This is a genomic window from Parasphingorhabdus halotolerans (genome assembly GCF_012516475.1).
GTDB classification, from domain to species: Bacteria; Pseudomonadota; Alphaproteobacteria; order Sphingomonadales; family Sphingomonadaceae; genus Parasphingorhabdus; species Parasphingorhabdus halotolerans.
In genome coordinates this window covers 114291-344976 of the sequence record NZ_CP051217.1, presented here as the reverse complement: position 1 = coordinate 344976, position 230686 = coordinate 114291, and the positions used below count along the sequence as shown (strand labels likewise).

203 protein-coding genes, 1 tRNA gene and 7 pseudogenes (1 of these 211 running past the window's edge) are annotated in these 230686 nt (G+C 51.8%); 90 read left to right on the top strand and 121 right to left on the bottom strand.

The window, feature by feature from the left end:
• Window positions 1-3 precede the first annotated feature (3 nt).
• From thiL to hisG, 6 genes are all read right to left on the bottom strand, one after another.
• Window positions 4-939, bottom strand: coding sequence for a thiamine-phosphate kinase (thiL, locus tag HF685_RS01620; protein WP_168818005.1), 936 nt, complete (start codon window positions 937-939; stop codon window positions 4-6).
• Window positions 936-1859: an alpha/beta hydrolase gene (locus tag HF685_RS01615; protein WP_168818004.1), complete on the bottom strand. Its 924-nt coding sequence runs from the start codon at window positions 1857-1859 to the stop codon at window positions 936-938. Before HF685_RS01615 ends, thiL begins: the two co-directional genes overlap by 4 nt.
• Window positions 1860-1889: 30 nt before the next feature.
• Entirely contained in the window at window positions 1890-2339 is a 450-nt protein-coding gene (nusB, locus tag HF685_RS01610; RefSeq protein ID WP_168818003.1) for a transcription antitermination factor NusB, read from the bottom strand.
• Window positions 2336-2863: a DUF1993 domain-containing protein gene (locus HF685_RS01605; RefSeq protein WP_168818002.1), complete on the bottom strand. Its 528-nt coding sequence runs from the start codon at window positions 2861-2863 to the stop codon at window positions 2336-2338. Before HF685_RS01605 ends, nusB begins: the two co-directional genes overlap by 4 nt.
• Window positions 2864-2959: 96 nt before the next feature.
• A complete protein-coding gene (gene hisD, locus HF685_RS01600) occupies window positions 2960-4249 on the bottom strand; it encodes a histidinol dehydrogenase (protein WP_168818001.1) in 1290 nt (429 codons plus the stop codon).
• Complete coding sequence (gene hisG, locus HF685_RS01595) at window positions 4249-4899, bottom strand: ATP phosphoribosyltransferase (protein WP_168818000.1); 651 nt, start codon at window positions 4897-4899, stop codon at window positions 4249-4251. The genes hisD and hisG overlap by 1 nt, the downstream gene beginning before the upstream one ends.
• 44 nt (window positions 4900-4943) lie before the next feature.
• Between hisG and HF685_RS01590 the strand changes: the two genes are divergently transcribed.
• On the top strand, window positions 4944-5999 hold the full coding sequence (locus tag HF685_RS01590) for a DUF2332 domain-containing protein (RefSeq protein ID WP_168817999.1): 1056 nt from the start codon (window positions 4944-4946) through the stop codon (window positions 5997-5999).
• Between the two features lie 18 nt (window positions 6000-6017).
• On the opposite strand, the gene HF685_RS01585 is transcribed toward HF685_RS01590, so the two are convergent.
• The 3 genes from HF685_RS01585 to HF685_RS01575 form a co-directional block, all read right to left on the bottom strand.
• Complete coding sequence (locus HF685_RS01585; protein WP_168817998.1) at window positions 6018-6824, bottom strand: DUF4344 domain-containing metallopeptidase; 807 nt, start codon at window positions 6822-6824, stop codon at window positions 6018-6020.
• A 68-nt stretch (window positions 6825-6892) separates the two neighbouring features.
• Entirely contained in the window at window positions 6893-7084 is a 192-nt protein-coding gene (locus HF685_RS01580; RefSeq protein WP_246218700.1) for a cupin domain-containing protein, read from the bottom strand.
• 169 nt (window positions 7085-7253) lie between these two features.
• On the bottom strand, window positions 7254-7535 hold the full coding sequence (locus tag HF685_RS01575; protein WP_246218699.1) for a BolA family protein: 282 nt from the start codon (window positions 7533-7535) through the stop codon (window positions 7254-7256).
• A gap of 114 nt (window positions 7536-7649) precedes the next feature.
• On the opposite strand from HF685_RS01575, the gene HF685_RS01570 reads away from it, so the two are divergent.
• The 17 genes and pseudogenes from HF685_RS01570 (at window position 7650) to HF685_RS01490 (ending at window position 44503) form a co-directional block, all read left to right on the top strand.
• Window positions 7650-8249, top strand: coding sequence for a J domain-containing protein (locus tag HF685_RS01570; RefSeq protein ID WP_168817996.1), 600 nt, complete (start codon window positions 7650-7652; stop codon window positions 8247-8249).
• 74 nt (window positions 8250-8323) lie between these two features.
• The gene (gene cobS, locus HF685_RS01565; protein WP_168817995.1) at window positions 8324-9313 is read left to right on the top strand and encodes a cobaltochelatase subunit CobS; all 990 of its coding nucleotides are present in this window, start codon (window positions 8324-8326) and stop codon (window positions 9311-9313) included.
• A gap of 109 nt (window positions 9314-9422) precedes the next feature.
• The gene (locus tag HF685_RS01560) at window positions 9423-11531 is read left to right on the top strand and encodes a transglycosylase domain-containing protein (protein ID WP_168821108.1); all 2109 of its coding nucleotides are present in this window, start codon (window positions 9423-9425) and stop codon (window positions 11529-11531) included.
• 104 nt (window positions 11532-11635) lie between these two features.
• Window positions 11636-13465, top strand: coding sequence for a cobaltochelatase subunit CobT (cobT, locus tag HF685_RS01555; protein ID WP_168817994.1), 1830 nt, complete (start codon window positions 11636-11638; stop codon window positions 13463-13465).
• 243 nt (window positions 13466-13708) lie between these two features.
• Entirely contained in the window at window positions 13709-14380 is a 672-nt protein-coding gene (locus HF685_RS01550; RefSeq protein WP_168817993.1) for a nitroreductase, read from the top strand.
• Window positions 14381-14587: 207 nt separating this feature from the next.
• Complete coding sequence (locus tag HF685_RS01545) at window positions 14588-17728, top strand: CHAT domain-containing protein (RefSeq protein ID WP_168821105.1); 3141 nt, start codon at window positions 14588-14590, stop codon at window positions 17726-17728.
• On the top strand, window positions 17728-19797 hold the full coding sequence (locus HF685_RS01540) for an adenylate/guanylate cyclase domain-containing protein (protein ID WP_246218698.1): 2070 nt from the start codon (window positions 17728-17730) through the stop codon (window positions 19795-19797). Before HF685_RS01545 ends, HF685_RS01540 begins: the two co-directional genes overlap by 1 nt.
• Complete coding sequence (locus HF685_RS01535) at window positions 19784-20590, top strand: hypothetical protein (RefSeq protein WP_168817992.1); 807 nt, start codon at window positions 19784-19786, stop codon at window positions 20588-20590. Before HF685_RS01540 ends, HF685_RS01535 begins: the two co-directional genes overlap by 14 nt.
• A 134-nt stretch (window positions 20591-20724) precedes the next feature.
• On the top strand, window positions 20725-22509 hold the full coding sequence (locus HF685_RS01530) for a ShlB/FhaC/HecB family hemolysin secretion/activation protein (protein ID WP_211051292.1): 1785 nt from the start codon (window positions 20725-20727) through the stop codon (window positions 22507-22509).
• 56 nt (window positions 22510-22565) lie between these two features.
• The gene (locus tag HF685_RS01525) at window positions 22566-27620 is read left to right on the top strand and encodes a beta strand repeat-containing protein (RefSeq protein WP_168817990.1); all 5055 of its coding nucleotides are present in this window, start codon (window positions 22566-22568) and stop codon (window positions 27618-27620) included.
• Window positions 27621-27679: 59 nt separating this feature from the next.
• Window positions 27680-29233 carry a hypothetical protein gene (locus tag HF685_RS16500; RefSeq protein WP_168817988.1) on the top strand — a complete coding sequence of 518 codons (1554 nt, stop codon included), beginning with the start codon at window positions 27680-27682 and terminating at the stop codon, window positions 29231-29233.
• 2 nt (window positions 29234-29235) lie between these two features.
• Complete coding sequence (locus tag HF685_RS01515; protein WP_168817986.1) at window positions 29236-32799, top strand: beta strand repeat-containing protein; 3564 nt, start codon at window positions 29236-29238, stop codon at window positions 32797-32799.
• Between the two features lie 44 nt (window positions 32800-32843).
• Window positions 32844-38642: a beta strand repeat-containing protein gene (locus HF685_RS01510; RefSeq protein WP_168817984.1), complete on the top strand. Its 5799-nt coding sequence runs from the start codon at window positions 32844-32846 to the stop codon at window positions 38640-38642.
• 54 nt (window positions 38643-38696) lie between these two features.
• Window positions 38697-40162: pseudogene (cysS, locus tag HF685_RS01505) on the top strand (cysteine--tRNA ligase).
• The gene (locus HF685_RS01500) at window positions 40159-41106 is read left to right on the top strand and encodes a D-2-hydroxyacid dehydrogenase (protein WP_246218696.1); all 948 of its coding nucleotides are present in this window, start codon (window positions 40159-40161) and stop codon (window positions 41104-41106) included. The pseudogene cysS and the gene HF685_RS01500 overlap by 4 nt, the downstream one beginning before the upstream one ends.
• A 169-nt stretch (window positions 41107-41275) precedes the next feature.
• Complete coding sequence (locus tag HF685_RS01495) at window positions 41276-42922, top strand: acetolactate synthase large subunit (protein WP_168817982.1); 1647 nt, start codon at window positions 41276-41278, stop codon at window positions 42920-42922.
• 141 nt (window positions 42923-43063) lie between these two features.
• The gene (locus HF685_RS01490) at window positions 43064-44503 is read left to right on the top strand and encodes an aldehyde dehydrogenase family protein (RefSeq protein WP_211051290.1); all 1440 of its coding nucleotides are present in this window, start codon (window positions 43064-43066) and stop codon (window positions 44501-44503) included.
• 8 nt (window positions 44504-44511) lie between these two features.
• Here HF685_RS01490 and HF685_RS01485 read toward each other — a convergent pair whose 3' ends face one another.
• A complete protein-coding gene (locus HF685_RS01485; RefSeq protein ID WP_168817981.1) occupies window positions 44512-45210 on the bottom strand; it encodes a cyclic nucleotide-binding domain-containing protein in 699 nt (232 codons plus the stop codon).
• A gap of 363 nt (window positions 45211-45573) precedes the next feature.
• Between HF685_RS01485 and HF685_RS01480 the strand changes: the two genes are divergently transcribed.
• From HF685_RS01480 to HF685_RS01465, 4 genes and pseudogenes are all read left to right on the top strand, one after another.
• Complete coding sequence (locus HF685_RS01480; protein WP_246218695.1) at window positions 45574-46995, top strand: multiheme c-type cytochrome; 1422 nt, start codon at window positions 45574-45576, stop codon at window positions 46993-46995.
• Window positions 46996-47023: 28 nt separating this feature from the next.
• On the top strand, window positions 47024-49033 hold the full coding sequence (locus HF685_RS01475; RefSeq protein WP_168817979.1) for a GlcG/HbpS family heme-binding protein: 2010 nt from the start codon (window positions 47024-47026) through the stop codon (window positions 49031-49033).
• A gap of 329 nt (window positions 49034-49362) precedes the next feature.
• Window positions 49363-51159, top strand: coding sequence for a hypothetical protein (locus tag HF685_RS01470; protein ID WP_425500196.1), 1797 nt, complete (start codon window positions 49363-49365; stop codon window positions 51157-51159).
• 1 nt (window position 51160) lies between these two features.
• Window positions 51161-55440 (top strand): annotated as a pseudogene (locus tag HF685_RS01465) (LVIVD repeat-containing protein).
• A gap of 133 nt (window positions 55441-55573) precedes the next feature.
• Here the strand turns inward: HF685_RS01465 and HF685_RS01460 are convergent.
• Window positions 55574-55978 carry a glycine zipper 2TM domain-containing protein gene (locus HF685_RS01460; RefSeq protein WP_246218693.1) on the bottom strand — a complete coding sequence of 135 codons (405 nt, stop codon included), beginning with the start codon at window positions 55976-55978 and terminating at the stop codon, window positions 55574-55576.
• A gap of 239 nt (window positions 55979-56217) precedes the next feature.
• On the opposite strand from HF685_RS01460, the gene HF685_RS01455 reads away from it, so the two are divergent.
• Window positions 56218-57003 (top strand): SDR family NAD(P)-dependent oxidoreductase, encoded by a 786-nt coding sequence (locus tag HF685_RS01455; RefSeq protein ID WP_168817977.1) that lies wholly within the window; start codon window positions 56218-56220, stop codon window positions 57001-57003.
• 8 nt (window positions 57004-57011) lie between these two features.
• Here HF685_RS01455 and HF685_RS01450 read toward each other — a convergent pair whose 3' ends face one another.
• The 3 genes from HF685_RS01450 to HF685_RS01440 all read right to left on the bottom strand — a co-directional run bounded on the left by HF685_RS01450 (window position 57012) and on the right by HF685_RS01440 (window position 58727).
• A complete protein-coding gene (locus tag HF685_RS01450) occupies window positions 57012-57566 on the bottom strand; it encodes a hypothetical protein (protein WP_168817975.1) in 555 nt (184 codons plus the stop codon).
• A gap of 222 nt (window positions 57567-57788) precedes the next feature.
• On the bottom strand, window positions 57789-58313 hold the full coding sequence (locus tag HF685_RS01445) for a hypothetical protein (protein ID WP_168817973.1): 525 nt from the start codon (window positions 58311-58313) through the stop codon (window positions 57789-57791).
• 162 nt (window positions 58314-58475) lie between these two features.
• The gene (locus HF685_RS01440) at window positions 58476-58727 is read right to left on the bottom strand and encodes a hypothetical protein (RefSeq protein WP_211051288.1); all 252 of its coding nucleotides are present in this window, start codon (window positions 58725-58727) and stop codon (window positions 58476-58478) included.
• Between the two features lie 212 nt (window positions 58728-58939).
• On the opposite strand from HF685_RS01440, the gene HF685_RS16495 reads away from it, so the two are divergent.
• On the top strand, window positions 58940-59062 hold the full coding sequence (locus HF685_RS16495) for a hypothetical protein (protein WP_281352810.1): 123 nt from the start codon (window positions 58940-58942) through the stop codon (window positions 59060-59062).
• Between the two features lie 30 nt (window positions 59063-59092).
• Window positions 59093-59215, top strand: coding sequence for a hypothetical protein (locus HF685_RS16490; protein ID WP_281352809.1), 123 nt, complete (start codon window positions 59093-59095; stop codon window positions 59213-59215).
• Between the two features lie 22 nt (window positions 59216-59237).
• Here the strand turns inward: HF685_RS16490 and HF685_RS01435 are convergent, their stop codons facing one another.
• Window positions 59238-59813, bottom strand: a complete 576-nt coding sequence (locus tag HF685_RS01435; protein ID WP_168817969.1) for a hypothetical protein — start codon at window positions 59811-59813, stop codon at window positions 59238-59240.
• Between the two features lie 193 nt (window positions 59814-60006).
• Here HF685_RS01435 and HF685_RS01430 point away from each other — a divergent pair, with 193 nt between their 5' ends.
• Window positions 60007-60360: a hypothetical protein gene (locus HF685_RS01430; protein WP_211051286.1), complete on the top strand. Its 354-nt coding sequence runs from the start codon at window positions 60007-60009 to the stop codon at window positions 60358-60360.
• A gap of 243 nt (window positions 60361-60603) precedes the next feature.
• On the opposite strand, the gene HF685_RS01425 is transcribed toward HF685_RS01430, so the two are convergent.
• From HF685_RS01425 to HF685_RS01415, 3 genes are all read right to left on the bottom strand, one after another.
• The gene (locus HF685_RS01425) at window positions 60604-61359 is read right to left on the bottom strand and encodes a sulfite exporter TauE/SafE family protein (protein ID WP_168817965.1); all 756 of its coding nucleotides are present in this window, start codon (window positions 61357-61359) and stop codon (window positions 60604-60606) included.
• 137 nt (window positions 61360-61496) lie between these two features.
• Window positions 61497-64259, bottom strand: coding sequence for a preprotein translocase subunit SecA (secA, locus tag HF685_RS01420; RefSeq protein WP_168817963.1), 2763 nt, complete (start codon window positions 64257-64259; stop codon window positions 61497-61499).
• Between the two features lie 105 nt (window positions 64260-64364).
• The gene (locus HF685_RS01415; RefSeq protein ID WP_168817961.1) at window positions 64365-64691 is read right to left on the bottom strand and encodes a hypothetical protein; all 327 of its coding nucleotides are present in this window, start codon (window positions 64689-64691) and stop codon (window positions 64365-64367) included.
• Window positions 64692-64749: 58 nt separating this feature from the next.
• On the opposite strand from HF685_RS01415, the gene argJ reads away from it, so the two are divergent.
• Genes argJ through HF685_RS01400 form a run of 3 tightly spaced genes read left to right on the top strand, consistent with a single transcriptional unit; the run spans window position 64750 to window position 67689 of the window.
• Window positions 64750-65979, top strand: coding sequence for a bifunctional glutamate N-acetyltransferase/amino-acid acetyltransferase ArgJ (gene argJ / locus HF685_RS01410; RefSeq protein ID WP_168817959.1), 1230 nt, complete (start codon window positions 64750-64752; stop codon window positions 65977-65979).
• A gap of 1 nt (window position 65980) precedes the next feature.
• Window positions 65981-66880 (top strand): glutathione S-transferase family protein, encoded by a 900-nt coding sequence (locus HF685_RS01405; RefSeq protein ID WP_168817957.1) that lies wholly within the window; start codon window positions 65981-65983, stop codon window positions 66878-66880.
• A complete protein-coding gene (locus tag HF685_RS01400; protein WP_168817955.1) occupies window positions 66877-67689 on the top strand; it encodes an inositol monophosphatase family protein in 813 nt (270 codons plus the stop codon). The genes HF685_RS01405 and HF685_RS01400 overlap by 4 nt, the downstream gene beginning before the upstream one ends.
• Here the strand turns inward: HF685_RS01400 and trxA are convergent.
• The 7 genes from trxA to HF685_RS01365 all read right to left on the bottom strand — a co-directional run bounded on the left by trxA (window position 67686) and on the right by HF685_RS01365 (window position 79020).
• Window positions 67686-68012 carry a thioredoxin TrxA gene (gene trxA, locus HF685_RS01395; RefSeq protein ID WP_168817953.1) on the bottom strand — a complete coding sequence of 109 codons (327 nt, stop codon included), beginning with the start codon at window positions 68010-68012 and terminating at the stop codon, window positions 67686-67688. The genes HF685_RS01400 and trxA overlap by 4 nt on opposite strands.
• 75 nt (window positions 68013-68087) lie before the next feature.
• On the bottom strand, window positions 68088-71540 hold the full coding sequence (gene addA / locus HF685_RS01390; RefSeq protein WP_168817951.1) for a double-strand break repair helicase AddA: 3453 nt from the start codon (window positions 71538-71540) through the stop codon (window positions 68088-68090).
• The gene (addB, locus tag HF685_RS01385) at window positions 71537-74527 is read right to left on the bottom strand and encodes a double-strand break repair protein AddB (RefSeq protein WP_168817949.1); all 2991 of its coding nucleotides are present in this window, start codon (window positions 74525-74527) and stop codon (window positions 71537-71539) included. The genes addA and addB overlap by 4 nt, the downstream gene beginning before the upstream one ends.
• Complete coding sequence (locus HF685_RS01380) at window positions 74520-75236, bottom strand: nucleotidyltransferase family protein (protein WP_343040069.1); 717 nt, start codon at window positions 75234-75236, stop codon at window positions 74520-74522. Before HF685_RS01380 ends, addB begins: the two co-directional genes overlap by 8 nt.
• On the bottom strand, window positions 75233-76219 hold the full coding sequence (locus HF685_RS01375; protein WP_168821092.1) for an aminoglycoside phosphotransferase family protein: 987 nt from the start codon (window positions 76217-76219) through the stop codon (window positions 75233-75235). The genes HF685_RS01380 and HF685_RS01375 overlap by 4 nt, the downstream gene beginning before the upstream one ends.
• A complete protein-coding gene (gene tsaE / locus HF685_RS01370) occupies window positions 76216-76659 on the bottom strand; it encodes a tRNA (adenosine(37)-N6)-threonylcarbamoyltransferase complex ATPase subunit type 1 TsaE (RefSeq protein WP_168817947.1) in 444 nt (147 codons plus the stop codon). The genes HF685_RS01375 and tsaE overlap by 4 nt, the downstream gene beginning before the upstream one ends.
• A 9-nt stretch (window positions 76660-76668) precedes the next feature.
• The gene (locus HF685_RS01365; protein WP_168817945.1) at window positions 76669-79020 is read right to left on the bottom strand and encodes a sensor histidine kinase; all 2352 of its coding nucleotides are present in this window, start codon (window positions 79018-79020) and stop codon (window positions 76669-76671) included.
• Window positions 79021-79134: 114 nt separating this feature from the next.
• Between HF685_RS01365 and moaB the strand changes: the two genes are divergently transcribed.
• Window positions 79135-79662: a molybdenum cofactor biosynthesis protein B gene (moaB, locus tag HF685_RS01360; RefSeq protein WP_168817943.1), complete on the top strand. Its 528-nt coding sequence runs from the start codon at window positions 79135-79137 to the stop codon at window positions 79660-79662.
• 49 nt (window positions 79663-79711) lie between these two features.
• The gene (locus HF685_RS01355) at window positions 79712-80809 is read left to right on the top strand and encodes a PA0069 family radical SAM protein (protein WP_168817941.1); all 1098 of its coding nucleotides are present in this window, start codon (window positions 79712-79714) and stop codon (window positions 80807-80809) included.
• On the opposite strand, the gene HF685_RS01350 is transcribed toward HF685_RS01355, so the two are convergent.
• From HF685_RS01350 to HF685_RS01330, 5 genes are all read right to left on the bottom strand, one after another.
• Window positions 80806-82413, bottom strand: coding sequence for a long-chain fatty acid--CoA ligase (locus HF685_RS01350; protein ID WP_168817939.1), 1608 nt, complete (start codon window positions 82411-82413; stop codon window positions 80806-80808). The genes HF685_RS01355 and HF685_RS01350 overlap by 4 nt on opposite strands.
• 45 nt (window positions 82414-82458) lie before the next feature.
• A complete protein-coding gene (gene dnaE / locus HF685_RS01345) occupies window positions 82459-85962 on the bottom strand; it encodes a DNA polymerase III subunit alpha (RefSeq protein ID WP_168817937.1) in 3504 nt (1167 codons plus the stop codon).
• Between the two features lie 101 nt (window positions 85963-86063).
• Window positions 86064-86537, bottom strand: coding sequence for a glutathione peroxidase (locus HF685_RS01340; protein ID WP_168817935.1), 474 nt, complete (start codon window positions 86535-86537; stop codon window positions 86064-86066).
• Between the two features lie 98 nt (window positions 86538-86635).
• On the bottom strand, window positions 86636-87310 hold the full coding sequence (locus HF685_RS01335) for an ABC transporter ATP-binding protein (protein ID WP_168821091.1): 675 nt from the start codon (window positions 87308-87310) through the stop codon (window positions 86636-86638).
• 4 nt (window positions 87311-87314) lie between these two features.
• Complete coding sequence (locus tag HF685_RS01330; protein ID WP_168817933.1) at window positions 87315-88565, bottom strand: lipoprotein-releasing ABC transporter permease subunit; 1251 nt, start codon at window positions 88563-88565, stop codon at window positions 87315-87317.
• Window positions 88566-89073: 508 nt separating this feature from the next.
• On the opposite strand from HF685_RS01330, the gene HF685_RS01325 reads away from it, so the two are divergent.
• Window positions 89074-89553 (top strand): Hsp20 family protein, encoded by a 480-nt coding sequence (locus tag HF685_RS01325; RefSeq protein ID WP_168817930.1) that lies wholly within the window; start codon window positions 89074-89076, stop codon window positions 89551-89553.
• A gap of 168 nt (window positions 89554-89721) precedes the next feature.
• On the opposite strand, the gene HF685_RS01320 is transcribed toward HF685_RS01325, so the two are convergent.
• The 6 genes from HF685_RS01320 to tpiA form a co-directional block, all read right to left on the bottom strand.
• Window positions 89722-90408, bottom strand: coding sequence for a Crp/Fnr family transcriptional regulator (locus tag HF685_RS01320; RefSeq protein WP_246218691.1), 687 nt, complete (start codon window positions 90406-90408; stop codon window positions 89722-89724).
• 158 nt (window positions 90409-90566) lie between these two features.
• Window positions 90567-92198 (bottom strand): CTP synthase, encoded by a 1632-nt coding sequence (gene pyrG / locus HF685_RS01315; protein WP_168817928.1) that lies wholly within the window; start codon window positions 92196-92198, stop codon window positions 90567-90569.
• 95 nt (window positions 92199-92293) lie between these two features.
• On the bottom strand, window positions 92294-92704 hold the full coding sequence (gene secG, locus HF685_RS01310; protein ID WP_168817925.1) for a preprotein translocase subunit SecG: 411 nt from the start codon (window positions 92702-92704) through the stop codon (window positions 92294-92296).
• 72 nt (window positions 92705-92776) lie between these two features.
• On the bottom strand, window positions 92777-94003 hold the full coding sequence (locus HF685_RS01305) for a cytochrome P450 (RefSeq protein ID WP_168817923.1): 1227 nt from the start codon (window positions 94001-94003) through the stop codon (window positions 92777-92779).
• Window positions 94004-94028: 25 nt separating this feature from the next.
• Window positions 94029-94349, bottom strand: coding sequence for a 2Fe-2S iron-sulfur cluster-binding protein (locus HF685_RS01300; protein WP_168817921.1), 321 nt, complete (start codon window positions 94347-94349; stop codon window positions 94029-94031).
• A 36-nt stretch (window positions 94350-94385) separates the two neighbouring features.
• Window positions 94386-95132, bottom strand: a complete 747-nt coding sequence (tpiA, locus tag HF685_RS01295; RefSeq protein ID WP_168817919.1) for a triose-phosphate isomerase — start codon at window positions 95130-95132, stop codon at window positions 94386-94388.
• Window positions 95133-95288: 156 nt separating this feature from the next.
• Here tpiA and HF685_RS01290 point away from each other — a divergent pair, with 156 nt between their 5' ends.
• Both HF685_RS01290 and trpE read left to right on the top strand, forming a co-directional pair.
• A complete protein-coding gene (locus HF685_RS01290; RefSeq protein WP_168817917.1) occupies window positions 95289-97247 on the top strand; it encodes a peptidyl-prolyl cis-trans isomerase in 1959 nt (652 codons plus the stop codon).
• Window positions 97248-97255: 8 nt separating this feature from the next.
• The gene (gene trpE / locus HF685_RS01285) at window positions 97256-98806 is read left to right on the top strand and encodes an anthranilate synthase component I (protein WP_168817915.1); all 1551 of its coding nucleotides are present in this window, start codon (window positions 97256-97258) and stop codon (window positions 98804-98806) included.
• Window positions 98807-98890: 84 nt separating this feature from the next.
• Here the strand turns inward: trpE and HF685_RS01280 are convergent, their stop codons facing one another.
• Window positions 98891-99193 (bottom strand): polyhydroxyalkanoic acid system family protein, encoded by a 303-nt coding sequence (locus HF685_RS01280; RefSeq protein WP_168817913.1) that lies wholly within the window; start codon window positions 99191-99193, stop codon window positions 98891-98893.
• A gap of 102 nt (window positions 99194-99295) precedes the next feature.
• On the opposite strand from HF685_RS01280, the gene HF685_RS01275 reads away from it, so the two are divergent.
• The 6 genes from HF685_RS01275 to lexA all read left to right on the top strand — a co-directional run bounded on the left by HF685_RS01275 (window position 99296) and on the right by lexA (window position 104156).
• The gene (locus tag HF685_RS01275; protein WP_168817911.1) at window positions 99296-99898 is read left to right on the top strand and encodes an anthranilate synthase component II; all 603 of its coding nucleotides are present in this window, start codon (window positions 99296-99298) and stop codon (window positions 99896-99898) included.
• Complete coding sequence (gene trpD, locus HF685_RS01270) at window positions 99895-100881, top strand: anthranilate phosphoribosyltransferase (protein WP_168817909.1); 987 nt, start codon at window positions 99895-99897, stop codon at window positions 100879-100881. Before HF685_RS01275 ends, trpD begins: the two co-directional genes overlap by 4 nt.
• A complete protein-coding gene (gene trpC, locus HF685_RS01265) occupies window positions 100878-101687 on the top strand; it encodes an indole-3-glycerol phosphate synthase TrpC (RefSeq protein ID WP_168817907.1) in 810 nt (269 codons plus the stop codon). The genes trpD and trpC overlap by 4 nt, the downstream gene beginning before the upstream one ends.
• Complete coding sequence (moaC, locus tag HF685_RS01260; RefSeq protein WP_168817905.1) at window positions 101684-102154, top strand: cyclic pyranopterin monophosphate synthase MoaC; 471 nt, start codon at window positions 101684-101686, stop codon at window positions 102152-102154. Before trpC ends, moaC begins: the two co-directional genes overlap by 4 nt.
• Window positions 102151-103335: a molybdopterin molybdotransferase MoeA gene (locus HF685_RS01255; protein WP_168817903.1), complete on the top strand. Its 1185-nt coding sequence runs from the start codon at window positions 102151-102153 to the stop codon at window positions 103333-103335. Before moaC ends, HF685_RS01255 begins: the two co-directional genes overlap by 4 nt.
• A gap of 107 nt (window positions 103336-103442) precedes the next feature.
• Window positions 103443-104156 (top strand): transcriptional repressor LexA, encoded by a 714-nt coding sequence (lexA, locus tag HF685_RS01250; RefSeq protein ID WP_168817901.1) that lies wholly within the window; start codon window positions 103443-103445, stop codon window positions 104154-104156.
• Between the two features lie 197 nt (window positions 104157-104353).
• On the opposite strand, the gene HF685_RS01245 is transcribed toward lexA, so the two are convergent.
• Window positions 104354-106630 (bottom strand): ComEC/Rec2 family competence protein, encoded by a 2277-nt coding sequence (locus HF685_RS01245; protein ID WP_168817899.1) that lies wholly within the window; start codon window positions 106628-106630, stop codon window positions 104354-104356.
• A gap of 30 nt (window positions 106631-106660) precedes the next feature.
• Here HF685_RS01245 and gltX point away from each other — a divergent pair, with 30 nt between their 5' ends.
• Entirely contained in the window at window positions 106661-108079 is a 1419-nt protein-coding gene (gltX, locus tag HF685_RS01240; RefSeq protein ID WP_168817897.1) for a glutamate--tRNA ligase, read from the top strand.
• 90 nt (window positions 108080-108169) lie between these two features.
• Complete coding sequence (locus HF685_RS01235) at window positions 108170-109399, top strand: citrate synthase (RefSeq protein ID WP_425500195.1); 1230 nt, start codon at window positions 108170-108172, stop codon at window positions 109397-109399.
• Window positions 109400-109474: 75 nt separating this feature from the next.
• On the opposite strand, the gene HF685_RS01230 is transcribed toward HF685_RS01235, so the two are convergent.
• The 4 genes from HF685_RS01230 to HF685_RS01215 all read right to left on the bottom strand — a co-directional run bounded on the left by HF685_RS01230 (window position 109475) and on the right by HF685_RS01215 (window position 113555).
• Window positions 109475-110860, bottom strand: a complete 1386-nt coding sequence (locus HF685_RS01230; RefSeq protein WP_168817892.1) for a sensor histidine kinase — start codon at window positions 110858-110860, stop codon at window positions 109475-109477.
• Window positions 110857-111777, bottom strand: coding sequence for a hypothetical protein (locus HF685_RS01225; protein ID WP_168817890.1), 921 nt, complete (start codon window positions 111775-111777; stop codon window positions 110857-110859). Before HF685_RS01225 ends, HF685_RS01230 begins: the two co-directional genes overlap by 4 nt.
• A gap of 180 nt (window positions 111778-111957) precedes the next feature.
• Window positions 111958-113163, bottom strand: a complete 1206-nt coding sequence (locus HF685_RS01220) for a hypothetical protein (RefSeq protein ID WP_168817888.1) — start codon at window positions 113161-113163, stop codon at window positions 111958-111960.
• 83 nt (window positions 113164-113246) lie between these two features.
• Window positions 113247-113555: an Hpt domain-containing protein gene (locus HF685_RS01215; RefSeq protein ID WP_168817886.1), complete on the bottom strand. Its 309-nt coding sequence runs from the start codon at window positions 113553-113555 to the stop codon at window positions 113247-113249.
• A 69-nt stretch (window positions 113556-113624) separates the two neighbouring features.
• On the opposite strand from HF685_RS01215, the gene HF685_RS01210 reads away from it, so the two are divergent.
• On the top strand, window positions 113625-115961 hold the full coding sequence (locus HF685_RS01210) for a coiled-coil domain-containing protein (RefSeq protein ID WP_168817884.1): 2337 nt from the start codon (window positions 113625-113627) through the stop codon (window positions 115959-115961).
• A 7-nt stretch (window positions 115962-115968) separates the two neighbouring features.
• Here the strand turns inward: HF685_RS01210 and HF685_RS01205 are convergent, their stop codons facing one another.
• The 14 genes from HF685_RS01205 to nuoF all read right to left on the bottom strand — a co-directional run bounded on the left by HF685_RS01205 (window position 115969) and on the right by nuoF (window position 130623).
• Window positions 115969-116247 (bottom strand): DUF1467 family protein, encoded by a 279-nt coding sequence (locus tag HF685_RS01205; RefSeq protein ID WP_168817882.1) that lies wholly within the window; start codon window positions 116245-116247, stop codon window positions 115969-115971.
• Between the two features lie 6 nt (window positions 116248-116253).
• On the bottom strand, window positions 116254-117894 hold the full coding sequence (locus HF685_RS01200) for a ribonuclease J (protein WP_168817880.1): 1641 nt from the start codon (window positions 117892-117894) through the stop codon (window positions 116254-116256).
• A complete protein-coding gene (locus tag HF685_RS01195; RefSeq protein WP_168817879.1) occupies window positions 117894-118673 on the bottom strand; it encodes a type III pantothenate kinase in 780 nt (259 codons plus the stop codon). Before HF685_RS01195 ends, HF685_RS01200 begins: the two co-directional genes overlap by 1 nt.
• Before the next feature lie 15 nt (window positions 118674-118688).
• Window positions 118689-119354: a biotin--[acetyl-CoA-carboxylase] ligase gene (locus tag HF685_RS01190; protein ID WP_168817876.1), complete on the bottom strand. Its 666-nt coding sequence runs from the start codon at window positions 119352-119354 to the stop codon at window positions 118689-118691.
• A 47-nt stretch (window positions 119355-119401) separates the two neighbouring features.
• Entirely contained in the window at window positions 119402-120856 is a 1455-nt protein-coding gene (nuoN, locus tag HF685_RS01185) for an NADH-quinone oxidoreductase subunit NuoN (RefSeq protein ID WP_168817874.1), read from the bottom strand.
• Entirely contained in the window at window positions 120856-122367 is a 1512-nt protein-coding gene (locus HF685_RS01180; protein ID WP_246218852.1) for an NADH-quinone oxidoreductase subunit M, read from the bottom strand. The genes nuoN and HF685_RS01180 overlap by 1 nt, the downstream gene beginning before the upstream one ends.
• Window positions 122368-122396: 29 nt before the next feature.
• Window positions 122397-124400 carry an NADH-quinone oxidoreductase subunit L gene (nuoL, locus tag HF685_RS01175; protein ID WP_168817870.1) on the bottom strand — a complete coding sequence of 668 codons (2004 nt, stop codon included), beginning with the start codon at window positions 124398-124400 and terminating at the stop codon, window positions 122397-122399.
• Between the two features lie 4 nt (window positions 124401-124404).
• Window positions 124405-124710, bottom strand: a complete 306-nt coding sequence (gene nuoK / locus HF685_RS01170; RefSeq protein ID WP_168817868.1) for an NADH-quinone oxidoreductase subunit NuoK — start codon at window positions 124708-124710, stop codon at window positions 124405-124407.
• The gene (locus HF685_RS01165; protein ID WP_168821087.1) at window positions 124707-125324 is read right to left on the bottom strand and encodes an NADH-quinone oxidoreductase subunit J; all 618 of its coding nucleotides are present in this window, start codon (window positions 125322-125324) and stop codon (window positions 124707-124709) included. The genes nuoK and HF685_RS01165 overlap by 4 nt, the downstream gene beginning before the upstream one ends.
• A gap of 37 nt (window positions 125325-125361) precedes the next feature.
• Window positions 125362-125847, bottom strand: a complete 486-nt coding sequence (gene nuoI / locus HF685_RS01160; RefSeq protein ID WP_168817866.1) for an NADH-quinone oxidoreductase subunit NuoI — start codon at window positions 125845-125847, stop codon at window positions 125362-125364.
• Window positions 125844-126899, bottom strand: coding sequence for an NADH-quinone oxidoreductase subunit NuoH (gene nuoH, locus HF685_RS01155; RefSeq protein WP_168817864.1), 1056 nt, complete (start codon window positions 126897-126899; stop codon window positions 125844-125846). Before nuoH ends, nuoI begins: the two co-directional genes overlap by 4 nt.
• The gene (gene nuoG, locus HF685_RS01150) at window positions 126896-128911 is read right to left on the bottom strand and encodes an NADH-quinone oxidoreductase subunit NuoG (RefSeq protein ID WP_168817862.1); all 2016 of its coding nucleotides are present in this window, start codon (window positions 128909-128911) and stop codon (window positions 126896-126898) included. Before nuoG ends, nuoH begins: the two co-directional genes overlap by 4 nt.
• An 85-nt stretch (window positions 128912-128996) precedes the next feature.
• Window positions 128997-129206, bottom strand: a complete 210-nt coding sequence (locus HF685_RS01145) for a hypothetical protein (protein WP_168817860.1) — start codon at window positions 129204-129206, stop codon at window positions 128997-128999.
• A 109-nt stretch (window positions 129207-129315) separates the two neighbouring features.
• Window positions 129316-130623, bottom strand: coding sequence for an NADH-quinone oxidoreductase subunit NuoF (gene nuoF / locus HF685_RS01140; protein ID WP_168817858.1), 1308 nt, complete (start codon window positions 130621-130623; stop codon window positions 129316-129318).
• Between nuoF and HF685_RS01135 the strand changes: the two genes are divergently transcribed.
• Window positions 130617-130853 carry a hypothetical protein gene (locus HF685_RS01135; RefSeq protein ID WP_168817856.1) on the top strand — a complete coding sequence of 79 codons (237 nt, stop codon included), beginning with the start codon at window positions 130617-130619 and terminating at the stop codon, window positions 130851-130853. The two genes, nuoF and HF685_RS01135, sit on opposite strands and share 7 nt — an antisense overlap.
• A gap of 18 nt (window positions 130854-130871) precedes the next feature.
• On the opposite strand, the gene HF685_RS01130 is transcribed toward HF685_RS01135, so the two are convergent.
• The 7 genes from HF685_RS01130 to efp form a co-directional block, all read right to left on the bottom strand.
• The gene (locus HF685_RS01130; protein WP_168817854.1) at window positions 130872-131537 is read right to left on the bottom strand and encodes a complex I 24 kDa subunit family protein; all 666 of its coding nucleotides are present in this window, start codon (window positions 131535-131537) and stop codon (window positions 130872-130874) included.
• A 160-nt stretch (window positions 131538-131697) separates the two neighbouring features.
• A complete protein-coding gene (locus tag HF685_RS01125; protein WP_168817852.1) occupies window positions 131698-132933 on the bottom strand; it encodes an NADH-quinone oxidoreductase subunit D in 1236 nt (411 codons plus the stop codon).
• Entirely contained in the window at window positions 132933-133739 is an 807-nt protein-coding gene (locus tag HF685_RS01120) for an NADH-quinone oxidoreductase subunit C (RefSeq protein ID WP_168817850.1), read from the bottom strand. Before HF685_RS01120 ends, HF685_RS01125 begins: the two co-directional genes overlap by 1 nt.
• A gap of 1 nt (window position 133740) precedes the next feature.
• Window positions 133741-134247 carry a NuoB/complex I 20 kDa subunit family protein gene (locus tag HF685_RS01115; RefSeq protein ID WP_168817848.1) on the bottom strand — a complete coding sequence of 169 codons (507 nt, stop codon included), beginning with the start codon at window positions 134245-134247 and terminating at the stop codon, window positions 133741-133743.
• Between the two features lie 53 nt (window positions 134248-134300).
• Window positions 134301-134675 carry an NADH-quinone oxidoreductase subunit A gene (locus tag HF685_RS01110; RefSeq protein ID WP_168817846.1) on the bottom strand — a complete coding sequence of 125 codons (375 nt, stop codon included), beginning with the start codon at window positions 134673-134675 and terminating at the stop codon, window positions 134301-134303.
• Window positions 134676-134780: 105 nt separating this feature from the next.
• Complete coding sequence (locus HF685_RS01105) at window positions 134781-135599, bottom strand: inositol monophosphatase family protein (RefSeq protein ID WP_168817844.1); 819 nt, start codon at window positions 135597-135599, stop codon at window positions 134781-134783.
• Between the two features lie 97 nt (window positions 135600-135696).
• Window positions 135697-136260, bottom strand: coding sequence for an elongation factor P (efp, locus tag HF685_RS01100; RefSeq protein WP_168817843.1), 564 nt, complete (start codon window positions 136258-136260; stop codon window positions 135697-135699).
• 135 nt (window positions 136261-136395) lie between these two features.
• On the opposite strand from efp, the gene HF685_RS16055 reads away from it, so the two are divergent.
• Complete coding sequence (locus HF685_RS16055) at window positions 136396-136641, top strand: hypothetical protein (RefSeq protein ID WP_211051284.1); 246 nt, start codon at window positions 136396-136398, stop codon at window positions 136639-136641.
• Between the two features lie 70 nt (window positions 136642-136711).
• On the opposite strand, the gene thiE is transcribed toward HF685_RS16055, so the two are convergent.
• Genes thiE through tkt form a run of 5 tightly spaced genes read right to left on the bottom strand, consistent with a single transcriptional unit; the run spans window position 136712 to window position 142510 of the window.
• On the bottom strand, window positions 136712-137344 hold the full coding sequence (gene thiE, locus HF685_RS01090) for a thiamine phosphate synthase (protein WP_246218690.1): 633 nt from the start codon (window positions 137342-137344) through the stop codon (window positions 136712-136714).
• 7 nt (window positions 137345-137351) lie between these two features.
• Complete coding sequence (locus HF685_RS01085) at window positions 137352-138239, bottom strand: fructose bisphosphate aldolase (RefSeq protein ID WP_168817839.1); 888 nt, start codon at window positions 138237-138239, stop codon at window positions 137352-137354.
• A 39-nt stretch (window positions 138240-138278) separates the two neighbouring features.
• The gene (locus HF685_RS01080; RefSeq protein ID WP_168817837.1) at window positions 138279-139469 is read right to left on the bottom strand and encodes a phosphoglycerate kinase; all 1191 of its coding nucleotides are present in this window, start codon (window positions 139467-139469) and stop codon (window positions 138279-138281) included.
• 19 nt (window positions 139470-139488) lie between these two features.
• Complete coding sequence (gap, locus tag HF685_RS01075) at window positions 139489-140493, bottom strand: type I glyceraldehyde-3-phosphate dehydrogenase (protein ID WP_168817835.1); 1005 nt, start codon at window positions 140491-140493, stop codon at window positions 139489-139491.
• 37 nt (window positions 140494-140530) lie between these two features.
• Window positions 140531-142510 (bottom strand): transketolase, encoded by a 1980-nt coding sequence (gene tkt, locus HF685_RS01070; RefSeq protein ID WP_168817833.1) that lies wholly within the window; start codon window positions 142508-142510, stop codon window positions 140531-140533.
• A 214-nt stretch (window positions 142511-142724) separates the two neighbouring features.
• Here tkt and HF685_RS01065 point away from each other — a divergent pair, with 214 nt between their 5' ends.
• The 4 genes from HF685_RS01065 (at window position 142725) to HF685_RS01050 (ending at window position 144297) form a co-directional block, all read left to right on the top strand.
• Window positions 142725-142916 (top strand): hypothetical protein, encoded by a 192-nt coding sequence (locus tag HF685_RS01065; protein ID WP_168817831.1) that lies wholly within the window; start codon window positions 142725-142727, stop codon window positions 142914-142916.
• Complete coding sequence (locus tag HF685_RS01060) at window positions 142917-143249, top strand: cell division protein ZapA (protein ID WP_168817829.1); 333 nt, start codon at window positions 142917-142919, stop codon at window positions 143247-143249.
• A gap of 191 nt (window positions 143250-143440) precedes the next feature.
• On the top strand, window positions 143441-144043 hold the full coding sequence (locus HF685_RS01055; RefSeq protein WP_168817827.1) for a 5-formyltetrahydrofolate cyclo-ligase: 603 nt from the start codon (window positions 143441-143443) through the stop codon (window positions 144041-144043).
• A 14-nt stretch (window positions 144044-144057) separates the two neighbouring features.
• The gene (locus HF685_RS01050; protein ID WP_168817825.1) at window positions 144058-144297 is read left to right on the top strand and encodes a DUF2842 domain-containing protein; all 240 of its coding nucleotides are present in this window, start codon (window positions 144058-144060) and stop codon (window positions 144295-144297) included.
• 17 nt (window positions 144298-144314) lie between these two features.
• Here the strand turns inward: HF685_RS01050 and HF685_RS01045 are convergent.
• Window positions 144315-144391, bottom strand: a tRNA-Asp gene (locus HF685_RS01045).
• Between the two features lie 411 nt (window positions 144392-144802).
• Here HF685_RS01045 and HF685_RS01040 point away from each other — a divergent pair.
• From HF685_RS01040 to HF685_RS01020, 5 genes are all read left to right on the top strand, one after another.
• On the top strand, window positions 144803-145813 hold the full coding sequence (locus tag HF685_RS01040) for a DUF11 domain-containing protein (protein WP_168817823.1): 1011 nt from the start codon (window positions 144803-144805) through the stop codon (window positions 145811-145813).
• Window positions 145814-145886: 73 nt separating this feature from the next.
• Window positions 145887-146207 carry a hypothetical protein gene (locus tag HF685_RS01035; RefSeq protein ID WP_246218689.1) on the top strand — a complete coding sequence of 107 codons (321 nt, stop codon included), beginning with the start codon at window positions 145887-145889 and terminating at the stop codon, window positions 146205-146207.
• A 161-nt stretch (window positions 146208-146368) separates the two neighbouring features.
• Window positions 146369-147487 (top strand): hypothetical protein, encoded by a 1119-nt coding sequence (locus tag HF685_RS01030; protein ID WP_168817821.1) that lies wholly within the window; start codon window positions 146369-146371, stop codon window positions 147485-147487.
• A gap of 65 nt (window positions 147488-147552) precedes the next feature.
• Window positions 147553-149574 (top strand): DUF11 domain-containing protein, encoded by a 2022-nt coding sequence (locus HF685_RS01025; protein WP_168817819.1) that lies wholly within the window; start codon window positions 147553-147555, stop codon window positions 149572-149574.
• Window positions 149575-149675: 101 nt separating this feature from the next.
• Window positions 149676-152690 (top strand): hypothetical protein, encoded by a 3015-nt coding sequence (locus tag HF685_RS01020; protein ID WP_168817817.1) that lies wholly within the window; start codon window positions 149676-149678, stop codon window positions 152688-152690.
• 126 nt (window positions 152691-152816) lie between these two features.
• Here HF685_RS01020 and HF685_RS01015 read toward each other — a convergent pair whose 3' ends face one another.
• The 4 genes from HF685_RS01015 to thyA form a co-directional block, all read right to left on the bottom strand.
• The gene (locus HF685_RS01015; protein ID WP_168817815.1) at window positions 152817-154130 is read right to left on the bottom strand and encodes a dihydrolipoamide acetyltransferase family protein; all 1314 of its coding nucleotides are present in this window, start codon (window positions 154128-154130) and stop codon (window positions 152817-152819) included.
• Window positions 154127-155140 carry an alpha-ketoacid dehydrogenase subunit beta gene (locus HF685_RS01010; protein ID WP_168821085.1) on the bottom strand — a complete coding sequence of 338 codons (1014 nt, stop codon included), beginning with the start codon at window positions 155138-155140 and terminating at the stop codon, window positions 154127-154129. The genes HF685_RS01015 and HF685_RS01010 overlap by 4 nt, the downstream gene beginning before the upstream one ends.
• Window positions 155141-155145: 5 nt before the next feature.
• A complete protein-coding gene (locus HF685_RS01005) occupies window positions 155146-156435 on the bottom strand; it encodes a 3-methyl-2-oxobutanoate dehydrogenase (2-methylpropanoyl-transferring) subunit alpha (RefSeq protein WP_168817812.1) in 1290 nt (429 codons plus the stop codon).
• 113 nt (window positions 156436-156548) lie between these two features.
• Window positions 156549-157439, bottom strand: coding sequence for a thymidylate synthase (thyA, locus tag HF685_RS01000; RefSeq protein WP_246218851.1), 891 nt, complete (start codon window positions 157437-157439; stop codon window positions 156549-156551).
• A gap of 191 nt (window positions 157440-157630) precedes the next feature.
• Here thyA and HF685_RS16775 point away from each other — a divergent pair, with 191 nt between their 5' ends.
• Window positions 157631-158038 (top strand): JAB domain-containing protein, encoded by a 408-nt coding sequence (locus HF685_RS16775; protein ID WP_484555883.1) that lies wholly within the window; start codon window positions 157631-157633, stop codon window positions 158036-158038.
• Here HF685_RS16775 and HF685_RS16675 read toward each other — a convergent pair.
• Complete coding sequence (locus HF685_RS16675; RefSeq protein WP_211051282.1) at window positions 158035-158316, bottom strand: Lrp/AsnC ligand binding domain-containing protein; 282 nt, start codon at window positions 158314-158316, stop codon at window positions 158035-158037. The genes HF685_RS16775 and HF685_RS16675 overlap by 4 nt on opposite strands.
• The gene (locus HF685_RS16670) at window positions 158214-158504 is read right to left on the bottom strand and encodes an Lrp/AsnC family transcriptional regulator (protein ID WP_211051280.1); all 291 of its coding nucleotides are present in this window, start codon (window positions 158502-158504) and stop codon (window positions 158214-158216) included. Before HF685_RS16670 ends, HF685_RS16675 begins: the two co-directional genes overlap by 103 nt.
• A 123-nt stretch (window positions 158505-158627) precedes the next feature.
• Here HF685_RS16670 and putA point away from each other — a divergent pair, with 123 nt between their 5' ends.
• The 4 genes and pseudogenes from putA (at window position 158628) to HF685_RS00975 (ending at window position 167183) form a co-directional block, all read left to right on the top strand.
• The gene (gene putA, locus HF685_RS00985) at window positions 158628-162338 is read left to right on the top strand and encodes a bifunctional proline dehydrogenase/L-glutamate gamma-semialdehyde dehydrogenase PutA (protein ID WP_168817806.1); all 3711 of its coding nucleotides are present in this window, start codon (window positions 158628-158630) and stop codon (window positions 162336-162338) included.
• 106 nt (window positions 162339-162444) lie between these two features.
• Window positions 162445-162729, top strand: a pseudogene (locus HF685_RS16665) (response regulator); the annotation flags it as partial.
• Between the two features lie 222 nt (window positions 162730-162951).
• Window positions 162952-164598 (top strand): EAL domain-containing protein, encoded by a 1647-nt coding sequence (locus HF685_RS00980; protein WP_246218687.1) that lies wholly within the window; start codon window positions 162952-162954, stop codon window positions 164596-164598.
• 74 nt (window positions 164599-164672) lie between these two features.
• A complete protein-coding gene (locus tag HF685_RS00975) occupies window positions 164673-167183 on the top strand; it encodes a response regulator (RefSeq protein ID WP_211051278.1) in 2511 nt (836 codons plus the stop codon).
• An 11-nt stretch (window positions 167184-167194) separates the two neighbouring features.
• On the opposite strand, the gene HF685_RS00970 is transcribed toward HF685_RS00975, so the two are convergent.
• The 10 genes from HF685_RS00970 to HF685_RS00930 all read right to left on the bottom strand — a co-directional run bounded on the left by HF685_RS00970 (window position 167195) and on the right by HF685_RS00930 (window position 179581).
• Window positions 167195-168148: a crotonase/enoyl-CoA hydratase family protein gene (locus HF685_RS00970; RefSeq protein WP_168817800.1), complete on the bottom strand. Its 954-nt coding sequence runs from the start codon at window positions 168146-168148 to the stop codon at window positions 167195-167197.
• Window positions 168149-168447: 299 nt separating this feature from the next.
• Complete coding sequence (locus tag HF685_RS00965; RefSeq protein ID WP_168817798.1) at window positions 168448-169449, bottom strand: NAD(P)H-dependent glycerol-3-phosphate dehydrogenase; 1002 nt, start codon at window positions 169447-169449, stop codon at window positions 168448-168450.
• Between the two features lie 67 nt (window positions 169450-169516).
• The gene (locus HF685_RS00960; RefSeq protein WP_168817796.1) at window positions 169517-170449 is read right to left on the bottom strand and encodes an alpha/beta fold hydrolase; all 933 of its coding nucleotides are present in this window, start codon (window positions 170447-170449) and stop codon (window positions 169517-169519) included.
• A 19-nt stretch (window positions 170450-170468) separates the two neighbouring features.
• Entirely contained in the window at window positions 170469-171332 is an 864-nt protein-coding gene (locus tag HF685_RS00955; protein WP_211051276.1) for an alpha/beta hydrolase, read from the bottom strand.
• A complete protein-coding gene (locus HF685_RS16210; protein WP_246218686.1) occupies window positions 171329-171481 on the bottom strand; it encodes a hypothetical protein in 153 nt (50 codons plus the stop codon). The genes HF685_RS00955 and HF685_RS16210 overlap by 4 nt, the downstream gene beginning before the upstream one ends.
• Window positions 171478-172806 carry a DUF3336 domain-containing protein gene (locus HF685_RS00950; RefSeq protein WP_246218685.1) on the bottom strand — a complete coding sequence of 443 codons (1329 nt, stop codon included), beginning with the start codon at window positions 172804-172806 and terminating at the stop codon, window positions 171478-171480. The genes HF685_RS16210 and HF685_RS00950 overlap by 4 nt, the downstream gene beginning before the upstream one ends.
• Window positions 172807-172891: 85 nt before the next feature.
• Entirely contained in the window at window positions 172892-174451 is a 1560-nt protein-coding gene (locus HF685_RS00945) for a WS/DGAT/MGAT family O-acyltransferase (protein WP_168817794.1), read from the bottom strand.
• A 28-nt stretch (window positions 174452-174479) separates the two neighbouring features.
• Entirely contained in the window at window positions 174480-176822 is a 2343-nt protein-coding gene (locus HF685_RS00940; protein WP_168817792.1) for a glycerol-3-phosphate 1-O-acyltransferase, read from the bottom strand.
• Window positions 176823-176842: 20 nt separating this feature from the next.
• On the bottom strand, window positions 176843-178672 hold the full coding sequence (locus HF685_RS00935) for an HAD-IB family hydrolase (RefSeq protein ID WP_168817790.1): 1830 nt from the start codon (window positions 178670-178672) through the stop codon (window positions 176843-176845).
• Window positions 178673-179164: 492 nt separating this feature from the next.
• Window positions 179165-179581, bottom strand: coding sequence for a HipA domain-containing protein (locus HF685_RS00930; RefSeq protein ID WP_246218684.1), 417 nt, complete (start codon window positions 179579-179581; stop codon window positions 179165-179167).
• A 5-nt stretch (window positions 179582-179586) separates the two neighbouring features.
• Between HF685_RS00930 and HF685_RS16205 the strand changes: the two genes are divergently transcribed.
• The 3 genes from HF685_RS16205 to HF685_RS16660 all read left to right on the top strand — a co-directional run bounded on the left by HF685_RS16205 (window position 179587) and on the right by HF685_RS16660 (window position 181215).
• The gene (locus tag HF685_RS16205) at window positions 179587-179943 is read left to right on the top strand and encodes a hypothetical protein (RefSeq protein ID WP_246218683.1); all 357 of its coding nucleotides are present in this window, start codon (window positions 179587-179589) and stop codon (window positions 179941-179943) included.
• Window positions 179944-180218: 275 nt separating this feature from the next.
• The gene (locus HF685_RS00925; RefSeq protein ID WP_168817789.1) at window positions 180219-180773 is read left to right on the top strand and encodes a hypothetical protein; all 555 of its coding nucleotides are present in this window, start codon (window positions 180219-180221) and stop codon (window positions 180771-180773) included.
• Window positions 180774-180873: 100 nt separating this feature from the next.
• Complete coding sequence (locus HF685_RS16660; protein ID WP_168817787.1) at window positions 180874-181215, top strand: PilZ domain-containing protein; 342 nt, start codon at window positions 180874-180876, stop codon at window positions 181213-181215.
• A gap of 64 nt (window positions 181216-181279) precedes the next feature.
• Here HF685_RS16660 and HF685_RS00915 read toward each other — a convergent pair whose 3' ends face one another.
• Entirely contained in the window at window positions 181280-182257 is a 978-nt protein-coding gene (locus HF685_RS00915; RefSeq protein ID WP_246218682.1) for a sensor domain-containing diguanylate cyclase, read from the bottom strand.
• 159 nt (window positions 182258-182416) lie between these two features.
• Here HF685_RS00915 and HF685_RS16200 point away from each other — a divergent pair.
• Window positions 182417-182797 (top strand): annotated as a pseudogene (locus HF685_RS16200) (integrase core domain-containing protein); the annotation flags it as partial.
• Between the two features lie 115 nt (window positions 182798-182912).
• Window positions 182913-183131, top strand: a complete 219-nt coding sequence (locus tag HF685_RS00905) for a hypothetical protein (RefSeq protein ID WP_168817784.1) — start codon at window positions 182913-182915, stop codon at window positions 183129-183131.
• Here the strand turns inward: HF685_RS00905 and HF685_RS00900 are convergent.
• Window positions 183128-183310 (bottom strand): hypothetical protein, encoded by a 183-nt coding sequence (locus tag HF685_RS00900; RefSeq protein WP_168817782.1) that lies wholly within the window; start codon window positions 183308-183310, stop codon window positions 183128-183130. The two genes, HF685_RS00905 and HF685_RS00900, sit on opposite strands and share 4 nt — an antisense overlap.
• 487 nt (window positions 183311-183797) lie before the next feature.
• Here HF685_RS00900 and HF685_RS00895 point away from each other — a divergent pair, with 487 nt between their 5' ends.
• From HF685_RS00895 to HF685_RS00860, 8 genes are all read left to right on the top strand, one after another.
• Window positions 183798-184616 carry an IS5 family transposase gene (locus HF685_RS00895; RefSeq protein ID WP_168821075.1) on the top strand — a complete coding sequence of 273 codons (819 nt, stop codon included), beginning with the start codon at window positions 183798-183800 and terminating at the stop codon, window positions 184614-184616.
• Between the two features lie 158 nt (window positions 184617-184774).
• A complete protein-coding gene (locus HF685_RS00890; RefSeq protein ID WP_168817780.1) occupies window positions 184775-185047 on the top strand; it encodes a hypothetical protein in 273 nt (90 codons plus the stop codon).
• Complete coding sequence (locus HF685_RS00885; RefSeq protein WP_168817778.1) at window positions 185020-185751, top strand: hypothetical protein; 732 nt, start codon at window positions 185020-185022, stop codon at window positions 185749-185751. Before HF685_RS00890 ends, HF685_RS00885 begins: the two co-directional genes overlap by 28 nt.
• Before the next feature lie 274 nt (window positions 185752-186025).
• Window positions 186026-186586 carry a helix-turn-helix domain-containing protein gene (locus HF685_RS00880; RefSeq protein WP_168817776.1) on the top strand — a complete coding sequence of 187 codons (561 nt, stop codon included), beginning with the start codon at window positions 186026-186028 and terminating at the stop codon, window positions 186584-186586.
• A gap of 75 nt (window positions 186587-186661) precedes the next feature.
• Window positions 186662-187024: a hypothetical protein gene (locus HF685_RS00875; protein ID WP_168817774.1), complete on the top strand. Its 363-nt coding sequence runs from the start codon at window positions 186662-186664 to the stop codon at window positions 187022-187024.
• A gap of 49 nt (window positions 187025-187073) precedes the next feature.
• Window positions 187074-187496 carry a hypothetical protein gene (locus HF685_RS00870; RefSeq protein WP_168817772.1) on the top strand — a complete coding sequence of 141 codons (423 nt, stop codon included), beginning with the start codon at window positions 187074-187076 and terminating at the stop codon, window positions 187494-187496.
• Window positions 187415-188185: a JAB domain-containing protein gene (locus HF685_RS00865; RefSeq protein ID WP_168817770.1), complete on the top strand. Its 771-nt coding sequence runs from the start codon at window positions 187415-187417 to the stop codon at window positions 188183-188185. Before HF685_RS00870 ends, HF685_RS00865 begins: the two co-directional genes overlap by 82 nt.
• Complete coding sequence (locus HF685_RS00860; protein WP_168817768.1) at window positions 188186-188509, top strand: hypothetical protein; 324 nt, start codon at window positions 188186-188188, stop codon at window positions 188507-188509.
• 6 nt (window positions 188510-188515) lie between these two features.
• Here HF685_RS00860 and HF685_RS00855 read toward each other — a convergent pair whose 3' ends face one another.
• Window positions 188516-188686, bottom strand: coding sequence for a hypothetical protein (locus tag HF685_RS00855; RefSeq protein WP_168817766.1), 171 nt, complete (start codon window positions 188684-188686; stop codon window positions 188516-188518).
• Between the two features lie 293 nt (window positions 188687-188979).
• Between HF685_RS00855 and HF685_RS00850 the strand changes: the two genes are divergently transcribed.
• Both HF685_RS00850 and HF685_RS00845 read left to right on the top strand, forming a co-directional pair.
• Window positions 188980-189462 carry a helix-turn-helix domain-containing protein gene (locus HF685_RS00850; protein ID WP_168817764.1) on the top strand — a complete coding sequence of 161 codons (483 nt, stop codon included), beginning with the start codon at window positions 188980-188982 and terminating at the stop codon, window positions 189460-189462.
• Between the two features lie 264 nt (window positions 189463-189726).
• Window positions 189727-190827 (top strand): sigma-54 interaction domain-containing protein, encoded by a 1101-nt coding sequence (locus HF685_RS00845; protein ID WP_168817762.1) that lies wholly within the window; start codon window positions 189727-189729, stop codon window positions 190825-190827.
• A gap of 16 nt (window positions 190828-190843) precedes the next feature.
• Here the strand turns inward: HF685_RS00845 and HF685_RS00840 are convergent, their stop codons facing one another.
• The 19 genes and pseudogenes from HF685_RS00840 to HF685_RS00755 all read right to left on the bottom strand — a co-directional run bounded on the left by HF685_RS00840 (window position 190844) and on the right by HF685_RS00755 (window position 206585).
• Window positions 190844-191239 carry a flagellar export chaperone FliS gene (locus HF685_RS00840; RefSeq protein ID WP_168817760.1) on the bottom strand — a complete coding sequence of 132 codons (396 nt, stop codon included), beginning with the start codon at window positions 191237-191239 and terminating at the stop codon, window positions 190844-190846.
• Window positions 191240-191258: 19 nt separating this feature from the next.
• Complete coding sequence (gene fliD, locus HF685_RS00835) at window positions 191259-192191, bottom strand: flagellar filament capping protein FliD (protein ID WP_246218850.1); 933 nt, start codon at window positions 192189-192191, stop codon at window positions 191259-191261.
• Complete coding sequence (locus HF685_RS16195; protein ID WP_246218681.1) at window positions 192146-192616, bottom strand: flagellar cap protein FliD N-terminal domain-containing protein; 471 nt, start codon at window positions 192614-192616, stop codon at window positions 192146-192148. The genes fliD and HF685_RS16195 overlap by 46 nt, the downstream gene beginning before the upstream one ends.
• A gap of 67 nt (window positions 192617-192683) precedes the next feature.
• Window positions 192684-193826 (bottom strand): EscU/YscU/HrcU family type III secretion system export apparatus switch protein, encoded by a 1143-nt coding sequence (locus tag HF685_RS00830; RefSeq protein ID WP_168817756.1) that lies wholly within the window; start codon window positions 193824-193826, stop codon window positions 192684-192686.
• Complete coding sequence (gene fliR, locus HF685_RS00825) at window positions 193826-194608, bottom strand: flagellar biosynthetic protein FliR (RefSeq protein WP_168817754.1); 783 nt, start codon at window positions 194606-194608, stop codon at window positions 193826-193828. The genes HF685_RS00830 and fliR overlap by 1 nt, the downstream gene beginning before the upstream one ends.
• The gene (locus HF685_RS00820; protein WP_168817752.1) at window positions 194605-194880 is read right to left on the bottom strand and encodes a flagellar biosynthetic protein FliQ; all 276 of its coding nucleotides are present in this window, start codon (window positions 194878-194880) and stop codon (window positions 194605-194607) included. Before HF685_RS00820 ends, fliR begins: the two co-directional genes overlap by 4 nt.
• A gap of 3 nt (window positions 194881-194883) precedes the next feature.
• Window positions 194884-195690, bottom strand: a complete 807-nt coding sequence (gene fliP, locus HF685_RS00815; protein ID WP_168817750.1) for a flagellar type III secretion system pore protein FliP — start codon at window positions 195688-195690, stop codon at window positions 194884-194886.
• Window positions 195680-195934 carry a FliO/MopB family protein gene (locus tag HF685_RS00810; RefSeq protein ID WP_168817748.1) on the bottom strand — a complete coding sequence of 85 codons (255 nt, stop codon included), beginning with the start codon at window positions 195932-195934 and terminating at the stop codon, window positions 195680-195682. Before HF685_RS00810 ends, fliP begins: the two co-directional genes overlap by 11 nt.
• Window positions 195934-196266, bottom strand: coding sequence for a flagellar motor switch protein FliN (gene fliN / locus HF685_RS00805; RefSeq protein ID WP_246218680.1), 333 nt, complete (start codon window positions 196264-196266; stop codon window positions 195934-195936). The genes HF685_RS00810 and fliN overlap by 1 nt, the downstream gene beginning before the upstream one ends.
• An 18-nt stretch (window positions 196267-196284) precedes the next feature.
• Entirely contained in the window at window positions 196285-197208 is a 924-nt protein-coding gene (locus HF685_RS00800; protein WP_168817746.1) for a FliM/FliN family flagellar motor switch protein, read from the bottom strand.
• 23 nt (window positions 197209-197231) lie between these two features.
• Window positions 197232-197807 (bottom strand): flagellar basal body-associated FliL family protein, encoded by a 576-nt coding sequence (locus tag HF685_RS00795; RefSeq protein WP_168817744.1) that lies wholly within the window; start codon window positions 197805-197807, stop codon window positions 197232-197234.
• A gap of 44 nt (window positions 197808-197851) precedes the next feature.
• Window positions 197852-199687: a flagellar hook-length control protein FliK gene (locus HF685_RS00790; protein ID WP_168817742.1), complete on the bottom strand. Its 1836-nt coding sequence runs from the start codon at window positions 199685-199687 to the stop codon at window positions 197852-197854.
• Window positions 199677-200123, bottom strand: a complete 447-nt coding sequence (locus tag HF685_RS00785; protein WP_168817740.1) for a hypothetical protein — start codon at window positions 200121-200123, stop codon at window positions 199677-199679. The genes HF685_RS00790 and HF685_RS00785 overlap by 11 nt, the downstream gene beginning before the upstream one ends.
• Window positions 200120-201477: pseudogene (locus HF685_RS00780) on the bottom strand (FliI/YscN family ATPase). Before HF685_RS00780 ends, HF685_RS00785 begins: the two are co-directional and overlap by 4 nt.
• Window positions 201470-202153 (bottom strand): FliH/SctL family protein, encoded by a 684-nt coding sequence (locus HF685_RS00775; RefSeq protein ID WP_168817738.1) that lies wholly within the window; start codon window positions 202151-202153, stop codon window positions 201470-201472. Before HF685_RS00775 ends, HF685_RS00780 begins: the two are co-directional and overlap by 8 nt.
• The gene (locus HF685_RS00770) at window positions 202146-203198 is read right to left on the bottom strand and encodes a flagellar motor switch protein FliG (RefSeq protein ID WP_168817736.1); all 1053 of its coding nucleotides are present in this window, start codon (window positions 203196-203198) and stop codon (window positions 202146-202148) included. The genes HF685_RS00775 and HF685_RS00770 overlap by 8 nt, the downstream gene beginning before the upstream one ends.
• Window positions 203191-204936, bottom strand: coding sequence for a flagellar basal-body MS-ring/collar protein FliF (gene fliF, locus HF685_RS00765; protein ID WP_168817734.1), 1746 nt, complete (start codon window positions 204934-204936; stop codon window positions 203191-203193). Before fliF ends, HF685_RS00770 begins: the two co-directional genes overlap by 8 nt.
• Before the next feature lie 3 nt (window positions 204937-204939).
• Complete coding sequence (fliE, locus tag HF685_RS00760) at window positions 204940-205299, bottom strand: flagellar hook-basal body complex protein FliE (protein ID WP_168817732.1); 360 nt, start codon at window positions 205297-205299, stop codon at window positions 204940-204942.
• A gap of 14 nt (window positions 205300-205313) precedes the next feature.
• Window positions 205314-206585 carry a sigma-54 interaction domain-containing protein gene (locus HF685_RS00755; protein WP_168817730.1) on the bottom strand — a complete coding sequence of 424 codons (1272 nt, stop codon included), beginning with the start codon at window positions 206583-206585 and terminating at the stop codon, window positions 205314-205316.
• 303 nt (window positions 206586-206888) lie between these two features.
• Here HF685_RS00755 and HF685_RS00750 point away from each other — a divergent pair, with 303 nt between their 5' ends.
• Window positions 206889-207704, top strand: coding sequence for a flagellin N-terminal helical domain-containing protein (locus HF685_RS00750; protein WP_168817727.1), 816 nt, complete (start codon window positions 206889-206891; stop codon window positions 207702-207704).
• 98 nt (window positions 207705-207802) lie between these two features.
• Here HF685_RS00750 and HF685_RS00745 read toward each other — a convergent pair.
• From HF685_RS00745 to HF685_RS00700, 10 genes are all read right to left on the bottom strand, one after another.
• Window positions 207803-208557, bottom strand: a protein-coding gene (locus HF685_RS00745) for an IS5 family transposase (protein WP_168817725.1) whose coding sequence is annotated in 2 segments (ribosomal slippage) — window positions 207803-208224 and window positions 208224-208557 — 756 coding nt in all. Because the reading frame shifts where the segments join, the coding sequence is not laid out codon by codon here.
• Between the two features lie 97 nt (window positions 208558-208654).
• Window positions 208655-209374: a sigma-70 family RNA polymerase sigma factor gene (locus HF685_RS00740; protein ID WP_168817723.1), complete on the bottom strand. Its 720-nt coding sequence runs from the start codon at window positions 209372-209374 to the stop codon at window positions 208655-208657.
• Window positions 209375-209394: 20 nt separating this feature from the next.
• Window positions 209395-211440 (bottom strand): flagellar biosynthesis protein FlhA, encoded by a 2046-nt coding sequence (gene flhA / locus HF685_RS00735; RefSeq protein ID WP_246218679.1) that lies wholly within the window; start codon window positions 211438-211440, stop codon window positions 209395-209397.
• A 69-nt stretch (window positions 211441-211509) separates the two neighbouring features.
• Entirely contained in the window at window positions 211510-212337 is an 828-nt protein-coding gene (locus HF685_RS00730) for a transglycosylase SLT domain-containing protein (protein WP_168817721.1), read from the bottom strand.
• A 97-nt stretch (window positions 212338-212434) separates the two neighbouring features.
• On the bottom strand, window positions 212435-212746 hold the full coding sequence (locus tag HF685_RS00725) for a hypothetical protein (RefSeq protein WP_168817719.1): 312 nt from the start codon (window positions 212744-212746) through the stop codon (window positions 212435-212437).
• Window positions 212743-213033, bottom strand: a complete 291-nt coding sequence (gene flgM / locus HF685_RS00720; protein ID WP_168817717.1) for a flagellar biosynthesis anti-sigma factor FlgM — start codon at window positions 213031-213033, stop codon at window positions 212743-212745. Before flgM ends, HF685_RS00725 begins: the two co-directional genes overlap by 4 nt.
• Window positions 213034-213165: 132 nt before the next feature.
• Complete coding sequence (locus HF685_RS00715) at window positions 213166-213663, bottom strand: flagella basal body P-ring formation protein FlgA (RefSeq protein WP_168817715.1); 498 nt, start codon at window positions 213661-213663, stop codon at window positions 213166-213168.
• An 80-nt stretch (window positions 213664-213743) separates the two neighbouring features.
• The gene (locus HF685_RS00710; RefSeq protein WP_168817713.1) at window positions 213744-214220 is read right to left on the bottom strand and encodes a hypothetical protein; all 477 of its coding nucleotides are present in this window, start codon (window positions 214218-214220) and stop codon (window positions 213744-213746) included.
• Window positions 214221-214223: 3 nt separating this feature from the next.
• A complete protein-coding gene (locus HF685_RS00705; protein WP_211051275.1) occupies window positions 214224-214655 on the bottom strand; it encodes a MotA/TolQ/ExbB proton channel family protein in 432 nt (143 codons plus the stop codon).
• Between the two features lie 248 nt (window positions 214656-214903).
• On the bottom strand, window positions 214904-215068 hold the full coding sequence (locus tag HF685_RS00700) for a hypothetical protein (protein WP_168817709.1): 165 nt from the start codon (window positions 215066-215068) through the stop codon (window positions 214904-214906).
• Window positions 215069-215164: 96 nt separating this feature from the next.
• On the opposite strand from HF685_RS00700, the gene flgB reads away from it, so the two are divergent.
• The 14 genes and pseudogenes from flgB (at window position 215165) to HF685_RS16475 (ending at window position 225648) form a co-directional block, all read left to right on the top strand.
• On the top strand, window positions 215165-215518 hold the full coding sequence (gene flgB, locus HF685_RS00695) for a flagellar basal body rod protein FlgB (protein ID WP_168817706.1): 354 nt from the start codon (window positions 215165-215167) through the stop codon (window positions 215516-215518).
• An 11-nt stretch (window positions 215519-215529) separates the two neighbouring features.
• Window positions 215530-215916: a flagellar basal body rod protein FlgC gene (flgC, locus tag HF685_RS00690; RefSeq protein WP_168821077.1), complete on the top strand. Its 387-nt coding sequence runs from the start codon at window positions 215530-215532 to the stop codon at window positions 215914-215916.
• On the top strand, window positions 215916-216584 hold the full coding sequence (locus tag HF685_RS00685; RefSeq protein WP_168817704.1) for a flagellar hook assembly protein FlgD: 669 nt from the start codon (window positions 215916-215918) through the stop codon (window positions 216582-216584). The genes flgC and HF685_RS00685 overlap by 1 nt, the downstream gene beginning before the upstream one ends.
• Window positions 216585-216626: 42 nt before the next feature.
• On the top strand, window positions 216627-217457 hold the full coding sequence (locus HF685_RS00680; protein ID WP_168817702.1) for a flagellar hook-basal body complex protein: 831 nt from the start codon (window positions 216627-216629) through the stop codon (window positions 217455-217457).
• A gap of 26 nt (window positions 217458-217483) precedes the next feature.
• A pseudogene (locus HF685_RS00675) lies at window positions 217484-218225 on the top strand (flagellar basal body rod protein FlgF).
• 24 nt (window positions 218226-218249) lie between these two features.
• Window positions 218250-219038, top strand: a complete 789-nt coding sequence (gene flgG, locus HF685_RS00670; RefSeq protein WP_168817700.1) for a flagellar basal-body rod protein FlgG — start codon at window positions 218250-218252, stop codon at window positions 219036-219038.
• Between the two features lie 29 nt (window positions 219039-219067).
• Window positions 219068-219748, top strand: a complete 681-nt coding sequence (locus HF685_RS00665; RefSeq protein WP_168817697.1) for a flagellar basal body L-ring protein FlgH — start codon at window positions 219068-219070, stop codon at window positions 219746-219748.
• Window positions 219749-219768: 20 nt separating this feature from the next.
• On the top strand, window positions 219769-220902 hold the full coding sequence (locus tag HF685_RS00660; RefSeq protein WP_168817695.1) for a flagellar basal body P-ring protein FlgI: 1134 nt from the start codon (window positions 219769-219771) through the stop codon (window positions 220900-220902).
• 89 nt (window positions 220903-220991) lie between these two features.
• Window positions 220992-221198, top strand: a complete 207-nt coding sequence (locus tag HF685_RS00655; protein WP_246218678.1) for a rod-binding protein — start codon at window positions 220992-220994, stop codon at window positions 221196-221198.
• On the top strand, window positions 221191-222522 hold the full coding sequence (flgK, locus tag HF685_RS00650) for a flagellar hook-associated protein FlgK (RefSeq protein ID WP_168817691.1): 1332 nt from the start codon (window positions 221191-221193) through the stop codon (window positions 222520-222522). Before HF685_RS00655 ends, flgK begins: the two co-directional genes overlap by 8 nt.
• 23 nt (window positions 222523-222545) lie before the next feature.
• On the top strand, window positions 222546-223391 hold the full coding sequence (locus HF685_RS00645) for a flagellin (protein WP_168817689.1): 846 nt from the start codon (window positions 222546-222548) through the stop codon (window positions 223389-223391).
• 135 nt (window positions 223392-223526) lie between these two features.
• Window positions 223527-224390 (top strand): flagellar motor stator protein MotA, encoded by an 864-nt coding sequence (gene motA, locus HF685_RS00640; RefSeq protein ID WP_168817687.1) that lies wholly within the window; start codon window positions 223527-223529, stop codon window positions 224388-224390.
• A gap of 3 nt (window positions 224391-224393) precedes the next feature.
• Window positions 224394-225239 (top strand): annotated as a pseudogene (locus HF685_RS00635) (flagellar motor protein MotB); the annotation flags it as partial.
• Window positions 225240-225519: 280 nt separating this feature from the next.
• A complete protein-coding gene (locus tag HF685_RS16475; protein ID WP_281352808.1) occupies window positions 225520-225648 on the top strand; it encodes a hypothetical protein in 129 nt (42 codons plus the stop codon).
• Between the two features lie 124 nt (window positions 225649-225772).
• Here HF685_RS16475 and HF685_RS00630 read toward each other — a convergent pair whose 3' ends face one another.
• Window positions 225773-226882 (bottom strand): GGDEF domain-containing protein, encoded by a 1110-nt coding sequence (locus HF685_RS00630; protein ID WP_168817683.1) that lies wholly within the window; start codon window positions 226880-226882, stop codon window positions 225773-225775.
• A gap of 1 nt (window position 226883) precedes the next feature.
• Window positions 226884-228305, bottom strand: a complete 1422-nt coding sequence (sthA, locus tag HF685_RS00625; protein WP_168817681.1) for a Si-specific NAD(P)(+) transhydrogenase — start codon at window positions 228303-228305, stop codon at window positions 226884-226886.
• Window positions 228306-228730: 425 nt separating this feature from the next.
• Here sthA and HF685_RS00620 point away from each other — a divergent pair, with 425 nt between their 5' ends.
• Window positions 228731-229549, top strand: coding sequence for an IS5 family transposase (locus HF685_RS00620; RefSeq protein WP_168821075.1), 819 nt, complete (start codon window positions 228731-228733; stop codon window positions 229547-229549).
• Between the two features lie 263 nt (window positions 229550-229812).
• On the opposite strand, the gene HF685_RS00615 is transcribed toward HF685_RS00620, so the two are convergent.
• Together HF685_RS00615 and HF685_RS00610 are read right to left on the bottom strand one after the other, a co-directional pair.
• Window positions 229813-230490, bottom strand: a complete 678-nt coding sequence (locus HF685_RS00615) for a transposase (protein WP_168817679.1) — start codon at window positions 230488-230490, stop codon at window positions 229813-229815.
• Window positions 230402-230686 (bottom strand): IS5 family transposase gene (locus tag HF685_RS00610; protein ID WP_425500194.1) (it continues 500 nt past the right edge of the window). Within the gene, window positions 230402-230686 belong to an annotated coding region that runs on past the window's edge; the region does not span the whole gene. Before HF685_RS00610 ends, HF685_RS00615 begins: the two co-directional genes overlap by 89 nt.

Below are 230686 nucleotides of genomic sequence, written 5' to 3'. Positions count from 1 at the left end.
TTTTCAGGCGTGAACATAGCCCAAATTTGCTGGTGTCACAGTTGGCTCGCTGTGATTAATAAGCGCAATACCGGAACCCGATTTGCATTGGCCAACCCGCGTTACCGCGATCGGCAGGACAGTCTCTGGACTAGCGGTAAGCAAAAGCTGATAGTCATCGCCGCCGGTAGCTGCCTTTTTGCGTGCTTCTTCATCATCACCAAAAACCGAGATATATTCCGGCGACAATGGGACTTTTGCCAAGTCAATCTCAAGACAGACATTACTTGCCTTCGCGATGCGTTCTGCGTCGATCAGTAATCCGTCCGAAATGTCCATCATCGTGCTGACCAGCGACGACAATGCCCTGCCCTCCTCCAGTTTCGGGTCTGGCCGGTTATGCGCCTTGAGCAGGGCAGCCGTACATTCGAGATCCCTCGCTTGCACTTTGCCGCTCGCTATTTGCAGTCCTGCCCAAGCATCTCCGATTTTGCCAGTAACATAAATTGCGTGGCCAGGCGCTGCGCCTGATCTTGCCGGTATGATATGGCCCTTTGCTTCGCCAAACGCGGTGAGTCCAAAAGCACGTTTGCAGCCTTCACCCATCCCGACAGTGTCACCGCCAAGCAGCGGCACGCCGAAACGTGCAATGGCCTGCTTTAACCCTTCGATAAATTTCGTGTCCCAAGCATCGTCGCCAAAGCCGCCATACCCCATAAGGATACCGAGTGGTTTTGCACCTTTCGCAGCCAGATCAGAGAGGTTCACCGCGACCAGCTTCCAGGCGACATCTGCCGGGTCTGCGTCGGGCAAATAATGCACGCCTTCCACCATCATATCATGGGTAATTACCAGCTTGTGGCGGCCAAATGGCAGCACTGCAGCATCATCAACCAACCCGCGTGCGGCAGGATGGATGGCCAGGGTTTTCAGTTGTTCAACAAATTCCAGTTCGTTCATTTCAAGGCGTGTTCCAAGGCTAGGCGGATTGAGGCATTGGCGCGCTGGCTGACCGAAGCCTGCGGTGCAAAGCCGTTAAACCCGTGTGGTGCCCCCGGGTAAATTGCAACTTCTACTGGAACGCCCGCTTCCCTCAAGCGATTGGCATAAGCAATATCTTCATCCAGAAATAAATCGAGATCACCGCACATGATATAGGCTGGTGGAAGTCCGTGCAAGTTTTGCGCGCGCGCTGCAGCGGCATATTCACTTGCTCCACCCTCTTCAGCATAGAGAGACCAAGCGTGCAGCGAAACATCGCGGGTCCAGGTTGATGGTGGAATATTCATGTGGCCAGATGGCGTATCGTGCTGATCGTCAAGCATTGGATAAATCAATAGTTGAAAAGCCAGCTCCGGCCCGCCGCGATAACGGTTCATCAGCGCGGCGCTAGCAGCCAATCCGCCACCGGCGCTGTTTCCACCGATAATGATTTTTCTGGGTTTGCGGTTTTTGGCGATCCGGTCGATCACAGCGCACACGTCGCGCGCTGCGGCGGGTGCACGATGTTCCGGAGCCATGCGGTAATCAACGGAAACCACCGGGGCCAATGATGAGAAGCTCTGTGCTGACAAATCGTCTGCCGTTCCCATCAGATAACCACCGCCGTGCAGCCATATAATCGCACAATCAGGATAAACCACATCGCGCGCCCTATATTCGATAACTTTTACATCAGCATCATCTTCCAGGCCAGGGATATGATACTCGTCTTTTTGTCCTTCAAACGGCGGCATATATTTGGCCATTTCTGCGACCAGATCGTCAAGGGCTTTGCGAGCCGCGCCCACGTCATGTTTCAGAACCTCAAAAAGATAAGGCCCTTCAACATCAATCATCTCGCGAAATTCCGGATCAAGCCGGTCAAGAAATTCGGACAAACTCTACTCCCCTTGCTAAACAGCTGAGAATTATGAGCCCCTCACCTGCTTTGCGATCGCATCCAGCAATCCATTGACGAAACCGCTGTCTTTCTTGTCAAAAAAAGCGTGAGCGACATCAACATATTCGTTAATCACAGTCGCGGTCGGAATTTCCTCCCGCGCCATTAATTCAAACGCACCGGCGCGCAAAATTTGCAACATAGTTTTGTCGAGGCGCCCTATAGACCAGCCGGATGCCAGTTTTTCGGTGATAAGCGTGTCAATTCCCTCCATTGTGTCGGTCACGCCAATTACAATATCGTCAAAAAATTCAATTTCCGCATCAGTATACTGATCGTCCTCGATTTCCCGACCAAGCCGGTGATCGTGGAATTCCTTGAGCAAACGCGGCACGGGCGTTTTTTCCATATGGTGCTGGAACAAAGCCTGCACAGCGCCAAGGCGCGCTGCGGATCGGGAATTAGATTTTGCGGTCATGTGGGTGTTGCAATTCTTGGCATACCGATGAAATCCATCTTGCCGATCTTAAACCCGCGCTCGCGAAGAAGATCATAGGCGGTTGTCGCATGGAAATAAAAATTGGGCTGGGCAAAGCTAAGCAGAAAATGCTCGGCAGTGAACGGCATCACCCTCTCCTTGAACCGAAACTCCATGGGCTGGCCAACGAACCCTGCCATTTCCTCTTCGGTTACCTTTTCCAGTTCGGCTTTTGCTTCGTCCAGCTTTTCGTAGAGTCCTTCCCAAGTCGTCGGTGGCGCGGCGAGACTTGGTGTAAACACGCCCACCCGAACCGCTTCAATCGCGCCGAGCGAGTGTTCGCGGCAGCATTTTACCTGATAGGAAAATGGCTGCATATCTTCGATCAACCGCGCACCGATAATGTCTTCGGGCTCCACGTCCTGCTCTTCGCAATACGCTTTGGCTTTATCGACAAGCTTGCGGACAGCAGCAATAATCTGCAGCTGCGCGGGAATGATCGCGTCATATAATGAAATGGTCATACTTTTGGTCCTTTGGATGTTTTGCGTTCGTGCTGAGCGTGTTGAAGCATCTCTATAGGCTGGGAATGCCCATCGACAAGCTCAGGATGGGCGGATTTATCTCAGCCTTTTCTTTATACTTTCGGCATGGGCCGGCAAACCTTCTGCTTCTGCCAAGGCGATTGCGGCTGGGCCTATCCTGGACAGCGAAGCTTCATCGCATTCCAGAAAACTCGTGCGTTTCATAAAATCAGTCACCGAAAGCCCGGAAGAAAAACGCGCACGACGGCCTGTTGGAAGCACATGGTTCGGCCCAGCGACATAATCGCCGACGGCTTCCGGGGTATGGCGTCCCAGAAATACTGACCCTGCATGGCGTATTCTTTTAAAAAGCGCCTGCGGATCGTCAATGGCCAGTTCCAGATGTTCAGCGGCGAGTCGATCAATCAACGATACCGCCTTCTCGAAGCGATCCACAACAATAATCGCGCCATTGTTCGCCCAACTCGCGGTTGCAGTCTGCTCGGTCTTGAGTTGCTTCAATTGTGCATCAACACAAGCAGACACCTGATCAGCATAGTCAGCATCATCGGTGAACAGGATTGATTGGCTGGTCGGATCATGCTCCGCTTGCGATAGCAGATCAGCGGCGATCCAGTCTGGATCGTTTTTATTGTCAGCGACAACGACAATCTCTGACGGCCCAGCGACCATATCGATACCGACAACGCCGTAAACTTGCCGTTTAGCCTCCGCAACCCAGGCATTTCCGGGACCAGTTATAACATCAACCGAAGAAATTTTTTCAGTGCCATAAGCCAAGGCGGCAATGGCCTGAGCGCCGCCGATACGCCATATTTCATCGACGTCGGCTATTTGTGCGGCTGCCAGAACCAGAGGATTAATCTCTCCACCCGGCGTTGGCGTGACCATAATGATTTTGTCCACGCCGGCGACTTTCGCCGGAATGGCATTCATCAGGACCGATGATGGATAGGCGGCGCGTCCGCCAGGAATATATATTCCTGCGCGCTCCACCGCATTCCAGCGCGCACCAATGCGGACTCCAGCATCATCAATATAGTCACGATTATCCGGCCTTTGCCCCTCGTGATAATCGCGGATGCGCAGTGCCGCGAGTTCGAGCGCAATTCTCAGGTTGGGATCAAGACTTTCCAGCGCAGCCTCACACTCCGCTTCCGAAACCCGCCAGCCGGTAAACTCAAGATCATGGCCATCGAATTTTTGGGTTAAGTGTTGTAGGGCTTGATCCCCGTTGGTCCGAACGTCTTTGATAATCGCCGTAACATCAGCGGAAATATCCTCATCAGCCTCGCGTCTCGCATTTACCAATGCCTCAAAGTTCCGCTCAAAGTCAGTATCTGCAGTCGAAAGTCGCAATGCCACTATACCTGCCCCACCAGTTCGCGAAATTTCTGCACCATCGGAGTTAATTCTTTGCTGCGCATCTTATAAGCCGCGCGGTTGACAACAAGCCGTCCCGAAATATCCAAAATCCGGTCTGTCTCGACGAGATTATTCGCCTTTAACGTGCTGCCCGATTCCACCAGATCAACAATATGCCGCGACAATCCCAGTGACGGAGCCAGTTCCATCGCGCCGTTCAGCTTCACACATTCTGCCTGAATGCCCAGCGATTCAAAGTGCCGACTGGTGAGATTGGGATATTTCGTCGCCACACGAATATGCCCAACGTTGCCAATCTGCTTTGCATCGTCCTTGGGCTGCGCGACTGATAACCGGCAACGACCAATACCCAGATCGACCGGAGCATAAAGCTCGCTATAGCCGAATTCCTCGATCACATCCGAGCCGACAATGCCGATCTGCGCCGCCCCGTGGGCAACAAAAGTCGCCACATCAAAGGCTCGCACGCGGATGATCGAAACATGGTCCTGATTGGTGCGGAACATCAAACTGCGGTTGGATTTGTCAAAAAACGCGTCTTCAGGTACGATGCCCACCTGCTTCAGAAGCGGCAGGGCATCATCCAATATCCTCCCCTTGGGAATTGCAAAGATCAGCGGTTCGGCCATAGTGGCCGCGCTTTACTTGGCTGTCAGCGAAAGGGCAATGACATATGGATATTTTAGATATGGAAGACATAGCTGAAGGTATGCGCGGGCAAGCTGAGCACTGTCTCAAGAATGATGCGCCGGTCACCGCTTCAATTATCATTGCCCAGCTAGCGTTGATGGACACCAATACAATGTGCGGTCAGAAAATTGCCACCTGGCCAGGAAAGCCGCTCGAAGACGCAATGCCGCTGCGGCTGACGGGAGGTTTGCACTATCTGCATTTGACCAACAAAGAACCGCGTCTTGCCGACGTCTATGAACACCGTGTCACCGAGCAGAGCGAAATTGATGCGATAGTGAGCCAAGTAGTTGCTGACCATGACGAAGCGCTTTTGCCGTGGTTTAACAGCCCCCCACAAACCAATGAATCCGGGCGGTCAGCAAACTTCATGGCGGCATTGCTTTGGCTATCCGGCAAGGTTGGAACCCGGTTTGAGTTGCTGGAAATCGGCGCAAGCGCTGGGATCAATACCATGATGGGAGGCTATCACTATGATCTTGGTGGCGTCCAAGCAGGACCAGATGATTCCCCGATGCGAATCAAACCGGATTGGCGAGGACCTGTGCCACCCCATGCGCCGGTGGAAATCATAAGTGCCCGGGCCTGCGATCAAAATCCTATAGATCTGACCGATGATGAAACCGCGCAGCGGCTGAAGGGCTATATCTGGCCGGAAATGCCTGCGCGATTTAAGCGAATGGAAGCGGCGATTGCGATGGCCAAACAAAATCCGCCCGATCTGGTCAAGGCCGATGCCGCCGACTGGGTCGAGGCGCAGCTTGTCCTGCCCCAAACCAATGGCGTCACGCGCGTCTTAATGCACAGCATCGTCTGGCAATATCTCCCGCCAGAGACCAAAACGCGGATAGAAACGGCAATGGAAACGGCGGGCGAAAAAGCGACCGAGGACAAGCCGCTCGCATGGATATCACTGGAAACAAACCGCAAAATGTTTAGCCACGAACTCATTGTACGCTATTGGCCAGGCGGCGCAGAACCGGCGCTACTCGGGCGAGCGCACGCACATGGTGCATGGCTGGAGTGGGATGGTCACTAGACTTTTTTCGCTACTGATTTAGTCGCTGACTGCCATCGCTTGGTAATCCGTCACTAGTTCATAACATATCTTCAACTTGCGATCTTCAGGATCCCAGAATGCGTTAGATTCTCCGTCGCATTCCGATGCCTCGACAATGATGCCGGGCGGTAATGTGAAGTCTTCGTTTAGCACCGTCGCGATTTCCTCCAGCAGCTCAATGTTTTGAAGATACGTACGTTGCTTGGCGAATTTTTTGGTGTTCCGATAAACTAACTTGGTTGACGGTTTCTGTGAATCCTTACCGTCTTCCAACCAATGTTCATCCAGCAACCTACTCCATGAATCTTCATTCTGTTCGGCTTCGTCAACGCATGATTCGCGTCTTTCTGCTGGTAAATCAACATCATCCGCAACGCTTTTGTATCTGTCCGGTTTGCTCCCATATAGCAGGCAGGCAATCTGAAAGGCACGCTGCTCATCGGTGCCATGCTCATCCCACCACTCAATATCATCGGGTTTGACGTCGTTTGCAGACTGGAACCAACCGTCGATGGACTGGATTAAATAGTCGGGAGATTCCTCATCGTCTTCCGGGGTAAGTAACCAAGTTGCGAGGCGGTCGACAGCATCTTCTTCCTTTCCCGCAATCGGGATGTCCAGTTCGGATACCAGAGCATGGCCCAATTCATGATATGCGATGAAAAATAAATTTCCTTCGACGAAAAGATCAGAATCTTCACGCGACATTTCAGATGAGGAGGCGTTACCGGCTTGATCGATTGAACAACCAGCAACAAATAGCAACGCTAGAATCATGCCCGCAAGACTTTTGAACATAAACACCCCCAATAACGTCGCTGTTATCTAAATTAAATGATCAGAATCGAAAGTCATGAATGGATTGCTTGATTTCATATCCGGTCCAATTTTCTAACGGTATTTTCAGTTACGACATCATCCGTGTTCAGAGTTGAGTTTGGTTCTAGCATCAGGACATGACGCGCGTCGCTTAGTGCTTCGGGGCGATGCTCGGTGCCGTGCGGGACGATGATCATCTCAACCTCTTCGAGATCAATATCGCCTGTCCGCAATCCCATCCGCATCCGGCCTTTAACAACTAGAAACAGTTCATCCTCATGATCGCGATAATGCCAGTCAAATTTGCCCTGAAATTTCGCAAGCTTCCCTGCATGTCATTGATATCACCTGCGACCCTTGGCGACCAGTGATCGGTGAAGATGGAAAAGGCCTCGGCCAAGTTTACTTTATTGATCAAGGATGCTCCCCCGGCGCCCTCGCTTTAATAGCCATCGCGTGCACCTTCTCGCGCATCAGATCACCAAGCGCTTTGTTCACCATCCTCTGGCGGTTTAACCGCGATTGCCCGACAAATTCCGCGCACTCTATTTCGACGGTAAAATGCGATTCACCGCTACCATCATCGCCGGCATGACCATGATGGCTGGCGCTGTCATTGATTACATTCAGCGAGATTGGCGACAACTCCGCCTGCAATCGCTTTTCAATTTCCTGATGGACTGGACCTTTGGGCATCGAATCTCCATATTGTATGATCATTGAACATTGTAACCGTTCGCACGGAGCTTGTCGAAGTGCGTATGCGACTTGGAACCGTCCTTCGACAAGCTCAGGACGAACGGAGTTGAATTGAGCGCTTCCCCCAAAAAAAGACCGAACCATTTGCACGGACGGGTCGAAACCAATGGCCAGCCATGCGCGGTTGAAGGTTGCGAAGAAGACGGCGAATTTCGCGCACCTTCCCTGTATGGCGCGCGCCATGGATATGACGGTCCTGGCGAATATCGCTGGCTTTGCCTCGACCATGTTCGCGCGTTTAATCAAAGCTATGATTTTTTTGCCGGCATGAACAGCGAGGAGATATTCGAAGCCCAGCATCCGGTTCGCGGATGGGATTCGGCACGGCGAATCTATAATGGCGACCCTAGCGTTACGCCCGCATGGGCCGATTTCACCGATCCGCTGGATGCTATCGGGGCAAGGTTTGCCGCAGGTATTAACCGCCGTCAAAATGCCGAGCCGCAGATCTCTGGAGCCGACCAAAAGGCGCTCAAGACGCTAGGGCTTGGCGACACAGCAGCACGAAACGACATCCGCCACGCCTATTCAACGCTCGTGCGGAAATATCATCCCGACCGCAATGGTGGTGATCGCAGTCACGAGAAACAGTTGGCAAATGTGATCGCGGCCTATACGCACCTTAAGACATCAACGCTTTTTGAAAGTTAAGACTATAGCATCTGCTAGTGCTGGACCCGGCAAAGGGAAGCTATAGATGGATTGAAACACGCATAAGGAATAGCATGACCGACATACCCAATACCCACCCAAGCGGCAGCGGCGAAACCGTTATGGACGCACCGGATCAAACCGTCGATGCCCGCGAAGTATTTGGTATTGATCTTGACATGCAAATCCCCGCGTTCAGCGAGAAGGACGAACGCGTTCCTGATTTGGACCCCGCTTATGTGTTCGATCAGGATACCACTGCCGCGATCCTCGCCGGCTTTGCGTTTAACCGCCGGGTGATGGTGCAAGGCTATCACGGCACCGGAAAATCGACCCATATCGAACAAGTCGCCGCACGGCTCAACTGGCCCTGTATCCGGATCAACCTAGATGCGCATATCAGCCGGATCGACTTGGTTGGCCGCGATGCCATTGTCTTGAAAGATGGTCAGCAAATCACCGAATTCCGTGAAGGCTTACTGCCGTGGGCACTACAAACGCCGACCGCTTTGGTGTTTGATGAATATGATGCAGGACGTCCCGATGTGATGTTCGTAATCCAGCGCGTATTGGAAACTGAAGGCAAGCTGACCTTGCTCGACCAGAATCGCGTGATTCGCCCTAACCCCTATTTCCGGCTTTTCTCGACCGCAAATACCGTCGGCCTTGGCGACACCAGCGGGCTCTATCATGGCACGCAACAGATTAACCAAGGTCAGATGGATCGTTGGAACATCGTGGTCACCTTGAATTATCTTCCTGCCGCAACCGAAGCGAAGGTTATTTTGTCGAAAGTGCCTGACACCGATGACCAGACGGTGGAAAACATGATTAAAGTGGCCGATCTCTCCCGCCAAGGCTTTATTAACGGCGATATTTCGACCGTGATGAGTCCGCGGACGGTTATTAGCTGGGCGCAAAACGCCGCAATCTTCAACAATATCGGATTTGCGTTCCGGCTGAGCTTCCTCAACAAGTGCGACGAAGCAGAACGGATGCTCGTTGCCGAATATTACCAGCGCGTATTTGGTGAGGATTTGCCCGAGAGCGTGGTTGGGAAATAACTCCCTCCCTCCTGAAGGTGCGGAAGATTATTGACATCACCGACCAGCAATCACCGCTGCATTATTACCTCTCGCCAAATGCGTATTGTTATAGTAACACAGTAAATTGATGCTCGACCGGACCCACCCCCCATCCAATAGACGCCTCTGGTACTTGCCGTTTGGCAAGCGTGCGCCTGCTGAAACCGTATTTTACGAACCTTACGGCAGCGCCCTGCCCCCGCATTTGCAGGACGAACCGCTCGTTCCTCTCAAAACACCTCGTGGCAAGTGGTGGTGGTTTTCGCGCGCGTTTGCCGCGATGCTTTTTATTTTCATTTTGCTGATTGCTTATCTTGCGATTACCGCGCCGATGTCGAAATCTTTGCAACCTATTGCGCCGCCACAGATTACGCTTCTAACCGCAGGCGGTCAACCGATTGCCCGCAATGGCGCGGTGGTAGATGAGCCGGTGGAAATCGAGAAATTGCCCAAACATGTCGTACAGGCGTTTCTCGCAATTGAAGACCGGCGCTTTTATTCGCATTGGGGCGTTGATCCGCGCGGGTTAGCGCGCGCGGCGTGGAGCAATGCGACCGGCAGCAGCGGCACGCAAGGCGGCAGCACGATCACCCAGCAACTCGCGAAAGTTACGTTTCTGACGCCCGAACGCAGCCTCACCCGAAAAGCGCGCGAAATGCTGATTGCGTTCTGGTTGGAAGCACGGCTCTCGAAAGATGAAATTCTCGAGCGCTATCTTTCAAATGTTTATTTCGGTGACAATGTTTACGGCTTGCGCGCGGCCTCAATGCATTATTATTTCCGCCAACCGGAGAAACTGAAGCCAGAGCAAGCAATCATGCTGGCCGGGCTAGTTCAAGCGCCATCGCGGCTAGCGCCAACTCGCAATCCGGACCTTGCCGCGAAGCGTGCGAAGCTAGTAAAATCTGCCATGGTCGCAGCGGGTTATCTGACACAGGATGAAGCCGATAGGCTTGGCAATCCAAGGCTCGACGTGCGCACAAAAAATTCAGTCCCGACCGGCACCTATTTTGCCGACTGGGCAATGCCGCAAGCGCGCGGACTCACCGATATGAGCTATGAAAAGCTCACCCTTACCACGACGCTGGATGATAGATTGCAGGAAATCGCCCGCCGCGTGGTAGCCAGGGCACCGCTCGGCAAAGCACAGGTCGCGCTCGTTGCGATGCGACCAGACGGCGAGGTCGTGGCAATGATTGGCGGCAAAAATTATGGCGAATCGCCTTTCAACCGCGTCACCCAAGCGAAGCGCCAGCCTGGCTCCACATTCAAGCTTTTTGTCTGGCTGGCTGCACTGCGTGCGGGAATGATGCCGGATGATATAGTAGATGATACGCCAATCACCCAAGGTGGGTATTTGCCAAAAAACTATGGGGAAAAATATCGCGGGCAAATAACGCTGAAGGAAGCGTTCGGGAGATCCAGTAACGTTGCTGCGGTCCGGCTTTGGGGACAAGTAGGTGACAAGGCTGTAATTCGCGAAGCCCGCAATCTGGGGATAAAATCTAAGCTTGCAGAGGATGACCCCAGCCTGGCCCTCGGCACGTCCACCATGACGCTGATGGAACTCACCGCTGCTTTTGCCGGTGTGGCTGGCAACAGCTGGCCGGTCACGCCTTATGCTTTCGAGAAGGACGAGCAAAGCTGGACCGAATGGCTGTTCGACTGGCCAGGTCGCTATGGCAGTAGCACCCATGAGAGGATGGAAGACATGATGCGCTATGCCGTCAATTCCGGCACAGGACGGGCGGCGCGCCTTTCGATTCCGAACTATGGCAAGACCGGAACCAGCCAGAATAATCGCGATGCGCTTTTTGTCGGCTATGCAGGTGACGGTGATAAACGTCTAGTAGTTGGCATATGGGTGGGCAATGATGATAATAAACCGCTCAAGGGTATCAGCGGTGGCGGCTTGCCAGCCCGCATCTGGAAAGATTTTATGCGGCAGGCAGTGCTCGGCGCAAAACCTTCCCGACCTTCAAAACCTGTCAAGAAACCGGATCCGGATGGACCGATAATGCCGCTCGATTTGCCTGAAATTCCCGAAATTCCGGTAGGCGATTCCGAACTTCGGATTGACGGAAGAGAAGGTGTTACCCTGTCTACCGAAGTGGGTGGCGTACCGGTTAATGTGAGGATGGGTCGCGACGGAGTAGCAGTCGAGCAGCGCAGGGTGGATCCTGAACCGGAACAGTAAGGCGGGGCACGGCCGACTAGCCTGGCTCTACATTAGCACTAGCAAATTTGCGCAATTTAGGGCTTTGATTCCCCTCGCCTTTCCGCTTAAGACTGTCCGTTCCTATGGCAGACCGTTCCAAACTCGATGATCTTAAAGATGTGCTCGGTGGAACTGCGCGCGCTATGGCGCGTCAGCCGGAAATCGAACTTGCCTACACCGCTGAAGCACCCTCGCAATCAGGCGAGCATCTTAAGGTGCCGATGCCTGCACGCGACCTTCCCGCTGATCAGGTTGCAGAAGCACGCGGATTTGCCGACAGTTTTTCGCTGAAATTGCGCCATCACAACGAGCCGATGCATCGCAAGAATGCGCCGCAAGAAGCCATAGCCCGGGCCTGTTTTGATGCGCTTGAACAAGTCCGCACCGATGCTCTGGGTTCCCGCAACATGGCCGGAGCCAAGGGCAATTTAACCGCAGCGCTCAATATGCGGATGCGCTCTGACCCCATTTCCCGTGCGCAAAACCGCGATGAAGTTCCTATCTCAACAGCCCTCGCACTGCTGGCCCGGGAAAAATTGACCGGCGAAGCGCCACCGGAACGAACGATCAAAGGCCTCGATATGCTGCGCGAATGGATCGAGAGCGAGGCTGGCGCAGACCTTGACGGCCTGAATCTGACCCTCGACGATCAGGATAGTTTTGCCAAACTCTCCACGCAACTTCTGGAACATCTTGATCTCATCAAATCTGATGATCAATCCGACGCGGATGATAGCGAAGACGAGAATGACGATGACAGCGAGGATGAAACCGATGATGGGTCGGATGATGACGAGGCATCCGGCGATCAGGGCCAATCAGAAATGCGGTCCGACCAGTCCGACGATGACTCGCAAGAAAGCGACAGCGAGCAGAACGCCGACGACTTAGAAGAAGGCGCCGAAGAGGAAATGGGCGATGCCGGCGACGATGGCATGATGCCCGTTCGCCCGAACCGTCCGATGTCCGATCTGCCACCCGGTTTTGATTATACCGCCTGGTCCGAGAAATATGACGAGGTGATTAGTGCGACCGAGCTCTGCGATGAAGAAGAATTGACGCGGCTGCGCGCCTTCCTCGATCAGCAATTGACGAGCCTGCAAGGTGCCGTCACAAAACTTGCGAACCGCCTGCAACGCCGCTTAATGGCGCAGCAAAACCGCAGCTGGGATTTTGATCAGGAAGAGGGTATGCTGGACGCTGCCCGGCTTGCTCGCGTGATCAGCAATCCGGCCCACAGCCTTTCCTACAAGATTGAACGTGAAACCGATTTCCGTGATACGGTGGTTACGCTGCTCATCGACAACAGCGGCTCGATGCGCGGCAGACCCATTTCGATCGCGGCGATCAGCGCTGATATTATGGCGCGCACGCTGGAACGCTGCGGCGTCAAAACCGAAATACTGGGCTTCACCACTCGCGCCTGGAAAGGCGGACAAACCCGGGAAGACTGGCTGGCTGCCGAGCGCCCTGCCAACCCCGGACGCCTCAACGATCTGCGCCACATTGTCTACAAACAGGCCGACGAACCTTGGCGGAGGGCGCGTAAAAACCTCGGCCTGATGATGCGCGAAGGCCTGCTCAAAGAAAATATCGACGGCGAAGCCCTTCTATGGGCTCACAACCGCCTGATCGCCCGCCCAGAAGAGCGGCGCATATTAATGGTGATTTCTGACGGTGCGCCAGTGGATGACAGCACCTTGTCGGTCAACCACGGGGCATACTTGGAAAACCATCTGCGCAAAGTGATCGAATGGATAGAGGGCCGTTCGCCTGTACAGCTAGTCGCCATTGGGATCGGCCATGATGTTACGCGCTATTATAAACGCGCTGTTACGATCATGGATGCCGAACAACTGGGCGGAACAATGGTGGAGCAACTCGCTGGATTGTTTGACGAGGAAAACAAATGAACGCAACCGAAGCCGTCACCACCCGCCGCACGGTTTGGTAGTTTGATTGATACGCTCATGTGCGGATAGTTTGGGATAACTGGAGCCAAATTTAATTAGAAAAAGATGCTTGGAACATAATTTCTAACATTTGAATTATTATTGCAAATCCCAGAATTCTGCGACTTTCTTGGTGGCAATTTGGTCAACTTTGACGCACAGGGTATCACAGCATTACATATATCAGAAACGGAGAACTCATTAATGAATGTAACCGAAGCCGTAAAATCCCGGCGATCTATCCGTCAGTTTATCGATAAGCCAGTTGATCGCAGCGTCATTGACCGTGTTCTGGTGACAGCGCAGCGCGCACCGTCGGGAGGCAATACCCAGCCATGGAGTGCAGTCGTGGTTGGCGGCGATGAGCTTGCCCGGATTGCTGCGGCGATAAAGGCCAAGGCGCAAGCTGCCCCAATGGGCGAAGGTGCGGAATATGCGATCTACCCCAAAGAGCTCGACGGACGCTATGAAGAGCAGCGCCGGGGCGTTGGCAAGGCAATGTTTGATGCCATTGGCCTGGAGCGCGGAGATGGCGCAGGCAGGATCACACAAATGGCAAAAAACTGGGATAGCTTTGGCGCGCCAGTGCAACTTTTCACCTATACGCGTAAGTATATGGGCCCACCGCAATGGTCAGATATGGGGATGTGGTTGCAAACTGTGATGCTACTGTTACGCGAAGAAGGTCTGGATAGCTGTGCACAGGAAATTTGGGCGATGTACGGCACTTATATGAGGGAACTACTGGGCGTTGACGATGATCATATTTTCTTCTGCGGCATGGCCATCGGTTACCGCGATGCCGATGACCCGATCAACAATTTCGACGTGTCCCGCGTACCAATATCCGAAAATGTAAAATTTCTCGGTCTCTAGGCGAGTTAACCGGCTGAAAATACGGGGCGTTGACTTTTGATGTCCCGTTTAGTGACAATTGTCACTGGTTTTGGACGCGATTGGCGATAAACTACTATACTAGAATCGATATATGCGTTTATGAACGCAGTAGAGGGAAAATTTCTGGGTCGCAAATCTCGCAGTTTAGCCTTTGAGCTAGGCTGCCTAAAGCTTTGTGAGGTAGATATGATCCGCCGGAAGAATTTTACCGCGTCGATATTCAACATTGCGTCCATCGTTGCACCGGCGATAACGTTAATGGCCTCCTCATCCATTGCTTATGCTCAGGGCACGCCGGTTACACTAAGAGATAGCTTTCCAATTGGAAAGGCGGGCGGCATATTGTGTCAGGTGCAGGACCGGAGCCTCGAAAGCGCCGTCAAGCAGAGCATTTATGATAGAAGTTGGGCTGTCGTTTGCCGCGATTCGGCGAGACCAGTGGGTTATGTTTATGCCGCCAAAACTTCTACAACCGATTTGCTGGCACGCGTTGCACCGCAGCGTAAAGATGCCATTAGCTGCCCCGACAATGGAACTTCTGCGGCGCTAAACGGGTTCAGCCAAAAGACATGCCGTTTGTCAGATGAGCCGGTCTCTTATTCGGTTATCGAAGGCACTGAAGGCGGTTTTTCCTATGTTGCAGAAGGCTTAAGCGTTTACGATAGCGCTACGATTCTGGCGTTAAAGTCGGTTTTGGCAGACTCCATTGTCGAGGGTACTATTGATATCGCAACCACTTCTGTGGAAGATCCCTTCGCTTTTGCCCGCGTTCAAGCCGCTACTTTGAAACCGGAGCAGGCATTGGCAGAGGGCTATCGACGCAATTTGAGTGGCGATTATGCCGAGGCGGCAGCCTTTTTTGAAACGCTGCAGCAGCGCACGCAAGGCGACGATGACAACAAAATCGATCCCGACGAATATCTAGTCAATCGCGCATTGCAAAAGTCCAATTTAGGAGAGTTTGCCGAAGCAGACCGCCTGTTTGAACAAGCCAAAGCGGTGAATAGTGGCAATACGATTAATGAGCGCCTGTTGAGGAATTTCGAAGGCATGCACCTGCTCAATCAGGGCCGCTATGATGAAGCTATCGTACGCATTCAGCAGCCACTCAGGACAGGTCAACTGAAAAAATCAGCGCTAATCGAAGGCCTTGAGATAACCACGCCGATCTCCTCGCGAATAAATGGCAGAAATGGAGTGCTGCTAGGATTTACAGATGATCTAAAGCTTACTGAACAGGAACGCGCAGAGATTATAGATGCTCAAGCACTGCAATTGATCGGAACGGCCCAGCGTATAAATGGCGACCTTGATCAGGCGAAAACGGCACTCTTTAACGCATATCATCGGGCTATCGCCGTTCGGGATGGCCGGGTTGTTTCGATCACCCGTCTGCGCGTGCAAACGCTTTCCGAACTGGCCCTGATTGCGGAAGCACAAGGCCAATTTGATGACGGTGAAGCTTTGTTGCGCAATGGACTGGAGCTTTTATCCATTCAATATCCTGAAACGCGAGCAGTTAATGGCGCGAAAGCAAAGCTTGCTTCCTTTCTGCTAAGGCGTGGAAAAACCAGCGAAGCGCGGCAACTTTATCAGCAAGTGATCGAAAGCTCTCTTGGCCAGCGCAGCGCAGTCACCGGCATGACCAATCAGCTTGCACCCTATTTTCGTCTTATGGCCGATGATCCTTCTGCTTCGGAAGAATTTTTCAAAGCATCGCAGATATTAATCCGTCCTGGCGTGGCAGAAACGCAAGCCGTGCTGTCCAGAGAATTGAGTGCAGGGAACGATGAGGCATCGAGGCTTTTCCGGCAATCGCTAAACCTTACCCGCAATATCGAACGATTGCGTATCCGCTTTTCTGCCCTTGGCAAGGTTGAACAAACTGGCGCAACTATTCGTCAAAGAAATGATCTCGCTTCGCAAATCGATGAACTCGAACGCAGCCAGCAGCTGGCACAAGTTCAACTCGCGGACTATCCGCAATATCGCGCTGTGTCCTCAAAATTTATCAGCCTTGAAGATCTGCGCGCGCAGATGACGCCATCGGAAGCCTATATGCGCTTGGCAATTGTTGGCCGTAATATTTTCATGTTTTACGCTGACAAAGAGTCTGCCAAAATCTATCAAATCGAATTGAATGAAGATGAACTTGATCAAAAAGTAGATTTGCTGCGCGCATCGATATCTACATTCGAAAACGGACGATATGTCACCTATCCGTATGATATTGAGGCTGCTCGCGATCTTTATAAATCGCTCTTCGCTCCGGTCTCGGACCGTTTGTTGACAAAACAGCATCTGGTGTTTGAACCTGATGGCGCTCTTCTTCGCTTGCCGATCAATCTGCTGGTAACAGACGATGCATCGGTCACTCAATATATTGAGCGCACCGACCAACCGGATGGCGATGCCTTTGACTATACCGGCGTGAACTGGCTTGGAAAATCCACTGACATTAGCACAGCTGTTTCTGCCCGGGCGTTTGCTGATGCTCGGGAGGCACCTGTTTCCTCAGCTACACGGCAATATCTTGGTATGGGAAGAAACCTGCCTGTGTCCGAGCAAGCGCCCAGCACAGGAGTGCGCGCGTCCAGCGAAGGCCAGAATGCCAATTGTGAATGGTCGGCAAACGAATGGAATAATCCGATTTCGGACGCTGAGCTCAATTTCGCGAGATCAGTGATCGGTCAAGATGGTTCTGAAATTCTGACCGGCGGCCAGTTTACCGACAGCCAGATCATGCAGAAATCGGACATATCCGATTACCGGATTTTGCATTTTGCAACCCATGGGCTGGTCACTGCGCCGCGCCCGTCGTGCCCCGCTAAACCGGCATTGCTGACTTCATTTGGACAAGGCAAATCTGATGGACTACTCTCATTCGACGAGATTTTTGACCTCAAGCTTGACGCCGATATTGTGATCTTGTCTGCTTGTGACACGGCCGGAAAAGCAAGTATTCAGGCGACGCGAGAAGCAGGCGTAAGCAGTGGCGGCGGCACCGCGCTGGATGGTCTTGTGCGGTCGTTCATTGGCGCCGGCAGCCGATCTGTGCTGGCCAGTCACTGGCCTGCGCCTGATGATTTCAAAGCAACGGAGCGCCTGATTGGCGGACTTTTTTCTGACGGCAAAGGCGAGTCAGTGGGGTCCGCTCTGCGCAACTCACAAAATAAATTGATGGATGATCCGCAAACCTCACACCCTTACTACTGGTCGGGGTTTGCAATTATTGGAGATGGCGCACGGCCGTTCTTACCTGATCAACCAACCAACGGTGTCGCCAAAGTCATGGCATCCGGAAGTTCGGAGACTCAACTTAAATAATGACTGAACCGACCAACAATTCCACCGCGACTGAACAAGGCCGCGATATGAAAGAGGAAGCCCGTGGAGTGTGGGAATCTCTCCAGCGCGTGTTCAGTCAATTGGGCCCGGTTCGGCTCGGTTCAACCATCATATTCTTGATACTGGCGGTATTAATTGCCCGTTTCAGCTGGGATACACCCCTGATCCAAGAGGCGGAAAGAGCGCTCTATGATATGAGGGCCTCGGTCTATGCACCCTCAATTAAAAAAGATGATCGTATCGTGATGATCGTGTACAATGAAGATACACTTAAACTAACTGGCCAGAGATCCCCGGTTGATCGCACGATTTTGGCGGAATCACTGGAGACAATAGATGCCGTTGGTGCAAAAGCAATCGGCATCGATATTTTCTTTGATATGCCGCAAGACGATGACGAACTATTGGTAGCATCGTTCAAGAGGATGAAAACACCGACATTTCTTGCTTATGACGATGCTGCCACCAACCCAGAGATTGACTATGCCCAACATGAGTTTTTGAAAGGATTTATTGATCGGCTCGCCGGTACCAATGTCAAACCAACAGTTATTCGTCTTGTAACAGATAGCGATGGAGTCGCCAGACGATGGTCCAAACTACCAGGGAGCTTGCCGCCATTCTTCGCTATGGCGCTGGCTGGTGCCAATCCAAAATTTGCAGAGAATACCGGAGCTATCCGTTACCTCGTGCCCGCTGTTGCAGATACACCAGTCTTTGACAAAATTCCTATTGAAGCTTTTGCGGATCCGGCGATGGCAGAAGCGTTGGGCCCGCTTCTCAAAGACAAATATGTCATAATTGGTGGTGATTTCATTGATCGAGATCGGTTTGAGACTCCCGTCGCTTCAGTCACTGGAGCCGTAGGGGAGGATAAGAAAATGATCGGCCTGGAAGTCCATGCCCATATGCTGGCGCAACTGTTAAATGATGACAAACCTTCTGCTGTTCCGCCGTGGACACTTTGGGTTGCCGCGGTCATCGTCGCAATTTGTGGCGGCCTTTCCGCTCTCATTGTGGGAAATTCGATCAAAGTAGCTGGAATATTAATTAGCCAAGGCTTATTCTTTCTGATTTTTCCTTTCGTGTTACACAAGATCGGCATCGACACCCTGACATTGCCTGCCTTTGGCTGGGGGTTGGGCTGGTTGTTCGGTTATGCCTCGGTCGGATCGGCAGCACGAACGATCAATTCCAAACAACGCGCATTTGCACAAAATGCGTTGGGGAAATATCTGCCAAAATCGATCGCCGGAGAAATCCTGAAACACCCTGAGAAACTGGCGCTTCACGGTGAAAAACGCAAGATTTTTGCCGTTTTCACCGACCTTGAGGGTTTCACCAAACTTACCCATGCAATTGAACCGGAAATGGTTGCAGCGTTGCTCAATGATTATCTGGATCGATTGAGCGAAGTCGCTTTAGAATATGGTGGTACTATCGATAAATTTGTTGGCGATGCACTCGTGACCTTCTGGGGTGCTCCTATTGCCTATCCCGATGATGGTGAACGGGCAGCAAAAGCCGCCTACGCGCTGTATTTGGCGGGAGAAGAATTTCGAAAAAATGTCCCCGAAGGCGTGCCGAAAATAGGAGTTACGCGGGTCGGGATGCATTATGGCGATGCCATCGTCGGTAATTTTGGCGGGGAGGGTCGCATACAATATACCGCGTTGGGCGATGCAATGAACACAGCAGCCAGATTGGAGGCAGCCAACAAAGCTCTCGAAACGAAAGTTTTGATCAGCCGCGAAGCAATGGAGCGAACCGGACTTGATTGGTATCGGCCGATGGGCAAGATCACTTTACGCGGCAGATCAACTCCCGTTGATGTGTTTGAACCAGTGCCAGATTGGGCAGAAAAAGAACGCGCAGCAGTGACCGCAGTCATAGCAGCGCATGACAAAGGTGATACAACAGCCATTCAGGCACTTGTTGCTATGATTGCAGAAATCGGCACCGATCCAGAAAAAAAGGACCTGGGTCTGGTCAATTTGCTAAAGAGACTTCAAAAAACAAAGAATGGAGAAAGCTATGCACTTGGATAACCACAAAACAGCAACTTCGAAAAAATCAATTTCCCGCGCCGGCAAGGCGATTTTGGGTACCATTCTCCTTATGGGTCTTGGCGGTACGGCCATGGCACAAAATATGGTGATTAGATCCACTGGCCCGTCATCCTCTGCTTATCCTGCCGGGAAAAAAATGGCCAATACTGCCAAAATCACGCTGACCAATCAGGACAGTGTTACGATTTTGACTAAAGGCGGAACGCGAGTGCTCAAGGGGCCTGGCACTTTTTCGGCAGCTAGCGGGAAAGCACAAGCAACGGGCGCGACAACCCGACTAGCCAGCTTCATCAGCAACCGGGGCAGCGGTCGTGCACGCACCGGGGCGGTGCGCAGTGCGGGCGTTACAACCGTCGAGGTCACTCCAACAAATCCAAACCTCTGGTATCTTGATGTTCGTAAAGGCGGTAAATTCTGCGTCGCGGACGCTGAAAGGGTAGTTTTATGGCGGCCCGATTACACCGGATCTGCAACCGCAAGCATCATTGAGCCCGCCAACGGCGGCGTAACCCAAGTCGTATGGGGACAGGGCAACCCGTTGAAAGCATGGCCAAGAGAAGCTGCGCCGATTACCAACGGTGCAAGCTACCGCGTTCTGGCTTCAAACACTCCCAATGCGGTTGCCGTAGATTTCGTTGTTCTTTCTACCAATCCTGAGGACGTCGATCAAACTGCAGAGGTGCTGATTGAAAACGGTTGTCAGGGTCAACTAGATTTGCTGGTTGAAAAATTGGAAGGCGAGTCGTCTTCGTCCAATACGGATCAAGGATAATGGACTAAGGTACTAAAATCTCCGCTTCGTTCATGATATGAGGACTTGAACGAGCGGAACAAAACAATGTTCCTGAAGGGTCGCGCGGGGGTCATTGCACTACGGGGATGAATATGTCGCGAGCGCGCGCAACATTGAATAAGATTGTTCTGGTATCGGCTGTTGCCGGTGTTTTTGGGACCATGCCGGCGAGAGCACAAAATGTTTCAGCGGCTCCGACCAGAGAAGAGATACAACGGGGCGTTGTTGAAGAGGCTTTGAGAAACCAAGCGCAGCCCCTCACCGTTGAAGGCGGTGTAGAGCGCTCCGCCTGCCCGCTTGCCAACCCGGAATTCGCCGATGTCAAATTCACGCTGGCCGCAGTGGAATTTTCTGGGCTGAAAGTTGTCGATCCATCGGTTTTAGCGTCATCTTACAGCGGCTACGTTGGTCAGGAGCTACCGATATCTGTGGTCTGTGAAATACGCGATCGCGCAGCAACCATATTGCGGGGTGCGGGTTATCTTGCAGCAGTTCAGGTTCCTCCGCAGAAAATCGAAAACGGTACGGTCAAATTTGACGTTCTAATGGCTCGGATGACTGCGGTTCAGATAAGAGGCAATGCCGGTCCATCTCAAAACCTGTTGCAGCAATATGTAGAGAAACTCGCCGCACAACCGGTTTTCAATATCGATTTGGCTGAACGCTATTTGCTCTTGGCACGAGACATTCCTGGTCTGGACGTGCGATTGGCACTGCGCCCGGTGTCCAACGAAATGGGTGGGCAACCTGGCGATGTGATTGGCGAGTTCAACGTTATCCGAACACCTGTTTATGCCGATATCAATGTTCAGAATTTCGGCTCCGAAGAGGTTGGTCGCTTTGGCGGGCTTGCTCGGGTTCGTTTTAACGGTCTAACCGGGCTTGGCGACGAAACCACTGTCAGTATCTATTCAACCGCCGATTTCAAGGAGCAGCAGGTTCTTCAGCTCGGCCATGAGTTTCGCGTTGGCGGGGAAGGCCTTAAAATCGGTGGCAATTTCACTTATGCATGGACCAAACCGGAAATTGCCGGTGGCTTTAATATTCGATCAGAGACCTTGGTTGCAGATGCTTATGCGACCTTTCCGTTTATCCGCAAACAAGCCCGGAACTTGCTGGGCACTGTTGGAATCGAACATATCGATCAGAAGACCAACTTCGGTAATAATCCTCTGAACGGAGACAAGCTCAGCATCGCCTATGCGCGGATCGATTTCAACCAGATCGAGCCCGGCAGCATCGCAAGTCGCAATGGTTATTCGGCTTTTGAACCAAAATGGGGAATGGCTGGCTCACTTGAGTTACGACAGGGATTAGATATTTTTGGTACCAGCGCAAGTTGCTTTGAACGCTCTGACCGATGCGGGGCAACCGGCAGGCTAGACGACTTGCGAACACCCACGCGGACAGACGGCGATCCCACTTCACTGGTGCTACGTGGGCAAGCCAAACTGGACTATCGCCCTACCCCTTTACTGGCATTTACACTGAAGCCCCGGTTTCAACTCTCGAACAATGCGCTATTTTCTTACGAAGAAATATCGGGCGGCAATTACACCACTGGTCGCGGATATGATCCCGGAACGATTATCGGTGACAGCGGATATGGCCTGCAAACCGAGATTAGCTATGGCTCGCTCGTCCCACCAACTCCAAATGGCTATGCGATACAGCCCTATGTGTTTTTCGATGGCATGGCCGTCTGGAACAAGAATGTCCCCGGTGATCCGCAAAAATTATATTCAGCAGGCGGCGGATTTCGCGCGACCATCGCGCGGCAAGCAAGCTTAGAGGTGATGGCAGTCGTCCCGCTCAAACGAGCCGGGTTCCAAGCGCGCAGGGACAGCGCACGGGCATTGATGACACTTACAATCCAGTTAGCCCCATGGAGTCGATAACCAAGGGTATGATCATGACACAGACAGACACAAAACAACCAGTTGAGGAATAGGCAATGACGAGCGAAGTCAAAGCGAAGACAACAGTGTGGAAATCATCCGCGGCTGGCAAAATACGATTGCTTGCAGGGGTCTCCGTTTCAGCTGCGGCGATGTTGCTCGCCACGGTGCCGCAAAAAGCGCAAGCGCAGCAGCGTGCTCCCGGCATGATGGTGCAGAACTATCCGACTGGTAATGCTGTCACCCTACCTCAGCGGGTCGAAATGGTGCAGAATCAGCCCCATGCCCGCGCACCGGATTTCGCTCCGCGCGACGTCAGGATAACGGCACCGGTTACGCCGCTGCCGGTGAATGACGTACGGATTTCTGCACCAGTGATGCTACCGGATGCAAATGAGCCACAAACGCGGGGTCCTGATTTTCAGGCGCGGGATATTCGAATTTCCAGCCCTATTTCCCGCTTGCCGCAGCAAGATATCCGTATCAGTAGCCCGATAACTCTGCCGGATGCCTATCAACCGCAAACACCGAACGCGCAGTTTAATCCGAGCGATATTCGCATTTCGGCGCCGGTCGTTGCTGATCTTGATACTGTGCGGATCAATGCCCCCGTGCCGGGGCTGAACGAAGCCCAAATGCCCCCAAATTTTGCGCCCATAAATCAGCCGCAGGCGATTGTTTCAAGGGCGGGCTTCAATGTATTGGCGACCGCAACCTACGATGATACCCAAGCCACGTTTACTCCTGGAAACGCAGGCAACCCAACGGATGCGTTTAACATCAGTGCTGCACAAACAATAGTCAACTGGGTTCCATTTGACACTGGAACGGGCACGGCACCCATCACTTTTCTTCCGGCAGGTCGTCAACTGGGTTTCGTCAGCGACATTGCCAATTTTACCGTACTCAACCGGATACTGCCGAGCACGGCGACCCGTCCCGTGCAGTTTGACGGGTTCGTGACGGGACTCACGACAGCGGGCCCGTTGGCTTTCGGCGGAAACATCTGGTTTTATAGTCCCGGCGGAATAATTGTTGGCAGTCAGGCGACTTTTAACATGGCCAGCCTTGTCCTTACTGCCAATGATATTGATACCAGCGGAGGATTATTCGGACCCGGGGGCTCAATCCGTTTCAACGGCGCGTCCGGTAGCCTCTCGGCGGTCACAATCCAGCCTAATAATGATGCCACACCGCAAATTAATTTGACGAACGACAACAGCTTTCTGGCCATTGTTGCGCCGAGAGTGCAGGTTCTCGGTGATCCTGCATTCGGTAGCGCTCGTCCGAACGTTAACGTCAATGGTTCAGTCGCTTACATCGGTGCGGAACAGGCCGAACTAACCATAAATAATGGCTTGTTTGACATATCTATCGGCGTGGGGACAGAAGATCTTAACGGCATCGTTCATACCGGAACGACGACCGGACCAGTAGCTTCAAATCAGCCCGGTAATTTCGATTATCATAACATCGTGATGGCGGCAGTCCCCAAGAACCAGGCAATGACTATGCTGCTGTCCGGTTCCGTTGGTTATGCTCCTGCCGATAGTGCAATCACCAACCAGCATGAGGGCACGATTATCCTCACCGCTGGCGGCGGCGTTGGGACCAGTGGTGGTAACCAGGTTGCCGTTAAAACAGTTGATCCAGCGCAAAATGCAAATATCGAGTTCGGCGATATCAGCATGCTCGGCGATATAGACGTGTTTGCCAATAACAACATAAATATGAGGCCCTCAAGCAGTATTACGGCCGATGTCGGTGTTGGTTTCCTCAATATGCAATTTACGGCAGGCGATTCTATCCTGCTGCAGCCGCTCGCTGGCGCAGACATGACCTTTACCGGCAATACTGTTTTGCAGGCGGCCAATGTGATCAGCATGATTACCAATCCTGGCTCCACATTGACCTTTAACGGAAACCTGACCGCGACGGCTTCTGCCGGAAACCAGGGCGGCACCATTAACATCAGCAGCACAGGAGACGGCACCAGAGGCGGCATCAGCGGAATTGGTGTCGATGGCGTTTTCAACGCAAATGCCGGTGTAGCAGGCAGAGACAGCCGTTTAGCTACAGTTGATGATGGCACGGATACTTTTGGTGGCACGGTCAATGTTGATCTGATCAACGGCGGCGTGCTACAAATCACCAATCAACAAAGATTCGGTCCATTTGGGCGATCGACTTTTAACGTCGGTGCTGCCCCAATTATGGGTCTTGTCACGGCCGGTCAGGGAACCGGTGGTACGATCAATTTCAATATTACTGGTACAGAGAGCAATCTCATTACAGCCGGTCTGTTCGGCCTGACGCTTGATGCGAGCGGTTCCGGAGGGTCGAATTTCAGGGGTACAGCAACCGGTGGGACCGGTATTGGCGGATTGATCAATTTCAACGTCAATGGCGGAACTATAAGCGGTGGAACGCTGAGTCTGGATGCAGGAGCCAGTGCATCGAGCAATGCGACCGGAAATCTGTCGGCCAGCCAGAATAACGCAATAGCCGGTTCCATTGTGGCCAATTTTACCGATGCAACGGTAAACTTGACCGACGAACTCAGCATATTGAACGCCGCTGGAGCTGCGGCTTCATATGATGCCGCCGGCAATAGAATTGGCGGCGATGTCGCTGGTGGCGCAATTTCGGTAAATTTCGATAATAGCACCGTGAATGTCGATAGGTTGATTCTGGGGACTAACAGTTCCCGGGCTCTTGCAGGCAATGTTGTTCCAGGAACAGCCGGTAACGGCGTTACGTTAAATGTTCTCAATGGCTCGAACATCACCATCGCTGACCAATTGGGAATAAATACAGCAGGATCGACAGCAGGTACCGGAAATGTAACTGCTTCAGGCGACATAAACCTGCTGGTGGACAATTCTATTCTAGCTGCAAATGGCTCGTTCCAGCTTGATGCCTCTCGCACAACTGGTGCTGCGGCAGGTGCCCTTAACGACGGTATAGCCGGGACGATCAATGTAACTGTGCAAGGCGGAGGCACTCTCTCGGGAACGGCCTTCAGCGCCACCACGGATGCAACTTCCGCAACTTCTGGCGGCAGTGCGACGGCGGGAGACATATTCTTCACCGTTGATGGCGGAACCGTCAATTTGGCAGACGATGTAACATTTCCGACTGCTCCTACCCCTTCTCTGTCATTGACAGCCAGTGGCTTTGGCCGCGGCAATGATCTGGATGCTGCTTCAACAAATCGCGGTGTCGGCCGAGGCGGCAATATCGCTATTGCGCTACAAAATTCAGGCGTCTTCAATGTTGGAACCATGTCGGTATTCACCAATGGCGCAATCACCGAAGGCACCGAAGGACCAGATCCCGTGACCGGTCAGGGCGGTGATGGTATAGCCGGTAGCACGACGTTTAATTTGATAAATGGTACATTTACTGCGGGCGATCTGACGGTTTCATCAGATGGCTTCGCTTCATTTGGTGGCAGTTCCGGACCGATTGGTTTCCCATCCGTGCCCGGAGTGGTGGGAAGCGGCGGTGATGGCAGCGGCGGATCGGTCACATTCAATTTGACCGGCGCAGATGTTACTGTCGATAATCTCACGGTAAGCGCCGATGGTGTTGGCGGCGATGGCGGAAGCTCGGACATTGTCGACGGGAATATAGCCGCTGGGAATGGTGGCCTCGGAACCGGAGGCAACGCGACGCTCAATGCGCTTTCCGGCAGCCTCACAGTAAATAATAGCGTGACGGTATCTGCTGGTGGATTTGGTGGATTGGGCGGAAATGGTGCAGGAGTTGACGCAGGTAATGGCGGAGACTCAATCGGCGGCACATCGACGTTCAATCTGGAAGGGTCGGCTTCCGTAAACGCCGGTGCGGCATCGATCACGGTGTCTTCAAACACCACTGGCGGTGCAGGCGGTTTGGCGCTCGTCGGCATCACTGGTGCGCCAACGCCGACACCAGCTATGCAAGCCGGCAATGGTGGAAATGCCATTGCGGGAACAGCAACTTTTAACAATAATAGTGGCAATATTGGATTTAGCAACTTTACTGTCAGCTCTGTCGGCACGGGCGGTGCGGCAGGTCGAGGGGGCTCCTTTGTAACTAATCCCACTAACGGCAACGTTGTTTTCGTAGAGAGTTTTGTGGGCCAGAACGGCGGCAATGGTGGCTCCGGCACCGGTGGCATTGCAACGGTTAATCTCAACCAGGATGACGCGGCCGCTCGCTCTTACATCGTGGATGCCAGTGGCATAGGTGCAGCGGGTAGCTTCGGTATAAATGGCGGCAATGGCGGTCTTGGGCAGGCGGGGACAGCAACCCTGAATGTAAACAATGCCAATGTGAATCTCGCCTCTGCTTTCATCAGTGCGATCGCAACCGGCGGCGCTGGCGCAGGTGGCAATGGCACAGGTGGCAATGGCGGAGCCGGTGGCGACGCTATCGGCGGTAATAGCATATTGAATGTCAACGGGGCGCTCGGTGCCGTTTCGTCCAACAGCAGAATTACTATTATTGCCGAAGCTGCCGGAGGAACCGGAGGCGACGGTGGCACCAATCCAATCGATTCCGGACCCACTGGCGATGGAGGCAACGGCGGCAATGGCACAGGCGGAACAATTCGGGTTTCCGCGACGGGCGGCGCAACACTGAACTATACCGCTGACGGCGTGACCAACGCCAGAGGTATCGGCGGCAATGGCGGCAATGGCGGCAATGCCCGTTCATTCCTGGTCCCTGGCAATGGCGGCAATGGCGGCAATGCAAATGGCGGCAGCATAACCTTCTCGGCTACTGGCGGCAGCACATTAAACGCTAGCGGCAATGGCTCGGACAGTCAGTTCGCGGCAAATGCTATTGGCGGCGCGGGCGGCTTGGGCGGCGCTGGTGCATCTTCAACTTTCGGTGACAGCGGAGACGGCGGTGATGCTGCCGGCGGAAATGTCAATCTCACCCTGGATGGTGCTGGCAGTTCGATGATTTTTGCCGAAAGTCTGCGCATTGATGTGGGAGGAGCAGCGGCTCGGAATCTGTTTAATCGCGCGAATTTCAGGGTGGCAATGCCCTCGGCGGCGGTGCTGCGATCAATATCACCAATGGGGGTAATTTTACGGTTGATGGTGGACTGTCAGTAGTTTCCAGTGCCCTTTCTGGCTTTGGTGACCTAAGCGCCGGTTCCGCAACAGGCGGAAACGTGGCTATTAATATGTCCGGCGCTACCAGCAATTTTGATTTGCAAGGCGCGTTTGATCCGACCGATCCCGATACGAATTTACAAAATCGAAGCCTTGTCGTCCAAACAGGAAACAGTACGGTAACCAATTTCGCGACCGCCACAACTGGAGACGACAATAGCGGCAATGTGTCGTTTAACTTCACCGGCGGTACCGCAGGTTTGGGACAGAATGTTTTAATCGATACTCGCTCCCAAGTTTATGCAACCAATGGCGGTGGCAATTCCGCTGGCGGTAATTTCGATTTATCGTTTGTGGGCGGGGTTGCTACTCTCGGCGGTCTTCAGGTCGTTACCGACGCTAACGGAGGTGTCGGCGTGCCAGGATCTGCCGGTGGCAGTGCAACAGGTGGCAACATAAACGTCACAAATAACGGTGATTTAACGGTCAATTCTATTAGCATTCGCAATACCGTACGCGGCAGCCGCGGCGGTGATGCATTTGGCGGTTCGGTAAGCTTTTCGAGCGATGGCGTCCTTAATGGGCTGGGACTGCTTGTAGCGGTTTCCAATGCGATCGGTGGCGATGGCGGCTCGGGCCTACCAACGGTTGCTGGCGGCGATGGTGGTTCGGGTGTGGGCGGCAATGTCACGGTGAACCTCGCCGGGACTGGCACAATTAATGCGGCCGGTATTGCACTGTTCTCTGGGGGACAAGGCGGCATCGGCGGAACCGGCGGCAATGGTGATGGCACGACAGGTTCCAATGGAGCCAATGGCGGAACAGGCGGTGATGGAACCGCAGGCAGTACCATTTTCACCACCAGTCGAAATGCTGATACGATAGGCTTTCTATCCTTGGCAAGCACGGGTTCCGGCGGCAGCGGCGGTGCTGCAGGTTCCGGCGACAATGGCGGAAACGGAGGAGCTGGCGGACAAGGTCTGGGTGGCCTTTCCCGTATAGCGCTTTCCGGGGCAGGAGTGAACCTAACCGGAAGCACCAATTTCAGCCAAAACACCACCGGTACTGGTGGCGCAGGCGGAGCGGGCGGAGCGGTTCCAGGTGTTATTACCGGCGATGGCGGCTTGGGCGGCGCTGGTGGAAGCGGCACTGGCGGCACGTTGGAACTGGTAGCTAGTAATGGCGCGGCAATTACCATCGCTGATACTCCGGGCCCAACCCCGACCGCTGCCGTCCTGACCAGCAACGGCATTGGCGGCGCTGGCGGCCAAGGTGGTGACAATCTCGGTGCATTGTCCGGAAATGGCGGGATTGGCGGTTCGGGTACAGGCGGAACAATAAATTTGGAGGCCCGGACTGGCGCAACAGTGACGATTGGCGCTGCAACGCTTGATATTTCAACCATCGGGACCGGCGGGAGCGGCGGACGTGGAGGCGAAACGGACGGCGGCACAGCTGGCAACGGCGGCAACGGTGGTGCCGGTACTGGCGGCTCGCCCACTATGCTAGCGCAGGGTGGCACGATAACAGGAAACGCTGTCAATTTTCTTACCAACGGAGTTGGCGGGGCTGGGGGCTTCAAGGCCCCAGCGGAACCTCAACCGGTGTCGTAGGCGTGGGTGGCGGAGGCTTAGGAGGCACCGCAACCATCGAGGTACAAGAAGGCAGTCCTGGCATCATCACCATCGGTTTAACAACCATTCGAGCCAACGGCGTGAACGGCGCGGGTGCTCCGCTGGCAGGGCCCATTGGTGAAGGATTTGTTCCGGGCGGTGCAAATGCAGGGCGAATCCAAATCCGTGACAATTCGACGGACCCGCTCGGACGGATTACGCTCGGTTCCCTGACAGCAGAAGCTTTGACCAATGGGGGCGCAAATGCTGGCTTCTTCGTGACCGGCAACAGCGGTGCAATGTCTGTTCTTGGCGATCTCACTGTGAATGTCGCGGGCAATATCGAGTATAATTTTGACAGTGATGGCCAAATGACGGTTGGCGGCAATACGTCATTGACCAGCGGTCAGGATATATTGATCAATCACAGCAACAATGCGGCCTCGACAATTTCGATCGACAGTACAGGAAACTTCACGGCAAACTCCATCGGCAATTTCAATGCCTCGGTCGGATCGATTGTTAATAGCGGCAATGAAATGTCGGTTGTCGCGGCTGGTTCGATATCAGCGAACGATCTTCGTGCGGTGCCATATATTCGGCTACAAGCTCGGCAGGACGTTCTCCTCAACAACGCCACTGCAAGCGGTCCGCAAGGGACATCCAATCTATCCGGCATATTGATTGACGCAGGGGACGATTCCGTGACCGGCGGAATGTTCTTCTACGATCCACTCAACAATATCACATTAACTGGCAATATATCGTCCTATGCCGGTATCACGGCAAATGCCGGCGGTAATATTGTGGTTCAGACAGGGGCGGCTGTTTCAGCCAATGACCGGATCGCTTTTACAACCGGCGACGACATAATTGTCCAGACCGGATCGTCAGTCACGGCAGCTTTGAATCCGATCAACCCTCTTGATCCAACCAACCCGTTTGGCAATCAGGCCAGTCTGGTTCTGAACGCAGGTGGATTGAACGGACTACTCACAACGCCAATCACGCCAATTTCCTCCATTTTGGCGCAGGGAAGCCTGAACGGCTCGAATTCTGCCGTCATTATGACAGCCAACGCCATTGATGGACTAGGTGGCTCTATATCCGCCAGTTCTATAGCAGCCGACATCAATGATGCCCCATCCAACGCCGTTATAGCGGCTATTGGCCAATCCAACGACAATGGCCTACTTAGCGCCCAGTGTGTCCAAGGCAATGCCTGCTTCGGCACAATCACCGCCGATAATCAGGTTCTGATTGGTCAAGCCAGCAATAATAACATAATTCAGGCTATTGTTGAGAGTGGATCGGTTACTGCCGACACCATTCGCGTAACTACCCGAAGCGATATTATTATGGGTACCGACGGCATTGCGACCGAACTCAATGCAGCGAGTGAGTTTCTTGCTGAAAGCTTGGAAGGCGATGTCAATCTGCGGAATGCCAATGTAAATAGTAATTCAATACAAATCTCTGCGGCGGGAAGCCTATTGGGATCAGGCGCTCTGACCAGTGTGAACAGCATTGGCATTAATGTTGGCGCTGATGTGAACGCTGCTGTTATTGATACCGGCGGGGAACTAGCGATCACCGCGGGCGATACGCCGGGATTTTATTCCGTGCCGGGTAACATGACCGTTACCGCGCTGACCGTTGGTTCTGGCGACATCAACTATGACGCTGGTGGAGACTTTATTTTTGGCTCGATCACTGTCCCGGGATCAGACATAAATCTGGTGGCGGGCGGAAATATAGATATTGGCAATTCGAGTACGGCTAACAATATCACCCTTGACGCTTCCAACATCATTTTGGGCAGCATCTTAGGGGGTGGGGACGCCGCCATATTTGCATCAGGTACCGTCGATTTTGGCGATGTAGATGCAGGCGGTGCGCTTGTAATAAACGCTGGCGATGTGTTCGGCGGATTTGCCGGTGGTGGAGACGTGAATATTTCCGCAGGTTTGATCGACATCGGAAACGTGTCAGGCGGCGGTAGCATCAACATCGATGGCGATAACGTCAACATTGGTGGTGCCGATGCCGGTAGCGTCTCTATTTCAGGAACCTCTAGCGTCAACATCAGCGGCGTTTCGGGTAGCTCAATAGACATTCAGGGCGGCGGCGTTGGCGTGGGAAGCGCCATCGGCGGCTCCATTAACATTGTCGGTGACTTTGTTTTTGTCAATGATGCGACCGGAGATGACATCTTTATTGACAGTTTTGCGGGTGTTACGGCCAATGCACTTACATCGACCAACAATATTGATGTTTTCGCAGGTGGTGGCGATGTAACCGGGACTGGTGACTGGACGGCCGGTACAACCATAACCATCGATAACGTAGCGAACATTGCTCTGAACAATCTGACCTCGGGCGATGCGCTTGATCTCAATGCGCAGACCATCTCAGTGGGCAATGCTACATCGAATAACGGTTCTGTTTCATTGGTCGCAACGGCTGGTGACATCACCGCCGGAACTGTGACAGCCGATACGGATATAACCGTATCAGCCACTGGAACGCCCACCTTAGCCAACGCGATTAGCGGCGGAAATACAAGCATTACCGGTCAGTCCGTCACTCTCAACAACGGCGCTATCGGCGGCGACCTGACCCTCAACGCCATAGCGGGCGATGTCGATGGCAATGGCGCAATTACAGTTGGCGGGGCGATCGATCTGGATGCCACCGGCGATGTCGGTTTTGGCTCTCTTGAAGCTCAAGGGGGTGCCTTCACAGTGGATGCTGGCGGCAATATTAATTTCGTCAGGGCAACCAGTACAAACAATATCGATTTCAACGCCGTTGGCAGCATAAATGGCGGTGACCTCATCGCAACCAACGCGATAAATCTCGATGGCGCCAATATTGCCGTTGGTGACGTGAGCGGTGGCGGGATCGGCTTTGCTAGCGGCCAGGATATCCTGTTCAACTCGATAACCTCGCCCAATTCGATCACCCTGAGGGCGAGCAATGGGACAATAGGTGCTAACACGGGCGCGGGCGACTTAACGACGACAAATGCGGGCGCGGGCATTAATCTGTTCGGAACCGATGTGGCCGTTGGCGCTCTTGCAACAAATCGCGGCGACATCTTGCTTTCCGCAGCGCAGGACATCACGCTCGGTTCGGCTGCCACCGGCGTGGGTACGCCTACTGCTGCCAGTATCGCTTTACTAGCCGGAGGCAATATTTCCACAACCGGTACGCTGACAGCGGGTGAAGATGTGGCGATACGGGCGCTGGGTAATGTTGCATTGGCCAACGTAGCAGCGGGAGATGATTTCTCGGTTGAGGCGGACGGCACAATTACATTGGCTGATGCCATGACAAGCGGTGCTGGAATTGATCTGTTTGCAATATCGTTCAACGCCGCCAATGCGGGTCAAGCAAATTCAATCCTCTTTGCAGCCGAAAACCTCACTGGCTCGAACATCCAGTTGACCGGCGCGAGCGATGTTACAGCAACCGGTACACTCAACGCACTTAACAATATCAATGTTACAGCAACCGGAACGCCTGATCTCACCAATGCCATCAGTGGGGGAACACTAGTATAACAGGTCAATCGGTCACGCTGAACAACGGCACAATCGGTGGCGACTTGACGCTCAATGCGACTGCAGGCGATGTGGATGGCAATGGGGCGGTCACTGTTGGCGGCGGGATTGACCTGGATGCAACCGGCGCTGTCGGATTTGGCAGTCTGAACGCGCAGGGCGGTTCCTTCACTGTTGATGCCGGTGGCAATCTTGCAGCCACAGATATGGCTGCTTCGACCACAATCGCGATCAACACAGGCGGCGATGTCAGCATTACAGGCAGCGCGGATGCCGGGGCCGGCATCACCAGCACCAGTGCCGGAACCCAGACGGTTGCCAACATGAATGTAACGGGCGGTGATATCCTGCTTGATGCAACAGGCGCGATCAATGTGGATCACGCCGAGGCCAGTGGCAATTTCCAGGCGACCACGCTTTCCGATTTCGCCACCGGGCTCAATTCTATTATTACCGGCGGCAATATTATCATCAATACAGGTAATATTGCTGATCTGGGTAACTCCACCGCTGGGGGATTGATTAACGTCACCGCCAGCCAAATCGACTTTGTCACTTTGCTGGCAAACCAATCGATTTCTCTTACTACCCAGATCACGCCCAACACGACTAGCGGTAACGGCAATATTACCGGCACGGACATGACCGCCACAACCGGTGCGATTACTGCGACGGCCAATGCCGGATCGACGACGATTTCTGGCATTGCCAATGCGGCGACCTCGATGACGGTCGCATCATCGGGAAATTCTCTCGTCAATCGCGCGATTAGCGGCGGCGCAACATCTATTACCGGCGCGTCGGTCACCTTGAACAACGGTGCAATCGGCGGCAATCTCCGACTGAATGCCACCGCTGGCAACAGCAATGGTAATGGCATCGTCACGGTAGGCGGTGGCATTGATATCGACGCCACCGGCAACGCGAGCTTTGGCAGCGCAACCGCTGGTAACAACTTTACCGTTGATGCAGGTGGCGCGATCAGCTTTGTCGCCGCCAACACCACCGAAAACAGCATTACAATGGCGGCAGGCGGGGCGATCAATGGCGGATCTCTGATGACCGCAGACCGGGTCACCAACACCGGCGGAGCCGATAATATCAGTCTGACCGCAGGCGGAGCGCTCACATTGACTGGCACCGCCAATGCGCAGGATAATGTGACACTCGTCGGCGCGAGTGTGAATGCAGCGACATTGGATACAGGTGGCGCCATTGCCGTTACCGCAACCAACGCCGCAACGGTCGGCACCGCCAATTCGGGTAGCGGAACAAACATAACCGGACGTTCGGTGACGCTCAACAATGCGAATGTAAGTATGGGTGCTCCGGGCGGCTTGCTCCGGCTCAATGCCACCGGTGGCGATGTCAACGGCACGGGCACGATTACTTCTGGCGGTGGCATCGATATCGACGCCACCGGCAACGCCAGCTTTGGCAGTGCAACGGCGGGCAACAACTTCACTGTTAATACGGGCGGCGCGATCAACTTTGCCAATGCCAACACCACTGAGAACAGCATTACAATGGCGGCAGGCGGGGCGATCAATGGCGGATCTCTGATGACCGCAGACCGGGTCACCAACACCGGCGGAGCCGATAATATCAATCTGACCGCAGGCGGAGCGCTCACATTGACTGGCACCGCCAATGCGCAGGATAATGTGACACTCGTCGGCGCGAGCGTGAACGCAGCGACATTGGATACAGGTGGCGCCATTGCCGTTACCGCAACCAACGCCGCAACGGTCGGCACCGCCAATTCGGGTAGCGGAACAAACATAACCGGACGTTCGGTGACGCTCAACAATGCGAATGTAAGTATGGGTGCTCCGGGCGGCTTGCTCCGGCTCAATGCCACCGGTGGCGATGTCAACGGCACGGGCACGATTACTTCTGGCGGTGGCATTGATATCGACGCCACTGGCAACGCGAGCTTTGGCCGTGCAACCGCTGGCAACAACTTTACCGTTGATGCAGGTGGCGAGATCAGCTTTGTCGCCGCCAACACCACCGAAAACAGCATTACAATGGCGGCAGGCGGGGCGATTAATGGCGGATCATTGATGACCGCAGACCGGGTCACCAACACCGGCGGAGCGGATAATATCAATCTGACCGCAGGCGGAGCGCTCACATTGACTGGCACCGCCAATGCGCAGGATAATGTGACACTCGTCGGCGCGAGCGTGAACGCAGCGACATTGGATACAGGTGGCGCCATTGCCGTTACCGCAACCAACGCCGCAACGGTCGGCACCGCCAATTCGGGTAGCGGAACAAACATAACCGGACGTTCGGTGGCGCTCAACAATGCGAATGTAAGTATGGGTGCTCCGGGCGGCTTGCTCCGGCTCAATGCCACCGGTGGCGATGTCAACGGCACGGGCACGATTACTTCTGGCGGTGGCATTGATATCGACGCCACTGGCAACGCGAGCTTTGGCCGTGCAACCGCTGGCAACAACTTTACCGTTGATGCAGGTGGCGAGATCAGCTTTGTCGCCGCCAACACCACCGAAAACAGCATTACAATGGCGGCAGGCGGGGCGATTAATGGCGGATCATTGATGACCGCAGACCGGGTCACCAACACCGGCGGAGCGGATAATATCAGTCTGACCGCAGGCGGAGCGCTCACATTGACTGGCACCGCCAATGCGCAAGATAATCTGACGCTAACGGGTGCCACTGTGAATGCGGCAACACTCGATGCGGGCGGGACCATCTCTGTCACTGCCAATAACGCAGCAATCGTTGGCACCGCAGCCTCTGGAGGCAATACAACCATCACCGGCGCGTCGGTGACACTGAACAATGCAAATGTGAGCGCTGGCGCAGCGGGTGGCTTGTTAAGGCTCAACGCCACTGGCGGCAATGTTAGCAACTCCGGCGCGCTGGTCTCTGGCGGCGGCATTGATATCGACGCCACCGGCAATGTCGGCATTGGTTCGCTTGATGCACAGGGCGGATCTTTCACCGTAGATGCCGGAAATAACATCAGCTTTGCCGATGCCACCAGCACCAGCAATATCGACATGACCGCTGGCGGCAGCATAAACGGCGGCGACCTTAACGCCACCAATGCGCTCAACCTCAATGGCAATAATATCGCGATTAGTGATGCCAGCGCGAGCGCGATCAACTTCACCAGCGCAACTAACATCCTGTTTGATATGCTAAACTCGTCAAACGCCATTGCGCTGGCTGCCACCAATGGCACGATTGGCACGAACATGGCGGGTGGTAGTATTGTCAGCGATGGCAACGTCGATCTGGCCGCCCAAATAATAGCGGTTGGCGATATTACATCAGGCGGTTCAATAACCGGCATCGCATCCAACGGAGGCGCTAGCTTTGGCGCCGTGAACGCGGCTAACAACATCACTATTAGAGCTGCCGGTACACCGACACTGGCCAATGCCATCAGCGGCGGCAACACCAGCATTACCGGCCAATCTGTCACGCTCAACAATGGCACAATTGCTGGCAATCTCGCGCTCAACGCCACTGCGGGTAATGTCGACGCAAGCGGCAACATCACGGTCGGCGGCGCAATTGATCTAGACGCCACCAGCGATGTCGGGTTCGGCAGTCTCGATGCACAAGGCGGTGCCTTCACCACTAACGCCGGGGGCAATATTACCTTCACCTCTGCTGCAGGTTCAGCGGATATGATATTTGTTGCTGGCGGCGGGATTTCTGGCACAGTTGCAACGTCAGATGGCAATATGTCATTGACGAGCGCACAGATGATCAATGCCGGGTCACTCACTTCTGACGGGACCTTGACGGCCCGGGCTAACGGCGGCTCCTTCACTGCAGGTGATATCATCTCCAGCGGGGACATGATCATTTCAGCAGAAGGCAATATAACTTTGCAGACTGCCAATGCGACCGGTCTTGGTCTAATCATGCTCTCCGCTCGCAACGGCGGGAACCTCACTGCAAATTTATTGCGATCTGACGGCAATAATGTTCTGGCTTTTGCCTCTGGTCAGCTTGCGGTGACAACAATTGAAACTCCGCAGAATATATTTGCAACTGGTGTAGGCGGGCTGATGATTAACAGCGCCACCGGTAATTCTGGTGAATTCACTTCCAACACTGGTGACGTCGTTATCCAAAATCTCAATTTCAGTAACGAGGTGACCGCAGATGGTCAGAATATTTTCCTTCGGTCTAATGGAGCGCTGACGATCACCGCCAATGCGCGCGGCGGCGATATTGATATTCTTGTTGAGGACGATCTCAATGTCCAAAGCGCGATCGCGACAGGCGATATTGATTTGACGACGACTGGAGGATCTGCATTTGTCAACGTGGTAACATCACAAAATGCCAGCCTGCCAATAGTACCAGCATTTGGCTCAGGAGGAATAACGAGTCAGGCGATTACAACTTCCGGTGGCAATGTGACGATAACGTCGGCAAATAACACGACTATCTTTGACTCAGTAACGGCTGCCAACAATCTGGTAATGACGGCAGGCGGGCTGATCGACATTCGGGCGAGCGTGGTCGGTGCTACCATCCAGACTTCCAGCGCGGACATGGAAATTAGCAGCGCCGGTCAACTCGGCGACTTCCAAACGACGAGCGATATAACCATCAACAGCAATGGCACTAATCAAGTCATATTGGGCGGCACCGGTGCGACCGGCGTCTTCAGTCTCAGCAATGACGAGTTCACGCGCATTCAATCTGGTGGAGACCTGACATTCTTCGCCACTGCGACTGGCAACACCACACCTGATTTGATCATTCAGGATCTCACAGCTGTCGCCGGTCAAAATGTCTCAGGCCCTCAAACAGCCAATATCGGATTTGCCGGAACGCTTACTATTGATTCAGAACAATCAACACGCGTTGATGGCAATCTCAATCTGACCGGCGCTTCCGCGAATACCTCGTTGAATATGACAGCAGGCAATGATTTGCGGATTAACGCTCAAGGCGGCCTTATCCAGATTACCGATTTGAGCGGAAGCTTTGGCAGTGTTGGTCGATTGGACCTTGCGGCGACCAATATTTTAGCCTTAACCGATCAAGCCTTTACAGACATTGCCGGATTGAACGTTTTCGATGTAGACCTGCGTCTGGCTGACAATGATGGCGTCAATATTGACGGCGGCCTAATCCGGAGCGGTTCGGCGCGGTTCACTGCACCGGGAAATATCTACATTCAAAACACCTCTCCCGATCAGGATTTTGATGGGCGCCGAGGCTTTACGATAGGTTCACTTGTCATCGAGAACTCAGGTTCCACGGATCAGAATATTGTCATTAATGGTATCGTCAATGGCGTAACCGGCATTGATGCAATTTTTGAAACCGATGTGACTGGTAATTTTGATCCTAATTCAACCATTAACGGCTGCATCATTGCTGATCCAGCCAGCTGTGCACCTCCGCCTCCTCCACCGCCAACCCCCACACCTACTCCAACTCCAACTCCAACTCCAACTCCTACACCCACTCCGGTGCCAACCCCAACTCCAACTCCAACTCCTACACCCACTCCGGTGCCAACTCCAACGCCGGTGCCAACGCCGACACCTTCACCAGATCCGGACCCAACCAACGACAATCCGGTGCAGGACATCATCGATGAGGAACTGACCCCGCCGGAAGAAGCATTAAGGTCAGATCCGTTTGAAACTAATCTGATCGAGTTGCGCGATACAGAAGAGAATATTGACGATCCGTTGATTGACGAGCCTGTTACTGGCGCAGGCAATGATGACTTGTGGGCCATTGATCAGATATGTGAAAATCCTCAGGATGAGGACTGCCGTACTGATGAACCTGCCGACAATGCAGAGCTAGAACCGGCTGAATAAATTGTCTGGTTGACCTTTTACGCCGGAACCCATTAGGCGGTGGTTATGACTGACATGACACCAGATAATGGCACGACTAACGATGCCCATCCATTGCGCCTGTTCAACAGCCTGACGCGCCAGATCGAGGAATTTTCACCTGTCCATCCAGGTGAAGCGCGGGTCTATACCTGCGGGCCGACAGTTTATAATTACCAGCATATCGGCAATATGCGGGCCTATATCTTTGCCGATCTACTCGGACGTACAATGAGTTGGAAAGGTTATAAGCTCACCCATATCATCAACATCACTGACGTTGGCCACCTCACCTCTGACGCTGATGCTGGCGATGACAAGATGGAAAAAGCCGCAGCAACTTCCGGAAAATCAGCGTGGGATATCGCCAAATATTATACCGATGCCTATTGGAAGGATATTGAGCGCCTGAATATCCGTCAGCCCGCGAAGTGGACCATCGCCACCGATCACGTGGAAGAGATGATCAAGTTCGCGAAAAGCATTGCCGAAAAGCATTGTTATGAACTGGATAGCGGTTTGTATTTCGATACATCTACAGTGCCGGATTATGGCCGGTTGGCACGCGCGCATACCGAGGATGGTGAAGGCCGGATTGAAACGGTCGAAGGCAAGCGCAATCAAACCGATTTTGCAATCTGGCGCAAAACGCCCGAGGGCGAAAAACGGCAGATGGAATGGGACAGCCCCTGGGGCAAAGGCGCGCCGGGTTGGCATCTGGAATGCTCGCAAATGAGCAACAAATATCTGGGTCATCGATTTGATATTCACACCGGCGGCATTGATCACCGTGAAATCCATCATCCTAATGAAATTGCTCAAAACCAAGCGCATAATTGCAGTGAACACAGCGGCGCAAATATCTGGATGCACAATAATTTCCTGATTGATCGAGCCGGGAAAATGTCAAAGTCATCAGGCGATTTTCTGCGTCTGCAAGTCTTGATCGACAAAGGCATACACCCCTCGCCTATCGGCTGATGTGCTTGCAGGCGCATTATCGGAGTGAGCTGGAGTTTACTTGGGAGAATTTGGTTGCGGCGCTAACGCGATTGAAGCGGATTTTGGGACAAATTGAAAAGCTCAAGAGTCCTGACCATATAAGACGAGTCGATGACGACGACAGCCTCCGGAAAAATTTCAAACCCCGGTTCAACAAAGCAATTTCTGACGATCTGAACACAGCAGATGCACTTGTAGTTTTGGAGGACATGCTCCGAGCGAAGAAAGCAGAACCTGATAATAAGTTGAGTTTAACAAGAGAATTTGATCAGGTGCTTGGGCTCAACCTGCTCAACTTAACGCGGTCCGGGTTGCGCGTTGTACCAGCCTCAGCTTCGATCAATCCTGATGATATAGAAGCAAAGCTGACGGAACGCCAAAAAGCAAAAGCCGAAAAAGACTTCGCAACCGCCGACGCCATCCGCGATGAACTAACCGCACACGGCATCGAACTCATGGACGGCGATCCGCTTCGCTGGGAATGGAGAATCTCAATATGATCAAACCAAAAGCAGCCATGGCCTCGCTAGTCCGCCCGCTCGTCGAACCACATTGCGGCGACCTCGATGTCACATGGTTTACAAGCACCGAAGAAGCGATGGCCATTGCTCCGCACGCTGAAATCGGCTGGTTCGATATGTACGACAAAGACAAGATGGCAGAGATTATTGCTGCGGCAACGAACTTGAAATGGCTTAACAGTATCTATGCCGGTGTTGAGCATTTTCCGCTGGAGCAATTAAAATCGCAGAACACCCTGCTCACTAATGGAGCGGGATTGAACAGCGCACCTATCGCTGAGTTCGCGATCATGATGATGCTCTCGGCCGCCAAGCGGATGGACTTAATTGTCGATAGTCAGCGTAAGAATGAGTGGCTGGAACACCCCCCGGGTACTACCGAGATTGCCGACAGCAAGGCTTTGATCATCGGCTATGGCGGGATTGGCCAGCAGATATCCAAACAACTATCAGGGTTCGATGTTGATATCACCGCCGTTCGCCGCACGGCGAGCGATGATCCGAATGTCATCGGACTTGATGCCTGGCGGGAACGTCTGGGCGAGTTTGACTGGGTTTTTGTTTCCGCTCCAGCCACCAGTGACACGCAAAAGATGCTGGGTGAAAAAGAATTTGCGGCGATGAAAACATCAGCTTGGCTGATCAATGTTGCACGCGGGTCACTGGTTGACCAGGAAGCTTTGGTTGATGCACTCAACAATAAGACAATTGGCGGCGCGGCGCTCGACGTAACTGATCCTGAACCCCTGCCAAAAGACCATCCCCTCTGGGATGCACCAAATTGCATGATCACTATGCACAAATCCGGCAACGCGCAAACCCGCATGTTTGAACGCGCCGCAGCCCGGTTTGTCGAGAATTTAAAGCGTTATCGGGCAGGTAAAGACATGATTGCGGTAGCAGACTTTGATCGGGGATATTAGTAAGGCCATATTCAAAACGCCAACACTAGACTCCCGCCACCCTTTCCCTTATCAACCAAAGGCATAGGTATAGGGGAGTCTTTTTCCGTGAGGGGGAAACGGACACAATCTCTGGGTCGTTGCCAATAATATAAGCAACTCTGGTCGCGATGATCAGGAAAGGACCCATATGACCAAAGCATCAGATCTCTTTATCGAATGTCTTGAAAATGAAGGCGTAGAATATATTTTCGGGGTTCCCGGCGAAGAAAATCTCGACATGCTCGACAGTCTGTCGCGGTCCAAAAAAATCCAATTGATCCTGACACGCCATGAGCAAGGCGCTGGCTTCATGGCTGCAACTTATGGTCGGCATACAGGCAAGACCGGCGTTTGCATGGCAACGCTGGGTCCTGGCGCAACCAATCTGGTAACCGCCGCTGCCTATGCACAGCTTGGCGGAATGCCAATCCTGATGGTCACGGGTCAGAAACCAATCAAGAAATCCAAACAGGGCCGATTCCAGATTCTCGATGTTGTGGACATGATGGGACCAATTACAAAATTTACGCATCAGCTAGCGTCTGCGGATAACATTCCGAGCCGCGTGCGCGAAGCGATCCGTTTGGCTGAAGAGGAAAAGCCAGGCGCTACCCATATCGAATTCCCTGAAGATATTGCAGATGAGGAAACCGATTCCACCCCAATTGCGCCAAGTTTGACAAGGCGACCCGTTGCGGAACCAAAAGCGGTTCGGGCGGCGACCAAAAAGATTGAAAGTGCGAAATCACCGATATTGGTTATTGGCGGTGGCGCAAACCGCACAATCACCGGGCGGATGTTGACTCAGTTTATCGAAAAAACCGGAATCCCCTTTGTCACGACGCAATTGGGCAAAGGCGTGGTTGATGAAACCCACAAGGAGTTTATGGGATGCGCGGCGCTATCAGCGAATGACTTTGTTCACAGCGCGATAGAATCCGCCGACCTGATCATCAACGTCGGTCATGATGTGATCGAGAAACCACCGTTTTTTATGACGTCTGGCAGCACCGAAGTCATTCATGTATCCATGAACAGCGCGGAGGTTGATCCTGTCTACTTCCCACAGATCGAAGTAATTGGCGACATCGGCAACGCGATCTGGCAGATGAAGGAAGATATTGTTCCATCCGGATCGTGGAATTTTGATCATATGTACAAGGCGCGAACGGCTGAGGAAGAGCACACAGCATCAATGGACGATGATATGCGCTGTCCGATTTACCCGCCGCATCTGGTCAAGGTTGTGCGCGAAGCCATGCCTGCTGATGGCGTCATTTGTCTTGATAATGGTGTCTATAAAATCTGGTTTGCACGCAATTATAAAGCGCGGCAGGCCAATACTGTTCTGCTCGATAACGCGCTTGCGACCATGGGCGCAGGCCTGCCATCGGCAATGGCTTCCGCGATGGTATATCCCGACCGCAAAGTTATGGCGATTTGCGGCGATGGTGGCTTCATGATGAACAGTCAGGAAATGGAAACTGCTGTCCGGCTCAAGCTGAACATAACCGTCCTTATTCTCAATGATAGCAGCTATGGCATGATCCGGTGGAAACAAGCCAATATGGGCTTTAAGGATTGGGGTCTCACCTATGACAACCCTGATTTTGTTAAATATGCGGAAAGCTATGGGGCCAACGGACACCGAATTACCAGCGCGAAAAACCTCGAAGAAACAATCGATAAATGCCTGAACAGCGAAGGTGTCCACCTGATCGATTGTCCGGTCGATTATTCTGACAATGACCGGATTTTAAATGTTGAAATCAAGGAGCTGAGCAAGAAGGTTTGAGTTACCTTAGCCCCCTACTGTCGGAACGGAGGTTCAAGTGAGGGCTGTCCTCACCTGCCACTTCAGGTGCTCGCATCGAACCGGCATCTTTATAACCCACCCTTCCCCCTTTCTTCATAAGCGAGGGGCTTGGAGATAAGAATGACAAAACTCAAAGACGTGTATCCCCTCTACCTCAACAATGTGGCCGCACAGCCCAATGAAGACCTTGAGGTGACAGACAAGTTCACCAATGAAGTCGCATTTCGGACAGCACTAGCAACGCCAGATGTCATCGAGGAAGCGATTGAAGGTGCGGTCACCGCAGCAGAACCAATGGCAAAAATGGCGAGCTATGAACGACAAGATGTTTTGCAGCATTGCGTCGACCGATTCAAAGAGCGGTTTGATGAACTGGCCTATTCACTTTGCGTCGAGGCAGGAAAACCGATCAAGGACGCCGAGGGTGAAGTGAGTCGCCTGATTGATACTTTCCGGATCGCAGCGGAAGAAGCAGTGCGCAATTATGGAGAGGTGCAGCCGCTGGATATTTCAGCGCGCGCTAAAGGCTATATGGGCATGTGGAAACGTGTGCCCATTGGTCCGTGCAGCTTTATCTCTCCATTTAATTTTCCACTCAATCTTGCGGCCCACAAAATTGCTCCGGCAATTGCGGTTGGCTGCCCCTTTGTGATGAAACCGGCCAGTAAAACACCGCTGGGTGCTATCATCATGGGTGAGGTTTTGGCAGAGACCAATCTGCCGAAAGGCGCCTTCTCGATTTTACCCGCAAGCCGGGATGGCGCCGACCTGTTCACGGTGGATGAGCGACTAAAGTTGCTTTCATTCACCGGTTCACCGGGCGTTGGCTGGGATCTAAAAGCTAAAGCTGGCAAAAAGCCCGTTATCTTGGAATTGGGTGGCAATGCTGCCGTGGTTGTTGATCACGATGCTGATCTTGACGACGCGCTGGAACGGATAATTTTTGGCGCCTTCTATCAATCAGGCCAAAGCTGTATCGGCGTGCAGCGAATAATCATCCATGAATCTGTCTACGGCAAATTTAGAGATATGCTGGTCGCCAAAACCAAAACGCTGATTGCTGGCGATCCGAAAAATCGAGCTACTTTTATCGGGCCAATGATTTCCGAAGGCGAAGCGAAACGGTTGGACGGGTGGATACAAGAAGCCGTTTCGGGTGGTGCAACATTACTTTGTGGCGGCAATCGGACCGGCAATATGCTGGAGGCGACTTTGCTGGAAAATGTGGAAAGAGATGCTGCGGCCAATCGCGAAGAAGCATTCGGACCGCTCGCACTGCTCTCCAAGTTTAGTGATTTTAGCGACGCTCTCGATGAGGTGAATGACAGCAAATTTGGTCTGCAAGCCGGAATATTTACGCGCGATCTTTTCAAGACACTGGATGCTTGGGATGAGCTTGATGTTGGCGGCGTAGTAATCAATGATGTGCCATCTTACCGCGTTGACAACATGCCCTATGGCGGTGTTAAAGATAGCGGCCTTGGCCGCGAAGGTATAAGATTTGCGATGGAAGACATGACTGAAATTCGCAATCTCGTCATCCGCCGGAGACCGGGGTAGTTGCCTAACTATTCGTTCAAGCCCCCAGCTTTTGAGAGAGCGACATTGCTGGCGCGCAACTTGGATTTGAGCGCGTCGCCGATGCGACGATCAATGACGCGGCGCACAGACCGATTTTTATCGAGATGGTCCCGCAAAATTGGTGCGGGTATGCACCAGAGCCTCGACTTTTCTGACAAAGTTACCGTACCAGTTGCACGGTCTGATGTCAGAATCGTGCCCTCGCCGATCAGATCCCGTGGCCCGCAATAGCCAACAATTTTGCCGGCGCTACGCACTTCCGCTTTGCCGTTCGCAAGAAAATAGAGATGCTCGACCGCTGCGCCTTCTCTTATGATTTCCTGTCCTACATCATGATCTAGCCAAAATCCCTTGTCGAGAAGTTGCCGCGCTTCAAGCGAAGTCAGATCGCGAAACACCGCAGTAATCATTTGATCTTCTTCGTCAGAGAAAGATGCGCCGCGCTCCGCCATCACCAACCGGACAATCTGCACCAAATTCACCGCTAAGAGAAGCGTTTCCCAAAAAGCGGCAACAGGGTCGTTCACTACCAGGATAGCATAGGCAATACCCGCCAATGCCGCCCCAATAACCCCCACTCTCAGCCAGAACATCTTCCTACTAAGCATGGAAATGATCAGCAATATATAGGATAAGTGACCAAGAATTCCATTTGGCGACAAGGCCGATTCCAGAGTTAGTTCCATTTTAGGTCTCTCCGTTTCAGAATATTTCAAACCGATGCCGAAATTTCAGACGTTCACCCTAACAACTAAAAGACAAAGCGCCAAATAGCCGCCTCGGCGTTAACTTTTATTAACCATTTCGAATCGGGCTGTCGGATAAAAGGTTAACAAAATCAGAGCCCTAAAAAAGTTGCTAAAGAGACACACTCACTGGTGGTCAAATGACCAAAACACCCAGAAGAGGCTAAAAAACAACAGAAGTTCGTCGATTTTCGTTTGCATTGAGCCAGTGATCATGGATAAGTAACCTACAATTCATGGTTAACGGCTTGGGTCGCGTCGTGCTGCAAGAGGGAACTGGTCGGAAGGCCGGTAGGGGCAACGATGCAAATGGGGAAAAATTTCTCGACGATACAATGCTGGTTGGCAGGCCATTTTTTGGCTGTGTCAGCGTCGCTTTTCTGTGCCTTATTGGCCGGGATCGCATTGCTCGTTTCTACAATTGCAACGCCTGCTCCTCTGGAAGCAGCTGCCGATATCGAAAGCGGAACTCACCTTGGCGTGGCGACTTGCGGCGGAACCACATGTCACGGCCGTCAGGAAGCTGATGGTGAAATTGTTCGGCAAGATGAGCTTATGCGTTGGCAGGAAGAATCGACACCCGGCGGTGCTCACAGCCGGGCATTTCGCGTTTTGCGTGAGCCTCGCAGCATTGCTATCGCTAACCGCCTGGGCATCGGCGATCCAGCATCGTCGGCGAAATGTTTAGGCTGCCATAGCACACCGGCTGCCAAAAAAGGGCCTCGGTTCCAAACCAATGATGGAGTTGGCTGCGAAGCATGTCACGGGCCGTCATCAAGCTGGTTGTCGGCTCACTATGCAGTTGGAGCCAGTCATTCCCGCAATATATCTCTCGGCCTGACACCATTGGACAACCCCAAAGCAAGGGCAGCAGTCTGCCTTGATTGCCATTTCGGAAACGATAGCAAAGGCCAATTCGTTGATCATAAAATCATGGCTGCGGGCCACCCGCGCATCTCTTTTGAGATGGATCTCTTTTCAACATTACAGCAGCATCATGATGAAGATGTAGATTATGTGCAGCGCAAGGGCAAAACCAACAGCGTTCGATTTTGGGCTGTTGGCCAGGCGATGGCACTGGAACGCTCGCTTAACCTGTTTTCCAAACCGGGACTGGCAACACAGGGCATCTTCCCCGAATTCTATTTCTATGATTGCCACAGTTGTCACCGGCGCATCTATGACACCGCATCGGCACGGCCAACTTCGATCAACAATCCTGGCCGCCCCATCCCGGAAGGCATGCCGCCCTATAATGATGAAAACATGATCATGCTCAGTGCGGCCATCAAAATCGCGGCGCCTGACATGGCCGGGCAATTTGATACCCAATCCAAGGCGTTTCATGCCGCCATGGGGCAAGGCCGCGGACCTGCCGTCGAAGCAGCAGCGAGATTGCGCCAAACATCCGCCGCTCTGGCAGATCGTTTTTCCCGTGCGAGCTTTGGCAAGGACCAGACCTTCCAGATTATGGAAACCATTGCCGGGCAAGCAATTTCTCCGCGCTTCACAGATTATGAAGGCAGCGTACAAGCAGTCATGGCGATTGATACATTGCTCAACGGCCTGGTTAACAATGGCCAGGTGAGCGAGTCAGCCGCGACTAGCCTGCGTGGACAGATTAACACGGCCTACGCCGCAGTGGATGAACCAAACGCCTATCAGCCTCTGCAATTTCGCCGGGCGTTGGGTAGCGCCGTCAGAACCATAAGGTCACTTCGATGAGCAATGTTCCTGTGATTGCGAGGTTGAGATGATAAAAAATCTTCGGTTCGGCGCGGCCATATCAGCCGCTGCGCTTATCCTGACCTCTTGTGGCGGTGGCGGTGGCAGCAATAATTTTGGCGGGACACCCTCTCCTTCGCCAGCACCTGCGCCAGCTCCAACGCCAACACCTGCTCCCGGAACGGGCGGGCTGTTTACTCCGCCTCTTCAGCGGTCTTTGTCGGTCACCGATGTTCAAACCATTATCGCGCAAGCGGTCGGTGAGGCGCAGGCACGAAATCTCCCTTCAGTTATTACTGTAGTCGACCGGGTTGGAAACGTACTCGCCGTGTTCCGTATGAACGGCGCAAACCAGATGGCAACAGTCAGCCGGAAAACTATTGGCGGACAGGCTGCTCAGGGTCAGGAAGTGGGCTTGCAGGGCGTGATGGTGCCAGCTACCACCGCTGCGATCGCCAAAGCGGTTACCGGCGCTTACCTATCTAGCGGCGGCAATGCGTTTTCAACACGCACTGCCAGCCAGATTGTGCAGGAACATTTTCCACCTGCACCGACCACAGTCGGTCTGGAGAGCGGGCCGTTATTTGGCGTGCAGTTCAGCCAGTTACCGTGCTCTGATCTCAATACGCGCTTTCGTCCTATGGGTGGAGCTGATGCCCTGATCGGTCCGAAACGCTCGCCGCTTGGCCTGTCAGCCGATCCTGGAGGCTTGCCGCTTTACAAGGATGGCGTGGTTGTTGGTGCCATCGGTGTGATGGGTGACGGCGACTATGGCTTTGACGATAATATTCTCGATGTCGAAGTTGATGCGGAAGAAGCTATCGCGCTAGCCGGTATTCAAGGCTTTGCTCCGCCTGCCGCAATTGCCGCCAACCGCATTTCAGTTGACGGCACTTCATTGCGTTTCAGCGATATGGTGGTCAGTGATTTATCGCCGCTGAAAAATAATTTCGCTGCCATAAACGGTTCTGTGGGGAGTTTAATTCCCGTCACAGGCTATACGGCGGGCAATATCATAGCTGGTACCGCTTACGGCACAGAAGCCTCAGGCGTCCGCGCTTCCACGGCCGCAGAATTTACCAACAGCGATGCCTTTGTGCTTACGGATGGCGCTGGCAATAATCGCTATCCCATTCGCGGGGGCACCGATTCAGCAGCCGTCGCAAACCCCTTAACCGCTGCGGAAGTGCGAGTTGTTTTGGAAGAGGCGTTCAAAGTGCTTAGCCGGGCGCGGGCGCAAATTCGTCAACCTCTGGATAGCCGCATGCAAGCGACCGTCAGCGTGGTTGATACCCATGGACAAATATTGGGCATCGTCCGCTCACCAGACGGCCCGATTTTCGGCACCGATGTTTCGTTGCAAAAAGCCCGTACAGCGGCGTTTTTCTCTAACGTCGCGGCGGAGCAACAGCTGCTGAACACGCCTGGAATTTCATCCATTGTGCAGCGTATTCGAACGTTCCTAGGTGATCCAACCGCACTAACCGGCACGGTCGCTTTCGCTGATCGCTCGGGCGGTAATCTTGCTCGCCCCTATTTCCCTGATGGTGAAGTTGGTCGTCCTCCAGGGCCCTTGTCAACCGATCAATCCTCTCAATTCAGTCCTTTTGCGGTAGGGTTACAAACCAATTTGATCGCACCAAATGTCGGTGCCCATGTTGCGTTCGTCGCCAGCGGAGGGACCAGTACTGACACAATCGAACGCTGCACTCAGGTTCCCGATGTTGCTCCGGGTCAAAAGAGGCTTGCTAACGGCATTCAGATTTTTCCTGGTAGCGTTCCAATTTATCGTGGTGATCGACTAGTCGGCGGCATTGGTGTGTCCGGCGATGGTATTGACCAGGATGACATGGTCAGCTTCTTAGGCTTGAACAATGCCGGTATTCGTTTGGGAACCATAGGTAACGCGCCCAAAGCAATCCGGGCGGACAATGTGGTTGTAGACCTAGGCAATGCGAATGTGCGGTTGCGCTATGTAAACTGCCCGTTCGCGCCTTTCCTGGACACAAACCAACAGAACGTCTGCGAGGGGCTTTAAGACTAATGCCTGCTTTAGCGCCCTCTTTTGTGCCCATATTGGCGGTAATGTCTGGCCAGGTGGAGCAGATGGAACAGCAGAAAACTGCTGTGGAGGATATGGAAGCCTCTTTGACCACGTTGCTAGCTGGCGAAAGCTTTAATTGGCTAAAGCCCGTTGGTTTGACCAATGCAAACGGTCCGCTATTGCACAATAACTTGCTAGCTGTCGGTGGACCGGAACCGGAGGAAGAAGACGCCACAGACGGCGCTGACCTTGAAGATCAACCAAGTACAGCTCAAGCAGATCAAGACGAAACAGAGACTGCCACTGGGCCAGTACAGCTTGAAATGGACTTTGATGGCATCGAAGCTGACGACGCACTTATTGATGGACGCCGCAGGCCGGGCATTCAAAAAGAATTGCCGGATCCGGTTACCCAGTTTAACCCCGGTGCGGTCAGCGCGCCACCGCCCGAGGCTTTTCCAACCGATGAGTTTCCCGTACCTGATCGCTGGCGGATATTGCAGACACTTTGCCCGCAAAAAGGCGGTGATCAATCCATATACAAGGTTTTCGGGGCTTTGCAGAATAACTGCCGCAGCACTCTGAACCCTTATGCTCAAAATGTGTTCAAAGGTGATAAGCCTATACCGGAGGACAAAAGGCCCTCATTCCTTAAAGGCGATGACTGGTTTTTCGTCGTCAATGCTATTTCGGATACAATTGTCGAACCACGCAGCTTCCCGATTCCCGTTGGCGTTCAAACCACCGAGCGGTCCAACAGCATTGACGTTTTCGGACGTTCGGGATCAGAAGTTTACGCACAAACATTTATTACCGGCGTGGCGCTGATCAAGGGATCCACTGCTTATAAACCGCCAGATGTTGAATATCGACTGACGCTAGCCACGCAGGTCAACCATGTGAACGTACCTGAACGCCGTGTCTTGTTTGTGGAACCTTCTAAGTCATCCCATCGCACCGACTGGTTTGTCGGCGTACAGGAACTGTTCTTCGATTATCATATTCGCAATACGTCTGCGCGCTACGATTTCGACAGTTTCCGGATCGGTATCCAGCCAATGCAGGCAGATTTCCGTGGATTTTTGTTTCAGGACAACCAACTTGGATTCCGTTTGTTCGGGACGCGCGACAATAATCGGATTCAATATAATCTCGGCGCGTTTGTCCAGCTGGAAAAAGACACCAACTCCGGCCTGAACGATATTTTCCAGACGCCGCGCGAAAGCTACATATTTTTCGCCAATCTATATCGACAAGATTTGCCGTTTGTCGGACTAACCAGCCAATTCAGCCTGACCTACAATATGAATCGCGAGAAGAGCGATATTGAGATTGACGATAACGGCTTTCCCGTGCGCCCTGCCCTGCTAGGTGATTTGCGTGGCCGCGCCTATGATGTGGTTTACCCTGGATACGCGGTTGATGGACGCATCGGACGCATCAATGTGACTGGCCAGATTTACGGTGCTTTTGGCGAGGATCGCAATAGCTTCTTCACGAGCGAGCCTGCCAAAATCGCTGCCTATTTTGCTGCTGCCGAGGCCAGCTACGATGTTGATTTCTTAAGGTTCCGCGCATCTGGCTTGTTTGCCAGTGGCGATGGTAATCCTTATAATAATACCGAAGCTGGCTTTGACTCGATCTTCGAAAATCCCATTTTTGCAGGTGCCGATACCAGTTACTGGATTCGCCAAACCATTCCCTTTGCTGGCGGCGGACGCGTTATTTCGATCAATGGCCGCAATGGCATATTGAACTCGCTTCGGTCTTCCAAGGAGCAGGGCCAAAGCAACTTCAACAATCCGGGTACGATATTAGCCGGTGTCGGCGTGGATGCTGATCTGACCCCAGCCCTGCGTTTATCAGCCAACGCGAACCATCTATGGTTCCATAAGACGGAGTCGCTGGAGGCTCTGCGAGTTGAAGGCTCTATTCCAAAAGATATTGGTTGGGATCTTTCGATGGCCGCAATTTATCGTCCGAAAGCTACCCAGAACATAGTCTTCCGGCTTTCTGGTGCCGCGCTGCTACCCGGCAAAGGATTTAAGGATTTATTCGATCAAACAGACAAACGTGATTTCCATTATTCCATCCTCTTCAACGCGATATTGGCTTTCTAATATGTGGTTAGTCTCCATCTTATCTCAAAAGAAAAAAACGATCCTTGCAGGACTGGGCGCAATTGGTCTGGCTTTGACGCCAACGGCGGGATTACTGGGCGCAGGCAAAGAGAAACCACAAAAAATTGACTATAGCTTTACCCCACCGGCGCCACAAAATCAGACATGGGATATGGCGAATGATAAAAGCACTGGTTGCATTTCCTGTCATACAGATAGCGACCAGAAGACCATGCACGCGACTCCAGCGGTCGTACTCGGCTGTGTCGATTGCCACGGCGGCGATGCCAGTGTGAATGGCGACAATAGCTGGGGTAAAAACAGCCTCCAATATATGGACGCCCTAACAAAAGCGCATGTGCTGCCGAAGTACCCTAAAAGCTGGCACTGGCCGTCTTCTGCCAACCCCAAACGCAGCTATACGCTGCTGAACTCAGAATCTCCGGAATTTGTAAGATTTGTAAATCCTTCCGACTACAGAGTAGCCCGCGAATCTTGCGGTGCCTGCCATATGGAAATTATCGAGGCTTCCGAGCGTTCGTTGATGGCAACCGGCGCGATGCTTTGGGGCGGTGCTGCCTACAACAACGGGATTGTTCCGTTTAAAAATTACGTCTTTGGCGAGGCTTACACCCGCAAAGGCCTGCCGGCGACAATCAAGTCTCCCGGATCTGCTCCGGGTTCGCCACATGGCACAGTTACGGACGCCGAAAAGAAACGCGGCGCGCTGCCGATACTTTATCCTCTGCCCACTTGGCATACGATACCACCCGGCGATGTTTTCCGAGTGTTCGAGCGCGGTGGACGTAATATCAATACACAATTCCCCGAAATCGGACTTCCCAATATTGGCGGCATCATCCAGCGCCTTGAGGAACCCGGCAGGCCTGATCTCAAGCAATCCAATCGTGGCCCCGGCACAGGTCTGCGTGTTGCCATTCCTGCCCTCAACATCCATAAAACCCGTCTTAATGACCCCTTCATGTGGTTCATGGGCACGAATGACCAACCTGGCGATTATCGCCAGTCCGGATGCGCAGGGTGCCATGTGGTTTATGCCAATGATCGTGAACCGCGCCATAGTTCAATCTGGGCAAAATATGGCCGCGACGGGCAAACACAGACCGTTGATCCAACCATTCGCGATCTCAAAGAAGGCGAGCATCGTGTTGGTAAATTCGGAACCTATGATGCTTCTTATGCCGCAAAGGATGGCCATGGCGACGAGGGCAGTCATGGTGGCAATGAAGATCATGAAGATGGTCACGGCAGCGACAAGGCTGCAGGGCATTCCAACGACAAAATGCACGATGATGGTCATGATGCCGATGCGGCAAAGAAGGCAGCGCATGATACGATAAAGACCGATGCCAAGCGTGAAAAAGGTCACCCGATCCAGCACGCTTTCACCCGCGCTATTCCTACCGCCCAGTGCATGAACTGTCATATGCACCAGCCCAATATCTTCCTGAACAGCTATCTCGGCTACACCATGTGGGATTACGAATCCGACGCGCCATATATGTGGCCCGGCCCCGACAATAAAACGCCCCGGCCAGAAGGCATGAGTGACGAGGACTATCAGAAGAAATATAAGCAGCAGAAATACCCAACCGCTGCCGAAGTTCGGGAGGTGCTGGATCGAAATCCAGAAGCCGCCGCCCCAAAGGCCTGTGGTCAGATATCGAGTTTGTCCGCAATGTCTATGATCTCAATAGCGAGACCAAGGACACGCAATTTGCCGATTATCACGGCCACGGCTGGAATTTCCGCGCAATCTTAAAACGCGACCGTGACGGCAATTTGCTTGATGCCGACGGCAATCAGGCGAGCTACAGCACCGATACCGAAAACATTGTTGCCAATGATGATCCTGAAAAATTTCGTAAAGAAGGCGAAGGCAAATTCGTAGACATCGGCGTTAACCCGGGAAAATCGGTACACATGATGAGTATCCACGCCGAGGTTGGCATGCAATGTGCTGACTGCCATTTCTCTCAGGATAGCCATGGCAACGGTCTTATTTACGGCGAAGTCGCCAATGCAGTGGAGATCAACTGTAAGGATTGTCACGGCACGGCGGACGCCTATCCCACCCTGATGACTTCTAATCTGGCCGCGCGACCAAAAGGCAAAAATCTGACGCTGCTTCGTAACGCGGATGGTCAACGCCGTTTTGAATGGTTTGAAGATGCTAACGGCAACCGCGTATTGGTGCAACGCTCCATCGTTGATCCCAAATTAAGCTGGCGTGTTAGCCTCGTCAAAAATAGCGTCGATCGCAACCATCCCGATTTCAACCTCAAAGCCGCTCGTTCCAAGCTAATGTCAAAGACCGGTGCGGAGACGGGAGAGTATAAATTCGGAACCGGTGTTGCGATGGATGACCGCGCGCACAGAGACGAAAATATGGTGTGCTTCACCTGTCACCTGAGTTGGACTACCAGTTGCGGCGGCTGCCATTTACCGATTGAAGCCAACTGGCAGGCCGAAAGCCATAAGTATGAAGGCGGAACCACCCGTAATTATGCGACTTACAATCCGCAGGTAGCGCGTGACCAGATGTTCCAGCTTGGCCGTCACCAAACCTCCAAGGGCAGCATTATTGCGCCAGTTCGCTCCACATCAGCGCTGGTTCTCTCCTCCACCAATATCAACCGCGAACGCATTTATGTGCAACAGCCGCCAATTTCCGCAATTGGCTTCTCCAGTCAGGCGTTTGCTCCGCATTTTCCGCACACCGTGCGGAAAACCGAGACCAAACAATGTTCGGACTGCCACGTTAGCGAGAAGAATGACAATAATGCGATTATGTCGCAACTTCTGTTACAGGGCACCAATTTCGTGAACTTTGTTGGTCTCCATGCCTGGGTTGGCATGGACAAGGGTTTTGAGGCCGTTCGGGTTACCGAATGGGACGAACCCCAAGCTGTGATCGGCAGCTATCTCCAGAAGTATGCTTATCCCGATTACTGGCGGATGCACGTTGAAGACAATGGGCGTGAACTCATTAATTGGGTGCGCGGCGAGCGACTGGATGATGATCTCTCCGGCGAAACCAAGGCACTCGAGGAATTTGCCAATGTCGTGCAGGGCACCAGAGACAGTGTGCGCTGCTTGCAACTACGCGGCGAATATATGTTTGTTGCGGAAGGCCGCGGCGGATTCCGTGCTTATGATGTTGCTTCCATTGGCAACAAAGGCTTTTCCGAGCGCATCGTAAAAGCACCGTTCTCCTCGCTTGGTCATGACACACATGTCAAATCGAAGAACGCAACCTGCATGGCGCTGGCGACAAACCAGCCAGTTGCTCCAAACCGCAACACCCCAGAGTTACGCGAGATTAACGAAGAACAAGCCTTCCATCCGATCTATAACTATGCGGTTATTACCGACAGTGAAGAAGGGTTGATCCTCGTAAATATCAACACATTGGCCGACGGCGAATTCCGCAATAACTTCTTCAAACGCGCGGTGACATGGAACGAAGAAGGCGTTCTAAATGGCGCGCGTCATATTACTCTGGCTGGGCACTATGCCTACATCGCTGCTACTACCGGTTTGGTTGTGATTGATTTGAATGACCCACTCAAACCGCGACATGTCGTTACCATGCCGATGACTGATGCACGGGCCTCTGCCTTGCAATTCCGCTACCTCTGGGTGACAGACGCGGAAGGCGTGAAGCTCTTCAACGTTACCGATATGGAGAACCCGATCCCGGTTGAATCCGGCACGATACCGCTACAAAATGCGCAACGGCTCTATCTGGCTCGGACTTATGCTTACATCGCGGCCAAAAACGAAGGGCTGGTCATTGCTAATATCACCCGACCAGAAGCGCCTACAATCTATCGTAAGGAAACATTTGGCGGACAGATGAATGATGCCGAGGATGTGATCGTCGGGTCCACCAATGCGACACTATTTGCCTATGTCGCTGATGGTCGCAATGGCCTTAAAGTCATCCAACTCACATCACCTGACAGCCAGAAAAACTATTATGGCTTCTCGCCTGCGCCAAAACCGGAACTTATCGCATTTGCCCAGACGCCCAAACCAGCCCTTGCGCTTTCCAAGGGGTTGGACCGTGATCGCGCTGTCGATGAAACCGGGGGTCAAATGGCAGTATTCGGCAGAGTTGGTTCGCGGCCATTTACCCGCAGCGAGATGGAACGCTTTTATCTCAACAGCAAAGGTAAACCCTATTTTGTGAAAGATGAGGCCAATCTCTCTGACTGGATCGGGCCAGTACCTCCGAAGCTCGCTCGCCGGAATTAAAGATCAGGCAACGGGGACCGGGACTTTGCAGACCGCCGGTCCCCTTTCCCCGATACGCGACCCGGGGAATGATAGGCCCCTACGTTGGCAAAGACGCAGGGGGCTTAACTCATATTGGTTCTGAGAATATTATCTAGCAGTTGCCGTCGATCGCCCGACCAGCAAGTGCGCCTGCTGCGCCGCCGATAATCGTGCCGACAGTTTTGTCGCCGCGCCGCGCCACTTCATTGCCGAGCAAACCGCCGGCGATGGCGCCGATAATTGTGCCGCCGGTTCCGCGATCACAACCGCGGTAGCGTCGATCATCACGGTAGCGGCTATCCCGATAACGACGCTGATCGCGATAAGCCCGGCGGTCATACCGATCGTTTCGGTAATAGTCACCGCGCCGATATTCGCGATAGCCATCACGGTTACCGACCTGCTGGTAATATCCGTCATTATAATATCCGCCTCTTGCTTCGGCTGGTGAAGCGAGCGCCATGGTTGAAACGGCTGCAGTGGTGATTGCCAATGTTCCCAAAATCTTGCTGATCATCTTCTTTACTCCAGTATGGATCTCGACCCCATAGTTTCGATCCGACTCGGTGATGCCCGACAAATATGTTTTTAGGAGACGCCGGTTGACCGAACGCTGAATATGGGTTTTATCTTAGGTTCATGTTCAAAGCTCTTTTTATGAACAAACTGAAATTATTCATGATGTCCTAGCGTTTTAAGTCATTGCTCCTCAGCACTAGGTTGCATAGCTTCGTAAGGAGAAATTGGGAGACGGACGTGCAACTTGAAGGTAAAACAGCCGCGATAACGGGTGGAACAGCAGGCATTGGCCGCGGCATCGCCGAGGCTTATCTGGCAGAAGGTGCCAATGTTGCGATTATGGCACGCAATCCGGATAACGGCGCGAAAATTACCGAGGAAATGAATACGCGGCATGGCAACGGCCGCGCGATATTCGTTGCAGGTGATGTCATGGATCAAAATTCCGTTGAAGGATTTATCGATGCGACAGTTGCCCAATTCGGCACCATTGATATTCTTGTCAATAATGCCGGCGGTGCCAGCGATCTTGCGCCACTTGTCGACCTAACCGACAAGGCCTTCGACGAAACAATGAAATGGAATATCTATTCCACGTTCTGGGCGACCCGACGAGCGCTCAAAACCATGATCGCCCAAAAATCGGGCCGCGTTATCAATATATCTTCAACCGAAGGGAAAATGGGTAAGCCAACCTTTGCTCCCTATACTGTCGCCAAGCACGGCATTATCGGTATGACCAAGTCCGTCGCGCAAGAGGTCGGCACAATGGGTATCACAGTCAATGCGATTTGCCCGGGGTTGGTGATTACCGACATCATCAAAAATGGCGGCCCTGCAACAGCATCGGGCCTAGGCATGACGTTTGACGAGATGATCACCATGTTCTCACAGGAAAGCGCCTTGAAACGCCCGAATACGGTCGAGGAAATCGCGGCGATGGCGCTGTTGCTAGCTTCCGATGCCGGTTCCGGGATTACGGGTACAGCGCTCAGCGTGGATGGCGGTACCGCACAATATTAACATCAAATCTATTTTGGGCTTGCCGGAACCGCACTGGTAATCTTGGCTTTGCAAGCCGACACAAACTGACGAATCGGTTCAAGTGATCCGGTCAGATCGATAGAAAAGCGGTTACCGTCGATTTTGAGGAAGGCTCGTTTTCCATTGGCCAGCTTTTCAAATAGCGGATTATTTGCATCAAGCACCAGATTTGGCATATAAAAATCGTCATTCCCTATCTGCGTTGACCCCAGCTGCCCGAGCAATCCTTGTGATGCACCATTGTCCACCCGCACCGTAAATCCGAACTGGTCCTCCGGACGCAAGTCGGTCGTGGTTGCATTTATTATCCCTGTAACAGGAAAGACCGGTGCAACTTTCTGATTCTGCGAAATAATATTAGGTTTTCGGCCGCATGAAAACTGCCACATGACATTGTCGGTATTGGGTGATCCATAGACTACACTCGGTTGGCCTTTGTCTGAATAGGTCCATCTCATATTAAAAGCCTGCCCCGCATCCGGGAACATCGCCAATTGCGGCTGATAATCCTTGCTTGCAGAAGTGCCTTGAGCCTGAGTCATTTTTTTGGCACTGGCCCTTTTCGAGACCTGTTGCGGAGTCTGAATTGTTTTCACGACTGGCGACGCAGCAGCTTTACTAGGCTGTGAACTGGTTTGTGCCAGAGATACCGTACCGAAACTCAGAAAGGTCAAACACACCAGATATTTAGCGGTCTTTTTCATTGACAAATTATAAGCCGAATTATTGGCAACACAATATAAATCGCAACCAAAATGATGGCTTCATTCGGATGGTGAATTGACTGCCCTCACAAACCTCTGCTGATTTCCGATCCGCCAGGTCTCCCCGCTATCGGTGGATAGTTCCATAGTTGAACCAAAGCTATCTGGCGTGACGCTGTGCCGGGTAAATCGCAGCATTAATGTACTGCCATCCGGCATTGTTTGATTGGACGTAGTCCGTGTTTCGCTATCCTCGGGGCCGATCATCCGCCATAATTTACCGTCCGGCCCGACCGAAGACATTTCAATCTCCCTGCTTGCTGGTCTGTGGAAAAATAATATGGCCGATATCTGCTTCATCGCCGGAATTTCCGAAACACCGGAAACAATTTTGTCGGGCACGACCCATTTAAACTTATAGTGACCTTCCAGAGTGCCCTGGATTTTTCCGTCCGGTCCGATAAAATCAGTCTCGACCATCCATTCGCCGATCGCATGCCGCAGTTGCTCGACTGGTGGTGCTACGGTATCCATTGGTGTGGACATTTGCCATTCCGGCGCGGTCGCTACTGCCGCTGTGCTCATAACCGACGCCATCACCAATAATGTGATCCCACAACTCTTGCGCATATTGTTCCCTAGCCATCAAAAACCTTGGGATCATGTAACAATGACGTGGCGCTGCGAGAGATGATATTCGACCAAGTCGTAACATTATTCGACTGAATCGACAGATTTAAGTAAGGTCTATTTCCTATCTTTCATAACCTTGGCCCAAGGATCGCCAGAGTTGCCGGTGTTCTTTTCTGCTTTGGCTGGCTCTGCCCCGCCGACACCGTCAATGTGCGCTGGTGGATCGGCAGCTACACAATATGCTGTCATCAGTACCATGGCTGACCACCACAGCGCATTCAGGCGGCTGGCAAATACCTTATTGAGACGCGGTCCAAACATTTCATATTCATAGCAGGCCATCGTTAACGAAGCGTAGCAGTGCATTGTCACGCGCCTTGCAATATCTCCGGAAACAACATTCTAATAGTTGGTCATATTTCCCAATTAGTGGCTTTCATTAATATCCCATTAATCGCGATATTAAGTTAAGTCACTGATATAAAATATAATATCAAAACTGGCACACCCTATGCACTGCTACTGATATCTTCGCTAACAAACGGCGGAGGCCAAATTTAACCAGAAGGAATTTAAAAATGACCAACGTAAACCTCCAGAACCAAGTTGTTGCCGCTTTTGCTGCTCTTTTCTCAGCTGCGATTTTCGTAGGCGCCACTGTTGCTCCTGCTGCAAATAACGCAGCTGCTCTTTTCGTTTAATATAAACCAATACATCCAAAGGAACCCATCATGTTGAACCTCAATATCAAAAGCCAGATAACCGCTGCACTCGCAGCCGTGATCTCTGCCGTCATTTTCGTCAGTGTTAGCGTCGGCCCGGCTACTACACAAATCGGTTCGCTGATCGCCTGAAAAGGCGGTTAGTGGCCGTTGGTCAAGTACACGCGCGAAGAAATTTCTTTATCGCCTCGCCCGATCCCTTCAAATGCACGCTGAACTTATTGTCGCTTAAGTTCATAAACGCTCGCTCTCCCTTCGCCAGTGCTTCAAACACGGAATGCCGATTGGACGTATAAAATCGCGGCGTATAATATTTGCCACCCTCGCCATCCGTCAGTTCCATTCTTGCGATAAACCCAAGCGACTGGCCTTCATCCACCCGGATAGTGAACCCGAAGCGGTCCCCTGCCCCCATATCCTTTAAACTCGCTTCAATCTGGTGAACAATCCGCACTTCGCCATTAGCGGGCCGGTCGCAGCGCATCGACCATAAACGGTTGTCCGTCTCAGGCGCACCGAAATCCAGCGCGGCCTCATCGCCGTCACTCCACGCCATCCATTGCATTCCAAATAACTGCCCCATATCCGGATGATCCGCGATAGTCGGCATCTTGCCTTTGGCACCTGGAATATTTTCCAAGACATTGTCCTGAGCAGCGGCTGTCGCCGTTAACGAAAGAGCGAGCACGGCCAGGGCTCCAAAGATCGCCGATGAGGTATTATGTTTCATGTGCTTGATCTTAGAGAAAAGAATTGACGGATGGTAGTGGGAGATAGACTCATTTTGGAGTTAGTTTGAGGGCAAAAGTCTCAAGCTGATTGGTAACAGACAAGGCCATATTGTTAAACTCTTCGGGACTGGTGCGATCGGTTTACCCGTGACATATCTAGCGCTTAACAAGGGAGTACCGATCCAATTGAACGTGCCAAAATATAGAATATGGATTGGCTGGGGCGCGATTGCGCATGCATCATTGAGCTTTTTGCCGCTACCCATCCCGATACCGCCACCTTCACAATGGCTAAACCTCGCTGGATTGGCGCCGCAATTGAGCATGGTTGTGCTTAACCTCCTGCCCATGCTGCTCTTCGCTTCGGGAATTGGCCTCATTAAAGGCTTGGACGGCGGACGAAAGCTATTTGCAGTTTGGGCGATCATTGCGGGAGCTGGCGCGTTCGTAAGCCTGCAAACTAATCCAGTTTGGGCAGTGGTCGATCTCGCTGTGCTGGGCGCGTGTCTGGCGGTGGTATTTTGGAGAGAATGGCGGCGAGGTTAAGCCGTAGTCCGGGATTATTACAGCAGCGTAACAAACTTGAATATTTACATGCCATTACAATCAAATAAAGGCGTTCTGCGTCCCTCGTTAGTGGGTTTGTAAACTACGCAATCGCCAAGAAAAAGGTTGGATGGCGTGAACATTTTCTGACGATTAAGGCACGGCTGTTTAAGAACAGGTAAACGGGACAAAGCGGCGCTTGACATAATAGGTCATCGCCTTCCCTCTCGCCCTGCCTGGCCGTCAAACCCATAAAATTCGTACCGCAACATATAGAATTAATAAGGCCGTTAATCGCCTGATCCATATCTCCGGCAGTGTTTGGCTTGCCAGAAAACTGCCAATTTGTCCGCCTATCAGCACACCCAGAAACAGCGGCCAATAGGCTATGATGGCGGCATTCCCCTCGCCCCATCCTGATTTCATCAACTGCCCGGCCAATCCGCCGACCGAGTTGACGAGAATAAAAATGCTGGCGGTTGCGGCTATCCGGCGGCTGTCCGACCAATGGGTCAGCAGGAGGATGGGCGCAAGAAATATGCCGCCACCAATGCCAACCATGCCCGACAGGAAACCGATGCCGACGCCAGCGGCAAGCGCAAAAAAGCTGTGCTTGGTCCAGTGGTTTTCACTTACGCTTTGCCGGGTCCGTTTTATCAAAGGCTCGACCCACAGCAGAACAGCAGCGACTGCGAGAGACAGGCCAAGCAAGACCAGAAAATTGTCTTTGTCTATTGCGATACGCCCGCCGAGCCATGCCGCGGGAACAGACAGCGTCAATATCGGCCAAATCCGTTGCCAATTGATCAAGCCACGCAAATGGAACCGCAGAGTTCCGCCGGTGACCACGATTATATTGCAGATGAGCGCAATAATCGGCAGGGCGCGATAATCGATATCTGCGAGCGCGAGAAGCGCAATATAAGTTGATCCACCTCCAAATCCAACCGAGGCGTATAGCGCCGCTGTCAGAAAGAAAAGCAGCACTAGCCAAGGCATCAGCAATCCCTTTATTCAATTACTTTGCGGTCAGTCCTTCGCAAAGAAATGAAAGTCGGCAATAACTAACGCTCTCATTTTGCTTCTAAAACTACTCATTTCTACGTCCCGTCATTACAACAGATTGGTATAATAGTTCAATATTTGCCGTGGCAATGTTTATATTTCCTGCCAGAACCACAGGGACAAGGAGCGTTGCGACTGACCTTTTCTTCCCCGCTAACCCCGCGAGTTGGATTATCCAACACACCGGACTGACGCGGAGGCAAGGCAGTGGATACCGTACCCAAGGTACCGCCATCAATATCATTGCTGTTATCTTCACCGGTCAGCGGATCGATATGGGTGGTCAGGAAATCGGGAAGCTCTGGCAGCTCCGGGACTTGCAACTCTTCCTGCTGATGGAATTGGCTCACCGCGATAGTTTTTGTAACGCCTTCGCGGATGACTTCCAGCATCCGCTCAAACAGGCCGAAAGACTCTTGCTTATACTCATCCAGCGGCTTCTTCTGCGCATAAGCGCGCAGGAACACCACCTGGCGCAGCGCATCTAGTGTCGCCAGATGCTCTTTCCAGTGATGATCGAGTAACTCAAGTAGAATGGATTTTTCGATCTGTTCCCAAACACCGGGATTATTTGCATCAACGTCGGCTTTTTTGGCTTCAAAATCGGCATCTGCCATTTCGGAAATACGCGTTTCGATGATTTCCGGATCGAGCGTGTCCTCTTGCATCCATTTATCGATATCCGGTTTCAACGCCAATACTTCTTCCACTCGCTCCTTGAGTTGGTCGATATTCCATTGTTCGGGGTAACTACCAGGAGGACAGGCGTCAGCGACGATCGCATTGACCGTTTCGTGGCGCATATCTTCAACCACGTCACCAACCGTTTCCGCATCCATGATTTCCGAACGTTGCTCGTAAATCACCTTCCGCTGGTCGTTCATAACGTCATCATATTCGACGACCTGCTTACGCGCTTCATAGTTTCGCGCTTCAACTTTTTTCTGCGCTGTTTCAATCGCTTTGGAGAGCCACTTGCCACCAATTGCCTCACCGTCTTCCAGGTTTTTGTTCATCATTTTGGCAAACATTGTCTCGGTGCCAAAAATCCGCAGAAGATCATCTTCAAGACACAGATAAAAGCGACTGAGACCCGGATCACCCTGACGACCAGAACGTCCGCGCAACTGGTTATCGATACGCCGGCTCTCGTGGCGTTCCGTACCCAGCACAAACAAACCGCCGGCAGCACGCACTTCTTCGCGCAAGGCCCTTACTTCTTCCTCAATCTTAGCGATGGCTTTGTCTTTCTCGGGACCATCGTCCATTTCACTAAGCTCGTCCTCAATCCGGAAATCGATATTACCACCGAGCTGGATATCAGTACCACGCCCTGCCATGTTGGTAGCGATGGTAACCGCGCCAGGAGAACCGGCTTGTGCGACAATGCGGGCTTCCTGCTCGTGAAAACGGGCATTCAAAACGCTATGCACGACGTCTTCTTTCTTCAGGAAATCCGAGAGTAATTCCGATTTCTCAATAGAAACGGTACCGACCAGCACTGGCTGGCCCTTGTCGCTATGTTCCTTGATTTTCTTGGCGATAGCAGCGAACTTATCGAGTGTATTTTTGTAAAATTCGTCATTCTCGTCTTCCCGCAAGATAGGCTTGTTCGTAGGGATCGTGACGACATTCATTTTGTAGATTTCGAAAAATTCCGGTGCCTCGGTTGCCGCTGTTCCGGTCATGCCAGAGAGTTTTGGATACATCCTGAAATAATTCTGGAATGTGATCGATGCCATGGTCTGGTTTTCAGGCTCTATTTTTACACCTTCTTTGGCTTCAACTGCCTGATGCAAGCCATTAGACCAGCGCCGTCCTTCCATCATACGACCGGTAAATTCATCAATGATAACGACGGTGTCGTGACCTTTTTTCTCGTCGTACTTGATGATATAATCGGTATCGCGCTTACGCATCACATTAGCCATTAAGGCCTGATTCAAATGATGGACGACTTGCGTGTTCTCGTAGTCGTAGAGATTGCTGCCTTCGAGCAATCCAGCCTCTTCAAGCAATCGCTCAGCCTTTTCAGTACCGTCTTCCGTTAGCGATATATTGCGGGATTTTTCGTCTTTCTCGTAGTCCTCTTCGGTGATGTGCTGAACAATTTCATTAACCGAAATATAGAGCTCGGACTTATCGTCGGTTGGACCGGAAATAATAAGAGGCGTTCGCGCTTCATCGATCAGGATCGAGTCCACCTCATCGACGATTGCGAAGTTAAACGGGCGCTGGACCATTTGATCACGCTCATGTTTCATATTGTCGCGCAAATAATCGAAACCAAATTCGTTATTTGTGCCATAGGTAATGTCTGCAGCATAGGCTTCGCGCCGCGCCGCTTCACCCATATTCGGTACAATCGTACCCAGGCTCATACCAAGGAAATTATAAACTTGGCTCATCCACTCGCCATCACGGCGCGCGAGATAATCGTTTACCGTGACAACATGAACACCCTTGCCTTCGATAGCGTTGAGATAGCATGCCAATGTCGCAACCAGTGTTTTTCCCTCACCGGTGCGCATTTCAGCGATTTCGCCGCGATGCAGCACGATCCCGCCAATCATCTGCACGTCATAGTGCCGCTGGCCCAATGTGCGCTTCGCCGCTTCGCGCACGACAGCAAAGGCTTCTGGCAAAATGTCGTCCAGGGTTTCGCCGTTCGCTACACGTTCGCGAAAATAAGGCGTCTTAGCGGCCAGTTCTTCATCCGTAAGCGGCTCAATTTCGCTTTCAAATGCGGCAATCTGATCGACCACCTTTTGCATGGACTTGACGTAACGGTCGTTTGCTGACCCGAATATTGATTTGGCTAATCCGCCGAGCATGGTATTTTCCGATATATAGAATTTGCAGGCATCATTGATGCCGGGAATAAGGTAAATTTAGGGAAGCTGTCTTGCAGATCAATGCTCGCAAGACGGAAGGCAGTGCTAGGGCGCGCCCTCAACATGTTCCAGTTTATCGCCTGTTTCGGCGTGAACGGCTGCTAAAGCCCAGTAAGGCGCAGCGTTGCGATTCTCAACCGCCGCCAGAAGTGTCAAACGATCGCCAAAGGCCATTCCACAAAACCGATGGCCAGAAAATTCTATGCCGCTCAATTTGGTCGTTTTACATCGTTCCAACGAGTCTGCATCAGCAACTTCGGCTGAAGTTGACACGCCGGTAGCCATGCGTTCTTGTGCAGCGGCAGCAGTCGGCACAGCAAAGCCTACTGCATTGAAAAGCAGCAACATAAAACTTGCAATATATGCGTTCATGGACGAGGCACCGGTCATTGATCGCGTTCTAACAAAACAATAGATAAAGGCAAGTTAAGTGTCAGACAATATTTCGCCGCTGGCCCCAACACAGTCGATCGAACTGCCCGATATCAAAGGCGTCACATGCCGCGTTGCGCGCGCACAATACAAGGATTGGGACCGTTGCGACCTCACCTTTGTCGAGTTGATTGAAGGCACAACCGTGGCCGGTGTGCTGACACAGAGCAAGTGCCCATCCACCGAGGTGGAATGGTGCCGCGAGGCTCTGTCTGACGGAAAGGCTCGCGGGCTGGTCGTGAATGCAGGAAACGCCAACGCGTTTACCGGCGCGCGCGGCATGGAAGCGGTGGAGCGGATATTGGACTTGGCAAGCCAGCATCTCGATTGCAGCAAGAAGGAAATATTTGTTTCCTCAACTGGTGTCATTGGCGTTCCTTTGCCCAAAGACAAATCCGAAACCGGATTGAAAGCCGCCTTCAATGCCGAACCGTGTAGCTGGAAAGAAGCGGCCGCCACGATAATGACTACCGATACATTCCCGAAAATGGCGACTACCAGTGCGATTGTTGGCGGTAAGAAGGTAACTTTGAACGCTATAGTTAAAGGCTCCGGTATGATCGCGCCGGATATGGCAACCATGCTGGGCTATATCTTTACCGATGCAGCCGTTGACGCTGTGTTTCTTCAGAAAATGCTCATCGACGCAACCGCGAAGAGTTTTAATTGCATTACGGTCGATAGCGACACCTCAACCAGCGATACGGTTTTGGTATTTGCCACTGGTCAAACCGAAGCCCCTGCGCTGACATCCTATAATGATGCAGGTGCCGATGCATTTGCTGCCGCCTTGCAGGATATTTGCATGCAATTGGCGCATCTGGTGGTGCGCGACGGAGAAGGTGCAACGAAATTCATAGAAATCCAAGTGGTTGGAGCCGAAAGCGATGACAGCGCAAAACGCATTGGGCTTTCCATTGCCAATTCTCCGTTAGTCAAAACCGCGATTGCGGGTGAAGATGCCAACTGGGGTCGGGTCGTCATGGCAATCGGCAAAGCTGGCGAACCAGCAGACCGGGATAAACTCGCTATATCATTCGGCGGAGTGACAGTTGCGAGAGATGGGTTGGTTGTGCCGGATTACGATGAAAAACCAGTGGCCAACCATCTGCAAGGCGCCGAAATTGATATCAGCATCGATATGGGGATCGGCAAAGGTCGGGCAACCGTTTGGACCTGCGATCTGACCCACGGATATATTAGTATTAACGCCGACTACAGGAGTTAGAATGTCCGAAATTATCCTGCATCATTACGAAAACTCGCCTTTTGGGCAGGCAATGCGCCTGGCTCTGGGACTAAAGGGGCTCTCCTGGAAGTCTGTAACGCAGCCGGACATTTGTCCCAAGCCCGATCTCAGTACTCTCACTGGTGGCTACGAGCGCATTCCCGTGCTGCAGGTTGGCGCTGACATCTATTGCGACACTGCTGTGATCGTTGACGCGCTCGAAATGCTAAAGCCCGAACCCAGTCTTTATCCCGAGCCTTTGGGATTTGTCGGGCGGATGATAGCCTTATGGTCCGGCGGCTTGTGGTTCATGCCGGCGGTTGGGACCGCATTGGGCACCGATCCCAATATTGTCAGTGAAGCATTCTGGGAAGATCGCGCAACACGTTTTGGCATGAACCGCGAAAAATTTTTACCGATGGTTCCTCATCTGGTTGGACAATTTAACAGCGGCGCAGAGTTGGTTGCTGAGGCTCTATCGGACGGACGAGAATATATTGGCGGGGAACAGCCCGGACATGCGGACCTGATGCTTTACATGAACATCCGCTTTGTGGGCTTCGCCGGACGCAAACCTTCCGATTTCGGGGCCCAGGTCGCGGCGTGGTTCGGGCGGATTGATAGCATCGGCTATGGTGATTTTGAAGAATGGACGACTAGACAAGCGATTGCGCAAGGGCGGGATATCGAGCCAGTTGGCGACTATGAAGTGGAAACAGGACATGGTTTTTCCGCCGGAGATGAAGTTAGCGTGAGGACCGAGAGTCCAGATCCCGCAACCGTAAATGGCACGCTTATTGGTCTTAATAATCGCCAAATTACGATTGAGCGCATTGATGATACGGCTGGGAAACTACATGTCCATTTCCCGCGCCTTGGCCAAATTTTAGCACCTGCATGAAAATCGATGCCCTAAATCAGTCAGTTCAAACTATATTGCGAGATGTGACGCAAAAAGTCATTCTGCCATATTACCAGAATTTGAAAAAATCCGACATCGAGGAAAAAACACCAGGCGACCTTGTGACCATTGTGGACAAGCTCAGTGAGGAAATGTTGGACAACGCATTGTCACAGCTGCTTCCTGATGCTGCGGTTGTGGGCGAAGAGGCCGCTGCTGCCGATCCTTCGGTGTTGGATCGGCTATTATCCGATCAGGTTTGGGTTATTGATCCCATCGATGGAACGGGAAATTTCGCTGCGGGGAAACCACCGTTCGGGATTATCATAGCCTTAGTAGAAATGGGGCAAACTGTTGCGGGCTGGCTTTACGATCCGCTTACAGAACGCCTGTGTTATGCCGCGAGAGATTCAGGTGCCTCGGTGAACGGTCTACCGTTAAAATCCGCGCCTGATCCAGAGAAAAAGCCAATAGCAGCTTTGGCAACTGGCTTCATGAGGTCAGATCAGCGCGAGGCAATCTTGTCTGCTGCATCCCCGCATTATGAAATCGTAGATATTCCCCGCTGCGCCGCCGAGCAATATCCAAGACTGGTGTTAGGAACCAACCATATTTCCGTTTTTGAACGCACGTTGCCATGGGATCACGCCGCTGGCGTCCTGTTTCTCAACGAAGCTGGCGGCAAGGCAGCGCGATGGGACGGTACAGACTATCTTCCGGGTGACAAAAGAACCGGAATGCTTGGGGCCTCATCGCCGAAACTCTGGGATGAAGCCGCCAAGCTTCTCGGGGGTATCTTTAACCTTTAAGCGGGCAAGCTATCTTCCAGCCAGGATTTGAGTTGGCTCTTCGGCGCGGCGCCAACTTTGGTTTGGACCGGCTCACCATTGTGGAACAAGATCATTGTCGGAATGCCGCGAACACCGTATTTTCCGGGTGCTTCAGGGCTATCATCAATATTGAGCTTGGCGATGGTGACCTGACCACCCATCTCATCGCTAATTTCTTCGAGCGCAGGGCCAATCATCTTGCAAGGTCCGCACCACTCTGCCCAGAAATCAACCAATACCGGGCCATCAGCCTTCAGTACGTCATTTTCAAAACTCTCGTCAGTAATTGCTTTGGTAGCCATTGGGAATCTCCGTTTGTTCAAACTCTATTTAGGAAAGGATACGGCAATGCTCAAGCGCGGTGCACTAAAGGATTTTCATCGGCGTTCAAAGCCGGGCTTGTGTTGGTCAATAAGATCGTAAGGGAGTTCGAGCATGATGGGACCTTGGGAGTAGAGCAGGCCTGCCTTGATCGGGCGACCGGGAAATATTTTCTCCAAAGCGGCGACATAGGCGGCCATCTGGCGCAAATAGGCTACCGGTGCCTTTTCGGCGGATGGCGGCACACTGCGGGCAGTTTTAAAATCCACTACATATATCCGGTCATCCGTAATCAGCAATCGGTCCACCGTCCCGGAAATCACATGCTCGTCCAAAACCGCCGCAATCGGTGCCTCAGAAAGGCTTTCGGAACTGAAGAGTGCGGACCATTCCGGAACGTTCAAAACCGATAGAGCCGTTTCGATCAATTCCTGCCGCTGTGTTTGGTTTTCGATGCGTTTCTGTCGTTCAAGCCATTGATCAGCTACGAATTCGCGCTTCTTGGCTGGAATGTCGGGCAGACGCTGGAACAAACTATGCAGCAAGATACCGCGCTCGGCAGCTTGACGCATATCCTCATTGGGTGGAGGATTCGAGGCATCATCCGGGCCAAGATCGGATGGTGTTAGCGGTCTCGGCGGTCGGGCTTCCTCGGGAGCGGCATCCAACACCCATGGCGGTAGTGCGGGCTTGGTAGTTGCGGGAATACCAGAAGAAGCCAGCGGTTCAGAGGCGCGTTCAATCGGCAGATTATCACCATAGAATATGCGCTGTTGGATCCAGTTGGCATCGTCCTGTAATTCGCAGTCCAGCCCCATTAAACCTCGTTCAACCGCGCCATACCAGCTAGCTTCAGGCACCTCGCCCCTCGCTTGTGGGCCTAGTGTGCCAGCAATTACCAAATGCTCTTCGGCCCGTGTCATGGCTACATAAAGAAGCCGCCAATGTTCTTCCATATCCCGTGCATCTGCCACTATTGCGTAGGCATTTAGCAAACCCACGCGCTCCGCTTTGCGCACTGGCACCACCGGATATCTGATTCCGTCGTCTGGTAGGTCAGGTTCAGGGATCGAAAATCCACCGCTGCGCTTGTTCGCAGGATCAAAGGTGGCATTGGCCAAGATCACAAGGGGTGCCTGAAGGCCCTTCGCACCGTGGACTGTCATCAACCGCACTTCGTTGCCGCCCGCCATCTGATCTCGCTTGATTTCGACATCACCGCGATCAAACCAGTCCAGAAAGCCCTGAAGCGTGATTATATGGTCCTGCTCGAATGCGATGGCTGTGTTCAGCAACTCGTCCATTGGATCGATCGCCGCGTGGCTCAACCTTGCCACCAGATTTTTGCGCCCTTGCATCGGGCCGGACAATATATTTTCCAAAAACTGGTAAGGCGTTACATAATCCGCCATATTCAGTAGATCGCGTAGCAGCTGGATTTTTTCCGCAATATCGGCCTGCCCTCGCAAATATTCCCATAGGCTTTGATCTTTGTGTTCCTCACCACGGTAACCGTGCGCGAGTAAATTGTCCTGCGACCATCCCAGCAACGGCGAGACCAGCAAACTGGCGAGATTGAGATCATCATTTGGCTGCAGAACAAAGCGTATGGCAGCGAGCAAATCCTGCACCACCAGCGGTTGATTGAGCCTGATACGGTCAATTCCGGCAACTGGCACATGCTCGGCAAACAACCGGGCCACAATCAAAGCGCTGAGGTCATCCCGTTTACTGACCAATATCATCACGTCTTTTGGCTCAAGTCTTCTATTCTCGCGGTCCAGCCACAATGGATTTTCGTCCGAAAGCCATTCTTTTATTTGTACCGCAAGTTTCTGCGCAAAAAGGCGCTTCTCATCTTCAATCCAGGACTCTTCATCTTCAGGATTTGCGACGGCGCCATGCGAAATAGGGCGCCACAGACGCACGCTCCCCGGCTTGCCTGCATAGAAGCTACGATGGGGAGGAATATCTTCCTTCAACCCCAATTGCTCGGCGCCTATATGCTTCAGCGTTGCATCTACAACTTTCAGCACAGGCGGTGTAGTCCGGAAACTGCGATCTAGCGAGAGATTATTGAATGGACGCTCGGACATCTTAGCGCGATCAAAGAAATCATCGCGAGCAGCGGTGTAGTTATGCGGACTAGTACCCTGGAATCCAAAAATTGCCTGTTTGAAATCTCCCACGGTGAACATCGTCCGAAGCCTGTCGGCGCTTGCTCCCATACCGGAGAAAAACTCTCCGGCCAGCGCGCGGACGATTTCCCATTGCGCGAGATTTGTATCCTGCGCCTCGTCAACCAATATGTGATCGGTACGCTGATCCAGCTTGTAGCGGATCCATTCTGCCATATCCCCTTTTGCCAGCAATTGGGCGGTCATCCGAATCATATCATCAAAATCTACAACACCTTGCAGTTTTTTGGCATCGGAGTAACGGCAATGGAAAGCCTGCCCAGCCTTAAGAGCGCCAGCGAGCAGGTCAGCATATTCAAATAGAGTTGCTGTTTCGAGCAGGTCGTTGCTCCACATCATCAGCGCGCTGCAAACCTCATCATATTGGGGGAAAGCCTTGAGCAATCCGTTCGTCGGTTTAGGCGGTGCGCCTGTGGTCTTGGTCGTCCAAGCGTAGTGAACACTTGCCAAGGCCTGTCCGCGTTCGTGATCATTTAACACCAACCACTGACGGATAACCAGCTGTCGTTCCTGCTCCTTCTTACCGCCAAATTCCGCCATTGCATTTTGCAAGGAAACAATCTGGTTTTTGTCGATATTTGCGTCGGAACACCGCTCTGCAAGCCAGTCATCCGCAGAAGCCTCGACCGGCAATCCCAACAATCGTCTAACAAAGGGTAACGCGCCGCTAGGGAGACTTTCCATTGCGTCCGCTTTGGACGCACAAGTCATAAGAAATGCTTCGGTGGCCTCTTCGCCCATTCGAACACTTAAAGCCTGGATCGCTTCGATTATTTCAGTTCGCCCACTCGATTCCTCGTCGAGTAGCAGGTCACCCAGAGCTTGCCGCGCCAGTAATTTCTGATCCCGCTCTTCAATTGGCTTGAACAGCGCAGATATGCCGGCCTCTTCCGGGAAAGAGGCGAGCAAGGTTTGGCAGAAGCTGTGGATTGTCATTATCCGTAACCCGCCGCCGCGCGCATCCAATACCCTTGCGAATAAAGTCCGCGCGTGTTCCTGAGTCGCCGGATCGTTAGATGCACCGATTGCGAAAAGATCCAGACGCAATTGTTTTGCCGGCATACGCACCCATGCCGCGAGTTGCTGATTGATCCGTTCCGCCATCTCCGCAGCACCGGCCTTCGTGAATGTCAGGCATAATATGTGCTCCGCGTGAACGCCTTCGCGAAGCAAAAGCCGGAGTACACGCGCTGTGAGCACTTGCGTCTTGCCAGTACCAGCAGACGCACTCAGCCAGATATTGTCTTCAGGCTCCACGGCATCAGCCTGCTTGTCTGCAAGCGAATGAAGCGATGGCGTATTGGCGCTCATGTTTCACTGTCACCAAAGGAAAAGTCGCCGCGTCCATACCATTCTTCAAGGCGCATCAGCTGGTCATAGTCCGCATAAGGCGCATATCCCGGATAGAGTTTGGCGGTCATTGGTTCATTGCCAAGGATATATTTGTCCACCGCTTCATTGAAATGCGCGACCGCATGATCGACCATGGCATCTGCTTCGATCCTGTCTTTTGAGCGGGGGTTGGTCGGGCTGGCGACATAACCAAAATCGTCGTCTTTTTTTGCCAGCGACCAATACTCAAAACCTTTAGCTTCTCCCGAAAGGCCACAAAAATCTCCGGTTTCGGCTATCGCACCGAGTAAACCGAGCTGGAGATTAAAGCCTTCATGAACAGCTCTGTTGCTCGGCGGCCCACCAGTTTTATAGTCAACCACAGCCAATCCGCCATCCGGCAACCGGTCAATCCGGTCCGCAATGCCAGATAGGCGCACCCCGGCGATTTCAGCACTACCAAATGTCTCCGAAGCAATCGGTTCCCGCCCCTGCGCTCTGTTTGTGGCAACAGTTTCCGCAATCCACAATAGACCTTGCATCAACCGAGGTGCCCATAATGTTCGAGCCAATGGATGGGTGGATCTATCCGCGAGGAAAGCTTTTGTGCGCAGTTTCAGCTTTTCAGGCGCGTAATCATCTTTTTTCGCCCATTTATCAAGCATATCGTGAATGACAGTACCACGCCACGCTGCGCTAGGCTCGGCATCCACCATCTCCAGAGCGCGCAGGCGCAATATCCGGTGTGCATAAAAGGCAAATGGATCGGCTATCAGACGATCAACATGGGTTACGGACAGAGCTACATTGCGTTGTTCGGCGCTCGGCTCGGGCGCCGGTTGTTTGATGACTATCTGCTCGTCAGGTCGGTCAATCCCATCCGCCCATTGCAGAGCCAGCGGATGCTCTTTGAGATTATCGCCACACATGGCCCGCAAACGCAAAAGGAAGCGGGATGCGATTGTGGGACCCGAACCATCGCGCTTGGCGCGGGTGAGTATGACATTTTTCGCGCCCATCGCGCCAACCAGATCATGTGCAGACAATCCTATTTGCCGCTCTTGCGCTGGCAATCCCAGCGATTTGCGGACCATTGGCGCGAGCCAGGGATCAGGCGTAATTGCTTGCGGCCAGCTGCCTTCATTAAGCGCGCAACAGATAGTCAAATCCGCTTGCTGGAGCCGCGCTTCCAGCAGTCCATAGATTGCGATGCGCGGATGTCCGCCATAGGCTGGCCGCACCGAAATATTGGCCAGAAATAATCCGAAATACCCTTCCAGCTCTTCTGGCTTAATCGCCTGCGGACCCAGATCAGCGCGCACTTCCAATTCAGAGAAAATGTCGGCCAGTTCCCGTCCGGCGGGCCCAGCCCATATTTGACCATTCGTGAGACGCTCCGCCTGCCCTCGCACTGTGGCTAATATGTCAGCCCAATTTAAACTGCCGCTCGCAATAGTATCGCTGGGTTCAAAAATTGCCCGGGTTGGCTTCCACCACGGCTTAACTTTCTCCCGCAGTGTTCTGGTTCGACTATTATCGTCGCTCAGCAACGCATCAATGCCCTCAAGTCCGGTTGCAGGACGCGGTCCTCTGAGTAGCAAATCCAGATTTCGGACATTTTCGAGCCATTCCAGTCGCGCCTCACCGAACTGGACCAAGGGGTGCTTGAGCAAAGCCAATAGCTTTGCTGGCGGAAATCCTTCGGCAATGGCCGACAGCATGCCTAAGAAAAACACACCTTCCGGAGTCTTAGATAGCGGTTGGCCCGCCGTATCATCTGCCTTGATTTCCCACCGCGACAGGTGAGCCGAAATCCGTGCAGCCAGCGTGCGATCCGGAGTTATGATCGCAACCCGCTTTTGTGGTTCTTCCAATGCCTCGCGCGCCAGCAGAGCCACGATCTGAGCCTCCTCCGCACTATTGCGCGCCTCGATGGTTTGCACTCCGGCGAGACTACGCTCGTTAGTATCCAGTTCTTGCCAAAGCGCGGTAAGTTGCGGAATAGCAAAAGCATTACTGAGCGCTTTGCTGCGCTTGGCCGCTGCACCACTCTCGCCGGTGCGAGGCCACCGATTAATTTCCGCACGGGCTATCGACATCCGATCGAGTAGTAATTTCATGTGATATTGCGGATGCGTTTCTTGAGCAGGCTTCGTCTTGCCGCTTTCCGGATCAGGTTTGAACGGCCCAAGCAAAGACCATTCTTCATCAGACATCACCATATCAAGATCGGGAAAAACAACCATCCCGGACGGCATGAATGCAATAGTCCTCAGCAGGCGGGCAATTGCCGGAGCCGTGGTGGTGATTCCAGCTGCAACTACGAAATTTTGAGGCGGGGTTATTTTCCAAGCAGCAGCCGTTGCATCAAATAACTGGTTCCGCCGGATCGCCTCGTCGACCAATCCCAGTGCGGCTAGCTGAGCTGCCCATCGTTCCGCAATTATCCGAAAGAATGCCAGCGAGTCCTGCCAGTGGCCGGATAACTCGGGTTCCACATCGATATCCAGCAAATTTTTGAGTGTCAGCTCTTCAACGGTTAGTTGATCGAGCGTGCGTGCAAATTCCCGCGCCAAACGCAGCGCATCTTTTGCGAGTTTCGGTTCTTTTCGGGTGGCACTTTCGGTCTCAATCAAACGGGCGATGGACAAAATGCGCGTGAGCGGATCAATCGCTGCCGGAATATCCAGCGCCAGTTCTCCGTTATCCAGCGCCACACCTATGGACTCGTCCAGTTCCAAATCACCAATCACCGCCATTTGCGGCAAGAGCAAACCATCGGCGCTTAGCCGGACGAAGGCTTCCTGCAGCGCTCGCCGTGCGCGATTGTTAGGAAGGATGATCAGGCCCCGTGCAAGTCCGAATTGATCCTTACCAAATCGATCAATTAGCCCCTGCGCCAGAGCGTCCGCAAAACCGCCATGAGCAGCGATATTATAAACTGCTGGATTTGCCCGCTCAGGCACTCGCCAAAGCTTTTTCGGTGGGTTCGATCGCGTCCGGAGACCCTACTTCGAACCAGTCGCCGTCATGGACGATTCCAAACAGGCGGTCTTCTCCAATCGCGCGATCCCACAATATGTTGGTCGAAAACGGTCCTTCGGGAGCATCGCGTAGAAAACGCTTCGATAACAGCTGAATACCGGTCCAGACATACGGCGCTCGGCTTTCCGGTTTTCGTCGCGAAATGCGCCCCATTTCATCCAGTTCAAAGTCACCGGCACCGTTATAGTTATATGCCGAATCTCGCGGTACGAGCAGTAATAGCCCGTCCATTTGATTATCATTCCAGTCATCAGCGAGCCGCTGAAAGCTATTTTCAGCGCCATCTGTCCACAGATTATCGCTATTGATGCTAAAGAAAATATCCTCGTCAATCAGTTGCTGCGCCTGTACCAATCCTCCACCAGTTTCCATCAGTTGCAAGCGCTCATCCGACACGCGAAATTCAAATGGGTAGTCAGCAGATGCGAGATGCGATTCCAATGCGTCAGGCAAATAATGGGTGTTGACGACGACAGTGCTCACCCCGGCCTGTTCGAGCTTGTCGAAGCAATGATCAATCATCGCTTTTCCAGCGACCTCAACCAATGGTTTTGGCCGCGTATTCGTCAACGGCCGCATACGTGTGCCTAATCCGGCAGCCATTACCATTGCTGTTTTAACCGCGATCACGCGTTTGCCCTTTCCGCCGAAATTTTTCGACTGCGCACTTCATTCGGGATATTCTTGTCGAACCATTTGGCAACGATCGCCAGATCGGGATGTCGCAGGTCCTTCTCCAGCAGACCCCACATACGCGGTAGAAAATTCAGATACCGTTGTTTGCCATCACGCACGCACAGGCGGGTGAATATGCCGATTATCTTGGTATTTCGTTGCGCACCTAGAATTGCATAATGGCTGCGGAAGACTTCTGAATTTCCGCTGGTTTGACCGTCGAGATAATATTCCAACATCGCCGCTTCCAGTTCATCAGATACATCGCGGCGAGCATCTTGCAACATAGATACCAGATCATAAGCCGGATGGCCCGTAAGTGCGTCCTGAAAATCCAGCAACCCTAGCTCGCCATTATCAAGAAGCATGATGTTCTCAGCATGGTAATCTCGCATGACCGTTACCGGCGAGCTTTGGGTATCAAGCACTGGCTGCAATACCTTTTGCCAAGCATCAACAAAGCCCTGAACATCGACATCAAGATTTTGCGCCGGGCAATACCACTCAGTCAGCAGGCCAGTTTCACGTGAATATTGCGCCCAATCATAGAACGGAAGCGCCGCAGCTGGCTTGCCATGAAGTCCCCTGATCAGATCAACAGTTTGCGTATAAATTTTATGTTCGTCTTCGGGGTACTCATCTAGATGCTCGCGCATTCGATGATCGCCGAAATCTTCCAGCAAGACCAACCCCTGATCAAGATCTTTGGCAAAAATTACCGGAGCCGCCAAGCCTTGCGCCTTAAGATATTCAGCAATCGCAATGAACGGACGCGGATCTTCGTGTGGTGGCGGCGCATCCATCAATATGGCTTTGCGTTCACCATCAATAACCCGGAAATAGCGGCGGAACGAAGCATCTCCAGCAACCGGCATAACCTGGGCACCCACCCATCCGTTTTCATTTAAAAAGGTTTCTGCCTCTGCAGGCGGTGTCATGTTATCGGCCATCGGTTCTTCCAAGCGGGACCGGCAGTCCAAGTCAACCGCCGCGTTTTTTCTGTTTCTATCTCTAGTTTGATTTGCAGTCCATTATCCCAAAAGCCATCTGGCATCCGGTCCGGCCATTCTGCGATTAGCGCGCCATATTCAAGAGCATCGCCAAGCCCCAGTTCGCGAATGTCACCGGTATCTTCTATCCGGTAAAGATCGACATGAGCAACGGGCAGTCGCGTTTCGGGAGGTTCATATTGTTGCACTATTGCAAATGTCGGGCTTGGTACTTCTTCGTCAAACCCGAGACCGCGCATTAGCCCTCTCGCAAAAGTTGTTTTACCCGCACCGAGCGTTCCAGACAGCGCAACTTTATCACCAATTTGTAAGATATCGGCAAGATTAGCACCCAAATCCAGCATCGCTTTTTCAGAATCTATTATCATTGGTATCATTCATTGGCGGGGAAGATGGATAGACACCAACGTACCCTGACCTAGTTCGGAGGTTAGCGTAAGGCTCCCACCGTGGGCAATTACGAGCTGCCGTGCCAAAGGCAGTCCGAGACCGCCCTTTTTTTGACCCGCTTTCTGGTCACGGGACCGGGCGAAGCTATCAAACGCTCTGGATTGCTGGCCCGCATTCATTCCCGGCCCGTTGTCCGAGATGTGAAGGACTGCTTGTTTCACATCGCCAGAGCCGTTTACTGATATTCGGCCTCCTTCGCCGGTATATCGAACGGCATTATCCACAATCTGCCAAATCGCCTGACCCAGCCGCTTCTTATCTGCCATTGCTGAACCAAGCTTGTCATCAAGTTGTAGAACAATTTCCATTTTCTGCGCCTGAAGCACGTCAGAAAACTGCGCTGCAATGTCTCCGACAAGCTTGTTGAGATTGACCTTTTCCTTGGCAATTGGTAACGCGCCCGCCTCGCTCTGACTAAGGTCGAGCACATTATCAATCTGGGTGCCAAGGCGTTTCACGGATTGTAATATTGCCCTCGTATATTCATGTCCCTGTTCGGTCAGTGGACCTGCAATCCCGTTGTCGAGTAATTCTGCAAAGCCACCGATGGAAGTCAGTGGAGTGCGGAACTCGTAACTCATATTGGACAGGAAGCTGGCCTTAATAGAATCTGCCTCGACCAAAGCTTCATTACGTTCGAGCAGTGCTTGCTCAATGCGGTGACTGTCGGAAATATCCAGCATCGTGAAAAGTGCATTGCCATCGGGAAGCGGTATCGCTGCATATTCAAAACGCCGACCATCAGCGAAAGAGAGAGTTCCAGCCTGCTGAATCCGGTCCGTTGTCGCGGTCCGTACTTTATCGCGGACTTCTGAAATGCGAGCCGCCTGTTTCAACTGCCGCGCCATCTTCTGCATGAGCGCATCTACGCGAGGATGCTTGCCAAGCTCGTCGTCCGTCAAACTCCAATTCTTAGCGAATTGGTGATTCCAGATGTTGAGTTTGCCGTCTGCAGCAAACACGGCAAGCGATTCGAACAGGTTGTCAAAAGTCGCAGTGCGAACGCGCAGCAATGTATCGCGCGCACTGGCAAGCTGCACTTGCTCCGTTCGATCCTCGAATATTAAAAGCAAACCGCCATCCGGTGTCGGGTTAGCAATGACCCGGAGGTGGGTGCCATCGGCAAGCAACCAATTTTCTTCAATCGACTCATTGGAGTGAAACCAGTCCGTCCTCTCTTCCCGCCATTCCGGGAAATCACGAACCTCGGGAATGCGGTTCATCTCGCGCATCCGGTCCAGCACCCGCGGGAATTCTGGTCGTTCCGCAATCCATTGTTGGCGCATCGAGAAAATACGCTGGAATGGTAGATTGCAAAACTTCAATGATTTATCAGCATCAAATTGGACCACGCCTGCCGATATCTTGTCGAGCATTTCGCGTTGGGATTCGATGAAACGACGCTGCTCCCTCCGGGCATCTTCCAATTGCTGGATATCAATTGCGTAACCTGCGATTCCAGATTTTCCAAGAGGCACATCGACCACCTGCGTCATTCGCCGCTTGCCGCCAACGGTGGTTGCAACAACGCGCTCCAATGGCTCGCCCTTTTCCTTTGCTTGTGCGGCAGCGTTTATCGGGCTGACACCGTCAATCGTCTCGATCAGTTCAATCCCGTCGGCAATGACTTGCGCACCATCTTCGGCATCGACTGCTTTTACATAAGCACTGTTAACCAGAGTTAGCCGCAAATCAGACGACCGATGCCACATTGGTACCGGGGCTGCTTCAATCAGCGCTGATAGGGCGTCAAACGCCGCGCGCGCTGCTTCATTTTCATCACGAAGTTTCTCGATCTGCCCTTCACTATCGGTCGCATCAAATACCCACAACAAGGCACTGCCATTAGGCGCAATCTTTTGGTCGGCCAATCCGCCGCGAATCAAAAGTGCTTTGTCAGAACCCGCGACCTTGATCGCGCGGGTAAAATTGCTGCCTGACTTTTGAGCGAGATTGACGTCGCCAGTTAGACCTTCCAGATCTTCCCGACTCATTCCCGCTTTTGGCGTATGCAACTCCGATATATGTGCCGGCAGATAACCAAACCCAAGCCAGTGCATCAAGCGCTGAGATGCTTCCAACTTGCCATCAGATCGCACAAGCAAAGGCAAGGCGGGAGAAGTTTCAAGCAAACGTCCCAACCGGCCAGACTGACGAAGCGTTGTTTCCGCCTTGTTTTTCATCGCCAAACCAGACCACACCGCCCACGCACCAGCCGCGAGCCATGCGGCTAGAATCAAACCGAGAATTACAGCTGTAAGGTCAGGAACATGAGACATCGTCTGATGCGATTAGACGGTTAGCCGCGCTGCGAAAAGCCCCTATTCTTTAAGGTTTAGAAATCTGCTGCATTATACGCTATAACTGTCGGCCAATAAGACTGGAGCTCGCTGATGACAATAGATGAAACTCGCACATTCAAAGCTGTAAATATCGCATTGTTGACGGTTTCAGACACGCGCTCGCTTAAGGAAGACACATCTGGAGACATACTGGCAGAGCGCATAGGGTCAAAAGGGCATGCGCTAATTTACCGGATGCTCATACGTGACGAGAAATGGAAGGTTATTGCGCAACTCCATCAGTGGATTGATGATGAAGAAGTCGACGTGATCATCACCACCGGCGGCACGGGCTTAACCGGTCGCGACATAACGCCGGAAGCGCTTGATGCGGTCAAAGACAAGGACATACCGGGCTTTGGGGAGCTATTCCGTTGGCTGAGCATGGAAAAGATTGGCACTTCCACGGTGCAATCGCGAGCCTGTGCTGTCGTTGCGCGCGGAACCTATATATTTGCACTTCCGGGCTCAAACGGGGCAGTAAAAGACGGTTGGGATGGCATATTGGATACGCAGCTAGATAGCCGGCATCGCCCGTGCAATTTTGTTGAGTTAATTCCACGGCTTTTGGAAAAATAATCCAAAATCAAATTTTGTTCTTTTTATGTTCTCATGTTATCAGAGGCGCATGAACGCCAATTCCAAACCACATCCCTTTGCTCGAAAAGGCCGAGGTGCGCCGACCAACGCTACACCGCTGCGTTTCAATATGAATGAGCGATTGGCCGATGGCGATTGGCTTGATGACCGGGAAATGCTGGACGGCACCGCTACGAAACTCCGCACCGAAGTGATTGCCGAGTTCCCCAAATCAATCATCAACTTCAATACCTCACCGGACATTCCTTTTGATCGTTCGATCAACGCGTATCGCGGATGTGAACATGGCTGTGTCTATTGCTATGCGCGCCCGACCCACGCCTATCATGATCTCTCGCCCGGTCTTGATTTTGAAACCAAACTGTTTGCCAAGCCCAATGCAGCAGAATTGCTTCGTCAGACTTTTGCCAAACCAACGTACAAAGCCGCCACACTCGCGATCGGCACCAATACCGATCCTTATCAGCCGATAGAGAAACACAATCGGATAACCCGACAGATTTTGGAAATCATGCTCGAGACGCAGCACCCCGTCGGAATAACGACCAAATCTGACCGGGTATTGGATGATATTGATATCCTGGCAAAACTCGCCGCAAATCAACTAACCTCGGTCACGATGTCAGTAACGTCACTGGAAAGCGCAACATCAAGAAGCTTGGAACCGCGCGCTCCGTCGGCAATCAAGCGGCTAAACGCAGTTCGGCAATTGAGCGAAGCGGGTATCTATACCCATGTGAACATCGCTCCGGTTATTCCGGCCATCACCGATCATGAGATTGAAGCAATAGTGGTTGCCGCTGCGGCTCATGGCGCGCAGAGCGTCTCGATCATTCCCATCCGCCTACCCCATGAAGTTGCGCCCTTGTTTGAAGAATGGCTTGATCACCATTTTCCGGATCGCAAACACAAGGTCATGAGTATCATCATGCAAATGCGCGGCGGCAAACGCAATGACCCCGATTTTCATACAAGGATGAAAGGGCAAGGGCCGTGGGCAGAATTGCTCCGCAACCGGACGGAAATAGCGGCCCGGAAGGCCGGTTTGCGCGAAGCCAAGTTCGGATTGCGGACGGACTTGTTCCGGCGGCCAACAGTCAAAGGCAGCCAACTGGAACTATTTTAAGCGTCTGCCAGACTCTTGAGTTTATAGTCTTTATACTCATCGCGAAGGGCGCGCTTCAGAATTTTTCCGGTAGCGGTGTGCGGTAATTCGTCTATGAATTTCACTTCATCCGGCAACCACCATTTTGCAACCTTATCAGCGAGGTAAGCAATCACATCTTCTTCCAAAACATCTGCTCCGGGTTTCTTGACCACTAGCAACAAAGGCCGTTCATCCCATTTCGGATGGTAGACACCAACTGCGGCCGCCTCTGCCACACCGGGACAACCGACTGCAGCATTTTCCAATTCAATCGAGCTTATCCATTCTCCACCGGACTTGATCACATCCTTTGCGCGATCAGTGATTTGCATGGTGCCATCAGGATGAAGTACCGACACATCCCCGGTATCAAACCAGAGATCCTCTTCCACTGCATCTTCATCTGATCGGAAATAGCGTTGGATAATCCATGGTCCTCGAATTTCCAAAGTGCCGCTGGTTTTACCATCACGTGGAGCAACATTGCCGTCTTCATCAATCACGCGCAATTCAACACCAAATGGCGGACGGCCTTGGAGGCAAATTACATCTACCTGTTCGTCAAAACTCAATTCGTCCCAATTTGCCGGTAACGATCCTGCTGTCCCGATTGGCGATGTTTCGGTCATTCCCCAGGCATGAGCAACACGAATATCCTCTTTCATGAAACGCTCAATCATGAATCGTGGACAGGCTGATCCACCGATAGTGACTGTTTTCAGTTTACCATAGTCACCGCCATTGGCATCCATATCGGCAAACATGGAAAGCCAAACAGTTGGTACACCCGCACTATGTGTAACACCTTCGTCGCGGATCAGCTTCCATAATACTGGCGCTTCGTTGCTCGCCGAGAATACCATTTTTGCACCGACTGCTGCACAAGCAAAGGGAAGTCCCCAGGCATTGGCATGAAACATTGGCACAACCGGGAGCATGACCGAACGAGTTGCCAGATCCATAATATCAGGCTGCACTTCGGTTAGTGCATGAAGCACATTGGAGCGATGTTCGTAGAGCACACCTTTTGGATTGCCTGTCGTCCCGCTGGTGTAGCAAAGTCCGCAGGGATCATTCTCATCGATATCAACCCAGTTGAAATTGCCATCTTCGGCTTCTACCAGTTCCCGGAAGGTCGGATATTCGGCTTTCTCGCCATCAAACTGGATATAATGTTCAACCGTTTTGAGTTGCGGCTTGAGCATTTCAATAATCGGCGTGAACATTTTATCGAAAAGCAACACTCGGTCTTCCGCATGGTTCAGAATATAGACCAACTGCTCTTCAAACAGACGCGGATTGACCGTGTGGAGAATGCCGCCAATGCCCGCAGAGCCGTACCAGCTGATCAGGTGATGCGCGTGGTTCATGGCTATCGTGGCGATCCGGTCACCTTTTTTCATTCCGAGCCGATGGAGTGCTTGTGAAAATTTACGGGCTTCCAAACCAATTTCGGCCCAGTTGCTGCGGGTCAGCGAACCATCAGCCCAGTAGCTGACGATTTCCCGCGTCCCATGTTCACGCGCAGCGTGATCGATCAAATTGGTGATTTTAAGCGCGCTGGCTTGCATTGCTCCGGCCATGTAACTCTCCATTGATTTATTTGAGTCTTTTTTGGCGGAAATCTGTCAGCTTACAAGTCTTAAATTCGGCTTTGACACCCGCGTGGGTCTGGAGACCCCCGCCGGACCCAGATGGATATTGGCCAAACCAGAGACGTTACCCAGCTTTTCGACAACTTCCGCATCCAGCTTGAATGATCGCCCAAGACAGACGCTGGCCCGTTTTCCTTCCAGGCCAGGCATGGACGCAATTAATTCGCTTTTTCCTCCCGACAACGGCGCGAGCAAATTTGCAAGTTCATGCAAACCGTCCAAGTCTACGACGTCCAGTTCCAATTTTGTCCGGGTTGTTTTCTCAAGCCCATCTAGCGCCTGCACCCGCCGGACAGCGACACGAGGATTTTCATCGTCCGACCGCTGGTCCAGTTCAACATTTAGAAGTGCGCAACCACCGTCTTTAGCCAGCTCTGCTAACAAAGTGCATTGGTCTTCTTCAAAGCAACTGGCCGAAAACTGCCCGCTGCTATCGGAAAGATCAGCGAGCACGAATTTATGGCCGCGCTTACTCTCCCGCCACCGCACGCTTTCCACCAAAGCTGCCATCACCGCCGGTTTACGCTGACCTTCGCCGATGGGGTCTTCATCGCACAGAGCAGCGAAAGTGCGCGCACCATGGGAGGATGTGACCGCTTGGAACTGTGTAACGGGGTGAGCCGCAAAGTAGAAACCATAAGCATCGCGTTCACGGATCATAATCTCATTCAAATTCCAGTTGCTGTCCTGCGGCAATCTAATGGCCTGCATATCACCAGCAGCACCCTCACCAAATAGACCGCCCTGTCCGCTGGTCCGCGCTTCTGCAGCGCTATTGGCAACCGACAACAACATATCAGCTCCGTCAAAAACCGCTGCACGGTTAGGTTCTATTCCGTCGAATGCGCCTGCTGCTGAAAGGCTTTCGATTTGCCTTTTATTCATCCCGGCCGGATCGATTCGATTGGCGAAATCATCAATTGATTGAAATAGCCCGTTTTCCAAGCGCTCCTGCACCAATGCCTGCATCGCTTTTTCGCCAACATTTTTGAGACCTGCCAGAGCATAGCGCACAGCAAGCAGGGCGCCCTCCTGTTCCTCAACGGCAAAATAAGGACGACTCTTGTTGATTGACGGCGGCAATACAGTGACTCCTAGCCGCTTCATATCATCAACAAAAATGCTAAGCTTGTCGGATTGATGCATGTCGAAGCACATCGAAGCCGCATAAAATTCATGGGGATAATGCGCCTTGAGCCACGCGGTTTGATAGGCGAGCAAGGCATAAGCTGCCGCGTGGCTCTTGTTGAAACCATAGCCGGCAAATTTATCGATCAAGTCAAATAACTCATTGGCCTGTGCCGGATTCAGATCATTTTTAGCCGCACCTTCGACAAACCGGCTGCGCTGGGCATCCATTTCTGCCTGAATTTTCTTGCCCATTGCACGGCGCAGCAAATCTGCTTCTCCGAGTGAATAGCCTGCGATCACCTGGGCTGCTTGCATAACCTGTTCTTGATAGACAAAAATCCCATAAGTTTCTTTGAGTATTTCTTCCAGCAACGGGTGGGGATAAGCGAGCTTAGCGCGACCATTTTTCCGGTCACCAAAGAGCGGAATATTGTCCATCGGACCAGGCCGATAAAGCGAAACCAGCGCAATAATATCTCCGAAATTCGTTGGTTTTACAGCAGCCAGAGTGCGCCGCATACCTTCCGATTCGAGTTGAAACACACCCACAGTGTCACCGCTTTTCAAAAGCTCGAAGACCTTGGGATCGTCCCATTCCAATGCATCAAGATCGACTTCGATGTTACGCTCGGCGAGAAGCTCAATCGCTTTCTTGAGAACAGAAAGCGTCTTCAATCCCAAAAAGTCAAACTTGACCAAACCAGCTTGCTCGACAAATTTCATATCAAACTGGGTAACCGGCAAATCCGAACGCGGGTCGCGATATAGCGGAACCAGTTGATCAAGCGGACGATCGCCAATAACAACACCAGCGGCATGAGTGGAGCTATGCCGAGGCAATCCTTCGAGCTTCATTGCCAGATCAAACAGGCGCTTCACGTCTGCTTGCTTGTATTCCTGCGCCAGTTCCGAGATACCGTTGAGCGACCGCTTCAAATCCCAAGGATCGGTTGGGTGATTGGGAACCAGTTTCGTTAGTCTGTCGACCTGCCCGTAAGGCATTTGTAACACCCGGCCGACGTCTCGCAAAACGGCGCGAGCCTTGAGCTTACCAAAGGTGATGATTTGCGCAACCTGTCCAGCGCCGTATTTGTCCTGCACATACCGAATGACCTCCCCGCGCCGCGTTTCGCAGAAATCGATATCGAAATCCGGCATCGACACACGTTCGGGATTTAGGAAGCGTTCGAACAGCAACCCAAGCTTGATGGGATCCAGGTCGGTAATAGTAAGCGCCCAGGCAACCACCGAACCCGCACCGGAGCCGCGCCCAGGCCCTACCGGAATATCATTGTCTTTGGACCATTTGATAAAGTCGGCAACAATCAGGAAATAGCCGGGAAAGCCCATGTTGATGATGACATTAAGTTCGAATTCAAGGCGATCAAAATAGGCTTGGCGTTCCTCAGCGTCCATTCCGCCAACATGGTTCAAACGGGTCTCCAGACCGGCAGTCGCATCACGACGCAATTGCTCAGCCTCTCCCGCCAGATCACCGGCAAGACTTGGCAAGATTGGATCGCGACGTGGCGGTGAGAAGGCGCAACGCTTTGCGATAACTGAGGTATTCTCTAACGCTTCGGGAATATCGGAGAAAAGACCCTCCATCACCAATGCGCTTTTTATCCAAAGGTTTGGTGAAGGCTTATCCCGATCATTGCTTTCAACATAGGCAGATGCGGCAATGCAGGTCATTGCATCGTGGGCTTCATGAAACTCCGGTTCTGCGTAACAGCTCGGGTTGGTCGCAACTAAGGGAAGATCGCGATCCATTGCCAGCTTTATCAAACCAGCCTCCGCAGCCTCTTCGACCGCATCATCGCGCCTTGATAATTCGATATAGAGCCGATCCGGAAAATATTGCTGCAGCAGGGATAAATAGTTTTCAGCTTCCGAATGCTGCTCTTCTGCAATCAACCGTGCCAAGGCACCTTCTCCGCCCGCTGTCAGGGCTAATAGACCTTCGTTGTGTTTTTCCAGCATTTCCAGTGGGATATGGGCGTCCAACGCTTGTGGACGACCCAGATGCGATACAGAAACGAGCCTGCAAAGATTTTGGTAACCCGCTTCATTCTGCGCATATACTGCGAGCCAATCAAACTTTGGCTTTTCGCCGCCTCCGGGCCTTGCCACTCGCAAGAAACAACCGGTGATAGGCTGCACACCGTTGGCACGGCAGCCATCGTCAAAAGCCATGGATGCAAACAAGCCTATCCGGTCACATAAAGCAACTGCGGGAAAACCGCGTTCGTTAGCAATCTTCCCGATTGCCTTCGGTTCCATCGCACCATCAAGAATAGTATAAGCGGAGAAGGCGCGAAGATGGACAAAAGGAGTCTGGGACATAACGAACAAGCTAGCGTAGCAACGGTGTGATTGCCATCATTTCGACGCCGCTATCGACCAGTTGTCCACAGATAGTTGACGTTCACTTTTTAGGCAGACCTCTAGAGCAATCCCTCGATTTCGCTTCTCAGCTGCTCCGGTTTCACCGCCGGGCCATGACGCGCAACAACATTGCCTTCACGGTCCACCAGAAATTTCGTGAAGTTCCACTTGATTTTGGAACCGAGCAAACCGGTTTTTTCCTTTTTCAAATAGTTCCACAATGGATCAGCACTTTTGCCATTCACATCAACCTTGGCCATTAGCGGAAAGCTGACATCATAGTTTAATGTACAGAAATTCTTGATTTCCTCGGCATCGCCTGGTTCTTGATTGCCAAACTGGTTGCAAGGAAACGCGAGTATTTCGAGGCCTCGATCGGAAAATTCTTTATAAAGTTTTTCCAATCCCTCATATTGCGGCGTGAACCCACATTTCGAGGCAGTGTTTACAATCAGTAGCACTTTGCCTTCGTAATTGGAGAGATCGTCCATCGATCCATCCGCCTGTTTCACCTTAAATTCTGTTATTTGCATTTTCCGCCCCGTTCATTGCAAAGACCCAAAAATATTGTTGATCAAATTGATTTTCGATTGCCAAATGTCAAAGCCTATCTGGCTAACCACTGATAAACCTATGTTAAAACACCATCATGGAGCCGCACAACGCGGTCCATCTTCGCCGCAAGGCGTTCATTGTGAGTCGCGATCAAAGCAGCGCTACCTTCATCACGGACCATCATCATGAGTTCTTCCAGCACAACATCGGCGGTCGCTTCGTCAAGATTTCCGGTTGGCTCGTCGGCCAGCACCAGTTTAGGGGCGTTTGCCAACGCTCTTGCAACAGCCACGCGCTGTTGCTCTCCCCCTGAAAGCTTACTCGGCTTATGCTCCAGCCGGTTGCCTAGTCCCATATTCGTGAGCAGAGTTGCAGCGCGCTCTTCAGCTTTTGATTGCGACGTACCAAATATAAGTTGCGGAATTACAACGTTTTCCAAAGCCGAAAAATCGGGAAGCAAGTGGTGGAACTGATAAACAAACCCGAGCAGTTCTCTTCTTATTCTCGTATGCCCGCCAGGGTCCATCTGGGCAGTTTCTTCACCATCGAGTTTTATTGATCCCTCGAAGCCGCCCTCCAAAAGGCCCACGGCCTGGAGCAAAGTAGACTTGCCCGAACCCGATGGGCCTAAAAGAGCAACAATCTCATTCTTGTTGATGTCCAAACTGACGCCTTTTAATACATCGATCCGGACATCGCCCTGAACGAAACTGCGACGCACATCTCTTAACTGCACGACAGAATTTGCCATTGCTTCACTCATAACGCAGCACCTGCACAGGGTCAGTGCTGGCCGCCTTGTAGGCGGGATAGAGCGTGGCCAGAAAGCTAAACAATAATGCCAGCATCGCGATCCCTAAAACTTCCATAGGATCGGTCTTTGCCGGCAGTTCGGTTAGAAAACGGATAGATGGATCCCAAAGGTTTTGACCAGTTATTAGCTGCACAAAATTGATCACATTTTGGCGGAAGAAAATAGCGATCAAACCAAGTCCGATGCCGGCCGCTATGCCAAGCATCCCGATGGATGTTCCGACCGTTACAAATATCCGGGTTAGCGATGCCCGCGACGCGCCCATTGTTCGTAATATAGCGATATCCCGGGTTTTTGCGCGAACGAGCATGATCAACGATGACAAGATATTGAACACCGCCACCAATATGATGATCGAGAGAATGACAAACATCACCACCCGTTCCACTTGTAGTGTCTCGAAAAGCGACGCGTTCATTGTCTGCCAGTCAGTGATGACACCCCGATCAGCTACTTTGGGTACCAATGGGGCTAGTATATCCCTGACGTTATCAGCATCTTGGGTTTTTATCTCAATCATGCCAATTTGATCGCCGAGGAGAAGCAAGGTTTGCGCATCTTCCATCGGCATGAAAACATAGGCTTTGTCATAGTCGTAAACACCAACTTCAAATATCGCGACAACCTCATAGGAAATTTCTCGCGGAACAGTGCCAAACGGAGTGGAGCGCCCTTGCGGATTGATAATTGTAATCCGGCTACCAACCTGCGCGCCCAGTGCCATGGCCAAACGGCTGCCTATACCAACGCGGCTCGCTGCTGGTTCTAAACGACCCAAGTCGCCGGCTACAGTTTTGCCATCCAACGTATCATTACTCAATATATCTTTGACCTCCATGCCCCTAACCATGATGGCTTCCACTCGGCCATTAAAAGTCGCAAGCAACGGCTGTTCGATCATGGGGGAAGCAGATACCACACCCTTGGTGTTCCGCGTCTCCTCCAGCAAATCGCGCCAATCTGGCAGACGCCCGCCATAACCCTGAACAACCGCATGGCCGTTGAGTCCTACAATTTTATCAAAGAGTTCGGCTCGAAAGCCATTCATCACGCTCATAACAACAATCAGCGCCGCAACCCCGAGCATCACCGCAACCAGGCTGATACTAGCGACGAGGAAAATAAAACCTTCTCCCTTGCCGGGTAGAAGATAGCGTTTGGTGATAACCCATTCGTAGCGGGAGAGGAGCATATTTACAGCGGACTTCCTGATAGAAACTCAGATGGCTTTAGAGTCGCACCATGAGGGTGGCAAGTGCGATGGTGGTTAATATGCTGTTGCCGATATGACACAAGGCTGAACCAATCTTCCCCGAACACATAAATTTGTCATGACAAATTTGTGACGGTCGATCAGAGAGAGTTACAGAATCAATAACCGTTCAAGGTCATGGTTCAGGGATTCTTGCTGGTTCCGCCGAATGTTGGGGGACAAGAGGTGTTGAATAGGCAAGAAAAACAGGGGTCGATTTAATCGTCGCCATTATCGCCCGAAGTCAGAAATGGCTTCGGGCGTTTTTGTTGCTGTTGATATTTTTATTCAACCCTTTGAAATATCTCAATTTTCTATCTCTTGAATTTCAGCCAACACGCAATATCTCTAATGGGTGAAATGCCTTATGGGTTTCGCAAACACAAATGAGAAGGATGCCGCTTGTCGCGGGTCCACAATTTTAATTGCTCAATATGAGGATAGAAATATGAACCGTTTTGATTTTACCCCCTATCGCCGCTCTACCGTTGGTTTTGACCGGCTTTTTGATCTGCTTGAAAATAATGCGCGCGCGCAGCAATCGGAAAATTATCCCCCGTTCAACATTGAACGCAGTGGTGAAGATAATTACCGGATTACGCTGGCCGTCGCCGGTTTCAAGGACCACGAAATAGAAATTACTGCCCAGCAGAACCTGTTGCTGGTTGCCGGGAACAAGGAACCCATGAACGCAGATGGCGCGGAATTCCTCCACATGGGAATCGCAAACCGAAATTTCGAAAGACGTTTCGAGTTAGCCGATTTTGTGCGCGTTGAGGATGCTGCACTGGCCGATGGATTGCTCGTGATTGATTTGGTCCGTGAAATTCCTGATGCGATGAAACCGCAAACCATTGCCATCAACAAAAATACCAATGTTACCAAGATCGCGGACAAGCGCAAAAAGAACGAAGATAAAGCAGCATAAGCTGTTCAATTCAGAGAAAACCAAGAGCAGCCAGAGCAATCTGGCTGCTTTTTTATTATCGTTGCCTGAAATAAAATGGGGCAGCCGGATGAGGATCCGACTGCCCCTGACACCCGCTTGGTGTCACTCTTGACGAAATTAGCCCGGGTCGCAAATGGCCAATTTCAATCAAGAATCTGCGTTGGCAATATTGGAAAGTGTAGCGTGGTTTAATATCCGCACTTTCCCGCTTTCAACCGATACAATGTCAAGTTCTGACCAGGTCGAAAGCTGCCTATTAATATGTTCCCGCGACATGCCGGCAAAGTTGCCGAGTTCGCTTTGACTTAAATCCAATTTCAGAAGCCCCTCTTCTGCACCGACGACTGATAACCTCAAAAGATATCGTGCGAGTCTCGGACCAGAAGTATAAGCCCTGTCTCCTTCGATCATTGTATTCGCCGTCCTTATGCGATTAGCCATGACCTTGAGGAGTCGTAATGCCATATTTTTATGCTTGTGTAAAATCTCTACAAAAGCATCGCGTGTGATCGACAGTGCTGTCGTTGGTTCAATTGCAGTGACGCTGGCGGTTCTTTCTCCACCATCGAGCAATGCAATCTCGCCTAAAACCTGGCCAGGCTCTGCATAATCCAGAACAATTTCGTGCCCATTGCTGGCGATCATGCTGGTTCGCGCATTGCCCGATAATAATATCAGTAACGAGCTCCCTGGATCGCCCTGCACGATTAAATCTTCTCCCTTTTTATATTGCGTAAAGTGCCCACGCAAAATCAAATCCGCCAGTTCTGCCTCGTCACAATCAGCGAACAAGCTATGCTCAGCTAATATGCTCCCAAGTTCCTCGGCTCTCACTTCTCATGCTCCAACCCGGTTAACTGTTTTCGTAAATTACTGATAACCAATATTTACTGCTTGAATGTGACAATAGTCACAAAATGTAAAATTGATTGGACAAAATGGACATCCGCGTAAAATTAGCCATAGACATGCCAAAAATAATAGGTGCCAAGCTAGACTAGGCGACTTTGTTTGACAGCGGCTTCGATAAATGAAGCAAAAAGCGGATGCGGATCGAATGGCTTGCTCTTGAGCTCGGGATGATATTGAACACCCACGAACCAACTATGGTCGGGGCGTTCAACAATTTCCGGTAGTTCGCCATCAGGGGACATGCCAGAGAAAATAAGGCCTGTTTTTTCAAGCCTTTCGACATACCCTTTATTCACTTCATAACGATGGCGATGGCGCTCGCTGATCTCACGTTCGCCATATATCTCACTGACTTTTGAGCCTTGTTGCAGCACGGCATCATACGCGCCGAGTCGCATCGTGCCGCCCATGTCACCACCAGCTTCCCGCTTTTGAAGGCCTTCTTCTGTCATCCATTCGGTAATCAAACCGACAATCGGTTCATCTGTTTCACCAAATTCGGTTGTAGAAGCCGTATCAATGCCTGCCAAATTGCGCGCGGCTTCGATGCAGGCCATTTGCATCCCGAGACAAATGCCGAAGAAAGGAATATTATTTTCTCTGGCAAATTTTACGGAGCCAATTTTGCCTTCGCTACCGCGCTCACCAAATCCGCCTGGCACCAGTATAGCGTGAAGCGGTTCCAGTTTCGCCGCTAGGTCGCTATTGTCTTCAAACAATTCAGCATCGAGCCAGCGCACCTGAACTTTAACCCGATTCGCCAAACCTCCGTGGAATAGGGCTTCTTGAAGTGACTTATAGGCATCTTGCAGACCGACATATTTGCCGACCACGCCCACGATGACTTCACCCTCAGGATTTTCGATGCGTTCCATCACGTCAATCCAGCGGGTCAGATCAGGGTCGGGCGCATTGATAATACCAAAGGCGTTCAAGACTTCCCGGTCGAGACCTTCTTCATGATATTGGAGCGGCACGTTATATATGCTGCTGGCATCCAGCGCTGGAATCACTGCTTCTTTCCGAACATTACAGAATTGTGCGATCTTGGCACGTTCGCCGTCGGGCAACGGATGCTCGCAGCGACAAAGCAGAATATCCGGTTGAATGCCCAAGGATGTTAATTCCCGCACGCTGTGTTGGGTCGGCTTGGTTTTCAGTTCTCCTGCAGCGGCGATATAGGGAACCAGGGTTACGTGTACCGATATCGCATTTGCCCTGCCTACTTTGTTGCGCAGTTGCCGCAGAGCTTCAATAAACGGCAGGCTTTCGATATCACCAACCGTGCCACCAATTTCGCACAGAACAAAATCAATGCCGTCGAGCTTGTCTTCTGCAAATTCCTGTATGGCGTCGGTGACGTGCGGAATAACCTGCACCGTGGCACCAAGATAATCACCGCGGCGCTCTTTGGTGATAATTGACTGATAGATTCGTCCCGAGGTCACATTATCCGATTGTAACGAAGGAACGCCGGTAAACCGCTCATAATGACCAAGGTCAAGATCAGTCTCCGCGCCATCGTCAGTCACATAAACTTCACCATGCTGATAAGGCGACATCGTGCCGGGATCGACGTTGAGATAGGGGTCCAATTTGCGGATTCGCACTGAATATCCGCGAGCTTGCAAGAGAGCGCCGAGGCTCGCTGCCATAAGACCTTTGCCAAGTGATGAGACCACACCGCCGGTAATAAAAATATATCGCGCCATGGGAGAAAAGGCCTAACGGTAACTAGGCCCGATTGGCAATCCCGCGACTCCGGAAAAGTGAAATTTATCTGTTGATAAGTTTCATTTGGTGCCGATTACTGATCGAGTGGAACCGCACCATTGGTTGCTGGGGCGTCGTCGCCCTCACCGTCTGCAGCAGCAGCGGCCGCAGCGGCCAAGGGATCATCACCAGCAAGCGGAACTGCATCGGCTGGATCAGCAGGGGCAACAATGGGAGCGCTCGTATCACGCTGCAAAGTCTGATCAATCGTGTCGGGCTTACCTTCGGCGGCGGCCAAAACGGCCAGAGCAACCGACAATGATACAAACAATACCGCGAGTACAGTTGTTGTTCGGGTTAGCAAATCAGCGGCACCGCGCGCAGACATCATGCCGGAAGGCGAACCACCGACACCCAAACCGCCGCCTTCGGATTTCTGCATCAATATGACGCCAACAAGCATGGCGGCAACGATGGCCTGAACGACGGTGAGAAATAAAAACATGGCTTTTCCGAACTTGGTTGATGGGTCCATAAGACCGTTGTGCAGCGCACATAGCGATTGGGTGAACTATATTCAACTGTGAAGCGATACAGAATACCGCTTGGCGGCATCGGTGACGCCATTTCCCCAATGTTCATACGAATCAGCCCCGTGCGTTTCCTCGGTCCGGCTGGTTCGCCTGATCAGCTCGCTATAAAGCGTCCGAGCTTCCAACCTCGCAAGCACATTGCCGATACACATATGAATACCCGCACCAAATCCCATGTGGCGTTTCGCTACGCGTTGAACATCAAATTCATCGGGCCGATCAGGTACAACCTCCGGATCACGGCTTGCCGAAGCGTTCCATATCATCACAGTATCGCCGCGATTAATCTGCACGCCATCAAACTCCAGATCACGGGCAGCAACGCGCTCCGACCTGCGGAGCGACCCGCGGCAACGGATGCACTCCTCCACCGCCTGGTTTATTTTATCCGGATTGTTCCGCAGCCATCGCATTTGATCCGGCTTTTGCATCAACTCCCATAAGCCATTCACCATCAGATTGGCGGATGTGTCAACCCCGGCACCAATAATCAGGGCGCATAAGCCCATAACTGCAAAATTATCTTCTACCTGATCCGCCACATCCAGCAATATGCTCGGAGTGTTGGATTTCCGCAGATTCTGGATATGGCTGACAATGAAGGGGAGCAGTTTGGCCTCCGCCTCCCTCAGTCGCGCTTCTACTTCTGGCTGGGGCTCCTTGTACAAGGGCGCCTTGCCGTAGTCGCGGGCAAAAATAACCGTAATTTCTCTAATCAGGGGCCAGTCCTGTTCGGGAATGCCGCAAATTGTGCCGATAGTCGCGGTGGCTAACGCCCCACCAATATCCTCCATGAAGTCGATCTCGCCAGCATCAATTGCTTGATCCAGTAACTTCTTTACGTGGCCATCAATCGCTGGCTGCAACGCGCCGATCCGGCCCGGCATGAACATCGGGGCAATAATATTGCGATATTTGGTGTGATCGGGCGGATCTTGCCCGACCATCAGCGCGCCTGCCCGCAAGCCATGTTTGTTGCTTTCGGCAAGTCTGGCGCTGGACCACGTTTCCCAATCCGCGCGAATTTCACGAAGGTCACTGTCTCTGAAGAAAGAAACGACCGGCATCAGCGTCCCCACATGACGGTAAGCGCGGCAAGACTCGCGCATGCGTTTGAATTCGGTCCAGGGACTGTTGACGAATTTTTCGCCGAGAGGATCAAATTCCTCGATTTCAGTAGCAATTTCAGCACCAATATCGGCAGTTGTCATGACTTTGTTTCCTTGAACAATATGTTTAGATTTGGCTTTCAGGCACTGTCAGTTTCAGTCCGTCCAGCTCCTCGGAAATAATAATCTGGCAGGATAGGCGGGAGTATTTCGTTACGTGCTTTGCACCGTCCAGCATCATTTTCTCGCCGTCTTCCATCGTGGAAAGAGAGTCTGCCCAATCAGGGTCAACGACAACATGGCAAGTAGCGCAAGCGCAAGCCCCGCCGCATTCGGCCAGAATTCCCGGAACATCCTCTGCAACCGCGGCCTGCATCACAGAATGTCCGATCCTACTTTCAATAGTCTGTTCAACGCCATCCAACTGCGCGAAAGTAATTTTGACCATTTATATTTCCCTAAAATTTGTGCGTAGTCTTCAGCTTCAAAGCTTCGCGGCCGCATCGATTATCGGGCCAAATTTGTCTGCCGTTAAGCTAGAACCGCCAACCAGTCCGCCATCAACATTAGGAACCGAGAGCAATTCTGCCGCATTACCGCCGTTCATCGACCCGCCATAAAGAATACGCACTTTTTCAGCGCCATCGCCCATAAGTTTGCCGATTTTATTGCGGATCGCCTCGTGCATTTCCTTGACATCGCTGGTTTCAGGCACCCGACCGGTGCCAATGGCCCAAACAGGCTCATAAGCAATTGTAAGCCAGTCAGCATCGGCCTCATCAGGAAAAGACCCTTCCAGTTGCCCGCAAACGACCTCCACTGCGCGCCCATCATCGCGTTCTTCCTCAGTTTCGCCAACGCAAATGATGGCACCTAGTCCGGCGGCTTTTACAGCTTCCGCTTTGGCTTTCACATCCGCATCAGTTTCATACTGGTCGGCACGGCGTTCACTGTGGCCCAATATGCTCAGCAGCGCACCCGCTTCGCGTATCATTTCTGCCGAAACGCACCCTGTATGAGCGCCGCTTGAAGACTGGTGACAATCCTGAGCACCTATAGCGAATTGCGGGCATTTTGTTGCGGCGGCGGCGATGAGCGTAACAGGAGGGCATATCGCAACGTCAATTTCACCATGCTGTTCAGCGATTTCGGCAATCGCCGCAATATCGGAAAGCTGTGCCTGCATCCCGTTCATTTTCCAGTTGCCGACGATATACTTGCGATTTGTCATGACTGCCCCTTACTTTCAAAAAAATATCTTGCCGCCGTCGCTATCAAATAAAGTTGACCAGGCCAATGGCTCATCGCCCCTTTTGCTTGAACGTCACCTGCAAGCCGCCTAAAGCATTCTTCAAATCACCAATTAACCTCAGGTTGCAGATTACATATGATTAGTTTTTTTCGCCGTATTTTTTCATCCAAACTCGGATTGTTTCTGACATTGGGCTTTGTCGGCATCATCGCGATTGCATTTGCAACGGCTGATGTCTCCGGTTCTGGCGCCTTCGGCGGTGTCACCGGGTCCGGAACGGCAGCGAAGGTAGGCGATAGCAAGCTCACCACCGCGGAACTCAGCCAATCGGTAAATAACGCTTTCCGTGCCGAGCAGCGAGAGAATACGGGACTTGATCTTAAAACCTACGTTAATGGCGGCGGCTTTGACGGGATTTTGGATCGATTGATTAACAGCTTTGCGATCGCTGATTTTGGAAAAAAATACGGTATAACCGCAGGCAAACGACTGGTTGATGCCGAAATCGCAGCCATCCAGTCTTTCCAGGGAGCAGACGGGCAGTTTAACGAAGAAAACTTCCGCCGCGCGCTGCAGCAACAAGGCCTTCAGGAAAAACAACTGCGCGATGATTTCACCCGCAATCTGATTGCCGATCAATTGTTGCCAGCTGCGGGATATGGTGCTGCGGTGCCACAAAATCTCGTTGTGCCCTATGCTTCGCTTTTGCTGGAAGGCCGCCAGGGTCAAATCGCAATTATTCCATCAGCTGCTTTTGTCGACATGGCCAAACCTGCTGACAGCGCGTTGAAAGCATTTTATTCAAAAAATAGCGCTCGTTATACAATCCCCGAACGTCGAACGATTAGCTATGCGATTTTCTCGAAAGAGCGCTTCAATGACAAAGTGAAGCCAAGCGAGAAGGAAATCGAGGGCTTTTATAATCTCAACAAAACCAAATACGCGGCGAGCGAATTGCGCAATATGGAACAGGTCATCTTACCTACACAAGCTGCTGCAAAAGCAATGGTGGATAAAATTAAAGCCGGTGTGTCAATCGGTGCCGCAGCGCAATCTGTTGGATTATCAGCGGCTAATATTGGCAGTGTAAACAAAGCGGACTTCATCAAGGCCAGTTCGCAGGCGGTTGCCAATGCAGCGTTTTCTACCAAATCGGGTAACATTTCCGCACCCGCGCAAAGCGCTCTTGGCTGGCATGTGGTCAAGGTAAACGGCGTTCAGGCCGTGCCAGGTAAGTCGCTGGATCAGGTTCGCACTGAAATTGTTGCTGAACTGAGCCGGGATAAAATTGACGAAGCGCTGGCGGAAATGACCGTGGGCATGGAAGACGAATTTGCGGCGGGATCCTCACTCGCCGACGTGGCGAAGGAACAGGGACTCAAAATTGAGTCCACGCCTGCACTTCTCGCAAATGGGCAGAACCCGGAAGATCAAAACTACAAACCCATCCCGGAAATGCAGCGTATTTTGCCGATTGCCTTTTCACTTGAGGCAGATTCTGAACCACAGGTCGTCGAGATAATTCCCGGACAGCAATATGCGATTGTCGATGTTACGGATATTACCCCCTCAGCACCGCCGCCATTGAAATCCATCGAGCAGGTTGTGGCGCGTGATTACATATTGGAGCAAGGCTCAAAAAAGGCCAAGACTGTTGCCGATCAAATCTCCAAAGCCGTCAGCAGGGGTACATCGCTTGCTAAAGCCATTGCCGATGCCAAGGTCAAAGACCTGCCGCCGATCCAGCCGGTTAAAAGCACACGTGCTGAACTGGCCCGACAAAGTCAGCAGGGTCAGGTTCCACCGCCATTGACGCTGATGTTCAGCATGGCCGAGAAGACCGCCAAAACACTTAAAGCGCCACAAAATCAAGGCTGGTTTGTGGTGTCGCTTGATAAGATTGATCGCGGTAATGCCACCAAACGTGTCGATCTATTGAAGGCAACAAGCGCACAATTTAAACAGGTGTTTGGCAACGAATATACCGAGCAATTCATCAATGCGATGAAAGCAGATGTCGGCGTCGAGAAAAATGATGGTGCTCTCACCGCGCTCAGGAACCAGCTAACCGGCCGCGACAGCAGCGCCAATTGATGGTTTGAATGGCGCGCTGTTTCGGAATTGATACGGCGCGCGATGCGTTGGCCGGGGGCAAACCCGCTCTCATCTGGCGCAAACAGGTTGCTGATACGGAAACCCCGGTTTCTGCGGCTCTCAAACTTATGGAAAGCGAACGCGGAGATTTTCTGCTGGAATCAGTGGAAGGCGGCGAAACGCGCGGACGCCATAGCCTGATCGGATTGGCGCCTGACTTGGTGTTTCGCGCTGATGGCGAGAAGGCCGAGATAAACTCTCACTGGTTAACAGATCGCGATGCTTTCGCACCTACGGATCAGGACAGCCTTTCTGCCTTGCGCACATTAGTGTCCACCTGTCAGATGGAAGTGCCAGAAGAGCTACCCCGCGCTCTCGCCTGCCTGGTTGGCTATTTCGGCTATGAAACCATTGGCTTGGTCGAGAAACTGCCCCGCGCGCCGCAATCGGAGCTTGAGCTCCCGGATATGCTGTTCGTGCGACCAACAGTTATTTTAATCTTCGACCGGCTCGCAGATGAGCTTTTTCTGGTGGCGCCGGTCTGGCCGGAAGCGGATGGCGATGTCGAGGCCAGGATTGCGCTGGCAATGGAGCGACTGGATGAAGTGGAGCGGCAACTTGACGAACCCATCCGTTCGTCTCGAGCGAAGCCGGTAGAAACAACGTCAAAACAAAGTGACTCGACTTCACTCGGCGCGACCGCAATAGAATTCACACCGCACCTCCCTCCCCGTAAATATCAGGACATGGTGTTGCGCGCCAAAGACTATATCGAGGCCGGTGACATATTTCAGGTGGTGTTAGCGCAGCGTTTCACCACACCATTTGGCTTACCACCAATTGAACTCTACCGGGCTTTGCGCCGGATAAACCCCTCGCCTTTCCTGTTTTTTCTCGACCTTCCGGGCTTTGCCATAACTGGCTCTAGCCCGGAAATTCTGGTCCGGGCCCGCGATGGCGAGATCACCATCCGTCCGATCGCCGGAACCCGACCGCGTGGAACCAATGTGGCGGAAGATAAAGCCAACAAGGAAAGCCTGCTCGCCGATCCAAAGGAACGCGCCGAGCATCTGATGTTACTTGATCTGGGGCGCAATGATGTCGGGCGGGTTGCTACCGCGAACAGCGTTGAAGTGACCGACAGCTACACGGTAGAGTTTTACAGCCATGTGATGCACATCGTTTCAAACGTCATAGGAGAACTCGCCCCCGATAAAGACGCGATTGACGCTCTGTTTGCAGGCTTTCCTGCAGGAACCGTAAGCGGCGCACCCAAAGTGCGCGCCTGCGAGATTATTGCTGAACTCGAACCGGAGACCCGTGGCGCTTATGCTGGCGGCGTGGGATATTTCTCACCAGATGGCAGTATGGATAGCTGCATTGTTTTGCGAACCGGTATTGTCAAAGACGGCGTACTGCATGTGCAGGCAGGCGCAGGCATCGTGGCGGATAGCGACCCGGCTTATGAGCAAGCCGAGTGTGAAGCGAAATCGGGCGCATTGCTGGCAGCAGCTAAAGAGGCTGTGAAGCGGGCGCAGGACTTGAGTTTTGGGCAGTAGCCACGTTGTCGTGTCAATTTGTCGGTTTGCGCAACTGCGATTGCTATCTACGTCGCAATATCGGTCCGATCACCAAAGCTAACTCTATTCCAGCATCTTAGGCGCATGCTTCTGCAGCTTTTCTTTCAGCTTATTGGCAAACATCCCGAGCAGTGGCGGCAAATCAAACACCGCATATACCTCATCATCGCGCACCTGCATCTCCGCATTGATCCGCTGGCCCATCGCTTCCATTGTGCAATGCAGGTTATCCCCTTCCCAATGATGATCGGTCACATTCGCGCCGGGTACGGATTCGCTTAACGTATGGATGCCGTTGCCCATACGCACTTTCGCCTCGGCCAATCCCAATTTATGCGGAATATTGACAGTAACCGGTACGCCCATGATCGTTTCTCCCTCTGAAACTCTCCTATCACGCCGCGACGGCGCGTCAATGTACACCAGAAAAACTTGGCCTGTGCACAAATGTCGATTAGGCGTTCTGGCATGATCCTCGTTATCGACAATTATGACAGCTTTACCTTCAACCTCGTCCATTATCTGATGGAACTGGGCGCAGAAGTTCGGGTGGAGCGCAATGATGCACTGAGCGCATCTAACGCGCTGGCAACCGGCGCAGATGCGTTTCTAATCTCGCCTGGCCCCTGCACACCCAATGAAGCGGGCATTTCGCTCGACTTGGTCGCGGCTTGCGCTGATGCAGGAAAACCGCTGCTCGGGGTGTGCCTCGGTCATCAAAGCATCGGCCAGCATTTTGGCGGCCAAGTGGTTCGCGGCGGGTTGATGCACGGCAAGACTTCGCCTGTAAGCCACGACAATAGCGGCGTGTTTGCCGGTATTCCCTCACCATATACAGCGACCCGCTATCACTCGCTGATTGTCGAAGACATTCCCGAATGCCTGATTGTGAACGCCACTGCAGATGACGGTTCGGTTATGGGTTTCCGCCATGAAAGCCTGCCAATACACGGGGTCCAGTTTCACCCGGAGAGCATTGCGACCGAATACGGCCACAAGCTGCTGGCAAGTTTCATGGAAATCGCAGGGTTGAGTCCGAAACATTTCGAATCGAAGTTGATGGTCTCATGATGTTGCCCGATCCCAGGACCAACCTGTCGCTTGACGATGCAAAGACAGCCTTTGCTGCAATCCTCGATGGCAAATGCGATGCGGACGAAATCAAGGCATTTCTGGTCGAGTTGGCCGAACGAACCGAAACCGCGACAGAAATTATGGCAGCGGCCACAGAAATGCGCGCCCGGATGGTCGCTGTTGAAGCTCCTGCCAATGCTATCGATGTTTGCGGCACGGGCGGCGACGGCAGTCATAGCCTCAATATCTCAACCGCAACGGCTTTGGTCGTCGCTGCCTGCGATATTCCGATGGCGAAACACGGAAATCGTGCCGCTTCGAGTAAATCCGGCGCTGCTGATACATTAGAAGCCCTGGGGTTGGACCTCGCGAAAGCGGCTACCAATGGCGAAGAGAGCCTGCGCGAGATTGGCATCGCGTTTTTCTTTGCGCCCAATCATCACCCAGCCCTTGGCTCGCTGGCACCGATACGCAAAGAAATAGGGCGCCGCACCATCTTCAACCTGCTTGGTCCATTATGCAATCCGGCAAAGGTCAAACGACAACTTATCGGCGTTGCCTCGCCTGATTTGGTCGAAACCTACGCGCAAGCTGCTGCCGGGCTTGGCTATGAGAAAGCCATGATTGTATCGGGTGAAGAAGGACTGGACGAGTTAAGTATCTCCGGACCAAGCAAAGTGGCTATGATCGAAGGCGGTCAGATTGCCTACAGCGTGATTGCGCCGGAAGATGTCGGCCTTAAACGCCATGATGCCAATGCAATAAAAGGCGGCAACGCACATTTTAATGCCGCAGCTTTAAGGCAACTCCTGCTTGGTGAAAAATCTGCCTATCGTGATGCTGTGTTGCTAAACAGCGCTGGTGCGTTGCTCGTGGCGGAAGAAGTCCAAAGCTGGGAAGACGGTGTGGAAGAAGCGGCTGAGGCCATCGACAAAGGCCTTGCCAATGCGCTCCTGAATTGCTGGATTGCCAACCAATGACCGATAAGCTGACCGAAATTTGCAACATGAAGCGCGGCCATGTGATTGAGCGCCAGGCGGCAATATCGCACAGCGCCATGCACATGCAGATAGCAGCGCAAGACCCTCCGCGCGGGTTTATCAGGGCGATTGAGGGGAAATCGCGCGAAGGCTTTGCGCTGATCGCCGAGATTAAAAAAGCCAGCCCGTCCAAAGGTCTAATCCGTTCTGATTTTGACCCGCCAAGCCATGCCCGCGCCTATGAGGCTGGCGGTGCCGCTTGTCTGTCGATCCTTACAGATCAACCTTATTTCCAGGGCGCGGATGAATATCTGGTGGCCGCACGAGCCGCGACCCATCTGCCTTGCCTGCGCAAAGATTTTATGGTCGATCCCTGGCAAGTGCTGGAATCACGCGCTCTGGGAGCAGATGCCATTCTCATCATCATGGCAGCGCTGGATGATGTTCTGGCGGCAGAAATAGAAGCGACGGCAATAAAACACGGCATGGATGTGCTGATTGAAGTGCATGATGCCATCGAGCTGGAACGCGCGCTTAAACTGCAATCACCCCTGCTGGGCATTAACAACCGTAATCTCAAGACGTTCGAAACGTCTCTTGAGCAAACAGAAAGCCTTGCTGCGCTGGTGCCGGAGGACAGGATCATGGTTTCGGAAAGCGGCATATTCACCCATGCGGATTGCCAGCGCCTGGCCGAGGCCGGGGCACGTTCATTTCTGGTCGGCGAGTCCCTGATGCGCCAACCCGATGTCGAAGCGGCGACCCGGCTGCTGTTAAGCGGACAATCGATGGAAAATGCACCATGAGCAAACTCACGCATATTGACGGCGACGGCGCGGCCCATATGGTCGATGTTTCCGGCAAGGCGGACACCGTGCGCGAAGCGCGGGCCGAAGGCAAAATCACCATGGCGATGGAGACGATGGAGGCTATAAAGGCTAATATGCTGAACAAGGGCGATGTGCTCGCAACCGCGCGGATTGCTGGAATCATGGCGGCCAAGAAAACCAGCGACTTGATGCCGCTTTGCCACCCTCTAGCATTGAGCAAAGTGTCCGTTGATTTCACGTTTGTGGATGATGGCATACGGGTGGAGACACTTGCACGGCTTACGGGAAAGACCGGTGTAGAAATGGAAGCATTAACAGCAACTTCTATCGCTCTTTTAACAATTTATGATATGTCCAAAGCGGTGCAAAAGGACATGATCATCAGCGATATCCGGCTGCTGTCGAAAACCGGTGGAAAATCAGGCGAGTGGTGGGCAAAATGAGCGCGCTTCTGCCATTGGAAGAGGCGCAGCAGCGTCTTGTTTCCTTGGCGACGCGACTACCAATTGAGACCGTTCCCATAGCACAAGCCCTTGGCCGCTATCTCGCAGCGGATATTGCTGCGCATCGCAATCAACCCGCAGCCGATATGTCTGCCATGGATGGCTACGCTATCCGGTTTGAAGACCGCGCTGGTCCCTGGACGTGCGTTGGTGAATGCAAAGCTGGCAGTGAACCTTGTCCACCACTGAAATCCGGCCAGACCGCGCGTATTTTTACTGGTGCACTGCTACCAGGTGGCGCGGATACTGTTGTGATGCAGGAAAATGTTGAAACCGATGGCAATGTTATCAGCCTCATAGCCGAACCTTCGCCGGAACAAGGCCGTCATGTCCGCCGCATAGGCAGTGATTTTTGCAGAGGGGACATTGCGCTCAGCAAAGGCACATGGCTTTCGCCAGCAGCGCTCGGCCATGCAGTAATTGCCGGATATGGCGAACTTCCTGCGCACCAAAAACCCAACGTTGCGGTCGTATCCACTGGAGACGAACTTGTAGAACCGGGTGCGCGCGCCCGTTCCCACCAGATACCCGCAAGCAATGACGTCATGGTGTCAGCCATGCTGGCAGGTCTTACCGGGGAAACCCGCGCTCTGAGCCGCATAGCAGACAATATGGACGCGCTGTGCGCCGCGCTGGACAGCGCGCGGGACTGCGACATTATCGTCACCATAGGCGGCGCATCAGTTGGCGATCACGATCTGGTCGCGCCGGCATTTGAACGATTGGGTGGCACCATAGATTTCCATAAAATAGCGATGAAGCCCGGCAAACCCGTTATGTCGGGAAAGCTCGGCAATAGCGTGGTTCTCGCCCTCCCCGGAAACCCCGGGTCAGCTTTTGTCAGCGCTACATTGCTTTTGTTGCCACTAGTCCGATACATGGCAGGCGCAGCCGAATATTTGCCCAAATATCGAAGCGCACAAACGACAACCACCCTGCCACCCACCCAAAACCGCGCGCAATTCCTGAGAGCGCAAGTTGATTCCGTTGGCATCACCGCTTTTGATAGCCAGGACAGCGCAAAACTATCGGTACTGGCGGCGGCCAATGCCCTGCTATATCGACCAGCAAATTCGGATGAAGAACTTGCGGGAGGCACAGTCCATTATATTTCGATCTGATTGGCTGGTGCGTGGCGCGATAGAACAAGGGATAATCAGTATAGGCTTGACATGCCCCTGTTTGTTTCATAATTGTTCTTTATTCGTTCTGAAATGGGAACCGGAATATGCTCACTACCAAGCAACATGAACTTTTGTGCTTCATAGACGTTCGCCTCAAGGAAACGGGAGTTTCGCCATCTTTTGAGGAGATGAAAGATGAACTGGGACTCAAGTCCAAATCCGGTATTCATCGGCTGATTAGTGCATTGGAAGAACGGGAGTTTATTCGCCGGCTGCCAAACCGGGCTCGTGCGCTGGAAGTTTTGAAATTGCCTGAAGGCGGTATGGCTGCGGCGAGCACGAGCAATGTTGTCGAAATAACGTCGATACAAAAAACTGTTCCAACGCAGGCACCTCAGGCTTTGCCAAAAGTTAGACGCGCTGTTGCAAATGATGATGTTATTGAAATTCCGCTACATGGCCGCATCGCAGCTGGCGTTCCTATCGAAGCGATTGAGGGCGAGACGGCGCTGAGCGTTCCGGCTGCCCTGCTTGGCCCCGGCGAGCATTATGCGCTGGAAGTTTCGGGCGACTCGATGATTGAAGCGGGTATATTGGATGGTGACTTTGCGCTTATACAGCGCACCGAAATCGCACGCGATGGCGAGATTGTCGTTGCGTTGATCCATGATGAAGAAGCAACGCTGAAATATTTGCGGAGAGAGAATGGCAATGTCCGGCTGGATCCGGCCAATCCTGCCTATGAACCGCAGATATATGGTCCGGGAGAAGTCCGCGTTCAGGGTAAAATGGCGGGACTGCTGCGGCGCTATAACTAGATTTTGTCTGCGCTTGATCAAGGCGCCTGATCGTCAAGCTGCGCGAGGTTCGTTGCATAATTCGTCTTGGATGGTCGAAATCAGCTGCCCGCTCATCCTGATGCAGCCGAAGGATGGCTTGACCAATCTGCGCTTCAACCTGCTCACTACTAAATAGGCCTGATCGAAGGCCAAGTTTTGCATAGTTTTGAACTACTTTATTCGTGGGGTTCCTCCCGCGTGATGCCTTCATAGGGTTTCCTGGCCTTCGACGCGCGCTCCGCCATCGACTGCTCAGTCTCAAAGCGCGTCCACGGGTGACGTCCGGTTCGCTGCAATACTGTGTGGATTTCGGAATTTTCCAGATTGATTGTCATACCGCCAACTTTGCGGAGCATATCGCGGTCAACTTTCAGCCATCGCGGTTCGCAACTGTTCGGCAATCGGCGCTCGCTCACCACGATATCGGCGCGGCGGCATGCGGCTGCCAAAGCCATAGCGGGAATGTAATACGAACTGCGGGTCGCCAGCAATATCCAGTCCCGACCCTCTTTGTTTAAAGTAACCGTGCAACTGTCGTTGTTACAATCCGCGTTTGGCCAATCTTCCAGCGCCATTGCTTCGCCATCGACGCCAGCATTTTCGAGCACCATGTTGCGGATAAAATCACCGCTGCGGGTTCGCAGCATCGCGAGATCTCCACCATCGCTGCGAATACCGACATGGCGACCATCGCCCGTAATATAGATATCAGGCGCGCGGGTTCCGACGATAAACAACGCGCCAATCGCAATGGGAATTGTCCCTAAGTAGCGCCATTTCTCTCGCCATAAACACATCCATATCCCGCCAAAAATTACCAGTGCGAAGGCTCCGGTGGACATTGTTGGCAGCATGGTGACAGCGCCCGGTCTTGTAGAAACAAAATGGGCTAGTGCTAGCAGAAAACCAAGCATTTTTTCACACATCCACCAGACAGGCGCGCCGAGGCCTACGCTATCTAGCAGCAGCGCGAGTGCCTCCAGCGGCATAATCAGAAAGGTCGTGAGCGGAATAGCAATGATATTTGCGAGTGCCCCATAAATTCCCGCTTTGTGGAAATGATAAAGTGCTATCGGCATCAATGCGATTTCAACCACCAGGCCGGTCAAAAACAGCGCCAGCACAGCGCGGCCTGCCCTCCGGAGCAAGCTCTCCTCGCGTCGCGCAATTAGCTTTTTCATAGCGGGAAGTTCGTGCAGCGCGATAATTGCCGTGACGGCCGCAAAACTGAGTTGAAAACTCGGCCCAACCAAAGATTCTGGCCAGAGTATCAAAACAAAAAGCGCGCCGGCTGCAACCATGCGCAAGGTGATCGCGCTGCGGCCCATCATCAGCGCGATCAGGACCAGCATGGCAGCAACGCAGGCGCGGATGGTTGGTACCTGCGCTCCGGTCATTAATGTATAGCTTAGCGCCGCGACGGCCGCAAAACCGGCGGCAATGATCGGCAAACGAAAACGCAGCGCAAGGAAGGGAGAGAGCGCCAATATCCTCAATACCGCAAGGTAAACCGCGCCCACTATTGCGGTAACGTGAAGCCCGCTGATCGAGAGCAGATGGGCAAGCCCGCTACGGCGCATGGCTTCCGCATCAGCTTCGCTGATAGCGCCACGATCGCCCGTGGCCAGCGTCGCCCCTATGGCCCCCGCTCCCCCATCCATCCGTGACCGAACATGGGCCGCAAGCTGGCTCCTGACTTGCTCCGTCGGAAGAATCTGCCGTGCTGACTTGACCAGTTCAATATCGCCCAGCACCTGTCCGGTTGCCCCTAATCCGGAAAACCAGGCGCGCTCTGAAAAATCATAGGCGCCGGGCAAAGACGCCATGGCAGGCGGCATCAAGCGCGCGCGCAGTTTAATGACTGCGCCTGATTGCAAATGGCTGATTTCCTTGAGCTGTTCTCCACTGCCCAATGGAAGATTAACCCGGACACGGGGAGGCAGGTTTTGTTTCTCCTGCGTTGCCAGCGTCAGTCTCAAAATATCTCGCGCGGCGACGATTTCGGATTGCTCAATCTCTGCATAAAAACTGGTAACAACAGGCCGCTCCAGCGCCGGTGCGGCGACCATCAAGGATCGGAACCAGATTAACCCGCATCCCAGCGCCGCTAGAAGAGCGAACCAAAATATCGCCTGCGCAGACCTGCTTCCATTTCCCGACGCCGCCGCAATCGTCGCCATTCCGATACAAAGAGCGAGAAAAGCCACCGCCGAATAAGGATTCGCGGTCAAATACCAGATGGCTATACCGCAGGCCACTGCGACGGGAGCCCATAGGGCAAGCTGATCGCGCTCCTGCTCAAGCCGTTTTTCCAACCACTGCCAGTTCGGACGATTATTCCGGGCCGGGAACAATTGTCGCAAACCAAATCGCGTGCTAAGGGCTTGATCATTCGGCGTGACTTGAAACCCGCTAGCGGTGCCAATGCTTTCCGAATTCAAGCCATTTTGCATAAATTTTCTTATCACAGGGAAGCACCAAGCGTGAATCTTAATCAATCCAACCCGGTCGTCACCCGATTTGCGCCCTCTCCTACCGGTTTTCTGCATATTGGCGGCGCGCGAACCGCGATGTTTAACTGGCTTTTTGCCCGGCATCATGGCGGCAAAGCACTGTTGCGTATTGAAGATACGGATGCAGCAAGATCGACTCAGGAAGCAATTGACGCAATTTTGGAAGGTCTGGAATGGCTTGGACTGGATTGGGATGATGAACCTGTATTCCAATCCGAACGCGCGGCCCGCCATGCCGAGGTCGCTTATGAACTGCTGGCATCGGGCAATGCCTATAAATGTTTCGCAACATCGGAAGAACTTGCAGAAATGCGGGAGAAACAAAAGGCCGAGAAAAAACCAATGCGTTATGATGGTCGCTGGCGGGACCGCGATCCCTCAGAGGCATCGGCCGATGCACCTTATGTTATCCGTCTGAAAACAGAGCAGTCTGGCAAAGTAACCATATCCGACGCCGTTCAGGGCGAGGTCTCCGTGCAAAACAGCGAGATTGACGATTTCATATTGCTGCGTTCAGACGGCACCCCCACTTATATGCTCGCGGTGGTCGTCGATGATCATGACATGGGCGTGACCCATCTTATCCGCGGAGATGATCACCTCAATAACGCCTTCCGGCAACTTGCGATGATCCGTGCGATGGGCTGGAAGGAACCTGTTTACGGCCATATCCCGCTGATTCACGGCAATGACGGCGCAAAACTGTCAAAACGGCATGGAGCACTGGGCGTGGAAGCCTATCGCGACATGGGCATCATGCCAGACGCGATGTTCAATTATCTCCTGCGTTTGGGCTGGGGCCACGGCGATGACGAGATTATCTCGCGCGCGCAAGCTATCGAGTGGTTTGGCCTGGACGGCGTGGGCAAATCCCCATCGCGATTTGATGCAAAAAAGCTGCAAAACCTAAATGGGCAGTATATTCGTGACGCCGATGATAGCGCCCTGGTTGCATTAACGACGCTTGGGATCGAGGAACTTCTTGATCGGAAATTGGATCATTCCGATACTGAATTACTGGCAAAGGCCATGCCGGTTTTGAAAAACAGGGCTAAAAATCTGATCGAATTATCTGAGAATAGTCTTTTTCTCTTTAAAAAGCGTCCACTTGGCCTCGACGAACAGGCAAAGTCTCTGCTAGATAATGATGCACGGACATTGCTAAAATCGATTCACGATGCTTTGATGGATCTGGAAGACTGGACGCTCGAAGCAACGGAAGAAAAAACCAAAGCGATTGCGGAGTCTGCCGAATTGGGGTTAGGAAAGCTCGCACAACCTATGCGCGCGGTACTAACGGGAAGCACCAGTTCACCCGGTATTTTTGACGTGTTAGTACTTTTGGGCAAGGAAGAGTCACTCGCCCGCATCGCAGATCATATAAAATAACCTGAAATATTCAGGGTAAGAAAGGACAATATTGTGGGCAACAATAGCGCAAAACTTGAGATCAATGGCCAACATTACGAGTTCCCGATTATGAAGGGAACCGAGGGTCCTGATGTTATGGATATCCGGAAGCTTTATGCGCAAACGGATGCATTTACTTATGACCCTGGCTTCACATCAACCGCGAGTTGCGAGTCCGAATTAACATTCATTGATGGCGGCAAGGGCATTTTGCTTCATCGCGGCTATCCCATCGAGCAACTGGCAGAGCATAGTACGTTCATGGAAGTGGCTCATCTCTTGTTGCGTGGAGAACTTCCCAATTCCGACCAATATAGCGAATTCACCAACACGATCACGCGCCACACCATGCTGCATGACCAGCTTAGCGGATTTTATAAGGGTTTTCGCCGAGATGCGCACCCTATGGCAATTATGTGCGGTGTTGTCGGTGCGCTGTCTGCCTTCTACCATGACAGCAGCGACATAAGCGATCCCAAACAGCGAATGATTGCCAGCCACAGGCTTATTGCAAAAATGCCGACAATTGCGGCTATGGCCTATAAATATGCAGTTGGTCAGCCCTTCCTCTACCCCGACAACAACCTGTCCTACACTGGCAATTTCCTGCGCATGACATTCGGTGTACCTGCGGAAGAATATGTGGTTGATCCCGTGATTGAACGGGCGATGGACCGGATATTCATTCTCCACGCAGATCATGAGCAAAATGCGTCTACTTCGACAGTCCGCCTTGCCGGCTCATCGGGCGCAAATCCCTTTGCTTGCATTGCAGCGGGCATCGCCTGCCTCTGGGGTCCTGCTCATGGCGGAGCCAATGAAGCGGCACTCAATATGCTCCACGAAATCGGCCATCCCGATCGCATTCCCGAATATATCGCGCGCGCAAAGGACAAGGATGATCCTTTCCGTCTGATGGGCTTTGGCCATCGCGTCTATAAAAATCACGATCCTCGCGCCACGGTGATGCAAGAGACCGTCCGCGAAGTATTTGCAGCATTAAAAGTGAATGATCCGGTTTTTGACGTTGCGCTTCAACTTGAGGAAATGGCTCTGAATGATGACTATTTCAAAGAGAAAAAGCTCTTCCCGAATGTCGATTTTTATTCCGGCATTATCCTGTCAGCGATCGGGTTCCCAACGTCCATGTTCACGGCCTTGTTTGCCCTAGCTCGCACCGTCGGGTGGGTAGCGCAATGGAATGAGATGATTTCAGATCCAGGCCAACGTATCGGTCGACCACGTCAGCTCTATACCGGCCCAACGCATCGTGATTATGTGCCAATCGACAAGCGGTAATTTGTAATAAACCAAAAGCCGAAAAGGGAGCCAATGGGCTCCCTTTTTTGTGCCTCCGCTGACGGCAAAAACTACTTATGACTTGCGGGCAGGTAACGCCAAAGTGAAAGTAGCGCCCTTGCCTGCAACGCTTTTCACGGAGAGTTCGCCTTCCATAGCCGTTGCCAGACGGCGGGAGATAAACAGTCCCAAGCCGCTACCCCCGTCCCCGGAACGGCCAAGCCGTTCAAATTTTTCGAAGACTTTAGGCTGATCTTCCTCGGCAATACCAACACCCTGATCCCGTATTGAAATTGAAGCGCGTTCGCCGTCACTATTCACTGCAATCTTTATCACCGAACCATCGGGAGAATAACGGATTGCATTGCCTAGCAAGTTGACCAAAATCTGTAGAACCCTGCGAAACTCTCCCAATGCAGGAACCTGATTCTCCTTGTCCGGCAAATCCACGCGAATTTGATGATCAGCCGATTTGACTGCCAGTAATCCGGCAGCCCGATGTGCAAGATCAACCAAATCAATCTCGTCAGCGACCGCTTTGAAATTCGGTCGCTCGATTGCTTCGAGATCCGAGAGATCATTGACCAGGTCCAGCAAATGACGACCAGCCGATGCAATGTCCTTGGCATAATTCGCATAGTCACCGCGCAAGGGCCCTTCCAGTTGGCTGCCGATTGTCTCTGCATTGGCGATTATCTTTCCAAGTGGTTGCCGCAAAGCCGGACCGAGTTGCGCCCCAAATAGGGAGTCGCTGATCAGATTGCCGCGATCAGTGCTGGAGTTCGATTGATTATCGACGGTATTATCTATCTCCAAAGAGAATCGATAACCCGAATAAAGCCCTGCGGTGTCGATCAGTGGATGCCCGGTTAATCCAAAAAGTCGCTTTTCGCCGATGTTCATACGAACGCGCTGGTTTCTGATCGGCTGACGTTCTGCAATAGCTTCTACCAATGCGCCATGTTTTGATGGTGGCAGAATGTCAAAAACATCGAGCAACGATTGACCGATAGTCAACACTCCAGCCTCGAGATCGCTTGGCAATGAAACAGAAACAATACGCAGGGAGGTGTCTGTTCTCATCGTACCGAGACCTGCCAATTTATCAAAATCCCGTTGCCGACCGGATGATTGTTCATGCGCTAATGGCGCTTGGCTCTCGTTCCAATCGACTATGGAAATATCCATGCTCGTATCATCTGGCCCGCGATGCAGCCTTGTTTCAACCCACATATCAATGGTGCTATCATCGTCCGCTGCTCGAACGGATCGTGAAAGATTCATGCCCAGCTGTTTACTCAGCCGGCAGATATTGGCGAGTTGCGGAACGGCAAGTGGCCCGCCCTCATAACCGCCGCAATTAAAGTGCAGGCGCAACAACAAGGGATCGGCAGAAATTAATCTGCCGTCAGTGTCGAGCCTGCCGCGCACCGGCTCCGCAAGATTACCTGATGGCCTCACCCCAAATAGGCGCCGTCTGTATTGACGGAAAACAGAGTTTCCGCCTCAAGATAAGATAAATTCATCCGCCACTTTGCCATCAGGCCCTTGGCGGTTTCGATATCAATTTCGTTGTAAGATGCTGCAGTGAGTATTGCGCCAGAAGCTTCTAGCGTGGCAAAAATGGAAAGCGCATGTTCCGGCGGCAACTCCGATGCACGCATGACAATCACCAGGCGCGCCATATTTGGCTCGGCGGTGAATATGGTGATCTGATCGACTGATAGCCCCGATTGCCGAGCCAATTTTGCGAGGAAAAGATGCAGCCCGTCGTTAAGAGGGTGCGGCTGCAGACAAAATGTCCGATTGGGATTGCTCAATAACAATGCCAATCTACCCGCCCGGCTTTCAACAGAAGCGCTCTCGTCATGCAAACCGAGCATATTTTCAGCAGCCATTATCAAACCGTTGCCCGTGTAGTTCGCCAGTTTCTCCAGTGCGGCAACGACGGGCCAAGCCAAAGCATGAAGTGTCTCTGCCGAAAGGTCGCTGAGACTGACAAGACTGGCGGCTTTGCGGCCATGCGCAACCAAGAGCGCCATTGCAGCTTCAGCAATGGCGTTATCTTCATCATCAAGATGCTGCGTAAGGGTATTCTCCAAATCTTCCTGCGAGGTTTTTTGCAGCAAACGAGATTGCAGCTCTTCCTTTTGCGCATTCACAAAAACGCTATTCAGCAAGGTCTGCTTTTTCAGTACGCCGGTTGTTTCAAGCAACTCATAGCTGCGAGAATTTTCTCTGGCGGCAAGGGATTTAATCGCTTCGTTCGATACACCAAATTGCTCCATCGCGATCAGGCAGATTTCTGATTCTATTGCGGTTACCAGCGCACATAAATATTGCCGCGCATGGGAAAGCATCCGATCGGAAATAACCACGTTTGATTTCGGGAATAACGCGGCCCCCAAATCATGGGAGATATACCTGCTACCGGCCCGTAATGCCGTAGCCTGCTGAACAAGCCTTTGTCCTTGATTGCCGTCCATTGAAAAATCTCGTTTCGCCATAGCCTGGCCGTAATCTAATGTGGTTAATATCCGGCTAAGTGCAATAGCGCGCTATTTGGCGGAATTCTGGACATCACCGTCATTATCGCGTGACAAACCCAAATGTGCCACCAGGAAAGCCGCGCAGAATAGTGCAGCGACATAGAGACCACTAACAAAACTGCCAAAGGACGCACCAGCGAGAAAAATCATTATGACGAGCAAAATACTGGGTTTCAGCATTGCTAAACGGCCGCTGGATCGCCCCCTTATTGCCGTTGCCAAATTTCCCACAAATATGGCCAGAATCACCAAATTTGGCAACAAAAGTCGTGGACCTGATTCCACAAAAACCAGTATTATCAACGCAATAAGGGTCAAAATTGCAAAAGCAATATTTTGAACCCGTTCGCCATTCGGACGACGCGCAAAAATCGGAATTCGACCCCCAACATATGCCAGCAAAGAACCCGCTACCAGAAAACCAAGAGATGCAACCGACCAGGAAAAATATGCGAGTACTGTGGCTATGGCTCCACAGACCATGCTGCTAATGCCTATATTCCGTGCAGAATTTTCTCTTCTCCAAAGCTTTGGCAGCAAACGCCGCGTTAACGGCCAAGCGATCCATTTTTCTAGAAAATTTTCTTGGAGCGAACCGCTGTTGTTGAGTTCGGAACGCGTATATTGTGCAATTTGAACATTGCTAAAGAGCGTTTGGATCCTGCCATTATCGATGTCACTATCCAAAATTATTGTTCGATTGCACTCCGCTTGAACAGCTGTTCTGAGCAAAGCCGAGCCAATGTCCCAATCATCGGGGAGATCGAGCAAAGCTGACAACCGCGATGCTTTCAGCTTAGCAATCCCGAGCCATCGGTGATTGAGATCGATGCGTTCAAAGTGTGAATATTGATCCGCATTTGATGCGACAAATATCGTTTCGCCTTGCCCTACCCCAAGAGCGTCTATCAAATCTTTTCCGGGCAAAATTCCATCTTCCAAATAGAGCAGGTCATCATTATCCGAGGCATATTGCGCGAGATCCTGCGCCGAGCGAACAATTTCTGCGCTAATACCTTCCTGTTTCAAACGGTCGATATATTGGAGCAGCGCGCCAGACATCGTTGGGCTAAGAAATATGATTTTCTCAGCGCCAGCGGCGCACACTGCCTGCACTTGAGCCTGAGCAACCGTTCCATTGAATAGCGGCAGCAAACCGATGGGCACCCGCGTTTCGACATCTTCTTTGGCAAATGAAATAAGAGCAAGCTTCAACTATCGCGATCCCGAATAACCTCAATCGCTTCATAGGCGCAGTGGGTTGGGCTTGCAATCTAACGGTTGTTTAACAAAATAGATCAGTCGCGACGCGATTCAATCGCAGTGATTGCCCTCTCCAGTTTACGGAGAATCACAGGGTCACCGGGTGCCGAATGAGCCGCTTCGTCGGCGAGCTGCAAAACATTGATCGCTCCGAAGCTCGCCGCCAGGCCTTTCAATCGCCAGGCTGCATATTCCCAGTTCGCATCGCATCTCGCGCGGCCTAGCAAATCAATTTGTCGTTTCGCACTTTCCAAAAATGCTGTGCGCAATTCTGAAATCAGTGATTGATCATCACCTACCGCAGCAGCCAAAGCTGCATCAAGAGCCCCATAGTCAAATGACATGCCAACCTCATAGAAGCTCCATGGTTAACTAATGGTTTCTTACGATCAGATTTATGGTAAATAGATGTCATGACAGGTGGATCAAAAATTATCGGGATGTGGCGCGACAAAGCGGATGAGCCATTGGTTGAAGCTTCCGAAGTCGAGGGTGAGGAGGAGAATAGTCCCTCCGAGCTCGCTTCTGAAGAATCAGAATATGTGACTGAAAACATAGACTTTGAAGGTGATGGCGAAGCTGATGAATGGAAATATTATGCTGATGAAGAGCCTGTAGAGTCGACTTTAAAGCAATATGCCATCCCTGCTTTAGCCGTGTTTGGGGCATTGCTGTGGACCGGCTTTTTCCTGTGGGCAAACCGCGACATTTTTACAACAATACCAACGTTGAAATCCGGCATTGATCTGATCACTCAATGGTGTTTGCCGTTGGCCACACTCGGCGTGGCATATTTGCTCTACATGCGGAACAGTTCAAATGAAGCTTCCCGCTTCAATGATGTCGCACAATCACTGCGGACTGAATCAGATCAGCTGGAAACCAGGCTCAAGACGGTAAATAACGAACTTTCGATAGCTCGTGAATTTTTGATGCAAGAAACCAAAGAGCTGGAGTTTTTTGGCCAACAATCGTCACAAAAATTGCAGACTGCTGCTGGTGCCATAAAGACTTCGCTAGCTGATGGCTTGACGAAAATGAATAAACTGGGTGACGTAAGCGATGCGGCTTACAAAAACCTGGAACAACTCCGGGAACATTTGCCGGTCGTTATCAACACCGCAAAAGACGTGACCAATCAAATCGGCAACTCTGGCAGAACGGCGCAGACCGAGATGGCGGCGATGGTGACAACTCTGAAGCGCATTGGCGAAGTTGGCACCGCAGCAAAGCAGAGCATTAATGATTTGACGAAAGGCTCCGATGAATCGTTAGGAAAACTTTCAGAAACGGCCGACCAAATCGCCGAACGCCTCAACAAGCAGCTTGAAGAAACCGAGACTGGTACTGAAAAAATTGCCGCTCTGCTAAAATCCAGCAGCGCAGAAGTTATTGAATCGCTCAAACAAGCGCAGATCAGCCTCGCGCAGGAAACATCTGAAACTTCAACGGCAATAAAGGGTGACCTCGACTCTTTCGAAACGGCGTTAAAGGCTCTCGGCGAAACCGCTGATGATGAAGAAACGCGGCTCAAAGCACTGGTGGATGAATTGCACCAGAGCATCGCCGACGTTTCGATAAAAGTTGCCGGTCTCGACAATGAAAGCGGGGAGAAAACGGCAAAACTTGCGTTCGGTATCGCTGCCTTGGAAGAAAACTGCAACAGCATGCAAAATTCCTTGAAAGTAGGGCATGGCGTAGCCGATGGCATGATCGAACGAATGGAGAAACTTCTTACCGCGCTCGATAGCAGCGCTCGCGAACTTGACGAGACCCTACCCGCAGCCTTCGAACGCGTAACAGCCAAAACTGAAGAGAGCTTAACAACTTATCGGCAAATAACCAACGAAGCCCAGAAAGCCGGCGAAGCGGCCGAGGGGGTTGCGGCCTCGGTGCGTCAGGCTGATGAAGCAATTGCCGCACAAGGCCAAAACCTCAAAAGACTGCAAGATGATGGCCTCGCTACCACGCAGACCGCGCTGGACAAGATCGATGAACTAGCGAAATCCCTGGCTGAGGTACGAGAACAAAATGAAATGCTCGCGGAAAGCTCAGGTGAGAAACTGATTAGCGCGCTACTCAGAGTTAAAGAAACCGCAAACCAGGCTTCCGAATATACCCGGGAGGCATTGGAAAATTCCATCACTGGATCCGCGCAAACGTTTGAAAGAGTAAGCGAAGAAGCGTTGTCACGGATTATCGATGAGAAAATCTCGTCTATTGCGCCGAAACTGGAAGCTGCAGTCGCCAGCGCCGTTGCAACAACCCAGTCCACAGCTGGCCATCTGACTGAACAACTCAAAGCCATCGAAGATATGACTGCGGACCTAGAGCAGCGCATATTGTTCGCTAAGGAGAAAGCGGAGCAGAGCAGCGACGAGAATTTCACCCGGCGCGTTGCCATGCTTACCGAATCACTCAATTCAACGGCGATTGATGTAAACAAAATACTCTCGAACGAGGTCACAGATACCGAATGGGCAGCCTATCTAAAAGGCGATCGCGGTATATTCACGCGCCGCGCCGTGCGCTTGCTGGATAGCGGCGAAGTCCGCGAAATATTGACGGAATATGACGCGAACTCTGAATTTCGCGAGCATGTTAACCGCTATATTCATGATTTTGAAGCGATGCTCCGCGGAGTGCTGGCAACCCGCGATGGCAGCGCGATTAGCGTAACGCTTCTGTCGTCGGATATTGGCAAGTTATACGTGGCGCTGGCCCAGGCTATTGAACGTCTGCGGGGATAAACGCAGCTTAGCGGAGACGCTCTCGACTGTTGAAAATATCAATTGTGTCGAGCGTGATCCATCCGTTGATATAATTCATATAGAATAGTCCAAAGGCGACCGTCGCAAGCAGCGTGGTCATACCGATGACCTTTAACGGCTTGAAATTCCCCGGTGCCCCATCAGCTTGGCCGGGAATATCATCAACGCCCAGCTCCTTGTTATTCTTCACGCCGAACGGCAAGATGATGAAGGCAGAAAGCACCCAGAACAGAGCATAAATCGCGATTATTGATACTGTTTCCATATCCAGTTATGCCTCAATCACCAACACCGAAACTACCGGCTTTTTGCCTGTCCATTCGGTTGCCGCACGGCGCACCAATAGACGGATCTGCTCGGAAAATTTCTCCAAATCTCCAACGGGTTTCTTGTATTTATTTGTTATTTCAGCGCAAACTTCGTCAAGAAACTCGTCCTCGTCTTCTTCAAGAGGGACGCCTTGCAGCTTCAGTACCGGCTCGCCGAATATTCTTCCACCGTCATCCAACGCCACAGCCACGGCAATCGATCCGTTATGAGCAATTTTGCGACGGTTATTCAGTGTTTTGCCATCGGCGGGTAATATCACATCACCATCCAAGACCAGTCGCCCGGTGCGTTCCTGCCCTATGACTTTCGGTTCACCCGGGGCCAACTTTAAAACATCGCCATTTTGCTGGAATATCGCATGAGGGATGCCCTGCGCTTTACCAAAGCGCGCCTGCTCTTTCATATGGCGAATTTCGCCATGCACCGGCACGAGTATTTCAGGACGGATCCATTCATACATTGCTGCCAGTTCCGGGCGTCCGGGATGGCCGGAGACATGGATATGCTCCTGCCGCTCGGTGATCATCACCACGCCTTTGGCGGCGAGCTGGTTCTGAATACGGCCAATGGCGATTTCATTGCCGGGAATTTGCTTGGACGAGAAGAGCACATGATCGCCTTCAGTCAGCTTGATCTTGTGGGAATCGCCAGCAATTCGTCCCAAAGCGGCGCGGGCTTCACCCTGCCCGCCGGTGGCGATGATCATGACTTTATCCCGCGGCAAGCTCATCGCTTCGTCAAAATCGACCGTCGGCGGGAAATCTTTGAGATATCCGGCTTCCCGGGAATTTTCGATAATGCGATCAAGCGAGCGGCCTGCTACGCACAAGGTACGCCCCGAATGTTTTGCAACTTCACCCAATGTCTGCAAACGTGCGGCATTGGAGGCAAATGTGGTCACCACAACACGCGTATCAATATCATCCACGACCCGTATCAAATTCCGGCGGACCTCACCTTCAGAACCTGACGCTTTATCATTGAAAACATTGGTGGAATCACAAACTAGCGCCAATATGCCCTGATCACCGACGGCGGTGAACTGTTCTGGTGTAGCCGGAACGCCGAGTAGCGGTTCGTCATCCAGTTTCCAGTCACCAGTATGGAATATCTTGCCATAAGGCGTGTCGATCAAAAGCGCATTGCCCTCTGCAATACTGTGAGCAATGGGAAAATATTGGAAACCAAATGGCCCCAATTCCAAGCTGCCCTCATTGGGAATGATATTGAGTTCAATATCATTCTCAAGACCTGCTTCTTCCAGCTTTCGGCGAATCAGACCGGCTGTAAACGGTGTCGCAAAGAGCGGCACGTCCAGTTCAGCGGCAAAATAAGGAATCGCGCCGATATGATCTTCATGACCATGGGTGAGGACGATACCAAGCAGATCCTCTCTACGCTTCTCGATAAACTCCAAATCGGCAAAAACAAGGTCAATACCCGGATAGCCGGGATCGGCAAAGGTCATGCCTAAATCGACCATCACCCATTTGCCGTCGCAGCCGTAAAGGTTCACATTCATACCAATTTCCGCTGACCCGCCAAGGGCCAGGAAAAGTAGTTCGTTTTTAGGTTTTGTCATTAGGTTTTAGTTGCTCTCTGGTAGAGGATAAGAAGCCCGCGCAATGTGAGGTCGGACTCCAGATGATCAAACACATCAGTATGTTCATCGAAAAGGACGGCAAGGCCGCCGGTTGCTATAATTTTTGTGGGTCGACCGATCTGGGTCTTGGTGCGCGCGACCAGGCCCTCGATCATGGCGACATAACCCCAGAAAATGCCAATTAGCATCTGGCTTTCGGTCGTGGTTCCGATCACGCTGTCAGTTTCAGGGGATTCCAAGGCAATGCGCGGTAATTGGGCCGTTTTCCCGACCAGTGCATCTAACGACAGATTAATACCAGGCGCAATGACCCCGCCTTTATAGGCGCCTGCATAGTCAGCGACATCAAACGTCGTCGCCGTGCCAAAGTCGATGATCACAATATCCTGCTTGTACGTATCATGGGCTGCAATGACGTTCAGTACGCGGTCGGCACCAACAGTATCTGGCTGTTCGACATCAAGGGCGATGCCCCATTCCGCCGCGCCGCGACCGGCCACCAGCGGAGTCACGCCAAAATATTTCTCCGATAAAACCGTCAGGTTATGGAGCGCGCGCGGAACCACGGTCCCTATGATAACTGCGTTAACCGCATCAAGATCCAGTGCATTCAATTCCAGCAATTGCCTCAGCCAGACAACATATTCATCCGCTGTCCGCCGGGCATCGGTAGCAATACGCCAGCGCGCCTTGATCTCGTCACCATCAAACAGCGCGAACACGACATTGGTGTTTCCGGCATCTATCGCTAGTAACATGGCAAACCCTTTCTCTTAGCCGGCTTCAACATCGCCAGCATGAATGTCGATAAGCGTTCCGTCCGGCTTTCTCAAGCGCAGCGCACCTGCATCCGACAATCCGGCATATTGGCCTTCAATGCGATTATCTTTATCTATGGTCACCGACAATGGCGAACCAATGCCATGTGCCAGTTTTTCCCAATTATCGAGAGTTTTTCGCAATCCTGCGGAGCGCCATGTTTCCAATCGGTGGGCAAATCTTGCTGCTAATAGCTCGAGAAAGTCAGCGGCCGTAAGAGCAGAGTTCACCCCCGCCTGGTGTAAACTGGTCACAACCCTGCCCTCGACTTCCGGTACAACGGCAACGTTTACGCCGATGCCGATTATAACGCGATTTTCAGAGCGCTCGAGCAATATGCCGCAAAGCTTATGCCCCGTGAGCAGGATATCATTAGGCCATTTCAGTTCGAGTTCAGCATCCGGCAGGCATATTTTTATCGCATCAAAGACGGCGAGAGATGAAACGAACGAAAGTGATGTTGCAGGCGGGTCATCAGGTTTGGTATGCACCAAGGTGCTACAATAGAGATTGCCTTCCGGACTCTCCCATTTGCGGCCCAGCCTGCCCTTCCCGCCAGTCTGCTTTTCCGCACGGAGCCAGAATCCTTCAGCCAGACCATTTGCAGCAAGCTGCTTCATGTCCGCATTTGTCGATGCGGTTTCGGCGACTGTTTCTATTTGAACGTTCAGAATAAAGCCTGCGCGGCATTAGCTGTAATCGGTGCGAGTAACGGAATAGTGAAATATCCCAGCGGCGACACGGCCAGCGCTAGAGCACCGATAATTGCATTTTCAGTCTTGTGCCCGGTCTTCACAATCTCGTTTGCTGGATCGTCAAAATAGATGATCTTGACGACTTTGATATAGTAGAAGGCACCGATCACCGACGCCGCAATACCAATTACGGCCAGCGGTAACATACCCGCAGCCACTGCCGCATCAAATACCAGGAACTTACCCCAGAAACCGAATAGCGGCGGAATGCCGGCCAATGAGAACATGAAAACAGCAAAGGCTGCCGCCAATCCCGGACGGGTTTGCGATAGACCGGCAAGGCTGGAAAGGGTTTCCAACTGTTTGCCGTCTTTATCCCGCATTTCCATAACGCAGATAAAGCTGCCCAACGTCATTGCCAGATAGACAACGAGGTAGAAGAGCATGGCTGACACGCCCTGCGCCGTTCCTGTCGCCAAACCAATCAGCATGAAGCCGACGTTGTTGATAGAGCTGTAGGCCAGCAGGCGTTTAATATTCTGTTGCCCGATAGCGGCCACCGCGCCGAGCACGATTGACGCCAAAGCGACGAAAACGATAATCTGCTGCCATGCAGACGTTTGCCCGCCAAAAGCATCGATTATCACCCGCGTGGTCAGCGCAACGGCAGCAACCTTTGGTGCACTGGCGAAAAAGGCCGTGACTGGGGTTGGTGCGCCTTCATAAACGTCGGGTGTCCACATATGGAAGGGTACAGCGCTAATTTTGAACGCCAGCCCTGAAAGCACCAGGACCACACCAATTAAGGGTCCGGTTGAAAGATCACCACTCAAGGTTTCGCTGATCACCGAGAAACTAGTTGATCCAGCAAATCCGTAGACCAATGAAATGCCGAATAACAGCATGCCGCTTGCCAAAGCGCCGAGTACGAAATATTTCAGACCAGCCTCTGAACTTCGGCTATCGGTCCGGATAAAGCTGGCCAGTACGTAAGCTGAAAGACTGTTGAGTTCGAGCCCGATATAGAGCGTCAGCATGTCTGTTGCCGACACCATCATCCCCATGCCGATGGTGGCGAAGATGATCAGAACCGGATATTCTGGTCGATATTCCCCGGTTTTCTGGAAGAAACGTGGCGCAACAATCAATGATATTATCGCCGCCAAATAAATCAGCAACTTGGTTAGGTTGCTGAATGCGTCCATTCGATAAAGCCCACCGAAAGCATCTCCGCCAAATTCATAGGCGTCGTTGGTCATAAACTCGATGAGATACGCCGATGCGCCAAATAGCGCTGCAACCGCCAATATAGTTATCAGACGGGCAGATTTCTGGCCGCCCCAGGCTGCCATGATCAGAAAGATCAGACTGCTGATCGTAAGAATGATCTCGGGCCGGGTAAAATAGAGGGAGATGGCATAATCCATCAGTGTGCCTCCCCTTCAGAATGATGTTCTTTTTTGATAACCGCTTTCGCCTCGCCCATTTTCAGATGCGCGTCACCTTCAGGCGCAGCACGATCAATTCGCGCGACCAGTGTTCCAACATCGCCACGGATCGGAGCCAGGAAGCTTTCGGGATAAACACCCATCCACATGACAGCCGCAGCGATTGGAGCCAGCAACGCCATTTCCCGGGCCGACAGGTCTTTCATTTCCTTGACATCCTCATGCACGAGTTCTCCAAAGGCCACGCGGCGGTAGAGATAAAGCATATAGCCTGCGCCTAGGATGATGCCCGTCGTCGCCACCAAAGTGACCCAGCTATTGACCTTGTAAAGACCAACGAGCGAGAGGAATTCGCCTACGAAACCACTGGTTCCGGGCAGGCCGACCGATGCCATTGTGAAAAGCATGAACAGCAGTGCGTATTTCGGCATATTGATTGACAGCCCACCATAACGGTCAATCTCACGGGTGTGCAGCCGGTCGTAAATCACGCCAACGCAAAGGAAGAGCGCGCCGGAAACCAATCCGTGGCTCAGCATCACGATGATCGCGCCTTCAATGCCCTGACGGTTAAAAGCAAATAGCCCCAGCGTCACAATCGCCATATGGGCAACCGAGCTATAGGCGATCAACTTCTTCATATCCTGCTGCACCAAAGCAACGAGCGACGTGTAGACCACTGCGACCATCGACAGACCGAAGATCAGCCAGATAAACTGCTCCGATGCTTCCGGGAACATCGGAAGCGAGAAACGCAGGAAGCCATAGCCGCCCATTTTGAGCAGCACGCCAGCCAGAATCACAGACCCGGCGGTCGGTGCCTGAACGTGCGCATCGGGTAGCCATGTATGGACCGGCCACATCGGCATTTTTACCGCGAAGCTGGCGAAAAACGCTAGCCATAGCCACGTTTGCGCGCTCGGATCGAAATCATAATTGAGCAATGTCGGAATATCCGCCGTGCCCGCTTCCTGCACCATCCAGAGCATTGCGATCAGCATGACAACCGAACCTAGCAGCGTGTAGAGGAAGAATTTATAGCTGGCGTAAATCCGGTTTGCGCCGCCCCAGATACCGATGATCAGATACATCGGAATCAGGCCCGCCTCGAACAGGATATAGAACAGGAACATATCCTGCGCCGCAAACACGCCGATCATCAGCACTTCCATGAACAGGAATGCCGCCATATATTCGCCAACCCGGGTCTGGATCGCTTCCCAGCTTGCCCCAATGCAGATCGGCATCAGGAACACGGTGAGCATGATTAGCATCATAGAAATGCCATCTATGCCCAGCGCCCAAGCGAAATTGCCGAACACTTCCGCGCGCTCGACATATTGCCATTGCGGGCCGCCGATATCGTAATTGACCCAAAGCACGACACCAAGCACGAAAAGCACCAAAGTTGTTGCCAGCGCCAGCAAACGCGCAGCCTGTGCATTCAGGAACAGGCAGATAATCGCTGCCAGCATTGGCAGTCCCATCATGAGCGACAGGATCGGGAAATCAAACTGGTTCAATGGCTGGCTCCCTGAACGATAATCCAGGTTGCCGCAGCGGCTAGACCAAGGAGCATGACGAGCGCATAGCTATAGAGATAGCCGCTCTGGAAGCGTTTCATAACGCCGGAACCGCCAGCGATGACCGATGCAATGCCATTGGGGCCAAAGCGATCAATGGTGCCTTCGTCTCCGGCTTTCCAGAACAAACGCCCGAACCAGAATGCGGGGCGAACGAAGATACGGTCATAGAGTTCGTCGAAATACCATTTGTTGAAGAAGAACTTATACAGTGGGCTGAAGGTCGCGGCGAGACGTGCCGGACGATCGGTGCCACGAAAATACATGAAATAGGCCGTTGCCAAACCGGTTAGCATGGCCGCAGTAGCAGATAGCTTTACCCAAAGTGGCACTTCGTGCATCGCGTGCATCAGGCCGGCATCATAAGCGATCGAACCATTCCAGAAATTGCCGTCATCGATGAAGGCGTGGCTGAACACAAAGCCGGCAAAAACAGCGCCAACGGATAGAACGCCCAATGGGACCAGCATCGACAGCGGGCTTTCATGAGGATGGTATCCGCCAGTCTGATCATCACCAGCTTCTTCCGGTGTTTTGTGAACGCTGTGTTGAATATGTTCCGACTGTATCCAGCGCGGTTTGCCCCAAAATGTGAGAAACATCAGCCGCCAGCTGTAAAAGCTTGTTAACAGGGCCGCTAGTACGCCGATGAAGAAGGCAAATTGCCCAACTTCACTGCCCGCTGCAAATGCCGCTTCTATGATTGCATCCTTGGAGTGGAACCCTGCAAAACCGGCATGTATCCAGTAAATGCCAACCCCGGTAATCGCCAGCGTTCCGGCCATCATGGCCCAAAATGTGATCGGAATCTCTTTCCGCAATCCGCCATAATAACGCATATCCTGTTCATGGTGCATCGCGTGAATCACCGAACCTGCGCCAAGGAACAACAACGCCTTGAAGAAGGCGTGGGTGAACAAGTGAAACATCGCCACATTGTAAGCGCCAACGCCAGCTGCGAAGAACATATAACCTAGTTGCGAACAGGTTGAGTAAGCGATTACGCGTTTGATATCTGTTTGTACCAAACCTACCGTAGCGGCGAAAATCGCCGTGCACGCACCGATCACTGTTACGACAGTCAAAGCCACCGGGCTGGTTTCAAACATTGGCGACAAGCGACAAACCATGAATACGCCGGCCGTCACCATAGTGGCGGCATGGATCAGCGCAGAAACAGGTGTTGGACCTTCCATCGCATCGGGTAGCCAAGTGTGGAGACCCAATTGCGCAGACTTGCCCATTGCGCCGATAAACAGCAGCAAGCAGAGTATAGTCATCGTATCGAGACGCATGCCCGCAAAGGTAATAGTTGACCCTGCCATCGCTGGCGCAGCTTCGAGAATTTCGGGAATGGAAACAGTGCCGAAGACCAGGAATGTGCCGAAGATACCCAGCATGAAGCCCAGATCGCCAACCCGGTTCACAACAAAAGCCTTGATGGCCGCAGCGTTGGCACTTGGTTTCTTGAACCAGAAACCAATCAATAGGTACGACGCGAGTCCGACACCTTCCCAGCCAAAGAACATCTGCACCAGATTATTGGCTGTCACCAGCATCAGCATGGCGAAAGTGAACAACGACAAATAGGCGAAGAAGCGCGGCTGATCGGGGTCTTCGTCCATATAGCCCCAGCTATAGAGATGCACGAGCGCCGATACTGTGGTCACAACGACCAGCATCACCGCGGTCAGCGTATCAACACGCAAAGCCCAATCAAAATTCAGATCGCCAGACGCGACCCATTGCAATACGGGCACAACTTCAGGCGTGGCTGTGCCTGTGACATAACTGATAAATATTGGCCAACTAAGCGCACAAGCAGCAAACAGCGCCCCGGTCGTGACCAGTTTTGCCGGCACATTGCCAATCACGCGGTTGCCGAAACCTGCGACAATGGCTGCCAGCAGCGGCAGGAAAACGATAAGCTGGATCGTCAAATCCCTAACCCTTCATCTGGTTGACATCATCAACAGCAATTGTGCCGCGTTGACGGAAATAAATTACGAGAATGGCAAGCCCGATCGCCGCTTCGCCAGCGGCGACAGTCAACACGAACATTGCGAAAATCTGCCCGGTCATATCACCAAGAAAGGCGCTGAAAGCCACCAGATTCAGATTCACGGCAAGCAAGATCAATTCAATCGCCATCAGGATGATGATGATATTTTTACGGTTTAGAAAAATGCCGAGCATGCCCATGACGAACAGGATCGAACTGACCACGAGATAATGTTCAATGCCGATCACAACTCTACTCCCTTGCCGACTTCCGGCTGCGTATTGCGCGTGGCATCCTCGGGACGCCGATTGACTTGCTGGCTCACGCTTTGCACACGTACACCACCGCGTTTCCGGTTGGTCAGGACAATCGCCCCGACCATTGCAACAAGCAGAATTAGGCCGGCCGCTTCAAACAGGAAGATATAATCGGTGTAGAGGATTGCTCCGAATTGCTCGATGTTGGAAGGCGCGCCTTGCCGAGGACCGATAACGGCTGTTGCCTCGCCCGCGCCAGCAGATGACCAGCCCAATACGCCAAAGATGATGAGTTCTGCCGCAAATATGACTGCGATCACCAGTCCCAGCGGCAGGTTCTTCATAAAACCGGCGCGCAGTTCGGCAAAATCAATGTCGAGCATCATCACAACGAACAGGAACAATACCGCAACCGCGCCAACATAGACGATAACCAGCAGCGCTGCTATAAACTCCGCGCCGACCAGCAGCATCAGACCCGCTGCGTTGAAAAACGCCAGGATCAGCCATAAAACGCTATGCACCGGATTGCGCGCAAAAATGCAAAACGCACCGCTGGCAATCACAAGTGTTGCGAATAGATAGAATGCGAAAATTTGCATTATTGCGTTTTGGATAACCCCGTAAATTCATGCCAGCCCCTTAACGATAGGGCGCGTCGGCGGCAAGGTTTGCCGCGATTGCCCGCTCCCATTTGTCGCCGTTTTCCAGCAGCTTTGATTTGTCGTAAATCAATTCTTCGCGCGTTTCGGTCGCATATTCGAAATTCGGTCCTTCAACCACCGCATCGACCGGGCAGGCTTCCTGACAAAATCCGCAGTAAATGCACTTGGTCATATCAATGTCATAGCGGGTGGTGCGGCGCGAGCCGTCTTCGCGCGGCTCGGCCTCAATCGTGATCGCCTGCGCCGGACAAACCGCCTCGCACAACTTACAGGCGATGCAGCGTTCTTCGCCATTGGGATAGCGGCGCAGCGCATGCTCTCCCCGGAACCGCGGCGAAATCGGGTTTTTCTCATAGGGATAGTTAATCGTATATTTCTTCTTGAAGAAATATTTCAGCGTCAACGCATGGGCTTTGACAAACTCCCATAACGTGAAAGCTTTGATGGTTTGTGCGATGGTCATAGAGGCAATCCAACTTTGGTAATCATCACATATCCACTTATTAGTACAACCCAAGCCAGGCTTAGCGGCAGGAATATCTTCCAGCCCAGACGCATCAGCTGATCGTAGCGGTAGCGCGGCACGGTCGCCATCACCCAGCTGAAGATAAAGAAGAAAAAGAACATCTTGCCGAACAGCCAGACGATGCCTGGAATATCGAACCACGGGATCCAGTCAACGTTGAGTGGCGGCAACCATCCGCCCCAGAACATGATCACATTGAGCGCACACATCAGCAGGATATTGGCATATTCACCAAGCCAAAATAGTGCGAAGGACATGGATGAATATTCGGTCTGATAACCGGCGACCAGTTCCGATTCAGCCTCGGTCAAATCAAACGGATGCCGTGCAGTTTCCGCGATGGAAGCGATCAGGAATACCACCGCCATCGGGAACAGCAGCGGGTTGACGCCGTAGGCGTTAATCATCCCGAAAATATGGCCCGACTGGCTGAGAACGATTTCCGACAGGTTAAATGTCCCCGCCATCATCACCACCGAAATGATGATAAAGCCGATGGAAACCTCGTAGCTAATCATTTGCGCGGCAGCACGCATTGCGGAGAAAAACGGGTATTTTGAGTTACTTGCCCAGCCAGCAATCACAACACCGTAAACGCCCAGCGAGCTAATCGCCAAGATATACAACAAGCCTATGTTTATGTTGGCCAGCACCATGCCATCGCCAAACGGGACCACTGCCCAAGCGAGCAAGGCGACAGTAAAGGTGATAATCGGCGCTATTAGAAAAAGCCCCTTGTTCGCGCTTGATGGAATAATGGTTTCCTGAAGAAAGACTTTCAAACCATCGGCAAAGCTTTGCAGCAAGCCGAATGGTCCCACCACATTGGGTCCGCGCCGCAGCGCCATCGCCGCCCAGATTTTACGGTCGGCGTAGATAATCATAGCAACCGCGAGCATCAGAGGTAGCGCAATTAGGAGGATCAACGCGAGGGTGGCAAAGAACCAGCCTGCTTCATAGCCGATGAGGGATTGGAGATATTCGGTCATTCCGCCGCCTCCAGCACTTGATCATCGGCATGCAACAATTCAGCAGAACAACGCTGCATCGTTGCACTTGCACGGGCGATGCTGTTGGTCAGATAGAAATCCTTGATCGGATGAACACCCTTGCCTTTTGGTGCGCTCGGCAATCCTGATGGCGGAGTCCAGTCAAATGTCACCAGCGCCTCTTCGGCCAATTCGGGATGGTCCTTCGCCATTTTGGCGCGCAATTCCTCAAAACTGTCAAATGGCAAGGTCTTGCCCATCACATCGGACAGCGCCCGCAAGATGCTCCAGTCTTCCCGCGCATCACCCGGTGCAAAAATCGCTTTGTTCGAACGCTGCACGCGGCCCTCAAGATTCACATAAGTGCCGTTTTTCTCGGTATAAGCGGCACCGGGCAGGATCACATCTGCCGCATGCGCACCTGCATCGCCATGATGACCGATGAACACCTTGAAGCTATCAGTGAACAGTTCGTAATTCATTTCGTCTGCGCCCAGCGCGAACAATAATTTCGGTTTCTTCGCAGCAATCGCCTTAATCCCGCCTTCAGTGGCATAGCCGAGCATCAGGCCGCCTGTGCGCGAGGCTCCGATATGCAGGACGTTAAACCCGTTCCAGTCGTCACGGATCAGCTTGTATTTCGAAGCCAGTTTAAGTGCCGCACCATGCGCACCCTCGACGCTCAACGCGCCGCCGCCCAATATGATGGCCGGATGTTCCGCGCCTTTCAGCGCATCGGCAGCCGCCTTGGGCAGTTTTGCCAGCAGACTCATATCATCGCCGAGCCATTCGACCGGATAGGTCAAATCCACCTCTGGACCGATGCCAAAAACCTTAGTCTTGCCGCGGCGCACAGCTTTGCGAATGCGTGTGTTGACCAAAGACGCTTCCCAGCGCGGGTTGGTCGAAACCAGCAGGATTACGTCCGCTTGTTCGATGCCAGCAATAGTAGTGTTGAAATTCACAGCGGCGAGATTGGAAACGTCATACGAAAGTCCGGTTTGACGTCCTTCGAGCATCTCCGACTTCATTGATTTCAGCAGCTTCTTCGCCGCGTACATCGTTTCGCAATCAACCAGATCACCCGCAATTGCCGCAACAGAACTGCCGGCGTTTACATCAGCAATCGCCTGAAATGCCTCATTCCAGCTCGCTTCTTCCAGCTTGCCGTTCCGGCGCACATAAGGCTTGTCGAGTCGGCGTTTCATGAGGCCATCAATCGCATGCCGCGTCTTGTCGGTCGCCCATTCCTCGTTCACGTCATCATTGACGCGGGGCAGCGCGCGCAGCACTTCACGACCGCGTGAATCGATGCGGATGTTTGTACCAACGCCATCCATCACATCGATACCGAGAGTCTTGGTCAACTCCCAGGGACGCGCTTCAAAGGCATAGGGCTTACTGGTCAGCGCACCCACCGGGCAGAGATCAACAACATTGCCCGAAAGCTCGCTTTGCACAGCGCCTTCCAGATAGGAGGTGATCTGCATATTCTCGCCGCGACCGATTGCGCCAATATCTTCAACGCCGGCGACTTCCTCGCTGAACCGCACGCAGCGGGTGCAGTGGATACAGCGGGTCATCACCGTCTTGACGATCGGACCCATATATTTTTCGGTAACCGCGCGCTTGTTTTCTTCGTAGCGCGAACCGCCCTTGCCATAGGCCATCGCCTGATCCTGCAAGTCACACTCGCCGCCCTGATCGCAAATCGGGCAATCAAGCGGGTGGTTGATGAGGAGAAATTCCATCACCCCTTCGCGCGCCTTTTTGACCATTTCGCTGTCGGTGCGGATTTCCTGACCTTCGGCAGCGGGCAAAGCACAGCTAGCCTGCGGTTTCGGTGGTCCCGGTTTCACTTCGACCAGACACATCCGGCAGTTGCCCGCGATGCTGAGCCTCTCATGATAGCAGAAACGCGGGATTTCCTTGCCGGCAAGTTCGGCAGCCTGCAGCACGGTCGCGCCCTGCGGCACTTCGATTTCGATGCCATCTACGGTGACTTTAGGCATTAGGATGCATCCTCTTCACTACCGTATTGCTGGCGCAGTAACAGCGTTCGGATGTCTAAAACAGACTGATGCAACCGACCAAACGCTATCGTAAACCCCCACATAGGATAACCGCCAATCCGATTTCTCCGCTTTCACCAAAAAGGCTTAAGCCTCCTAAAACTATTGAGAACAAACCTATTACCTGGAAAAATCCAGCAGCCGGGGATCCAGGGAGAAGCGCCTTTTCTTCAAGTTGGTCAAGTTTAGCTTTGCGACCATCGCGCTTGTTCTCTTCAGGCAAAACGGCCTTCATGATGCCGCTCCCGGCGTCATTGCGAGGAGCGAAGCGACGCGGCAATCCAGAGCGAGCGACGCACTGGATTGCTTCGCTTCGCTCGCAATGACGGTTTGGGAACAAATATTCACTCCGCCGCCTCCATCATTTCTTCGCCCTTGTGCTCGCGTATCCGCCGTTCCATTTCTGGGCGGAAGTGACGGATCAGCCCTTGAATTGGCCAAGCCGCAGCATCGCCAAGCGCGCAGATGGTATGGCCTTCGACCTGTTTGGTCACTTCATAGAGCGTATCAATATCTTCAATATCCGCATCGCCATCGCGCATTTTTTCCATCACGCGCCACATCCAGCCAGTGCCTTCGCGGCATGGCGTACATTGGCCGCATGACTCGTGCTTATAGAAATAGGCGAGCCTTGAGATGGCGCGAACGATATCGGTGGATTTGTCCATCACGATGACCGCCGCCGTACCTAGGCCGGAACCCAAATCCTTGAGCCCGTCAAAGTCCATCGGCGCGTCCATGATCTGCTCGGCTGGCACCAATGGGACCGACGAACCGCCCGGAATAACCGCGAGCAAATTATCCCATCCGCCAGTGATACCACCGCAATGTTTCTCGATCATGTCTTTGAACGGGATCGACATAGCTTCTTCGAACACCGCCGGCTTGTCGACATGACCGGAGACCTGGAACAATTTTGTACCGTGATTGCCTTCACGGCCAAAGCTGGCGAACCAGCTTGCGCCGCGCCGCATGATCGTGGGGACGACAGCGATACTCTCCACGTTATTTACCGTTGTCGGGCAACCATAGAGACCCGCACCCGCAGGAAACGGCGGCTTCAGGCGCGGCTGGCCTTTTTTGCCTTCGAGACTTTCGATCATCGCGGTTTCTTCGCCGCAAATATAAGCGCCTGCGCCACGATGGACAAACACGTCGAAATCATAGCCCGATTTGGCGGCGTTCTTGCCGATCAGGCCCGCATCATAGGCTTCCTTGACGGCCGCCTCCATGACTTTGGCTTCCATGATATATTCGCCGCGAATGTAGATGTACGCCGCCCGTGCGCGCATCGCAAAACCGGCGATCAGCGCGCCTTCGATCAACTTGTGCGGATCATTACGCAGGATTTCGCGGTCCTTGCAGCTGCCCGGTTCGGACTCATCGGCGTTGATAACCAGAAAGCTGGGACGACCGTCGGGAGACTCTTTGGGCATAAACGACCATTTGAGACCGGTCGGGAAACCAGCGCCGCCGCGCCCGCGCAGGCCGCTGGCTTTCATTTCCTCGATGATCTTGTCATTGCCGCGCTTGATAATATCAGCCGTGTTGTCCCAGTCACCGCGTTGCCGCGATGCTTTCAAGTCCCATGACTGGAAGCCATAGACATTGGTAAAGATGCGATCCTTGTCCTGAAGGAAATCAAATGCCATTATTTTTTCCTCCAACGGCCCCAGAGACCGCCGATAACTCCAATGATGACAACCGCGAGGCCAATCCATCCAGCATATCCGTCGATCTGCATGGCATTAACGCTCCCCGTCCGTCACTGCCGGGAACAGACCCGTTCGTGGTGAGCTTGTCGAAGCAGCCCTCGCGTCAATGCACCGTAAATCCGATAGAGGTCCTTCGACTAGCTCAGGACGAACGGATTGGCATATAGATTGGGCATAGAAACCCATCACCACTCGCTCCGGTAATCGTGATTGGCCTTGACCATTTCTTTCAAATTCGTCGGCCCGCCCTCAGCTTCGCTTGTCTTGCGGCCAATTTGCGAGCCCACAGGAATTTTCTTGTCCGCCGCCAGATCTTCCAAAATCCGCGTCATGATGTCGTAATCGAGATCTTCGTAATTATCGTCGTTAATCTGGACCATCGGCGCGTTGGAGCAATTGCCCATGCACTCGACCTCGGTCAGCGTGAACAGCCCGTCCGGCGTGGTCTTGCCCTTGGCCATGCCCTTGTTTTTACAAGCCGCCATCACATCATCGCTGCCGCGCAGCATGCAAGGCGTGGTGCCGCAAACCTGCACATGATAACGGCCCACCGGCGCGAGATTATACATGGTGTAGAAGGTCGCGACTTCGTAGGCCCGCATATAGGGCATGCCGAGATACTCGGCGACATATTCGATCACCGGAACTGGCAGCCAGCCTTGGGTTTTGGTATCTTCGCCAACCTGCCGCTGAGCCAGATCAAGTAAGGCCATAACCGCCGATTTCTGGCGGCCATCCGGATATTTCGCGATCTGCCACTTGGCGAGTTTTTCATTCGCGGGCGTAAAAGCAAAATCGCCCCATTTGGCGCGAGTTTCGATTTCGTCGGGAATTGCTGCTGCTTCAGCCATCAAACAACACCCCCAGTTTCGTCACCCTGAACTTGTTTCAGGGTCCACTTATAATCTTGATGCAGGCCTCGCGTGGGCACGATGGATGCTGAAACAAGTTCAGCATGACGAGTAAGTACGCGGGCTTCGATTTTGTAGGGAGCGTTACAAGTATCAGCCATCACCGGTCACACTCCCCGAACACGATATCCATCGCGCCCAAAATGGCGGTGACGTCCGGCAGCATGTGTCCCTTGGCCATAAAATCCATCGCCTGCAAATGCGAAAACGCCGTCGGGCGGATTTTGCAGCGATAGGGTTTGTTGCTGCCGTCACTGACCAGATAGACACCAAATTCGCCCTTGGGGCTTTCGGTCGCGACGTAAACTTCACCGGCAGGAACGTGGAAGCCTTCGGTATAGAGCTTAAAATGATGGATCAGCGCTTCCATCGACTGTTTCATCTCGGCGCGCTTGGGCGGGACAATCTTGCGGTCTGTGCTCGCAATCGGCCCTTCCGGCATTTCGGCCAGACACTGCTTCATGATCCGCACGCTTTGCCGCACTTCTTCAACCCGGCACATAAACCGGTCATAGCAATCACCATTGGTGCCAACCGGCACGTCAAAATCCATCCGGTCATAGACATCATAAGGCTGCGACTTGCGCAAATCCCAGGGGATGCCCGCCGCGCGGATCATCGGGCCGGAAAAGCCCCATGCAATCGCGTCTTCCTTGGACACCACCGCGATATCGACATTGCGCTGCTTGAATATGCGGTTATCGACGACCAGGCTCATCGCATCTTCAAACAGCTCCGGCATTTTGGTATCAAGCCAGTCAGCGATATCGGTCAGCAGTTTCAGCGGCACATCCTGATGCACGCCGCCGGGGCGGAAATAGGCACAGTGCATCCGCGCACCGCTCGCGCGTTCAAAAAATGTGTAGCAATCTTCGCGCAGTTCAGTGAGCCAGAGGAACGGCGTCATCGCGCCAACATCCATGATATGCGCGCCGATGTTCATCATGTGATTGCCGAAACGGGTTAGCTCGGCAAAGAACACCCGCAAATATTGTGCTCGCAGCGGTACTTCGAGATCGAGCAGCTTCTCGATCGCCAGCACATAGCTATATTCCTGCGCCAGCGGAGAGGCATAATCGAGCCGGTCAAAATAAGGAAGCGCCTGCAAATAGGTCTTATGCTCAATTAGCTTTTCGGTGCCACGGTGGAGCAAGCCGACATGCGGGTCGATACGCTCTACGATTTCGCCATCAAGCTCCATGACCATGCGTAAAACGCCGTGCGCGGCGGGATGTTGCGGGCCGAAGTTGATCGTGTAATTCTGGATTTCTACGTCGCCGACGGTGGGGTCGGCTTCGTCCGTGATATGTTCCATTTCGTCGAGATAGTCAGACATCAGCTTTTACCTTTCGGTGCGGCTTTTTTTGACGGTGCAGCTTTGCTTGTTCCCGACTTGGTTCGCTTGGGTGCGGGCTTTTTGACAGGCGCTTCATCCTTCTTCGAAGTTTTCGCGGCCTGCTTGTTCGCCCGCTTGCCGGCGCCTGTATCGCTCTTCTGTTCGGTAGTCTTCGGGGTTGGTGGTGGTGCTTCGCCTCCAACTTTCTCATCACCCGGAAGAATATAATCCGCGCCTTCCCAGGGCGACATAAAGTCAAAGCTGCGGAAATCCTGCGCCAGTTTCACCGGTTCATAAACAACCCGCTTGGCTTCTTCCGAATAACGCAGTTCCACATAGCCGGTTAGCGGGAAATCCTTACGGAACGGATGGCCCTGAAAACCATAGTCGGTGAGTATGCGCCGCAAATCAGGATTGCCGTCAAACAGCACACCAAACATATCGAATACTTCCCGCTCCAGCCAACCGGCGACTGGCCATATACCGGTAACCGATGGAACCGGTGTATCTTCGTCTGTGGACGTTTTCACTCTTATGCGGTGGTTTTTGGTCAGGCTGAGCAAATGGTAACAAACTTCAAAGCGCTCCGCACGATCGGGATAATCGGCACCAGCTATTTCCATAAGTTGCTGATATTCATGCTTGTCGCGCAACTTGGTGAGCACCGCAGGAAGCTTATTGCGATCAACGGTAAAACTGATTTCACCATAGGCCTCAACCGTATCGATCACGGCAGCTCCGAGAGATTTGGCAAGCCTGGCAGCAACGCCGTCGTTGCTGGAAATTGTGGGAGCGCTATGGGCCATCTTAACGCTCTAACGTCCCGATACGGCGAATTTTGCGTTGTAATTGCATGATGCCGTAAAGCAATGCCTCTGCGGTTGGCGGACAACCCGGGATATAGATATCTACCGGCACAATCCGGTCACATCCGCGGACAACGGAATAGCTATAATGATAATAGCCGCCGCCATTGGCACATGATCCCATCGAGATCACATATTTGGGATCAGACATCTGATCATAAACTTTACGCAGCGCAGGAGCCATTTTGTTGCACAACGTGCCAGCGACAATCATCACATCGGACTGGCGCGGACTGGCGCGCGGTGCGGCGCCGAACCGCTCCATATCATAGCGCGGCATATTGACGTGGATCATCTCGACGGCGCAACAAGCGAGGCCGAAGCTCATCCACCATAGAGACCCGGTACGTGCCCATGTGAACAAATCTTCGGTAGTCGTGACAAGATAGCCCTTGTCATTCACTTCGGTATTCAAGTCTTTGAAGAACGCATCATCAGGAGCTGTCATGGGCGTACCATCAGCTTTCAGAATAGGACTTTGCGCCGGTGAATTAGAGACTTCTACTCCCAATCTAACGCTCCTTTTTTCCATGCGTAAATCAGGCCGATAACCAGTTCAAACAGGAAAATCATCATTGTAATCCAACCCGCCCAGCCGATTTGCTCCAGCGAAACCGCCCATGGAAACAGAAATGCGGCCTCCAGATCAAAAATGATGAAAAGAATGGCGACCAGATAAAATCGCACGTCAAACTGGCTGCGACTGTCTTCAAAAGCAGGAAAACCGCATTCATATTCCGATAGCTTCTCGGCATCGGGATTATGTGTGCCGGTGAGCCGCGAAACGCCCATCGGCAAAAACACGAAGAGCGATGACAAGCCTAGAGCGACTGCCAGAAATAGCAGTATCGGCGCATATTCGGAAAGATCGACCACAAAAGACTCGTTTCGCTAGAATTCGAGGCTGCTTTTAGGGGTAGCCTTGCTATGCTGCAAGGGCGAAATGGCTTTAATTTGCGCCATTTTGCAAAGCTTTGCCGGTTATAGCAGCGACTTGGCCAATATCCGGTGCAACTTGCTATGCAAAGCTTCATTGGCCGCCAGAATTTCCTGCTGCCCGATCGGTTGATCGCCTCCGGTATAATCGGTTACAAAACCGCCAGCTTCGCGCACCATCAAGATACCTGCGGCAACATCCCAAACTTTCAAGTCCGCTTCCCAGAAGCCGTCATATCGACCAGCAGCAAGCCAGGCGAGATCCAGTGATGCCGCACCATTGCGGCGAATGCCCGCAACCTGCGGCGCAAGCGCTCCAAATATCCGCGCCCATTCACTCAGGTCGCCATGGCCTTTGAAAGGAATGCCGGTTGCCAGCAATGCCTCGGATAAATCACGGCGCGCCGAAACGCGCAGCCTTTTGTCCCCCAGATATGCGCCTTTGTCCATTTCCGCCCACCATGTCTGGTCAGATACGGGCTCATAAATCAGGCCGCTGGTAATCTTGCCCCAACCTTGCCCGTCAAACGAACGCTCCTGCACGGCAATCGAAATGGCGAAATGCGGAATGCCGTGGAGGAAATTGGTCGTGCCATCAAGCGGATCGACGATCCAGCGTGGCTTTCCCTCTTCGCCCTCGATCATGCCGCCTTCTTCAAGCACAAAGCCCCAGCCGGGACGCACTTTCATCAGTTCGTCATAAAGTATCCGCTCGGACCGCATATCTGCCTTGGAGACAAAATCAGCCGGCCCTTTTTTGGAGACCTGGAGATGCTCCACCTCGCCAAAGTCCCGGCGCAGCCGAGAGCCCGCCATACGCGCGGCGCGCTCCATAACAGTGATAAGGGCGGAATGTGCTGGCATTTCTTTAGTTTTCTCCGTTCGTCCCGGCCGCAGCCGAGAGACAGGTTATGGACCGCAGCGTATCTCGATTTCGCTCGATACGAACCGGGTTAGCTGGCTAGTTTGCCTTACCGACATATTCCCGCGCATAGACATCGACAATAATCCGCGTGCCAGCCGAAATAAATGGCGGCACCATAACGCGAACACCATTGTCAAGCACCGCAGGCTTATAGCTGGAAGAAGCCGTTTGGCCCTTTACGACTGCATCAGCCTCAACAATTTCGGCTTCAATCTGGTCCGGCAGAGCAACGGAAATCGGCTTTTCTTCATAAAGCTCAAGCTGGACATCCATGCCATCCTGCAAAAACTCAACCGCATCACCCAGCAAATCCGCTGGCAAGGTAATCTGTTCGTAATTTTCCTTGTCCATGAACGTCAGCATATCGCCGTCAGCAAAGAGATACTGGAACGTCTTGGTGTCCAGCCGCACTTTTTCTACCGTATCGGCCGAACGGAAACGAATATTGGTCTTGCGTCCATCAACCAGGTTCTTCATTTCAACCTGCATATAAGCGCCACCTTTACCGGGCTGGGTATGCTGGATCTTGGCGACCTTCCACAGGCCATTTTCGTAATCCAGTATATTGCCGGGCCGAATATCTACGCCGCTGATCTTCATGGTCGTTCTCGCTTCAAGGAATTTGGTGTTGGCGGCGCTCTAATGCGAAGCCTGGGAATAGGCAAGCGCTGTGCAATTCATCACATTGTCTTTTTCATACAATACTCAAAAGAATCGGTTCGCTATTACCGAATCATGGCTCAAGCAGACCAACATTTTTTATCTGATGTGGACGCAATTTCGTCCAAGTTACCTGCCTGCAATATTGCGGCGGGTATCTTTGGATATTGTATCCGTGAAGGGGTTATGACCTCGTTCAAGCCAACCATTGGCTATTTGCGGGATATAGAGCAAATGCCCAATTTTGCGCCGCCAGATGTCGATAAATTTGTCGCTTTATATATCGCATCGAATATCGGGCGTACAATCAGCTCTTCCTGAGGCCAGCTCTTCCTGAGGCCAGCTTTTCTTGAGGCCAGCTTTTCTTGAGGCCAGCTTTTCTTGAGGCTTGTCAAACACTGCCGATAGCGGCCTGAAATTTCTCGATCACGCTGGCAGGCCCATCATTGTCATTCCACACGGCACTGCTCACGGCCAGAAAATCGGCACCAGCAGCGACTAGCGGCTTGCAATTTTCTGGTGTTACCCCGCCAATCGCTACGCATGGAATTTCCATCAGTGTCGACCACCACTTAAGAATTTCTGGTTCCGGCTGGTAAATTGTCTCTTTCGTCTGGGATGGGAAAAATGCTCCGAACGCAACATAGTTTGCGCCGCCCTCACCTGCCTCCATCGCCAGATGTCGGCTGTCATGGCATGTTATGCCGATTTGAACATCCTTTCCAAGCTCGGCGCGCGCACTGCGCAAGCTGGTATCACCCTGGCCCAGATGAACGCCATCAGCGCCTAGATTCTTCGCCAATGCGACATCGTCGTTCACGACAAAAGCCACATCATGATCCTTGCAAATTGCCTGCAACGGTTCTGCAAGGCGAGCGGCTTCTTCCGGATCAGCATCCTTTACCCGGAACTGGAAGGCTGCGACATCGCCTGTGCCCAGCGCTTCCGTCAACCGCAGCGGAAAGTCACCACCCACATTGAGCGGCGATATCAAATAAAGCTGGCAGGATAGTGTCTCGTTCACATCAACCTTATGTGGCAGAGGCCTTGGCAATCTGATCAATGGCACTTCCGAGCGACTGGTCAAATTCTGCATCGGTCATGCCATGGCGCAAATCCTGGAGAAGAGCGCGGGAGAAGCTGGCAATCATGCCACGGTTTTTCGCAAGCTCGGTGCAGGCTTCATCGCGAGAGAAACCTCCCGAAAGAGCGACAACGCGGGCAACCCGGGGATGATCGACCAGTGAGGCATAGTGGTTTGGTTCCACTGGTATTGAGAGTTTCAGCATCACTTTGCGATCCTCAGGGAGCGCATCCAATTGCTTGGTGATTTCCTGAAGCACAAGTTTGTCACATTCCGCGCGCTCATCACTCTTGATGTTCACTTCGGGTTCGATCATTGGCATCAGACCATGATCCAATATCTGGCTAGCAACCTCAAATTGCTGCTTAACGTTGGCAGCGATACCGGTTGGCGACGCTTTATTGATCACCGAACGCATCTTTGTGCCGAAAACACCTTTTGCCTTAGCGCGCTTTAGCAAAGCGCCAAGCTCGGGCATCGGCTTCATCATCTGAACGCCATCGGCTTCGTCCTCCAGGCCCTTGTCAACCTTCAGGAAAGGCACAATGCCCCGTTCCCAAAGCAAAGTCGGCATCGGTTTGCCGTCGGCTTCGCCATCCATTGTTTTTTCAAACAGGATTGCGCCGATTACCTTGTCCCCGTTGAACGATGGAGCGGTGGCTATGCGGCTGCGCATACCGTGAATAAGCGCAAACATCTCGTCATCGTTTGAATAGGCGCTTTCTTCTACGCCATACCCCTTAAGCGCTTTAGGAGTAGAGCCGCCGCTTTGGTCCAGTGCCGCAATAAAACCTGCGCCATGCTCAATTTTGTCCTTCATTTTCGGGTCGTGCATCTATTCTATCCTCGGGTTGATTATTTGAATTTTGAATAATTATCGCGTTAACGCTGCAACGCCAGGCAATTCCTTGCCTTCCATCCATTCCAGAAAGGCGCCGCCAGCGGTCGACACAAAGGTGAAGTCGTCCGCAACGCCTGCATGATTGAGAGCCGCAACGGTGTCTCCGCCGCCGGCAACCGACAGCAAGGAGCCTTCTTTGGTTAGCGCTGCAGCGGTTCTTGCCAGTGCTACGGTTGCCATGTCGAAAGGAGGTGTCTCAAATGCTCCCATTGGGCCATTCCAGACCAAAGTCTTGCAGGTCTTCAATACATCTGAAAGAGCCTCAACCGCCGCAGGACCGACATCCAGTATCATTTCATCTTCGGCCACCTCATGGACATTGACCGTCCGCGTTGGCGGGTTAGGCGCGAATTCCTTCGACACCACAACATCATAAGGCAAATGCACCGTACAACCGGCTTTGTCCGCCGCCTCCAGTATTTCATTGGCCGTATCCGTCAGGTCATGTTCGCAGAGTGATTTGCCAACATTAACACCCTTCGCGGCCAGAAACGTGTTCGCCATTCCCCCACCAATGATCAGATGGTCCACTTTTCCGACCATTTGTCGCAAAACATCAAGCTTGCTGGAAACCTTTGCTCCGCCGACGACCGCAGCAACCGGATGTTCCGGATTTCCAAGCGCCTTGTTGAGCGCGCTCAGTTCCCGTTCCATCGAACGACCGGCGTACGCTGGCAGATGATTGGCCAAGCCAACTGTCGTGACATGAGCCCGATGAGCTGCCGAGAAGGCGTCATTGACAAAAAAATCACCTAAGTCCGCAATCATCTTGGCCATGCCGGGATCGTTTTTCTCTTCACCCGCTGCAAAACGACTGTTTTCGATCACCACGATATTGCCGTTGGGCAAAGCTGCAATTAAATCATTGCTGGGTCTTTGCATGAACGTGACTTCGCGACCCAGAACTGCGGCCAGCGGCGCGACAACGGGCTCCAATGAAAATTCTGGCTTATACTCGCCCTTGGGCCGACCGAAATGCGCGAGCAACAAGACTTTCGCGCCCTTGTCCGCCAGTTCAATGACTGTCGGAATAACCGCTTTCAGGCGTGTATCATCGGTGACCTTGCCATCAGCCATTGGCACATTGAGATCAACGCGGACAAGTCCCGCCTTACCTTCAACATTACCCAGATCATCCAGTGTTTTAAAATTGTTACCAGCCATTGCTCCGAACCTTTCTGATTTAGAGCAAACCTGCCATCACTTTCGCTGTGTCGATCATCCGGTTCGAGAAACCCCACTCGTTGTCATACCAGCTGACCACACGAACCAGCTTGCCGTCCATCACCGTTGTTTCAAGGCTATCGACCGAGCTGCTCGCGGGCTGATGGTTAAAATCGCTGGAAACCAAAGGCTTGTCTTCAAAAACCAATACGCCCTTCATCGGCCCGTCGGCCGCGGCTTTCAGCGCACCATTGACTTCTTCAACGCTGGTATCGCGTCCCGGCGTGAAAACCAGATCAACCAAGCTAACATTCGGCGTAGGCACGCGAACGGAAGAACCATCCAGCTTGCCGTTGAGCTCTGGCAGAACCAGGCCAACGGCGCGTGCAGCACCTGTGGTGGTCGGGATCATGTTCACGGCGCCTGCCCGTGCCCGGCGCATGTCGCTGTGAATTTGGTCCAGCATGCGCTGGTCATTGGTATAGCTGTGGATCGTGGTCATAAAACCGCGTTCGATGCCAACCAGATCGTTGAGCACCTTGGCCACCGGCGCAAGGCAGTTTGTGGTACAAGATGCATTGGAAACAATGACATCCGATGACGTCAAGACATCATGATTCACGCCAAAGACGACTGTTTTGAGATCACCTTTGGCCGGTGCGGAAATCAAAACTCGCTTTGCACCAGCATCAATGTGCGGTTGCGCTGCCTCAACCGACTGGAAGAAGCCGGTGCATTCCAGAACAATATCAATACCCATTTTGCGGTGCGGCAAATCGCCAGGGTTACGCTCTGAGGTGACCGCGATTTTCTTGCCATTGACCATGATATGATCACCATGCGCAGAGACTTCACCAGGGAAACGTCCATGAACGCTATCATAGCCGAAAAGTAGCGCATTGGCGTCCGCATCGGCGAGATCGTTGATCGCGACCAACTCGAAATCATCATCATCGCGCTCGAGGATTGCACGTGCGACCAGGCGACCGATGCGACCAAAACCATTAATTGCTACTTTTGTCATGGGGTATTGCTCCTTTGAATTCGAAATTTTGTTTTGTTTAGCTTAGTTTTGCCAAAATTTGCGGCGTGATCGCATCTGCGGTCAGACCGAAATGCGCATAAAGTTCGTCAATCGGTGCCGAAGCACCAAAACTGTCGATGCCGAAACGCAGCCCTGCAAGGCCGGTATAGCGTTCCCATCCGAATGTTGTGCCAGCCTCGATGGAAACGCGAAGGATTTCGTCTCCGCCCAGCAGTTGATTTTTATATGCGTCTGGTTGCACATCAAAGAGTTCGATGGAAGGCATGGAGACGACATCTGCGCCCTGTCCGTTTGCTTCCAGTTGCGCCGCAACATCCATCGCCAGCGAGACTTCAGAGCCGGTAGCAATCAAGGTAACTGATTTTTTACCATCCGCCGCTTTCAGGAGATAAGCCCCTTTTTCACAAAGATTTACGCTGACGTCATGGCGGAGCGACGGGAGGCCCTGCCGGGTCAATGCCAGCGTTGACGGTCCATTTTCGTTCTTCAACGCAATCGCCCAGCATTCGGCTGTTTCAATTGCATCGGCAGGACGCATGACCAGCATATTGGGCATCGCGCGCAGGCTTTGCAGATGCTCGATTGGTTGATGGGTTGGCCCGTCTTCGCCCAGCCCGATGCTGTCGTGGGTCATCACATAAATCGTTCGGGTGTTCTGAATGGCAGAAAGCCGCATCGCGCCGCGGCAATAATCGGTAAACACCAGAAAAGTACCGCCGTAAGGAATGATCCCGCCATGCAATGCCATTCCGTTCATCGCGGCAGCCATGCCAAATTCCCGGATGCCGTAATAAATGTAGCGCCCAGAATAATCATCTTTAGTCAAAGGCTTGGTGGAGGAAGTTTTGGTATTGTTTGAACCTGTAAGATCCGCGCTGCCGCCGATCATTTCCGGGATAACTGCGGTTATCGCTCCCAATGCCATTTCCGAAGCCTTGCGGGTTGCGACCTTCGGTTGATCTGCCGCCAATCCTTCCAGATATTCCTTCATTGCGTTACCGACTGGCAGCGCTCCAGACATCCGCCGTTCAAATTCAGCAGCTTCAGAACTGTTCTGAAGTCTGACATTCCAGGCGTCTCTTTCAGCGGCACCTTTCTCACCAAGCCGCCGCCATGACGCCAGCACATCCTCCTGAATTACAAAGGGTTCTTCATCCCAATCCAGTGCAGCCCGGGTTCCGGTAATTTCTTCATCACCGAGCGGTGCGCCATGGGTAGCGGAGGTCCCCTGCTTGGTCGGAGCGCCGTAACCTATGATAGTTTTGCAAGCGATCAGTGATGGGCGCGGATCATTTTCCGCTTCGCGCAGAGCTTTGCGGATATCATCAAAGTCATGACCGTCACACGACACAACATGCCAACCGGAAGCTTTGTAGCGCGCCGGAATATCCTCGCTGGTCGATAATTCCGTCCCGCCATCAATGGTGATGCCGTTATCATCCCACAGCACATTGAGCCGCCCGAGGCCCAAATGCCCTGCTAAACCAACCGCTTCGTGGTTGATGCCCTCCATCAGGCAGCCATCTCCAGCTATCACCCAGGTTTTATGATCTACGAGGTCACTTCCAAAATGCGCGTTTAAGTGCCGTTCAGCGATTGCCATACCCACAGCCATGGCGAAACCCTGCCCCAACGGCCCTGTTGTAGCCTCCACACCCTCCAACTTGAAATTTTCAGGGTGGCCGGCGCAAGGCGAAGTAATCTGCCGGAAATCCTTGATATCCTGCATCGTCGGTCGCTCGTAACCGGTCAAATGCAGTAGCGAATAGATCAGCATAGACCCATGACCCGCAGAGAGCACGAAGCGGTCTCTATCAGCCCATTTTGGTGCTTTTGGATCATATTTAAGGAAATCACTGAACAAAACCGTCGCAACATCGGCCATTCCCATCGGCATTCCGGGATGGCCGCTATTGGCTGCCTGCACTGCATCCATGGAGAGCGCCCTGATAGCATTGGCCATGGTTTTCAGCGATGTCTTTTCAGCAACGATCATATTATCCGGGTCCCTACACGTTCAATTCAGCCGAAAAATTATGGCGATTCGTGATTTTGCCATATCCTTTGATGGTCTGGACACACATCGTCAAGGCTAGCTTTTGTATGGCTAGATGATAGCATGTGGAAAGATGCGTCGCGATAGATGGTTTACGCACCCGCGTGGAATTGTTATCAATGAAACACAATAAGTTATCAGTCTGGACCAAGTCATGGAAAACGAACGTGTGATCTTAGCAATAGGCCGTATTGAGCGCGCGCTTAGCCGCATAGAAGCTGCCAAACCAAGAGAGACTGGTGCACAAAGCGATCCCGCTCTGGAAAAGCGCCATGCAACGCTCAAAGACGAAATGGAACAGGCCATAAAAACCATCGATGGGTTGATTGCCCGGGAGGAGCGCTAAATGGCACAGGTTAAATTGGAAATCGGCGGCCGCTCCTTCATGGTCACTTGTCAGGATGGAGAAGAAGATCATCTTACCAAATTGAGCACGATGGTAAGCGAAAAGGCGGCTGAGGCTGGTGATCCGGCCGGTTTAACAGAAAGCCGGATGCTGTTGTTCACATCGCTGTTACTCGCTGATGAACTCCACAGCGCTAATAAAGCCGACAAATCTGCCGCCATTGCGCCAGCAACCCCTGCACCAACGAGCGGCGGCGCAGACGAGAAGTCAATCGCAGCGCTGGAGAAATTGGCCGATCGGGCAGAATCTCTGGCGAATAGCCTTGAGGCTTAGAGCATAACCTCCTAAATAGAACGTGACGGGTTCTGTCTGGCACGAGCTAGAAAGCGAACATCCCTGAGGCGATATAACAACATAGGGAGCTGTCCCTGCCCGGATTGCGGACTGTTTGGCAGTCGGGTCCGATGCATATGGCGCCCACCTGACGTAATAGGCGTCAGAGGATTTTCCGGCAAACGACCGAGATGGTCCCGTCACTTCTTATTAAGAAAGATAATTTTTTGAGTAGTTTATCAGAAAATAAGAAGAAACTACGTAAAGAGTATCAACGAAAACGAAACGCGTTCGTCGGGCAGCTGGATGCAGCCACACGCAATCTGGCATTCCGGCGTCCACCTTCGCCTCTCATGCGTCTTATCGAACAGAGTGAGATCATAGCGCTTTACCACAGCATCGGCAGCGAAGCGCCGACCACGAAACTGACAGAATATTTGTTGGAAATAGGGAAAATTATTTGTTTTCCAATTGTTCAGGGGAATACTTCTCTAGACTTTAGAGTAGTTTCAAACATGGAATTGTTCGAAAATGGCTTTCGGGATATCCCCGAACCAACCCAAGACAATCCAACCGCAAAGCCGGACCTGATTATTGCCCCGATGGTCGCATTTGATCGCTCGCTGATGCGACTTGGACAAGGCGGCGGGCATTATGACCGGACTTTCGAGAAATATCCCGACGCAGCGCGGATTGGTATGGCCTGGTCGGTCCAGGAATGCACAAATATTCCAGTTGAAGCTCATGATGTGCCTTTACAGATGATCATCACTGAATGCGAGATAATTCAATAGGTTAGATTGACGCCATGACAGCAAATTCCGACAATAAAAAACCCGACCAACCCAGCTGGCGCAAGCCCGTTGGCATGCTCTTCATAGTTTTTCTGATCTTGCTGTGGTGCGGGATATCCGTAACCTTTATCGACGAAATCAGTCAGCTCAATTTCTGGCTGCAGCTGCCGATTTACATCATTTTGGGAATCGCGTGGATATTCCCGGTTAAACCGTTGTTGCTTTGGATGAATACCGGAAAATTCCGCCAATAAGCCGAAAATTCGGCAAATGGCGCGAGTGACGAGACTTGAACTCGCGACCTCCGGCGTGACAGGCCGGCGCTCTAACCAACTGAGCTACACCCGCTTATGCACCGGCATGTAAGCCGGGATTAACGGTAGAGCAGGGCAAGTATAAGAGCTCTGCTTTGCTGTCAACAATAGTCTCACAAACTTTGCAAAATAATTAGATGGTAACTCTTACGGGGTGAAAGGATGACACCTTTGCTGTCGGTCGCGATCTCTTTTCCGAGCGTGGAAACATCTAAAATGAGATCGGAGCGACAAAGCACAAATTTTACAACTGTTTGCCGATGTTACAACTCGTTACGGTTAATTGACCGTTAAGCAAAACTGAAAAATGCGTAAATTTTTCTCAATAATTGGCAGTTTTCAGGGATTTTTCGAATGACAAAATCCATGACGTCATTATCGTCATCTTTACGAAATATTTGCCTTTCTCCTGCATATGAGACGCATGAAATTTGCAGGAACAACCATGACCGAACCAGAAAAAACTTTCGCATACCGTTGTGGCGTACGCAAAACATTCGCGCTCATAGCAGGTGTTTCATCGCTCGCTCTCGGTGCAACCAGCGCACATGCTGCGGGCACTTTGGCAGGCACAGACATCATCAATATCGCCAAAGCGACTTATGATGGCCCCGATGGTCCGGTCGAAGTCGATTCAAACCCGGTTACGATCAAAGTAGACGAGTTGCTCGATGTTACCGTCGTCTCATCTGATCCAGGTGATATTGCAACAGATCCGGCGGCAACAGCCCAGGTCACAACTTATCAAGTGACAAACACCGGTAACGGGGAAGAAGCCTTCACGCTCACCGCAGATACGGCGAAAGGCGGAGACGAGTTTGACACCGTATTTGAACAAATCGTTCTCGATACCAATGGCAACGGCGTTTACGATCCGGGTGTCGACACGATTTATACAGCCGGCGCCAACGATCCGGTATTGAAGCCTGATGAAAGTGTCACCGTGTTCATTCTTTCAACCATTCCCGCAGACGCAGCTGACGGCGAACGGGCAGAAATTGAACTGTCAGCAGTTGCAGTAACGGGAAGCGGCGTTCCAGGAACCACCTTTGCCGGCGCTGGTGATGGCGGCGGTGATGCGGTTGTCGGCTCTACCGGTGCAGATGATGAAGACAGCGGCTTCTTCGTTATTCAGGCCGCCAAAATTACATTGGTTAAAAGCGCTACGGTGGTCGATCCGTTCGGCGGTGATCAGCCAGTTCCCGGATCCACGATAACCTATCAACTGGTAGCAACCATTACCGGAACCGGTAGCCTCAGCAATCTGGCCATCGCCGATGACGTTCCCGCTGACACTACATATGTCGCCGAGAGCATCACGCTGGAAGGTGCAGGACTGTCTGACGCCGCAGATGCCGATGCAGGGGCTTTCACCAGCAACGCAATAGGCGTGGCTCTGGGCACCGTACCGGGCGGTCAAACACGGACCGTCACCTTCAAAGTTACGATAAATTAGGAATAAATTGATGTATTTCAATAGCTTAAAATATTTTGCAACAATCTTGGCCCTCGCCGTTCCGGGAATGGCTATGGCCGCAAATAACGTCGCTCTTTCTAGCGATGTCTTTGTCGAGCGGCAGGTTGAAAAACCCGATGGCAGGACCGCCGTAGTGCTGGAACAGCCGATAACGGTCGTTCCTGGCGATAACCTTGTCTTTGTCGTGAAATATAAAAATGTTGGCAGTCTGCCAGCAACCGATTTTTCCGTCACAAATCCGCTCCCCAAAGCGGTTACGTTCAATGGAACGTCTGACGGAACCGAAATTGTTTCCATTGATGGAGGCAAGAGCTGGGGCCACTTTCGGCGCTCAAAATCACCCGTGAAGATGGCGCGGTTCGCCCCGCTCTAATGAGTGACGTTACCCACATTAAGTGGAAATTTAACCGCTCTCTTTCAGCAGGTTCTGAAGGAAAGTTAGTATTTCGTGGCACTGTAAAGTGATCACAAACCGTATCGGGCTGCCGCGGGGTTTGGGTAGCTCAAATTTAAGTGAAAAAACAGGAGACAGTAATGACCAGTAAACTGAAACTTCTCGTCGCAACAAGTGCTTTTTCTGTCGCAATGCTGGGTGCAACCCCAGCTTTTGCGGTAGGAACCGACGCAGGTGTGCCGATTACCAACAGTGTGAACATAACCTATAACGTGGGCGGAGCGGCACAAACTCCTCCCCCAGTCGCGTCTGACACATTCGTAGTTGACCGTAAAGTCAATCTGCTCGTGCAGCGATTTGATGCGATTGATACGCCAGTTGCCCCAAATCAAACGGGTGCAGCGGTCGCATACACGGTTACCAACCTAACCAACGATACAATTGACGTAATTTTGTCAGCGGAACAAACCGGCGGCGATGATTTCGACAGCACCGGGGCGTTTACCTATTATACAGACGTCAACCAAGATGGCTTATTGGATGGTGGTGACACCATTCTCGCATCAGGTGTGATTGATAATCTCGCCGAGGACGCCATTGCCTATATATTGGTGACTTCGAACATTCCGACCAACAACTCAAGCGCTTCGCCGCTTGCAAATGGTGAAACGGGCGACGTGATCCTGATCGGTCAGGCAGCTAATGCCGCGACTGGAACAGCGTTTTCCGATGACGCGGGTAACGTGAATGCTGCGGGAACAGTCCAGAACGTGTTTGCCGATGCTGACGGACCAGGTTCAACCGACGTTGCTGGCGCAACTGCGCTGCTTGGCGATGGTCGTCACAGTGCGATTGATACCTATGTGGTTGATACTGCGACGCTCAGTGTTGCTAAAACCAGTGTAATTCTCTGGGATCCAATCAATGGTAGCACCAATCCAAAGGCCATTCCAGGAGCGATTGTTCAATATTGTATTGCTGTCAGCAATGCGTCAACGACAGTAGCGGCCACCAATGTTGCAATCTCGGATAGCATCGCGGCTCTGGCCCTGACCTACTACGGTACAACCGTAGCTTCAGGACCGGCAACCATTCCAACGGCTACCGCAGCACCTACTTCTGCAACCGCCTGCGATGGAACCGGTTCAAACCCCGATGCTTCGGCTTTGAGCCATTCATCCGGCGTGATCAGCGGAAACCTCGGCAACGTGGCTGCCAGCAGCACCGAAACGCTGATCTTCCGTGCGACGGTGAACTAGGGATAAATGGATATGCGGTGACCGGCCAGTTTATCGGTCGGTCACCGTCACTCCCCCTTTTTTTGATGGTCCCATTAACCAAATATATTAAGCCGGTCGGCTTAGCTGTTGCTGCAACCACACTCGCTGTGCCTGCCTCTATGGCGATCGCGCAGGTCGAGTTTGCGCAAGAGCAGCCTCAGGGCCCGGAATTTGCGGATAATCAGCCGCAATCCTTCCCGTTGATCAGCAATATCGCTGAAGCGGCATGGGATATTGGCGACCAAAGACGGCAAAAACCATCCAACAGGGTGGATATTCAAGTTGTGGCACCGCCGTTTGAGCCACCACAAATCACAATTTATCATTTCGACAATCCGCCAGGCGCGGAACAAGTCCGCATTCCAGGTACAATCTGCAGAGGCTCCGGAGGCAATGTCCCCGTTGAGCTCGCAGGCGTATTCTCAGGCCTTAGCACCAGCCCGGCATCACTTATGCCGACGACGAAAATCCGCGCTGGTGAGCCACTAGTCGTTTCAATTCTTGCCCCAAACAAGAATTTGAACAGTTCCGCTATCGATAACTTCGATATTGTCCTCACAACGCCGTCTGGCGACCGTGAGGTGATCAATATCGTTGAAACCGAGGTCAATAGCGGGCGTTTCGTTGGTATGATCAACACCGCTGCGGTTCCCCCGGTACCAGTGAAGGGCGATTGTGTCCTTTCTGTTCGCCCTGGCGACACGTTAGACATCGGAATTGATGAAATCAGCGGCAATCCACTCGGTAGTGTAGAAATCGGGATCCTTATCGATCCCTTCGGTGAAACCTTTGACAGCGGCGATGGCGCTCCTGTTTCGGGCACGCGCGTGACGTTGATTGACAATGCAACCGGCAGGCCGGCTGATGTTTTCGGCGATGACGGGGTATCGGTGTTCCCAAGCACCGTGATTTCCGGCGGAACCGTGACCGATAGCGGCGGCAACGTGTATAACTTCACCGAAGGCTTCTACCGCTTCCCGTTTGCGCGCCCGGGACAGTACCGGCTGCTTGTCGAGCCGCCCCAGCCCTATACCGCACCATCAGCGGCTACACCGGCGCAACTTACCGGTTTCCGCAGAACAGACGGACTCCCGTTCACCATTGTGGATGGATCATATGGCGGTATCATTACTCTGGATGACCCAGCGCCAGTGCGCGTGGATGTTCCCCTGGATCGACCGGGAGTACCGCTTCTGATCACCAAATCGGCGTCCAACGCCATAGTTGTGCCTGGTGATGCTCTCCAATATACAATCGAGGTCCGCAATGCTGATCCGGTGCGCAACACCGGCGATATCATTATTGAAGACCAGTTACCCAACGCCATGCGCTTACGCATTGACACCGTTCGCTACAATGGATCGCTGATCGCGCCTGTCGTGCAGCCAAACGGCCAAAATTTCTCAGTAACAGTACCGCCGCTTGCTCCGGCAGGTCGCGGAATTCTGACGTATCTGGCTGAAGTGCGTCAGGATGCGCAGCCTGGCGACGCGGTTAATACCGCTCAAGCGCGCGATAGTCGCGGAGCCACCAGTCCGATAACGGATGCAGCCGTGCGCATTGAACGCGACGGGATATCCGAGCGCTTCACAATTATCGGTCGCATAACCGATGGCGGCTGTAGCGTTGACCCCCGCGAAGCCAACGGCATTGGCGGCGTCCGCGTGATGATGCAGGACGGCACCTACACGGTTACTGACCGGGATGGTCGCTATCATTTTGAAGGCATTAGGCCCGGTCTGCATGTTGTGCAGGTCGACCCCACCAGCTTTCCAGCCGATCGCGCTCCGATTGATTGTGCGCAAAACACGCGCGCAGCCGGCAGCGCCATCTCGCGCTTTGTTGAAGGCCGCGGCGGCGCACTAAAACGGGCTGATTTCCGGGCCGAGAAGACTGCCCCGCGCGAAACAGCCGAGATCAACACCTATCAGCGACCTGAAGTTCTCACGGACCCGGAAGCCGCTGGTGCCGGCCGCGAGTGGGTCGCAAACCAGGCACCTGGTATTGAATGGCTATTTCCCGCTGAAGACCATAACCGAGGGTTAAAGCCATTCGTGTTGCTATAAAGCATCATACCGGTCAAAAAGTTGAACTAACAATCAATGGCAAGCCGGTTAATCCGCTTTCATTTGACGGTTCCAAGAAAAGCGCTGACGGCAAGGTCCGTGTGAGCGTTTGGCGCGGTATCGAAATTCAGGATCGCGGAAATACTCTGGTGGCGCGCGTACTCGATGATAAAGGCGCCCTCGTTCAAGAATTGACGCGCAAAGTTCACTATGCGGGAAGCCCGCTGAACGCGGAATTGCTAAAAGACCGCTCAATTTTGATCGCGGATGGCGTTACCCGTCCGGTTATTGCTGTTCGCCTTACGGACCGTGATGGTCGCCCGGTTCATAATGGCTTGGTCGGCGATTTCAACGTCCCTGCCCCTTATACACCGGCTGTGGAAGTCGATGCGCAGCAAGCCAATCAACTGTCCGGTCTCGAACGCGGTGCGCCTGTATGGCGCGTCGAGGGCGACGATGGCGTGGCCTATGTTGAATTGTCACCAACAACCGCTTCTGGTTCGCTCAGCGTTACATTCCCGTTCCGTGACGGCGAAACGACGCGCGAGCAACGCATTGAAACATGGCTGGATCCAGGCAATCGTCCTTGGACCGTCGTGGGCTTTGCTGCAGGAACATTAGGCTTTAACACGCTTGACGAGCGACTTGAAGATCTGGCTGACGATGATGACAACATCAATGTTGACGGGCGCATCGCGCTCTACGCCAAAGGCCGCGTAACCGGCAAATGGCTGATGACGCTCGCCTATGACAGCGACAAGCAGGAAGATGAAACACGTTTTGCCGGTATCATTGATCCACGCCGCTACTACACGGTTTATGCAGATCGTTCAGAGCAACGCTATGACGCGGCTTCTGTGCGGCGCTTGTACCTGAAGCTGGAACGTCCACAGTTTTACGCGCTATTCGGGGATTATGAAACTGGTATCGATGAACCAGAACTGGCGCGCTACCAGCGGTCGTTTAACGGCATTAAAGCAGAATATCGCAATGACCAGCTCAGCGCACTGGCCTTTGGCGCAGACTCGCCAAACCGTTTCCGCCGCGAGGAGATTCAGGGCAACGGGCTTTCCGGTCCTTATGCTCTTGCGACCCGCGATATTCTTGCAAATAGCGAGCGTATCACGTTGGAAACCCGGGATCGTCTGCGGTCGGACCGCATTATCGAAACACGTCAATTGTCCCGGCATATCGATTACGATATTGACTATCTGGCAGGAACGTTACGTTTCCGGGAGCCCATCCTGAGCCGTGGCAGTGGCCTCGACCCCCAATTCATCATCGCTGAATATGAAGTTCTCGGTGTTGGCGGGCGGGATCTGAACGCTGGCGGCCGTGTGACTTACAAGTCGAAAGACGAGAAATTGAAAATTGGCGCAACCGCCATTCATGACGAGAACGAGAGCTCCAAGACGGATCTCTTGGGCGTCGACGTGCGCTATCGTCCTGATCTCAAGACTGAAATTCGCGCGGAATTGGCTACCACAGACAACGAGGCAAAAACCGCAAATGCCGCAAACACCGGCAATTCTGCGACCGCATGGTTGGTAGAAGCAGAACATCATGGTTCCAAATTTGATGTCCTGGCCTATGTTCGGCGCCAGTCTGCGGGCTTTGGCCTTGGTCAGCTCAACGCATCAGAAAGCGGCACACGCAAGTTCGGTATTGATACCCGCGTACGTTTGCGGGACAATCTCTCCCTTGCCGCAACAGCCTATCAGGAAAACTTCCTGAGCACCGGCGCTCGCCGCCGTGTTGCTACCGGCGAGCTTGAATATCGCACCGATGACACGTCCTTCCGGGCTGGACTCGCGCATGCGGAAGATCGCTTGACCGATGGCACGGTGAACAGATCCACGCTGGCCCGCCTAGGCGCGACACAAAGATTGTTCGATGGTAAACTCGAACTCGACGCACAGACTGAATTTGCTCTTGGCGGACAGGACGAAAGCATTGATTTCCCGGCCCGTCATAGCCTGACAGCCCGTTACTCGATCACCAACGATATCAAGCTTGTCGGCACCTATGAAATTGCCGATGGCGAAAATATTGACGCTCGTACGGCACGCATCGGAGTGGAAGTAGCACCTTGGGCCGGCGGACGCATCGTCAGCAGCATCAACCAGCAGGAAATTACCGAATATGGACCGCGAACCTTTGCCGCCTATGGTCTGACACAGTCTATTCCACTGGATGAGAAATGGACGATTGATCTGTCTCTTGATGGCAACAAAACCTTGCGCGGCTTCCAGCGCAGCGACGTGATCAACACCCAGCAGCCTGTCGCATCTGGCGGGTTCCTAGGCAATGATGCAACTTTGACGGAAGATTTTGTCGCCGTAACCGCTGGCGCAACCTTCCGCGATGATGACTGGAGCTGGGTGAGCCGCGGCGAATATCGCGATGGCGATATCTCGGAACGCTATGGGTTTACCACTGCGGTTTTGAAACAAATTGGCGAAGGCAGTGCATTGGGGGCGTTGGGTAGCATATTCGTTGCGAAAGACGAGACCGGTACAAGCACGCGCGTGATTGAGGCAGAAGGAAGCTGGGCTTACCGCCCTGCTGAAAGCCAGTGGTCCTGGCTTGAGAAACTCGAATTCCGCGAAGATCGTGTCCGCAATGCGACGGCTGGGTTAGCCGGACCAATCGGTGGGGCACCGCTCCTTGTAAGCGGCGATGTGACTTCGCGCAGAATTATCAATAGTTTAAGCGTCAATTACACGCCGATTGACGAAGACGACGGCATCGTTACCGAAGCCGGAGAATATAGTTTCTTTTGGGGAAGTCGCTATGTCTTCGACAAATTCGGGCAGGATGATGTCAAAGGCTGGAGCAATGTGATCGGGGCGGACATCAAGTTCGATCTTAACGACACGATTGATATCGGCGGCCAGGCGACAGCTCGAATAGGCACGGATTTCGATTCCGTTGCCTACTCGGGTGGACCAAGCGTTGGGATAACACCGTTTAAAAACGGCTATATCTCAGTCGGTTATAACGTGGTGGGTTTTGCAGACCGCGACTTTGAAGAAAGTCGCTATACCAGAGATGGACCGTTCATCACCTTCCGCCTGAAGTTTGACCAGGAAACCTTCAGCAGTTTGGGGCTGTAGAAGGCAACTTGGAATATTGGCTCCTTTTGGGAGCGCGAAGAAAATTGCTGATGCGGATCAGCGCAGAAGTCTGACAGGCAGGAACCTTTGGGGGTGATCGCTTTTCCAGACGGGCAGCGCAATGATTTAATCGGCGAACAAGAGCACCGGTGTTTCAAGCAAATGCTTGAGCGCCTGCACATAACTGGCGGCATCATAGCCGTCCACGACCCTGTGATCACACGAGATCGACAGATTCATTAGCTTACGGGCATGAATCTCGCCGTTTTCGGCGAACACGGGGCGCTCCTGTATCTTGTTAGGACCAATGATAGCGACCTCGGGCCGGTTGATGACCGGTGTGGTGGCAATGCCGCCAAGGGGCCCAAGAGACGTTAATGTCAGCGTCGAACCGCTCAGTTCAGTCGGTTTAAGGCCTCCTGAGCGCGCACCCTCCGCCAAACGGCCTATTTCAGCTGCTAGCTGCCATATATTCATATCCTGCGCGTCACGCAGTACAGGCACCATCAGGCCCTGATCGGTCTGTGTGGCCATTCCAAGGTGGACTGCGCCGTGCCGGGTCACCTGCCCGGCCTCATCATCAAACGTTGCATTGAGCATCGGGAACTTCGGAAGCGACTTGCAGATCGCAACAATCATCAACGGCAGCATGGTCAGTTTAGGTCGCTCGCCCCGATTGCTATTGAGGTCGCCGCGCATGTCCTCCAGCTCGGTCATATCGATTTCATCGACATAAGAAAAATGCGGAATATTGCGTTTTGACTCGGCCATATTCTGAGCGATTTTCCGCCGCATCCCGATGACTTTTATAGTCTCATCATCGCGTTTCATGGAAGACATGGAGGCTCGATAACCCTGCCCTGAACCATAGCTCAAATAAGCATCGAGATCGCTGTGACGGATATGGTCGCCTAAGGATTTTACCTGACCGAGATCGATTCCCAGATTAGCAGCGCGCTTGCGAACAGCGGGCGTTGCGAGGACTTTCGAGGGTGTAAAACTTGATGTCCTGACGTCACTTTGTGGCTCTTTCGACACCAACTCTTCAGACTCTTTCTTAAGATTAACCTTTTCCGGATCAGGAACATTTTTCTCTTTTTTATCAATAACTTCATTTGACGCCATGGCAGTAGGAGTGGCTTCTTCGATAACCGGCTTTTCATCCTCCGCGGTACTTTCGCCAACTTCGGCATCGCCTGCGACCTCAATCTCAACCAGCATCGAACCAATCGCAATGACATCACCGGCCTCGCCCGCGATCGCTACGATCTTACCAGAGACTGGCGCTTCCATCTCGACGGTTGCCTTGTCGGTCATCACGTCGGCAATCTGGTCATCTTCCTCGACCATATCGCCGACTTTAATATGCCAGGCGACGATCTCAGCCTCGGCAATGCCTTCACCAATGTCGGGCAAATTAAATATATATTTGCTGCTCATGATTTCAGACCTTTTACAATTTTTTCAAGCGCCTCACCAATGCGAACCGGACCAGGAAAATATGCCCACTCCAATGAATGCGGATAAGGCGTATCAAATCCGGTGACACGCTCAATCGGCGCTTCAAGATGATAGAAACAGCGTTCCTGCACCAGCGCCGATAACTCCGCACCAAATCCACTGGTGCGGGTCGCCTCATGCACGATCAGACAGCGTCCGGTTTTTTTGACCGACTCTTCGATAGTTTCAATATCGAGCGGGACCAAAGTGCGCAGATCAATAACTTCGGCATCAATATCATGTTCTGCAACCACCGCATTGGCGACATGCACCATCGTGCCATAGGCCAATATTGTTACTTCGGTTCCGGGCCTTACGATATTGGCCTTGCCCAGTTCGATGCGATAATAGTCGTCGGGCACGTTTGCCGAATCAAATTTGGACCAAGGCTCTACCGGTTTGTCATAATAGCCAGTGAATGGACCATTGTAGATGCGCTTGGGCTCAAAGAAGAGCACCGGATCATTGTCTTCAATGGAAGCAATCAACAGTCCCTTTGCGTCATAGGGCGTCGATGGAATGACCGTTTTCAAACCCGCTACATGGGTAAACATCGCTTCGGGCGATTGGCTATGTGTTTGCCCGCCAAATATGCCTCCTCCAAAAGGGGAACGCACAGTCAAAGGCGCAATAAACTCTCCCGCAGAGCGATACCGCAGGCGCGCAGCCTCGGAAATCAACTGGTCCATGCCTGGATAGATATAATCCGCGAATTGAATCTCCGGCACCGGACGCAAGCCATAAGCACCCATCCCTACCGCTGCACCGATAATGCCACACTCGGTAATCGGTGTATCGAAACACCGCGTCTTGCCATATTTCTCCTGCAAGCCCGCAGTCGCCCGGAAAACGCCGCCAAAATAGCCAGCATCTTCACCGAATACGACCACGTTGTCGTCACGCTCCATCATATTGTCGAGGGCGGAGTTAATGGCTTCGATCATGTTCATGGTGGTCACTGTTTAGATGCCTCCGCATCGGGCCATTTGATTTCCCGCTCTTTGTCAGCCTGTGCGGCCTGTTCTTTGAGGTGCCAGGGCATTTCCTCAAACACATCCTGGAACATGGTTTCAAAGGGCTGGTGCAAGCCATGTCCCAAAATGCCGTTCTTCGCTGCTTCCTTTACTGCTTCCTTCACCGCATCAAGACATTCGAGATCAAGCGCTTCCTGCTGCTCAACGCTCCAGACACCACGGTGGATCAGGTGCCGCTTCAGCCGCATAATAGGATCACCCAATGGCCATTCTTCCTGCTCTTGCGCGCTGCGGTAGGCGGTTGGGTCATCCGAGGTGCTATGCGCATCGGCACGATAAGTAAAATGCTCGATCAATGTCGGTCCCTGGTTAGTGCGCGCACGCTCCGCCGCCCATTGCGTCGCAGCATAGACGGCAAGAGGGTCGTTACCGTCAACCCGCAAACCAGCAATACCATAGCCAGTCGCGCGGGCTGCAAACGTGGTGCGCTCTGCCCCGGCAAATCCCGAGAATGAGCTGATCGCCCATTGGTTGTTCACAATATTCATGATAACCGGCGCGTTATAAACAGCCGCAAAGGTCATAGCGCTGTGAAAATCTCCTTCCGCCGTCGATCCTTCACCGCACCAGACTGCTGCAATTCGACTATCACCCTTGATTGCGCTCGCCATTGCCCAACCGACAGCTTGCGGATATTGCGTCGTCAAATTGCCCGACACTGTGAAAAAATTTAGCCGTTTTGAGCTATACATGATCGGCAACTGTCGGCCTTTCAACTTGTCTTCACGGTTGGAGAAAATCTGGTTGACCATATCAACCATCGGATATCCGCGCGCGAATAATATGCCTTGCTGACGGTAGCTTGGGAAACACATATCATCTGGATGCAATGCCATTGTGGCAGCCACGGAGGTTGCCTCTTCGCCCGTGGACTTCATGTAAAAGCTGGTTTTGCCTTGCCGCTGTTGCCGGTGAAGGCGATCATCGAAAGTCCGAACCTGCACCATTGTCAGCAGCATTTTCAGAAGCGTTTCATCATCCAGCTTGGGATCCCAAGGGCCGACCGCTTTGTGATCATCATCCAAAACACGAATGAGATCATAGACCATATCGCGCATATCAATTGGCTTCGTCGAGATATCAGGCCGCGCCTGTTCCCCAGCCTTCTGAATTTCAATATCGCTATAATCAACCTCATCGCCCGGCCGAAATTTCGGTTCCGGCACGTGCAGCTTTAGCGGCGGTAAATTGCTTTTAATATCGTCAGCCATGCGGCCTCTCCAGCGTGAGTTGCGCGATTTGTTGCGCTGCAATAATCAATCACTATGTTGTTACAATATTACAAAATACAATTTAGGTCAATCTATCTGCCCTTTTTTACGCCCTAAACTGCTACTGGCGCAGAAATATGCGATTGAGGCACATAATCCGTGACCTCAAAATCATCGATCCGATAATCAAATATCGACTCGGGCTTGCGCAGGATGTTGAATTTTGGAGCACCTGATGGCTGCCGTGCCAATTGCTCTTCTACCAGTTCTGCGTGATTGAGATAAAGATGCACATCGCCGCCATTCCAAACCAGTTCTCCCGGCTCCAAATCACATTGCTGCGCGATCATGCGAATGAGCAACGCCGCTGAATAAACATTAAACGCAAAGCCCAAGCCCAGATCGCAGCTGCGTTGATATAATATGCCAGACAACATCCCGTCGGCGACATAGAATTGATAGGTTTTGTGACACGGTGGCAGTGCCATCTGGTCCAATTCGGCGACATTCCAACCGGTAAAAATATGCCGCCGCGAACCGGGGTTGTTTTTGAGCCCATCAATCAGCAATTCAATCTGGTTTATACCTTTTTCCGCTTTTCGATAAAGCCCGTCGCCAGCCGGTTCAAAGACCGGCCAGTCCACCCACTGCTTGCCATAGACGGGGCCCAGATCACCCCATTTTTTAGCGAAATCATCGTCCTTGATGATCCGCTCTTCAAAAGCATCGCGATCAATATCCTCGCCGATTTCCCTGCGGTACCTATCCAGCGGCCAATCGGTCCAAATATGGACTTTTTGCTTCACAAGCTCGCGGATATTAGTGTCTCCGGTGAGAAACCAGAGCATCTCGCGAGTTGCCGTTTTCCAATAAACCCGCTTGGTCGTAAGCAAGGGAATAGCGCCGTTCGCGAGGTTAAACCGCATGGTCGCGCCGAACACAGCCCTTGTGCCAACGCCGGTCCGGTCTATCCGCTCGTCACCTTCGGTCCATATACGCTGCATCAAATCAAGATATTGCTGTTCGTAATGCGGATGAGAGGTCAAATTTCAGCTCCAGAATCGGTGAGTTTGACGCTAGACGGCACAATCAAAATGCTCAACCAAACAAAGCTCTGATTGCCAAATTTTTGACTATGCCCGAAACGGTGCAAACACGGCTCACGTGGCTGTACAGTTACTGAAATTGGTTTGTGATGTTGCAATCACAAATATCCGCCAACAACCATCACCAGGCAACATCGCAAGCATTGCTCATAATATTGGATGACGTGCATAATCGATGGCGTACGTTTTCTTTTGAGCAGGCTTGTATAATATACCGTTGCCGCTCAAACTGGGCGGTGCGATACTTTGAAGCCGGTAGCGCGTCGAATGTGTCGTTCGATATCAGGGCAATGCTATCATATGTTCTAACGCACAATAGCAATGCACTCATATTGGCCCATTATCATCCCGAAGGAAGCCCATTCCCCAGCAATGCTGACATCCGAGCGACCCGAAAAATCAGCCAGGTTTTTGGAATTCTCAAGGTAGCGTTGATTGACCATATCATCTTCTCACCATCGGAACATTTCAGCTTTCGCGATGCCGGATATCTCTAGCTATTTGCAGCATCACTCAAATCCACACCGATCACCCGCTTTACCTCCTCCATCACCGGGAAAGTCGTCGTTTGATGAACGCCGGGTAACCTGTTGATCTGATCCGTCAAAATGACACGATATTCTTCCATATTGCGGCAACGCACTTTCAACAAATAGTCAAAACCACCGGCCATCATATGGCAGGATTGTATGGAATCCATTTTTTTGACTGCGGCGTTAAATTGCTCAAGATGACGGCGGCTCGTTGCCTCAAGCTTGATCTGGATGAAAACCACATAGTTTTTTTGATTTTGCTCATATTGAGGCGGGCATGATAGCCTGTAATGTAGCCCTCTTCTTCAAGCTTCTTGAGCCTGATCTGGCAAGGCGTTTTGGTCAGTCCAACGCGTTCGGAAAGTTCTGACAACGGGAGCCTGCCATTGTCCTGCATGGCTTCCAAAATGCGCCAATCATGCCTGTCCAATATTCGATCCATAACGGATTTTAGCACCTAAGAACTAAGAATTTAACTAAAATCAGGAAAATTTCCTGCTTGCGCAACGTAATGACTATTTTTCGTGTTGATTGTCGTTGATATTCTATGTCCATGAACCAGCACAATCCGATTTCATCAGAAAATGTAAACCGTCGCAACCAGGTCGCAACAGCAACTTCGCAAAGCGAAAGTGTTTTGTGCGATCAATTGACGCAAAAACTCGGGCTGAATTCTGCGTCATGGTCCCGCATCGAAACGCGCGCGATTGCGTTGGTCGAGAAAATCCGATCAGATCAGTCGCAACCATTAATCGACCAGTTTCTAAACGAATATGGGCTGTCCACACCCGAAGGTGCGCAGCTCATGCGACTTGCTGAAGCGCTCTCGCGGACCACCGATGCTGTCACCGCTGATGAATTGATAAGAGACAAGATCGCTGGTGGCGACTGGCTTGCGCATACAGGAGCTGGACGCAAAATCGCTATGCGTGCATCAGGGCGAGCGCTAGACCTCACCAGCAAATGGCTGCGATGGTCGGAAAATCAGTCATCGGGTTTATCGGAACAATTGGCCAAGCTGGGAAACAGCGCGGTCCGGTCTTCAACACGCGCCGCCATAAAGGCAGTCTCATCGCAATTTGTATTTGCTGAAGATTTGAACGGAGCGCTGAAACGCGCCAAAGCTTATGGCAAAAACGGCTATCTATTCTCCTTCGACATGTTGGGAGAAGCTGCTCGCACACAATCTCAGGCAGCAAATTACTATCAGGCCTATGCAGATGCTCTTGAAAGGGTTGCGCAAAGTGCGGGATCGCAAGATCCCCGGCTCAACCACGGTATCTCCATAAAATTGTCCGCCTTGCATCCGCGCTACGAATTTGCGCAGGCGAAAACTGTGGTGCCGGAAATTGCTGGGTTGTTTCTGCCGCTGGCGAAAAAGGCTCGCAGCGCCAACGTGCAAATCACCATCGATGCTGAAGAGGCCGAGCGACTGGATATTTCCATGGATGTTCTGGCGGTACTGGTTGCGGAACCCGAGTTACGGGGTTGGAACGGCTTGGGATTTGTAGTGCAAGCCTATCAGCGTCGCGCCCTGCCCCTGCTCAATTGGCTGGAGACGCAAGCGGCACAATTGGGCGCGCCATTGTTTATCAGATTGGTCAAGGGCGCCTATTGGGATAGCGAAATCAAACGCGCCCAAGAAATGGGTCTCGAAAGCTATCCTGTTTATACCCGCAAAGAGATAACCGATCTGAGCTATCTCGCTTGCGCGAAAAAACTGCTCGCTCATCCCGATGCATTCAGCCCGCAATTTGCAACCCATAATGCGCATAGCATCGCGGCAATTCAGGAAATGGCCGGAACGGAACGGCCGATCGAGGTTCAGCGCCTGTTTGGCATGGGGCAGCAGCTTCATGATATCATATTGCAGCAGCCCAATATCATTAGCCGCATCTATGCTCCGGTCGGAACCCAGAAGGATTTGCTATCATATCTTATCCGCCGATTGCTGGAAAATGGAGCGAACAGTTCTTTCGTTCACAAGCTGGCTGATCCAGCTATCGAGGCTAAATCACTTTCACAGTCACCGGTTGATGCCCTGCTGAGACATAGTGAACTCGAAAATCCAAAAATTGGCCAGCCACGAAATTATTTGAAAACCAAACGCATGAGCGCGGAGGGTTGGGATTTATCCAATCCTGCCATCCGCCAAAGGTTCGAAAGCGGAATAGAGCAAGCCTCGAAACAAGCCTATGTTGCCGGTCCGGTTATTGACGGTAAACTTGAGCGATCCGAGCAGCATGATATTTGCAATCCGGCCAACAAAGCAGACCGTGTCGGTATATGCTATTCGGGAGATCGCAAAATAGCGAAACTCGCCATTGCATCGGCACAAGAAGGTTTCGAGACATGGTCTAAAATCCCTGCCAATAAGCGTGCTGCAAAACTGGAAAGGGCGGCCGACCTTTTGGAAGAGCGCGCCTCCGTATTCCATTATCTCGCTATAAAGGAGGCTGGTAAGACCTGGTCTGACGCCGTTGACGAGGTACGTGAAGCCATCGATTTTTGTCGCTATTATGCAGAGCGCGCTCGCGACGATGACTTCGTCAATCGTAAAGCTGTAGGTGTAGTTATATGTATATCACCGTGGAATTTTCCGCTCGCGATATTCATGGGCCAAGTTACCGCCGCGCTCGCAGCTGGCAACAGCGTGGTTGCGAAACCTGCTGAACAGACACCGCTGATTGCAGCCGAAGCAATCAGGCTGTTGCATGACGCGGGAATACCCCCGTCAGCTTTGAACTTTGTGCCGGGCGCTGGAAGCACCGTGGGTGAGGCGTTGGTTTCGCATAACCAAACAGCTGCGGTCTGCTTCACCGGTTCCACAGCAACCGCGAAAAACATTGCCCGGAAGCTGGCGGCATCGGGCCGTGCCTTAACACCGCTTATTGCAGAGACCGGCGGCATCAATGCAATGATTGTCGATTCCTCGGCCCTGCTTGAACAAACCATCGATGCGGTTGTTTCATCGGCATTTCAAAGTGCGGGACAACGCTGTTCAGCGCTACGCATTTTGTGCGTTCAGGAAGATGTCGCCGATGCGTTTCTGGGGTTATTGCGCGGCGCGATGGAATCGCTGACCATCGGTGATCCCATGTTGATCGAAACTGATATCGGACCCGTTATTGATGAGCAGGCAAAAGACAACATCAGGCGCCATATTGACCTGCTGGAATCAAGCGCGAGACGTTGCGGACTAGCAACCGATTCATTGCCATCTTCTGGACACTTCATCGCTCCGGTGGCCTTCGAACTTAATGATTTTACCGACCTTAGTGTGGAAGTCTTTGGTCCGGTCCTTCACATCGTTCGTTATGCAGCGCATTCAAAGATGGCTTTGATCGATAAGATCAACGCCAGTGGCTACGGGCTTACGCTCGGTATCCAAAGCCGCATCGACAACGTTTCGGATGATATGGCGGGCCGGGCAAAGGTCGGAAATATATATATTAACCGCAATCAAATTGGCGCTGTCGTAGGCGTCCAGCCGTTTGGCGGCGAGGGCTTGTCGGGGACCGGACCAAAGGCAGGCGGACCGCTTTACCTGCATCGTCTTAGCGCGGACGGCGCCGAAGTTCTCAACGCATCATCAGGACAGAAGCCCTCGGTTGAACAAAAGAAAAGCGAGGACCAAGCGCTGGATTCCATAATCACAATGGGCATTGCCGCTCAACGCCTCTGGGCCAATACGCCCGGCAAGCTTGATATCATCAGTCAATTAGCCAAGAGCAATGTCAAGGATATCGGGAAAATCATCGCCCGAGAAATGGCAAGCACCGAGCTGGTATTGAGTAATCTCCAGATACCCTCACCTGTTGGTGAAACAAACTCCTACTCTTGCCATGGCCGAGGATTGATCATTTCCATTATTGAGGATGAAAATGCCGCTTTAATCGCCTGCATTCGAGCATTGGTAACTGGCAACAGCTTTCTGCATATCGCCTGTGGTGCAAAAACTATCATACAAGCGCTAGCTGATACGGTCCAAACGGCCGCTCCAGCAAAGGGGCTGGTACAAATCGTCCAAAGGGTGGGTGTGGGGGAGCTTACAAGCGCGATAGAGTCCCATCCAATAGGAGCCATAATAGCTGAACCGGATGATCATCGAGTACATGATCTGGGTGTGGCGTTAGCAAATCGCGCCGGTCCGATATTGCCGATTTTAACCCCGGCAAGTCAGCACGACCGCTATGTTCATGAAAAAACAATAACCCGGAACATTGCTGCCGCGGGCGGAGATGTTAACTTGTTGAACGGCTAGAGGGTGATCCCGAATCCTTCCGCTAATTCAAGCCATTGATTAGCCTAAAAAATATAATCAAACTATCGTTAACCTTATCTTGAATATCGCTCGCTAATCCGAAGTTATGAGCACGCGTGTCTTAATAGTCGATGATCGACCAACCAATCTGCGTATATATGCACAGTTTGTGACGTTGATGGGGGAGAAATATTCCTCCGTCACCTTTGCAGACCCGCTTGAAGCGCTGCAATGGCTGCGCATGGAAAGCGTGGACTTGTTAATCGTTGACTATCGGATGCCACAAATGAATGGCGCGGAGTTTATTCGCAAAGTGCGGGCGATGCCATCCGGCGCAGAAGTTCCGGCAATCGTAATCACTGCTCATCAAGATCGCGAATGTCGGCTATCGGCATTGGATGCAGGTGCAACAGATTTTCTTCAAAGCCCGGTCTCTCACGTAGAATTTTGCAGCCGCGCCATTGCGTTGCTCAGTCAGACGGAAAAAAGTGGTGACCTGAAAAAACGTGCTTCCGAGCTTGAGAAAAAATATGCAGCGGTCGGTGTTGAACCCGGACCCGAGACGACAAGCGGCAAGAGCATCCTCGAACAAATTATCGACACTATTCCGATCATGATCAACGCGACTGATCGCTCTGGAAAATGTCTATTCACCAATGCCTATCAATCTGCTCTATTTGACAAGAGCCCGGATGAAATGGTGGGCCGAGACTTTACCACCTTTCTAGACACCACTCAGGCCGATAATTCGAATCGACGAAACACGATCGTTTTGAAGTCTGGCCAACCCATTCCGCATTACGAAGAAAAAATTAACAGCGACGGCGTGCAGTTGATTTTCCACTGCAACAAATCACCCCTGCTTAATCACAAGGGTGAAACAATAGGTGTGCTTACAACGGCTGTTGATATTACAGCACGCAAATTTGCGGAGGAGCACCGGACACATTTGGCATTGCACGATATGCTAACTGGCCTTCCGAACCGCGTATTGCTTGCAGAAAAAGTGCGTGAGGCAATCGATATCTGCCTGCGTGAAAATAGCCAATCTGCGCTATTGTTGCTTGACCTTGATCGGTTCAAAGTGATCAATGATACTCGCGGACATCATAGCGGCGACACGTTGTTACGCGAAGTTGCCGAACGGCTATCGAATATTATAGGAGCAAAAGATTTTGCCTCTCGAATTGGAGGGGATGAATTCGCAATAATTCTCAATGAGATAGATGGGGCAGATTCGATAAATTCACGATGCACAAAAATTCTGAAAGCTATAAATGAACCTTATTCCATCAGCGGGATGGAACAAGTTATTGGTGCAAGTATCGGCGTAAGCCTGATCCCTCATGACGGCGTGGAATATGAAGAAGTCTTACGATTGGCTGATTTGGCGATGTATGATGCCAAAGCCAATGGTCGAAACTGTCATCGTTTCTTTTCGGAAGGAATGAACCAGATCGCCCAAGCCGATGCAGCTCTGGAAAATGAATTGCGCGATGCGCTTAGTCAAGAGCAATTTGCTCTAGAATATCAACCAATTGTTGATGCTAAAACACTAGAATATGTAGGCCTCGAAGCCTTGATACGTTGGGATCACCCCAGTCGCGGTCGCCTGTTACCGGTCCAGTTCATAAGGGTTGCCGATGATACCGGCTTGATGGATCACATGGGCAAATGGGTCATAGCGGAGGTCTGTAGACAAATACGCACTTCAGCGGACGAAGGTGTCGATTTGCCGCGTGTAGCAATCAATATTTCACCGCGGCAATTTCAAAATCAGAACGTTTGCGATGAGATTCTAAAAAACATCAAATTGCATAATATCGAACCTTCCAAAATTGTCGTCGAAATTACCGAAGAACTGCTGCTCGACAACAATGAACATGTGAGTAACTCCTTGAATCGCCTCAGAAGACACGGCGTTGGCATTTCGATCGATGACTTCGGCACCGGCTATTCCTCTCTCCAATATTTACGGGATCTGCCAGCAAACTGCCTAAAGATTGATCGTACCTTCGTTTCGAGAATCGAACATTCCGCAGCGGATCGAGCCATTATTGGTACAATCTCTCACCTTGCTCATGCTCTTGATATGCGCGTTATTGCAGAGGGTGTTGAAAATGATGCGCAGTTGGAACTTCTCCAGGTTTCCGGTGTTGACGAGATTCAGGGCTTCAAAATTGCACGTCCGCAACGCGCAGAGAACCTCAAAAAGCTGTTCGATCAGCAGCGGTATACCAACCGATCAGCTGAGGGCTGAACTCCATGTTCTCTTTAAAACACAAATTTGGAACGAAACCTCGCGACAATCACAGCAGGCATTCTCACAGATCAATGTCACAGCCAAGAGACCGTGAACACGAAATAATAAAAAACCGAATCCTACTCATAATCGTTGTCTCAATATGCTGCTGGCTTTTTGATGCTGATTACCCGGGAATTATCGAAGGATTTCTGGTTTATCTAGTGATTGGCCTTGGTATCGCCCTTGCTTATCATCTTGATCCAAAACCCAATAATGTTCGTCGAATAGTTGGCCTCTGCACGGAATTTGGGGCAGGAATCTATTTTTCCTCAATCGGCGGGGCGAGCGTGGCTGCCTTTTACCCGATCTACCTCTGGGTTATACTGGGCTACGGCTTCCGCTATGGCGTAAAATGGCTCTTCATTGCAGCTACTATGGGTACTCTTTCATTTGGGTGGACAGTATATAATATTCCGTTCTGGTACGAAAATAAATCACTGTCGATAGGTCTCCTCGCGGGATTGTTTATCATACCTGCCTATTGCTCAACATTGATTTTGAAGCTGTCCAAAGCAAAAGAGGAAGCAGAAAGTGCCAATAAGGCGAAAAGCCTATTTTTGGCCAACATAAGCCATGAACTAAGGACGCCATTAAACGCAATTATTGGATATGGTACCCACATGCTCGAGATGGGCCTGCCGGAAAAACAAAATCAAATGGTGGCAACAAGTGTTTCTGCGGGCCGGCATCTTTTGCACCTTATCAATCAATTGTTGAGCTTCTCGCACTCAGAATCGAGAGACGAATTACCGGAACCAAAAGAGTTTTCCGCCATAAACCTGCTTTCTGAAGTGCGGGATATCATGCAGATAAATGCTGATGAAAAGGATTTGGAAATTCATCTGCAGGCCGAAACAATGAGCGATCGACTAATTGCTGGACAATTGGACCACATCCGAAACATATTGATCAACCTGACCAGCAACGCAGTAAAATTTACCTGTAAGGGATCGATCCTCCTCAAATGCGGGATTCATAAAAACTCCGGATCTCATTTGCTTTGGTGCTCGGTCACCGACACAGGACCAGGCATTGCGGAAGAAGCGCAAAACAAGATTTTTGAAGTCTTCCAGCAGGCAAATGATGGTGTGCAGGCCGATTTTGGCGGCACGGGTCTGGGCCTTGCCATTTGTCGAAAGCTTGCAATCCAGATGGGCGGCGATGTAATTGTTGAAAGCCAAGTTGGAATGGGGAGCACATTTACCCTAACCTGCCCTGTTGCAATTGCGGAGAGCAATAACGATGGCCCAGACGAGAATAGCTTCAGATTATTGTCGCTGGGATCGAAACCTTTGGGTCCAGAAATTCAAAGCGATAACATCGATACGATTCATGTCGAGCATATTGAGTTGCATTCCAAAGATGACATCTGTGCAATTCTCAAAAATAAGAATCTGAGCAATTTTCATCTTGCTGTGCTGGATCAGAATGCAGCAGAAATGTGCGAAGAGAATTCAGCAACATGGCCGCTCTTCCAAGCTGCCAAACTTGCCCCTGTTTTGCTGTCCCAATCGCAATCGGCTAATCTTGATGATATTCGACTGCGGGCAGCGTTCGCATCAGTTCTTCCGGCATCGCCTGATTTTGATGAGATTCGGAGCGTCATACAAATTGGGTGTTCGTTCAACCATGTTAAAGTGTTGGAGATAGAGACTGAAAGTAATCCCGATAAAAACGGACCTCCACTCAGAATATTAGTTGCTGATGATAACCGCACAAATCAGATGGTTTTGGACACTATTCTGTCTAACGCCGGCCACAACGTTGTCACCGTAGGTGACGGCAATCAGGTATTAGAAAAACTGGAAGCGGATGCTTTTGATCTGGTTTTTCTCGATGTGAATATGCCAAGTTTGGGCGGCATAGAATGTTGTAAACTATGGCGCCAGATTGAGGGGCCGAGAAACCATATTCCGATCATTGGATTAACCGCTGATTCAACTGAAGAAACCGAAAAAAAATGCCTGAATGCCGGGATGGATCTCAGGATCACCAAGCCTGTGGAGACAGGCTCTCTCTTGAAAGTGATTGCCCAACATACAAACCATTTGCGCAGCGGAAATTCAGGCAACAACTTTGTTGATAGACCGGTCTCAGACCCCTTCAATGTTGTACAATCAATTGACGGCACTTACGATGTTGATGCGATTTCGCCAATCGATGAGACCCAGATGGAATATCTGGCTTCAATCGGCGATTCCGATTTCGTACAATCCATCGTTCAATCCTATCTTGAGGATAACATCGCAATATTGTCAGCTTTCAAATCTTCCGTCGAGCAGGAGAATATCGCCGAATTTCGGTTTCAGGCCCACGCATTCAAAAGCGGCGCCAACAATGTTGGAGCGTTAGGTTTGTCAGAAATCTGCTCAAAACTCGAAGTCATAACACAGCCAGACTTTGACAGCCGACGACACGAATATTTATCTCTGGTTGAAACCGAGCTGTCGGCGATCACGCAATATCTTGAAGCTCAACGATCACCCTCGCAGGATGAGGCCAAAAAGTTCAGCTCCGCGTCTGTTAACTTTTCTCAATAAAACCAGATGATCTAAACAGACTGCAACGAGCGACGTATTCTCCGATCCTGAGCCATCGCCAAACGTTCCATTTTCCGAACATCAGCTTCATCAAGATAGAGAGCAGTTTCTGCCCACATATCGGTGACTTCGAGCAATTCATCCAGCGAAACAGGGTCTGATATCCGGCGAGCACGATACACTGCACGTTCGGCATGAAACCGGCGTTGGTTGGCTTTTGTATATTCAATGATTGCAGCTTCACCCTGACCATCTTCAGCCAAGATATCAACAACACCCATTTCATATAATTCTGTGGCCGTGAACAACTTGCCTTCCAGAATGAATCTTTCTGTTTCCTTTCTGCCCAGCCGTTGTCGCAAAAAGCTATATGCGCCCATTCCTGGAAAGAGATTAAACAATATTTCCGGCAAACCCATTCGCGCGCTTTTTTCTGCGACAAGAATATCAAAAGCCAAAGCATGCTCAAAGCCGCCGCCAAGCGCATCGCCCTGCACCAACGCCATGGTAATTACAGGCGCGCCGTAACCAGTACTGTTGGCGTACTGCATGTGAACGCAGGTCCGTGCATATTTCTTGAGAGCGCCAAGGTCCCGGCGCCTTATGCAATCCGCAAAATGCTCGAGATCACCACCCAGATTGTAAATACCGGGGGTTTTTGAACCACAAACGAAATAGCGCAGCGGATGATCTGGTTTCGTCGCGCCCATCGCGTAATTGGTGTGAATCCAATCCTGCACTTGCTGGATCTCATCACCCAGCTCATAAGTATAACTCGGTCGTGATTTCTGGTTCATATAGCACCAGAAAATTTCGTCCGGCTTGTCAAAACGCAGAGATATTTCGTTGAAAGATTTACCAAGTATATCGTGATCAAAATCGGCATTGGATTGGATCAACGATTCCGTTCCATCCTGGAACATTTTTTGTTCCATATCATTTGCTATGATACTCTTCAACTTCATACTCTTACTCTCCACATTTTGAGCTTGACCATCATAACTCCGGTTAATCAAATCCCAATGCGCTATATTCATTTTTTTAAGCCGCGCCCCATAAAGAAGCAAGTAAATCCGCTCCTTTTAATTAACATCCTTAATTGACTCGATAATTTTCTTTTGTTTGAGTCACTTGCTTTCAAAGCCGCATCAAATATCGCTTATAATTGACTGCAAATGTGACATTATTTTACAAATTTAAGTTTATCATTTTCGGCCATCAACGGATATTTCCAGCCAAGTTAGTTGCAGCCGCAACCACCTGACTAACCTGCATCGGCCTCAGAACCGGCTGAAGCGCTGATTAATCCGCGAAATGCTCGCACGGCAGATCGATTGCCCTTTGTGACTTCGTATACGTCTTCAGCAATAGGCATAGAGACGCCGTATTTTTTTGCCAAGGCGATAACCGTAGGCGCGCTTTTTACCCCCTCCGCCACCATCAACATATCGGCGATGATCGCATCAATTTTCCGTCCTTTACCGAGCTCTACGCCAACGTGTCGGTTGCGGGATAAAGAACTGGTACAAGTGGCGATCATATCGCCCATGCCTGTAAGCCCTGAGAAAGTTTCAGGGCGACCGCCCATTGCAACTCCCAGTCGCGTAATTTCAGCCAGTCCTCTGGTGATTAATGCAGAACGGGTGTTGTCCCCTGCCCCCAATCCATCACCCATACCCACGGCAATGGCGATGATATTTTTCAATACACCGCCCAATTCGCAACCAAGCAAATCCGTGTTGGTGTAGACCCGAAACATTCCGGAATGAAAAAGCTGCTGCAACTGCTTCACGATGATCTCATCTTCCATAGAAATGACGCTCGCAGCTGCCTGACCCGACATGATCTCGCGGGCAAGATTAGGCCCAGTGAGCACACCCACAGGATGCCCCGGCAAAACCTCCTCGATTACCTCCGTCATGCGCTTACTGGTAGAAAGCTCTAGCCCTTTCGTGAGGCTAATGACCGGCACCCAAGGCCGTAAATATTGCTTGGCCTCTTCCAGCACCCCACGAAAATTACTGGAAGGAATACCCATCACAAGTACATCGGCATCCGAAACCGCTTCACCAATTTCACAAGTCGCGGTTAGCTCATCAGGGAGCACTGCATCAGGCAGATACTTGCTGTTTCGATGGTTGTCATTGATGTCAGCTACGGTCTCTACATCGCGCGCCCATAGCTTGATCGGAGCGTTGCGGGAAACCAGCGAAGCAACCGTTGTGCCCCAAGACCCGCCACCTAATAGACCAACCCGCAATTTCATATATTGTCCCCTCTTACCAGCGACTCCTCTTTAACGGGAGTTCGCAGACAGTAGACTGGCGGGGAAATCAGTGTTTGGCAAGGAAAGCAAGTTGTGCCGCAGCGACTTCTTTAGGCTTTTCTATCATCGGGATGTGGCCGACATCTTCAAAAATGACCAGTTCGCTATTTTCGACACCGGCGTGGATTGCCTCCGCGCAGCTCACGTCGATCAATTGGTCATGACGGCCCCAGATGATCAGAGTGGGCACTTTCAAACCACCCAGTTCACCATTTAACGGGCGATCTTGGGTGTCTTTCACAATCGTCCAAAATATCTTGTCGAGCAATTCCTTGTGCGCGTTGGCTTCTTCGAAGAAAACCTTGCGGAATTGGCCGGGAATTGGTGGCGGATTATGTGTCACAAACGCCATCATGCGTTTTACGTCTTCCACCGAGTTGATTGCCAGAGCATTCTCACCATTTTCGACTGACTTCACCAACTCGCTTTCATTTTTACCCTCAACACCGGCGTTATTGTAAAGCGTCAGCGATTTCAGATATTCTGGATGGGTCAGCGCAAATTGCAGGGCGATATGGCCGCCCATGCTGTTGCCGCCGATATGGCATTTTGAAATACGCAGAGCGTCAAGAAATTCACGCAGCCGTTCGACTTGCGATGCAATGTCATATTCACGGTTCAACGACCGGTCATTTTCACCAAATCCGGGCAAATCCATCGAAATGAGCCGGTATTTTTCGGTTATTTGGGGAGAGAAAAGCGCCCAATTATCTTTGTCTCCGCCAAATCCGTGAACCAGCAAGACAACTTCGCCATCGGACGGTCCTCCTTCCAGATAGGGCCAGTCAAATTCGCCTGTCTTGACCGATTTCTCAACCAGCCCACCCTTACGACGCAATCCGTTTCGCATCGCAGAATAGAGTAATCGCGGGAAAACGAAATAGAGTATCAATGAGCCTGCAATCAGACCGGCGATTATCCACAATACAATGTTTAACATGCTTGAAACTTTCAGATATTTATGCGGCGCTGGAGCCTATTCTGGCATCGAGCCAGTCCGTCATATCAGTGAGAACGGCATCTTTCTCAGGCTCGTTGAAAATTTCATGAAACAGGCCTGGATATATCTTGAGTTGCTTTTCAGGCGACGATATTTTTGAGTCCAAAAAGGTCGAACCTTCTGCGGCGGCAAGGCTATCATTAGAGCCGTGCAACATTAGCATTGGCAGCTCTATTTGCGATGCCTGCTGCTGGATAGCAGTCATGTTATTCAGCATTTCCGCCGCCAGACGCGCGCCCATTTTTCCGTTGTAAACAAGCGGGTCTGCTAAATAATGAGCCACCACCTTGGGATCACGGCTAACGCCATTCGAATCCAGCGCCAGCACTCCAAGTTTCGGGAGAAATCGTGACAGCAAACCGCTTATTGCTTTGAGAAAAGCAGAAGGCTCCTCGGCAGCTTTGATAGCGGGGCCGGAGAGCACAGCCGCAGCAAACTTAGACTGGTTCTCCAGCAAATAGGTCGCGCTGATCAATCCGCCCATGCTGTGACCCACCAGCATTATTGGAAGGCCGGAATAAGCCGCCCGAGCCATTTCAACAAGCGCATCAACACCATCATGAAACACCGAGAAATCAGGAACAAAACCCGGGTCGCCATCGGATTTTCCATGGCCCCAATGGTCGATTGCAAAAACGGCGTAGCCGCGATTTACGCAATGTTCGGCGAAATATTGATAGCGCCCGCTATGTTCAGCATAACCATGAATCAGTAATATGACCGCCTTAGGCGGTGTATCCGGCAACCATTTCTGGAAAAAAAGCTTTGCGCCAGCTGCCTTGGAACTGGCACTTAGCCGCAGGTTTCCTTCGTCATGCTTCAAGCGATTTTCCTTTTCATCGCAGCATCATGGTCATGTGCCAGTTCTGTTTCATAGTCGAATAAAATTCTATCCAGAGTTTGGCTAATTTTTGTTTGGGTCCGCACCATTTCAATTTTCGGCCAGGTCGTTTTTTCACCAAGCTGGATCAACTCTTCAATATCCTCAACTGGAAGATTGCTGAGGATCTTCGATGGCCCCAAAACATGCTGGGACGGATGATATTGATGTCGCCCATATAGTCCTGATTGATCACCGAAAGCGTCATATTCGCTAGGCTGTTCAGACGTGGAAAATAGGACAGCGGCTTCTGCATGATATCAACATTGGCATTGATCCAGGCCTTCATCGTCGTCGTTGTCGCGTTGCGGATAGCTGAAATAGGAGTTTTTTGCTGACTGACATCGCTGGCAAAGGGCGTTACCAAAGGATTAGCCTGACTCACGATATGGTGGTTCACACCATAAAGCCGCGCAAGGCGCTTGGCTGGCAAATCATGGGTAACCGAACCGTCCACCCATTTGCGATTAGGCAGATACGGGATACGTTTTCCGGTGTGGTCTTTGGCTGCTAAGGTGACCGGCGGATATACACCCGGCACGGCACAAGAAGCCAATACGGCCTCACGTATATAAACATTCGGTGATGCAATGGCATTTAGTAGCCTTGACGTTTGGTGCTTTTCCGCAGGGGCAATCGAGACATTGAGATGACGACCAGTGAGTTCATAGGCCTCCTGGAATGTAAGATCAGGTAGCATGGTGGTTAGTCGCGCTCGAATTTCATCCGCTTTGAGCCGCCGCGAGCCGCCAAAAAGGCCGAAACCGGCTTCTCCATCATCATCACTGATAGAGTCGTCAAACAGATTTTTCGCTTCGAAATATGGCGGAATTTCATCATCGGTGTGCGTAGCGATGAGCGCGCCGACAACCGATCCGCCACTGGAACCGGACATGATATGCGGTAAGAGGCCTTCCGACCACAGCGCCTTTACAACACCGACATGAAAATAGAGAAATGCGCCCGAACCACTCATCAAAAACGCGGACCGACCATAGCAATGCTGGGCGCGGCGAAAGAAATCCAGTTTTTCTTCAAACGGAATATCGTTAACTTTATCACTCGCCAGATACTCAAGCGAATTGACAATGGCATCGACGTAATCCTGGATGAGTTGCTTGGTGCCAAATTTGGCTTTCTGGTGGAGGCGCTTGTTGCCCATACCGTCCATATTGCCATGAATGCCCTCGTTTAGAGCGTATAAAAGTCCCGCATTATCCTGACTTTTCCACAGTTTTGACAGTCGCTTAAGACGGCGGCGAATTGATTTGTTGTCGAAGTGCTTGCTTTCGTCAGACTCTTTCCAGACATCCACGCCAGTCGAGCGGTCATGCGCAGCCGCTGCGTCCGCCCACTCGGAATAGCTCGTGGCTTGCGCCATCGCCTTTTCCATCTTCAATGTGGTGTTCAGGATCATATCTTACTCACTTGATTTGTGCCGAAAACTCGCAACGGCAATGGAGAACAACCGAATTTCAGTTGCTGTTGGGTTCTTTCCACTCCTATTTCGTCTTGCCCTGACTGGCTCTTCTCGGCGTCTTTGATACGCGCCGATAATTTGAGCCAGTTGGCGAATGCGTTGCAGCTTTCTTTGCTGCCTCCGCTTTTGCCGCCGTCTTTTTAACCGAGCTATTAACTTTAGCAAGCCGCAATTCGTTAAAAGATTTTTCTATGCACTCGACGAAATAATCGATGTCCGGCATCATTTTCCGGTCGGAAATAACGCTGAACGAGATCGTGCCGTTGTAACTTGGCGTGGCGATAAACAGCCCCATCCCGTGCGCCAAGGGAGCCAAGCCGTATTGATGTGTGAGCTTCGCTCCGTTCATATACAATTGAATTTGCGGCCCCGGAACATTGGAAACCATCAAATTGCTCATTTTCGGCGCGAACCGTTCATCGGTTAAAATACGGGCAACACTGGCCATGGTTACGCCAGGAATATGTTTGGACAAATCCGTCATAATCCTCGCGCTCAAACCAGATTTTGCGGCCTTCGTTTCTCTCGTGGTGTCTCGAATCGCTCCCAAGCGCTGCAAAGGATCAGCGATATCGGACCAGATTTTGATAGTCATCGCCGAAATATTATTGCCGGGATTGCTTTCTTCACCTGACCGGCTTCGCGCATTGACTGGCGCTACGGCGACCAGCGATTCTTTCGGTAGTTCCTTGTGCTTCTTGAGATAATGCCGCATCGCGCCGCTACAGACGGCAAGCACAACATCGTTGATCGTCGCGCCATCAACCTTGAGCCTGATTTTTTTAAGCTCTTCCAAATCGAATGTGACCGCGTCAAACATTTTATGCGGTGTCACGGATCCATTAAATCGTGTTTCCGGCACTGAGTTTCCGGATTTTTCGTCCCCTCCACGAATGGACTTGGTTGCGGTGGACAGAATTGCCGGAGCAAATTTCATCAACGCCTGTGTGAGTTTTACGGGTGACGTCACTGTGCTTGATATTGCCCGTTCCAGAATTTCTGCAGCGGTAGGTAGATCGCTTTGTTCGGGCTTGCCTTCTGGCAAAGGAATGGCCGGTGTCCCTTTCGCATCCATATCCGACACGGCCGCAAAAAAATGGGCTCCAGATACTCCATCAATTGTCGAATGATGAATGCGGGTCAAAATTGCGTAGCTGCCTTTGGCATACCCTGGAATATTATCCAGCCCCTCGACGACATACATATCCCAGAGCGGCCGGTTCATATCCAGCGGCTTGCTATGATGGCGAGCAACCTGAATGCAGAACTGCCGCCAATCACCGGGTTCAGGCAATCGGCTGTGCGAGATATGGGCTTCAAGATCAAAATGCTCGTCTTCCACCCAATAGGGATGATCAATATCTAGCGGCAGGCGGTATAGCTTGCGCTTGAACATTGGCGACACATCCAGCCGCTTTCTCATATGTTCGATAATATCCTTGAAACGCACTTTCCCGCCCGGCGCAGTCGATGGATCGTAAATATAGACGGCCATCACGTGGGTCAAATTGGTCGCGGACTGAACATATAGAAATTGCGCATCCTGCGCACTTAACTGGTTGATAGTATGCGGCTCGGTCATAGTTGAGTCCTTTCAATTAGGCTCATATTCAGTCAAATATTTTGTCGGCAAGCTGAAGCACTTCCAGTCGCGATTTTTCCATCCGGCGCGAAAGTGCACGAAACTTGCGCAACAATGCTTTTCGTGCGGCAATAGTTTCTTCCGTTGATTCACCTGTGAGATGCTGGCTTGCCGCCATTTTGAAGCCGTTTTCAAACAGGATTTTACCAATGGACGCTTCGCTGGTAATTCGTCGCAGCAAATAAGCCTGCCGCCCCTCTTTCAGAGCATTTTCCACACACGTCTTCTTGTCAATGGCCTGCCCGGGCTCCAGTCGCGCCAATATGTCGAGTACAACGGTGTATGATTCAACAAATGGCAGAAATACTGCGTGTCCGATAAGTGGCTGAAAACGGTTTGTCAGGCTCGTCAACATCACGCCGCCCTCATTGAGCTTCTTCTTCCAATCCGGGTCGGAGCGATCAAGTTCGGCTTTCAAATTTTCCCGATATTCATCTTTAGGCGGATAGAAAAACTCGAATTTGAACAAATCTCGAAGCCGGTCGGTCTCTTCCCAAAAAACTTCCGATGCTATTTGATCCTTTTCTTCGCGAGCTTTAAGCAGCGAAAGTTCGATTATCGCCTTGTCGAGAAAATGATGGATGATCGAATTGCGATAATAGCTCGCCATTGGGTGCTTTTCAGGCTCAATTGCATAGACCGTCGTGGAGCCCTTGTCATAGCGAACTAGTAACCCGCTGTTTACCAGCGTATCGACGAGCTTTTGAATATCTTCAATACTATCGACCGTCAGATCAGCGCTGAACCGGATATTGCGTTCTTTCGCCCAATCAACAAAGAAATTGATAATGGCGCGCAGTTCCTGCGCCGTCATCGCGCGCGGCGCTGTGCCAAGCAAGCTTAGGCACATTAGAGATGTCAGCGTCAATGGTGTCGCTCGGTTAGCCTCCACCGCAACCTCGAACGCGATTTTTGAGAGACCAATGCGATCATTCGGTTCGGGCGCTTTTCTGATCACAACCGGCTCGCCAAAATCGACATAAACTTTACCCATGGGTTCACGCAAGCTACGTAAATAACCAACAAACCAACTCAGCGATTCCGCTTTTTTAACCCGTCCAGTCTGCTCACTGGCATATTCTTCTACATCGCGGATCAGATCAAAGCTGGTAACCACTGGAATAATATGCACATTCTCAATGTCATTTGCGTTGGCGCTATCCATCACATACTTCAGCAAACCATAGCGTGGAGGCATGAGCTTCCCGAGCCGGGATCGCGTCCCTTCAAACGCCCAAGTCATAGGAAAGCGCTTTTCCAGCAAATAGCTGACATAATGTCGCAGAACGAGCTTGTAGACGGGGTTATTCTCGAAACTACGGCGAATAAAAATTGTCCCCGCCCGGCGCAGCACAAAGCCGAGACCGAAGAAATCCAAGTTGATGCCGCCGAATACATGGATCAACGGCAAATCGTTCTGATAGGCCAGATCGGTTGGTGTTACACCATCAATATAGGTTTTGTGCGTAAACAACAGCAGCGTTGGATGCTCGCGCATAGTCTTCCTGAGCCGTGTCAACTCTCCTTTATCGAAAACCACATCATCTTCATATCCTTGAGAGAGCATGAACCGGTCGAGCTTGGCCTTCATATCAATAAACAAAGGACTGGGGCGCGCGATCAGTTCCTTCATATATTTGCTCGCTTCTTCATAAAGCGAGGTTTCTGATTTTCCGAGATCGGTTGAGAGCTGGGTCATCGCGCTACGAAATTTCGGGTTTGTACGCAAACCATCTGCAACATAACGCGGTACCTTGTAACGCCTGCCTCTCAGGCCACGTTCCGAAATATCGAGCACCAGGCTGGCTTGCCGCAATACAAAGCTGGCGAATTCTTCTGCGCTATCACTGGAATCGGCAACCACTTGATTGCCAAAGCGCTGCTTAAGCGCAGCAATTGTCGCAGGTTGTCCAGTGAGGCAATGCGCTCTGCGTTTGTCGCGCATTAAGATACTGCGGGCGCGCAAACTTCCTGGCGTTCTGGGGTCACCAAACAATATGTGCCGCTTTTTTATCGCACGGCTTTTTTCGAAATTCGGGATTCGCCAAACAATGCGAACGGGGACAACCATGGTGTTCGGATCATCCTGCAGTTTTTCAATCAAACCATCTAGCCGCAAATCCGCGCGCTCATCCGATATCGGTAGGCTTATCCAGTTAATTTTTTGGCCGGGACCGCCTTCGGCCAACGAAGTGTGAAGCCAATCGAGCAGATATTTTCTCTCCACTCGATTGCGCGCATCGAGAACAAATAGCTTCGGTCCCTGCGCTAGCAGCGGTCCAGTTTTAGCTATCGCTGCGGTTCCGTCCATTCTTGCTCCCTATTGGCAGATTATTTCTTTGCACTCGCTGTGGCTGCTGCCTTTTTTGATCGCGTTTTAGTGGCTGGCTCGGCCTGGGTCAGCTTTCGTGGCACCGGTTTTGCTGTCGCGGTGCGCGCCGAAGAATTGCTAGTGGACTTCGCAGCCCGTCTTGTAACACGTTTTTTGGCAACGGTATTTTTGGTAACCGACGCTTTTACAGCAGCTGGTTTTTTCGGTGCCACCTTCCGCGTCACAGGTTTCCGGACCTCTGTTTTCTCCACCCCAGACTTTTGGATGGCAACAGGCTTGCGCTTCGACACAACTTTGGTTCCGGCTGTTCTCTTGGGTGCCTTTGTCGATCTTCGAGACTTACTGTCTTTGACATTGGCACCTGCACCGCCGCTGACCAGAGCTTCGAGCGCTTCCTCTTCGGTATCCTGACCAAGCGCTTTCAAGAACATGCCTCGCACCTCGGCGACATGTTCGTTAATTGATTTTACGCTCCAATCGCTCGTATCCACCGGCGGCAAAACCTCGACCCTTACTCTGGCTGGCCTCATCAGAAACTCGTTTTTCGGAGCGATATCGCCGGCATTGTGAATAACAATCGGCACCATCGGAACACCGGCCTGCATCGCCATGTGGAATGCGCCCTTTTTAAATGGTCCAAGTTTGGGTGATAATGTTCGCGTGCCTTCCGGGGCAATGACAATAGACTTGCGATCGACTTGTATAGCTTCAATCAATGGCTCCATCGCCTTGATCGCACTTCTGCCGTCAGCGCGATCAATGAACACCGTTCCGGCGAGCTCCATCAATTTACCGATAATCGGCGTATCGCGAATTTCCTTTTTGCCAACCCCGCCCATATCCTTGCGGATAAGCTTGGCTAGGATCATCACATCCGCTTTGCTCTGGTGATTGAAGACGAAGATGCAAGGCCGCGCTGTCCAGAGATTTTCTTCTCCGGTTACCTCTAGTTCGCATCCCGTCAGCGCTGTGGCAATGTCACCAAATAACCCGGTGGAAAAATTCATCGCTTCCCGCTGCGATCCGGTTAATCCCCAGATCGGTAGCGAGGCCACAGCGGCCCCAACAAGCGAACCGGTTGCGTATATGGTCCGCAGATAATCCACGGGTTTGCCCTGCCCTCGGCTATCAAATTGCTGCAACGGCCAACCCCGCTCCATCGCAACTTCACGCAGTTTGCCGTTGGGATTTAGCGGGCGCGGTTTGCCAACACGCTCAAGCAGTTCAATATCGTCGTAACTATCAGAATAGAAATAGCTTCTATCAAGATTAAGCTTGTAGGTTTTGGCCAGTTCTTCGGCCGCCAGAACCTTCCCCTCGCCAAAACACAGCGGGCGAATGATGTTCCCGGTAAACTCTCCGTTCTCTACTTCATATTGTGAGCACAAAACATGCTCAATATCCAGATCACGCGCAGTTGGCTCGATCTGGTAAATTGTGGCTGACGAAATTATCGCTATGGTATGACCTTTTGCCCGGTGCGCTTCAATAAGGTCCCGCGCTTCTGGATAGACTTTGCGCGCTATGTGTTTTTCGTAAAGCTCCTCGCCAAATTCAAAATAGCTATCCTCGGTTACGCCCTTCATGAATTTCGCAGCGCCGGTCATCAGGCCGGAAAAGCCCATGTTACCCATGGCATATTGCGCCATTACATTAGCTGTCTCAACAACTTCTTCTGCCGTCATCTCGCGGCGCTTTATCTTCTCCTTGAGTATCGCAGTGGCCGAATATCCCGCAATTATCGTGCCATCAAAATCGAACAGTGCTGCAATATGCGGCCCCTCAGGAGCGTTTAAAACATCCTGTAAATGCGAGTCATGTTTTGCCATTTTTTTCCTCAGCCAGACCGGCTTTCTCTTACCCAAAAGGTATACTGCCAAAAAAACACCTTGTTTCCCAGCTTTTAATCCAGTCAGACCAGAATAATCCTGAATTCGCTGTTGGTTGTCTCGCTTTGACGCACAGGATATGGACTCTCAATGCGGCAAGTCGGTTGGCGCTCTAAAGTTACCGGCAAAGGTTTTGCAAAAAATGGTCCGGCGCATTTGATGTAAACAGTAACATTCCGCGGGTTAATCTACTTACATAAAATCATTAGTGCGACTTACGGAACAACAGAAAATGGCGGAGAGACAGGGTGCAAGCCGTTTCTGGCAAGGGTCCAGAATGATTTCACTATTCTGCTGCCGGATTTAGTTTACCCCACAGTTTGTCCCACACCGTGATTAGGCTACTTTTTGTTTTTCCAACTGCGCTCGATTACTAATCATTTCGGCGAGTAAATCCAAGCCGTCATTTTTTACAGGAATCGCATTTCCGGCTTAATCCAATTTGTCCTCAACCGTATCCGCCAGTTCCTGTGCACGGCGTTTGACGAATGGCGCGCTTAATCCAGCTTCTTCTGCAAACTGATCAAAATGTCTTGTTTCGATTTCTTCCAATGTTTTCTTGCCGCCAAATTTCATGGCAAAGCGCGGCGACAATTCTTCCCAGGCCAAAGTGGCAACCAGATCATAGAGCGGGGCCAAGATGATCCCGGCTGCACCGTCCGCGTAAAGCAGGCTGTAATTTTTAGCATGAGCGTCCGCATTACCAATGATGATGTTAAACAACACTGCATCGACCAGCTTCGAAACCTCCCGCGCTGGCCGCGTAGTTGCATCACGAATCAACGCAAAGCATTCACGCAACACCGGCCCGCCTTCCGCTGCATATTTGCGATGCGACGGAATACCCAACGCCTGTGCAAAGTCCTCTTGATGAATGCGCTGGACCGTTCCATCAACTTCCGATCAGTCATTACGATCAACCAGCAGATATGGCTTACCTTCAGCAGTTCGCCATTCTGCCGTCGGCGCGTCCAACCCCTGTCGCTTTCGCTCTTGCCGAATTAAGGAACCCAGTGATTTCACATCCAGCATGTCAATCTTCACTATTTTACCGAACGGTAATATATGACATTATCGCGCCTTGTAATGCATTGATTTTCCCAATCGGCAAATTATTTGAGCTTTCCAGCGAAATTGCTACAAAATCGCCTGAACGGGAATATTTTGAAACTTCAGGCTGGATCGTAGCTCCACTCTACAAAATTGAATAATTTTGATATGCTTTGCCGTAAATTTGAACAGTTCGTGCATATGGCAGGCCCGACGAGTAGGCCGTCAGGATATCGTCCTTGATTGGTAAGTATTTCACTTTAGATCGCTCGGCAAAAATTTGCCGCTTGGCGGAAAAACGATGCCTAATTCAGGGATTGTCCAACTGATTGGGATGGCTGTGGAGGGCCATAGCCATAATCTTTGAGGCGGCCTGGCCCTTTTGAACAAACTGGCATGAGTTTTGCTTTTAATGGTGTCAGAAAGGAGTTTCATTATGACGAACTCAAAAAAACTATGTTTTGCTATCGCTATGGGCAGTCTCCCGATCCCAGTTTTCGCACAGCATAATTCCTCCCCACCGATGGAAGATTATGAAGATGTTGGCCAAGGAGCAGGGATGGAATGGCATTACCAGATCAAGGACGGGGTTCCAAACTTGGAGTTTGGCGTCAAAGAAACCGGCCACCGGCTTGATCGATTATGGGAGTTCTCATGTTCAAAAATGGAAGGTGAGCACGGCACAATCTCAAATACGATATTTGCTAAGCCGCCTGAGATACAACCGGATGACCAATTTGGCTTTTCAGTTCGCATTGATAAAGGAAAATCAGTTGGACTGGTCGCCAATAGGGGGCCATTCCAAGTTCAAGGCTATGACACTTATTTTCCCCAGTTCGAAATCACCGATAAACATGACCTCTGGGATTTGTTGCGTCACGGAAAGCGTGCCTATATAAACTTGAATGGCAATAAATTCTCTATCCATCTGGACGGGTCGGCTAAAGCAATAGGAACTTTTATCAATTCCTGCCGGACAAAGTCCAACTAACAATCTTGTCGATAGTGTAATGAAAGCAACGACCATAGCGTAGTTAAGTGCTTGGGGTCTTTGCCGTTTATATTAACGTGAAAATTTTAGGCGAAATGCGATGATGGGAACCCATCAAAATAGGTTCGGTTCTGGCCGCAAATTCAACAGTCGTAGGCTCAATTACCGAACTACCGTTGCAACAGAGATATTCATAAGACAGTCCTCGTCGCAATTATTTCGGGCGACATTGTCTGACATTTCGGTATCAGGATTTAAATTGCACAGTTTCTCAAGCCTTGATCCGGAAAAGCTAATATTCGTCACTCTTCAAGGACTGCAAACACTTGGTGCTCATATAAGGTGGGGCGAATATCAAGACTATGGATGCGAGTTCGTTAATTCACTCCATCCGGCTGTTTTGGAACACTTAATTTCGAAGTTGCGAGAATTCGGCAATTAAGATCAATGTCCATCGCAGAATATTCCAAAATATTCCCGTCGATCTTTTCCGGGTTTCTTGACAATCATTGCGACCCGCAAGGACCATTTGTATCGAAGATTAGGTTCCGTCCACAATCTTTAGCAATATACAGACCCCTATCAGCTTTTTTGAGCCAATCCGAATATTGACCGATGTCTTTTGAGATTTTTGCAATCCCGAAACTCGCTGTAACTTCTAAATCTGGCAGGCCTTCGAATTTGCAGTTCGCTATTGTCTTGCGAAAGCGCTCAGCGGCAGCGACTGGTTCATTTCGTGTTGTCCCAGTCATTAATATGGCGAATTCCTCTCCGCCAATGCGAGCGAAAACATCAGTTGGCCTCAAGCTCATTTTGACTTCTGATGCGATGGTGCGCAGGACCTCGTCTCCTGCGGCATGTCCAAAATTGTCGTTAACTTGTTTGAAATGATCCAAATCGAAAACCAAAAGCGAACTTTCGATTTTCTGCCGCTCAAATAGAGAAACACATTTCTGCACTTCGGATCCAAAAGCGCTTCGATTTAATGCCCCTGTCAATGCATCTGTTTCAGCCTGCTGGCGCAGTTCCATTTCGTGGATTACCAGCTCACTGAGACTCGTTATTAAAGCAATATTTTCAACGTTGTGCTGTCTCGGCGACGTATCTATTGCGCACAATGTACCGATTGCATAGCCATCAGGGGAGACTAGCGGCACTCCGATGTAACTTCTGATATTAGGATCTCCCCTTACCAGTGGGTTGTTGCAAAATCGAGCATCCGTACTGGCATCTTCCACCATCAAAGGAGATTTGTCGGCAACTGTGTGTGTGCAGAATGAAATGTCTCTCGCAGTTTCTGTGACATCCAAACCATGAACGGATTTGAACCATTGGCGATCTTCGTCAACAAGCGAGATTAGTGCTATTGGAACATCAAGCGACAATTGCACGACTTTAGTAATACGATCAAAACGTTCTTCGGGATTAGTATCAAGAATTTGATACCGCTTAAGGGCAGAAAGTCTACCTGCTTCGTCATCCAAATTTACATGCAAAGTCATTCCATCCTCAATCCAAGATCGTAAATTCGACCATATATTGGTTACGAACATTTGTGGGTCAGATTAAGCTTTTTTGAGTTTCAATGAGCGACTATCCGACTAACCAATGTCGGCTAGGCACATTTGTTTTGATGAGGCGAACCTGATACGTCAATATCTGGTCGCAGAGTAGTGCGTGAGTTGACAGACTTGATCTGCAAGCGCGGCAAGCCTGGGATGATCGTCAGCGACAATGGGACGGAACTGACCTCCAATGCGGTGCTGGCCTAGTGTGGCGAAGCACGGGTCAAATGGCATTACACGACGCCCGGCAAGCACGCCGACAATGCCTTCGTGGAATCGTTCAATGGGCGTCTGCGGGACGAATGTCTGAATACACATTGGTTCTTGTCATTGGACGATGCAAGGAGCAAGATCGAAGCGTGGCGACGGGACTATAATGAGTGTCGTCCTCACACCTCGCTTGGCTGGATGACACCAGCTGAATTTGCTTCATCGGTCGGGGTTAACCCCGACCGATGAAGGCGGGAGGCTAACATTGAACCTGGACACAAAACCGGGGGACCGTCAAACAATGCCGAAACTCTAATCGCAACTGGATGAATGTTGGGGGTCACGTCACGACCTTGCCCTAACAATGATGTTACCGGAATCGTTGGCCAAGAGACTCGTTGCTTTATTGGCTACAGAAGGTTTGATAGAGTTATCCGAAAAGTCAGAAAGCGCGTTGGACGAAAATCTTTCTCTATCGGAACTCGGTGTTTCTAAAGTTACGCAAATTTTAAATGAAAGTGCGGACGAGCTCTCGCTTGAAATTGATACCACGGACGCGAAAGCATTTTTCGCACAAAGTTAATTTTGCGGTTCAACAAAATCCGATAATGTATGTATGGCTTCGTCGATACGTAATGCAGCAATTTCATGGCTGCCCAAGGCATCGAGTTCGGCCAAAACCTTTGCTAATTGATCGATGATATTTTGAATGAGCGGAGCGCCGGAGAGAATCTCGCTCTCGTTTTTTTCTGAGGAAGTCATGTTTTAGGACCCGACCTATTTTTATACGAAACTATCACCGTCGTCCATAGATGGCAATGTTCATTCCGCGATTAGAATATTTTTCCAGCGGTCTCATACTTTTGGATGATACAAGATGCGTTTTGATAATTCGCTTCAGCATCGTCATAGTTGATTATACCGAGATCACGCTTCACGGCTTTGCCAATGCGAAAATAGAGTCTTCTTGAGGGCTTGATCGGTAGAAGGAGTGCCCCGGGAGGGACCAACCGACCAGAAACACTCCTTCGCGACCTTTCCAGATTTATCGCATCTCATGTGGGAACGGATGATGCACAAATCTGATGAAGTGCAGACAAAATCTATTGCCTAAATATATCAACGGATAAAGGAGCCATAAATTAAGTGTCTGACCGAAAACTAAGTTGAGTGGTATCAGCGGTTTAGCTTGACGCATTCCCAGGTCATTGATTCAACGCAAGTGACAAAACTTCGCAAAGGACCGATGATGTGGACTGATACCACCCGCATGCAACATGCCCGCAAAGAGCAGCGTTTGCCAAGTGATTTAACCGATGGGGAATGGGCTTTGCTTGAACCGTTTCTGCCCCGCCCTTGTCATGTTGGCCGCCCGCGCAAATGGCCGATGCGGCGGATCGTTGAGGCAATGCTGTATATGCTGCGCGGCGGCCTGCCTTGGCGGATGATGCCACCGGGCTTTCCCCCAGCAACCACGGTGCAGCACTATTTTTACCTCTGGCGCGACGATGGCACATGGGCGCGGATCAACCATTACCTGATCCAGGATGCGCGAATAGCGCAAGGCAGTGAAGCCTCGCCCAGCGCTGGTGTCATCGATAGCCAGTCGGTCAAAACGACAGAAAGCGGCGGGATACGCGGCTATGACGCGGGCAAGAAGACCAAAGGCAGAAAGCGCCATATCATTACCGATACCAATGGCTTTCTGGTTCATGCCGTCATCCACAGCGCCGACATACAAGACCGCGATGGCGCGCCGCTTGTGCTCGCCAACATCCGTTCCACCTTCCCGTGGCTGCGTCATGTCTTCGCCGATGGCGGCTATGCAGGCGACAAGCTCAGAAAGGCACTGACAAAAATCGGCGACTGGACCATCGAGATTATCAAACGGTCAGATCGCGCAAAAGGCTTCATCGTTCTCCCCCGCCGATGGGTCGTCGAACGCACTTTCGCATGGTTGAACCGCAACCGCCGCCTTGCCAAGGACTTCGAGCAATCTATCGCTTCGGCAACGGCATGGATCTTCATGGCCTCCGTCCAACTCCTCACGAGACGTATCGCAAGATAATGATATTAAATAGAATAATTATCGGTCAGACTCTAAGGGATTCGGGTTGTTGAAGCCCAGAGGCTTTCCAAAATACAACCATTATGAGTCTAATTCCGTTAGACGACATTCCGTTCGACATGATAGCCATCATCAATGACTAGCGGAGGGTGTAAAAAATGTATCAGACAACGCATACCCCGAATCAGCGCCCTGAATCTGCCAATGAGCGCCGCAAACATGGTCGATCAACGTACAAACAACAAGCCTATTCTTTCTTTTTTCCGAATCCTTTGAAACCAGAAAAAGAAAAACATAGCCTGGATACTCTGCCCTATGTCAGTTCAAGGGGATATTTTTTAAATAGTCCGGCGTCAGCGCAAACAAAAAATATTGTTCTTATTCGCATTGGTAGCAGCTCAATATGCTGGCGGGATTGGGACTCAAAATAACTATGTATCTGAACAAAATCTATCAGCTACGAGACAATAACAACATTGTCCATCAGCGTAAGGAGGCAAACAAGGCCATCATGTTTTCATCAAATCATATTTCATTTCAATATGCCGATGCGTTCGCAATATTGGCGGAAAAACACGACATTTCGATAAACAAGGAAGTTGCGTTTCGTGGACGATTACAGCATTTTCAACGACTAAATTTTCCATCCGGAGTGAACACGGGAAAAGGCAATCCAGCAAAATACGGCTGGCGGGAATTATTTTTATTGGCTTTGGCATTGGAATACCTAGAGATTGGGTCAACACCGGAGCGATCAGTTCAAGAAATATCAAAATTTGAGGATAATTTGACAATTGGAATTGCAAAAGTGGTTTCCTCACATAACGCCGAAAAAGAAGCTTACTTTCTAATAACAGAGCTTTCTGGTTTACTCGTCTTACGGAAGGAACATTGCTGGGCAGACAGAGTGAAACTCGTAACTCAGTCGGAAATTGGTATGATTTTTTCGGAACAGGGTGATGATCGCTTTAATTCTCCATATGCGATAATTGATCTGCGACAATTAATAGGATCACTGCTGCTAGCAGTGTTCAAAATGTCGAGCTTTTCCAAAGATAACATAGTTCGTGATCTCAAAGCGTGGTCACATGACGTTGGCGTCGAAGTTGCAGCCGCAGTTTGCGAAGGCTTATGATTCTCGGCCACCGCGCCGTCGTGCTCCAGGCAAGTAAACGAGGTGCTCCTACAGGATCGTGGTTGGAACAGATGCTGGTCAGGTTTGCACTTACTTACAACACTGCGCGCATTGTCTGGGCAGTGTTGACGGAGATCGAGGATTACAGAGCTCAGGTCGCACGAGGATATGGCAAAACAGTAGGCGAGACGGGATCAGAAGTACCAGGGTAATGGGCTGTTTGATTGCGCGATGTTGTTTAATTTGCTATTAAGAAGAATATGGAGATATCGTATTGAATAAGAACAATTCTATCGACCGGATCGATAATCTTAGCGAACCGCAAAAGGAATGCCTGCGGTTAGTCGCATCACTAAGGTCATCTAAAGAGATAGCCCGAATTCTCGATATTTCACCTCATACTGTGGATCAGCGATTAAAGCGGGCTCAGACCATTTTGGGCGCGTCATCGAGAGCGGAAGCGGCACGTATGTTCGTCAAGCACGAAAAGCAGCATGCCGCTGGCGATCCAAAACTATACGATGATTTGGTACACCAAAGCTCGGACCTACCAAGATACCGATATGCACGCGATGAGCAAGCGTCATCCGGTGAATGGAACCCGCCGAATGTCAGGGGGCAAGACGAGTTTCGCGATGAACAGGCATTTTTTTCTCATAATGTCTTTCAAAGCGCTCAAAATCCTTCTTTTCTGTCGGTTCTGTTGGAAGCGAAAAGAGAGAATAATCTATCGATCCCTGCACGGGCGGGTCTTATAGTTTTGATCATGATGGTCGGATTGCTTGCATTTGCTTTGCTGGTAAACCTGGCCGAAGGTCTTTCCCGACTAACCTGAATAGCGATCTTCTCTCTCTTATTGTTTCTAAAATTATGTGCACCGGGAACTCATCGGGCGCGTAGGAGAATATTCATGCTCAAAGAACGCTTAGGCGCCGTCAAAGACGTAACCGAAAAACTCAACGCATTGGAAGAGGCGATTGATAACGCACTGATTTGCGCAGGTGAACTCACATCCGCAACTTCAGCGGCGCGACAACGCGCCAATCTTTCTGCCCTTGTCGGTCAAGATGCGATCTCACTAACAGGTGAATCTGTCACTGCGCTCCATGCCGCCCGCGCGCGAATTGTGGAAGCTCACCAATCCTTTAGTGAAGTTAGAGGCCAACTTGGGTTTAAGACTCTAGCAGGTGGCGATCTATGGAAATTTGTGCCCAAGGCCGATGATCAGAGTCCAGTGAAGCTGGTGCATTCGGAAGGAACGAAAGCTGCCTAAAAGAACACCCGCGTTGACTGGAGTGCCGATAATATGAGATTTGTCGAATATGGCAAAATGGGTTTTCCTCTTTCTTATATTCTCGGCACTCGTTTTTGTGCTTCGGTTTGGCAAGTCTGAAGAACGCCTTACTTTATTGGTATTGGTTTTCAATTTTTTTGGAACAGCAATCGCTTATTGGATTGGTGGTGGTGACTGGTTGCAACCGAAATTTGGTGTTTTCCTTATAGATCTCGCCTGTCTGTTCTTTTTTGTCCTCATCGCATTTCGGAGTAAAAGATTTTGGCCCCTACCGGTAGCCGCATTTCAAATGGTTCCAGTCATGACGTCTTTCGTGACCTTTATGGGAATCGACCTCAGTTCGCAAGGCGTGGGAATCACGCAGGGAGCGTGGGGTTACGCACAACTGCTGATTCTGATTGTCGCTTCAATCAGGGGCCGAAATCTGGGAAAGCGCCCCGACGAGACATAGAGACTTTAGCTGGCATCATCAGTCCTATAGTCAGCAACCAAGCTGAAGCCGAAGCCGAGAAAATTTTAGCAAAATTTGGAACATTCCGGGAGCTTTTTCAGAAAATTGGCAATCAAACAGCGATACCCGAAGCTCTAAACCGCGAAGCAATCGAATATCTCAAGATTATCGCGATGTCTTTCAATTTCGCGTTGGAGGAGGAACTTGTTTCAGGTCCCGTTCTCGCCGCTTCCGGTTCTTTGCGTAAATACCTGTTCCACAGCCTGTCATCATCCAAAAAGGAAATGTTTCGCGTTCTTTTCCTTGATACCAATAGTCGCCTGATCGAAGACAGGCTAATGGGCATTGGGACAGTCAACCGTATTCAGATCTATGTCCGTGAGATCATCCGCGATGCTCTCGAACTGGATGCAACGGCCTTGATCTTGGTCCACAATCATCCTTGCGGCGATCCAAGTCCAAGCAAGTTCGATATCGCGTTGACGAACAAAATCATCAATCTGTGCCAATCATTTGATCTGGACGTCCTTGATCATCTGATTGTAGCCAAAAGTGGTGTGGCCAGCCTGCGAAGCATGGGTCTGCTTGATGAAGGTGAGATTTCAGTTTCGCCAAAACTACCCACTTTCTATCGTAGCGTTATCGAAAGCTGGATCGAATCTGTCTTTAAAACATTTGGAAGAGCATAAATGCAACCGCAACAATCAGCACAACAATTACTCCGTCAGATAACTGCTCTCGACGAAGCAATTGGCAAATCCATATCTCAGAATATTCCTTCAAAGATTTTGCTGCACTTGTTTATGGTGAAGGGTTTGGTAAATGGTGTTAAGAGCGATGAACTCAATAAAATGATTGATGCCCCGGCATCCACCTTTGATCGCTATGTTGAGCTGCTCGCATCAGAGGGAATGATCGAATTTTTGCAAGCCGATTTGTCACAGCCGGCAGAAATAAGGATATCTGATACGGCAAAAATGCATCTGGCTGCGGTTTTTCTCTCTCCAGCGTAGCACCGCCTATTTGGAGTTAGACCTTAGGCCCAAGGCGCAAATCGCATCATCAAGCTTCGCACCGACTAAATGATCTCCCGTCGTGTCGAGAAGTTTAAGTGCCTCTTCCAACACACTATGTGCACGCATCTTCAATTCAGTAATTTGTAGTTCATTAAATTCATCGTCTGGCGGCATGAAATTACTCCGGGAATTTATATTCGCGAATTATGTAATTGCATATAACTAATCTTTAATTACATCAATGTGAATAGGAAACCGCTCCCTTTATAAGGCGTTACGAACTATGACATTCCTCAGACATAAGTCTGCGAACAAAGCTTTATATGCCGAGCTAGTTTGTTTTTTCCAAGCCTCCAATGTTACCGATCATAAGAGCTTGTTTGAGATTGGCCGGGCACTCGTATTGCAAACAACGGAAGAGAAGTGGTATCGCATTGCTTGCAAAGGGGTATTGCAATTGCAGGTCAATGAGAATGAATAAAATATCTGAAGAAGTTATTGAGATAAAATCTTCTCTAAAAAAGGTGATGGTTAAACTCAAAGCCCTGGAAGAGTTGATCACGGTGAATGAGAAATCCGGGGTGGAAGAAAAGACCGCCAAAAAACTGGGCACTGGCGAGTTGATAGAGCGTGCGAGAAAGAATTTACGGTGGAGTCGCTCAAAAGTCCAAGCGATGGATTCGGGCTATGGCCTATTTAGTGACGCTTGTTGGAATATGTGCCTCGACATCTATATTTGTAATCTGAATCGTGAACCTATTACGGTTTCTTCGATTGCTCACAGCTCCGGTATTCCAATGACCACGGCGATGAGGTACATTAACGTAATGGTCAAACAGGGCCTTCTAATTAAAACGCCAAACCCGTCTGATAATCGCATGTTTCTCGTTTCCATGTCGATGGATTCTATTGAACGGACCACCAACGTGCTGATTAGTTATCCTGGTTGAAAGTTCCAACGTCGTCTCGATAGATGCACTCATTATCCATGACCTCCATATCATGGAGACACATCGATTCAGTGTTTGATTAAAAATGCAACTGTAATGCTAAACAACAATCGTGCAAGGCTTGCCGATTTTTGTTAACTTCAATTTAACCATATTTGTCCATTTCCGACATTACCAGGTGACGGTTCGGAGATTGCGGGATCTTCGAACCACCCTTCTCCGGCAATTCGGGGATGCGTGTGGATTTGTTATCTGGATAGTTAAATGACCGATGTAAATTTAGAGAGATTGCTTGCTAGGAAGCTTATCGGCGATAGTCGAAAAATGCAACAATTGCGTACAATCATAAAATTTGCCGGACGCTGTAACAGCTCTATCATGATCACGGGGCCTTCCGGTAGCGGTAAGGAAGTTGTTGCCGAAGCCATTCATGCTATTTCAGATCGCGGAACCGCTCCGCATATTGCCGTTAATTGCGGAGCACTAGCCGAGCAATTGATTGAATCCGAACTTTTCGGTCACGAAAAGGGCAGTTTTACCGGCGCCGTGAACCAACATGTCGGACTGTTTGAACAAGCGAATAACGGTACAATCTTCCTCGATGAGATTGGGGACATGCCGGTCAACATGCAGGTCAAGCTACTGCGGGTCTTGGAAACACGTGTCGTCAACCGGGTGGGTGGGAATCGCAATATCGGCGTCGACGTGAGGGTGATCGCCGCGACGCACAAGCATCTCGGCGAATGCATCAAAAGCAAGTCATTCCGCGAAGACCTTTACTACCGCCTTTGTGTCGTTCCGATCGAAGTGCCGGCGCTCAACGAGCGAGTTGAGGACATTCCTGCATTGATTGCGCATTTTCTGAAACATCAGGATGGAGCAAACCCCCTCCCCATTTTTAGCGCCGAGGCTCTGGTGGCGCTGCAGCGTTATAGTTGGCCGGGCAATGTTCGTGAACTACGCAATGTCGTTGAACGCGCTTCGGTTTTCTTTTCCGGCCAGCAGATTTTAGTCGGCGACGTTGCCACGCTGCTACAATCAGATTTCGCGCAGGCCATTTCTGATATTGATGCTACTGCATCTACTTCTAAAGAATTGTCGCCCACCGATCGAACTGTGCCTTTTCCTGCCGCTCAAAGCGCCCCAAATTTCGCGCACCAAGAAGACACGGTTCGAGACCTGAATGTCCATTTGCAATTTGAAGAACGTCGCATCATCATGAAAGCGCTGGATACGTCGCATGGCGTGGTCGCTCGGGCAGCACGCTCGATCAATATCAAACGGACGACTCTGATCGACAAGATGCGCAAGCATAATATCGACTGGCGGGTGGAAGATCGCGTGGATTACCAAATTGCGGTTTAGCACTGGACAACTCAAACTAGTTGAAGGGCGCGATCGCGGTCCAAGCCTTCTCAATCTCGTGAATCATTTCTCGGGCAGACTCGACACGCTCGATACTGGATTCCCTTGCGTCCATCTGAATACGCTTCGCGGCTTCAGTGTAGATAATATGCAAAGTTTGTGCCAAGTCTCCCGCCACTTCAAAGTCCAATGATTCATCCAAACCATTGAGAATAGACAATGATTTCGCTCGATATTGAAAAATGCGTGCATCGTCACCGCGACGAGCACTTTCAATCATCAGGTTAAGCGTTTCGCGCAGTTCTTCAAAAAGCACTGCGACTAGTTCATACGGATTGGCCGCCGCGACGCGGCTTTCCTTTGCAATAGATTGATATCTAGAGGCTCGTTGAATTCGGGATTGAAATGTCATGTTTTACTGCTTTCCCAGATCAGTTGTTATAATTGTCAAGAGAAGCGAATTGCTGCTCAACATAGGCTTGTGTCGAACGCAAAACCGACAGTTGCCGTTCAAGTCCCGCAAAGGTAGTCTGTAGCTGTTCGCGAAGTCGTTCACCGTCTTCGGCGATCTTTTCGCGCGACTGTGTGATCGATTCCCGGATTGCTTCCAAACGCGTCTGGGCCACTGTCAAAGCGCCACTTTCGCTCTTTAGCGAGGTCGTGATGGCGTCGAGCGCGCCGGACAAACCAATCTTGGTATCGGTGGCAACAGCGGGTTCGAGCATCAATTTAACTGCGCCACTATCGGATGCAACGGCGGCATCAAGACGCGTCTTGTCGATACTTAGCGTACCATCAGTTTCCGTTCGCACACCGATATCGGCAAGGGTCTTGAAATCACCGACATCGGTAAGCCGCGTTGATGTCAGCTGGCTAAGCTTGCGGATGACTTCTCGCGCGCCGCGGTCGCCCGCCAACGGCCCCCCGCTGGCTCCAGCCAACCCGGGTTTGGTTGCGTTGTTCAGCGAACTGCGCAGTTCGTTATAGGCGGTCACAAACTCGGACACCAAACCGGCGACATCCAACGGTTCGGAGGCCCCGTTAATGGTGAATTGCGTTCCTGCTTGAGCCGCCAATATTGAAATTTGGACACCCGGTATCGCCCCGGTGACAGTGTTGCTGCTATTGGTGAGCTCGATACCATCGACTTTGACGATGCTGTCCAAGGCTGTCGCGATATTGGTCAGGTTCATCGCCGGAGAAACGCCGCTTTGCGTCACAGTGAAGCTGTTCTCAACACCTTCTTGCGCTTCCATCACGAGACGTGAGCCGGCTTTATCCGTCAATATCATCGCCGTTACGCCACTATTGCTGGCATTTATCGCATCGCGCATGCCAGCAAGGCTATCGTTGGTGCTGTCGATGACAACATCAAAACTTCCGCCACTATTGTTGATGGTAAGCGTTCGCTCGCCAACGGCAGTGGAAGCACTGGCAAAGATATCCGATATCTCGCGTTGGGCGACTGCAATTTGCACGATCTCAACCGAAGCAGGCAAGCCTTCTGGCCGCCCCCTTTCAGTACCGATGCGGTTGCCAGATCCTGACGACCAGAGACCAGATCACCGATAAAGCCTTGTCCGTTCAAAGTCTCTTTCACCGCAGCAGCGAAAGTGGTCAGAGCGGACTGGGTGGCGGCCATGGCGGATATGCGGGAAGAATTTAATTGCGAACGCTGATTGAGTTGACCGAGCTTTGCGCCTTGGGAGGCAGCCAATAGGTCGGTGACAAGTTGCACCGTGTTGATTCCAGAGCCAACCCCAAGGCTATTTGCGATATTTGCGAACATGATAAACTTCCTTTGGGTATTCTACGGCGTGTCTGGACAGGAATTAATGGTTTGATAAAATTTGAAATTACGCCAGCCGCGCGCCATCGACGCTATATTTGACGTCATCCGGCAGCAAGATTTTTGGTTTGTGGACCGGGCTGACCAATTTGGCATCCAGCTGGATCAGGAAACTCAGGATCATCGCGACCGCGGCGTAGAGCCGGTCATCGATCACATCCCCGACGTCCGATGTATAATATATCGATCTTGTGAGGTCTGGATATTCCATGACCGGCTTGCCAAGTTCCCCGGCCATTTCCCTCATGGCCAGCGCGATAGCATCGCAACCCTTGCCAAGCACAACGGGAGCCATATCCTTGTCCCGGTCATAGCGCAACGCGACAGCAAAGTGGGTCGGGTTGACGAGGATGACCGTTGCTTCGGAAACAGCCTTGCGGGTGGAATCGTTAAGCATCTCGCTGCGCCGCTGACGCTGGAGTGCGCGAACATCGGGAGAACCCTCGCTTTCCTTATATTCGTCCTTGATTTCCTGCTTCGTCATTTTCAGCCGCTTGCCGCGCTGGAATAGCTGGATCGGAACATCAATCATCGCAATCAGCACCATGCTGACGCAGATACCAATAAGAAGCTTCATGAATAGTGATGCAAAGCTCTCAATCGCGTTGTTGAGGTCTTGCGCAGCAAGCTGGGCGATCTGGTCGAGATGGGTATATAATACCGATCCTCCCACTGCTCCGATCAAAATGATTTTCATCAAGGATTTGCCGAGTTCCATCACACCGTTGGAACCAAAAATGCGTTTCAAGCCCTTGATCGGATCCAGTTTTGACGGTTTAGGTTTCATCGCGGACCATCGAAAGCCCAATGATCCCAGCATTGCCGGCGTCGCAACCGCAGCGACCATCAACAATGCAAACAAGCTCATAAATTCCGGTACTATGCTCGACACCAAAGCAGCGCTGCGCCCGCCAACATCAAATGCCTCGATATCTTCGGGATGAATGATCAGCGCACTGGTCACCATATTGGCCAGCGCGCCGTAAAGCATGCCGCCAAACATCAGAAATGCGACCGTACCGACAAAGATGATCATCGCACCGCCCAGATCGCGCGACTGGACGACATCGCCCTTTTTGGAACTGTCCTCTAATTTCTTCGGGGTTGGTGCTTCGGTTTTTTCACCGCCGCCGGGGGATTCTTCCGCCACTAGCCACCTCCAGCGACGAGCGCCGCCTGGTCAAGTCCCATACCCAGTCCCATAATGACGGCATCGGCAATGATTGGCGCGGTCACCGCCAAAGCCACCAAACCGACGGTAATCGTTACGGGAATACCGACGGCGAACAGATTGAGCGCGGGCGCGGTCCTGGCCAGGAAGCCCATCATTAACTGCACCAGGATAAGGGCGCCACCGACTGGCAGGGCGATGAGCAATCCCATCGAAAACAACGTTCCGCCGAATTGGACCATGCTGTAAAGCATGTCCGGACCCATCATCGCGAAGCCTGGGGGAAGCGCGGCATAGCTTTTGACAATGGTCGCAATCAGCAACAAATGCCCGTCAATCGCGAGCAAAAGCAAAGTTGCGAAAATGGTTAGAAATTGACCGATTACCGGAGTCGATTGGCCGGTTTGCGGGTCTGACATGCTGGCGAAACCCAGACCCATCGCGTTGCTGATCGTTTCCCCTGCAATCAACACGCTGGAATAGCCGAGCTGAAGCGCAAACCCGATCGCCAGACCCGTCACGACCTCACCCATCACAAACAGACTGTTGCCGAGGGAAATCGCGGTTTCAGAAGGTAGATCGAAGGCGACGCTATTCGTCGCAACCATCCCGATCATGAATGCAAGGATAATTCGGATCTGGATGGGTATGTTCGCTGCTCCGAAAATAGGCGCCACGACCATCGCGGCACCCGGCCGGATCATCGCCATCAGCCACATCCACATCTGGCTTTCGAACTCTGCAAAACCCGGAGCAATCATAGCAGCAGATCCGGAATGCGGGCGTAGACTTCACGGGTAAAGTCGGCGATCAGCAGCAAAATCGAACCGCCGAAAATAGCGACGACGGCAGCCACTACGACCAGCTTCGGAACAAAGCTCAAGGTTTGCTCGTTGATCGACGTCGCGGCCTGCACCATGCCCAGCAATAGACCGACCAATAGTGCCGGTATAAGCAACGGGGCAGCAGCCAGCGCGGTGATCCAAAGCGCCTGTTGCGCAATGCCGATGAAGAAATCTGGACTATCGGTCATGATCTAGGTCGCAAACGAGCCGGCGAGAGAACCCATGGTCAATGCCCAGCCATCGATCATCACGAACAAAAGCAATTTGAACGGCATGGATATAATCACGGGCGAAAGCATCATCATGCCCAAGGCCATCAAGACCGCAGCAACCACGAGGTCAATGATCAGGAAGGGCAGAAAAATGAGAAATCCGATTTGAAAGGCCGTCTTCAGTTCGCTGGTTACGAAAGCCGGCAACATGATCGAAAACGGAATCTCTTCGGCCGAGGCAAAGCCATCCTTGTTGGACAGTTCCATGAACAGCTTCAGATCGCTTTGCCGTGTCTGTTTGGCCATGAAGCTGTGCATAATCGTTCCGGATTTTTCGATAGCTTCAGTGAGCTCGATCTCGTCCGCAGAATAAGGTGCAATTGCTTGCTCGTTTATCTGTTCGATTTGCGGCGCCATGACGAACATCGACAAGAACAAAGCCAATCCAAGCAATACCTGATTCGGCGGTGATTGCTGCAAACCCAGCGCATGGCGCAATATCGACAGGACGATGATGATCCGGGTAAAGCTGGTCATCATCAATATGATCGACGGCAACACCGTCATCAAACCCATGACAATCAGAATTTGCAATGTTGTGCTCAGTGGCTGGCCATCGCCCGAGATGTCGTCCAATGCGCGTTCCAGGGCGACAGACGCCCCCGGAGCCGGAGCCTGTACCTGTGCAGGAGCCTGTACCGCAGCTTGCGCAAATGCCGGATCTGCCACATATGCAGATGCACAAAACAGACCAACAACCAACGCTATTTTTAGACTATTCCGCATGGTGAGTATCGATCTTTTGAATACCGTTACGGGTCACGGCCAACAATATTTTCTGACCACCAAATTCGACCACCGCCAATTTGCTCTGGACACCCAGGGGAAGCGTTTCGACAACATTCAAAAGGTTCGAATTCTGCCGCATCATCATCTGGGGTTGATATTTGCGATAAAGCCAGAGGCATCCAAAGATCAGCAGGCCGATCAATGGCACCATGATAAACAGCTTGATGATATAGAAGGTCATCAGTTGCGCCTTTCCACGCGCGCGCGTGTCATCCCGTTGGAAACGATCTCCGCTATCCGCACTCCGAATTTATTCTTGACGGGAACAACCTCACCGCGAGCAACGAGCGTTCCGTTTACGTTGATGTCGATAAGCTGATCGACTTGCCGATCGAGTTCGACCACAGACCCTTCGCGCAGATCCATGATTTCGGATATTGTCATCGACACATTGCCGACTTCGACCGAAAGCCGTACTTTGATGTCGGACAAGAACCGATAATGGTCCTGGGACGATGCCCCGTCGATATCGGTGCGCGTTGCGGCGTCCAGCATTTCGCTATCATGTGTCATATCATTCATCATCTGGTCCTATAAAAAATTTTTGATTTTGAAGGCTACGCCGCCGTTTTGCTCACCTATGCTGCCATGAGCGAAAACCCGGTCTCCCACGATCAGCGGAACATTGTCCGTCGGGGCGACGGGCAAAATATCTCCAACAGCAAGTCGGGAAAGTTCGGAAAGCTGCATAGTCGGACGGGCGAGAACAGAACGGACCGGCAGGTATATTTGTTCCACGGAATCTTTGAGATCGGCCTTCCAAATCGGATCAACCTCATTCACCTCGCGGAGATGGGGGCGGTTCAATTGTGGTTCAATTGCTATCAATCCATCCAATGTCTGGATGACATCAAACGCCGCGATCGGGTGTCCAGAGAGCTGAACAGATATAGCGGAGACCAGAACATTTTCATCGTCCATGTCCAATTCGATGTCGTCCTTGGCGAGGGCACAGCCGCTGTAGCGGACCGTCGTATCGAGAAGCGCCGACCAGGCCTGGGACAGACCGGTGGCAATCGCGCCACCCAACCGTTCGATCATTGCAATTTCAGATTTTTTCAGTTCGCCGGTGCTTTGCGCTTCACCATCAAATTGTCCGCCGAAGAAACAATCTACCGATGCATTCAAAAATGTCCGAGCGACACGAACCAATATCGGGCTTTCCAAAGCGCCCAATTGAAACTCGAGATAGACGGACATTGTCGCCTGTCCGGAAATCCAATCCTTGAATGGTGACTTTGCGCTGTCACCAACTTCCAATTTCATGTCACAATCAATGAGATCTGAAAGGTGCACTTTCAAACCACTTTCCAGTTTTCTCTCAACCTTCTTGTAGGCCAGCAACAAAATGTCGTCCGGACCACCTTTCTTAAGCAGGCTGTGATTTGCCGAGCCGATAACATTCTCCGTCGCGGCAGTTCCGGAATCGGTCAATGATGTATGGGATTTCGTCATGATCTTGCTACTTTCCGAAGCGTTTACTGAACAACCATGTTGGTGAAGTAGACATCCTCAATGCCGCCAAAACCGGTTTTCTCTTCCAGCGTTTGATTGATAATCTCCCGCAGCCGTTTCTTTAGCTTGAGCTTGCCTTCCGGTGCTTCCAGTTCGAACGCGTCCTGCTGACCCAGTTCCATGAGAACTGCCGATCGGATGGCAATTTCGTGATTGACCACATTTTCGAAAACGCGCTCGTCATAATAAGTCGAGACTGCAATCGACAATTGCGCGAAACTGTCTGAATTCGAAAGATTCGATGTAAACGGTTGTTCAATCTGGTGATAGGTAACCTTGAAAGCACTCGACGACTGCTTCGGCGCGGCTTTGCCTGCTTCCTTGTCACTAACGGCGGTCCCGTCTTTCAAAACGATTTTGGGTTTGTTAGGATCTTCAGCCTGCTCGCTGCCACCGCCAATAATCCCGGCCGCATAAAAGCCCCCGGCGGCACCACCGCCTCCAAACAACACAATCAATACCGTTCCCAAGAGCAAGGGTTTAAGCTTGCCCTTTTTCTTGACCACCGGGATTTCTTCTTCTGATTTCGTCTCTGACATTTTGACCTCTGGGTTAACTATATTTCTGGATCCGGGAATGGCTTTTAGGCGTATCGGCTATTGTCTGATGCGGGATCGTTTTCGCTGGTGCTGTCGAACGACGATGCCATTTTCTGACGCTGTGAAGGTCTAGATTGCTGTTCGCGCGCGTCGCGATTTTCTTGCTGTGCAAGACCAGCGCCATCGTTTTTTGACGATGAAAACATGTTATCTTTCACATCAACGCGGAAGGTCAGGTCATCGCGGCCCTGGGACTTCAGAATGTCCTGCAGCACCTGACTATGTTGGACAATGATGTCCTTAGCCGCCCGATGATCGGTCTGAATTTCGATGATCTCGGCTGAACCTCGGGTGGTGAAGGTAATCTCCATCCGGCCAAGGTTGCGCGGATTGATTTCAAATGTCCTTGTTCCGCCAGTTACCGAAACATCGGAGATTTCGGTGGCAAGCCGTTGCGCGAGCTGTGGTGAAGACATGTCAAAAGTGGCGGGCTTCTGGATCGTGGCGCGAACTGCCAATTGCGCCGAAGAATTGGCAATCGGTTGTTGCTCGATTGACGTTTCAAGGCTTTTTGCCACCGGTGGCAAATCAAACTTGACCGGCTCGATTGACTCACCGTCGTTGACGATCGATTTCTGCAAGCTGGTCGGCGCTACAGGCAAGGGTTCCCGTCCCGACGACCGAAAGCCAAAGTGACCCAATTCTGACCGCGCATCCTTCTGTTGCCCTCCCTTCATAACTAGAGGTGAAATTGTTGGCGCTTGCGTGTCTGCCTCAGATTTGATTGCTGGATGGATGAACCGGACGTCGGGCAGTTCAGTTGCGTTGGATGTGGAGGCCTTGGCCGCTGGCGAAACAGGCTCACCCATTTCGCCGCGCAATTGTGGTTGCAGACTTTGAAGTTTCAAAAGCCCCTTGTCGCTGCTCGGGAAAATCTCGATGCTGGGCGTATTTTCACGAATCTGCGGCCGGAACTGAAATTCTTCGGTTCTAGGTGCCGGTCGGCTCCGAAGTGATTTTCCATCGATGACTTCTGACATTTGCTCTGGCAGTTTCAACAGCCCTTTATCGCTGCCTGGCAAAATTTCTGAGCTGGCAACAGACTCACGAAGCAGCGGGCGAAGCTGGAATTCCCCGGTTCTAGGCGCCTGATGGCTTCGAAATGTTTTTCCGTCGAGGACGTCCGCCGTTTGCACGGGCGAAAGCTTATCGTTGGCAGATCCGCCATCGACAATATTAGGTGCAACAAAAGCCGCCGCCATATCAATTTTCGGACCACCGCCCAGGCCGATATTTTCTCGCGGCGACAATATGTCCGAGGCAAGTTTGACATTCGGTCTGACCGCTTGGTCATCGGCAGACAATGCGGTGGTTTTTCTATTTTCGATTATACCCGGATTGATCATCAGATCTTGATGGAATGCGAGCGACAATCTCGCTTCCGGCTGTTCCAAATCAATCGAACCGGCGGGAACGCCAAGACCGGTCTGGCTATCAGGGCTGGCTGGCACAACCACGGCTGCAGGATCGGCAATCATGGCCGAATCTACTAGATCGGCGGTGGTTTGATTTTGTTCGACTTTTCCTGAAATGCGATCCTGGCTGAACTTCCGATCGCCAACGCTGTCTTTGATGAAGGGCAAGAAGTTTGTGGTTTCCCAATGTCTAACCGGGACCGAAACTATCTCGCCAACACCAACATGGTCGATATCAGCAGGATTGATTTCCGTTCCAACGGGATCGGAATGAGGCTGCTCCTTGGGGGATCTTAAAAGTGATCCAAAATCAGAAATTGAAGCTTTGTTATCCATGACCAATGGCTCTGCAGAAAACATGCCAATTATGGAGTGAGCAGCTTCGGACATGATTTTACCAATCATCACAACTTTCCTTCTTTCTATAATTTTCTATATTATACAATATGTTACTTGATACATCCGCTTGCCGATTCTCCATTTTGCGGAGTATCGAAACTTTCGATTTCAACAATTTCTCGGTACCCTCATGAATTGCCTGAGCGGCAGAATTTTGCCGCTCTGCCGCGGCAAGAATCTGCATCGCGGCTTGAACCGAAACCTCCACCACCCGCGAAGCTTCCATCAAACGATCCGACAATTCCATCTTGGCGGCAAAAAGGCCTGCGGTTAATACGACTTCACTCTCATGGGTTTCGGCGCGAAGATTTCTTATTCTCTGCGCGTTGCTTTCCAAAAAAGCGTAATGGCTGCCTGCCCGCATCAGGGCGCGCTCTTTCAAACGCTTCTGCGTGTTGCGAACCTTCAATATCCGCCTCAGTGCCCGTACGCGCTGCTTCATGGCGCAAACAGATCAGAAAGCAGGGTCACACTTGTCCGGAGATCAACAAGTTCACGCGGTTTCTGCTTGATATAGTCTATCAGCAGCGGCCAGCTGGCCAAAGCTTCATCAATATTGGTGTCATTGCCCGCCTGATAGGCCCCATCAGCACCAGATCCCGGTTTTCCTCGTAAATTGACCACAGGCGGCGAAAGTGAAGCTGGGCTTCCAGATGTTCAGGCTCGATAATATCGACCGCGACGCGGCTGATTGATCTTCCCACATCAATTGCCGGGAAAATTCCCTGCTCGGCCAACGACCTGGATAATATGATATGACCGTCAGCTATGGCACGAGCGCTATCAACCACGGGATCGTCCATGTCATCGCCATCTGCCAGCACGGTATAAATTGCGGTTATCGAGCCACCTGTTTCACTGTCGTTCCCGGCTCGCTCGACCAATCGCGGAATCAACGAGAGCGCGGATGGCGGATAACCCTTCATCGTCGGAGGTTCGCCTGCGGCCAGTCCGATCTCTCGCTGCGCGTGAGCCACACGGGTGAGGCTATCCATAACCAGAACTACCGACAGTCCCTTTGATCTGAAATGTTCGGCGATAGCGGTGGCCCGGTAAGCCGCTTTCAATCGAGAAGATGGTGAATGATCGGCTGGAACCGCGATAGTCACCGTAGGCACAGCGTCCTTTTTTTCGCGGCGGCGGCTGACAAAATCGTTCACCTCGCGGCCACGTTCGCCAATCAGACCGACGACAATGACATCGGCGACCACTCCGTCCAATATCTGGTTGATCAACATCGACTTGCCGACCCCCGAACCCGCAATAATCCCTATGCGCTGCCCCTGCCCGATCGTGAGCAGGCCGTTTAGCGCGCGAATACCAATGTCGATTGGCCGGGATACGCTGGCGCGCCGAAGGACATTGCCTTCCTGTCCCGCCAACGGCACGGTTTCGGTGGTCAAAATGGGGCCTTTGCCGTCAATCGGCTCACCCATTGGTCCTATCACCCGGCCAAAGAGGGCTTCTCCGACCGCAGCCTGATTGGATTTTGCATATGGCAGGACCCGGCTTCCGCTGCGCAATGGAGCATCTTGCACCATCGGTATCATCAGAGTCCTAGCACCTTTGAAACCGACAACCTCTGCGCTGATTTCACGGCCATCGGTCGCGGTTACCCGCCCCGAATAGCCGAGCGGATATGCAAAGCCGGTCACCTCCATCATGCCATTGTCATGGGCCGATAATTTCCCGACATATCTCAGCTCATTTCCGATATCATCAAGCCGCGCCAGAACATCACAAACAGCGGGTGGAGATCCGATTGTTTCCGCGGTGAAGGTTGAACCGTCAGTCATGATCAGCCGCCGACGTTGTGCCGCTAAACTCGTCGATCAGGGTCCGCAGTTCATCCAGTACGACTTCCGAGCCTTTTTCAATCCAGCCGCCGGAATGGCTGAGCTTCAGATTGCCACGCAGCATCGACCCATCGCCGCGCAGGGCCAGTTTACATATGTTGCCATCGATCAGACTGACATCATCGGGATGCAGGACAAGCGTCACCCCTTTCTGATCTTGGTCTACCAACTCTGCCAATTGCAATGCCCAGGCCTGTAGCAAGCCCGGATCGGGAATCGCCAATTCGGCACAACGCCTGAACAGGGATTCCACAGCTGATAAAATGAACGTATAACTGCCCCGCGAAGACAGATCGTTCAGATGCTGTATCGCCTCTGCCAATGCACCGGTTTTTTGGTTGGACGTAACATGTTCGTCGCCGAACGCGGTCTGACCGTCTTCCCATCCCTTTTTATAGGCTACACTGAATATATCGGCATCCTGATCATCGGATGGTGGCATATTTTCAAGCAGGTCGCGACCGGTGAGGCCCGAAAAACTGTCAACATCGCCAACGCCTCCATCCGCGCCCAGTCCGCTGGTCCAGGAAGAAAATTGTCTTTGTGCCGAAGTCGTCCGCCACAGTGGGATCACTCCGCCATTGTCAGAGTTATCGGCTGGATTGCGCTCAGACATAATCAGCTCCGGCACCAGTCATGTTTATTTCGCCACTGTCGAGCATGGCTTTGGCCACTGCAATGACGGCTTTCTGTGCTGCTACGACGGCGTCCATCGGTTGTGGCGGTGCTTCGGCCATATCATCCTGAATGGTTTCTGCAGCACGTTTGGACATCGCTCCAAAGATTTTAGCCTTGAGCTCGGCCGATGCCCCTCTCAGCGCAGGAACAAGAATACTGGAATCGACTTTCCGGACCACGGAACCAATGTCTTTCTTGGACAGGTTCATGAGATCGGCGAAAATAAACAATTCATCTTCGATCAATTTCGCGGTTACCTTGTCGCGCTTCATCAATTCCTTCAGCAGCGCCCGACCCCGTTCCTTGGATAGATTGTTGATAATCGTGGCACTGTCGAGCACACCGCCGACCTGCATTGGAGGAGCGACTTCTTCTTCCACTGGCGTTGTATTATCCAACAACCCTTGAATGTGGGCGAGCGCTTTTGCACTGACCGGCCCGAGCGTCGCTAAGCGGTAAATCAGGTCTGACTGGATTTCTCCTGGCAACAAATCCAATATTTGTGCAGCCATCTCGGGCGTTAGAAATGACATGAGCAACGCAGATATCTGCGGCGGCTCATCCGACATCAGCTGTGCGAGATCCTTTGCCGGAACCCATTTCAACATTTCGGCAATATTGTTGGGCCTTTTTGGTGCAAAACGGTTCATGATCGTTTCGGCGCGGGATGTGCCCAAAGCACGGCGGAAAACCCGGCTAACTTTTTCATCGGACTTGTAGGCCAACATCGACCGGTTCATGGTCAACACCAGGAACCGGTCCAGTGAGCCATCGATTTGCGTCGCATCAACGTCCGCAACGCTGAACATCGCTTCCCCTAGTGCTTCAACTTCATGGGGCTCAAGACGTTCCAATATCTGGGCGGCTTCCTCATCATTGAATAACAGCATCAATATTGCTGCGGTCTGGCGCCCAGTGATCAGTTCCAACTGCCCCTTTTCCTCACCAGTTGCGGCTTCGTCTTTTTCTTTTGTATCAGCCATCTGCTTCCTCCAGTGCGTCAGATTCCTTGAGCAATTCCTTCACCACCAGCGCCGCGTGATCCGGGTTCTGTTTAACGAAGTTCTGAGTGAGAATTGCCCGTTCCTGATAGCTTTTGGCCGACGTAATCATGTCGATCGTTACAGGAGCATCAAGCGCTCCTGCCGTCTGGTTTGCTAACGGACCACCATCCTCGGTACCACGCTGATTGAGGCTTGTCGTCGCATTGGCATTTTCTAATTTTGCTTGTTGCGCTAGATTTGCGGGGGTCGCTTTTTCAGCTGTTTTCCAGCGTTTCAGAACCGGCCGACCGATGCCGAATATTAATAGCAAGGCCACCAGAAGTGCAGACAGATTTCGTATAAGCATGCTGAACCAAGATGATTCATACCAAGTTTCTGACGCCGGATCGTCTGCAAGCGCTTTAAAACGACGCGCCGTTACCGCAATTTGGTCTCCCCGATCGAGACGATATCCGACCGTACCTTTGATGAGTTTTTCAATTTCCAGAATTTCTTTAGGAGACTTTTTGTTTTTCAGCGCGCGCTCGTCAATTGCAACTGCGACGGACAAACGTGACACTTGCCCTGGAGCTTGATTGATGACCGCAACTTCCCGGGCAAGTTCAAAATTCCGACGATATTCTTCGCTGGTTTTACTTGGTTCGGTCGCTCCAGCCGCTTGATCTGCAGCGCCGTCGGGCTGATCCCCGAACTCTGCAGCTTCGGCGGGTCGATTGGAAAGAGCGCCGGGAATACCGCCTACACCGCTTCCGACCCCGCCAATCTCGTTCGATTTTTGCCCTTGTTCGGAACGCAACACCGAACCGTCGACTGGATAGGTCTCGCTGGTTGCCTGTCTTTCATCAAAATTCACGTCGGCAGTAACTTCCGCAACAAAATTGCCGGGACCGACAAGAGGTGTGAGCAGACTAACTAGCGAGAGCCTATAGCGATCTTCAATCGCCGCTTTCACTTTCAATTGCGCGTCACTGCCAGGAGACGCTTCGTCTCCGTTGCTCGACAATAGTCGGCCATTTTGATCGATCACGGATACATTTGATGCAGAAAGCCCCGGCACCGAGCTGGCAACCAGGTTCAGGATCGCTTGCGTCTCTTTTTCATCCAGTCTTGCAGAACTTGCGAGATGCAAAACCACAGAGGCAGACGGCTCATTCCGGTCTCGCAGGAATATGCTGGGCTGTTCAACAGCTAGGTGAACTCGCGCCGACAAGACACTGTCGATCGCCTCGATTGATCGAGCCAGATCCATTTCACGGGCATTGCGCAGTTTTTCTGACTCAACTGCCCTGCTCGCGCCCATGGGTATGCTCGACATAATAGAGTCACCACTTGGGGCGGATCGCGGCAAACCCTGCCCCGCCAACTCGATCTTGGCCGAGTGATAGTCTTCGTTACTAACGGTTAGAGTACCGGTGTCATCGTCGACTTCATAAACAATATTGGCGGCTTGCAGTGCCTGCATCACCGCTGATTTGTCATTGTCGGGTAGACCACGGAACAGATCTCGCTGTGGTGGCTCGCGAAGAACCAGCCACACGGTGATTGCAGCCAATATGACAGCCGACAATATGATCAGCGGCATCGCCCGCGCAATGGCGGGCTGTTTAAGAAAGGCCCGCAAGGCGCCCAGCGGGCCACCCGAACTGTCATAGCCACCTGTTAGTCCATTGGGGCTCGCAGGCGTCAGCGCCTGACCGGAAGATGGTTGCTCGGCCATCTATTATACCGGCATATTCATAATGTCTTTGTACGCAGACAATAATTTGTTTCGGACTTGCAAAGTGGTTTCAAATCCCAGGGATGCCTTGTGCTTCGCGAGCATCACGGCCGCGACGTCGTTGGATTCGCCCATCTGATAGGATTTCATTTCTTCTTCCGCGGTCGATTGAAGTCTATTAACTTCTTGAAGCGCGCTGGTGAGTTGCGTGGAGAAGCTGTTCGAGCCCGCGGTTTCCTTCGGACCAGAAGTCTGTCCAGGTCCGCCAAGGCTCGCGTTTTTGGCAATATCCTGCAACGCGTTGTTTTGGTTCAGGATGGCATTGCGGGCTGCCATCAGGCTGTTCATATTGACTGAAGACATTTTCTATCTCCCCTCTATGCGGCAAGCGCGCGCATATCAGCCATCCGGTAACGCAAGGTGCGTTCCGAGATGCCGAGCTCTTTTGCAGCGTCACGACGGTTGCCGTTGGTTTTTTCTAATGTTTGGTTGATCGCTTCATATTCGACATTTTTCGAAATCGAATGCAGGTCGCGTCCGCGAATGAACTGCGAAGATGGCCGGCTTGAAACATCGTCCTGTTTTGGAGAGACCTTCAGTCGCGCACCTGCAAAGATCAGATCATCTGCTTCGATCCGCTCGCCATCGCACATTACCAAGGCACGCTGCAGGACGTTGGACAGTTCCCGCACATTACCCGGCCAGTTGTGTTCTTTCAAGCGCTGTACGCAACAACGAGAGAGCGATATGAATCTTTTGCTCCGCTTTTGGAAACCGATCATCATGAAGGCAGCGATTGCAATGATATCCGCCGGCCGATGAGCAAGGGGAGAAAGTTCGACCGGCATGACGTTCAAGCGCCAGTATAGATCTTCGCGAAACCGGCCTGCCCCGACTTCTTCGGCAAAATCACGGTTAGCGGCACAAAACACGCGAACATCAATTTTTTCATGACGTGACGCGCCAACCGGAAGTATTTCGCCTTCCTGGAGGACACGGAGCAGCTTGGATTGGCTTTCCAGCGGCATCTCGGTAATCTCGTCAAGAAAGATTGTGCCGCCGTCAGCTTCTTTAAACAAACCAACCGCACTATTATACGCGCCTGTAAAGGCTCCCTTCTTATGTCCAAACAAGATGGACTCGATCATCGATTCTGTGATCGCGGCACAGTTTACAGTGACAAACGGATTGTTTGCCCGCTCGCTGTTTTCGTGAATAAATCTGGCCATTCCCTCTTTGCCAGTACCGGTCTCGCCGGTAATCATGACATTGGCATCGCTGCCCGCCACACGGGCGGCATATTTATAGAGGGCTATTGAATTAGGATCGGCAAAAGCAGGCCCCTTGCCACCGCGCATCGATTCAACAATGCAAGACAGACCAAATTCTCTGTCTGCATTGCCGAATTCGATACGCAGTGGTTGGCTGAGGGTAGCCGGAACGAAGTGGAATGGTCCATCGCGGAATACCACGACTGGATCTTTTGCTCCTCGACATTCACCTTTGGATGCGTCGCGGGTAGTGTGGGGTAGTTGCGCTGCAGAGGATGAATAATCGGAGGCTGAGTGAATCGTATCAACACTCGCTAGCAAATCGACAAGTTCTGGAAACCTAGAGACCAGGCTAGGGTTCAGTTTATCGTTGATCATGGCCATTCCCTTGCGTTGTAAGTCGAGCATCGAACCCAGTGTCCATGTACTCGCTCAAACACATTGCAATGAGCGTGCCAGTTTCTAAAACGGCAAAAAAATGCCGATTACCGGCAATCTTACTGTCGGCTTTTCGTCACTAACGTCGGAATATGGACACTTTGCAAGATGGCTGTCGGAATCCCGACAATTTTTTTCCTTAATTTCGTTTCAGCGTCACCGTTAACTTCTTCGAGGCCACTTCATCTGACGAGGTGACCCACTAGATGAAACGATTATGTTAATTTTAAGAAGGATGAAACCATGACTGTAATAGGAACAAACGTCACGGCCCTGCGTACTAGCTACGCTTCTAACCAAGCAGAAATGGGTCTTGCAAAATCAATCGAACGCCTTTCAACTGGCCGCCGTGTAAACTCTGCAGCTGACGATGCTGCTGGCAACTCGATTGCTACTCGCATGACTTCAGAAGTGCGCGGTTTGAACATGGCTATTCGCAATGCCAATGACGGTATTTCGCTTGCCCAGACTGCAGAAGGTGGCATGAACGAGATCACCAGCATGTTGCAACGTATGCGCGAGCTATCCGTACAATCGGCCAACGGCACGCTTGCAGCTGGTGACCGCACCAACCTGCAGACCGAGGTTACCGCATTGATCGCACAAATTGGCGATGTAGCAACCCGCACTGATTTCAATGGCGTCGCATTGCTAGATGGTACCAACGCCACTATCAACATCCAAACTGGTTCAAACGCTTCAGAAACCGTTTCTCTTGCAATGACCGATGTTGATGCTGCAGCACTTGGCGTCGCTGCAATCGACATTACCACTGAAGCTGGCGCTGCAACTGCACTTGGTCTTCTGGACACCGCACTGGATACGGTCACCAGCGCACAGGCATCGTTGGGTGCTTCGCAAAACCGTTTGCAGACAACGGTTTCCAACCTGTCTGACCGTGTTGCAAACATCACTGAATCACGTTCACGTATCATGGACGTAGACTTCTCTGCCGAGACCACAGAACTGGCCAAAAACCAGATCTTAAGCCAGGCTTCAACAGCGATGTTGTCTCAGGCTAACCAGTCTCAGCAGTCTGTACTGAGCCTTATCCGGTAACACCTTAATTCATGAAAGCGAGAAAGCCTCTTCCCAATCGGGAGGAGGCTCTCTTCGTTGGCAAATATTGAAAGCCGGTTTGTTAGGGTCCAGACTCATTATAGCCACCAGATTACGGTAGCAGCTATGGCGATGGTTGCCATAAAGGTTTTGATATTGCGGTCGAAGCGTGTTGCGACACGACGCCAGTCCTTGAAGCGGCAGAACATGCGCTCGACGACATTGCGCTGTTTGTAGATGGCGGGATCGCAGTCAAGTTTGACCTTGCGATGCCGCTTGGGCGGGATAACGGCGGTGGTACCACGAGAGGCGAGCCAGTCGCGCAGATCATTGCTGTCATATCCTTTGTCGCCAACCAGTTCAGCAGACGGTGGCATTGCCGCGATACACTGCTTGGCGACCTTCATATCGTGCACGTTCCCGGGCGTTAGCAGGAGGACACAGGGTCTTCCTTTTATATCGCAGATGGCGTGGAGCTTGGTGTTCCGGCCGCCCCGTGTCTGACCGATACCATTGGCCAAGGCCCCCCTTTTGCGCCTCCGGCAGTCCGGTGGACCTTGATGCAACTGCTGTCGATGAACAGCCTGTCTGGTACGCCCTCGGCTCCAGCCAGAGCACTGAAGATATCTTCCCATATCCCGCGCTCGGCCCAGCGTACGAAGCGGTTATAGAGTGTCTTCTTCGGCCCATAAACCGGCGGACAATCACTCCAGCGCCCGCCGCTTTGTAACGCGTGGACAATCCCCGAAAGCACGTGCCGGTCATCGACACGCAGTATGCCGCGCGTCTTCGTCGGCAAAAGCGGCTCAATCCGCGCCCACTGCTCATCCGAAAACCAAAAGAAATCAGACATATCCAATACCTCCTTGCTCAAGGCATTGAATCACAATTATATCACTTTGGGAATCCCGTTAATGGGTCTGGACCCTAGTAAAGTCTAAGCACGAAGTTTAGTTCTCGGTCATTGCTACTTGCAGCTTCTCCAACGCACGCTTTTTAATCTGGCAGATACGTACCGAAGATACGTCAAGAATGTCCCCGATCTCATCAAGCTGCATTTCCTCCACAAAATAGCAATTGAGCACAAGTTGTTCGCGTTCGTTCAGTTGCTTCAGTTTTGCGGAAAGCAGTTCTACCATCTGGGACTTTTCCAATGTTTGGTGCTGATTATCCTCTTGATCTGTAAACCAGCTACTGGAATCGCAATAAACTTCATCCAGTGAACCGATATGAACATCAATCGCGCGATCCGTGTTCTGGCGAAAATCGGCAGGATTCATGTCCATCGCAAGCGCCAGTTCCCCCTCGTTGGGCTCCCGGTTAAGTTCCTGCACCAGCTTGTCCCGGAACCTGCGCACTTTTTTGTGCCAATCGACAGATGTTCTGCGCAAATTGCACGTTGATCTCAGATCATCAATCATCGCTCCGCGAACACGCACATAAAGATAGGTGCTGAAACTATGTCCCTGATCAACATATTTTTTCGCGGCCTCGACCATGGCAACCAGACCGACTTGGATCAGGTCTTCGATTTCCATTTGATCGGGCGCGAAAGACTTAACCTGCCAGGCAATCTTTGTGACCAGAGACTGATTTTCTTCAATCAACCGATTTTCGTCAATTTTCATCGCGCCGTAGGCTTGTGATGCGCGGCTCTTTGTTTTCAACATATCGTATTCCCGATTGGTAGTTAGAATTGATTTGCATCAGTGATAGCCATTGTCTGGCTGGATTGCGGCACCCCGATCTTGGTCAGCACTTCGATCGATTTATCATCAGGCAATTCTTGGTAGGAAAGGACGGTCAGATCCGGGAACCGCTGTTTAAGCAGCGCACCAAGCGGCCGCCGCACAATCGGCGACGTAATGAGAGCCACGCTTTGGGATTCCAATGGCAACCCGCGAGCAGCTTCATCGACCGCTTCAATTATCTTCTGAGCTAGCTGCGGTTCGATAGGGTAATTAGCCTCTTCGCCCAATTTCAGGGCCTTAACGAGCAAACTTTCTAGTTCCGCATCCAGCGTCACAACCGGAAGGGGCAGACTGATGGGTACCATGGTTTGCACGATCAAATTGCCGATTTTCTGCCGGATTGCATCGACCATATGCGGTGTGTCCGTGTGCATGCTGGATGCTTCCAGCATTGCCAAGCATATCTGCTGGAAATCTTTAACCGGTACTTTGTCGGCGAGAAGGTCACGGCATATTGCAGTGATAGCATATAGCGACAGGGGTTGCGGCGTAAGACTGTCGACCAGCTGCGGCGAAGATTCCTTGAGGAAGTCGAGCAGCTTCTGCGCTTCGTCCATACCAAATAGCTGCGCTGCATTGCGCCGGACAACATCGTTGAGATGGGTCGCGATCACAGTGGGTGCATCCACGACAGTATAACCTTCGGCAATCGCCTGAGACTTTTTGCCTGCACTAATCCAGATTGCATCCATTCCGAACGTCGGATCTTTGCAAGGCCGCCCTTCGATCACCGAATCGACATGGCCGTCATCGAGCGCGATAAAATCATTAGGCCAGACGGTGTCTTCACCGAGAACCATGCCACCCATCATTATCCGATAGCCATTGGGTTCAAGCGACAAATCGTCTTTGATCCGGACAAGCGGAATAACAAAACCCAGTTCTTTGGAGATCTGGCGCCGGATACCGGTAATCCGTTTCATCAACGGCGCGCCCTTGCGATCTTCAACCAGCGGAACAAGACCATATCCAATTTCGATACCAAGACGCGCCTTTTCAGACACATCCTCCCAGTCAATCTGTTCCGCGTTTTTCTCTTTGACGGGTTCAACGACCGTGTCCACAGGCTTAGGTTTGCGGATCAGATAAATGGCAAGTCCGCCCGCAACCGCCGCTGCTGAAAGTACGATCACATGGGGCATACCGGGAAGAATGCCGAGGATCGTTAATATGACAGCAACGGGCACCCACGCCGCTCCCGAACTGAATTGGCCCGTGACCTGATCGGCCAAATTCTGAGCCGAGGAAACCCGCGTCACAATGGCTGCTGCGGCGATTGACAGCACCAGTGCCGGGACCTGTGCAACCAGAGCATCACCAATGGCGAGCATCGAGTAAGTGCTTGCCGCTTCACCAAAGGAAAGTCCGTGGGTCGTCAGTCCCAAAATGATACCGCCGATAATGTTGACCGCAAGAATCAAGACCCCCGCAACGGCATCCCCTTTTACAAATTTCGAAGCACCATCCATTGAACCGTAAAAGTCCGCTTCGGTTGCGACTTCGGACCGCCGTTCCTTTGCTTCTTCGGGGGCAATCAGGCCCGCGTTCAAGTCAGCGTCGATCGCCATCTGTTTGCCAGGCAGGGCGTCCAGAGTGAAACGCGCGGAAACTTCGGAAACCCTGCCGGCGCCTTTTGTGATAACGATGAGGTTGATAATCATCACAATACAGAACACGAATATACCGACCACATAATTGCCGCCGAGTAACAATCCGCCAAAGGCTTCGATAATCTGCCCTGCCGACTCACCGCCGGCATGGCCTTCCATAAGCACCACCCGGGTTGAGGCGACGTTCAAACCCAGTCGCAGAAGCGTGGCGAAGAGGAGAACCGTTGGGAAGCTGGAAAAATCAAGCGGCTTTTTGGCGTTGAGCGCAACCATCAGGATCGCGAGTGAGATCATGATATTGGTAATGAAACCGATATCCAGCAATATCGTCGGCAGCGGCAGCACCATGAAGATGACCAGCAAGAGCGTAGCCATCGGGAGCAGTCCCGACTTTAGATGGCCGCCTATTTTGTTGAGAGCGAAAATATTCTGTGTCATGTTCATTTATAATCCAAGTGAGGCGAGCATCAGATAAGCAACCTTGGCCGATTCATCGAACGGCCTCGACTTGTCTGGATTGCCCTGGTCATTGATATGGTTTTTTGCGATCCGGAGATAATCCGCTGGCTGAACCATCGGCATCGGCCTTTGGGATTGCGGCAAATTATTTCCAGCTGTCGGAAAACTATTGCCGCCTCCGGCAAACATGGACGCGTTTTCGAGCTTGTTAGCGAAAAGGTTCCGGATATCCTGAAAGCTTCTGGCAGCGCCGGCCTTGGTGTAGAATATCGACCGATTGGATTGCGCAGCATTTGCAAAGGATGGTGCCGCCGGTGCGTGGGGATTAGCATCCAATGCGCTTAAGAATTTTCCTGCGCCTGCTGGGCCGAGAAAATGCGCGAGATATAGGTCAACCGATTCTGGTTCCCGACCGATCCGGTTTTCGAGATAATCGCTATTATCCCGAGCGAACTCCCCGGCCAGATTGGCAGATAGTTCGGGGTTGTTACGCAATGCGAGAATTGCTGATTTCTGGGAATTGTCGGCAATAGTAAACTTGCCATTGCGGTTCTGCGAGATCGCATTTTGCGCCCAACCAAGGCCGTATTCACCGCCCTTTTTCTTAACCAGACCAAGCCATGTTTGTTCGACAAACTGATATAGGCCGGTTGCGGAAGAGGTGCTCGCCTTGGCGTCCGGACGCATTCCGCTTTCGAGCTGCGCCTGGGCCATCAAATATTTGAAATCAACGCCCGTGCGTTGCGCAGATTGCGCAATCACGTTGGGCAAACTACGCCGTTCAGAGCTTTGAATGATGGATAGGTTTGACATATATTGCTCGAATTCTCCTGTTGAGGGGAGAAGCAATGATCGTGCCAATAGTTAGATTTAACGGCCCTCGCTGAAATAATGTTCAGCTTTTTGGCTATTACCGACTGCGTGCCGAGTTCGAATAAGTATCTGCGTGATTGGCCTGCCATCCCGACAATAGTTGCAGGCGGCTGGAACTATGGTCCCTCAGAAAACGGAGGCGATAAATCGATGCTTGCATCAATTCGTCAACTTCTGACATCAGTGGACGCAGATATTTTTCGATATCAGCGGCCTCCAGACTCCCCAATCTGGAGACAGCCCTGCTGAGCTCTTTGCTGGCTTGGAAAATCGCATCGCTGTCATGTCCGTCCAATGCGGATATCAAATTATTCTGCGAGTGACGAAATGTCTCGACGATCTGGTTCATTTCTTCGAAGCCACTCCGAGTACACCTGCATCAAGCATCTTTGCGGCCAGGGCATCAGTATCAACCTGATAATTTCCCGAAGCGATTTGCTGCTTGATCTCTGAGACCTTCTGCGCATCAAATGGCGGCTTTTCGGTCGCCAGTTGAGAAGCTGTTGTCGAAATCGAGCTCGGCACCGTTGCTTTTCCGGTGCCCGCAGCAGCTTCCACGTTTTTTGCCGCAGCTTCATTCAGAGCTGGACGATCCAACCGCGTATTAATGGTCAAATAGCTATCAACAGGTTTCATATCACTACATCCTTACTGCGCCACATAAACAAATTTGAAGTTTGCTGTACCGTGTCAACCGGCGCTTATAACTTCTTTCGTAACAATTTACGGCTTGTTCGGAAAAAATTAAGTTCTTGATCGATATTTTTTTCAAGGCGTCATTTCAACCACGCCCGGCCCGGATATTCTGGCCATCAATTCCTTGGACTTGCGGTCGGATCGAACAGGAATATACTCTCCCATCGCGCCGCTCTCCTGCGCGATCACTCCATAGCTGATGCTAAAATTTGACCGCCGTATGATAAGAGTGACGGGCTGGTTCCGCTGTACCAACGGTTCGTTGGAGCTGCCGCCATCTTGGCTGCCCCCGTTGCCGCCGAGGCGAATCGGAACGAATATCCTCCATCCGAGATTCTGACAACCGAGCTGCAACGCATTCCTGTTTGTCTCTGATATCTCGACGGGATTTGCGCAACGCTTCAATTTGAGCTTGGGGTCTATAGCCGCACGAGCGCCGCCAACATCCCCGACCCCTGCCCCCAAATGCGATGCGACTTGCCGATCAAGAGATGCGGTATCTTCAAACGGCGGCGCCGCTCCCATACAGATGACAGCCACTATCGGCAGTGCGAGATAATAATGAGACATATGATTTGTTCCTATTCTATAGTCTAAGGAACCACGCAGATATCATGCCAGTTTTATGAAAAACTCTTGTCGAGCTGCAATCATTTCGTTTCTAACGGGAGAAATGTCAATTTAACGCTTTGTTTCTGGCCTGGCTTGGAGACTAGTTTTTCGGGAACTTTCAGGACGATCATCCGCCCATTCTGACCAACCTTTTCAAATGCATCTGCGATTGCTGCTGATCGCGCGGAAACCGTTTCCCACTGACGCAGGCGAGATCCGTTTTGCGCTTCCGGTGCTGCAGCGACCTCTATTATCAACATCTGCTTCGGTTGCATCGTCAATATTTCAACGATTTCCTTTTTCGCAAAGTCCGTAAGCATCGCGTTGCTATCACCAAAAAAATCTGGCGCAGCATAATCATAGGAACCCAGAATTTCTTCAACCGGCCCGCCTGCCTTGGCCATTTTCTGCCGAGTTTCAGAATCCGCTATATTTACAAAATGGGTATAGGCGAACGCGCTGAGCAACATGAGAGCCAGATCAAGAAAGGATAATGTGGTGCGGCTGGAGTTCATTGATCAAGCCGCCGTCTTCGATGGGTTAGCCGGAACAAAATGTACCCGACCAACCGAAGCAAGTTCTATCCCTGCGATATTGATCGTATGTTGAACAATCTTTGACCGATAGCCATTCAGTATCTCCGCTCTCGTGTGCAGGCGCATATAGATTGGAAATGCAATGATGTGGGACACGAACAGACCATATAGACTGGTAAGCAAAGTGAAGCTCATCGCAGGACCCATTTTCAATGGATCAATGCCGGTAGCGAATAATTGGATGAGTCCGGTAATCGTTCCGATCAGACCGATGGCGGGCGCAATCTCGGCAGCCGAAAACCAATAGTCCGCGGTCGAATTTTGCTTTGTTTCGGCGGAATGCTCTTCCAGACGGACCCATTCCTCATAGTCCTTGGCATCCTTGGCATTCGCCAGATAGTTTAGAATTCGCATCACAAAAGGGTCTTGGCTCCGTACCTTGTCCAAGCCTGGAACCCCAGATTCCCGCAAAGTGAAGTCGATCCTCCGGCACATATATGTTGCGTTCTCCCCGCTTTCTTCAAACGGATTTCTGCCGCAGTTGGCGAGTGCCGCGAAGGATTGGGTAAGCGAATGGCGGCCGTTCTGAACCCAAGCCATTATCAAAACACAGCCCAGAACTACGCTGAATAAGACAGGGTCAAAAAATCGCCAGATGTTCGTCAGTAGAATGTCCATCGATCCCAATCCTGAATTGACCGGCAAAAACTTGCCGGTCGGGGGCAGAACTTTGCCGCTTTGGCAAAATCCGGAACAATCCTCCCAAGCGCCTTGGAGATAAATCCCGAAAAACCGCCATTTACCGAACGATCCGGATAAGTTGGCATGCCCTTTGCAATGTCCCGTTCGAGTACTCCAATAGCGGTGTATCTCATGAACAAGAACGGTCAGCGGACCGGATAATTAATACGGGATTAGATACGATGCCTAGTTTGGATCAGATATTTGCATTGAACGGCGGCGCGCTACAGCTCCGCTCTCAGCGCCTTAATATGCTCGCGTCAAATATCGCGAATGCTTCAACGCCTGGATATAAAGCGAAGGACCTCGATTTTGATCTTGCCATGAAGCAAGCGCAAAATGGTGGTTCGCTCAATCAGGCTATGAATGATCACACCGGTTACCGTGTTCCGCTTCAACCTTCGGCGGACGGAAACACAGTAGAGCTGTCTGTAGAACAAACGCTCTTCGCCGAAAATGCCATTCAGTATCGCACGACCTTATCCTTTCTGCAGGGACAAGTGTCTTCAATTCAGCGCGCCTTGAAAGGGGAATGATCATGGGTAGCATGAACGTCTTCGACGTCGCCAGCAGAGCAATGTCTGCACAAATGGTCCGGTTAAACACGACCGCATCCAACCTGGCGAACGCCCGCACGGACTATGCCAGCGAAGAAGAGGCTTTTCGTGCAATGCGTCCGGTTTTCCGTTCGGTGGTCGAGGACAATCTTGCAACGGTCGACGTCGAGCGCATCGTCAAATCAGATGCCGCACCGCAAAAGCGGCACGACCCGACCAATCCGATTGCGGACAAGGACGGGTTTGTCTGGGAAGCCGCTGTCGATGAAACGGCAGAGCTGATCGATATGCTGGAAACAGCCAGAAATTACCAAAATAACGTGCAGGTCTTACAAACCGCGAAATCTTTAATTCTTGAAACAGTGAGGAACCAATAATGAACATTGCACCAGAAACTTTCCAGAAACCGGTCACAAATATCGCCGGCCTCTCTCAAGCACAGCCGGAGAACGCAAAAGGTGACAATAGCCTCGATCAAGATTCCTTTCTGCGCCTGATGACGACCCAGTTGAAATTCCAGGACCCGTTCGACCCGCTCGACAACCAAGCGATGGTTGCGCAACTGGCACAATTTTCCAGCGTGGCCGGCATTTCTGAAATGAAACAGTCACTGTCGGATATTGCATCAATCCTCGGCAATAATCGTCTCTCAGACGCCAAAGAATGGATTGGCCATACGGTCCTGGTTCCCGGGAATATTTCGGTCGCGGGCGCAAATGGTCAATATGCAGGCGAATTCGAACTAACCAAGGCAACTGACAATCTCTCGATCGACTTGCTTAACGAAGCCGGAGAGATCGTAATGTTTGTTGAGCTTGGTCAGCAGGAAGCCGGTCCGGTCGAGTTTAATTTCGACAGCAAGGATGAAGCCGGAAAATCGCTTGATCAAGGACGCTTGCGCGTTCGAGTCAACGGCGGATCTGTGACCAACCTAGCCACATGGGTGCCTGTAGCATCCGTAAAAACAACCGAAGGCAATGGTCCCCCTATTCTTGTTACCCCGATCGGCAACGTGTTCCCCGCCGAGGCCCTAAAAATCGGATAATTCCAACCTTCCGACATCTATTTCAACACAGGAGAAGATAAAATGTCATTCTTTACCTCATTAAGCGGTCTAAAAGCGGCCCAGACTGACTTGAATGTTATTTCAAACAACGTCGCCAACACCAATTCCACCGGCTTCAAGAAAAGCCGCGCGCAATTTGGTGACCTTTTTGCAGCCGCTCCTACCCAACAGACAAAGTCTGTAGCGGGCCAGGGCACGAGACTGAATGGAATAACCCAGCAATTTACGCAGGGCACTTTACAGTCAACCGACAAAACACTGGATTTGGCGATTGCGGGCGACGGATTTTTTGCCGTGAAAGGCCAGCCCCCGCGTCAGGATTTGACCTTTACCCGCAACGGTGCATTTGCGGTAAATAACAATCGCGAAGTCATCGATACCATCGGTTCAACAGTGCAGTTGCTGCCAGTCGATGCCAATGGTGTAGCCACTGGCACAACAGCCGCCGACATGTTCGATTTCGTTTTACCGGCTTCGGATCCCGCCGATCCGGCGGCCCTGTTGGCTAACATATCAATCAACAACGAAGGCGTCGTTTCAGCCACATTCTCGAACGGCAACCAGATGAAAGTTGGCGCCCTCGCGATGGCAAGTTTCGCCGCGATTGAGGGCCTTCGCCCCGTCGGTGATGCTCATTGGCAGTCGACGGGCGATTCCGGCCCGGCGCAGATCAACCAGGCAGCAAACGGTCCTCTCGGACAAGTCCGCTCGGGCTCTCTGGAACTAGCAAACGTCGATATCACTGAAGAACTGGTCTCGCTGATTTCCGCGCAGCGCAATTTCCAAGCCAATGCGCAAGCTATCGAAACGTCCAATACCCTTACGCAGACGATCATAAACCTTCAGATCTAATTTCTGATCAGCTGAAGGAATGAACCATGGATAAGCTTGCATATACGACGGTCAACGCGATGAAATCGCTTATGAACCGCCAAACCGTCATCGCGAATAATATGGCCAACTCAGAGACGGCCGGTTTCAAATCCGACATGGTCTCGGCAAAGGCCCAATATTTGAATGGTCCGGGCCATAACAGTCGCGCAATGTCTGTGGACCGGGATATGCAGGCAGATATGAACGGGGGGCGATTACAAAAACCGATCGCCCCCTCGACATTGCCCTGGAGGGCGATGCAATGCTCGCCGTGCAAGATGCCGATGGTAAAGAAGCATATACCAAGCGGGGAGATCTGAAAATCAACCCGTCTGGCACGTTGCTTACCGGCGATGGCTTCCCCGTCTTGGGCGACAGCGGCCCGGTGACCCTACCCCCTCGGAGCGTGTGGACATCAGCTCGGACGGTACGATTTCATATGTGCCGGTCGGTGGAGACCCAACCCAGCCGCAGCAACTTGGTAAGCTCAAGCTGGTCAGCGTCACGGGCAGCCAAATTTCAAAAGGTCCAGATACTCTGTTCCACGTCGCCGATGACGGCACTTTGCCCGTCGATGAAAATGCAAAAGTCATTTCCGGCGCGCTGGAAAGTTCGAACGTCAATATGACCAGTGCTCTGGTCGACATGATTGAAACCAGCCGGGCATGGGAAACTCAGGCACGCTTGCTCAAAACAGCCGAGGAGCTTGATGATAGCGGCGCAGGAATAATGTCACTGCCGCAATGATAACCTGATGCAGGAGAAGATAAGATGACTAATGCCGCCCTACAAGTTGCGCGCACCGGACTGGATGCGCAAAATACCAAGATGCGTGTGATCGCCAACAATCTGGCGAACGTGAACACAACCGGATTCAAACGGGATCGGGCAGATTTTGCAACCCTTGCATATCAGAATGTCGTAACGCCCGGTGCGCCTTCCGACGCACAGAACCGCTATGCTAGCGGGATCCAACTGGGAACCGGAGTCAGGCTATCAGGTATCGGCAAGATAGACACCCAAGGTACCTTACAAAATACCGAAAATGCCATGGATTTGGCCATCGAAGGCGCCGGTTATTTCCAGGTCGAACGACCGGATGGAACGACCGGCTACACAAGAGCTGGCAATTTCAGCCTAACCGCCGAAGGCAATATGGTCACGAGCGATGGCTTGCCGCTGGTTCCGGCGATCCAGGTTCCACAAGGTGCCACAGCAGTAACCATCGGCACCAACGGTACCGTTTCCGCGACGGTGCCGGGGCAAACCGAGGCCAGCGAGCTTGGACAGATTGAACTCGCGAATTTCACTAATCCCGCCGGCCTCCTTTCGGTTGGCAATAACATCCTGACCGAGACAGCGGCAAGCGGCGCCCCACAAGTGGGGCAAGGAGGCCAAGAAGGCCTTGGCAACGTCCGTCAAGGAGCTCTGGAAGGATCGAACGTCAATATTGTCGAAGAACTGGTCAACATGATCGAGACGCAGCGCGCTTATGAGGTCAACTCAAAAATGATCTCGGCGACCGATGAAATGCTGCAATTCGTGAACCAGCAACTCTAAATCTAACACTAGAAAGAAGCCCAACCATCATGACATCTAGATTGTTTTCAAAACGAAGCCTACTGATCGGCGCGGTACCATTTCTGCTCGTCAGTTGCATGGGGTCGAACTCCAGCATCTCTGCGCAAGAATTTGCACCAGTTACGGCCGCACCCCCGCCTGAACCAGCCGCGGCTAACGGGGCGATATTTCAGGTAGCCTCCGGCTATTCGGCTCTGACAAACGGATCAAGGGCAAGCCGGAAGGGCGATATCATCAGCATATTGCTGGTCGAGAAAACCCGCGCGTCAAAATCCAATAGCGCATCTAAAGTCCGTGATGGCGGATTTTCTCTATCACCGCCGAAAACCGGCCTTTTTTCGATATTTTCGTCCAGCGATGTAGCGACAGGTGGGTCCCAAAATTTTTCCGGTAACGGCAGCGCCGACCAGTCTAACAGCCTGCAGGGACAGATCAGCGTTACCGTGGCGGAAAGCTATCCTAACGGGACTATGCTGGTCCGCGGGCAAAAACTGACGTCGTTAAACCGGGGCGACGAACACACCCAGTTTAGCGGATTAATTCGCGCCATCGATGTATCTGCCGACAACACTATCCCGTCCACCAAAGTGGCCGACGCGCGGATCATTTATGGCGGAACCGGCGAGATCGCCTCGGCGAGCAAACAGGGCTGGCTGCAGAAATTCTTTTCCTTCATCTCGCCATTTTAGCCTCAGGGATCAAAGTTCATATGACCCAATCATCAAGAATTTTCCGGTCAATAAAATGGCTAGCGATATTTTTCGCACTGGTGTCGGCGGCTGTGGTTGTCACCCAGCCGGTGCAGGCTGAACGCATCAAAGATATCGGAACCTTCGCCGGCCTGCGAACCAACCAGCTAGTTGGCTATGGTGTCGTCGTGGGGCTCGCCGGAACTGGCGATGACAGTCTGGAATATGCGACGGTTGGCCTCAAAGGTGTCGCGAACCGGTTTGGGCTAACCCTGCCCCCGGAAGTCAATCCGGCATCCAAAAATGCTGCAGCGGTTTTGGTCACGGCAGAAATGCCGGCCTTTGCAAAACCTGGTCAACGCCTCGACATTACCGTGTCGGCAATCGGCAAATCAAAGTCGTTACGTGGCGGTACGTTGATACTGATGCCGCTCTATGGTGCCGATCAACAGATATATGCCATGGCTCAGGGCAATCTGGCGGTTGGTGGCTTGGGTGTATCCGCTGCTGATGGTTCAAAACTTGCCGTCAATGTGCCTTCGGTCGGGCGCATCCCCGGCGGTGCTTCGATAGAAAGAACCGTGGCAACCGGTTTTGAAAGCGAACCATTTCTCAGCTTCAACCTGACCGACGCAGACCTGACCACCTCTTTGCGGGTTGCAGACGCCATAAACGAAGCCTTGCAGTCCCAGCAGGCAATTGCCGCAGATGCCGTAACCGTCCGGATTGCCGCACCACTTGGAGCGCAGGAGCGCGTGATATTGATGGGCAAGATCGAGAATCTGATCGTCAAGCCGGCCGATGCACCCGCCCGGATCATCGTCAATGCCCGAACAGGAACCGTTGTTATCAATGGCGCAGTTCGCATTGGACCGGCCGCTGTCAGTCACGGGAAGCTCACCGTCCGCGTGGAAGAAAATCCCCGAGTAGTGCAACCCGCACCTTTGAGCCGCGGAAGGACCGCCACAGAACAGAATAGTGACATTGCCGTCGATGAACCTGTCAACCGTACCTTTGAAATCGGACGACGTGCATCGCTCGCGGAAATTGTCGAGACTATTAATTCTTTAGGAGTTCCACCGTCTGACTTAACAGCAATATTGGAGGGTTTGAAACAAGCAGGCGCGCTGTCAGCAGAATTGATCATCATATGACGGTAATTTTATCCCCATCACACACCGCACCCTCTTCTCTGGGCTCGATCAGTGTTGAGGCCAACAAAAAGCAAGCTGAAATTCAATCTATGGCAGCTGATTTTGAGGCAATATTTGTGCGGCAAATGCTGAAAACGATGCGGACGTCCTCTCTTGGAGAGGGATTGTTCGACGGCCAGGGAACCGAGCAGTTTCGCGAAATGCAAGACGCAAAAGTCGCCGAATCGATGGCCCAAAAGGGCGTATTCGGCATAGCTCAGCTGCTCGCTCGCCACGTGGAGGACAAGGATGTCTGACCTTCTGAACATTGGACGAGCCGCATTAAAAGTGAACGCCCGTGCATTGGAAGTCGTTGGAGCAAACGTCGCCAATGCAGAGAATCCCGATTATGTCCGAAAGACCCTCAACGTCGGGGATACGGCAGGCTACAGCGCCATCAGTCCGCTTTACAAAAACCAAACCGGTCTCGGCGGCGTCGAGGTCAATAGCATGTCCCGTTCCAGCGATCAGTTCCTCGAAGCGGCAACGCGACAAACCGGAGCGAGCCGTGTCAGTGGAGAGGTTCTCGTACAATGGCTCAATCAGGGAGAAATTGCGCTTTCCAACAATGATTTCGACATTGGAGCTAAATTGACTCAACTATTCGGTACGGCCGAGGAACTCTCCGCAGTTCCGTTTGAACCGGCGTTGCGCAGTCAATTTATTGGTGACGTTGAAGCTTCTGTACAACGATTCAATCAGACATCGCTCAATCTAACTTCGACGATCACATTGATCAACGGCGCTGCTTCTCAGGAAGCGGAAGAGCTGAACGACGCATTGAACCAACTCGCAGCGGTAAACCAAAAGTTGCGTCCGATGCAAACCGGCACAGGTCAGCACGCTACTCTGCTCGACAGCCGGGATGCTGCTCTCGCGGTTATAACAGAAAAACTCGATGTTCAGATTAATTTTGGCAACAATGGTACCGCCGACATTACCCGCAACGGAACCAGTCTGCTAACGTTCAATGCGGTAAGCCCGGTGGCGTATGTCGTCAATGCGGGTAGAAGTTTTGATATCGAAATTGGCGGAACGGTTCAGACCGCCCCAAGCAATGGAACGCTGGGCGGACTACATCGCGCACAGTCAAAGCTGGTCAACGTCAGCAGTGACCTGGACAGCTTGGCAGTGCAATTCGCGGATGAAATCAACGGCTGGCAAGCCAATGGGCGGACCGATGCAGGAGCGGCTGGCGCAGCGATCGTTGCCCACAGTGGCACCGCTGCGAGCCTGTCGGCAACAGGACTGTCAGCAGATGCTCTTGCCCTGGCCTCGCCTGCAGGTGTGGCGAATGGCAATATTTTGGCATTCGTGGACTTGCGCACGGCTACAGGAACCGAACAAGGCTATGAAAAACTGGCGATCGGTCAGGCACAATCTTTGCTGACCGCTCGCAGCGAAAGCAAAGCTGCGACCGCATTTGACCGAGCCACCCGCGAAGCGCGTGACAATATTTCGGTGGTAGATCTCGATCGCGAAACAGCGGACCTTATCCGCCTGCAACAATCTTACGAAGCGGCCGCTCGCATCATTCAAGTCGCTCGGGAAACGATGCAATCCGTATTGGCGATCTTCTAGTTGATCGTCGCAGAGGAAAAAACATGGAATCGATCAACCGGAACAGGCCCCATGATGGCATTCAAAAGCAATCAGAACTGTCGACGCTTATCGGCAAGACACAAGAATCCATAGCAAGCGGCAAAAGTTTTTCGCGGCCATCAGAGGCGCCTTCCAGTTGGCTGGAAATATCCAGCCTTGGTCGCAAGGCTGCCATCGAAGATTCGTGGCTCAACAATATCGGTCGAGCCGGCATTATGGCACAGCAAGCAGAATCCTCGCTCGACACGATTGCCAGCGGCGCAATCCGCGCCAAGGAGCTGGTAATTCTGGCCAATAACAACACACTTTCTGCAACCGATCGTGATGTAATAGCGCTCGAGCTCGAAAGCTTTCGCGATCAGTTTAAACAGCTTGTGCAAGCGAAGGATAGTTATGGGGGTGACTTGTTCCACTCCGGCGATCCTATTAAAATGAGGATCGATACGAATGTTCTGTTGGCGCCGTCACCCAATCTCCAGTCCGTTGCGCTGTCCATTGACGTCGATGGCGGCACCAGTGACCTTGATACAATCATGGACGAAATGATCAACGCCATCCGAACTGGCACCACCGCGGACAGAGCGACCCAGCTCGGTCGCACCGATTCATTAGTCAACCATTTCTCGAGCTTGATCGCTAATCAGGGGTTGCTGGTCAATCGTCTCGATCAACAGGAAGACCGACTGCAAAAATCGCAGCTTACGTCGACTGAGAGACGATCCATGCTGGAAAACACCGATATTTCAGAAGCGGTAGCCCGTTTCCAATCTTTGCTCGTTAATCTAGAAGCGGCTCAAAAACTATATGCCAAATCCAATAGCACGTCTCTCATTCAACTGATCGGATAAGCGCCCGAGATTCAATGTTATTAGGCCCTTAACCACGAGCCGATTCTGCCGTTCATCAATACAATGCTTGCTCCTTCCATCGGCTGGAAAGGGAGCACGCCTTGCAATTCGAGTACGATGATGGAGAATTGATAAATGTTCGCTGCAATTGGTATAGTTGTTTTGCTCGTCATGGTTTTTGGCGTATTCACGTTGTCAGGTGGGGATATGGGCGTTGTTTTGCATGCTCTACCAATTGAAATGGGCATCATCGGCGGCTCCGCTGTCGGTGCATTGATCATCGGCAACTCAGGTGCGCAGTTAAAGGCGCTGATGGGCGGTTTCGGCAAAGTGTTCAAAGGTCCGACCTACGTCAAGCAGGACTTTATGGATTGTATTCTTCTAACTTCCAAACTGACCAAAATCCTCAAGGGCGAAGGGCCGGTGGCTTTGGAACCACATATCGAAGACCCTCAGTCTTCACCGATATTCAGCGAATTTCCAAAGTTGCTGAAAGATGAGACTCTTGTCCATCTAATAGCGGACAGCCTGCGCCTGGTCGTGGTTTCCTCCGGAACGCTTGACCCATATGCAGTCGAAGACGTTATGGATCAAAGTATCAAATCCCATCACCACGAAGCGATCGGGCCCGCCGACAATCTTCAGAACCTCGCCGACGCCTTGCCAGCTCTTGGTATTGTTGCAGCCGTTCTCGGCGTTGTCAAAACGATGGGAGCGATCGACCAGCCACCGGCTGTTCTCGGCGCGATGATCGGCTCCGCACTGGTCGGAACGTTTTTGGGCGTATTGCTCGCATACGGTTTTGTTGGGCCAATGGCCCTTCGTGCACGTACTGTGATCGAAAGCGATGGCACTATCTATCAGGTGGCTAAACAGATCATCATCGCAAGCCTACATGGCCATCCGCAACCATTAATCATCGAAGCAGCACGCACCAGTTTGCAACATGCTAACCAGCCCAGCTTTGCCGATGTTTTCGATGCAATAAGGGCACGTTGATCGATGGCAAAGAAAGCTGATGCGGGTTCAAATCAACCGCCAATCATTGTCAAAAAAATTATCATGGAGCAACATGCCGGCCATCATGGTGGTGCCTGGAAAGTGGCTTATGCCGATTTCGTGACCGCAATGATGGCATTCTTTCTTTTGATGTGGTTACTGGGAGCCACTGACGAGAAACAGCGCAAGGGATTAGCGGACTATTTCGCCCCTACGCTGGTCGAGTTTCGCCAAAAAAGCGCCGGTTCCGACGGTATGTTTGGCGGAGATTCTCTAACTGCCAAGGACAATTATCCGCACGGAGCGAAGCAGACTGGTACGCAATCGATAACCATTCCTCGCGATGCAACAGGCACTCAAGATGACCAGGGCAAAAGCAGCAGTAGCGCCCGAAAAATGGATGCCAAAGAATTTGAAAAGCAGCTTCGGGAACAGCTGAAGAAAGATCCGGAAAAACTGGCTCTGCTCAAAAATATTCGGTTAACAGATACCGTTGAAGGCCTGCGTATTGATCTGATCGATGAAGCCAATTTCAGCATGTTCGCGCTGGCCACCGACAGTCTGAACCCCAAAGCCAAAATATTGATCGGCGAGGTGACCAAAATCATTGATACAGTTGACAACCTGCTCGTCATCAGGGGACATACGGACAGCTTGCCCTACGCAAGCGGGAAAAATATGAACAATTGGCTCCTTTCGTCAGCCAGAGCCGAGGCCACCCGGAAGGAAATGGTGCTTCAGGGTATTATGAATACCCGTATGGCGCGCATTGAAGGAGTGGCCGATACCGAGCCCTATAATCCGAAAGACCGGATGGATGACCGGAATAGGCGCATTTCCATCACCATGAAACGTAACTGACCGGTGTCAAAGCCTTGTCAACCGTCCAACGTCATCCCCATTTTGGATATAAAACCGTCTTATCTCGCCAAATCGGATCGGATATGATTTGATTTAAGCGGCTCGGATTCGGATAACGCTAAGCAAGAAAGGTTGAAAACTTTCTACTGAGGCTGTTCAGCCCCCGCAGGCCACAGCCTTGGTGAATGCAGTGCACCTGGTATGCGCTCTTCAGGATTGGGTAGGACGATTACTATCGTCCTACCCAATTGCATATGGAGAGCCGACGATGCAGCGTATATTGCTTTACATCACGGGATTTCTGCTTCATTCGGTGTTGGATGATTTATTCTCGGCCAATGCGCCTTGGGCGGGGACGGCATGTGACGAACCGGCGCAACAACACCAGCATCATTAGGGATCATGCCTGCCAGCGCGCTTGAGATATCGCCAAGGCATAGGAGAGTGCAACGATTTTGTTGGATGTCGGCACGATGCTACAGCGATGTCGATATGTTCAAGTATATTTTGCGATATGGATGTTAGCGATCAGAAGCCCGGCGGTTCTCGAAACCATTAGAATATTTCGACACCATATTTCGGCCTTCCGATTTCGCATTGTAAAGCGCACCGTCAGCCTTTCTCAGAAGCGTCTGCTTGGTATCAGACGGCAAACATTGGGCTATGCCTGCCGAGAAAGTCACTCTGCCAATAGGTTCTCCAGATCCAATGTCCACGAGAGATTTTTTCGACAGCTCAAGGCGACAAGCCTCGATTCTTTCAAACGCACAGTCCATTTCAGCATCTTCAAATAATACGGCAAATTCTTCTCCGCCGTAGCGAGAAATATTACAACGATTATTTGACAGTAGAAACAATTGATCTGCAATCATTCGAAGGACACGATCGCCGCAGTCGTGACCGAAAGTGTCATTAATGCGTTTAAAGTGATCGACATCGACAAAGGCCAAAACAATCGGCCGTTGCTCGTCTTGCATTCTTTGAAAGACGATATCGAAATCCCGATCGAATTTTCGACGATTGGGTAGCCGCGTCAACTTGTCATGATCAGCTTCGCTTCTTGCAACTTCCAGATCTTTCTGCAGCTCTGCGAGCTTTTCGTTAGTATGTGTAATCTGTATCTGGTTTTCACGGGTAGATTCCACCATTAATCGAGATAGATTCAACATCTTTTGAATTGCGTTTTCGAGGCTATCTTTCCCGCCTCGAATATTTTTGGCCTGCTCGATCAACTGGTTCTCGTGCCGGACAGCGTTCTTGGTGCCGGTACTCAACAACTGTGTCGTATTGCGAATTTGCTCAACAGCTTCCAGAAAAATCCTCTCAATCTGTGCGCCGATATCGACGTTGAAATGTTTTTCGTGCAGGTCGATGACCGATTCATTATTGATTGCAGAAGCCGATATGGCCTTATCCAATTCCGCCTTCAATTCATTGTTGTCACCACAAAGATACTCCCAAGTTATCTCAAGGTTTTTCGCGTTGAGCGACAGATTATGGAGCGCCAGAAAATTTCTTATCTCAGCCAACGGGGAATATTCGCCTTCCTGGTCGGTACAGACCGGACATGCGACTTCACCACGCTTTTCGCGCAGGTAGGATTCCAGAATGTTCTTTATATCGATCTTCACTTCATGCCCTCAGTCTGGGCTTTGGCAGCCGGTTATAGGCATCCAAGGCAGCTACTTTGTAAGCTTCGGCAAGCGTTGGAAAATTGAAAACATTGTCAGACAGATAATCAATTCCACCGTTTAAATTGATTACTGCTTGTCCGATATGGATCAATTCTGTCGCACCCTCGCCTACGATATGGACACCCAGCAGCTTCCGATCGCTGAGGTCAAAAATACATTTGAGCATGCCTTTGCAATTTCCAAGAATATGACCGCGGGACGTTTCCTGGAAACGCGCAACGCCGATTTCTACCTGGTAACCCTTAAGCCGTGCGTCTTCTTCGGACAGGCCAATACTGGCGATTTCGGGAATCGAATAAATGCCCAATGGAAAACTATTCCCCGAATGATTGATTGGCACGCCAAAGGCATGGCATGCAGCCTGACGCCCCTGTTCCATCGAAGTGGAGGCCAAAGCCGGGAATCCGATAATATCGCCAGCTGCATAAATGTTCGGTTGGCTTGTTTGCAGGGTTTCCCTGTCGACAACCAGCCGTCCGCGACTATCGCATTCAATTCCTACTTTCTCCAGACCGAGATTGTCCACCGCGCCTACGCGACCTGCTGTGAACAAAAGCATTTCAGACCGAAGTTGTCGGCCGTCATCCAATAGGATGTTTGGGCAGTTGTGATTATCCAGAGTTATTTTGTTGATTTTTCGGCCCAATCGAAGACTGATCCCTCGTTCCGTAAGTTGATGAACAAAATTTGCCACGATATCGCGATCGATGAATTCCAAAATCCGTTCGCGTGCTTCAACGACCGTTACCGGGATTTCCAATGCTGAAAAAATTGTCGCATATTCTATACCTATGACGCCTCCGCCAACTACCGTTATGCTTTTGGGCATCGGCAGATTTGCGGCGACACTATCGCTGTCGATCACAGTAGTGCCGTTGAACGGGATATTTTTGGGTCGAAACGGCTTGGTACCGACTGCGATCAGAAACTTGTCAGCAGTGACCGAAAAACTTGTCTTTTTGCCTTGGGAGTTTTGCTGAATTGCTAGCTTGTGGATACCCGAAAACTTAGCTCTTCCCTTCAGTATTCGCACATTGTTTCGTGCGAGCTGGCTATCGATGACCTCGACTTCATCTCCCAATGTTGTCGAAAGGCGGGAATTGATGGAATCTTGCATCATCTTGACGCCGTCGCGATGCTGTCGGGACTTGAAATGTTGATCTCGCCAGCCCGTGACGGATAGCACCGATTCACGGATCGTTTTTGATGGCAAGGTGCCGGTGTGAACAGAAACACCGCCGATCATCTTCTGATCGTCAATAATCGCAACAGATTTTCCAAGCTTCGATGCCTGGATCGCCGCTCTCCGTCCAGCCGGACCTCCGCCAATTATAACAAAATCATAGTCAAAGTCAGTCATATTTTTTCCCTTTCGCTCTATGATTAACGACTGAAAGGAAAGAATCTTAATGTCGGGTCCGCCTTTTGTTACAACGCATAGATCGCATCTGTTGGCGAGCGACATCTAAGATTAGGCGGAATGCCTCCATTAGACAAAAAGACAAGTTGCCCCAATTTGAAACACTGGGTCACGATCGGTCCGTTTGAACCCGACGGCAGTAAATTTTGTTGAATATGGAGACGATTACGCTTAATTGCGCAATCGAGATTCATTGTCAGACAGCTTATGAAGTTTGTGATTTGGATACCGTGAGCGGCGAATGCGTTTTCAACTTTGCTAAGTGTCTGACCGAAAACTAAGTTGAGTGGTATCAGCGGTTTAGCTTGACGCATTCCCAGGTCATTGATTCAACGCAAGTGACAAAACTTCGCAAAGGACCGATGATGTGGACTGATACCACCCGCATGCAACATGCCCGCAAAGAGCAGCGTTTGCCAAGTGATTTAACCGATGGGGAATGGGCTTTGCTTGAACCGTTTCTGCCCCGCCCTTGTCATGTTGGCCGCCCGCGCAAATGGCCGATGCGGCGGATCGTTGAGGCAATGCTGTATATGCTGCGCGGCGGCCTGCCTTGGCGGATGATGCCACCGGGCTTTCCCCCAGCAACCACGGTGCAGCACTATTTTTACCTCTGGCGCGACGATGGCACATGGGCGCGGATCAACCATTACCTGATCCAGGATGCGCGAATAGCGCAAGGCAGTGAAGCCTCGCCCAGCGCTGGTGTCATCGATAGCCAGTCGGTCAAAACGACAGAAAGCGGCGGGATACGCGGCTATGACGCGGGCAAGAAGACCAAAGGCAGAAAGCGCCATATCATTACCGATACCAATGGCTTTCTGGTTCATGCCGTCATCCACAGCGCCGACATACAAGACCGCGATGGCGCGCCGCTTGTGCTCGCCAACATCCGTTCCACCTTCCCGTGGCTGCGTCATGTCTTCGCCGATGGCGGCTATGCAGGCGACAAGCTCAGAAAGGCACTGACAAAAATCGGCGACTGGACCATCGAGATTATCAAACGGTCAGATCGCGCAAAAGGCTTCATCGTTCTCCCCCGCCGATGGGTCGTCGAACGCACTTTCGCATGGTTGAACCGCAACCGCCGTCTCGCCAAGGACTTCGAGCAATCTATCGCTTCGGCAACGGCATGGATCTTCATGGCCTCCGTCCAACTCCTCACGAGACGTATCGCAAGATAATGATATTAAATAGAATAATTATCGGTCAGACTCTAAGGGATTCTAGGTCGAAGTTTATGGATTATAACGACATCGACGTGCCTTGTATAACTACGGACTTGAAAAATACATTAGCTGTCTTAGACGAACACAAACTCTTAATCACTGCGCTCAAGGTCGATGAAGCTATAGCTTTAGAGCAGATTGACTTCAAAAACTAGGCCGGCCAGAAAATGATACCTAGCAACTGTATCTCTCATGCGGGTTGATCTGTCCACGATTGGTCATCGACACAGCGCGTTAGCGATAGTGACAAGCTTTCTGGCGACGGCAGTTTCGATGACCTTGTGGGGTTTTCCTGCTTTACGCAGCCGATCTGCAAAGGCTTTCAGGACTGGGTTGTGGTAGCTGGCGACGAGGGCGGCCTGGAACATAACATGGCATAGCGATCGGCGCCCGCCACCGATGGCCCGTTTACCGCGCAGGGTGCCGCTGTCGTGCGCGATTGGCGCAAGCCCGGTCAGAGCGGCTGCCTTTTCACCGCTAATTTGCTCCAGTTCTGGCATCTCAGCGATTAGCATGGTGCTTGCGACCGGGCCGATCCCGGGGATCAAGCGCAGGATTTGGACGGTTCGAGCTAACGTGTCATCGGCTGCGATGAGATGTTCGATACGGCTTTCCAGTTCGGCAATCTGGCTATCTAGAAGCGAGTGAAGCGCTTCGTCCAGTTCTTCCAATGGTGCATGCATGCCTTGCTTCTGCTGTGCTTTGACCTGTGCCGCCAGTCGCTTTCGTGTTTCAACCAACTGGGCTCGCTTACTGGTTAATGCCCTTAGAATGCGTAGTTTTTGAGCAGGTAAAGTGCGACCGGCATCAGGCCTGAAAGCCATGAAGCGGGAGATCAGTTCGGCATCGATCCTGTCGGTTTTGGCCCGACTGCCGCAGCTGTGCGCATCGATCATAACCGGTATGGATGCGCCGCCGGTCTTTGTGCCTTCCGAACATTATCTCGATTTTGTAGCGCTGACGGTAGAGCGCGGTATCGTGCGGGATATGGACTTTGCGGTTTGATTTTGAAGGAATGCAGGCTTCAATTTTACGTTCGGCAAGTGCATCGCGGAACCAATCGGCATCATATCCCTTGTGGCCCAAAAGGGC

What these genes read in the sequence shown, in the direction of transcription:
- HF685_RS01210 (WP_168817884.1), top strand. Translation starts at nt 113,625, where the DNA reads ATGACAGGTGGATCAAAAATTATCGGGATGTGGCGCGACAAAGCGGAT.
- HF685_RS01475 (WP_168817979.1), top strand. Translation starts at nt 47,024, where the DNA reads ATGATAAAAAATCTTCGGTTCGGCGCGGCCATATCAGCCGCTGCGCTT.
- HF685_RS01330 (WP_168817933.1), bottom strand. Translation starts at nt 88,565, where the DNA reads ATGCTCCTCTCCCGCTACGAATGGGTTATCACCAAACGCTATCTTCTA.
- flgM (WP_168817717.1), bottom strand. Translation starts at nt 213,033, where the DNA reads ATGAAACCTGTTGATAGCTATTTGACCATTAATACGCGGTTGGATCGT.
- HF685_RS16660 (WP_168817787.1), top strand. Translation starts at nt 180,874, where the DNA reads ATGATGGGAACCCATCAAAATAGGTTCGGTTCTGGCCGCAAATTCAAC.
- HF685_RS01235 (WP_425500195.1), top strand. Translation starts at nt 108,170, where the DNA reads ATGAAGGGAACCGAGGGTCCTGATGTTATGGATATCCGGAAGCTTTAT.
- HF685_RS01180 (WP_246218852.1), bottom strand. Translation starts at nt 122,367, where the DNA reads ATGATGGGACTGCCAATGCTGGCAGCGATTATCTGCCTGTTCCTGAAT.
- HF685_RS01525 (WP_168817990.1), top strand. Translation starts at nt 22,566, where the DNA reads ATGACGAGCGAAGTCAAAGCGAAGACAACAGTGTGGAAATCATCCGCG.
- pyrG (WP_168817928.1), bottom strand. Translation starts at nt 92,198, where the DNA reads ATGGCGCGATATATTTTTATTACCGGCGGTGTGGTCTCATCACTTGGC.
- HF685_RS01470 (WP_425500196.1), top strand. Translation starts at nt 49,363, where the DNA reads ATGGACTTTGATGGCATCGAAGCTGACGACGCACTTATTGATGGACGC.
- HF685_RS01435 (WP_168817969.1), bottom strand. Translation starts at nt 59,813, where the DNA reads ATGAAACATAATACCTCATCGGCGATCTTTGGAGCCCTGGCCGTGCTC.
- fliP (WP_168817750.1), bottom strand. Translation starts at nt 195,690, where the DNA reads ATGCGGAATAGTCTAAAAATAGCGTTGGTTGTTGGTCTGTTTTGTGCA.
- lexA (WP_168817901.1), top strand. Translation starts at nt 103,443, where the DNA reads ATGCTCACTACCAAGCAACATGAACTTTTGTGCTTCATAGACGTTCGC.
- HF685_RS01300 (WP_168817921.1), bottom strand. Translation starts at nt 94,349, where the DNA reads ATGGTCAAAATTACTTTCGCGCAGTTGGATGGCGTTGAACAGACTATT.
- secA (WP_168817963.1), bottom strand. Translation starts at nt 64,259, where the DNA reads ATGCTCGGCGGATTAGCCAAATCAATATTCGGGTCAGCAAACGACCGT.
- HF685_RS00980 (WP_246218687.1), top strand. Translation starts at nt 162,952, where the DNA reads ATGATCAACGCGACTGATCGCTCTGGAAAATGTCTATTCACCAATGCC.
- HF685_RS16490 (WP_281352809.1), top strand. Translation starts at nt 59,093, where the DNA reads ATGTTGAACCTCAATATCAAAAGCCAGATAACCGCTGCACTCGCAGCC.
- HF685_RS00950 (WP_246218685.1), bottom strand. Translation starts at nt 172,806, where the DNA reads ATGATCCTGAACACCACATTGAAGATGGAAAAGGCGATGGCGCAAGCC.
- HF685_RS01190 (WP_168817876.1), bottom strand. Translation starts at nt 119,354, where the DNA reads ATGAAGCAGCTTGCTGCAAATGGTCTGGCTGAAGGATTCTGGCTCCGT.
- sthA (WP_168817681.1), bottom strand. Translation starts at nt 228,305, where the DNA reads ATGACTGACTTTGACTATGATTTTGTTATAATTGGCGGAGGTCCGGCT.
- HF685_RS01535 (WP_168817992.1), top strand. Translation starts at nt 19,784, where the DNA reads ATGCACTTGGATAACCACAAAACAGCAACTTCGAAAAAATCAATTTCC.
- fliF (WP_168817734.1), bottom strand. Translation starts at nt 204,936, where the DNA reads ATGGCCGAGCAACCATCTTCCGGTCAGGCGCTGACGCCTGCGAGCCCC.
- HF685_RS01245 (WP_168817899.1), bottom strand. Translation starts at nt 106,630, where the DNA reads ATGCAAAATGGCTTGAATTCGGAAAGCATTGGCACCGCTAGCGGGTTT.
- HF685_RS01255 (WP_168817903.1), top strand. Translation starts at nt 102,151, where the DNA reads ATGAGCGCGCTTCTGCCATTGGAAGAGGCGCAGCAGCGTCTTGTTTCC.
- HF685_RS01460 (WP_246218693.1), bottom strand. Translation starts at nt 55,978, where the DNA reads ATGATCAGCAAGATTTTGGGAACATTGGCAATCACCACTGCAGCCGTT.
- thyA (WP_246218851.1), bottom strand. Translation starts at nt 157,439, where the DNA reads ATGCAGCGTATATGGACCGAAGGTGACGAGCGGATAGACCGGACCGGC.
- HF685_RS01015 (WP_168817815.1), bottom strand. Translation starts at nt 154,130, where the DNA reads ATGAGCAGCAAATATATATTTAATTTGCCCGACATTGGTGAAGGCATT.
- HF685_RS01200 (WP_168817880.1), bottom strand. Translation starts at nt 117,894, where the DNA reads ATGACAAAACCTAAAAACGAACTACTTTTCCTGGCCCTTGGCGGGTCA.
- HF685_RS01590 (WP_168817999.1), top strand. Translation starts at nt 4,944, where the DNA reads ATGGATATTTTAGATATGGAAGACATAGCTGAAGGTATGCGCGGGCAA.
- HF685_RS01375 (WP_168821092.1), bottom strand. Translation starts at nt 76,219, where the DNA reads ATGACACCGCCTGCAGAGGCAGAAACCTTTTTAAATGAAAACGGATGG.
- thiL (WP_168818005.1), bottom strand. Translation starts at nt 939, where the DNA reads ATGAACGAACTGGAATTTGTTGAACAACTGAAAACCCTGGCCATCCAT.
- HF685_RS01050 (WP_168817825.1), top strand. Translation starts at nt 144,058, where the DNA reads ATGACAGCAAATTCCGACAATAAAAAACCCGACCAACCCAGCTGGCGC.
- HF685_RS01030 (WP_168817821.1), top strand. Translation starts at nt 146,369, where the DNA reads ATGACCAGTAAACTGAAACTTCTCGTCGCAACAAGTGCTTTTTCTGTC.
- tpiA (WP_168817919.1), bottom strand. Translation starts at nt 95,132, where the DNA reads ATGACAAATCGCAAGTATATCGTCGGCAACTGGAAAATGAACGGGATG.
- HF685_RS00660 (WP_168817695.1), top strand. Translation starts at nt 219,769, where the DNA reads ATGACCCAATCATCAAGAATTTTCCGGTCAATAAAATGGCTAGCGATA.
- HF685_RS00860 (WP_168817768.1), top strand. Translation starts at nt 188,186, where the DNA reads ATGCAACCGCAACAATCAGCACAACAATTACTCCGTCAGATAACTGCT.
- HF685_RS00810 (WP_168817748.1), bottom strand. Translation starts at nt 195,934, where the DNA reads ATGACCTTCTATATCATCAAGCTGTTTATCATGGTGCCATTGATCGGC.
- trxA (WP_168817953.1), bottom strand. Translation starts at nt 68,012, where the DNA reads ATGGCTACCAAAGCAATTACTGACGAGAGTTTTGAAAATGACGTACTG.
- HF685_RS00965 (WP_168817798.1), bottom strand. Translation starts at nt 169,449, where the DNA reads ATGAAATTGCGGGTTGGTCTATTAGGTGGCGGGTCTTGGGGCACAACG.
- HF685_RS01335 (WP_168821091.1), bottom strand. Translation starts at nt 87,310, where the DNA reads ATGGCAAATTCTGTCGTGCAGTTAAGAGATGTGCGTCGCAGTTTCGTT.
- HF685_RS16495 (WP_281352810.1), top strand. Translation starts at nt 58,940, where the DNA reads ATGACCAACGTAAACCTCCAGAACCAAGTTGTTGCCGCTTTTGCTGCT.
- HF685_RS16055 (WP_211051284.1), top strand. Translation starts at nt 136,396, where the DNA reads ATGGCTCAAGCAGACCAACATTTTTTATCTGATGTGGACGCAATTTCG.
- HF685_RS01325 (WP_168817930.1), top strand. Translation starts at nt 89,074, where the DNA reads ATGAACCGTTTTGATTTTACCCCCTATCGCCGCTCTACCGTTGGTTTT.
- HF685_RS01040 (WP_168817823.1), top strand. Translation starts at nt 144,803, where the DNA reads ATGACCGAACCAGAAAAAACTTTCGCATACCGTTGTGGCGTACGCAAA.
- HF685_RS00970 (WP_168817800.1), bottom strand. Translation starts at nt 168,148, where the DNA reads ATGAAGTTGAAGAGTATCATAGCAAATGATATGGAACAAAAAATGTTC.
- HF685_RS00715 (WP_168817715.1), bottom strand. Translation starts at nt 213,663, where the DNA reads ATGTCTCATTATTATCTCGCACTGCCGATAGTGGCTGTCATCTGTATG.
- HF685_RS01580 (WP_246218700.1), bottom strand. Translation starts at nt 7,084, where the DNA reads ATGCGGATGGGATTGCGGACAGGCGATATTGATCTCGAAGAGGTTGAG.
- HF685_RS00940 (WP_168817792.1), bottom strand. Translation starts at nt 176,822, where the DNA reads ATGGACGGAACCGCAGCGATAGCTAAAACTGGACCGCTGCTAGCGCAG.
- addA (WP_168817951.1), bottom strand. Translation starts at nt 71,540, where the DNA reads ATGAGCGCCAATACGCCATCGCTTCATTCGCTTGCAGACAAGCAGGCT.
- flgK (WP_168817691.1), top strand. Translation starts at nt 221,191, where the DNA reads ATGTCTGACCTTCTGAACATTGGACGAGCCGCATTAAAAGTGAACGCC.
- HF685_RS00875 (WP_168817774.1), top strand. Translation starts at nt 186,662, where the DNA reads ATGCTCAAAGAACGCTTAGGCGCCGTCAAAGACGTAACCGAAAAACTC.
- HF685_RS01495 (WP_168817982.1), top strand. Translation starts at nt 41,276, where the DNA reads ATGACCAAAGCATCAGATCTCTTTATCGAATGTCTTGAAAATGAAGGC.
- gap (WP_168817835.1), bottom strand. Translation starts at nt 140,493, where the DNA reads ATGACAAAAGTAGCAATTAATGGTTTTGGTCGCATCGGTCGCCTGGTC.
- flhA (WP_246218679.1), bottom strand. Translation starts at nt 211,440, where the DNA reads ATGGCTACGCTCTTGCTGGTCATCTTCATGGTGCTGCCGCTGCCGACG.
- HF685_RS00935 (WP_168817790.1), bottom strand. Translation starts at nt 178,672, where the DNA reads ATGGCAAAACATGACTCGCATTTACAGGATGTTTTAAACGCTCCTGAG.
- HF685_RS00905 (WP_168817784.1), top strand. Translation starts at nt 182,913, where the DNA reads ATGATGTTACCGGAATCGTTGGCCAAGAGACTCGTTGCTTTATTGGCT.
- fliN (WP_246218680.1), bottom strand. Translation starts at nt 196,266, where the DNA reads ATGACACATGATAGCGAAATGCTGGACGCCGCAACGCGCACCGATATC.
- hisG (WP_168818000.1), bottom strand. Translation starts at nt 4,899, where the DNA reads ATGGCCGAACCGCTGATCTTTGCAATTCCCAAGGGGAGGATATTGGAT.
- HF685_RS00870 (WP_168817772.1), top strand. Translation starts at nt 187,074, where the DNA reads ATGGCAAAATGGGTTTTCCTCTTTCTTATATTCTCGGCACTCGTTTTT.
- HF685_RS00655 (WP_246218678.1), top strand. Translation starts at nt 220,992, where the DNA reads ATGGCAGCTGATTTTGAGGCAATATTTGTGCGGCAAATGCTGAAAACG.
- HF685_RS00620 (WP_168821075.1), top strand. Translation starts at nt 228,731, where the DNA reads ATGTGGACTGATACCACCCGCATGCAACATGCCCGCAAAGAGCAGCGT.
- HF685_RS01065 (WP_168817831.1), top strand. Translation starts at nt 142,725, where the DNA reads ATGGAAAACGAACGTGTGATCTTAGCAATAGGCCGTATTGAGCGCGCG.
- HF685_RS00750 (WP_168817727.1), top strand. Translation starts at nt 206,889, where the DNA reads ATGACTGTAATAGGAACAAACGTCACGGCCCTGCGTACTAGCTACGCT.
- dnaE (WP_168817937.1), bottom strand. Translation starts at nt 85,962, where the DNA reads ATGTCCCAGACTCCTTTTGTCCATCTTCGCGCCTTCTCCGCTTATACT.
- fliR (WP_168817754.1), bottom strand. Translation starts at nt 194,608, where the DNA reads ATGATTGCTCCGGGTTTTGCAGAGTTCGAAAGCCAGATGTGGATGTGG.
- HF685_RS16475 (WP_281352808.1), top strand. Translation starts at nt 225,520, where the DNA reads ATGCAGCGTATATTGCTTTACATCACGGGATTTCTGCTTCATTCGGTG.
- HF685_RS01405 (WP_168817957.1), top strand. Translation starts at nt 65,981, where the DNA reads ATGTCCGAAATTATCCTGCATCATTACGAAAACTCGCCTTTTGGGCAG.
- HF685_RS01130 (WP_168817854.1), bottom strand. Translation starts at nt 131,537, where the DNA reads ATGGCTGAAGCAGCAGCAATTCCCGACGAAATCGAAACTCGCGCCAAA.
- HF685_RS00945 (WP_168817794.1), bottom strand. Translation starts at nt 174,451, where the DNA reads ATGACCGAGCCGCATACTATCAACCAGTTAAGTGCGCAGGATGCGCAA.
- flgC (WP_168821077.1), top strand. Translation starts at nt 215,530, where the DNA reads ATGAACGTCTTCGACGTCGCCAGCAGAGCAATGTCTGCACAAATGGTC.
- cobS (WP_168817995.1), top strand. Translation starts at nt 8,324, where the DNA reads ATGACCGACATACCCAATACCCACCCAAGCGGCAGCGGCGAAACCGTT.
- HF685_RS01440 (WP_211051288.1), bottom strand. Translation starts at nt 58,727, where the DNA reads ATGCACTGCTACGCTTCGTTAACGATGGCCTGCTATGAATATGAAATG.
- HF685_RS00755 (WP_168817730.1), bottom strand. Translation starts at nt 206,585, where the DNA reads ATGATCAACGATAAACTGAACCCTAGCCTGGTCTCTAGGTTTCCAGAA.
- HF685_RS01085 (WP_168817839.1), bottom strand. Translation starts at nt 138,239, where the DNA reads ATGCACGACCCGAAAATGAAGGACAAAATTGAGCATGGCGCAGGTTTT.
- HF685_RS00645 (WP_168817689.1), top strand. Translation starts at nt 222,546, where the DNA reads ATGGAATCGATCAACCGGAACAGGCCCCATGATGGCATTCAAAAGCAA.
- HF685_RS00615 (WP_168817679.1), bottom strand. Translation starts at nt 230,490, where the DNA reads ATGATCGATGCGCACAGCTGCGGCAGTCGGGCCAAAACCGACAGGATC.
- HF685_RS01205 (WP_168817882.1), bottom strand. Translation starts at nt 116,247, where the DNA reads ATGGAAACAGTATCAATAATCGCGATTTATGCTCTGTTCTGGGTGCTT.
- nuoN (WP_168817874.1), bottom strand. Translation starts at nt 120,856, where the DNA reads ATGGATTATGCCATCTCCCTCTATTTTACCCGGCCCGAGATCATTCTT.
- HF685_RS01055 (WP_168817827.1), top strand. Translation starts at nt 143,441, where the DNA reads ATGGTCCCGTCACTTCTTATTAAGAAAGATAATTTTTTGAGTAGTTTA.
- HF685_RS01365 (WP_168817945.1), bottom strand. Translation starts at nt 79,020, where the DNA reads ATGTCTCATGTTCCTGACCTTACAGCTGTAATTCTCGGTTTGATTCTA.
- moaB (WP_168817943.1), top strand. Translation starts at nt 79,135, where the DNA reads ATGACAATAGATGAAACTCGCACATTCAAAGCTGTAAATATCGCATTG.
- tsaE (WP_168817947.1), bottom strand. Translation starts at nt 76,659, where the DNA reads ATGATAATAGATTCTGAAAAAGCGATGCTGGATTTGGGTGCTAATCTT.
- HF685_RS01415 (WP_168817961.1), bottom strand. Translation starts at nt 64,691, where the DNA reads ATGAACGCATATATTGCAAGTTTTATGTTGCTGCTTTTCAATGCAGTA.
- moaC (WP_168817905.1), top strand. Translation starts at nt 101,684, where the DNA reads ATGAGCAAACTCACGCATATTGACGGCGACGGCGCGGCCCATATGGTC.
- HF685_RS01340 (WP_168817935.1), bottom strand. Translation starts at nt 86,537, where the DNA reads ATGCAAATAACAGAATTTAAGGTGAAACAGGCGGATGGATCGATGGAC.
- HF685_RS01035 (WP_246218689.1), top strand. Translation starts at nt 145,887, where the DNA reads ATGGCCGCAAATAACGTCGCTCTTTCTAGCGATGTCTTTGTCGAGCGG.
- HF685_RS01115 (WP_168817848.1), bottom strand. Translation starts at nt 134,247, where the DNA reads ATGACAGCTCCTGATGATGCGTTCTTCAAAGACTTGAATACCGAAGTG.
- HF685_RS01605 (WP_168818002.1), bottom strand. Translation starts at nt 2,863, where the DNA reads ATGACCATTTCATTATATGACGCGATCATTCCCGCGCAGCTGCAGATT.
- HF685_RS00775 (WP_168817738.1), bottom strand. Translation starts at nt 202,153, where the DNA reads ATGTCTGAGCGCAATCCAGCCGATAACTCTGACAATGGCGGAGTGATC.
- nuoF (WP_168817858.1), bottom strand. Translation starts at nt 130,623, where the DNA reads ATGGCATTTGATTTCCTTCAGGACAAGGATCGCATCTTTACCAATGTC.
- HF685_RS00840 (WP_168817760.1), bottom strand. Translation starts at nt 191,239, where the DNA reads ATGACATTTCAATCCCGAATTCAACGAGCCTCTAGATATCAATCTATT.
- HF685_RS01120 (WP_168817850.1), bottom strand. Translation starts at nt 133,739, where the DNA reads ATGGCCCATAGCGCTCCCACAATTTCCAGCAACGACGGCGTTGCTGCC.
- HF685_RS00700 (WP_168817709.1), bottom strand. Translation starts at nt 215,068, where the DNA reads ATGCCAACTTATCCGGATCGTTCGGTAAATGGCGGTTTTTCGGGATTT.
- HF685_RS00960 (WP_168817796.1), bottom strand. Translation starts at nt 170,449, where the DNA reads ATGTTAAACATTGTATTGTGGATAATCGCCGGTCTGATTGCAGGCTCA.
- secG (WP_168817925.1), bottom strand. Translation starts at nt 92,704, where the DNA reads ATGTTTTTATTTCTCACCGTCGTTCAGGCCATCGTTGCCGCCATGCTT.
- HF685_RS00975 (WP_211051278.1), top strand. Translation starts at nt 164,673, where the DNA reads ATGTCACAGCCAAGAGACCGTGAACACGAAATAATAAAAAACCGAATC.
- HF685_RS01575 (WP_246218699.1), bottom strand. Translation starts at nt 7,535, where the DNA reads ATGCCCAAAGGTCCAGTCCATCAGGAAATTGAAAAGCGATTGCAGGCG.
- nuoG (WP_168817862.1), bottom strand. Translation starts at nt 128,911, where the DNA reads ATGCCTAAAGTCACCGTAGATGGCATCGAAATCGAAGTGCCGCAGGGC.
- tkt (WP_168817833.1), bottom strand. Translation starts at nt 142,510, where the DNA reads ATGATCGTTGCTGAAAAGACATCGCTGAAAACCATGGCCAATGCTATC.
- nuoH (WP_168817864.1), bottom strand. Translation starts at nt 126,899, where the DNA reads ATGACCGAATATCTCCAATCCCTCATCGGCTATGAAGCAGGCTGGTTC.
- HF685_RS00900 (WP_168817782.1), bottom strand. Translation starts at nt 183,310, where the DNA reads ATGACTTCCTCAGAAAAAAACGAGAGCGAGATTCTCTCCGGCGCTCCG.
- HF685_RS00820 (WP_168817752.1), bottom strand. Translation starts at nt 194,880, where the DNA reads ATGACCGATAGTCCAGATTTCTTCATCGGCATTGCGCAACAGGCGCTT.
- HF685_RS01280 (WP_168817913.1), bottom strand. Translation starts at nt 99,193, where the DNA reads ATGGGCGTACCGGTTACTGTCAATATTCCGCATAAATTGGGATTGGCC.
- HF685_RS00855 (WP_168817766.1), bottom strand. Translation starts at nt 188,686, where the DNA reads ATGCCGCCAGACGATGAATTTAATGAACTACAAATTACTGAATTGAAG.
- HF685_RS01005 (WP_168817812.1), bottom strand. Translation starts at nt 156,435, where the DNA reads ATGGCTGACGATATTAAAAGCAATTTACCGCCGCTAAAGCTGCACGTG.
- trpE (WP_168817915.1), top strand. Translation starts at nt 97,256, where the DNA reads ATGGCGCGCTGTTTCGGAATTGATACGGCGCGCGATGCGTTGGCCGGG.
- HF685_RS01490 (WP_211051290.1), top strand. Translation starts at nt 43,064, where the DNA reads ATGACAAAACTCAAAGACGTGTATCCCCTCTACCTCAACAATGTGGCC.
- HF685_RS01500 (WP_246218696.1), top strand. Translation starts at nt 40,159, where the DNA reads ATGATCAAACCAAAAGCAGCCATGGCCTCGCTAGTCCGCCCGCTCGTC.
- HF685_RS01275 (WP_168817911.1), top strand. Translation starts at nt 99,296, where the DNA reads ATGATCCTCGTTATCGACAATTATGACAGCTTTACCTTCAACCTCGTC.
- nusB (WP_168818003.1), bottom strand. Translation starts at nt 2,339, where the DNA reads ATGACCGCAAAATCTAATTCCCGATCCGCAGCGCGCCTTGGCGCTGTG.
- HF685_RS01215 (WP_168817886.1), bottom strand. Translation starts at nt 113,555, where the DNA reads ATGTCATTTGACTATGGGGCTCTTGATGCAGCTTTGGCTGCTGCGGTA.
- HF685_RS00785 (WP_168817740.1), bottom strand. Translation starts at nt 200,123, where the DNA reads ATGAAGCAGCGCGTACGGGCACTGAGGCGGATATTGAAGGTTCGCAAC.
- HF685_RS01025 (WP_168817819.1), top strand. Translation starts at nt 147,553, where the DNA reads ATGGTCCCATTAACCAAATATATTAAGCCGGTCGGCTTAGCTGTTGCT.
- HF685_RS01560 (WP_168821108.1), top strand. Translation starts at nt 9,423, where the DNA reads ATGCTCGACCGGACCCACCCCCCATCCAATAGACGCCTCTGGTACTTG.
- flgB (WP_168817706.1), top strand. Translation starts at nt 215,165, where the DNA reads ATGCCTAGTTTGGATCAGATATTTGCATTGAACGGCGGCGCGCTACAG.
- fliE (WP_168817732.1), bottom strand. Translation starts at nt 205,299, where the DNA reads ATGTCTTCAGTCAATATGAACAGCCTGATGGCAGCCCGCAATGCCATC.
- HF685_RS00665 (WP_168817697.1), top strand. Translation starts at nt 219,068, where the DNA reads ATGACATCTAGATTGTTTTCAAAACGAAGCCTACTGATCGGCGCGGTA.
- HF685_RS01195 (WP_168817879.1), bottom strand. Translation starts at nt 118,673, where the DNA reads ATGTTACTAGCGATAGATGCCGGAAACACCAATGTCGTGTTCGCGCTG.
- HF685_RS01135 (WP_168817856.1), top strand. Translation starts at nt 130,617, where the DNA reads ATGCCATTATTTTTTCCTCCAACGGCCCCAGAGACCGCCGATAACTCC.
- HF685_RS00705 (WP_211051275.1), bottom strand. Translation starts at nt 214,655, where the DNA reads ATGCGAATTCTAAACTATCTGGCGAATGCCAAGGATGCCAAGGACTAT.
- HF685_RS01290 (WP_168817917.1), top strand. Translation starts at nt 95,289, where the DNA reads ATGATTAGTTTTTTTCGCCGTATTTTTTCATCCAAACTCGGATTGTTT.
- HF685_RS00925 (WP_168817789.1), top strand. Translation starts at nt 180,219, where the DNA reads ATGACGAACTCAAAAAAACTATGTTTTGCTATCGCTATGGGCAGTCTC.
- HF685_RS16775 (WP_484555883.1), top strand. Translation starts at nt 157,631, where the DNA reads ATGTTGCAATCACAAATATCCGCCAACAACCATCACCAGGCAACATCG.
- HF685_RS00800 (WP_168817746.1), bottom strand. Translation starts at nt 197,208, where the DNA reads ATGACGAAATCCCATACATCATTGACCGATTCCGGAACTGCCGCGACG.
- HF685_RS00795 (WP_168817744.1), bottom strand. Translation starts at nt 197,807, where the DNA reads ATGTCAGAGACGAAATCAGAAGAAGAAATCCCGGTGGTCAAGAAAAAG.
- HF685_RS01105 (WP_168817844.1), bottom strand. Translation starts at nt 135,599, where the DNA reads ATGCCAGCACATTCCGCCCTTATCACTGTTATGGAGCGCGCCGCGCGT.
- HF685_RS01355 (WP_168817941.1), top strand. Translation starts at nt 79,712, where the DNA reads ATGAACGCCAATTCCAAACCACATCCCTTTGCTCGAAAAGGCCGAGGT.
- HF685_RS01080 (WP_168817837.1), bottom strand. Translation starts at nt 139,469, where the DNA reads ATGGCTGGTAACAATTTTAAAACACTGGATGATCTGGGTAATGTTGAA.
- HF685_RS01010 (WP_168821085.1), bottom strand. Translation starts at nt 155,140, where the DNA reads ATGAACATGATCGAAGCCATTAACTCCGCCCTCGACAATATGATGGAG.
- HF685_RS00725 (WP_168817719.1), bottom strand. Translation starts at nt 212,746, where the DNA reads ATGAACCAGATCGTCGAGACATTTCGTCACTCGCAGAATAATTTGATA.
- putA (WP_168817806.1), top strand. Translation starts at nt 158,628, where the DNA reads ATGAACCAGCACAATCCGATTTCATCAGAAAATGTAAACCGTCGCAAC.
- nuoI (WP_168817866.1), bottom strand. Translation starts at nt 125,847, where the DNA reads ATGACCATCGCACAAACCATCAAAGCTTTCACGTTATGGGAGTTTGTC.
- HF685_RS01400 (WP_168817955.1), top strand. Translation starts at nt 66,877, where the DNA reads ATGAAAATCGATGCCCTAAATCAGTCAGTTCAAACTATATTGCGAGAT.
- HF685_RS00845 (WP_168817762.1), top strand. Translation starts at nt 189,727, where the DNA reads ATGACCGATGTAAATTTAGAGAGATTGCTTGCTAGGAAGCTTATCGGC.
- HF685_RS01350 (WP_168817939.1), bottom strand. Translation starts at nt 82,413, where the DNA reads ATGGCCGGAGCAATGCAAGCCAGCGCGCTTAAAATCACCAATTTGATC.
- HF685_RS00885 (WP_168817778.1), top strand. Translation starts at nt 185,020, where the DNA reads ATGCTGGCGGGATTGGGACTCAAAATAACTATGTATCTGAACAAAATC.
- HF685_RS01445 (WP_168817973.1), bottom strand. Translation starts at nt 58,313, where the DNA reads ATGAGCACAGCGGCAGTAGCGACCGCGCCGGAATGGCAAATGTCCACA.
- HF685_RS01305 (WP_168817923.1), bottom strand. Translation starts at nt 94,003, where the DNA reads ATGACAACTGCCGATATTGGTGCTGAAATTGCTACTGAAATCGAGGAA.
- motA (WP_168817687.1), top strand. Translation starts at nt 223,527, where the DNA reads ATGTTCGCTGCAATTGGTATAGTTGTTTTGCTCGTCATGGTTTTTGGC.
- HF685_RS00850 (WP_168817764.1), top strand. Translation starts at nt 188,980, where the DNA reads ATGAGAATGAATAAAATATCTGAAGAAGTTATTGAGATAAAATCTTCT.
- HF685_RS00680 (WP_168817702.1), top strand. Translation starts at nt 216,627, where the DNA reads ATGTCATTCTTTACCTCATTAAGCGGTCTAAAAGCGGCCCAGACTGAC.
- HF685_RS00770 (WP_168817736.1), bottom strand. Translation starts at nt 203,198, where the DNA reads ATGGCTGATACAAAAGAAAAAGACGAAGCCGCAACTGGTGAGGAAAAG.
- cobT (WP_168817994.1), top strand. Translation starts at nt 11,636, where the DNA reads ATGGCAGACCGTTCCAAACTCGATGATCTTAAAGATGTGCTCGGTGGA.
- HF685_RS01550 (WP_168817993.1), top strand. Translation starts at nt 13,709, where the DNA reads ATGAATGTAACCGAAGCCGTAAAATCCCGGCGATCTATCCGTCAGTTT.
- HF685_RS01425 (WP_168817965.1), bottom strand. Translation starts at nt 61,359, where the DNA reads ATGCCTTGGCTAGTGCTGCTTTTCTTTCTGACAGCGGCGCTATACGCC.
- HF685_RS16195 (WP_246218681.1), bottom strand. Translation starts at nt 192,616, where the DNA reads ATGTTCGCAAATATCGCAAATAGCCTTGGGGTTGGCTCTGGAATCAAC.
- HF685_RS01060 (WP_168817829.1), top strand. Translation starts at nt 142,917, where the DNA reads ATGGCACAGGTTAAATTGGAAATCGGCGGCCGCTCCTTCATGGTCACT.
- HF685_RS01545 (WP_168821105.1), top strand. Translation starts at nt 14,588, where the DNA reads ATGATCCGCCGGAAGAATTTTACCGCGTCGATATTCAACATTGCGTCC.
- HF685_RS00685 (WP_168817704.1), top strand. Translation starts at nt 215,916, where the DNA reads ATGAACATTGCACCAGAAACTTTCCAGAAACCGGTCACAAATATCGCC.
- flgG (WP_168817700.1), top strand. Translation starts at nt 218,250, where the DNA reads ATGACTAATGCCGCCCTACAAGTTGCGCGCACCGGACTGGATGCGCAA.
- HF685_RS00710 (WP_168817713.1), bottom strand. Translation starts at nt 214,220, where the DNA reads ATGAACTCCAGCCGCACCACATTATCCTTTCTTGATCTGGCTCTCATG.
- HF685_RS00895 (WP_168821075.1), top strand. Translation starts at nt 183,798, where the DNA reads ATGTGGACTGATACCACCCGCATGCAACATGCCCGCAAAGAGCAGCGT.
- HF685_RS00730 (WP_168817721.1), bottom strand. Translation starts at nt 212,337, where the DNA reads ATGTCAAACCTATCCATCATTCAAAGCTCTGAACGGCGTAGTTTGCCC.
- HF685_RS01480 (WP_246218695.1), top strand. Translation starts at nt 45,574, where the DNA reads ATGCAAATGGGGAAAAATTTCTCGACGATACAATGCTGGTTGGCAGGC.
- trpC (WP_168817907.1), top strand. Translation starts at nt 100,878, where the DNA reads ATGACCGATAAGCTGACCGAAATTTGCAACATGAAGCGCGGCCATGTG.
- HF685_RS00790 (WP_168817742.1), bottom strand. Translation starts at nt 199,687, where the DNA reads ATGATTGGTAAAATCATGTCCGAAGCTGCTCACTCCATAATTGGCATG.
- HF685_RS00740 (WP_168817723.1), bottom strand. Translation starts at nt 209,374, where the DNA reads ATGTTGAAAACAAAGAGCCGCGCATCACAAGCCTACGGCGCGATGAAA.
- HF685_RS01145 (WP_168817860.1), bottom strand. Translation starts at nt 129,206, where the DNA reads ATGAAGGCCGTTTTGCCTGAAGAGAACAAGCGCGATGGTCGCAAAGCT.
- HF685_RS01485 (WP_168817981.1), bottom strand. Translation starts at nt 45,210, where the DNA reads ATGGAACTAACTCTGGAATCGGCCTTGTCGCCAAATGGAATTCTTGGT.
- HF685_RS00890 (WP_168817780.1), top strand. Translation starts at nt 184,775, where the DNA reads ATGTATCAGACAACGCATACCCCGAATCAGCGCCCTGAATCTGCCAAT.
- efp (WP_168817843.1), bottom strand. Translation starts at nt 136,260, where the DNA reads ATGAAGATCAGCGGCGTAGATATTCGGCCCGGCAATATACTGGATTAC.
- HF685_RS01450 (WP_168817975.1), bottom strand. Translation starts at nt 57,566, where the DNA reads ATGACTCAGGCTCAAGGCACTTCTGCAAGCAAGGATTATCAGCCGCAA.
- trpD (WP_168817909.1), top strand. Translation starts at nt 99,895, where the DNA reads ATGATGTTGCCCGATCCCAGGACCAACCTGTCGCTTGACGATGCAAAG.
- HF685_RS01125 (WP_168817852.1), bottom strand. Translation starts at nt 132,933, where the DNA reads ATGTCTGACTATCTCGACGAAATGGAACATATCACGGACGAAGCCGAC.
- HF685_RS01540 (WP_246218698.1), top strand. Translation starts at nt 17,728, where the DNA reads ATGACTGAACCGACCAACAATTCCACCGCGACTGAACAAGGCCGCGAT.